Raw genomic sequence first — 224,406 nt, forward strand, 5'->3', positions numbered from 1 at the left:
CAACTTTGCCGATACGGCAATTTCCGCTTCTCCGACTTGTGCAATTCGGCTAGTTTTGTAGGGCTCTGTGCCGAGCGCGGGGGCTTATTCCGTGGAACGGAAGCTCGCAGTCATACTTGCCGGCGATGTCGCCGGCTACAGTCGCCTTGTTGCAACCAACGAGGAGGATGCGCTTGCGACACTCGGCATCTACAACGCCACGATTGGCGACCTCGTGCAGGAGCACGGCGGACGGATTTTCGGCAGCGCCGGAGACAGCGTGGTGGCGGAATTCCACAGCGCGGTGCAGGGCGTACGCGCGGCCGTCGCCATCCAACGCGCCCTTAATCGCCGCAATGCAGACTTGCCGCCTGACCGGCGCATGGAGTTTCGCCTTGGGCTCAATCTCGGCGATGTCGTCGTCTCGGGAGACAATCTGCTCGGCGACGGCGTGAATGTCGCGGCGCGTCTCCAGGAGGTGGCGCTGCCTTCCGGCATCTGTATTTCCGGCGCGCTGCGGCAGCAGATCGAGGGAAAACTCGACTTCCCACTCATTCCGATGGGAGACCGCACTCTCAAGAACATCCCGCGCCCGGTGCCCGTCCACCGGGTACATTGGAGTCGCGAAGACCCTGTGGAAGCGGGCGCGCTCGGCGGGCCGCTCAGGCTGCCTGACAAGCCCTCGATCGCCGTATTGCCCTTCGTCAACATGTCCGACGATCCCGAGCAGGAGTTTTTCGCGGATGGCCTCACCGAGGACATCATCACGGCGCTCTCGCTTTACCGCTGGTTTTTCGTCATCGCCCAGAATTCGTCCTTCGCCTACAAGGGGCGCGCGGTCGACGTGAAGCAGATTGGCCGCGATCTCGGCGTCCGCTATCTCGTCGAGGGTAGCGTACGCCGGTCGGGGACGCGGGTTCGCGTCACCGGGCAGCTGATCGAAGCGGAGACCGGCGTCCACCTCTGGGCACAACGCTACGACCGCGAAATCGCGGATATTTTCGCCATTCAGGACGAGCTGACGCAGAATGTCGTCGGCGCCATCGAGCCGGAAATCCTGATCGGCGAGAGCCGCCGGGCATTGCTCAGAACGACGGACAATCTCGACGCCTACGAGAGCCATATGCGCGGCACTTGGCTGCACAATGCCCAGGATACCGCCGAGCATTTCATCGAATCCATAGCCTGGCATCGGCGAGCCATCGAGCTCGATCCCGAATTCGCGCGTGGCCACATGATGCTCGCTCGATCCCTCTACGCACGCTGCTTCCACGGTTTCAGCGAGGATGTCGACAAGGACAGCACGGAACTTCGGACAGAAGCGGAGCGCGCGGTCGCACTCGATCCGCGCGACCCCTATTCACACTACGCAATGTGTCTTGGCCATTTCGTCGCCCACAATGCGCCTGCCGCAGTAGAAGAGGCGCAGCAGGCGATCGACCTCAACCCCAATTTCGCCCTGGCGCATATGGGTCTTGGATGGGCCAGAATCTTCACGGGCAATTTCGCGGAAGCTTACGATCCTCTCCACATGGCCTTGCGGCTCAGCCCGCATGATCCCCTTGCCTATCTCATCCTCGATCGCCTTGCCCTGTCGCACTATCACCTCGGCAACTACGAGGAAGCGATTCACTATTCCGAACGTGGGTTGTCGCTCAGGCGCGCCTATTTCAACCGCGTCGTGCTTCTCGCAAGCTTGGGGCAGCTCAACCGCCAAGAGGAAGCCCGACGGCTGATACCCGAGATCCTGGCGAATGTTCCTGCCGATCTCGAGCATTACTGGAAGATCCTGACGCCCTACGTCGACCCCAGTCACTACGACCATTTCGTCGACGGGCTGCGCAAAGCGGGACTGCCTTCGCTGAACTCGCAGCGAGAACATTGCTGACGCTCTTGCGTTTCCGCCAAAAATCCGTATAAGCCGCCCTGTTCGCAAACCCGGTCTTCTGGCTGGTGGCTGAACGGAGGGCCGGTTTCCCACGGGAAATCGTTCGGAACGGAAGCGTTCCAGCCTCCCGTGTCTCCGCTCTCGACCGTCTCGGAACGCTTTTCTTGCCTGGGTTCGCCCAATCAGGAGCAGTCGTTGAGGCTTAGCCGCCGAATATCGGGTTGAATAAACGCAAGAAAGGCAAAGCTGTCATGGCTCTTTATGAACATGTATTCCTTGCCCGACAGGATATTTCCGCTCAGCAGGTCGATGCCCTCGTAGAACAGTACAAGGGTGTCCTCGAAGCTAACGGCGGCAAGGTCGGGCGCGTAGAAAACTGGGGCCTCAAGTCCCTCACCTACCGCATCAAGAAGAACCGCAAGGCTCACTACGTTCTCGTCGACATCGACGCCCCGGCTGCTGCCGTGCAGGAAATGGAACGTCAGATGCGCATCAGCGAAGACGTCCTGCGCTACATGACGATCGCTGTTGAAAAGCACGAAGACGGCCCGTCTGCCATGATGCAGAAGCGCGACCGCGACGACCGCGGCCCGCGTGAAGGCGGCGACCGTGGCCCGCGCCGCGAGTTCGGCGACCGTCCGCCGCGCCGTGACGGCGACTTCCAGCGTGGCCCGCGTCCCGATCGCGCTCCGCGCGAAGACCGTGCATAAGGAGAACTGAGAATGTCTGAATCTTCCTCCGCACCGGTTCGTCGCCCGTTCCACCGTCGTCGCAAGACTTGCCCGTTCTCCGGCGCAAACGCTCCGCGCATCGACTACAAGGACGTTCGTCTCCTGCAGCGCTACATTTCCGAGCGCGGCAAGATCGTTCCTTCCCGTATCACGGCTGTTTCGCAGAAGAAGCAGCGCGAACTCGCCCAGGCGATCAAGCGCGCCCGTTTCCTCGGCCTGCTGCCGTACGTCGTCGCTTAATCAGCTGACGAGACCAAATCGAGGGAAGGCAGCAATGCCTTCCCTTCTCCCTTTCGCGATGGGCGCGGATCGGAACTCTTAAAACCCATGTTGAGGCTTTTCTGAACCAGATTCAGGAAACGCGCTCTAACTGCTTGATGAAGCAGGACAGCGACCGTGAAGCAACTGAACACAAAAACGCTAGGCATCGGCGCACTCGCCGGATTGACCGCCGCACTTCTAGTGCTCGGCGCAAGCCTCCAGCCGTCTTTCAGTGCGGTTGTCTATGCGGCCTCTGCCCTTCCCATTCTTCTCGTCGGCCTCGGCTGGGGCAACATGGCGGCGATCTCCGCCGTCGTCACCGCCGCTGTCGTCGGTGCGATCGCCATCTCGCCGTCCTTCGCGCTGATGATGACGCTGGTCACGCTGCTGCCGGCTGGCTGGCTCAGCCACCTTGCAAATCTCGCCCGTCCCGCGTCTGAACTTGGCGGCCCCGAGCATCTGATGGCCTGGTATCCGCTTTCGGATATCCTGCTGCATCTCTGCGGCCTGGTCACGATCGCCGTCATCGTCGTCGGCGTGATGATCGGTTACGGTCCTGAACTCATCGACCGGCTGGTCGACGTGCTGTTCGGCTCGCTTGCACAGCAGCAGCCCGAGTTTTCGCCCGATCCGGCCGTGACCGCGCAAACCAAGGCGCTGGTACTGCTCATGCTGCCCGCTATTCAGGGCGGCATGTGGGTGGTCATGCTGTTTGCCGCCTATTACATCGCAATCCGGATCGTCAGCGCATCCGGCCGCGGCCTGCGCCCGCGCGAGGATATCCCCTCGGCGCTGCGCATGAACCGCAATTCGATCTTCGTCTTTCTCGCCGGTCTTGCCGCCACCTTCTTCGGCGGCATGGCGGCGATGATCGGAGCAACTGTCGTCGGCACCTTCGGCGCCGGCTTCCTCCTTTCCGGATTCGCCGCGCTGCACTTCCGCACGCGCGGCAAGGATTGGCGCCTGCCGGCGCTGATCCTCTGCTACCTGGCATCGCTGATCGTGATGGTGCCAGCCTTTTTCATCCTCGTGTTGGGCTTGAGCGATACCCGCAAGGCGATCGCGCTGACCCCGAACAAGGATGCTGATGCCCCCAAACAGACAGATACAAAAATCTAGAGACACGAAAGGAACACGAACATGGAAGTCATTCTTCTTGAACGCATCTCCAAGCTCGGCCAGATGGGCGAAACCGTAAAGGTTCGCGACGGCTTCGCTCGTAACTACCTGCTGCCGCTCGGCAAGGCTCTCCGCGCCAACGAAGCCAACAAGAAGCGTTTCGAATCCGAGCGCGCAACGCTCGAAGCTCGCAACCTCGAGCGCAAGTCGGAAGCACAGAAGGTCGCTGACGTTCTCGACGGCAAGTCCTTCATCGTCGTTCGCTCGGCTGGCGAAACCGGCCAGATGTACGGCTCTGTCGCTGCTCGCGACGTCGTTGAGATCCTCGCTGCCGAAGGCTTCAACATCGGTCGCAACCAGGTTCACCTGAACACGCCGATCAAGTCGATCGGCCTGCACAAGGTTGAACTGCAGCTCCACGCTGAAGTCGAAATCCACATCGAGCTCAACGTCGCCCGTTCGGCTGACGAAGCTGAGCGTCAGGCCAAGGGTGAAACCCTTAACTCGGTTGACGCGATCTACGGCGTTGACGAAGACGCTCTTCGTCCGGAAGACTTCTTTGATCCGGAAGCCGACCTCGAAGGCGACGAAGCCTAATTTCCGAGATACCATTCCGGAAATGGACGAAAGCCCGGCTCACGCCGGGCTTTCTGCTTATTTGGCTGAGGTGTTCTGTTGCGGAGCAGCACTCTTGTCGACATCGACGACGACCGAAAGCCCAGGCCCCAAGTCCTTGATCGCCGGCTGATCGGGATCGAAGCCAATGCGAACGCCGACGCGCTGCGCAATCTTAACGAAATTGCCTGTCGCATTGTCGGCCTTGATGACCGCGAATTCGGATCCGGCCGCCGGCGAGAAGCGCTCGATGTATCCCTTCAGCCGCTGCTTGCCGAGTGCATCCACCGTGATGGTAACGGGTTGCCCGACCTGCATCCCGTAGACCTGTGTCTCCTTGAAATTCGCGACGACCCAGACATCCTCCGGCACCACGGCCATGAGCTGCGTTCCCGCCGTCACGTACTGCCCGACGCGCACGCCAACTTCGCCGAGATGGCCCTCGCGCGGCGCAACGATCTTGGTGTTCTGCAGATCGATTTCCGCAAGACGCACAACCGCTTCGGCGCTCGCCACATTGGCCTCAAGCAGCGAGCGATTGACGATGATCGTCGCAAGGTTCTGCTTGGAAACCTCAAGAGCGGCCTCGGCCTGGTTCACCGCGGCCTTGGCCTGGTCCAGCGTCGCCTGTGCTGCCTCCGTCTCGCTCTGCGATGCGATGCCACGGTTGCTGAGATTGTTTATGCGATCCCAGGCCTGCTGCGCGCGGGTCAGCGACGCGTTTGCGCTGTCGATCTGGGCCTGACTGGAGGCGATGCTTGCTTTTGCCGCAAGCTCAGACTGGCGAGAATTCTCCAGCGACGCTTTCTGCCCGTCGAGCGCGGCGCGCGCCTGGGCAAGTTTCTGGACGTAGATGCGGTCATCGATCCGCGCCAGCGTGTCTCCCTGTTTGACCTGCTGATAATCCTTCACCGGCACTTCGACGACATAACCGCTCACCTGTGGGCTCATGATCGTGACGTAGCCGCGCACATAGGCGTTATCCGTCGTCTCGATAGACGTCACGAAAGGTGGCAAACGCCAGGCGTAGAGAACGAGGAGAACGCCGGCGATGCCGGCAAGCACTGCGATGATGGTCGAAGGGGACCGGAGGGATTTCAGCATGATGGGATCCTGAGATCACGATTGAGCGGGAATTGCGTCGGCGCGCGCTGCCCAGGGCAGCCGCCGCCACGCCTGATGGAGAAGAATGAGGATCAGACCAACGAGCGACGCGTAGCCGATGACGAGGAAAGCGTCATTGTAAGCGAGAATGTATGCCTCGCGGCTAACCTGCTGGGCGAGCAGCGCCAGGCCTTCGGCATTGAGCAGCATCTTGTCGCCAAGCACCTTGCCGTAGGCGGCGCTGAGCTGTGAGACGCGCTGGGCCACAATCGGGTCCTGCAGCAGGATGTGCTCGACGAGCACGTTCGAATGGAACTTCTCCCGGATGGTCACAAAGGTTCCGAGCATCGCCGACGCGAACAGGGAGCCAATACTCTGCGTGAACACGAAGATTACGAGGAAGTTGACGATAAAGGGCATGCCGCGGGACATCGCGGCCTTGAACCCACTCGCCATCACAGGTGGTAGGAACATCGCCGCGCCGGCCGCGACCATCGCCTGGCTCAGATACATCTCCGGTGGTCTTGTCAGGCTCGTCGACCGGCTGTCCAGAAAGGCGCCGGCGGCGATAAGAAGGAGAGCCAGTACATGGGCGGTCTCGACGTAACGTGTGGTCATCAGAAAGGCACAGAAGAGCCCGCCAACCAAAGAGGCGAGAAGGATAATCGCGTAAAGCGTCACCGTCTGATCGTTCAGAAGCCCGAGCTGCTGATAGAAACTGGCCGCGGAGGAGGATTGCTCGGAGGAAACGAAACGGAAGAGAAGCAGCACCCCCGCCATCCGCATGTTGGCGCCTGAGAACAGCCAGCGGAAATCGATCAGCGGACTGGCGCGCGGCAGCTCCATGGCGAGCACGAGCGCGATGGAGCCCACCGAGATCGCCAGCAGAACGCCGATCCACGGTGCCTCGAACCACCAATAGAAGCGGCCGAGCGTCAGTACGACGGCGAGGCAACCGAAGCCGACCGCGAGCAGGAGATAGCTCAATATGTCGTGCGGCTGGATGACGTTACCCCGAGGCGGCGCCGTGAGCGGCAGCAGGTAGATGATCGGAAAGACGATAAGCGCCATCCCCATCTCGAACGTATAGAGCGCCTGGTAACCGCCGAACTGAAGCAGCGAAGGCGAGACGATGCGCGCGACGGGGGATGCAAACAGCGTGCACATCAGCGCCAGGCTAATCCCGAGCGACAGCTTCTTCTCCTGCGGAAAGGGTTCGAGCATGTAGAGAAAGCCGAGCGTCGAAAGCGGTGCGGCAGCCATCCCGCTTAAGGTGCGCACGACGATCGCGGAATGCAGGTCGGTAATGAGAAGATTGAGGACCGCCGCAACGACAAAGCAGATGATACCGAGCTCCGCGAAACGGCGAAGGCCGTATTGCGTGCGGATCTTGAAGAGCGCGATCGACATGCTGGCGTAAGGCGCCATATAGGCTGCCGAAAGCCAGGAGACCTCGGTTGTAGTTGCAGAAAACGATCCTTGCAGCTGGTAGATGTTGACGTTGAGCAAATTCATGCCGAGGCCCTGCGTCAGAAAGAGCAGGACCGACGCCACCATATAAAGCGGAGCCTTCCAGGCGGGCATCGCCACCGCTCCAGCAGCCGGAGGCGACGGTGGCGGCTTTTGCGCTCCCGTCTCTTCGGCGGACCTGGGCGCCATATTGTCATTGGCGCTTTGGGCGAGGCTCATCGGCAGGACCTCAAATTCCGCGGACACCCTGCAGGTTGGCTTGCATGGCCCGTATCACTTCCAAGGTAGTTTTCAGATCGTCTTCGGGAATACCGGCGATGACCTGCGCACGCACTCTCACGGCGATGTCATCGATTTCGCCTGCCACGACCCTGCCAGTCTCGGTGATATAGATTTCCTTGGCACGACGATCGGAGCCGGCTACGCGGCGTTGGACGAACCCTTGGCCTTCCATGGCGTCGAGTATCCTGACGAGCGTCGGCGTCTCGAGCTCCAACCGTTCGGCGAGTTCACGCTGGTTGATGCCGTCCTTCTTGTTGAGCGTGAAGAAGACGCGGGCGCGCGGCAACGTCATATTGCGTTCCCGCACTATCTTGTCGAAGACAGCCCTGAGCTTGCGGTTGAATGCTGCAAGATCTTCGATTAGCTCACGCCCGAGAACGGGATTCCCCATATTTTCAGCCCTATTTTGTTAGTGCACTAATTATATCTTTACTAACTATCGTATTTCCCGATCTTTTTCAAGAGCCGACTGCCTATGCTTGGGTGCAAGTCTCCTCCGACAGGCTTACACTATCATGTAAGGCATCATGGAAGTGAGTCGTTTCTGGCCGTGCTCTGCAGGTGACACTTTCGGTATTTTTGCACCGACTGCAAGTGTGACTGTGGAGAAGTCGAACAACGGGCAAACTATCCCCGTATCGATGGCGGCAGGGAAAACCTTCTTGCATCCGCGCTTGATTTTCTCGGTTGCGCACGCCAAACCCGAAGCTGAAGAAGACAGAACGGATCAAGATGAACGACGTCGCTCGAAAGATTGCCGCCGTTGCTCCAGCGGAGCAGCACTACCGGGAAGCGCCCAACAATATCGAAGCCGAACAGGCGCTCCTCGGCGCGATCCTGATGAACAACGATGCCTATTACCGGGTGTCGGACTTCCTGAAGCCGATCCACCTCTACGAGCCGCTGCACCGCAAGATCTTCGAGGTCGCGGGCGACATCATCCGCATGGGCAAGATCGCCAATCCGGTGACCATCAAGACCTTCCTCAAGGCTGAGGAAAAGGTCGGCGACATGACGGTCTCCGAGTATCTCGCCCGCCTTGCCCGCGAAGCCGTGACGATTATCAACGCCGAGGACTACGGCCGCGCTATCTATGATCTGGCGCTACGCCGTGCGCTGATCACAATCGGCGAAGACGTCGTCAATATCGCTTACGACGCGCCGCTCGACATGCCGCCGCAGACGCAGATCGAAGACACCGAGCGTCGCCTGTTCGAACTCGCCGAAAACGGCCGCTATGATGGCGGTTTCCAGTCGTTCAACGACGCCGTGGCGCTGGCGATCGACATGGCGGCCGTTGCCAAGGAACGTGACGGCGGCCTTTCGGGCATCTCGACCGGCATCCACTCGCTTGACGGCAAGATGGGCGGCCTGCAGCGCTCCGACTTGATCGTGCTTGCCGGACGTCCGGGCATGGGCAAGACCTCGCTTGCCACGAACATCGCCTACAACATTGCCGCCGCTTATGAAGGCGAAGTTCAGGCCGACGGCAGCATGAAGGCGAAGCAGGGCGGCGTCGTCGGCTTCTACTCGCTCGAAATGTCTTCGGAACAGCTCGCCACGCGTATCATCTCGGAGCAGACAGAGGTCTCCTCCTCGAAGATCCGCCGCGGTGACATCAACGACGCCGACTTCGAAAAGCTCGTCGCCTGCTCGATGATGATGCAGAAGGTACCGCTCTACATCGACCAGACCGGTGGTATCTCGATCGCCCAGCTTTCTGCCCGCGCCCGCCGCCTGAAGCGCCAGCGCGGTCTCGATTGCCTGGTCGTGGACTACATCCAGCTGATGACCGGCGCCGGCAAGGGCGACAACCGCGTCCAGGAAATCACCCAGATCACCACCGGCCTGAAGGCGCTCGGCAAAGAACTGAACGTTCCGATCATTGCGCTCTCCCAGCTCTCGCGTCAGGTGGAAAGCCGAGACGACAAGCGTCCGCAGCTCTCCGACCTTCGTGAATCGGGCTCGATCGAGCAGGACGCCGACGTCGTGCTCTTCGTGTTCCGCGAGGAATACTACGTCAAGAACCTCGAGCCTCGTGATCCCAACGATCCGAAGTATGCGGAATGGGAAGCCCTCTTCGACAAGGTGAAGGGCACGGCCGACGTCATTATCGCCAAGCAGCGCCACGGACCGACCGGCACGGTGAAGCTCGCGTTCCAGTCGGAATTCACGCGCTTTGCGGATCTCGCCGACCCATCCTTCATCCAGTACGAAGAGCACTGACGAGGTCTTTCCCGTCAGGGCTCCATTGCGGACTATAGGCCGGCTGCTCGCAAGATCGCAACAGTTGCCACCCCGACGGCAACGCTTGCGAGCATCGGCAGGCGACGCGCTGCGAGCGCCGTGACAAAGCAGGCTGCCGTTTCGGCCCAACCTGTCGCAAAGGCGGTTGGCGCGATCACCGCCATCAGTACCGCAGGCGGTATCGCCTCGATGGCCGTTCGGGTTTGCTCGGTCATTTCGACATGGCGAATGAGAAGCAGACCACTCATACGGGTCAGTATTGTTGCGGCCGCCATGGTGAGGATCGCAGCAAGGGTGTATATATCCAGAGTCATGCCGTCACTGCCTTTGTCTTGCCAGTCAAAAGCGCAGCCGCAAGCCCGGCAAGGGCTCCGGCAGCAATGTACCAGACACCGGGGATGAACTGGTGCACCAGGACGGCGGCCAGAGCACTGGCAGCCAGCACCGAACCGGTTTCGCGGCCTTTCCAAAACCCCATTGCCAGCACAACAAAGACGGCGGGAAAAGCGAAGTCGAGCCCGATGGCGGCTGGATCGCCGAGGAACGCGCCAAGAGAGGCGCCGATCAACGTGGACCCGACCCAGGCAAAATAGAAAGGCATAGCGATGCCGGCGAACCACGAAGGCGTCAGTCGCGCCACGCCCGCACGGAATTCCGCGATCGCCCATATCTCGTCGGCCAGGAACAGCATGGCGGCATATTTCCGCAGGCCGGAGAAACCTTGCATCTTCGTGCCAAGGGACGCGCTCATCAGGACGTGGCGAATGTTGACGAGCAGCGCGGCAAAGCCGACCCCGGCCCAGCTTGCCGGATGCGTCCAGATATCCATGGCGATGAACTGTGAGCCGCCAGCGAAGACGAGCGCGCTCATCAAGGTCGCCTCCAGGGCGGACAGGCCTTTCGTTGCCGAAACCGCACCGAAGACGAGACCGATCGGAATGACGGCGACGACGAGCGGCAGGATTGCCCGCGAGCCGGCAAGGAAATCGCCGATGGGTCGCCTTTGAGTGAGCATTGGAACCTCCACAACTGCTAGAATTCGGAGGTGTTAAGCCGCCCAGCCGCGACTGTATTGAACGAAAGTGATCAGCGGGCGCGATATTGTCCCGGCGTAACGCCGGTTCGCGCCTTGAAGTGACGGGTGAAGTGCGCCTGATCAGCAAAGCCGCACTGGATTGCCACATCGGCCGGCGCCTTGCCGTCCCGCAACAGTTTGCGCGCTTCACGCACCCGCTTGTCAGTCAGAAAGGCATGCGGCGTGATGTGATATTCCCGGCGGAAGGCCCGGATGAGGTGCGCGCGGCTCAAGCCTGCGACCTCGGCCAGTTCGTCAAGGCCGATGTCGCTGTCGAAATTGTCGGTCAGGTAGTCACGGGCGCGACCGACTGCGGAGCGCTCCTTGGTGTCAACTGGTGTCACGATCGTGCTGCCATAGCGCTGGAAGATCGCAGCCAGCACGCGGAACATCCCCTCCTCTGATTCCAGCGCTCCGGCGCCGCTCTCCAGCACACGATGGGCGACATGGAAGGCGGCGGCCATCTCGGGATCGTTGAGGAGTTCCTTCGGAAAGGAGGGTGCGGCGTTGAAGGCCTTGCCGGTGACGTCTTCGAGGATATCGACGAACAGCTTCGTGTCGGGATAGATCATCCGGTAACGATATCCCTCACCGCCCGGCACGCCGTCATGCACGACGCCGGGATCGATGAGATAGAGATCGCCGGCGCCTGTCTCCTCCCGAACGCCCTTCATCGTCGCGATCTGCGTGCCGCTCTCGATCGCGCCGATACTGAAGGTGTCGTGGGCGTGAGGCGCATATTCATGCGTCAGGAAGCTTGCGCTCAGACACTCCATATTGCGAAATCGCCGATCACGCCAGAAGCGAGTCCGCTCGGCGCCTGCAAGCGGCATCGCGTCGGCCGCCTCTTTCTGCGATACATTTTCCATCGAACCAATCTATCGCCGGCGCTACCCTGCGTCTTGAACAAAAGTGATCGCCGCGCCGATATCTCCTTGGCCTGCTTTCACTTTGCCTTATTGATCCTTAGACTGCCGTGCGACAAGTACTCTCCCCTCTTTTGTGAAGCACGATGACTGATTTTGTTGATAGTTTCGAAGATCAAGATCCATTCGATTCGGCCGGCTTGCGCCTGACCGTGGATCTGACGGCACTCACCGAAAACTGGAAGGACATGGCGCGACGCTCCGGCAAGGCCCGTGCTGCCGCCGTCGTGAAGGCAGATGCCTACGGCACCGGGATCGAAGACGCCGGCGAAGCGCTCTTCATGGCCGGCGCACGCGATTTCTTCGTCGCTACCGTCGACGAAGGCGTGACGCTTCGGCCTTATGCGCCTGACGCCCGCATTTTTGTCCTCTCGGGTGTCTGGCCCGGCACCGAGCGGCGCCTGTTCGAAAACGACCTCGTGCCGGTGATTTCATCGGAAGAGCAGCTCGCCTTCTGGATGGCGGTTCTTGCCGATTACGGCGATTACCCCTGTGCGCTCAATGTCGATACGGGCTTCAACAGGCTGGGCCTTTCCATGCACGAGGCCATGGCGCTCGCCGATGACGTCTCACGCCCGGCAAGTTTTGCGCCGGTGCTTGTCATGAGCCATCTCGCCTGCAGCGACGACCATTCCTCTGACATGAACAGGCAACAGCTTGAATCATTCCGGCAGGTTAGCGCCGCCTATGAAGGCATCGATTCAAGCCTTGCGGCATCGGGCGGCATCTTTCTTGGCAGCGACTATCACTTCGATCTCACCCGCCCCGGCATCGCGCTCTACGGCGGCGAAGCCGTCAATGGCATGGCAAACCCGATGCGTCCGGTGGTGACCGCCGAGGCACGTGTCATTCAGGTGCGCTCGGCCAAGGCAGGCGAGTCCGTCGGCTACGGCCGCGCCTTGCAACTGACCCGCAACAGCAAGCTCGCCGTCGTGTCGGCCGGTTATGCCGATGGCTACCTGCGTAGCCAATCGAGCGGGGGCGTGCCGCTGCGTCAAACGGTGCCGCAGGGAGGTCACGGCTTCGTGGCCGGACGGAAGGTGCCCGTTGCCGGCCGCATCACCATGGACCTGACGATTTTCGACGTCAGCGATCTTCCGGAAAATGCAGTGCGCGCAGGCGATTACGTCGAACTGTTCGGAAAGAACGTGCTTGTCGACGATGTCGCTCGGTCAGCGGGGACGATCGGCTACGAGATCCTGACCAGCATTGGCCTTCGCCACGAGCGGCGGTATCTCTTCGAAGACGAGTGAGTCTCTCAGCGGGTGGTCAGGGCCAGCCGCACGCCGAGCGCCACCAGCAGCGCACCAAGGCCGCGATCGAGCCACAGGCCGATGCTTCTCTTGCGCTTGACGAGATCGGCAAGGCGCCCTCCGGCGAGGATGAGCGGCGGCTCGATGAAGGCTGCGACGACAATGATCAGGACACCGTGGACCGCCAACTGCAGCCAGGTCGGCCCGGCGCCCTCGACCACGAATTGCGGCAGGAAGGCTAGGAAGAAGATCGCGACCTTCGGGTTCAGCAGCGAAACGAGGATGCCCTGCCTGTAAACGCGGCTCCAGGGCAGGACGTCCTTTGCAGCATTGACCAGGCCGCCATCGCCCTTCGAGCGCAGAGCCTGAATGCCGAGCCAGACGAGGTAGATCGCGCCGACCCACTTCACGGCGGAGAAGGCGACCGCCGAAGCGGCGAGGATCGCCGAGAGACCAAATGCGGCCATTGCTACATGCAGGCTGGCGCCGGTCCAGATACCGAACAGGGCGGCAAAGCCGGTCCTCGTCCCGCTTTTGACAGTGTGGCCGAGAATGAAAGCCATGTCCGGACCGGGCGACAGGTTCAGTAGAACCGCCGCGGTCAAGAACGCGATCCAGTGCGCGAGCGAATAGTCCAGCATCGTCGGGATCTCCAATACAGTGGAGAACAAGTGCCACCGTGGCCCCTTATAGGGAAATCATTAGTTTTGATCGGTGCCGCGAATGATTATTTGAGCAATCAAAGTGATTCGATGCGGCGCGCTGGCGACCATCCAACGGAAAGCATGATCGATGGCGAAGGCCAGGACACACTTCATCTGCCAGAGCTGCGGCGCGGTCCATAACCGCTGGGCCGGCAAGTGCGACAATTGCGGCGAGTGGAACACCATCGTCGAAGAAGACCCGATGGGCGGCATTGGCGGCGGGCCGACCAAGACGCCAAAAAAGGGGCGACCGGTCACCCTGACGACGCTGTCAGGAGAAATCGAGGAAGCGCCGCGCATCCACACCGGCATTTCCGAACTGGACCGGGCGCTTGGCGGCGGTTTCGTGCGCGGCTCGGCGGTGCTGATCGGCGGCGATCCCGGCATCGGCAAATCGACGCTGCTGATGCAAGGGGCGGCGGCATTGTCGCGCCGCGGCCATCGGATCATCTACGTCTCGGGCGAGGAAGCGGTCGCGCAGGTGCGGTTGCGGGCGCAGCGTCTGCAGGCTGCCGATACAGACGTGCTGCTCGCCGCGGAAACCAACGTCGAGGACATTCTGGCGACGGTGGCCGAAGGCAAGCGGCCGGATCTCGTCATCATCGACTCCATCCAGACGCTCTGGAGCGAACTGGCTGAATCCGCGCCCGGAACCGTGACGCAGGTCCGCACCGGTGTCCAGTCGATGATCCGTTTCGCCAAGCAGACAGGGGCTGCGATGGTCCTTGTCGGCCATGTCACGAAGGACGGGCAGATCGCAGGTCCGCGTGTCGTCGAGCATATGGTCGATGCCGTGCTCTACTTCGAAGGCGATCGCGGCCATCACTACCGCATCCTGCGGACGGTCAAGAACCGTTTCGGCCCCACCGACGAGATCGGCGTCTTCGAGATGTCGGACAAAGGGCTGCGCGAGGTCGCCAATCCATCCGAGCTATTCCTTGGCGAGCGCAACGAGAAATCGCCGGGAGCTGCCGTCTTTGCTGGAATGGAAGGCACACGCCCGATCCTGGTGGAAGTGCAGGCGCTCGTCGCGCCGACATCGCTCGGCACGCCCCGCCGTGCCGTCGTCGGCTGGGATTCGGCGCGCCTGTCGATGATCCTCGCCGTACTTGAGGCCCATTGCGGCGTTCGGCTCGGGCAGCATGACGTTTATCTCAATATCGCAGGCGGTTACCGCATCTCCGAGCCGGCCGCCGATCTTGCCGTCGCCTCGGCCCTGGTTTCGTCGTTGGCCGGTATTGCCCTACCGGCCAATTGTGTCTATTTCGGCGAAGTCAGCCTGTCGGGCGCCGTCCGGCCGGTTTCACAGACGTCCCAGCGCCTCAAAGAAGCCGAGAAGCTGGGCTTTTCTGCCGCGCTGCTTCCCTCGGCGTCAGCCGACCTGCCAAAGGGTTCCGGCGGTCGCTGGAACGAGATCGACAGCCTTCCAGACCTGGTTGCACGTATTGCCGGGTCAAAAGGCGCACTGCGACGTGTGGAAGAAGAGGTTTGATCCTTTCATCGCCAGCATCGGTGATGTTATAGGAAGCACGCAATGAGGCGCGACCAAGCCGTAGATAAACGGCGGTCCTGGAGTTGAATTTATATGCCCATTACGATTTTCGACGGTATTGTCATCGGCGTCGTTCTTTTCTCCGCCGTACTTGCAATGGTCCGCGGCTTCTCCCGCGAAGTTCTTTCGATCGCAAGCTGGGGCGGCTCGGCAGCCGCCGCATACTATTTCTATCCGTATCTGGTTCCCTACGCGAAGAAGTACACCGATGACGACCGCATTGCGATCGTCGGTTCAGCCGCGGTGGTGTTCCTGATCGCACTGATCGTGATCTCCTTCATCACCATGAAGATCGCGGACTTCATCATCGACAGCCGGATCGGCGCTCTGGACCGCACTTTGGGCTTTCTCTTCGGCGCGGCTAGGGGCATACTTCTTCTCGTCGTCGCCGTCGCCTTCTGGAACTGGCTCGTGGCGGATCACGGCCCGGCCTGGGTTAACAACGCCAAGTCGAAGCCGTTCCTGGACTCGATGGTCGTCAAGTTGCAGTCCGTGCTACCAGCGGAATTCGCGCAGATGGTGCGGGCGAACGTTATGGACAAAATTCAGCCGCAGGGCGGCAATACTGAGAGCGGCGACACGCCCGCATCGGACCAGGCGCCAGCCGAAGACGCAACGCCCGCCCCTGCGAATGGTGCACAGCAGCCGTCTAATTGACGCAGTGTTCAACAGCTTGACCCGCCGCCTGGCAATTGCCATCTGAGCGGAACGTGAATAAAGGTCCGGCCGGGCATCCGCTCTGTCGGGCCTCAGCCGTTTAAAACGCATGATCACGGCGTCATGCTATGGAAAGCCGATCCATTCTTGTGAGAGCAAAGGCCCGCATCGATGAACCAGTCTCATTCCTTGACGCTCAATGACGAATTCGATGGAGACACGCTCCACGAAGAATGCGGCGTCTTCGGCATTCTTGGCCATGACGATGCGTCGACCCTGACGGCGCTCGGCCTGCATGCCCTTCAACATCGCGGGCAGGAAGCAGCCGGTATCGTCTCCTTCGACGGACTGCGTTTCCACTCCGAACGGCATATGGGCCTGGTCGGCGATCACTACACAAATCCGACGACCCTCGCCCGCCTGCCCGGCAATATCTCGATCGGCCACAATCGCTATTCCACGACCGGCGAAGTCGCGCTCCGCAACGTGCAGCCGCTCTTCGCGGAACTTGAAGTCGGCGGCATCGCCATCGCCCATAATGGCAATTTCACCAACGGCCTGACACTTCGTCGCCAATTGATCGCCGGTGGCGCCATCTGTCAGTCCACCTCCGATACGGAAGTCGTTCTCCACCTCATCGCCCGCTCGCGCTACACCTCCACAGCCGACCGCTTCATCGACGCGATCCGCCAGATGGAAGGCGGCTATTCGATGCTCGCCATGACGCGCACCAAGCTGATCGCGGCCCGCGACCCCACCGGCATCCGGCCCCTCGTCATGGGTGAACTCGACGGCAAGCCGATCTTTGCTTCGGAAACCTGTGCACTCGACATCATCGGCGCGAAGTTCATCCGCGACGTCGAGAATGGCGAAGTCATCATCTGCGAGATCCAGCCTGACGGTTCGATCTCGATCGATGCGCGCAAGGCCGGCAACGGCCAGCCGGAGCGCCTCTGCCTCTTCGAATATGTCTATTTCGCCCGCCCGGACTCGGTCGTCGGCGGCCGCAGCGTCTACGTTGCCCGCAAGAACATGGGCATCAACCTTGCCAAGGAGGCGCCTGTCGACGCCGACGTCGTTGTTCCTGTTCCGGATGGCGGCACACCGGCAGCTCTTGGCTATGCGCAGGAAAGCGGCATTCCGTTCGAGTACGGCATCATCCGCAACCACTATGTCGGCCGCACCTTCATCGAGCCGACGCAGCAGATCCGTGCATTCGGCGTCAAGCTCAAGCACTCCGCCAACCGGGCAATGATCGAAGGCAAGCGCGTCGTGCTCGTCGACGATTCGGTCGTGCGCGGCACCACCTCGCTGAAGATCGTGCAGATGATCCGCGATGCCGGCGCCAAGGAAGTGCACCTGCGCGTCGCAAGCCCGATGATCTATTATCCTGACTTCTACGGCATCGACACGCCGGATCGCGAGAAGCTGCTGGCCAACCAGTACGACAGCCTCGAAGCCATGTGCAAATACATCGGCGCGGACTCCCTGGAGTTCCTGTCGATCAACGGCCTTTATCGCGCCGTCGGCGGCGAGGATCGCAACGATGCCCGTCCGCAGTTCACCGACCACTACTTCACCGGCGACTACCCGACCCGCCTCCTAGACAAGGACGGCGAGACGATGGGCCGCAAGGTTTCCTTGCTGGCGACCAACGGCTGATTGCCATTGGCTTTGACATTTGACCAAGGGGCGCTTATTGCGCCCCTTGCTTTTTCAGCTACGGGGGAACCGGGGGACCATGACACTCAACCTTGAAGGCAAGATCGCGCTCGTCACCGGCGCGTCCCGCGGCATCGGCTATTTCACCGCGCTGGAACTGGCAAAGGCCGGGGCGCATGTGATTGCCTGCGCCCGCACGGTTGGCGGCCTTGAGGATCTCGATGATGCCATCAAGGCGGTCGGGGGCTCGGCAACCCTCGTTCCTTTCGACCTTGCCGACATGAACGCCATCGATGGGCTGGGCGCCTCGATCTTCGAGCGCTGGGGCAAGCTCGACATTCTCGTCGCCAATGCCGGCGTACTCGGCGTGATCTCGCCGATCGGCCATGTCGAAGCAAAGACCTTCGAGAAGGTGATGAATATCAACGTGACCGCAACGTGGCGGCTGATCCGCTCAGTCGATCCGCTGCTGTCGCGCTCGGATGCCGGCCGTGCCGTCATTCTCTCGTCCGGTGCTGCGCACAAGTGTCGCCCGTTCTGGGGGCCCTACTCCGCTTCTAAGGCTGCCGTCGAGGCGCTTGCTCGCACCTGGGCCGGCGAAACGCAGCGCACGCCGCTCCGCATCACCAGCGTCGATCCGGGCGCGACCCGCACTGCCATGCGGGCCCAGGCCGTTCCGGGTGAAGATCCCGAAACGCTGCCGCATCCCTCCGAAGTCGCCAAGGCGATCCTGCCTCTGGTCGGCCCTGATGTGACCGAGACCGGTAAGCTCTTCATCGTGCGCGAGCACAAGCTGGTCGACTACCGCCTGCCGGAGTAGCCTGCGTCAGTCGGCTGTCACAATCGGGAACAGGTGCGCGAAGCCCGTTTCCGACGGGCACAACGCGTTGAGGTCAACGGGGCCTTGAATGCCCTCGAGCCTGCCGTTGTCGGCGAACTGCCAGATTGACCAATCACCGCAATCGTTCTGGTGGGGCTCCTGCGCGATACTGCGCAGCCAGAGATAGTGATCGGGGAAGCGCGTCTCGTTTCCCTTGATGTACTGCTCGAAGAACTGCTGGTTCAGATAGAAGATCGGCTTGCCTGGATAGGCGCCATTCAGTTCGTCGAAGAAGGCATTGATTTCCAGGCTCAGTTCGTCGAGCGTCGGCACCTTGCCGCAATTGCCGGTGAATTCGAGATCAATCGCGATCGGCAGCGCATCCGCTTCGACCGGCACCGTTTCGATCAGATTGCGCGCCTGCTCGCGGCCGGGGCGGCAGAAGGTGAAGAAGTGATATGCACCGCGCACAATGCCGGCGTCCTTTGCTGCCTTCCAGTTCTCGGCAAAGCGCTTGTCACGATGGTCGCCACCCTCGGTCGCCTTCATGATCACGAAACGGACGTTCGCCTGGCGCGCCAGGACTTCCCAGTCTATGGCACCCTGATGATGGCTGATGTCGATACCCTGTATCGGATAGTCCGCAAGCGTCGGAGAAGTGAACGGTGCCATGCCGCGATCGTATGCCAGATACAATGCGACCGCGACAGCCAGAATCACCAGCCCGAGGATTGTTCGATAGAGGGTTTTCACGTCTGGGGTCTTCCGCACGTCCTGGCGCGTTGTAGCAGAATTTTGTCGGGCTCGTGCGATTGGCACCGGCCCGGCCCTTCGCTTCCGCTTCGGGCGTTCGGCGCTGCAATCGATTCACTGGATCGATTGCTCGGACTGGCGCCAGACCGCTCCTCACCCCCTTGACCAAACCCCGTTGGCGCGCCATAAAACCCGCCATGAAAACGGTTATCTGCATTATCTGCCGGAAGATTATTCGCTAGCGCGCTCGCTGGCCTGGCCGTTTTCGTCTCCTGAAAAGTCCAAGATGAGAAACGCCCCGGCCCGCCGGTGGTAGAGTTTTTTCGGATCATTGCATTTGGGAGAGTAGACATGGCCGGCGCGCCAGACACTAAGAAGCCGGAACTGAAGCTTTACAACACGCTGACGCGCGAAAAGACGGCCTTTGCGCCGATCGATCCGCAGAACGTCCGCATGTATGTCTGCGGTCCGACTGTCTACGACTTCGCCCACATCGGCAACGCACGCCCGGTCATCGTCTTCGACGTGCTCTTCCGGTTGCTGAACCATGTATACGGCGGCGAGCACGTCACCTATGCGCGCAACATCACCGACGTCGACGACAAGATCAACGCACGTGCTTTGCGCGACTATCCCGCGCTGCCGCTCAATGATGCGATCCGCGCGGTGACGCAGAAGACCGAGAAGCAGTTCCTCGACGACGCCAAGGCGCTCGGCTGCCTTGAGCCCTCGGTCCAGCCGCGCGCGACCGACAATATTGCCAAGATGATCGAGATCATCGAAAGGCTGATCGCCAATGGCCACGCCTACCAGGCATCGGGCGAAGTGCTGTTCGACACGAAATCGATGGTCGATTACGGCCAGTTGTCGAAGCGCAATCTCGACGAACAGCAAGCCGGTGCCCGCATCGCCGTCGACGCGCACAAGAAGAACCCCGGCGATTTCGTGTTGTGGAAGCTCTCAAGCGACAACGAGCCCGGCTGGGAAAGCCCCTGGGGCCGCGGCCGTCCAGGCTGGCACATCGAGTGCTCGGCCATGAGCGAACGCTATCTCGGCGAAGTCTTCGACATTCATGGCGGCGGTTTGGACCTGATCTTTCCGCACCACGAGAACGAGATCGCCCAGTCGCGTTGCGCGCATGGCACCAAGGTCATGGCGAATGTCTGGATGCACAACGGCTTCCTGCAGGTCGAAGGCCGCAAGATGTCGAAGTCCGAAGGCAATTTCGTCACCATCTACGAGCTGCTGCACACCGAGAAGTTCGGCGGCCGCCAATGGCCGGGCGATGTGCTGCGTCTTGCGATGCTCATGACCCATTATCGCGAGCCGATCGATTTCTCGGTCAAGCGGCTCGAGGAAGCCGAACGCCTGCTCGCCAAATGGCCGGCGGCGGATGCGGCAGGCGCGCAGCCGGACGCCGCCGTGGTCAATGCCCTGGCCGACGACCTCAACACGGTGGCGGCAATCCAGGCATTGCACGCGCTTGCCCAATCAGGCGATCACGCCACATTCGCAACCAGTGCCGCCCTGCTCGGCGTCCTGCCCGAAATGGCGGAGATCGACGAAGCGGTTGCCATCGAGATCGACCGCCGCGTCAAAGCGCGGCTGGAACTGCTGAAGGCGAAGAACTTCGCAGAGGCCGACAAGATCCGCGACACGCTGCTTGCAGAGGGCATCCAGCTCAAGGACGGCAAGGATGCGGCGACCGGCGAACGCGTGACCAAGTGGGAGGTGAAGAGATGACCACCTACACCGGTGGATGCCAGTGCGGCGCGATCCGCTTCCGCGTTCGCGGGACGCTCAAGGATTCGTCCATCTGTCATTGCCGCATGTGCCAGAAGGCTTTCGGAGCCTATTACGCGCCGCTGGTTTCCGTTCGCGGTGCCGAATTCGAGTGGACGCGTGGCGAGCGCAAGCTTTTTCGCTCCTCCAACCTCGTCCAGCGCGGTTTCTGCGCGGATTGCGGCACGCCTTTGACCTACGAGGCGCCGGATGGAGTGGCGGTGGCGGCGGGTGCCTTCGACGACCCTTCCGCGCTTCCGCCTGTCATCCAGTTCGGCACCGAGCGCAAGATCGATTTCGTCGATCGCCTGCGCGACTTGCCTGCTCGCGAGACCGACGAGGACGCCGAGGCTGCGCCCTTCCTGCACGACATCGTCTCCTACCAGCATCCGGACCACGACACGACCAAGTGGCCCGAGGAGAGTAACTCGTGACAAGGGCTGCGAACCTGAGCGGAGGTTGCCAATGCGGCGCGGTTCGCTACCGGGCCGTTGGCGAACTCGGCTATCCGCACCTTTGCCACTGCCGCATGTGCCAGAAAGCGGCCGGGAACTACTTCATGCCGCTGGCCGCCGTCAAACGACGGGATTTTGCCCTGACGCGCGGCGAGCCAAAGTGGTTTCATTCGTCCGATATCGTTCGCCGCGGCTTTTGCGCCGACTGTGGGACCCCGCTTTTCTATGATGTTCCGGACGCGGACTTCATCAACCTCGTGCTCGGTTCACTGGACGATCCCGACAGCGTCAAGCCGGTGATGCAATCGAACACAGGACGCAGGATGAGTTGGTTTCACGAGCTCGACGCTCTGCCCGTTGAACCGGAACCGGAAACGCCCGATCGCGAGAACGCGATTGCCGCCAGCAATCACCAGCACCCCGACCACGACACAGCCCATTGGCCAACCGGAGCCTCAGCATGAGCGAACCCATTCGAACCGGCGGCTGCCAGTGTGGCGCAGTCAGATTCCGTATCAGCGGCAAGCTTGGCCGCCCTTCGATCTGCCATTGCCGCATGTGCCAGAAGCAGTTCGGCGGCTTCTTTTCCGCGCTAGTGACAACGCCTGAGGAAGGCATGGAGTGGACGCGAGGTGAGCCAAGCTATTTCCAGTCTTCCATCAACATTGAGCGTGGCTTCTGCAAGGACTGCGGCACGCCGATGACCTACCGCCACCCGGGGGGCCTCGAGCTGGCAATCGGTACGTTCGACGATCGAACCGACTTGGCGCCGCAGATCCAGGTCAACTACGACGCACGCATTCCATGGGTGGAGACGATCTTCGACCAACCTGTCCACCAAGACCCGGATTATTACTCGCAGCAGGAGAAGATCATCTCCTTCCAGCACCCCGATCACGATACTGCAATCTGGCCAGCCAAAGGCGTCAAAATATGACTGAAGTGCTCCGTACTCTCTATCCTGAAATCGAACCCTACGCCTCGGGTCACCTCGATGTCGGTGACGGCCACAAGATTTATTGGGAGCGTTCGGGCACACCGGGTGCAAAGCCGGCGGTGTTCTTGCACGGCGGACCGGGCGGCGGTTTCTCGCCGAGCCACCGCCGTCTGTTCGATCCCGCTCTCTACGATGTGCTGCTGTTCGACCAGCGCGGCTGCGGCAAGTCCATGCCATACGCCGATCTCAACGCCAACACCACCTGGCATCTCGTCGCCGACATCGAGCGGCTGCGCGAGATGGCAGGTGTTGAAAAGTGGCAGGTGTTCGGTGGCTCCTGGGGTTCGACGCTGGCGCTTGCATATGCCGAGACCCACCCGGAGCGCGTGTCAGAGCTCGTTGTGCGCGGCATCTACACGCTCACCAAGGCCGAGCTCGACTGGTACTATCAGTTCGGCGTGTCGGAGATGTTCCCCGACAAGTGGGAGCGGTTTATCGCGCCGATCCCGCCGGAGGAGCGCCATGAGATGATGCTGGCCTACAATCGCCGGCTGACCGGCGCTGACCGGGCAGTTGCCCTTGAAGCTGCGCAGGCCTGGAGCATCTGGGAAGGCGAGACGATCACTCTGCTGCCGGAGAAGTCGACCAGCGGCAAGTTCGAGGACGCCGACTTCGCCTATGCCTTTTCCCGAATCGAGAACCATTTCTTCGTCAATGCCGGCTGGATGGACGAAGGCCAGCTGCTGCGCGATGCCTACAAGCTGAAGGACATTCCCGGCGTCATCGTGCATGGCCGCTACGACATGCCCTGCCCGGCCAAATATGCCTGGCTGCTGCACAAGGCCTGGCCAACGGCCGAGTTTCATCTGATCGAGGGCGCCGGCCATGCCTATTCTGAGCCCGGCATCCTCGACAGGCTCATCCGCGCCACGGACAAGTTCGCCGGAAAGCAATAACAGGCCGCAAGGCTGACAGGACCACCATCATGACTCGCGAAAAGATCTACCTCTTCGACACGACGCTCCGCGACGGGCAGCAGACGCCCGGCATCGACTTCTCCGTCGAGGACAAGATTGCGATTGCGAGCATGCTGGATGAGTTCGGCCTTGATTATGTCGAAGGTGGCTATCCCGGCGCCAATCCGACCGATACCGCTTTTTTCAGTGAGAAGCGCACGACACAGGCTCGCTTCGTTGCCTTCGGGATGACGAAGCGCGCGGGCATCTCGGCTTCGAACGATCCCGGCCTGGCCAGCCTGCTGCAGGCCAAGAGCGACGCAATCTGTTTTGTCGCCAAGAGCTGGGATTACCACGTAAAGGTAGCGCTCGGCTGTACCAACGAGGAAAACCTCGAAAGCATTGCCGAAAGCGTCAAGGCCTGCGTCGCCGCCGGCAAGGAAGCCATGGTCGATTGCGAGCATTTCTTCGACGGCTACAAGGCAAATCCCGCGTATGCTATCGACTGTGCAAAGACGGCTTACGAAGCGGGTGCGCGCTGGGTCGTGCTCTGCGATACCAATGGCGGAACTCAGCCGCCGGAGATCCGTGCGATCATCGAGGCGCTAGTCGCCGCTGGCGTTCCGGGACACTGTCTCGGGATTCATGCCCATAACGATACCGGCCAGGCGGTGGCCAATTCGCTCGCGGCTGTGGAGGCCGGTGTGCGCCAGATCCAGGGCACGTTGAACGGGATCGGTGAGCGCTGCGGCAATGCCAATCTCGTGACTCTGATCCCGACGTTGGCGCTCAAGGAAACCTACGCGCAACGCTTCGAGACTACGATCGACAACGACCGGCTGACCAACCTGACGCGCCTTTCGCATGCGTTCGACGAGCTTCTGAACCGCTCGCCCGATCACCAGATGCCGTATGTGGGCGCCTCAGCCTTCGCGACCAAGGCCGGTATCCACGCTTCGGCACTGCTGAAAGATCCGCGCACCTACGAACACGTGACACCTGAAAGCGTCGGCAATTTCCGCAAGGTCATGGTCTCCGACCAGGGCGGCAAGGCGAACTTCATCAACGCCTTGAAGCGGCGTGGCATCGAGGTCGGCAAGGACGACCCGAAGCTCGACCATCTTATTGCGCTGGTCAAGGATCGCGAGGCGTCCGGCTATGCCTACGAAGGCGCCGATGCGAGCTTCGAGCTTCTGGCCCGCCGCACACTCGGAACCATCCCGGAATTTTTCTCGGTCGATGGCTTCCGCGTCATGGTCGAGCGCCGCTTCGATTCCCACGGCCGTGTGAAGATCGTCTCGGAAGCGGTCGTGAAGATCGTCATTGACGGGCAAACGATCATGTCGGTTGCCGAAGGCGACGGTCCGGTCAACGCGCTTGACCTCGCGCTGCGCAAGGATTTTGGCAAGTACCAACACGAAATCGACGATCTTGTGCTGGCGGACTTCAAGGTGCGTATCCTCAACGGCGGTACCGAAGCCATAACCCGCGTTCTGATCGAGTCCACGGACAGCGACGGCGTTCGCTGGTGGACGGTCGGCGTCTCCGAGAACATCATCGACGCGTCGTTCCAGGCGCTGATGGATTCGGTGATCTACAAGCTGATGAAGAACCGCCAGCTGGCCGGCAAGATTGCCGCCGAGTAGGTTTCACGCACCGAAGACAAGGCCCCAATCGACTTCTGAATACCATTCCTTGCCCTGTCGCGGGCCTTTCCAGCGAAGCGCGCGAACCTGATCCATGCCACCCTTGTAGAAGGCGGCTTCCAGCCGCCTGTAGCTATCGAGCGCGCGCTTCACGGCTTCTCCCCAGACAAACGCAACTGGGCAGAGATACTCGGCTGCGTAACCATGTTCCTCGCGCCGGAACAGGAAGAATCCGGCATAGGAAGCAAGCCCCGTCGGCCCTCTCGCGTCGACATCGGGAACACCGAGCGGCAGGATGAGCCGGCCACCGACACGCAACCGCTCCACCCAGGCGTCAACGAGAAAGTGGATGGCGAAATTCACGTAGACGGCGTCTGTGGGCTCGCGCGGCCATTCGAGCCCGTCGCCGTGGACGACACGAACGTTCGGATAGCCGCCGAGATTTTCTTCTGCCCGCGTCGCCAGCTCGGCATCAAACTCCACGGCGGTCACATGGCCGCTACTGCCAACGAGCAGAGACAGGATCGCGGTATAGTAACCGCTGCCAGCGCCTACGTGGCAAACGGTGTCCCCCTCGCGGAGCGCCAGCTTGTGTATCCCCCGGGCGTGAAGGCTCGGGCTACCATTATTGATGTGCCGCTGATGCTGAAGCGCAAACAGTGCATCCTGATACACAGCTGCGGGATCGTCCGAGGCAATGTCGACATAACCGCCCCACCCCGCCATTTTCCACGGCGGCGGTCCAAGAAACCGCTCGCGCGGCACTGTCGCAAAGGCTCGCAGCAACGCCTCGTCACTGAGCACGCCTTCCTTCGAAAGCACCTGGGTGGCAAATGCCCTGCGGCTGTTCGCAAGAGCCTCGTCGTCCATGGTCCTCACCAGCGTGAAGGCCGGCATCCATTCACCGAAATGAATTGGCCTATTCACGTCCGTTAGGTTAAGCGGGTCCGTAAAGAACAAATATGGAAACACTCGATGTCCGCCAATGCAAGCGCTCCGGTCGCCAAGAATGAAGACAGTCCACGCGGCTTCGCCTTTGCACTAACGGCCTATCTCCTCTGGGGTTTCCTGCCGATCTACATGAAGGCCGTGGCCCATATTTCTCCGGCCGAGGTCATCGCGCATCGCATTCTCTGGTCGCTGCCGCTGGCAGGCCTCGTGCTCATCGTGCTCGGCCGTACGCAGGACATCCGCACGGCCTTGCGGTCGCCGCGGATGCTGGCGATGGCCGCTCTGACCGCATCGCTGATCACGGTGAACTGGGGAACCTATGTCTGGGCGATCGGCACCGGCCATTCGCTCGACGCCGCACTCGGCTACTTCATCAATCCGCTGTTCAGCATCTTCCTCGGCGCCGTCGTGCTGAAGGAGCGGCTGCAACCACTACAGATCGCGGCCATCGTGCTCGCCGGTCTTGCGGTGGTTGTACTGGCACTCGATAGCGGCGGCCTACCGTGGGTGTCGCTGACGCTGACGATCTCCTGGGGTCTATACGCGCTGTTCCGCAAGACCTTGCCGCTTGGTCCGAACCAGGGCTTCTTTCTTGAAGTGCTGATCCTCAGCATTCCGGCATTCTTCTACATACTCTATCTCGAGCTTGGTACGGGCGAAGGGCACCTCTACCGCACGGGTCTGGCGGATACGGTGCTGTTGCTCGGCTGCGGTGTCGTCACCGCCGTGCCGCTCATGATCTACGCGAACGGCGCCAAGCTGCTGCGTCTATCGACGATTGGGATCATGCAGTACATCGCGCCGACGATGATCTTCCTCATCGCGATCTTCATTTTCCACGAGCCGCTCGGCACGGCGCGCATGATCGCCTTCCCGCTGATCTGGGCCGGCCTCGTTCTCTATAGCTGGGCGATGCTGCGCGGCAGCAGGGAGCGCTAAGGGGCGGCCGAACGGACGAGCGAACCAAAATACCGTTCTAACGTCAGAATCGACGGGACGCTGGCCCCTCGCCCCGGTGGCGCCCTACATTTTTGAGATCACCGCATCTTCGCCGTCGCGATCGACAGAGGCGATCTCGGCAGCTTGCGCCATGATGCCGGGGATGATTTCCGAAATATCGTCGATGACGAGCGGTTGAACGCGATGGGCGGTGTGAACGAAGCCTTCGTCCGTCATATGCCGCAACAGCTCCATCATCGGATCCCAGAAGCCGCCGATGTTGGCGAATACCATCGGCTTCTCATGCCGGCCGAGCTGTGCCCATGTCATGATCTCGACGATCTCCTCCAGCGTGCCTATGCCGCCGGGCAGCGCCACGAATGCGTCCGAACGCTCGAACATCGCATGTTTGCGCGTATGCATGTCAGGGGTTACAATCAACTCATTGAGCTGGCCGAGGGAATGGCGCGTAGCCTCCATGTCGATCAGGAACTCCGGAATGATCCCGGTTACCTGGCCCCCGTTCGAAAGCACGCCGCTCGCCACAGCCCCCATGATGCCTTTGGTGCCTCCGCCATAGATGAGGCGTAGGCCATACTCGGCGATTTCCTTACCCAGCGTACGGCCAGCGGCCATGTGGCGAGGATCGCTGCCCGGTCGCGAGCCGCAATAGACACAAATGGAGCGAATGGAATGAGATTGATCTGTCATACGGGCAAACAACTATTCTCTCTGGCTCCAGTCAAGAAAAATGACGGAAAACCTGTCTCTTACATTTGCCCGGCTACTTTGACTGCTTGTGCAAAGCAGCGGGAATCGCTAGCAATTTTAGGAAGTCCGGCAAGATTGCCGCCTGGGGAGACGTGATGATGAGAAACCGTGCCGGCTTGCTGGCTCTTGCAGTGCTTGTAGTCGCAATTCTTTTGATGGTATTTTTCGTCATGCCCCGCATCGGCGGAGACGCCGCAAAAGTTGGTGACGCAATCAACGAGGCCGGCTCCGAGGTGAAGAAGACGGTCACCGAATCCGCAAAGACATCCCGCCCCGCAGCTCCAGACGACGCCGCCACGACACAGACAGTCGGGCGCCTTGCTTCGGAAGCGGGCCAGTCGATCTCGGAACTTAAGGCGCTCTTTGCTGATGGCAAGGGCCCGACCCAGGAAGTTTTCGAAGCAGCTAAATCGAAGGCGGCCACGTCTCTCCAGACTCTTGCAGATCTCGCGATCCCGGATGGCACGAATCCGGTCACGGCGGCTGCCGCCACCAAGGCCAAGGATGGCGCCGCCAAGGCTCTGACCATCATCAAGGCCTTGCCGGAAAACACTGCCGATGCGGCAATGGCGGTTGCAAAAGCTGAGGCGACGCTGACCGGCTCCACGGAAACTGGCACGGCGGCGAGCGAGCCGTCGCCGGCGGCTACCCCGACCGAAAATGCGAGCAACCTTCCGACGTTCGACGTGCTACGCGTCGAGCCGGACGGTTCTACCGTCATAGCCGGCTCGGCCGAGCCGAACAGCAAGCTTGAAATCGTCGACGGCGACAAGGTCGTCACCACCACCAACGTCGGCCCGACCGGCGATTTTGCTGCGGTGCTGGACAATCCGCTTGCCGCCGGCGATCATCAACTCGTCCTCCGAGCCACCGGCAAGGACGGCAAAGCGTCGACATCTGAAGAGGTTGCCACCGTTTCCGTTCCGAAGGACGGCAAGAGCTCCGAACTGCTGGCGATGGTCTCCAAACCAGGAACTGCGAGCCGCATCATCACGGCACCCAAGCCAGACGCCCAGATTGCCTCCAATGGCAATGTTGCGCCGTCGGATCAGCCTGCAGCTCCGGCCCAGACACCGAGTTCGACAGATGTTGCGAATGCGCCAGCAGCTGCCGGTGCACAACCCGGCCCTGCTGCGGCCGCTGATGTCATGGTCAACGCCGTCGAGATAGAAGGCGATAAGATCTTTGTCGCTGGCATGGCAAAGCCGTTGGCAAATGTGATTGCCTACGCGGACGACAAGATGATCGGCAAGGCAAAGGCCGGTCCAGATGGTCATTTCGTCGTCGATGGCGTCATGCCGCTTTCCGTCGGCGATCACAAGATTCGCGTCGACGTGCTCGATGACGCCGGCAAGGTCGCTGTTCGCGCCTCCGTCAATTTCAACCGTCCGGAAGGAAATCAGGTGACGGTTGCGGCGCAGGGCGCCGGCTCAACACCCGCAGCTTTACCCGCGACGGTGCCACTCGATGAAAGCGCACTTGGAAAGCTGAAAAGCGACGCCGCCAAGGCCTTCTCTCTGCTGAGCGGACTTTTCGCTGACGGCAAGATACCGGGAGCGGAGCAGCTGGCCGCCGCCCGCTCCGCCAACGAGTTCGCCCTGCGCGCCATCACAGAATTCCGCCCCGCAGCCGATGCGACTACCGAATTCAAGCAGCAGGCGTCCACCGCAGCGCAGACCGCTGCAGGGGCACTGAAGACGGTACAGGCCCTACCGAAGGATGCGAAATCGGTTGGCGCTGCGTTGGCCCAGCTCGGTGCTGATATCGCGCAATTGACGAGCCCTGCGCTGGTGCCAAGTGCGCCCGCGACGAACGAAGTCGCAAGCGGTCAGGGCGAGCCGACGACGATCGAGCAGGCGCCGCTTGCTCCGAGCAACGAGACAGTCATTATCCGCCGCGGCGATACGCTCTGGCAAATTTCTCGGCGTATCTACGGCGCCGGCGTTCGCTATACGACCATCTACGTCGCCAACGAGGACAAGATCACCAACCCGGACCGTATCCTGCCGGGCCAGATCTTCGGGCTTCCGAAGGATGCCCTGCCTAACGCAGAAGAGCTTCACCGGAAGCGGATGTCCGGCGAACATCTCTAGTACGCTGATACAATAAAAAGAGCGGCCGGACGGAGATCACGTCCGGCCGCTCTTTTCCTCTGGCGTCGATCTGTTGTATTGCTCCCGCCAACCCCTATATGGCGGTGACGACGATCATGTCCGGCGAAGCCTTTCGGCATTTCCGCCGCTCCCAAATTTGTCGGCAACGCAGCGCCATCAGCGCCTTTCGGCGGGAGATTCGCATGGCAAACGGCAAAACAGTCTCTGATTCCAACCTGCTGCGGACGCTGTTCAATCTCTGGCCCTACATGTGGCCGACCGGTCGTACCGATCTCAAGATGCGCGTCGTCTGGGCGTCGGTCTATCTGCTTGTCTCCAAGTTCGTCCTGCTGCTCGTTCCCTATTTCTTCAAGTGGTCTACGGATGCGCTGAACGGCAGGATGGACCTCGCCGGGAAAGTGCCGGACCTTTTCGTCGGGGCGACGGCGTTAGTGATCGCCTACAACGTCACGCGCCTCCTTCAACTCGGTCTGAACCAGTTACGCGATGCGCTCTTTGCCAGCGTCGGACAACACGCCGTCCGGCAGTTGGCCTACAAGACGTTCGTGCACATGCACGAACTGTCACTGCGCTTTCACCTGGAACGAAAGACCGGTGGATTGTCGCGGGTCATCGAGCGGGGCACGAAAGGGATCGAGACCATCGTCCGCTTCACGATCCTCAACTCCGTTCCGACACTGATCGAATTCCTGCTGACCGCCATCATCTTCTGGTGGGGCTATGGGTTTTCCTACCTCGCCGTCACCGCGTTCACAGTCTGGGCCTACATCTGGTTCACGATCCGGGCCAGCGACTGGCGCATCGCCATCCGCCGCACGATGAACGACAGCGACACCGACGCCAACACCAAGGCGATCGACTCTCTCCTCAACTTCGAGACGGTCAAGTACTTCGGCAACGAGGAGATGGAGGCCCGGCGCTTCGACAGGTCGATGGAGCGCTATGAGAAAGCGGCGACTGACGTCTGGACCTCGCTCGGCTGGCTGAACTTCGGCCAGGGCGTAATCTTCGGTCTGGGAACGACCGTCATGTTGATCCTGTCGGCCCTCGCGGTCCAACGCGGCGAGCAGACAGTCGGCGATTTCGTCTTCGTTAACGCAATGTTGCTGCAGCTCTCCGTCCCGCTGAACTTCATTGGCTTCGTCTATCGCGAAATCCGCCAGGGGCTGACCGACATCGAGCAGATGTTCGATCTCCTTGAAGTCAAGGCCGAGGTGAAAGACGCACCCGATGCCGCCCCCCTGGATATTAAGCAAGGCGCCATCTCCTTCAAGGACGTGCATTTTTCCTACGACCCCGCCCGACCGATCCTCAAAGGCATTTCCTTCGAGGTGCCGGCCGGCAAGACTGTGGCAGTTGTCGGCCCGTCTGGGGCGGGAAAATCGACATTGTCGCGTCTGCTCTATCGTTTCTACGATATCCAGAGCGGTTCGGTCTCCGTTGACGGCCAGGATGTCAGGGCGGTGACGCAGAAGAGCTTGCGATCGGCGATCGGCATGGTTCCGCAGGATACCGTCCTTTTCAACGATACGGTTGCCTACAACATCCGCTACGGTCGCCCATCCGCCAGCGACGCAGAGGTAAAGACTGCCGCCGAAATCGCGCAGATCGCTCACTTCATCGATCTGTTGCCGGAAGGCTTTGACACCAAGGTCGGCGAGCGCGGCCTGAAGCTGTCCGGCGGCGAAAAGCAGCGCGTCGCAATCGCGCGAACGGTCCTGAAGGCGCCACCGATTCTCATCCTCGACGAGGCCACTTCCGCCCTAGACACCACGACCGAGCGAGACATCCAGACCGCGCTCGATGTGGTATCGAAGAACCGCACGACGCTGGTCATCGCCCACCGCCTGTCGACAGTCATCGGCGCCGACGAGATCATCGTTCTGAAGAGCGGCGAGATTGCTGAACGCGGCACCCACGCAGAACTCCTTCAAAAGAATGGCCTATACGCCTCGATGTGGAACCGACAGCGTGAGGCCACGCAGGCCGAAGAGCACCTGAAGCAGGTCCGCGAAAATGACGATCTGGGTATCGTGAACAGGCTTGCGCCCGCGAATTAGCCCGGCAATTCGGCTGCCCTACTGTCGAGAATCCCGTCATGGCTGTGGGTCACGGAGGCACAGCATTGCCCCGGCCGCGGTTTCCTTGTAACCAGCGGTGAGAAAAGAACGCTAGGAGCGCGGTATAGATGAGCTTGTTCAATACGGTACGCAACACCATCGTCCCGGTGCACAAGGAAGGTTATCCCTTCATCGCCGCGTTCTTCGTCGCATCGCTGGTTTTGGGATGGATCTTCAAGCCGCTGTTCTGGATCGGTCTGATCCTGACGCTTTGGTGCGCCTATTTCTTCCGTGACCCCGAGAGAATGACGCCTCAGGACGACGATCTCGTCATCTCCCCGGCTGATGGCAAGGTTTCATCCGTCCAGATGGTCGTACCGCCGGTCGAGCTGAATCTCGGCAGCGAGCCGATGCTGCGCATCTCGGTGTTCATGAACGTCTTCAACTGCCACGTGAACCGCTCGCCGGTGCGTGGCCGGATCGTCAGCGTGAACTACCGGTCGGGCAGCTTCGTGAACGCCGAGCTCGACAAGGCGAGCGAAGACAACGAACGCAACGGTCTTGTCATCGAAACCAAGCATGGCCAGATCGGCGTCGTGCAGATTGCCGGCCTTGTTGCCCGACGCATCCTTTGCTGGGCAAACCCGAACGACCCGCTGGATGCCGGCGAACGCTTTGGCCTTATTCGCTTCGGTTCGCGTCTCGACGTATTCCTGCCGGCAGGCGCGGCGCCCCGGGTGACGCTCGGCCAGACGGCAATCGCCGGAGAAACCGTGCTGGCCGAATTCGGCTCGGCCAAGGGTCCGGTCGTCAGCCGTCGAAGCTAACAGCACTGGAGAGCGACATGGAAACGCCCTTCCCGCCCTTCGAACCGAACGGCCCGCCGGATGATTCGGGTCGCGGACCACGGCTTCGCGAAATTCCGTTTCGCCTTATCATTCCGAATCTCATCACGATTCTGGCGATCTGCGCCGGTCTGACCGGCATCCGCCTCGCCTTCGAGAACCGATACGAGCTGGCGGTCGGCATGGTGCTTCTTGCCGCGTTCCTCGATGGGATCGATGGGCGAGTAGCGCGCCTTATGAAGGCAACGTCGAAGTTCGGCGCACAAATGGACTCGCTGGCCGATATCGTGAACTTCGGCGTCGCGCCGGCACTTGTCGTCTATGTCTTTGCGCTCGATCAGGCCCGCTCGATCGGCTGGATCGCCGCCTTGATCTATTCCATCGCCGCAGGCCTTCGTCTGGCGCGCTTCAACGTCATGGCCGAGCGTGAGAACAAGGCATCGTGGCAGTCGGAGTATTTCGTCGGCGTGCCCGCGCCGGCCGGCGCGATGCTCGTGCTGTTGCCGGTCTACCTCGGCTTCCTCGGCCTCACGACGGATCGCACCTTCGCCTATCTCTCCTCCGCCTATACCGTGCTGATCGCCTTCCTGCTCATCAGCCGCCTGCCGGTCTGGTCCGGCAAATCAGAAGGCAGCAGGCTGCGGCGTGATCTCGTGCTGCCGGTCATGCTTGGCGTCGTTCTATACGTCGCCCTGCTGTCGAGCTTCACCTGGGAAGTCATGGTCGTGACCGCGGTGCTTTACCTTTGCACGCTGCCGTTCGGCGCCCGCAAATGGAAGCGCAAATACGGCACGCTGACGATCGAGGAACCCGGCGTCGGCGAAGACGATATCGGACGCCACATCTGACACTTTCCCGCGCTCCTTGCGGACGTAGGCCTGACTCAAGCCTCGCGAATTATGCATTGGATTCATAATTCCTGATGTGCGGCGCCTCGATTTTGTCGCTATTGCAGGCAAAAGAGCAATAAATATAAGAGTCTAGGGACAGCACGTGAGGAGAGTATTGTGACCCCGAAGAAGACAAGCGTCGAACAGCCGGCAAAGTCGGACCTCAGCGCTAACTACCGCCCGCTCGGCCTGAAGGCCGTCCTTGCGGCCGCCCTGATGCTCAAGAGCAAGCCGCCGCTCGTCAAGAAGCTCGCCTAGCGATCGAAGCCGCCATAGCGGCAGACAACGACAGCCCAGAGCGGGCTTTTATTTCCGTCATCGAATTGAAATTGCAGCGCGCGTCTGATGACGCGCGACTGGTTGCTACTGCTTGCCGGAAGCCTAGGTCGGGTGGAAGAAGCGGACGAGCAGACTTATTGCCAGCAGTCCCATGACAATGCCGATGATGACGTCAAGAACCCGCCAGGCGGCTGGCTTTGCAAAGATCGGCTGCAACAGCCGAGCGCCGTAGCCCAAACCGAAAAACCAGATGAAAGACGCGGTCGCGGCGCCGATGCCAAAGGCGATGCGATCCACTCCGTTGTAGGCGGCGGACAGGCTGCCGATCAGGACGACCATATCGAGGTAGACATGCGGGTTTAGGAACGTGAAGGTCAGGCAGGTTGCGACGGCTGCCTTCAGACCCAGTGGTCTCGGAGAATCAGCCTGCATTGCGCCCGGGTGAAAGGCCCTGCGAAATGCCACCACGGCGTATGAACCGAGGAAGATCGCCCCCCCTATCGTCACGACTGAGAGCAGAATTGGCGATTGAGCAACGAGGGTGCCTAGCCCGCCAACGCCGGCCGCAATCAGCGCTGCATCCGACAGTGCGCAGATGAGGCACAAGATGAAAACATGCGACCGGAGCAGACCCTGGCGCAGGATGAATGCGTTCTGCGCTCCGATCGCGATGATGAGCGAGGCGCCAAGGAAGAAGCCGGCAAGTGCGGCCGAGATGGAGATCATGGAATGTTCCGGAAAAATGATGCGGTGGGATTATCGGATTAGAAGAAGCTGAGCTGGCCGTCGTCCGGCTTTTTCTTTTCGGGCCGCGACAGCGCCTTTTCCACGCTCACCCTGTCCTGCAGATCAGCGCCCATATTGGCGACTTTGTTGACCTTGTCGGAAACGGGGATTGCCTCGAAAAAATCCTCCTGAACCGGCCTCATCAGGTCGGCAATGTCGCGCGGTTCTTGCGTCTTGCAATCCAACCAGCGGGAAAAGTCTTCGGGTTTGATGATGACGGGCATGCGGTCATGGATCGGAGCGATCGCCGCATTCGCCGCAGTCGTCAGGATCGCGCCGGTATCGACTTCCGAACCGTCGGCAGAGGACCACGTCTCCATCAGGCCCGCGAAGGCGACGACACCGCCGCGGCGCGGCCTGATCCAGTAGGCCTGGGACTTCTCGCCGCTCGCCTTGCTCGGGCGATGCCATTCGTAAAAGCCGGAGGCAGGGACGAGGACGCGCCGGTGGCGCATGGCGGCACGAAAGGAGGCCTTGCCGATCGCAGTTTCGGCGCGGGCATTGATCAGCAGCGGAAACTGCTTCGGATCTTTCACCCAGCCGGGCGTAAAGCCCCAGCGCACGAGCACCGCGCGCCGTTCCGGAAGATTGCTGCCCTTTTCGCGGGTTTCATCCGAGACGACTACGAGGACGGGTTGGGTCGGGGCGATGTTGTAGCGCGCGGGAAAGTCCTCGAGATCCATGATCCCGAGGATTTCCTTCAATTCTTCAGGGGATACCGTCAGCGCGTAGCGTCCACACATAGGAGTGTCTTTGCACTCCGATCCGCTGCGGTCAAGGTTCCTCAGCTGCGCGGCGCGAACAGGATCATGGCGGTGCCGCAGAGGCAGACGAGTGCACCACCGATGTCCCAGCGGTCGGGGACACGGTTTTCCACAATCCACAGCCAGATCAGCGAAGCTACTATATAGATGCCACCATAAGCGGCGAAGGTGCGGCCAGCGGCCTCACTTGGCACGAAGGTAAGGAGCCATGCAAAGAGCGCCAGAGACACCATGCCCGGCGCTAGCCACCAGGCGGGCTTTGCCATCCGCAGCCATGCCCAGAAGGCAAAACAACCGGCAATCTCGAACACTGCAGCAGCGGCATAGATGATATAGGTCACGACAGCTCCTTCGAATCGCCGAGTTCACTATCCGGTGGAACGGCGGCGGCGCCAAGCAAGCCAACACAAGATCGACGTGGCATCCTCATGAGTTCAATTCCGAAGGCCGCATCCTCGGCTATCCTCCAGCGTGGAGACCGCTTCTTGCTCGTGCTCCGGCGCAATCCGCCGTCGGCCGACATGTATGCGTTCCCCGGCGGACGGGCTGAGCCCGGCGAGACGCCCGAGGAAGCTGCCTTGCGCGAACTCGAGGAGGAAACCGGCATAACAGCTCACAGCCCTGAGCTCTTCGCGACATACGATCTGAAGACACATGCCGCCGACGGTGCTGTCGTCAGCCACTTCTTTCTGTCGGTATTTCGCGTCGAGGCCGACGGGGCCGCCATCGCAACCGCAGCCGACGATGCGGCTGCTATCGGCTGGTTCACCGTTGAGGAAATCCGCCGGCTGCCAGCGCCGCAAAGCGTGCTGGAATGTGCCGAACGGCTGGCATCCGGTGGTGAATAAGACAGTGGAAATTCTTGGCCGCGCCTTGTTCCCGTCACGGTCAGAGTATCAACTATGAGCATGATTCCCGTTCGACGCGTGTTCTTGTCTCTTGCACTATGCGCAAGCGCCGCCCTACCCGCTCCCGTATGGGCACAGGGTCCAACGCCGACAGTGTTGCCGGAGGAAAATGCGCCAAAAACGGTCACCGTTCCCTACGACGACAAGCTTTCGCGGCTTGCCGAAGTATTGGGGTCGGTTCACTACCTGAGAACTCTCTGCAAGGCGGAAAACAGCGGCGAGTGGCGGGCGCGAATGCAGCAATTGCTTGATTCAGAGGCCAAGGACGAGCCGCAACGCAAGGAACAACTCACTGCCGCGTTCAATCGCGGCTACCGTGCTTTTGCGTCCGTTTATACGGATTGCACGCAGGCAGCCATCGTGGCAGAAGAGCGATACCGTAACGAAGGTGCAACACTTGCCACAGAAATTACGTCGCGGTTCGGAAATTAACGGTTAATTAACCTCTTTTCACTGGCGGCCGTGTCGTTTTGGGAAAAGGCTGATAAGGTTGTTAACTACGCAGTAAGGCATGCAGTTTGAGGAAATGACAATGGAACCAAGCCTCAATGACATCGACGACATGATCGTTCATGAGAAGACTCAGGCGGCCTTGGAGTACCATAACGAAGCCTGGGCCGATGGCATGGCAGACGGGATCGAACCCGAGATCATTGCCGATACAGCAATCATCCATGCACTACGTGAAACCATTCGACTTCATGGCGAAAACAGTGCGGAAGCGCTATTGGAATCCCTACGCGAGCGCATGCTCGCCGGCGAGTTTTCTCCGACCCGCACCCTGCAATAACGATCACAGAGAGTTTCATGCATTCCGCTAGGGACAATGCTTCGCGGCCCGCGATCGTGCCGCTTTTGCTTGCAATCGGCCTTAGCGCCAGCAGCTTTCTGACCGGGACGTCAGCCCTGGCACTTTCCGAACTGCAAAAGACTCAAGGACAAACTGAACAGAGCGCTCCCGGGCAAGGCGGCGACAAGCCGGCGCCCTCTCCGACCGCGCCCGGCGTGCCGATGCCCGACCCGTTGGTCAACTCGCAGGCCGGCCAAGGCAACGACAAGACGCCCGGCGCTCAGGACAACTCCAAGCCTGTCGAGGTCATCTACGATATCAGCAAGGTTCCTGAGCCCGTTCGCAAGATGCGGGAACAGATCGTCGAGGCTGCCGCTTCCGGCGATCTCGAGCGGCTGCGTCCCCTGCTCGGCACTGGTGCCACGCAGACACAGGTAACGGTCGGCGAGCCGACGGACGACCCGATCAGCGCGCTGAAAGACCTGTCGGGTGATCCCGAAGGTGATGAGATCCTGGCGATCATGCTTGACGTCATCTCAACCGGCTTTGTCCACGTGGGTCAGGGTACGGCTGACGAGATGTACGTCTGGCCCTACTTCGCCGAAAAGGATCTGAAGGCTCTTACGCCTCCCGAGCGTGTTGAATTGCTGCGAATCGTGACGGCCGGCGACCTTTCCGACATGCAGGAATTCGGCGGCTATAATTTCTATCGGCTGGGCATCACTCCCGACGGCAAGTGGAAGTATTTCACCGCCGGCGACTGAGACTTGCGATCCCCTCAACGAAGACATACTTCTGAGCGATAACGAACGCGACAGGTGCCGCCATGCCAGCCGTATTTCTGAAAAACCGCTCGCTCGTTCGGGTCGGCGGCTCGGAGGCTCAATCCTTCCTGCAGAACCTGATCACCACGGATATCGCCACACTTCCGACTGAAGAGGCGCGGCCGGGCGCGCTGTTGACCCCTCAGGGCAAGATCCTGTTCGACTTCATGATCTGGCGGGACGGCGATGGGTTCGTCCTGGAGACCGACGACCATCAGCGGGACGCGCTGCTTAAGCGGCTGACGATGTACAAGCTCAGGGCAGCCGTCGACCTATCGACCGCCGGCGAAGGTGTCACCGTTTCCTGGGAGGGCGAAAGCAAGGGGCCTGTCGACGGCCGCTTTGCCAAGGTCGGTCTTTCGCTCGTTCGGCAGCCGGGGCAGCACGGAATTGATGACCTCGACGCCTACCACGCCATGCGTATTGCGAACGGAATCGCCGAGTCGGGACAGGACTATGCACTTCAGGACGCATTCCCGCACGATGTGCTGATGGATTTCAACGGTGGCCTGTCCTTCAAGAAGGGCTGCTATGTCGGCCAGGAGGTCGTCTCGCGCATGCAGCATCGTGGAACTGCGCGCCGTCGCGTTGTCACGGTGAAGGCCGAGGCGACGCTGCCACCTTCCGGCACGGAGATCACCGCTGCCGGCAAACCGGTCGGCACGCTTGGGTCGGTCGTGGGGAACGGCGGCCTTGCGATCGTTCGTATCGACCGTGCGGGAGAAGCCATGGCTGCCGAAACGCCACTGCTCGCAGGCGACATCCCCGTAACCCTGGAACTGCCCGCCTGGACCGGGCTGACATTTCCGTCAACGGCGGACGAGGCCAGCGCGTGACGGTAAAGGCGCCGCGCGCGTGGCAGCGCATGCTTTCCGGCCGCCGGCTCGATCTGCTCGACCCTTCACCACTCGACGTTGAGGTCAGCGACATCGCGCATGGGCTCGCACGCGTTGCCCGCTGGAATGGACAGACGTCGGGAGACCATGCCTTTTCCGTCGCCCAGCATTGCCTTGTCGTGGAGGATATCTTCCGTCGGCTGAACGACACGACAGCCGATCAATGCCTGATGGCGCTGCTCCACGATGCACCCGAATATGTCATCGGCGACATGATTTCGCCGTTCAAATCGGTCGTCGGCGGCGGATATAAGGCCGTCGAGAAGCGCCTGGAGGCTGCGGTACACCTTCGCTTTGGCCTACCACCCCACCCGACACGCGAACTCAAGGAGAGGATCAAGAAGGCCGACACCATCGCCGCCTACTTCGAAGCAACACAGCTTGCCGGGTTCACGGCGGCTGAGGCGCAGAAGTTCTTCGGCCAACCGCGCGGGATCACGAAAGACATGCTTCTAATGACACCGCTCCCGGCTGTCGAGGCGCAGCGCCTCTTTTGCGAGCGCTTCGAGACGATCGAGGCCATGCGGGGCAGCAAAGCATGACCACGATCGTTGTCGCTCCGCTGACCCGGATCGCCGAGATGGCGGTCAGGCACGGCGCGCGTGAGATGATCAGCCTGATGGCGAAGGAGCAGGCCTTTCACCGCCCTGCGGTGATCCAGGCGCACCGGCACTTACTCCTCAACATGAACGACATCGCCTTCAAGGGAACCGGAAACCTTGTCGCGCCGGATGAAACCCATGTACGGCAGATCATCGATTTCACCCGTGATTGGGATCGGGTTGCGCCGCTGCTGATCCATTGCTGGATGGGCGTCTCCCGATCGCCCGCGGCAGCCTTGATTGCCGCGCTCTCCGTATTTCCGGAGCAAGAGGACATGGTGCTCGTTCGCCGGCTTCGCACTGCCTCGCCCTTTGCCACACCGAATACACGGCTGGTTCAGATTGGTGACGACGTGCTCGGACGACGGGGACAGCTCGTGGACGCGGTTCGTTCCATCGGCAGAGGCGCGGACGCGGATGGAAACGCGCCTTTCGCACTCACTTTGAACGACCAAACCGCCGGAACGTTTTGAGTCGATACCGGTTAACCCTCTAGAAGAGGTTGATCGATGCCGCTGCAGAACTATCGCGATACGTTTATAAGCTGCTTGGCCACTCTCAAGAGCCTGACAAGCGCGTCGGATGAATATGTCCGTTTTCGCTGGCAGGCGATCTATCTCACGCGGGACCGATTTTCCTATTTTTTCCGAGGGGATCTCGATGGTGTCAAGACGAGCTTCTTTGGCCAGCAGATGGACGTGACAAACGGCGCCATCAGCTCGGTTCCGACACGTTCGATCGCCCTCTATGGAGCGACATTCGGTTTGAACGAGACTATCACGGTCTACGATGGGCCTCAGAGATCAGTCATCGACGTTGCGCATGCATTCAGCGAAGAAGGCGTTGAAGATTACCAAGCCGAGTTCTTCTACGTGAAGATGAGCTTGCTGCACGCGACCGATGACAGCCGAGCGGGATTGGGCGATGATCCCCTTCTGCGTGAGAATACCAATATCATATTCGTGGGGCTCGAAGATCGCGCGACTGCCGATCTGCTCGAAGGGAGCGGCGTCGGGCGATTGATGGCGACTGACAAGCCTATGGTATCAAGCGATTGGTATGCCGAGCGATATTACTATCGCTGAGTCGGTACGAACTACTTGATGACGCCACAGGCGAGGCGCTCGCCTGCGTCTCCTGCAGGCTGGCTGCGATAATCATCGGAATTGGAGTGAACGATAAGAGCTCGACCGCGAATGCCATCCGTCTTGCCGTCGAGGGTGACCATGCTGTCAAAAATTTGCGCCCGTAGAACACCGTCCTGGTCCACATACTGGTTCGGCATGTCTCCGGCATGAGGTCCTTTTGCGGATAACAAGCCGTGTTCGGCATTGGTGGGATTGAAGTGTTTTCCGGCTGACTCGTGATGGCCGGCAGCATCACAATTGCCGGTCTCGTGGACGTGGAAGGCAACCCATTTGTTGGCGGGCAGTTCAGTCACCTCTACTTCTATCAGCACACCGCCGTTTGCCGCGGTCGTCAGCGTCGCCCGGCCGCTTGCTTTCCCGTCCTTGTCAACAAAGTCGGCGGTAGCAGTTTGCTTCTCCTGAGCCATTGCCACCGACGAGATGCATATGAACGCCAGAGCGGCGATCGAGAGTGTTGTTTTCATTGGAGCTTCCTTCCGTGCATCGTCGTTTCCAACGTGTGAGGCACGAAGCTGTTCCTGAAACGGCGACAAAGAAAAAGCCGGCCTTAGCGGCCGGCTCTGCAAATTTCAGCCTGCACAGCGTAATCAGATGTCGAGATCATACTGACCGTAGGTGCTCTTATAGAGATCGGATGAAGCGCTCTGCTGGGACTGCGGATAAAAGTTGACGCTACCGCTCTCGCGCGTGCCCATCATGAACGCAAGCACGCTATCCGACAGCTTGGGCGCGAATTCCTGGCTGCCGCCTTCTTCGCCGAGCTGCTTCAGAATGCCCGGCTTCTCATCAGCCGCCCGCTCGCCGCGGCTCAACACGCCATCGCCGTTTGTGTCCAGCCGCGACAATGTCGCAAGGTATGCGTAGGACGTATCACTAACCGATGAAACTTGGCTCATACAAACCTCCACTCACCGCCGTTTCGGTGATGTTTGTACGCAATACGAAATGGGGAAATTGAAAGACTAAGCGGTCGTTAAACTGATTTGCGCACTGCGTCAATAAGCTGTTAACACACCATTAACTATGATTGACAAAGTGTGATCTTCGAGCATCGGTTGCCCGGGCCCTACGTTCAATTCGCCTGGTTCTGAAGGCAATACGACAACATCCACCCAAATATAGTGCCCACGATATATTCGTTTGCGGTGCAATAGAATTTTAATGCGACCGAGGGATTATCTCCTCCACGGTGCGCTGCGCCACGTGAGTTTTTAAATTGCCCAGACAATAGTTTTTCGATTGCTTCAAAAGGTTCTTTCATGTCTGACGCGCAGCGTCGCAATTGCAGGCTAGTAGGCGACTCTCAGGATTCCGCTCAAGGGCTTTTCTCTCCCGAAATCGAGATTGCCGCAAATGGATGCTGAGACCCTCTTCCGGCAGCAATGGGCGAGCGCTGTCGGCGGGGACGGCTCTGCAAACGCCGAGCGTCTGGTGGATCTCGTTGTCGAGACGTATCGGCTGCAGGCAGGAAAAGCGCGGGCGACCGAGCATCGATTTCAGCGGCTGAGCCACGACACCGACAGACTGAAAGGCACGCTTGCCGAAACGACGGCAAAACTCGCGGAACAGCGACGCCTCTTTCAGATCGTACTCGACAACCTGCCAGAAGGGCTGAGCGTCTTTGACGCAGAACAACGCCTGATCGTCTGCAACACGCGCTTCCGACAGCTTTTCGGGTTCAGCGCTGATGACGCATCGCCCGGGGCCTCCATGGGATGGCTGATTGGGAAGGTTCGCGGCACCGAGCGAGTTGAGCAAAAGGTTTCCCGTTTGCGTGACGCCAGCCCGCAGGGCGGACACATCCGTCACCGCGAATGGATGATGGATGACGGACGGACGATCCGGAGCGTTATCACCGTTCTGCCCGATGGCAGCAACATTTCCATCCACGCAGACATCACCGAGGAGCGCCGGGCGGCCGAACGGATCGCCTACCTTGCTCATCACGATCCGCTGACTGGGCTTCCAAACCGCATCAGCCTCAGGGAACGCATCGACGCAGCACTGCTCGGCCGCAAACCGGACGAACAGATCGCACTCGTACACCTCAATCTTGACCGCTTCAAATCGATCAACAACACCCTCGGCGTTTCGGCCGGAGACAAGATCCTGCGGCAGGTCGCCGAGCGCATCCGCATGTCGGCAGGCGCCGGCAACGTCTTGGCGCGCCTCGGCTCCGACGAATTCGCGATTTTGCAATCCGGCCGCCAGCAGCCATGGAATGTCACGGCTCTTGCCGATCAAATCCGGCGGGAACTGTCAGAACCGTTCTTCCGCGGCGAGAAGGCCGTCGAGCTCAGCGTGTCGATGGGTATCGCCATCAGTTCACAAGACGGAACGGAGACCGATATCCTGCTGAAGCATGCCGGGGTCGCACTGTCGCACGCCAAGAGCAGCGGCGGAAAGGGCGAGCGCTTTTTCACCGCCGACATGGAAGCGCAAATCGAGGCGCGGCATGCACTGGAAGCGGATTTGCGAAAGGCCGTCGAGCGCGAGGAATTCGAGCTCCACTATCAGCCGCTCTACGACCTCAGCCAGCAACGTATCTGCGGGTTCGAGGCGCTCGTGCGGTGGAACCACCCGACGCGCGGTCGGGTGCCGCCGCTGGAATTCATCCCCCTCGCCGAAGAGGTCGGTCTCGTGGTCGACATTGGCCGCTGGGTGCTGCGCCGCGCGTGCCGCGATGCCGTTTACTGGCCTGAGGATATCAAGGTCGCGGTCAACGTATCGGCCATTCAATTCACGGACAGTGACCTGCCAAGCGACGTCGCGGCAGCCCTTGCTGAAGCCGGGCTTGCGGCCGGTCGCTTGGAAATCGAGATCACCGAAAGCGTGCTAATGGAAAATCTCGATGAGGCTCTGCCGATCCTGCACGTGCTCAAGCAAAGCGGCATTCGCATCGGCATGGACGATTTCGGCACCGGCTATTCGTCCCTCAGCTATCTCCGGCGGTTTCCCTTCGACAAGATCAAGATCGACAAGTCGTTCGTCAACGGCATCGTCGAAGACAAGGAAGCCTTTGCGATCATGCGCGCCATCATTCTTCTAGGTGACGCGCTCGGCATGCGCGTAACGGTGGAGGGGGTAGAAACGGCCGAGCAAATGGCCTTACTTCGGTCTGAAGCGTGCGATGAAATCCAAGGCTATCACATCAGCCCGCCACGGCCTGCCGTTGAGGTTCCTTACCTGCTGTCACAGCTGCCGGAACACGAAAGGTTCAAGGCGAGCTGAACGGCAGCTCGTTGCGACTCTTGGTTCCGGCGGTTAAGGAAGGACACCATTCTTCCAACACGGTGATCCCATGTTCCAGGCCAAGGCCTTCGCTCCCTTTGATAAGCTTGCCAGCGAGCTCGTGGTCCACTCGTCAGAAGGCGACGACGGTTCGCATGACATTGCGCATGTGCTGCGGGTCTTCAAGAACGCAATGCGGATCCAGGCTCTCGAGGGTGGTGATGCGAGAATCCTTGCTGCCGCCGTCCTGCTGCATGACTGCGTCGCCGTGGAAAAGAACTCCCCTATGCGATCGAAGGCCTCTCTGCTGGCGGCAGAGAAGGCATCGGCCGTTCTCGCTGAGCTTGACTGGGACGGCGACGACATCGCAGCCGTGGCGCACGCCATTGTCACGCATAGCTTCTCGGCCAACGTTCCGCCAGAAACACTGGAGGCGAAAATACTGCAGGATGCCGACCGGCTGGATGCAATAGGTATGATCGGGGCTGGTCGCTGCTTCTACATCGGTGGCCGAATGTCATCGGCACTCTACGATCCATTCGATCCTTCCGGCAGCAATCGCCAACTGGACGACAAGCGCTTCGTCATCGACCACTTTCAGACCAAACTGTTCAAACTGGCCGATGGCTTTCAAACTAAGGCCGGACGCGCGCTTGCGGCAGAGCGCGATCAACGGCTACGCGACTTCCTCGCGGCATTCATGGACGAAATCTAGGAGCACTTGATGCGAATCACTGATCTTTTCATCTATCCGCTCAAGAGCACCCGAGGCATCGCGCTGGAGTCGTCGGAGATCGATGCATTTGGGCTTCCGGGCGACCGGCGTGCGATGATCACCGACAGGGACGGGCACTTCATCACGCAACGCGAATTGCCGGACCTCGCTCGCATCGGTGTTCAAGCCGGGCCTTCGCAGCTCCATCTCAGCATGGGCGACAAGCAGATGGTTGCGCCGATCCCTATGGCCGCGAAGCGGATGGATGTTTCTATCTGGAAGTCCATCGTCAATGCTGCCGTTGCCGACGACGCCAGCAATCACCAACTCTCGGAATGGCTTGGTCGAGATGTGAAGCTGGTCTTCTTCGATCAGGATGCCAAGCGTTCCGCCAGCGCAGAATGGGCCGGCGAAGGCGCGCCGGTCACGTTCGCCGATGGCTACCAGATCCTGGTGACGACAACCGGCTCCCTGCGGGCGCTGAATGCCGACCTTGAGACACACGGCGAAGGCCGCGTCGGCATGGAGCGGTTCCGGCCCAATATCGTGGTCGATACGGAAGAGGCTTGGAAGGAGGACCATTGGGCGGCGATCGAAATCGGCGGCATTCGTTTTGATCTGGTCAAACCCTGTGCGCGTTGCATCATGACGACGCAGGACCAATCGACCGGATCGCGCGACGTTCCGAATCCGATGCCGGCCATGGGTCGCATTCGGATGTCAGCGGACCGGCGCGTACCCGGCCCGCTCTTTGGTTGGAATGTCACCCCGCGCGGAACCGGCAGGATCACGGTTGGCGATACCGTCAGGGTTGTCGAAGAAAGACCCGAGGGTTGGACCTTCAAGGTGCGCAACCGCGCCTAAGTCCGAAGCTGAGCAAGAGTCTCGTCGATTTCCGTCATCACCGCAGCAGGTAGTGGGCCTTCGGCCAGCGCGCCGGCATTCTCTTCAACCTGGGCGACGGTTCGGAAGCCCGGGATCGGCAAAGTTCGGGACGAGCGCGCCCACAGCCACGCCAGCGCGCCCTGCGTGAGCGTTCGACCGCCCGACTTCAGCAGTTCGCGCACCGCCTCAAGTCTCGCGGCGAACTCCGGCGCGATGCGCCCATCCTTGAAATAGATCATCCAATCCAGGCTCGCTCCGCGAACATCCTTGTCACCGACCTTCGTGTCGGCGCTGAATTTTCCGCTGAGCAATCCCATCGCCAGCGGCCCGCGGTTGATCGAGATCAGTCCATGCCGCTCGATCACCGAGATCATATCCGGCACCGGCTCGAAGACGTTCATCGTGTGCTGGACAGAAACGAAGCCAGGACGCGCTGCATGTCGCGCAGCCCGATCGGGATAGTCGGTACTCCAGCCAAAGGCGTCGACCTTACCTTCACTGCGCAGTTTCTCCAGCGTTTCGAAGACGTCATCCGACTGCTCAAGCGGAAAGTCGTTCAAGTGGAACTGGAGCAGATCGAGACGATCCCTCTTCAGCCGACGCAGCGATGTTTCCGCCGACCGCCTGATAAAGTCGGCGTCGGCAAAGGCCCCAATTGCCTGCTTCGTCTCAGGATTGGTTGCGAAACCGAACTTGGTCGCAACGACAACGTCGCTGCGGTTGCCGATCGCCTCCCCAAGAACCTCCTCGGAATGCCCCGCGCCGTAGTTCGAGGCCGTATCAAAGAAACGAATGCCGAGCTCGATTGCACGATGAATGGCAGCGATGGATTCCTTGTCATCGACCTCGCCCCAGCCAAGCGGCGTATCGCCAGCATAGAACGGCCCTCCGATCGCCCAGCAGCCCATGCCCAATCGCGGGATTTCATTGCCGTTCCAAAGATTTATCGTGGTCGTCGTATCGGGTTTGGTCAGCATGGCCTACTCCTCCAATCGCTGGGCTGTATGCGATCGACATAGGAAGATGTCCGTGGCGCGTAAAGCGCCTGCGCTGCACGACATTTTTCAAACATGAAAAACCGTCGATCAGGCCGGCAAGCCGTCCTTTGCGGAGGCGGCTTTTAGCGCCTTCAGAGCCGCCTGTACGAAGCCCTCGCGTGCCGCTGCCGCCTCCACGCCACGCGGCTCATAGACATGGCGATGCAGAAAGAATGCCGTCAACCGGAACGCGGCATTGAGGCTGTCGATGTCAGCCGCACGGTTCTGCTCGCTATTGAGGAACGGGGGCAGCAGCAGCATCTTGTCAGCCCACGGTGCACCCGCAGCCCGGCTGACCGCCCTGCCCGACTTCGGCGACACGTAGGCGAGGTCGGAACGCGCGCCGGTCGCGGCACATTCGGTCAGATCGAGGCCAAAACCAAGGTCATTCAGCACAGCGAGTTCGAAGCGAACGAAGAGTTCGCCTGCGTCGGCCGGATTGTGGAGATTGTCGAGGATGACCTCGAGAGCTTCGAACAGGTGCGGATGCGGATCGCGTTCCGGCAACAAGCGTAGCAACGCGCCCATCGCCTGCACGCCATAGACGGCGGTTGCCGTTTCCATCAAGCGCGCGGCCCGCAACGTCAACGGTTCGACACGAAATTCGCCAAGGTGCTCGTCGAGACGGGCTCGCCATGTGACCTCGACCTCGTTGCCAGCCTGGAGCACAGGCTGCATGGCCCGCGACCGGCCGGAGCGGACCATTCCGAGATGGCGTCCGCGCTCGCGCGTCATCACCTCGGCAATAACGCTGTTCTCGCCGTGGCGCTTGACGCCCAAGATGATTGCTCGGTCGTGCCACTGCATCGGAAACGAACCCTGAACCCTACGATTCGATCCTACCGCAACACCGACGCCCTGTCATGAAAAGGCGCTCAGGCGTCCGCCGGGAACAATTTCTGAAGGAAGTCGCGCATCGCCGACTCGCCAAACGGCTTGACGAGCAACGGCACGTTCCGGAGGTCTTCGGGAAAGTCCTTCGTATCTGAATAGCCGCTCACAAAGCCGAAGGGAATGTTCACGCGCGACAGATGGCGCGCGAAATCGAAGCTCATGACCTCACCAAGGTTGACGTCCAGCAGTGCGAAATCGAAAGCCTCGGTCTTGGTCACCTCCATTGCCTGTTCGAGGCCGCTGACGATACTAATCGTTTCGACACCCACCTGACGAAGGATATCCTCCGCCTCCATAGCGATGATCAAACTGTCCTCAAGGACCAGAACACGGTTTGCCTTCATACCCAATACGCCCCTTGCTGAGTGTCGCCTAAGACGCTCGGCCCCTGCATTTTCCGGATTTCCACCTCTGACGCCCCATATCCGACGACTATCTACCGCTTAACTTGCATAGCCGCTTTTTCGTTTCGGGTCGATAAAAAGCAAGCAGGAAGAAAGATGGCATGGATGACCTTAGGTCCATGTCTCGCAGGATGCATTTAAAAAAGACATAGCGCCCGCATGCATTATATGAACGGCCGGACTTTTTCTCCAAGCCCTTCCCACCCAGCGGCGGCAAGCAGCCCTTCGCCATCAAGCACCTCGCAGGCACGCTCCTGCCAGCGGATCAAATTTCGATTTGATAATTTTTTCAATGTTTTATTCGTGTGAACGATCGATAAGCCGAGCGTATCCGCCACATGCTGTTGGGTAATCGGGATCGACGCATTTTTGGTGAGAAGCTTTAGTCGCCTTGCCCGCTCGAACAGGAATGCAATGAGGTAGGCTGCGCGCTCGAGGGCTGTCCGGCGGCCGATGCTCAAGAGATGTTCATCAAGCATTCGCTCTTCCTGGGCCGCGATCCAGGTAATGTCGAAGGCGAGCGACGGATGCTTGTTGTAAAGAGCCATTAGTTTGTCGCGTTCGAAGACGCACAGGGACACAGGCGATAACGCTTCCACTGAGTGCTGCATTTCACCCATGATCGTCCCCTGCAGACCGATCAGATCGCCCGGCATTATATAGTTCAGGATCTGCCGGCGCCCGTCTTCCAGCGTTTTATAGCGGAAGCCCCAGCCGGATAGAACCGTGAAGAGATGAGCGCTATGGGCGCCCTCGACAAGGATTGTCGCGCCGGCGTCAGCAGCCAGTTCGCCTCGCTTGAATTTCGAAACGAAGTCCAGCTCTTCGCCACTGAATTCCCGGAACGTCGGGTCGGCACGCAGCGGACACTGCTCGCACGGTGTTTTGAACGAGTGAGTGGCGCGCGGGGTTGCCATAGAGGCCCTTGTGCTCGAATGACGAAACGCCGCCGGCAATGGCGACGCGTTCATATAAGAACACGCAAACCCCAGGGTTGTTCCATACGCAACCGAATTTTTGCCGCAGAAACAACGCTGTAGAAGCTGTTTTCGCTACTTCGGGAAATCGAGCCCCATTTCGCGGAAGCGCTCGGGATCATCGCCCCAGTTTTCGCGAACCTTCACGAACAGGAAAAGATGGACCGGCTGCTCGAGAATTTCGGAAAGCTCTCGGCGTGATGCAGAAGAGATAGCCTTGATCGTTTCGCCGCCCTTGCCGAGCGCGATCTTCTTCTGACTGTCGCGCTCGACGTAGATGACCTGCTCGATGCGAACCGAGCCGTCCTTGCGTTCTTCCCACTTCTCCGTCTCGACATGCGACGAATAGGGAAGTTCCTGGTGCAGGCGAAGGAACAGCTTCTCGCGGGTGATCTCAGCCGCAAGCTGGCGCATGGGGAGATCGGAAATCTGGTCTTCGGGGTAATACCATGGCCCCTCCGGCAGCGTCTTTGCCAGATAATCCATGACGTCTTCGCAACCGGACCCGTTCTCGGCCGAGATCATGAAGGTTTGCGTGAAGGTGACCTTCTCGTTGGCAGCTGCTGCCAGCGCCAACAGGTCTTCGCGCTTGACCCGGTCGATCTTGTTCAGGACGAGGATCTTCGGCTGATGCACCTCCTTGAGGCCCTCAAGAATGGCTTCCGCGTCACCGCGCAAACCGCGCTCGCTGTCGATGAGCAGCATGATGAGGTCGGCATCCTTGGCGCCACCCCAGGCCGACGTGACCATCGCGCGATCGAGCCGCCGGCGCGGTTTGAAAATACCTGGCGTGTCCATGAACACGACCTGGGCATTGTCGTGGATCGCGATGCCCCGGACGATCGCACGCGTCGTCTGCACCTTGTGGCTGACGATGGAGACCTTTGCGCCGACCAAACGGTTCACCAGTGTCGACTTGCCGGCATTCGTCGGACCGATCAGGGCAACGAAGCCCGAACGTGTCGCACCCGCAGTTTCAGCGGAGCCGTCCGCCATTTCGTGTTCTTCTGTCATCTGTCCCGTCAGTTTCCGGCAGAGGATTTCTGCCAAATGCCTTCGCGCTCCAGCATTCGCGTGGCTGCGACCTGCTCCGCAGCCCGCTTTGAGCGTTCAATTCCCGTTTCGGGCTGAACACCGGCGACCTCCACAGTAACCGTGAAGCGTGGATCATGATCCGGTCCGCTGCGTTCATCAACCCGGTAGATCGGCGTGACGCCGAATTTGGCATGCGACCATTCTTGCAGTTCGGTCTTCGCGTCGCGCCGCGCACCGTCGGCGCGTGCTGCCCGCTTCTCCCAGAACTTCAGGATAAAGCGCCGCGCGACCTCAAGGCCGCCGTCGAGGTAGATCGCCGCGATGAGACTCTCGACCACGTCGGCCCGGACATTCATCATGCGCTTTCCGGTCAGCTTCTTGACGTCAGCGCCGGTGCGAATGAAGTAGTGCAGACCGAGTTCATCGGCGACCTCGGCGCAGGTATCGGCACTGACGAGCTGATTGAGACGGACCGAGAGCTCGCCCTCGGTTGCCGCGCCGAATGTGCGGAAGAGCAATTCGGCGACGCAGAGGCCAAGCACCCGGTCGCCAAGAAACTCCAGCCTCTCGTAGTTCCCGCCTTTTTGCGTGCGGGCACTCGCATGCGTCAAAGCCCGATCCAGCCGCTCCTTCTCGGCGAACTGATGACCGATCAGGGCTTCAAGCCGTGTCCGATCCGCCGCCGAGAGCGTCTGCGCCTTACTCATTCAACGCCCTTGAAGAGACGATCCCAGCGCATGTTCGTCGGCCACTTCCAGATTTCGCGGAACGATGTGTCGTTGCCGAGCGAGAAGAAGATGACGCTGGCGCGTCCGACCAGATTTTCCGCCGGCACGAAGCCGACATCGAAGCGGCTGTCGAGCGAATTGTCGCGATTGTCGCCCATCATGAAGTAGTGACCTTCCGGAACGATGAACTCGCGCGTGTTGTCGCCACGGGAAACCGGAGACTGGTCGAGCGTGTCGTAGGTAACGCCATTGTCCAGGGTCTCGCGGAAGACGGGCACATCCTGGCCCGGATCTTGAGCATAGTCGGAATTGAAAGTGCCGTCCGGCACCTTCGGAACTGCCGTGCCGTTCACGTAGAGAACACCTTCCCGGACCTGAATATGATCACCGGGAAGGCCGACCAGCCGCTTGATGTAATCGACTTCGGGATTCGGCGGGAAGCGGAAGACAACGATGTCGCCGCGTTTCGGTTCACTCGCGAAGATGCGACCGCTGAACAGGTTCGGGGAAAAAGGCAGCGAGTACTTCGAATAGCCGTAGGCGAACTTGTTGACGAAAATGTAATCGCCGACAAGCAGGGTCGGCATCATGGAGCCGGACGGAATGGTGAACGGCTGAAAAAACACCGTTCGGATAACCATCGCCAAAATCAGCGCCTGTGCGATGACCTTGATGTTTTCCCAGAGGGCGTTCGGCTTGGTTTCGACTTTTTCGGACACGCAGTCTTATTCCTTCAACGCGCCAATAACGACGCAACTCTTGTTTGCTTCTCTCTAGCGGCTTCGGCCGATTGCGGCAATGGCGCCAACATTAAAAGCGACTCTACGTCGCTGATCAGACGCTATCCGGCAGTGCTTCGATAATGACGAAAGCCTGCGCCAAGGGATAATCATCCGTTATCGTCAAATGAATGGCAGCCCTGTGGCCCGCCGGCAGCATCGATTGCAGCATCTCTGCCGCGCCGCCCGTGAGCTTCATCGTCGGCTTGCCGCTTGGCAGGTTCACAACACCAAGATCCCTCCAGAACACGCCTTGCGCCATGCCTGTTCCAAGGGCCTTGGAGCATGCCTCCTTGGCGGCAAAACGCTTGGCATAGGAGGCCGCCCGATTGGCACGCCGATCGGACTTCGCCCGCTCGATCTCGGTAAAACAGCGATTGGTGAAGCGCTCGCCGAAGCGCTCGAGGGACTTCTCGACGCGCCTGATATCGATGAGATCACTGCCGATGCCGATGATCATACGGTTTCCTGCACTGGATGTGACAAACGAATGCGGGCACGCGTCATCAGCCGTTCGCGGCGGCGCGTCTGGAAGCCCTTCACGGCGTAGAAGGTTCCGAAATACACGATGACAGAGGTCAAAAGTGCAGGCGGAATGGAGCCGACAAGCATCGGCTCGAGAACGGGTCGCCAGAGTTCGCTGAAATGCAGTTCGTGGAACAGCGCGCCGAGGTCGATCGATTGCCCCGGCATTGCGTCGTGACGCGCAAGCAGCAGGTGACCTATCTCCCAGGTCGCTCCCCAGATGAATGGGTAGGTCAGCGGATTGCCGAAAGCGGCGCAACCGAGCGCCGCAGCGACCATATTGCCGGAGAAGAAGTAACTGAGCACGAAGGCCATGACGAAGTGGACGCCAATAAAGGGCGTCCAGGACACGAAGATTCCTGCGGCGACACCCATCGCGACGGCGTGCGGCGACGCCGTCAAGCGGAGAACACGCATCGTGAGGTAGCGGAGCGGCCGCAAGAATCCCTTACGGGGCCACAGCAACTCACGGACCTTTTCACGAAATCCGGCAGGTTTTCTACGTCTGAACAACATGGCGCGTATGTAGTGCACGCCGCACCGGCGTGACAAGAGCGCCAGACCATCTCAGTCAATATTTGATCATCGCAGACTGAGCATTCACCAGGGGCGCGATATGCGATACGCCCCTCCGTTCTTCAAGTATAGGCTCGGTATTACCGGATGCGGAACAGGCCGCGATCAACCTGACGCTGACGATATTCAAGATCGATACGGTCGAAAGAGCCGTTCAGGTAAGCCATTTCACGTTCTTCAGCAGTCGGCGCACGCAGTGCACGGGCGATCTTCTTGATCGGTGTAAACATTTCTTTGCCTCATCTTCTGTTCAATTTTCCGATGACTGGAAGATAGGCGCACGGGGCCGTGATTACCAACGCTCTAACATAGGCGCAGCCATGCGCATATCGCATACCTAGCCCTATATCCGTGCGATTTCCGTCACGAAACGATCACAAAATGTGCAACAGCCTTATTCGTAAAGCCGACGAACGGTTGCGACGCACTCCAGATCCTTCAGCTGGGCGAGCAGCTGGTTAAGCTGCCGTAGATCCCATACCTCGACGTCGAGCGTCATTTCGGTGAAGTCGGTTGCGACACGGACGGTGTTGAACACCCGGATATTGACGTCGACACCGGCAACGGTCTGCGCGAGTTTCGCCAAAGTACCCGGCTCGTTCAGAGCATTGACCATGATGCGCGCCATGAACCGCGACTTGTTGGCCTCGTCGAGATCCCAGCGCACGTCGATCCAACGGTCCGGCTGATCGTCAAAACGCTGCAGCGTCGGAGACTGGATCGGGTAGATCGTGATCGCGTTCCCCTTCTCCGTGACGTTCATGATCCCGACGATACGGTCACCGGGGACAGCGCCGGTCGGAGCGAACTGCACCTCGACATTGCTGGAGATGCCGCGGATCGGCATCGCATCCATATCGATGTCCGCTTTGACATCCGCGCCGTCGATGGCCGACTTGGGCTTGCCGGGAATCTTGAAGATCATGCCTGAGGCGCTGCGAACATTGAACCATCCGTCGTCGCCGCTCGGCTTGGCCGTCACACGCTCCTCCAGATGATCAGGATAGACCGCACGCAGCACGTCCAGTGACGACATCTCGCCACGACCGACTGCCGCGATGGCATCTTCTACGTCTTTCTGCCCCAGGCGATGGAGCGCGGGCTTCATCGCTTCGCGCGAAAAGATCTTTCCGGCTCGGTCAAACGTCCGCTCCAGAATGCGATGGCCAAGACCGGCATACTGTTTGCGGATAGCCAATCGCGTGGCGCGACGGATCGCCGCCCTCGCCTTGCCCGTTACGACGATCTCTTCCCAGGCTGCCGGCGGCACCTGGACGCCGGAACGAATGATCTCGACCTCGTCGCCGTTCGCCAAACGGGTCACGAGCGGCATGATGCGGCCATTGATCTTAGCGCCGACGGTCGTGTCGCCGATATTGGTGTGAACCGCATAGGCGAAGTCGATCGGCGTCGCGCCACGCGGAAGCGCGATCAGCTTGCCCTTTGGGGTGAAGCAGAAGACCTGATCCTGGAACAACTCAAGCTTGGTATGCTCAAGAAACTCTTCAGGGCTATCCCCTTCTGCGAGTGCCTCGATCGTATGGCGCAGCCAGGAATAGGCATTGGATTCACGCGAAAGGATATCGTTGTCCGAGGTCGAGGCGGCGTCCTTGTAGAGCGTGTGGGCAGCAATACCGAACTCTGCAATCTCATGCATGCGCCTGGTGCGGATCTGCAGCTCGATGCGCTGGCTGGACGGGCCAACGATCGTCGTGTGCAGCGACCGGTAGTCATTCTGCTTCGGTGTCGAGATGTAGTCCTTGAAGCGGCCGGGCACCACGCGCCAGCGGGTGTGAACGATACCCAGCCCCCGATAGCAGGCAGGAATATCGTCAACGATGATGCGGAAACCGTAGACATCCGAAAGCTGCTCGAAGGACAGCGACTTCGACTGCATTTTGCGAAACACGGAGTACGGCTTCTTCTGACGCCCCTTGACGATCGCGCCGGTCATCCCGTTGGCAACGAGCAGATCGCCCAGTTCGGTCTCGATCTTCTTGACCAGACCTTCGTTGCGCTTCGAGAGTTCCTCGAGCCGCCCGGTGACAGTCTCGTAGGCTTCCGGGTTGATATGGCGGAACGAGAGGTCTTCCAGCTCCTCGCGCATGTCCTGCATACCCATGCGTCCGGCCAGCGGCGCATAGATATCCATTGTCTCCTCGGAAATGCGCGCGCGCTTTTCCGGCGACATGTGATCCAGCGTGCGCATATTGTGCAGGCGATCGGCGAGCTTGACGAGCAGCACACGCACATCGTCGGAAATGGCCAGCAGCAGCTTGCGCAGGTTTTCAGCCTGCTTGGCCTTCTTGGTGACGAGATCGAGCTTCTTGATCTTCGTCAGCCCTTCGACCAGGCGCCCAATGTCCTCCCCGAAGAGCTCATCGATCTCGGCGCGGGTTGCCGTCGTATCCTCAATGGTGTCGTGAAGCAGCGCAACCGCGATGGTCGACTCGTCAAGGTGCATGTCTGTCAGGATGGCGGCAACTTCCAGCGGATGCGAAATATAGGGATCGCCGCTCGCACGCTTCTGTTGCCCATGCTTTTGCATTGCATAGACGTAGGCCTTGTTCAGCAGTGCTTCGTTGGCATCGGGCTTGTATTTCTGAACCCGCTCCACGAGCTCGTACTGCCGCATCATCCCGAAACCGCTCCATTAAAAAACAAAAGCGCGCCAATCACGGATTGGCGCACATGATATGCAATAATATGCCGAAGCTATAATGGTGCAAGGTTGACGATTAGTAATCGTCGCTCTTTTCCGGCGGCACCAGGCCTTCGATACCAGCCAGAAGCTCTTCTTCCGACATCTGGTCGAAGGTAATCGTTTCCGGCAGGTCTTCCTGCTCTTCGCTGTCTGCCGCGGCAACGCCACCAGCTGCGATGAGGCTCGCCGGATCGGGCTCTGGCTCGTCGATTTCGACGTGCTTCTGCAGCGAATGGATCAGATCTTCCTTCAGATCATCCGGGGACAGCGTCTCGTCAGCAATTTCGCGAAGCGCCACAACCGGGTTCTTGTCGTTGTCACGATCGATCGTGATCGAAGCGCCCTGGGAAATCAGCCGGGCACGGTGGCTGGCAAGCAGAACCAACTCGAAACGGTTCTCAACTTTATCGATGCAATCTTCAACGGTGACACGGGCCATTGCCTGTCCTTTGCGGTCGTGATCTCGGGATTAACACGCCCGATACAATTAAAACCGGGCAAATTCAAGTTTTCATTGCGCAAAGCCCCAACTCACAACGCCAACGAATTTTGGATGCAAAGCGGGTTTCCACCAAAAGTTGCTTGGAATATCGCGAATCGTGCCCTAAATCTTTCTTATATGAATAGTTCATAAAGTAAGAATTGTTCCAAGCGATCGCATAACCCATTGTTTTTTTGGGTTTCTGACGAAAGCATTAAGATTGCTCACATTGGATTGGTACGCGATGTTTGATCCACGCGAAAAAATTGCTCTTTTTATCGATGGCGCCAATCTCTACGCTGCGTCCAAAAGTCTGGGTTTCGATATCGACTACCGCAAGCTGTTGAAGGCATTTCAGAAACGCGGCTATCTCCTGCGCGCCTACTACTATACGGCTCTGATCGAAGATCAGGAATACTCCTCCATTCGCCCGCTGATCGATTGGCTCGACTACAACGGCTATAAGGTCGTCACCAAGCCGGCCAAGGAGTTCACGGATTCGATGGGACGCCGAAAGATCAAGGGCAACATGGATATCGAGCTGGCGATCGATGCCATGGAGCAATCGGAAACCGTCGATCATCTCGTCATCTTCTCCGGCGACGGCGACTTCACGACGCTTGTCGAGGCACTTCAGCGCAAGGGCCGCAAGGTCTCGGTCATCTCGACGATGGCAACGCAACCGCCGATGATTGCCGATGACCTGCGCAGGCAGGCCGATCACTTCATCGATCTTCTGTCGTTGAAGAACGAAATCGGACGCGATCCTTCGGAGCGGCCCCCGCGGCCTACGACCGAACCTGCGGCACCAACCGACCTGGACGCCTAAATTCGAGCGTTCAGCGTCGTCTTCAAGGCAGATGCTCGGATTCCGATTAGCCGTTGTCCTTGAGAAGACGGCTCTTCTGCCTGTTCCAATCGCGCTCTTTCTCGGACTCGCGCTTGTCGTGGAGCTTCTTGCCCTTGGCGAGCGCCAATTCCATTTTCGCGCGGCCGCGGTCGTTGAAATAGATCTTCAACGGAATCAAGGTCATGCCCTCGCGGTTGATGCCGGCGCGCAGCCGGTTGATCTCGCGGCCGGAGAGCAGCAGTTTGCGGCGCCGACGCGGCTCGTGATTGAAGCGGTTTGCCTGCAGATATTCAGGTAGGTAAGAATTGATCAGCCAGATCTCGCCATCTTCGTCGGAAGCATAGGATTCGGCGATATTGGCCTTCCCCTCGCGCAACGACTTGACCTCGGTGCCCTTGAGCACGAGGCCGGCTTCGTAAGTGTCGATGATCTCGTAGTTGAAGCGCGCCTTGCGGTTTTCCGCCACGATCTTCTTGACCACGCGCTCGCTGCCTTTGGGCGCCATAACACATTCCAAAATGCTCGAGGGCGCGACGACCGCGCCCTTCTCTCTTGCCTTTATGTAGGGGAACATCGGCTGCCTGTGAAGGCAGGCCGAGCAGCTTGCCTCAGTTCAGCAAGCCGGCATGGCGCATGGCGGCATCGATCGCTGCTTCGGTGGCGGGTTCCAGCGTCGAAATCAGCGGCGAACGCACGTTGCGGCTCATTCTTCCCAACTTTGCGAGGCCATATTTCGCCCCGCAAAGACCGGGTTCCAGGAAAATCGCCTTGTGCAAAGGCATCAGACGATCCTGGTATTCCAACGCCTTTTCATAGTTGCCGGCAAGCGTCGCGGCCTGAAACTCGGCGCAAAGGCGCGGCGCGACGTTGGCCGTCACCGAGATGCAACCGACGCCACCGTGGGCATTGAAGCCAAGCGCCGTCGCATCCTCACCCGACAATTGTCTGAATTCCTTGCCGCAGCTAAGGCGCTGCTCGGACACGCGCTCGATCTTGCCGGTGGCGTCCTTGACCCCGACGATATTGGAGTGTGCCTTGGCAAGAGCGCCCATCGTTTCCGGGGTCATATCAATCACGGAACGGCCGGGGATATTGTAGATATAGATCGGCAGCTTCACCGCCTCGGCGATTGCCGAAAAATGTGCGATCAGACCCTTCTGCGTCGGCTTGTTGTAGTAAGGCGTAACCACGAGGATCGCATCCGCGCCCGCCTTCTCGGCATGCTGGGCAAGTTCAATTGCTTCGCGTGTATTGTTCGAACCAGCGCCGGCCATCACAGGCACGCGCTTGGCCGCAGCCTCGATGCAAAGTTCCACCACCCGCTTGTGCTCGGCATGCGACAACGTCGGAGATTCGCCGGTCGTGCCGACCGGAACGAGACCGCTGCTGCCTTCTTTGATCTGCCAGTCGACGTGGCTCGCGAACGAGGCCTCATCCACCTGGCCAGCATCAGTGAAGGGAGTGACGAGAGCGGGAATGGATCCCTGGAACATGCAGAACTCCTCATGGCCGACTTCACGCTTCGGCCGCATTCCTTGAATATTGGTGGGGCACCATAGTGCGGTGAAATCGTCGCGACAAGCGCGCAGGGATCGGTTTAGGGCAAATTCCGATAGCAAATGTGAACGAAGTTTACTGGCTTCAGTAAGCTTTCGTTAAGATGGCTCCCGCCAAATGGTTGGGCGTGTTTTCATTGCGAGAGTCCCATGAAGAGAGCAGTCCTGATCCTGTCCGCCCTCGGCTTTACCGCCGCCGCGTGGAGCAGCCTGGCGTCTTCGCTTCCGAATGAGGCCGTGCCCGTTCCCGATGTAAAGCCGATAGGTTTCGTTCCGCAGACGTCGGTACCGGAATCAATCATCACCGGCTCGATTCCGCGCAGCCAGGCACCGATCAACAGCGACCTGAAATCCGGGCTGGACGCGCTTTCGGATAACAATCCCGCGCAGGCGATTTCCATTCGTGACCGCATGGGAAGCGGGACGCTTGACCGGCACATTCTGACTTGGGCAATCGCGGTCTCGGGCCAGAAGGGTATTCCCTCCTCGGAAATTGCCGCCGCCGCCCAGGAGTTGCAGGGATGGCCGGGGCTTGCGAAGCTACGGGCCTATTCCGAGCGTGCAATCTACGACGAAAACCCTGCCCCTGGCTCCGTTTTGGCTGCCTTCGGGCAGACTGCGCCCGAGACGACGTCCGGCGCGATGATCCTGTCTCGGGCACTCGTCGCCACCGGCAAGCAGAGCCAGGCAGCAAAGTACATCCGGAAGGTCTGGCGCGGCGAGACACTCGACAAGCCGACTGAAGACAAGATTCTCGCAGAATTCGCCAGCCTGCTGACACCAACCGATCATAAGGCGCGAATGGACTACTTGATGTATCGCAATCGCGCGGCGCAGGCCAAGCGCTTTGGTGATATGGGGCAGGCTCAATCGCTCTACAAAGCCTGGGCGGCTGTCATGAACAAGGCGCCCAACGCCGGTGCACTTCTCACCGCTGTCGACGGCCAGTGGAAAGGCGACGCCGGCTACCTTTTCGCACGCATCGAATACCTGCGAAAACAGGACAAATATGCGGAAGCCGCCAAGCTATTGCAAAAGGCCCCCCGCAATCGGGACGAACTGGTCAATGCCGGCGAGTGGTGGAACGAACAACGGATTGTGAGCCGCGGCCTGGTCGATCAAGGGGAATTCAAGACCGCTTACGGGATTGTTGCCAACTACACTGCAACAACACCGACCGACGTCGTTGAGGCGGAGTTCCATGCGGGCTGGTACGCTCTGCGGGGCCTACAGGACGCGGCGGCAGCACAGGCGCATTTCCGCAAGATCCTCGATTTTTCCAATGGACCGATTTCGGTGTCTCGCGCCTGGTATTGGATGGGACGGTCCGCCGAGGCCGGTGGACCTGGAAAGGCATCCGAATTCTATGCCAAGGCCGCCAGCTATCCGACGACCTTTTATGGGCAACTGGCCAGCGACAAGCTCGGCCGCAAGACACTGAATGTCACCTACCCATCACCCACCCAGGCCGACCGGCAACGCTATCTTGCACGTGAAGCGGTGCAGGCAATCGCCCGCTTTGACGCGGCCGGCCATGGGTGGCGGGCGAAGAGCCTTTATCTCGCGCTCGCCGAGCAACTGCAGAGCCCCGGTGAACTTTCGGTTTTGAGTGCGCAGGCGGAACGTTCTGGCGACCACCATCTGTCGCTGCAGGTCGGCAAGATCGCCTATTCGCGCGGCGTCGATGTCGCAGCGCTGGCCTTCCCTCTCGGCGTCATTCCGACGAATGCCAACATTTCCGGTTCCGGCAAGGCACTCGCGTACGCGATTGCCCGGCAGGAGAGCGCCTTCGATCCGGCCGCTGTTTCGGCAGCGGACGCTCGCGGGCTTTTGCAGATACTGCCGGGAACGGCGAAGGCCGTCGCCAAGCGCCACAGCATTGCCTATTCCAAGGACCGACTGACGGCCGACGCCGGCTACAACGCGACTCTCGGGGCGCACTATCTCGGCGAGCAGATCGACGCCTTTGGCGGTTCCTATATCATGACGTTCATAGCCTATAACGCCGGTCCCAAGCGTGTGCCCGAATGGATCGGCCGCTACGGCGACCCACGCGGCCAATCGATCGACACCATTGTCGATTGGATCGAGCGGATCCCCTTCCCCGAAACCCGCAACTATGTGCAGCGGGTGATTGAGAATTACGAAGTTTACAAGGCGCGGCTGGGTCAACCGAGCGACATCGTCCGCGACCTGACCTACGGCCGTTCCTCCTGATTGGCGGATATCGTCGGCCTCGCTAAGCTGAGCCTGAGACAGCAGGAGTAGCGAGCGTGGAACCAGCAGCAAACGATGGCTTTCGAGCGATAACCTACAAGAGTGATGACGGGCTGACGCTGTACGCCCGAGATTATGGTGCCCCAGAGATAGCGGACCGGCTGCCGGTGATCTGCCTGCCCGGACTGACAAGGAATTCGCGTGACTTTCACAGCCTAGCGCTGTTGCTGTCGACAGACTCGGCGACTCCGAGACGCGTCATCACGATCGACTACCGGGGGCGAGGCCACTCCGAATGGGACGCCAACAAGGCAAACTACAATCTCGGCGTTGAAGCGCGCGATGTCATCTCGGCTTGCCAACATCTAAAGATCGAGCGTGGCATCTTCATCGGCACCTCGCGCGGCGGGCTGCTTCTCCATCTGCTGGCGCAAATGAGGCTCGACCTGATCGCCGCCGTGATTCTCAATGATATCGGACCGAAGATAGAAGCCAACGGCCTCAAGCGCATCCGAGATTATCTCAATGCTGCCGCAGCGCCGCACTCCTGGCCTGAGGCGCTTGCCTCCCTCAAGGCTTGTCAAGGCCGGTACTTTCCTGCCCTTCAGGAAGAAGACTGGCGCGAGATGGCTTCGGCAATCTACCGGGACACCGACGGGAAGCCGGTGGCGGACTTCGATCCAGCCATCGCAGCACAGCTGCTGGCGATCGACTTCGCTCAGCCACTGCCGGATCTCTGGCCGTATTTCGATGAACTGGCCAAGGTGCCGATACTCGTCGTCAAAGGAGAACACTCGGATCTCATCGCTGACAGAACGGTCGATGAGATGAAAGCCCGGTGTTCGTCTCTTTCGACGCTGAGGGCACCAGGCCAAGGCCACGCGCCATTGCTGCATCTCGAATCAGTGTTCCCGCGGACATGGCTTTTCATCTCGGATGTGCCTTAGTTCTGAGCGAGTTCACCTGATCGGTATCCATAAACACGAAAAAGCCCGGCTCGAAAGCCGGGCTCTCCTGATTGACCGAAGTCAGACCAGATTAGAATGCACGCTGCAGGCGGAAGTAGCCGGTCGTGACGTCGTCGATGTTGTCGCCGTCGAGGTACTGAACCGAAGCCTTAGCGTAGAAGTTGTCGGTGATCTGGTAATCAACCGTCAGACCAACCTTCCAAGCGTCGTCGTTGCCGAAGTCAGCATCGCTGCCATTAGGTCCAAAACCAGCCAAGTTGACGACATTGGTGCCGTAGTTGCCGTACCACTGAGCACCGGGGGTGATCTTCAGCTTGTCGGTAGCCTGGATTGCATACTCAGCAGCAATTGCCCACTCAGCAGCGTTGTAGTATGCGCCCGGATCGCTGGCGTAAACGGCAGCGAGGCCGAGAGTGCCGGGACCGATGGCAACAGTGCCCATAGCGCGGACAGCAGCAGCTTCGTTGTCGAAGTCATAACCAGCGGTAACCTGGTAGGTGAAAGCACCAGCCTTGCCACCGATGCCGACAGCGACACCTTCGTTGTTCGGAACTTCGCCGTTGTAGTACGGGCTGTCTTCCAGCTCGTCAACGGAGATACCAGCGTAGAAGTCGCCAGACTCATACTGATAACGGAGCGAGTTATGCAGCGTTACAGGGCTGCCGATGTCGTCCGTTTCGCCCGAAAGACCATCGTCCCACCAGCTGTAGAACAGACCAGCGCGGAAGCCAGCGATGTCGATGTAAGCCGAGTCGAGGATCGCATTCTGGTCCGAGGCGTTGTCGCCATTGTGCTGCAGAACGATCACACCGGTGAGCGGGCCGTACTCGGTGTCGCTCTTGGCCGTGAATTGAACCTGACCGCGGGTGAACGCATCCCAGTCAGACGTACCGCCCTGATTGCCGCTTGCGCCGCCGTTGACCTGGTCCGGACCAACGTCAACCTGGAAACGGATGTAACCTTCGATCTTCAGGCAGGTTTCCGTGCCCGGGATGTAGAAGTAGCCAGTGCCGTAAGCGTCGCAGACGCGAACGTATTCAACCGGTTCCGGCTCAGCAGCAACGATAGCGTCAGCAGCCTGAGCACCGGAAACTACTGCGAGAGCAGCAGCGGAGCCGAGAAGAAGGCTCTTGATGTTCATATTGACCTCCAATTCAAAGTTTCGATCGGGTCTGGGTTTTTCGCCGTTAGAGCAGCGTTCCCTGCCCCATCCCCATGTTTCAAGAAGTCGGACGATCAACCGCCCTCGCTTCCGAGGTTGAAAATACAAGACCGGGACTGTCACGCAATCACCAACTTGCCCGTTTGGGGTGTTTGCGACAGCCTTCCCTATGCGCTGTTGCGGAAAGGTCACAAATGCGGCATCCGCCCCTGCCGTTTCTTTATACTTTATTAAGAAACCCCTGATTCTGCGGGAGTTTGGCTACAATGAGCCGCGGTGCCGGGCTGTGGATTGTGCCACATTGGAACCAGTTTCTCGCCGGATTCGCGTCTTTTGTTGAAGAAGGAGAAGGCCAAGCATCGACGCCCGCCTCGGGCCATGGGCGCAATTGACGAAGAATCAGTTTCCCTGACGAAGGATGATTCTCGGTTCGATTCTGTTGACGCGAGATTCGGCGGGCTAAGCGCGCAGGTGGCAGCGGTCACTACGACAGCGCGCTGCGGGTGATGATGGTCGAAACAGATGGTAGGAAAGTTGTGATGGCGGAGAAGATGGGATTCGAACCCACGATACCCTCTCGGGTATACTCCCTTAGCAGGGGAGCGCCTTCGACCACTCGGCCACCTCTCCGGTGGGAGCCTGATAGAGTCATTCGACAGGTGACGCAAGCGCTTTTTCGGCTTTTTCACCTGATGCCGGGGCCGTCGGCCTCAGCTCAGCAGTTGCTTAAGATCGGTAGACGCGTCGGCGATGATCGTCCTGTCGGGATTGATGCCGGATTCCAGCATCTTCTTGCCGCTGACATAGGCCTTGGCATCATTGATCGCATCGACGGCAATGAATGAGCCGTTCTTGAAATACCAGATCGAGTGCGCGCCCTCGCGGGCGCCCGGGCGCAGGACCGTATCGTCGTATCCCATATTGAAGCCGGCGATCTGCAACTTGACGTCATACTGGTCCGACCAGAACCAGGGCTTGGGGTCGTATGCTTCGTTACCGCCCGCGATGATGGCGGCGACCGCCTCTGCCTGATCAACTGCGTTCTGCACCGATTCGAGACGAATCCGCCCACCCTGCCACGGGAGAACCGCACAATCGCCGGCGGCAAAAATCGACGGATCGGATGTGCGGGCAAATTCGTCCACTATGATTCCATTGGCGACCTCGAGCCCCGCCTCTTTGGCGAGCTGGTCGTTTGGAACGACACCGATGCCGACGATGACGAAATCCACGTCGATCGTGGATCCGTCGGAGAGCTCCGCCGCGACGACCCTGCCCTCGTGACCTACAAGGTGCTTGAGCCCGGTCTTTTCCCGGATGACAACGTCATGCGTCTCGTGAATCACACGCATGATATCGGCGGTCTCCTTGGCAGCGACGCGCTGCAGGATTCGGTCGGCCATCTCGATCACGGTGACCTCAAGGCCGCGATGGCGAGCGACGGCAGCCGCTTCAAGGCCGATATACCCCCCGCCAATGATGAGCACGCGACGCCCCGGGCGCATCTCCTCGGCCAACAGATCGGCATCGCGCTTATCGCGGGCCACGTAGACGCCTTCGAGATCTCCGCCGATCGCAGCCGGCAGCGCTCGCGGCGTGGATCCGGTCGTCAGTGCCAGTGTACCGTAGTCGAGCACCGAACCGTCCTGCAGGAGTACCTGTTTCTTGTCGCGCACAATCTGCTCTGCCCAGGTGGAAAGCCGGATTTCGACATTATTGTCAGGGTACCAATGCTCCGGCCGGAACAGCAGACGATCGAACGTCATCTCGCCGAGCAGATATTTCTTCGTAAGCGGCGGACGCTGGTAGGGCAGCGCATCTTCGGCACCGATGATGGTGATTGGGCGCGTATCCTTGAGCGCACGCAGTTTCGCGGCCAATGCAAAGCCGGCCTGCCCCGCGCCGATGATCACCAGTCTGTCCGTCACGTTCTCACTCCCAGCCCGCAGCCACGCGTTCCAGCAAAGGCCTACCCCCTGCCCCCAGCGCCGTCAACCGGAAGGGATCGACCTCAATCGATCTCGATCCAGCGGCGCTCGTGGAATGACTGTGCCATGGCGTGAACAGACTTCTCTATCCTAAGACCGTCTTCGAATGTCACGATCGACGACGGCTCGCCGGAAATTGCACGGATCAGTTCGCGGCATTCGATGATCTTCAGATCGTTGAAGCCAAGACCATGACCAGGCGCCGGAATGAAGCGGTCGTATGGACGATGCGCCGGGCCGGCCAGTATCTTGCGGAAGCCCTGTTCTGAGCCGCGGCCCGCCACCTGATAGAGCTCGAACTCGTTCATGCGTTCCTGATCATAGGCGATCGAACCCTTCGAGCCAAAGATCTGCAGCGCGATTCGACCCTTGCGCCCCCAGGCGGCGCGATTCGCCATCAGGACAGCGGAAATTCCACCGCCAAGTCGCATCAGAACGTTGGCGGCGTCGTGATTCTCGACGTTGCGACGTCCACCTTCCTTCACCGGACGATCGGCATAGGGCTTCACCATATCGGTAATGACAGCCTCAACGTGACCGAACAGATACCAGAGCAGCGACAGCGGATGCACGGCGAAATCATCCAGAGCGCCATACCCGGCGGAAAGCTCACTCTTCCAATAGAAGAACGCGTCGGGATCGGCCATGAAGTCCTCGTCCATTTCGACGCGGATGTGGTTGACCGCGCCGATCGCACCTTCCTCGATCAACGTCTTGATGTGGCGCATGACCGGATTCTGGATGTAGTTGTAGCCGAGAACTGCGACCTTGCCCGCAGCCTTTGCTGTCTTCAGCATACGCTCGGCATCGGCATATGCCGGCGCCATCGGCTTCTCGCACCAGACATGCTTGCCCGCTTCGAGCGCAGCAATTGCCATCTCCGCGTGGAACTGGTTCGGCGTGGTGACCGACACGACGTCGACCTCAGGATCAGCGATCAGCTTGCGCCAATCGGCGGTTGCCTTTTCGAAGCCGAATTCGGAGGCGCGCTTGGCCGCAAGGTCTGCATTGGCCTCGGCCAAATGAATCAGGCGTGGACGCTCGACGTCCCCGAATACCGTCTTCACTGCGTTCCATGCCAATGCGTGGCATTTGCCCATATAGCCGGTGCCGATCAGGCCAATTCCGAGTGGCTTCATCTTGTCTCCTCCGCGTTCCTCGCCGATTTTTTGGAATATTTAGATCATTTTGACAAGCGCCGTTGATGGCCACTTTTCGCCGCACGCTTGGTTTTTCTGACCAAACCCCTTAAATTACAGCGAAATAAAAACAGTTAGGCACGCGGATGGAAATCATTTATGGTCCGAATTATGGAATGTTTATTTCATTCATCGGATCGTGCCTATGGATAGTGACACCAAGACGCCCATACGCGTGCCGCGCGACTTCGAGAGTCTGCGCAGCACGATTATCGAGCGCAAAGCAAACATGCCGAAGAGGCTGGCACAGGTCGCCGCTTTCGCCCTCGGCAATCCCGACGAGATCGCGTTCGGCACAACGGCGAGCATCGCTGCGGCCTCTGACGTGCAGCCGTCGACGCTGGTGCGTCTCGCGCATCATTTAGGCTACGAGGGGTTCTCCGATCTGCAGAGCATCTTTCGCGAGAGGTTGCGCGATCGGACGCTGAGCTATGAAGAGCGCCTGGTCACGCTGGAGCAGGCCAGCGGCGATGACGAGGACGCCAACCTGCTTTCCGGCTTCATTTCGGCTGCAAGCCAGTCGGTCAACCGACTGGCTGCCACTGTGCAGACCGATACCTTCACCAAGGCGGTCGATATTCTCGCGGCTGCCGAGACGATCTACCTGATCGCCAAGCGCCGCTCCTATCCGCTGACAGCACACATGACCTATGCCTTCTCGAAGCTGAACATCCGGCACCAGATCGTCGCGTCGCCAAATGGCGTCGATCCGGAAATGGTGCAATTTGCGACTCACAAAGATGCGGCAATCGCGGCGAGCTTCTCGCCTTATGCCGCCGACAGCCTGAGCCAGGCGGAAGCGCTCGCAGATCGAGGGGTGCCCGTTGTTGCTATTACCGATTCGGCCTTCTCGCCGCTCGCTGCCCGCGCCACCTGCTGGTTCGAAGTGGCGGAGGCGGATTTCGCCGGTTTCCGCTCGCTCTCGGCCTCGATGGCCCTGACGATGGCGCTCCCAGTTGCGATCGCGGAGCGGCGGCGCAAGCGAACCCAGGTAAAATCGACAAAATCAAAAATGGAATAAACATTCCGAATTGACAACAATACGGAACCGATGTTTCATTACTCGCAATCAGCAGGCGCCAAGCCGTAGCTAAAATCTAGCGGGAGGACATCATGGCACAACCGAACCCGGGCTCGCAGCCGGAACCGTCGCTTGACGTGATCACCATCGGCCGCTCTTCGGTCGATCTCTACGGCCAGCAGATCGGTTCGCGGCTCGAGGACATCGGCTCCTTTGCCAAGTCCGTCGGCGGCTGCCCTGCCAACATCGCCATCGGGACGGCGCGTCTTGGCCTGAAGTCCGGCCTGATCACCCGGGTCGGCGACGAGCAGATGGGCCGCTTCATCATCGAGCAGTCTGCGCGCGAAGGGGTAGAGACGAAGGGCATCAAGACCGACAAGGAACGCCTCACGGCACTGGTGCTGCTGGCTGTCGAGGCCGAAGGCGTCTCGCCGATGATCTTCTATCGCTCTGACTGTGCCGACATGGCGCTCGACGAAGGCGACATTGATGAGAGTTTCATCAAATCCTCGCGCGCGGTGCTGGTGTCGGGCACGCATTTCTCCCGGCCGAATACGGAAGCCGCCCAGCGCAAGGCTATCCGAATCGCCAAGGCCAACGGCCGCAGGGTTATCTTCGACATCGATTATCGACCGAATCTCTGGGGCCTTGCCGGCCACGCCGAAGGCTTCGAGCGCTATGTGAAGTCCGATCGCGTCTCCTCGAAGATGAAGGAAACACTTCCGGACTGCGACCTGATCGTCGGAACGGAAGAGGAAATCCTGATTGCCTCAGGTGCCGATGACGTCCTCGGCGCGCTCAAGGAAATCCGTCGCCTTTCGCCGGCGACCATCGTTCTCAAGCGCGGCGCCATGGGCTGCATCGTCTATGACGGCCCGATCAGCGACAATCTGGAAGACGGCATCGTCGGGGAAGGCTTTCCGATCGAGGTATTCAACGTGCTTGGCGCCGGCGATGCCTTCATGTCGGGCCTGCTACGTGGCTGGCTGAAGAACGAGCCGCTGAAGACCTGCGCGACCTGGGCCAACGCCTGCGGCGCCTTCGCCGTCTCCCGCCTGCTCTGCTCGCCCGAGTATCCGACCTGGGCCGAACTCGACTTCTTCCTGAAGCACGGAAGCCAGCATCGCGCGCTGCGCAAGGACGAGGCGATCAATCACATCCATTGGGCTTCGACGCGCAAGGGCGACATTCCGCTCCTCATGGCGCTTGCCATCGATCACCGTTCACAGCTGACCAGCATCTGCGACGAACTGAACCTGGACTACAAGAAGATCGTCGCCTTCAAGCGCCTTGCCGTGGAGGCCGCGGCGCGTGTCGCTGATGGCCGCAGCGGTTACGGCATGTTGATCGATGAGCGTTTCGGGCGCGATGCCTTCTTCGATGCGGCAACCAAGAACTTTGCCTGGATCGGCCGCCCGGTAGAATTGCCGGGGTCCAAGCCACTGCGCTTCGAGTTCAGCCAGGATATCGGCTCGCAGCTCGTCGAATGGCCGCTCGATCATTGCATCAAGTGCCTCTGCTTCTACCATCCGGATGATCCGGCAGCGCTGAAGACCGAACAGCAGGAGAAACTGCGCACGCTCTTCGAAGCCGCGCGCAAGGTCGGCCGCGAACTGCTGATCGAAATCATTTCGAGCAAGAACGGGCCACTAACCGACGACACGGTCTCGACGGCGATGGAAGAGCTCTATGCACTCGGCATCAAGCCCGACTGGTGGAAGCTCGAACCGCAGGCCTCGACGGCCGCCTGGAAAAAGATCGAGGCCGTGATTGCCAAGAACGACCCATGGTGCCGTGGTATCGTGCTGCTCGGACTTGAGGCTCCGGCCGACGAGCTGCTCAAGGGCTTCGAGGCGACGCTGGCTGCACCTTCCGTCAAGGGCTTTGCGGTCGGTCGCACGATCTTTGCTGAAGCGGCACGCGGCTGGCTTTCCGGTAAGCTAAATGATGAGGAAGCGATCGCAGACATGGCCGGACGCTTCCGCCAATTGACAGACGCCTGGTTGAAAACCCGCGGCCTGAATTAATTAAAGCATTTGGGAGGTGCCCCATGGGCAAGACTGTACGATTGACGATGGCTCAGGCCGTCACGCATTTCCTCAAGAAGCAGATGACCGTGGTCGACGGCAAGAAGGTGCCGATCTTCGGCGGCGTCTGGGCGATCTTCGGCCACGGCAACGTCGCCGGCATCGGCGAGGCTCTCTACCAAGTGCGAGGCGAACTGCCGACGTATCGCGCCCACAATGAGCAAGGCATGGCGCATGCGGCGATTGCCTATGCCAAGGCAAATTTCCGACAGCGTTTCATGGCGTGCACGACGTCGATCGGTCCAGGCGCCCTCAACATGGTGACGGCTGCCGGTGTTGCCCACGTCAACCGCATCCCGGTTCTCTTCCTGCCCGGCGACGTCTTCGCCAATCGCGCGCCCGATCCCGTGCTACAGCAGATCGAGGATTTTGGCGACGGCACCGTTTCAGCCAACGACGCCTTCCGTTCGGTTTCCCGCTATTTCGACCGCATCACGCGGCCAGAGCAGATCATCTCGGCGCTGAAGCGCGCCATGCAGGTACTGACCGATCCTTATGATTGCGGCCCGGTCACGCTGTCATTGTGCCAGGACGTGCAAGCCGAAGCCTTCGATTATCCCGAGAGCTTCTTCGAGGAGCGTGTCTGGACCACGCGCCGCCCTCGCCCGGATGCCGACGAGCTGGCAAGCGCCATCGCGCTCATCAAGAAGTCAGAAAAGCCGGTGATCATTGCCGGCGGCGGCGTGCTCTATTCGCAGGCCACCAAGGAGCTCACGGCGTTTGCCGAGGAACACCGGATCCCCGTCGTCGTCACGCAGGCCGGCAAGTCGGCGATCGACGAACGGCATCCGCTGGCGCTCGGCTCCGTCGGCGTCACCGGGACATCTGCGGCCAATGCGATTGCAACCGAAACGGACCTGATCATCGCGGTCGGCACACGTTGTCAGGACTTCACGACGGGCTCGTGGGCGCTTTTCCAGAACGACAAGCTGAAGATCCTCGGCCTCAACATTGCTGCATACGACGCAGCCAAGCACGACGGTCAGACGCTGGTGGCCGATGCCCGCGAGGGGTTGAAGGCCGTTTCGAGCGGGCTTGCAGGCTGGAAGGCGCCGACCGCACTGGCGGAAAAGGCCGAGCGGGAAAAGAAGGCCTGGATGGACGCCGCCGCCAAGGCGATGGCGAGCACCAATGCCGCCCTGCCCTCTGACGCCCAGGTGATCGGCGCTGTTACCCGCTCGATCGACCTCGAAAAGGCCATCGGCCTATGTGCTGCCGGCGGTCTGCCGGGCGAGATGCACAAGCTCTGGCCGGCGACCGCGCCAGGCAGCTACCACATGGAATATGGCTTCTCCTGCATGGGCTACGAGATTGCCGGCGGCCTTGGGGCCAAGATGGCGCATCCTGAGAAGGAAGTCTTCGTTCTTGTCGGCGACGGCTCCTACATGATGCTGAATTCCGAGCTCGCGACATCGGTCATGCTCGGCCTGAAGCTCAACATCGTCCTGCTCGACAACCGTGGCTACGGCTGCATCAACCGCCTGCAGATGGCGACCGGTGGTGCCAACTTCAACAATCTGCTGAAGGACGCGCACTACGAGGTCATGCCGGAGATCGACTTCCGGGCACATGCCGAGAGCATGGGCGCGATCGCGGTCAAGGTTGCGTCGATCGCCGAACTCGAGAAGGCGATTGCCGACTCGAAGAAGAACGATCGCACTTCGGTCTTCGTGATCGACACCGATCCGCTGATCACCACGGATGCCGGCGGCTACTGGTGGGACGTTGCCGTTCCGGAAGTCAGCCCGCGCGAGCAGGTCAATAAGGCGCACGCGGCCTACGTCAAGGCGCGGGCCGCCCAGCGCATCGGCTGATCGACTGATTTCATCTTCTGGAAGAGCGGCAACGCTCTTCCGACAATGCTTTTGAGGAGACTATTGATGAAGGCCAAACTTGGCATGTCGCCGATCGCCTGGTGGAACGACGATCTTCCCGAGCTCAGCGACGACGTATCCCTGGAAGAATGCCTGCGCCAGTCGCGCGGCGCCGGCTTTACCGGCATGGAACAGGGTCGCCGCTTTCCGAACAATCCGGCCGAGATGCTGCCGATCCTGCGCGCCGCCGACGTGACGCTTTGCGGCGGCTGGTTCTCTGGCACGCTCGTCGACGAAGAGCTTGCGGCCAACAAGGATCGCATCGCGCCGATGATCGAGCTGTTCAAGGCCGTCAACGCGCCCTGCATCGTCTATGGCGAAGTTGGCCGCTCCATCCAGGGCGACCGCTCCAAGCCCCTGGCCACCAAGCCGCGCCTCTCGGATGACGAGATGAAGGCCTATGCGCGCAAGGTCACGCAGTTCGGCGAATGGTGCGCCGAGCAGGGCATGCCGCTTTCCTATCACCACCATATGGCCGCCGTCGTCGAGACCGAACCGGAGCTCGACGCCTTCATGCGCAATTCGGGCGAAGGCATTCCGCTGCTGCTCGATGCCGGGCATCTGGCCTTTGCCGGCGGCGACGTTCTGCGCGCCATCGACAATCACCACGCCCGCATCAACCATGTTCACGTCAAGGATATCCGCAAGCCAGTCGTCGAAGGATTGGACCGCAGCAAGCAGTCCTTCCTCGACGCGGTGGCGCTCGGCGCCTTCACCGTACCGGGCGACGGTTCGCTCGATTTCGGTGCCATCGTCAAGCGGTTCGCCGGTTACGGATACGAAGGCTGGTTTGTCGTCGAGGCCGAACAGGATCCGCGCAAGGCGCCGCCGCAGAAGATGGCGGAGATCGGTCATGCCGAGCTGATGCGGGTGATGACGGCGGCTGGCTATACGGTCGAGACAGAAGGGTTCCCGAAGGGGGCTTGAGGATAAAGCCCCTCCCCACCCCCCCCCCACAAGGGGGCGGGGCATAATTTGCCGCAGCGCCTTGCCACTATATTCGTTCTCGCAGATGAGACGCAGCAACGTGAATGCCGAGAGCGCAGCAGGTTAGCCCCTCCCACTTGTGGGGAGGGTTGAGGAGGGGAAAATCGCGCTGAATATCGAGGAGAGACCTCCATGCCAAACCTGAAAGTGAAACCATCCGGCGCGCATGGTCGCGTCACTCATGTGACGCCTGAGAATGCGGGTTGGACCTACGTCGGCTTCGACATGCACCGCCTCAAGCCGGGTGAGACCGTATCCGGCAACGCCAGCGACCGCGAAGTCTGCCTTGTCTGGGTGTCAGGCAAGGGCAAGGCAACGGCCGCAGGCGAGGATTTCGGCTCCGTCGGCGGGCGGATGAGCCCGTTCGAAGGTGCGCCACACTCGCTCTATGTACCGGCTGGCTCCAGCTGGTCGGTAACGGCCGAAACGGACCTCGAGCTCGCCGTCTGCTCTGCGCCTGGCGGTGGTGACTACAAGGCAAAGCTCATCCCACCCGGCGTGCATCCGCAGTTCCAGCGCGGCAAGGGCTCGAATGTGCGCCTCGTGACCAATATCATGCCCGAGGACGACAACTCCGCGCACTCGCTGCTGGTCGTCGAGGTCATCACGCCCAGCGGAAACACCTCGTCCTATCCGTCGCACAAGCACGATCAGGACAATCTTCCGAATGAGAGCCTGCTGGAAGAAACCTATTATCACCGCATGAACCCGCCGCAGGGCTTTGCGTTCCAGCGTGTCTACACCGACGATCGCTCGCTCGATGAGGCGATGGCGGTGGAAAATGGCGATGTGACGCTGGTGCCGAAGGGCTATCACCCTTGCGCCACCATCCACGGCTACGACCTCTACTATCTCAATGTGATGGCCGGGCCGAAGCGTGTGTGGAAGTTCCACAATGCGCCGGAGCACGAGTGGCTGTTGAAATAAGACGACGCAGAATCGCTAAATAATCTGACAGCGGGCGAGCCGTGCGGATGGTTCACTGCCTCCATCGAAATCAAACCGATGGAGGATTACCATGCACGGCTCAACCACCATTATTCCGGCCGACAGCCGTCGTTCGGCCAAGCCATCGCGGCTCCCCACCGCGTTTCTCTCCATTTATCGCTGGACGGCTCGCAAATTAAGAGAACGGCGCAATCTGAACGCCGTCATGGAGCTATCGGACGAGCAGCTGAAAGATATCGGCCTGTCGCGCTATCAGACCGAAAGCGATGTGCACGTCTATTGCCGGGACTGAACTGTGCTAGGATGCCGATAGCAGGCTTCATGCATGCAACTTCCGGAACCGTCATGACGCAATTCTCGACCGAGCTGCTGCTGAAGACGAAGACGCTCACGATCCGTGACGTCATCTGTAATGGCGCGTGCCGGCATAAAAGCGACGAGGAATGCGCCCACAGGACGAGCCTGGTCTATCCTTACCGCGGTGTTTTCATGCGCCACGTCGGGCGCAACGACACCGTGGCGGAGGCGAACCAGATGCTGTTCTTCAATACCGCGCAAGGCTATCGGATCAGCCACCCCGTCGACGGCGGCGATGCCTGTATCGACCTATCCATCGACGAAGCATTGCTTGCCGAGCTGGCGCCGAAAGACCAGATCCAGCCGGGCGAGCTTTTCGGCTTCCGCCGGCAGCGACGGCGGATCGATCCGCGGGCGCAGGCGCTCGTGGCGCTGTTGCGTCACGGCCTGCATCGCAAGGCTGCAGAGACACTGGAAGCCGAAACGCTGGCACTGACGCTCGTCCGCCGGTCGCTCGGAGAACGAACATCACATGCGGCAGGTGCGAGCATCGGCCGGCAGAAGCTTGTCGACCGGGCAAAGCTGGCCCTTTCCTCGGATCTTGCTCGCCGGTGGACGCTTGCCGAAATTGCCGCGGAAATCGGCGTCTCCCCTGTTTATCTCACGCAGGTCTTCCAGCAGGTCGAGGCCACCCCGCTTTACCGCTACCAGCTGCGGCTCCGCCTTGCCAGGGCGCTCGATCTGCTTGGGCAGTATGACGATCTGACCGCGCTTGGCCTGGAACTGGGCTTTTCCAGCCACAGCCACTTCACCTCCTCGTTCCGCCAGAACTATGGTCAGACGCCCGCGGAATTCCAGCGCGCGGCGCGGCTTCGGCGCTGACAAGTTGCTAAAGAATTCGACAGCGGCGGCCGCGACGAAAGTGCTCTGATGGTCCGGTCCCAAATGGGACATGAAACCGGAGGATCATTGCCGTGAAGAAAACCACCTGTGCCGCCTGCGACCGCGAACTCGGGCCCGATGTCATCAGCGTCAAGCTCGGCGGGAAGACCGTCGAGGTCTGCTGCCAGGAATGCGCTGAGGCGCTCAAGGAAGCCGATGCTGCAGCGACCATTGCCAGCGGCGACAACAATGAATGAATCGGAAAGCCGCGCCCATGAGGCGCGGCTTTCATCGCTCACGCGGGGAGCAGGCCGTAGCGCCAGCCCTTGCTTTTCGCGAAGCGAACAAGCACCCAGGCAGCGAGCAGCAGCATGCACAATTCCGCAAAGACCGGCACCATCCAGATGCCCATCTCGCCGAAGAGATGTGGCAGCAGGAAAGTCAGGGGCAGCGTGAAGAGATAGGGCCTTGAGAGGCCGAAGATCGCCGCGCGCTTTGCATCCCCGATCGACTGGAAATAGCCCGAGAGCACGATCATCTGGCCGAAGAGGAAATAGCAGCCGACCGTCCAGGGCAGGATGCGCGCCACCTCGCTCACCACAGCAGGATCGCTAACGAAGATCGCCCCGAACCGTCCGGCCAGCAATTCGACGACCAGCTCGATGGATGCGCAATAGACGAGCGCCGAGACCATCGCGATCCGCAGGCTGCGGCCAACTCGATCGGAGAGCCCTGCCCCGAAATTGTTGCCTGAGATGGTCTGGAAGGCGACGTTGAGGCCGAGCAGCGGCAGATAGGCGAAGGTCATGATCCGCGTGATGATGCCGTAGGCGCCGATCGTCGCCACGTAGTCGGACCTGCCCCAGAGCGAAAGATTGAAGATCACCGCGGCCGAGCTCAACGAAATCCCGATGAAACCGAGACTCATGGGCATGCCCAATGCGAGGATGGTTTTCCATTCGCCAGCCGCGCCGCGACCTGCCGGTCGCAAGGCGTCTGCCTTGAGCCAGCGATAGGCGAGGATTGCGGCAAGGCAGATCGCTTGCGCCGAGACGGTGCCGATCGCGGAACCGGCAACGCCCCACTGCATCACCGCCATGAAAAACCAGTTGGCTGCGATGTTGAGGAGCGATGCGGCGAGCGTCACGGCGGTCATGAAGCCGATCCGACCTTCGCAGCGCAGGGCATCGATGTTCAGCGACAGGAAGAAGGCGATGACCGCGGAGCCGATCATGATCGCCATGAAGAGCGTGGCGTTCGCGGCCACCGTCGCGTTGCCTTCGGCGGCCGCCTCGACGATCCGCCAGCCGATACTCCAATAGACGAGATTGAGTGCGGCCACGACTGCGATCGCCAGGAGATGCGCAGTGGCAAACGTCCGGCGCGCGGTCGGCCTGTCTCCTGCACCGAGCTGGCGCGCAAGGATGCTTGCCATGCCGTTCGATACGAGGGATTGCAGGGCGATGACCATCATCAGCCCGGGAAAGATGAGCGTGACTGCCGAGAGCGCTGCCGGCCCGACATAGGCACCGAGAAAGTAGGCGTCGACCACGGCGAAGAGCCCATTGATCGTGGTGATCATGATGATCGGCGCCGCCGTCCGCGCGAAGACGACGGCAAGCGGGGCGGTCAGAAACATGTTCTTTTCAGCATTGTTTTTCATAGGGATACCGAAGAGCTACGGCACGCGGCTGCGGGCCGTGTGGGACGGAAAACCGGGAACGGCTCAGATGTCGAGAACGAGGTGGGGAACGCCGTTCGACGTCTTGCGCGGCGACACGCCGTTGCCGTCGACCTGTGCATTGATGCGCTGCCGGAACGCCGAGAAACTCTCGAAGGTCACGACATCGACAGGCTCGTCGAAGTGGATGGTGATCTTGTGGAGCCCTCCACCGTGCGCCGAAAGCGCCAGGATCTTGCCGCTGAACGCCTGGTTCAGATACCGGCCGCGGACTTGGGCGCCGACGGAAAGCGCGGCGATCGGCTCTTCGTTTGGCCGCGTCGCAAGCGCGGAAAGCGTGTTCCAGTCACGCAGGCCGTGCTGTTGCGCGACAAGCTCAAGGGCGGCGCTGTGGGAGATCGCGGTGCCGCGTGTTTCCATCGCCTGACGAAGACGCTTCGCCTGCGATTTCAGTTCTTCGATCGTTGGATATGCAGTGGTCACGGATTCAGCCTTTCGGAAGGCATGCCATTTCGACCGTTACAAGGGAGCTCGCATTGCCTGCAGTCAGCATGCACCAAATGGCTGTGACTGAATCTTGCCGAGGACTTCACCATGGACTTTTCGTCCGCGAGCGGCCGGCGCCTCGAGCCATGTCCGATATGCTTGAAGGGCGACGGACTGTCAAGCAGGCCCGTCTTGCCCAAGAATGAGCCATTTTGCTCTCCAGACAGGCATAAGCTTCAGATTGTAGGGAGATTGTTCAGAAGTTGTCAGCAATCTTGCGCTAATCTCGAAGCGTACAACAAGCGGAGGCTACCGTGGCCTTTCAGATGCACCTCGACACAGAACACCCGCAGCCCGAACAGGCCTACCGGGAATTTTCGCTCGATCGCCCCGGCAAGATCATCTTTGTCGGACACCACCTCAGCACGGGAACGCAGGTCCGCTGCTTGATCCGCACCATTACGCTTGCGGGCGCGGTCATCGAGGTCAACCCGAACCTCGAGGTGCCGAATCATTTCTTCCTCGAGATCCTCGGCATTCACGACGAGATCGGCTCTACGGTCGTCAAGCGCGAGGGCGACCTCGTGACAATCAGCTTCAACATGCTGATCAACCCGGAATTCCTGCATCACGTCTTGCGACTGAATTTCGAAGCGTAGCCGGCGTGCGACCGCTCTCGCATTTCGCCCGCGACAACGCCGCGTTCCTGGCGGCACTGCGTCTCGCGGCCCGCCAAGCGAAGAGCCGCACGATCAGCTGAAGGCTCTGCCATTCCGGGCCTTCGAGCGGATCGCTAAACCGATCCCGGTGAACTTTTCGATTGCGATCCTGAAAGGTACTCCAGACAACCACCCAGTTGAGATCCATTGCTCGGGCCTCCATCTATTGCTGATGTGACTGAGCTAAGTCTCCCCGTACTCTCGATGTAGATGCATGGGAGAAAGAGGGTTTTCATCCATGAAAGATGCGAACTGGGACGACCTGCAGTTGTTCTTCCATGTGGCTACTGGCGGTGGGCTTTCGGCTGCGGCAACGCAAACCGGCCTCAGCGCACCGACGATAGGCCGTCGCATGCTGGCACTGGAGCGTGCGACGGGACGCGCGCTCTTCAACCGCGGACCGACGGGATACCTGCTGGCAAACGACGGAGTTGCGCTTCTCGAGCGGGTTCGCTTGATGCAGGACGCAGCCCAATCCATTGCGGATTGGCGAGGCGAAGTGTTGACGCTTCCCATCGTCTCGATGGCCGCCGACAGTTGGACGTCACGCTTTGTGGCCTCCCACCTTGCAGCCATCTGGACGCCGAAGGACGCCTTTCGGATGTGCTACAAGACCTGCGACGGCGGCGTCGACTTCACCTACCGCGAGGCCCACATCGCTATTCGCCATGACCGCCCCGACACCGGCAACGTTGCAATTCGGCGATCCGTCGGCGTTGCACATGCCGTTTACCAGGCGCGCAGCTTCGACGATCGCAACCGCAACTGGATCTCACTCGGCACAGACATCGCCATCACGCCGGCCGACAAGTGGACCTTCGAGCATCCGGACTACTGGATCACCGGCTGGACGAATACGCCGCATATGCTCTTCTATCTCATCCGCGGCGGTGCCGGACGCGGCGTCCTACCGTGCTTCATCGGGGATTCTGACCAGAGCCTCGTTCGCGCTGGGCCGCTTATCGAAGAGTTGACTTACGAGATGTGGGTCACGGCTCACGACGACGAGCGTCAACGCCCGGAAGTGCGCACCGTCATTGACCGACTGGTCGGGCTTATTTCCGAGAACGAAACGCTCTTTGCCGGTGAGGCGCCGGGACCATAGAAGCCGCCGGCGCAGATCCGGGTTTGGCGATAGTGTCTCAAGCAGCAAGGTGTCGCTCTATCTGGTCGACAGGCAGATTGATGTAGTCCTTCGGCACTTCAGCCGAAATCGCAGCCTGAACTTGAGGTGTCAGGCTGCTCCGCAGGGTACCGAGTGCCTTTGGCGGCGCGACCAAAATGATGTTGCGAGCATTCTTTTCGCGCACCAACAGGTCCATTTTCACGGCAACCTGTTTCAGAAACTGTGCCTCGGCCTGCTCATGCCAATCTGTTTGCTCGACGGCACTAGCGCTCTGCCCATCGGCCGCGTGCGTTCGACCCGGTTTGTCGGCTCCTATTTCGCGATCCGGCTCATTGGGCTGGCTCAAGGTTTCCTCAACCTTGAGGTTCATCAATTCTATGTCGCCCGCGTTCCGCAGGATCAATGCCTTGGCACCATCGCAAACGACCACCCACGATTTCGACGGAACTCTGACATCAGCCATTGTGATTTCCTCGCTTTGTAATTTTGAAGCGCCATCGGCGCCCCCGACAATCAGAAAAACGTGCAGAGCCGAAAAGAGTTCGATGACTTTTTTACGACAATTGCGGCGCATCGCGGTGCTCGCAGCCCTGGCCACTCGATCTTAATTCCCGTCTTCCAAGGTGGGGCGCCCGGAAAACGACTGCGTCGTTAAAATTGTATTTGGTTCCTTGACAATTGCGCAAAGCATTCGTGTGAAGCTCCAGTCGAAGAGGACCGGGACGACCTTGGTTCCAGGGAGACACGCGGAAATGTCGATGCTTCGCGCCACGCACCTTGCGACCGTAAAATCTGCGGTTTACGAGACGCGCTGGGAACAGTTCAGTGTTAGACGCCCTGCGCGTATCATCGCGGTGCGGCCCTGCCTTACCGGTATCTCCATCCGCAGCGCAGAGATCATCGACATCTCGCGCGGGGGTGCCACGTTTGTCGTTTCATCCACAGCGGGCCTGCCAAAGCACTACTACCTTAGTATTCTTGGCCTTGCTTATCGGATTGGTTGCGCCGAGGTCTATCGCAATAACGAGCGCATTGGCGTGCGGTTCATCAATACAATCGAGCCGGAGGTTCTACGTCGCGTAGTGCGTGCGGATTTCATGGCCGGCAACGTGGAAGCACTCGAAGCCCGCGGAGCCGTACGCATGTAAATCGCGCTCACCGCGGAATAATGTTTCTTGCCTTGGCGGCAGCAGAGCCTATTCTCGGTCCGATTTTCCACAGCATCCAGGAAACTGCCCCAGCATGTCCGCCTTTTCGCGCTTCACGCCGCTTGCTAGCGCCCTTCCCTCCACCGTTCCCTTCGTCGGTCCAGAAGCGATCGAGCGCCAGCGCGGCCTTTTGGTCAAGGCGCGTATCGGCGCCAACGAGAACGGCTTCGGCCCAGCCCCATCCGTGCTTGCCGCCATGCGCGAGCAGGCTGGTGATATTTGGAAATACAACGACCCCGAAAACTATGCACTCAGGGAGGCGCTCGCCAGGCCTCTGGGCGTCGGAATCGACTCCATCGCGATCGGTGGCGGCATCGATGAATTGCTCGGTCAGATCGTGCGGCTTGTGATCGAGCCTGGGGCGCCTGTCGTGACCTCGCTCGGTGGCTATCCGACCTTCAACTTCCACGTTGCCGGCTTCGGCGGCCGGCTCGTCACCGTGCCCTATGTCAACGATCGCGAAGACCTCGACGGCCTTCTGGAGGCCGCTAAGCGCGAGAACGCGCCTCTGGTCTATTTCGCCAACCCGGACAATCCGATGGGAAGCTGGTGGGATGCCGATAGCATCGTCGCCTTTGCCCGCGCGCTCCCGGAAACCACGATGCTGGTCCTCGACGAGGCCTACAGCGAAACCGGGCCGGCCGGATCTCTGCCAGCGATCGAGGCGCTCATCGACCTTCCCAATATCGTGCGCACGCGGACATTCTCGAAGGCCTACGGCCTAGCTGGCGCCAGGGTCGGCTATGTCATCTCGACACCAGGCACCGCACGCGCGTTCGACAAGATCCGCAATCATTTCGGGATGAACCGGCTGGCGACGGTGGCGGCTCTGGCGGCACTCAAGGATCAGGCCTATCTCGCCGAAGTCGTGAGCAACATCCGCATGGCACGCGACCGGATCACCACAATTGCCAAGGCGAACAACCTGCTTCCACTTGCGTCCGCGACCAACTTCGTTGCTATCGACGCCGGACACGACGGCACTTATGCCCGCGCCATCGTCGACGGGCTGATACAGCATGGTGTCTTCATCCGGATGCCGGGTGTTGCTCCACTCAATCGTTGCATCCGCGTCAGTGTTGGACCTGAAGCCGAGATGGCGCTTTTCGAAGAAGCACTACCGGAAGTGCTCAAGGCGCTGGGCTAGCGCAAAGCAAAGAACCGCGCCGGCCTTGTTCCTGCCGGTCGCGGTTCATGTTCGTGGCATCGACTTCTTCAAAAAGCTCCCGCCGTCCCTCTTTTGAGGTTGTTATTGATTCTCGCTCGCGTGTTGGCGGCCAGCCGGTTTTTAGTGGATCGTCATCCACTCGCGAGCGGCCCGGAGCGCCTCGACGATCTGCATCTTGTCCATGTTTGCGGCGACATCGGCGCGAAGCTCGGCGGCGCGGTCGTTGCCCTTGATCGCCGCAATGTTCAGCCACTTGTGCGCGGCGACCAGATCGACGGCGCAACCGCGACCGGTCGCATACATAAGACCCATCTCGCAGAAGATATCGGCGTTGTTTTCGCCACCCATGGTGGCCATTTCAGCATTATGCGTTTCAAAGCGTGCCATCGGTTTATCCCTGTTTAGCCTGTTGTCGACTTACCCTGTTTTACCTTCCGGGCCTTGCCGTCTATCGCGGCTTTAAGTGCCCTTCGGTTCGGCGGGTTTGCCCCGCTCGTTTGATAGCTCCACTATGCCAATACCTTTTCAAAAAACGCCTAAAATGCATGATTAATTTGAAACAAACAAAGTGCAAACACTTGGTAAAATTGGATTTTTGTTAAACATCGCGATGCCTGCCGATTAAGGATTTTCGACACAATTTTACGGAATATTCAGATCTCGAAATCAACCTTCCGTTCACCACGAAATCAGCATCGCATGTCTGAAACGGAAGATTTTGTCGCCTCTGACTCATCAAACGCGGTTGTCGCGAACCACAAGAAACAGATTTACGTTTACGTTCGCGTCATATATTTTCCCGCCGGGACATTAGGGAGGAACGAATGATCCGCACGCTTATTTTCGCTGGAGCGTTGGCGCTTGCTACCGGGACGGCCTTTGCAGACGAACCGATCGTCGGCAATTGGAAAACGGCTTCCGGTGACACGGCGCATATTGCATCCTGCGGCGGCAGCTACTGCATCGTGCTGAAGACGGGCAAATATGCCGGCAAGAAGATCGGAACACTTGCAGGCAGCGGCGTGAGCTACAGCGGCCAGATCACCGATCCCGCCAACGACAAGACCTACAGCGGATCGGGCAACGTTCTCGGAAACTCACTGAAAATGAAGGGCTGCGTCCTCAACGTGCTCTGCAAATCCCAGACCTGGACGCGCCTGTAGCAAGATGAATCGCGAAAAGAAGCGCCCGGACGATGGCCGGGCGCTTCTTATTTCATCGGGCGCGCTGATTGAAGAGGATCTTCTGTGCTTCCTTGTCTTCGGCAAGGTTGCTGCGTTCGCGCTCTTCCTTGCCGACCGCCGTCCCGCGAATCACCGCCGGACGCGCCATCATCGTATCGAACCAGCGCTTGAGGTGGGGAAACTCATTGAGGTCCTGCCCCTGCTTCTCATAGGGAATGACCCAGCCGATACTGGCAATATCAGCAATCGAATAGTCGCCGGCGAGATATTCACGATCCGCCAACCGCTTGTTCATCACGCCATACAGGCGGTTTACTTCGTTGGTGTAGCGGTTGATGCCGTATTCGATCTTCTCCGGCGCATAACCGCGGAAGTGGTGCGCCTGTCCGGCCATTGGGCCTAAGCCGCCCACCTGCCAGAAAAGCCATTCCTCGATCTGCACGCGTATGCGCTCGTCCGTCGAATAGAACTTCCCGAACTTGCGGCCGAGGTACTGGAGAATAGCGCCGGATTCGAACACAGAGATCGGATCACCCCCAGGACCATCCGGATCGATGATCGCCGGCATACGGTTGTTTGGCGCGATCTTCAGAAACTCCGGCGCGAATTGCTCGCCGCGTCCGATGTTGATGTATTTGACCTCGTAGGGAACGCCGAGTTCCTCGAGCATGATGCTGATCTTCCAGCCATTCGGGGTGGGCCAGTAATAAAGCTCAATCGGTGCCGTCATGAAAATCTCCTTTGGGGACTCAAGAGATAAGCAGTGGTAGCCGCGCTTCAAGCTTGCCGACTTCCTGAACGGCGGATGAACCGGGATCTCAGCACCGGTTCAGCCATAGCGTGGCAAAACTGTCCCAACGCTAAGGCGATACCGGGGCAAAGTCATGGATATGCTCATTTTGGCAAGACGTTTCACAATCATTACACTGTTTGCTGCGGTCTTCGCCGTCAGCTTCTCGGCGGCCGTCAGCCGCAACGCAGGCGGCGGTGCGCAGTCTCACTTCGGAGCCAACTATACGTGCTTCGACACCAGCACCCCGTTCTGCAGGACAATCCGCTAATCCATCGGCGCGAGTGACATCGGCCGCGCCTCAAACCTGTGCAGCCCCCTCCGATGCGTCGTTTGCTTGTTAAAAACAACACCCTATAATGGCGCATGAGCAAACGAATCTCTTCACCCCTCGACATTCTGTCCCCGTCCCCCTTCGTTCCGCAAACCTTTGACGATCCGGTCAAGGCTGTCGATGTGCTGACGGAACTCTATGAGCGCAATACCAACTTCCTGATCGAGAGCTTTGCCAGCCTTGCCAAGGGCGCGCCGATCACGTCGCGGTATCGTGCCTTCTATCCGCAGGTGAGCATCGAGACGACCAGCTACGGCCACGTCGATACGCGGCTCTCCTACGGCCATGTCACCGCCCCCGGGATCTACACGACGACCATCACGCGGCCGCAGCTCTTCCGTCACTATCTGAAGCAGCAGCTCGGCTTGCTGATGAAGAACCATGACGTACCGGTCGTCGTCTCGGAATCGGCGACGCCTATTCCCCTGCATTTCGCTTTCGGCGAGGGCGCGCATGTCGAGGCATCGGCTGCAGCGTTCCTGGACATTCCGATGCGCGATCTGTTCGACACGCCGGATCTGAATACGACGGACGATGAAATCGCCAACGGCGAATACATTCCGCCGCCCGGCGAACCTTCGCCGCTTGCTGCCTTTACGGCTCAGCGCATCGACTACTCCCTCGCCCGGCTTTCGCACTACACCGCGACCAGCGCCCAGCACTTCCAGAATTTCGTGCTGTTCACGAACTATCAGTTCTACATGGACGAATTCTGCCTCTGGGCACGCAAGCTGATGGCCGAAGGTGGCGATGGATACACGGCCTTCGTCGAGCCCGGCAACATTATTACGCATGCCGGATCCAGTCGGCCGGAGACGGACGTTGCGCTTTCACGCCTGCCGCAGATGCCCGCCTACCATCTGAAGAAAAAGGGGCATGCCGGCATCACGATGATCAACATCGGCGTCGGCCCGTCCAATGCCAAGACGATTACCGACCACGTGGCCGTGCTTCGTCCGCATGCCTGGCTGATGCTCGGCCATTGCGCTGGTCTGCGCAACAGCCAGCGTCTCGGCGATTATGTCCTGGCGCATGCCTATATGCGCGAGGACCACGTTCTGGACGACGACCTGCCGGTCTGGGTGCCGATCCCGGCGCTCGCAGAAGTACAGGTCGCGCTTGAGGGTGCTGTCGCAGAGATTACCGGCTATGAGGGCTTCGAGCTGAAGCGGATCATGCGCACCGGTACGGTTGGTACGATCGACAACCGGAACTGGGAGCTGCGCGACCAGCGCGGCCCTGTGAAACGTTTGTCCCAGGCACGTGCCATCGCGCTCGATATGGAGTCGGCCACGATTGCTGCAAACGGCTTCCGCTTCCGCGTGCCCTATGGCACCTTGCTTTGTGTATCGGACAAGCCCTTGCACGGCGAATTGAAGCTGCCGGGCATGGCCACTGCGTTCTACCGGACTCAGGTCAACCAGCATCTGCAGATCGGCATTCGGGCGATCCAGAAGCTCGCAGCAATGCCGCCGGAAGCGCTGCATTCACGCAAACTCAGAAGCTTCTTCGAAACGGCCTTCCAATAGGCCGTTTCCCTACTGGCGCGTGGCGGCAACCGCGATGGCGAGTTGCTGCTCGTAACGCTGGCCTGCGGCATCCAGCGCCAAGATAGCGACTGAAAGAACGACAGCGACCACGGCGAGCCGGGTGACTATGCCCCGCTTCGTGGACGGTCTTGTATCGAGGCGTTGGCGCTTGTCCGGGTGGCGAGTCGCCGTGATGCAGTTCGCCAGTGCAATCTCGAAAAGATTCATCGTCGTCACTCCTTGTTGTTGACGACACTTTGTCGAAGCTGGCCGGTTCGTTTCGACGCGACCTCCCCCAAAAAGATTTTTTTCGCTTGCTGTCGAAATCGCCCTAGGCTGGCCGTCCAGTGATTGACGCAACCAACGGAGAGCCAACGATGAAATATCTCTGCCAGGTCTGGTTCGAGCCTGTGACGCTTGAGACCATGACCGACGACGAGAAAAGGAACCTCGACAAGGCGTCCCTTGCCTACGACGATGATCTGATCGCAAGCGGGCACATGCTTGCCGCCCACGCTCTGCAATCGCCAAGGAGCGCCATGACTGTCCGCGTTCGCAACGGTGAGATGTCTGTGACGGACGGTCCCTTTGCGGAAACAAAAGAACAACTCGGCGGCTTCATTCTCATCGAAGCAAAAGATCTGAATGATGCCATTCGCGTCGCCGCCGGCATTCCACTTGCGAAACTCGGATCGATCGAAGTCAGGCCGATCTACGACATTCCAGTTCACAAATGAGGGAGACGTCATGAAATATCTCTGCCAGATCTGGTTCGACACCGAGAAGAGCAAACTCGTCCCGCAGGAAGAGTGGGATGCGCTCACGCAGGAGTGCATCGCAAGCGACAATCATTGGGAAGAGCGCGGGGTGTTCCAGGCCGCGCTTGCGTTGCGCGCGCCGGAAACCGCCGTCACGCTCCGTTGCAAGCAAGGCGTCACCACCGCAACCGACGGCCCCTTCGCCGAAATCAAGGAACACCTCGGTGGCTTCGTACTGATCGAAGCTGCGGATATGGAAGAAGCCAAGACGATCGTCTCCACGCTTCCGATACTGAGGTATGCCTCGATCGAGATCCGTCCCGGCTATTCCATCAAGGACGGGAGATGATGCTATGCGCTTTGTTTGCCTGATCTACAATTCAGCTGATGTAGATGGTCGCCAGACGGTGGCTGAAACGGAGGCAGTCGTTCGTGCTCACTTCGGCTTCGACGAAGATTTGCGCGATCGTGGGACGCTGATCCACGCCGATGCCCTCGAAACGCCCGACAAGGCCGTTGTCCTTCGGGTGCGCAACAATGAGATCAGCATGACGGACGGCCCGTATGTCGAGACCAAGGAGCATCTGGCCGGTCTCTACGTCATCGATGCCTCTGATATGAGTGAGGCAATAGCCATTGCCGCTGGAATTCCCTGCGCCCGAATTGGAACTGTGGAAGTCCGCCCCGTGAGGATTTTGCCACTACTGGAGTAAACCTTGGAACGTCTGATCGAGGATATCTACAGAACGCAGTCTCGCCGGGTGCTTGCGACCCTCATCCGTCTCCTCGGCGACTTCGACAGGGCCGAGGAAGCCTTGCACGACGCGTTTGCAGCCGCCGCGCGGACGTGGCCACGCGATGGCGTACCGGCGAACCCCTTCGGCTGGCTGGTTTCGGCGGGGCGGTTTCGCGCGATCGATCACATCAGGCGCCGGTCTCGCTTTGATGTGTCGGTGAAGGACATCGAGGACAGCCTCTATGGGTCTTTCGACGAAACGGAGATCGGCGACGTGGAACTGATCGAAGACGACATGCTCCGCTTGATCTTCACGTGCTGCCATCCAGCCATACCATCTGACGCGCAGATGGCGATGGCTCTTAGAGAAATATGCGGGCTTACGACCGAGGAGATCGCCCACGCGTTTCTCGTCCCCGCCCCGACTGTGGCGCAGCGTATCGTTCGTGCGAAGAACAAGATCCGGTCGGCGAAAATTCCCTACGAGGTCCCCGAACGGGACGAATTGCCGGAACGGTTGGACCGGGTGTTGCATGTCATCTACCTCGTCTTCAACGAGGGCTATTCCGCGTCCTCGGGCGATGAGATCGTCCGGGCAGATCTCACCTCGGAAGCCATCCGCCTTGCGCGGTTGCTCGCGGGGCTCCTCCCACATCCTGACGTCTCGGGGCTGCTTGCCCTGCTCCTCCTGCAGGATTCGCGCCGTGCCGCCAGGCGAAGCCCAGGGGGAGGTCTCATTCTGCTTGCCAATCAGGATCGCAGCCTTTGGGATCATGAAAAGGTTCGTGAAGGTCTTGGACGTCTCGACGGTGCCATGCGGAATGGAGAGGTCGGTATCTATACGCTGCAGGCAGCCATTGCCGCGGAGCACGCCCGGGCCGAGGCGCCGGAGAAGACGGATTGGCGAAGCATCGTCGGCTACTACGATCTGTTGCTCTCCGCCCATTCGTCGCCGATTGCTGAGCTCAATAGAGCCGTTGCGGTGGCGATGGTCGAAGGACCAGAAAAGGGACTGCAGTTGGTCGATGCGATTCTGCAGGCTGGAGAACTGGAGCACTATCACCTCGCGCACTCTGCCCGCGCCGACTTGCTGCGGCGGCTCGGCCGGAAGGAGGCCGCAATTGCGGCCTATGAGGCGGCGTTGCGCCTGTGCCAGCAGGCGCCGGAGCAGGCCTTCCTGAGAAACCGCATCTCAGAGCTTTCGGGTGCGGCCCAGAGGTAGCGAGATCGCCGTGCCGGTCAGGGCCGAAACGATGATCAGCAGATGTGCGTTGATGCTTGCTTGTGCCAAGGCAGCGAGGGCTGTCTTCTCGCTGGATGCGCCAAGGGCGACAGCCCCGGCTGTGATCCCGGCGGGATACGTCCCAACGCCGCCTGGAGCATGCACTGGGAGCACCGAGGAAAGCTCGCCGCCAAGCGCCCCTCCGAAGCTCGCGGCCATCGGCAAGACGCCCATCAAGCTGAGCGCCCAGGCGAGCACCAGAACCTTCACGAGCCAGTTGATGACGGTCATCGCCCAAGCACGCCCAAAAGCAGCCGCGTCGATGGGAAGGCCCCTCTCGATTTCTATGACGAGTTTCTGAGCCTTGACTGGTAGGAGCCTGCCGGCAAGCCGAAGCAGCGGCCGCCTCAGAGTAAAAGCAACGACTGGAATCGCCAGAAACGCTGTCCATATCACCCACGCAATCACCTTGTGCGGCGATGCAATCGCAAAACCTATGCCGGCTGCCGCCAGCAAGGCGTGCAAATCAAGCAGACGCATGACGAGGAGCGCGGATGTTCCGCGCGCCAGAGGGATGCCGAACTCGGTGCGCATCAACACCGGAAAGCTCGTCTCGCCGGTTCGAAACGGCAGCATGATGTTCAGGAGATTGTGGATCTGCGTAATGCGGAACAGCACCTTGAAGCGGCCCGCGGTCTCGCGTGGGAAATAATCGTAAATGCGCCAGGTCCGGAGGAAGTAGGTGCTGGTAAGCATGACCAGAGCGCCGACAACCGGGATTACCCCCACCTCGGCCCATTGTCCGAGAATGACCGGCCAGCCCCAGAACCACTGGATGAAAAGAGCATAAGCCACGACGATTGCGATCGTCAGCAGCGTCATTCGATTGCGGATAAACCAGGATTGTCGGCTGGCAACAACCGGAAACTTCATATAGTAGGCTTTCCTGACTATCGCGGCGAAAGCCGCCTGCGGCCGTGCGCCTTGTAGGAGAAATCAAACGTGCAGACAACGGTAGACTCGCGTCAAGGCCTCGTGGAAGCGACGCGGCCGGTCGAATTGTCGCTGGTGGTGCCCGTCTTCAATGAAGAAGAGAGCGTCGGCCCGCTGGTCGATCGCATTTGCCTGGCCATGGCAAATTACGCTGATCGCTGGGAGCTCATCCTGATCGACGATGGCAGCACGGACGCAACGCTCGCGAATGCACGCAAGCATATCGGCCGCGAGGGGCTTACCCTGAGGATTGTCGAGCTGCAGCGCAATTTTGGCCAGACCGCAGCAATGCAGGCCGGCATCGACGCCGCGACCGGGCGGCTGATCGCCACGATGGACGGCGACCTGCAGAATGATCCGAAAGACATTCCGTCGATGGTCGCCGAACTCGAACGCCGCCAGCTTGACCTTCTTGTCGGCTGGCGCAAGAACCGGCAGGACGGTCTTCTGCTGCGCAAGATCCCATCATGGTGCGCCAACTATCTCATCGGCCGGATTACCGGCGTGAAGCTTCACGACTACGGCTGCAGCCTGAAGATCTATCGTGCCTCGGTCATCAAACAGGTGAAGCTGATGGGCGAAATGCACCGCTTCATCCCGGCCTGGGTTGCCGGCGTCGTACCGAGCTCGCGTATCGGCGAGATGGTCGTAACGCACCATGCACGTCAGCACGGCCAGTCCAAGTACGGCATCTCACGGACCTTCCGCGTGATCCTCGACCTGCTCTCGGTGATGTTCTTTATGCGATACAAGGCACGGCCGGGTCACTTCTTCGGCTCGCTCGGTCTTGGCCTCGGCGCAATCTCAGTCGTTGTCATGCTTTACCTGCTCTTCGACAAGTTCGTCATGGGCGACGATATTGGTACACGTCCGCTGCTGATGGTTGGCATTGTCTTCATGCTTTCCTCGGTCCAGCTGATTACGACCGGCATCCTCGCCGAAATGATCGCCCGTACCTACTACCGCGACGACACGTCACCGAACTACATCGTCCGCCAGATCTTCGATGGAAGTGAGAATGCGTAATCTGCTGGCTCGCAAGCCGGACACTGTTGTCCTACTGCTGGCGGCATATTTTGTTATCAGTTTTGTCGTTCGCCTGCTCGTGCCAAACGGGCTGCGAGTGGATGAATCCCAACAAGCGTTCTTCTCTCAATGGCTCGTGGCTGGATACGACACTCAGCCGCCGCTCTACAACTGGTTTCAGGCCATCGTCGTGTCGGCGTTTGGGCTGTCTGTCGTAACGATTGCCGCAGCCAAGAACCTGATCCTGTTTTTCCTTTTCCTGAGCTACTACAAGCTCGCAAAACTCGTACTCGACGATCGGTTGTTTGCCGCCATCGCGACGCTCTCGCTGTTCGCGATTCCGCAGGTTTTCTGGCAAGCTCAAAGGGACCTGACCCATACGGTCGCCCAGATGCTGATGATCAACCTGCTGCTCTACAGCATCATCAAGACGCTGAAGGCACCGTCGCTGCTTTCCTACGCGATGATCGGCGTCACGCTTGGCCTCGGCATGCTGACGAAGTACAACTTCACTCTCGTCGTGCTCGCAGCACTGGTTGCGGTATTCCTGCATCCGGTCGGACTGAAGCGACTACTCGACTGGCGCTTCCTGTTGTCGGTGGCGATTGCGGGCCTCATCTTCCTGCCGCATGGCCTTTGGCTGATCGACAATCTCGGCCTGGCCGCAACCCGCACGCTCCATACCATGGCACAAGAAGCGCCGAGCAGTGCGCTCGCGAAGCTGATCAAGGGGCCGACCGAGTTCTTTGGTCAGGTCCTGGTGATCTTGGCGCCGCTCGTCGCGGTTTATGCGATCATCTTCGGCAAAAAGTTTCTCCGCAGCCTGCGACCGACCACCGTTTGGGCTCACTTTTTCGACACCATATTCCTGGTGATTGGCTTGCAGGTTCTACTGCTGGTCTTCGCCATCGGCATAACATCCATGCGCGACAGGTGGGTGCTGCCCCTTCTCTTCCTGATGCCGATCGCCTTTTGCCTCAAGATGCAGGCACGGGGTATTCGGCCGGAAGACTTCGCAAAACGCTTCTTTATCGTCCCGCTCGCGGTGATGATCGTCGTCCCGTCGCTTATTTTAGTCCGAGCGCACGCACCGACGCTGTTCGGTCGACCTGAGGCCTACAACGCGCCTTACGAAGAGTTTGTCGGCAAGATCGTCGCGGAGGAAGGCAAGCGCCCGGGGCTGGTGTTGACCGATGGGTGGCTCGCTTCAGGAAACCTGCGCCTACAACTGCCCGATGTTCCGACCCTCTGCACGTTCTTTGGCAATCTGCTTGTTGACTACGAGTGGACAGCTGACAGGCCGATCCTCGCTGTTTGGCTCCCCTCCCGGGAGACCACCACGCCGCCGCCGGAGTTGGCTGAGTGGATCCAACAGAACCTTGGTCCGCAATACGGTACAGTCACCGTGAAGAACACGAGCATCGGATACATCGGCGGGCGACCACAGGACCAACGCCTTTTTGGTTACGCCTGGATTTATCCTCGCTGACGTCTACGCTTAGTGCAGTTCCCGCCATGCAGCATCAAGCGCCATCTTCGCGATGCGCACCATTTCGTCCACCTCCTCGTGGGTGATGACGAGCGGCGGTGAAGCAAGCATCCTGTCCCCCGTGGCGCGCAGGACAAGTCCATTTGCGAGAGCATGATTGCGGACCAGCGCGCCAATCGCATCCGGCTTTTCGAAGCGCGCGCGGCTTGCCTTGTCGGCCGTCAACTGCAGCGCTCCCATGAGGCCGACATTGACGGCCTCTCCGACGAGATCGTGCTCGCCAAGCGCTCCCCAGACCTCGCCAAAATAGGGGCCAATGTCGCTTCGAACACGTTCGACGAGCTTTTCATCCTCGATGATGCGGAGATTTTCGAGGGCTGCGGCGGCACAGACAGGGTGGCCGGAATAGGTAAAGCCGTGGTTGAAGTCTCCGACCTCGTTGATCAGCACCTTAGCGATGCGGTCACCGACGAGGACGCCACCAATCGGAAGATAGCCCGACGAAAGCCCCTTGGCGATCGGCGCCAGATCAGGCTCGACGCCGAAATACTGGTGGCCGAACCACTCCCCGAGACGGCCGAAGCCACAGATCACTTCATCGCAAACGAGCAGGATGTTGCGTAACTTGCAAATACGGGCGATCTCCGGCCAATAAGTCGCCGGCGGGATGATGACACCGGCAGCACCCTGGATCGGCTCCGCCACGAATGCTGCGACATTCTCCTCGCCGAGCTCGTCGATCTTCGCCTCCAGCTCGCGGGCCACCCTGAGGCCGAACTCAGCCGGGGAGAGATCACCGCCCTCGCCGTACCAATAAGGCTGTCCGATATGGACGATGCCCGGTATCGGCAGGTCGCCCTGTTCATGCATGTATTTCATGCCACCGAGGCTAGCGCCCGCCACGGTCGAACCGTGATAGCCGTTCTTACGGGCAATGACGGCCTTCTTCGAGGGTTTGCCGACCGCGCTCCAATAGACGCGCGCCATCCGGAACCATGTGTCGTTTGCCTCGGAACCCGAACCGGTGAAAAACACGTGATTGAAATACGGTCCGGCATGGGATGTGACCCTTTCGGCAAGCAGCGTCGTTGGTGTCGTCGTCGTGCCGAAGAACGTGTTGTAGTAGGGCAGCTCGTTCATCTGCCGTGCGACGGCGTCGGTGATTTCCTTGCGGCCATAGCCGACGTTGACGCACCACAATCCGGCAAATCCGTCCAGATACCGTTTGCCCTGATTATCCCAGATGTAGACACCTTCGCCGCGTTGGATGATGCGCGTGCCGTCAGTATTCAGCTTCCGCATGTCCGAGAAAGGATGGAGGTGATGCGCCGCGTCGATAGCAGCGAGGTTTGAGCGTGCGTAAGTATCGGACATGATTTACAAAACACCTTCGGAATTGAAAGCCTCATCTCAATAGGCTACGAGCTTGGCCTTCTCCGAGGGGATTTTCAAGATCATGGCAGAGGACACGGATCACGGTACAGCAGCGAGCGGTAACGCGCGCATCGAGCTCCTGCTCGTCGGCATGAATGGCGACCTCCGCGGCAAGCAGATTCCACTCGACGCCCAGAACAAAATCTGGGCCGGCGAAGTCCGCCTTCCCTCCTCCACGCAGTCGCTCGACATCTGGGGCGATGACAACGATGACATCACTGGCCTCTCGCTTTCCGTCGGCGACCCGGACGGCAATTGCATTCCGGACGAACGCAGCCTGACGCCGATGCCATGGGCGCCGGAGGGGTCAATGCAGGTCCTTGCAACGATGCATGAGTTCGACGGCACGCCAAGCTTCATGGACCCCCGAGCGATTCTTGCCTCCGTGCTGAAGCGGTATGATGAGCGCGACCTCACACCGGTTGTGGCGACTGAGCTGGAGTTCTACGTAGTCGATCCGAACTGGCGTGAGACTGGCCGCCCCTCGCCGCCGGTCAGCCTCACCTATAAAGGGGAAGCGAACGGCTTTCAACTCTACGACATGAGCGCTGTTGATGCGCTCGATGACTATCTGCAGACCGTGCGCGCCTATGCAAAGGCGCAAGGGCTGCCGGCCGATGCGACGACGGCGGAATTCGGCCCCGGACAGTTCGAGATCAACTTGCTGCATCGACCAGACGCGCTCGCGGCAGCCGACGACTGCATCTATCTGAAGCGCATTGTGGAACAGGCTGCACGCAAGCACGGGCTGAAATCCACCTGCATGGCCAAGCCATACTCCGATCATGCCGGCTCCGGCCTTCATGTACATGCCAGCGTCATCGACAAGGACGGACGGAATATTCTGGATGCCAAACATGGTGAACCGCGCAAGCTGAAATCCGTCTGCGCCGGCCTGCTTCAAACCATGCGCGAGGCGCAGCTCGTTTTTGCGCCGTTTGCCAACTCCTATCGCCGCTTCCAGCCCGGCTCGTTCGCTCCCGTCGACCTCACCTGGGGATACGGCCATCGAGGCACCGCTGTCCGCATACCCGATCTGAACGGCCCAGCCGCTCGTATCGAACACCGCGTGGCAGGCGCCGATGCAAATCCCTACTTGCTGCTTGCCGCTATCCTAGGGGGTATGTTGCTCGGCATCGATTTCGAGCTTGACCCCGGCGAGGACACGACGCCATCCCATACACCTGGACACACGGCACAACTGACGCACGACTTCCTGACGGCAGTCGACGCTTTCCGTCTCTCGCCGTTCATCGCCGACATATTCGGCGAGCCCTATCAGAAACTCTACGGCGACACGAAGCGCAAGGAGGCCATCACCTACCTGCGCACAGTCTCGGATTTCGACTACCGCACCTACCTGTCTCGTCTGTAATGGTCACCCCTGGAAGCGGGCCGAGGGTTCATTTGATCCGACGGCAAGGCGGCCGATCCGAATCCGGCAGATGATTGCAACTGCTAGGGAGCAATTTCGCGTCGCTCGGCCTCATCAACCTGCGCCGCAAGTCCTTGCCGGACCAATACCTTGAGTTCGCCGGGATGCAGTTTCAGCGTAACGTCACGCTCTAGCGGACGCAATTCGCCATCCATCACGCAGTTCGCCTTTGAAGGCAGCTTCGGAAAGTGCAGATGCACCTCGGCTGGATGCATGACCATGACGTCTGCGTTCTCCCTCACCTTGCCTCGCAAGAGGTCGACCGCGAGACGCGCGACGCCGATCGGTTTCAGCGGCTTGGCGGTATAGAACCCCAGTTCGCCGCTGGTGAGGCAGTCTGCATAGAGCAAGGCGTTCTGACCGAAGGGGTTGTTCGAAATCGACACCGCGGAAACTCGGCGACGCCCATAGACGCCCCCCGCTGCAAACTCCACCTCGAATTCGGGCGGATTGAACACGACGCCAAGAGCGGCACGAGCGCTTGCCCCGATCTTTCCAAAACGCGAGCGGTAGGTATAGGAATTTCGATAGCGCACCATGCGCGCATGAAGCCCAGCTGAAAATTGATGAATGAATGGCCGACCATTCGCGCTGGCGATGTCGACGTGATCGACTTCGCCAAAGGCCAGCGTCTCCAACGCCATCCAAATGTCGAGCGGAACGCGCAGCGAGCGTGCGAAGAGGTTCATTGTCCCGGCCGGCACGACGCCAAGTGCAATTCCATTCTTCCAGGCTATCGAAGCTGCCGCGGAAATCGTCCCGTCGCCGCCACCGGCGACGATGCCATCGATATCGTCACGGCGGGCGGCCCGTTCCATGGCTGGCACGATCTCCTTGCCGGAAAAGACGATCGCATTGAAATCGTGGCCGGCCTCCCTGAACACGGCTTCGGCCCGGTTTTCATAGGCTTCCATATCGGTGGTCCTGAAAGTCCCGCCATCGCGATTGAAAAAGCCAATAAGTTTCATATGGTTCCCGTTGTCCGCAGCAAGAAGCGACGACCTGTCCAGCGCTGCTAAGAGATGGTTCTTACACCCACGATTTCAAGCTAAAGCCTGTTTTACGAACGCCGAGATCGGTAGCAGCACCGCCGAATTTGCAAGGGACGTATGCATATCGGGCGACGCTGCACTGCAGAAAATGCACTCGACGCCTGGCGGTCAATCATCGATAGATGGGATAGTGGAGGATGCCTCCATTTCCCTTCATCTCTGGCCGACCGGTTCTGGCTGCGCCCGCGCCTTGTCCGTACGTCACGCATCGAATGCCAAGGAGTGCCTCTTGAGCCAGGTCGCCGTAAACGATTCCATCGACGTCAATCCGGTAGACACCGCCCCGTCGCCAATGGCGATCGCGCTCGTGCAATTGGCGCTTGCTTGCGGCGGCTTTGGTATCGGCACCGGCGAATTCGCGATCATGGGCCTCCTGCCCAACGTTGCCGACACCTTCGCGGTCACGACGCCGCAGGCAGGCTACGTGATCAGCGCCTATGCACTGGGCGTCGTCGTCGGCGCACCCATCATTGCCGTGCTTGCCGCGAAGATGGCCCGCCGCTCGCTGCTCCTGCTGGTGATGGGCATCTTTGCGATCGGCAACATCTTGAGCGCGATGGCGCCGACCTTCGAAAGCTTCACGCTGATGCGCTTCATCACCGGCTTGCCGCACGGAGCCTACTTCGGTGTTGCAGCGATCGTGGCGGCCTCGATGGTGCCGACGCACAAGCGCGCCCGCGCCGTCGGTCGCGTCATGCTCGGATTGACGGTTGCGACCCTGCTCGGGACACCACTTGCGACCGTGTTCGGGCAGTCACTCAACTGGCGCCTTGCCTTTACGATCGTCGGTATCATCGGCCTTCTGACGGTCGCGCTGATCTGGTACTACGTGCCGCGCGACCGCGTCGCCGAAGGCGCAAGCTTCAAACGCGAGCTCGGCGCCTTCAAGCGCCCACAAGTACTGCTGACGCTTGCGACGGCATCCGTCGGTTTCGGCGGGATGTTTGCCATGTTCAGCTACATCGCGCCCACGACGACACAGGTCGCCATGCTGCCCGAGAGCATGGTCGCCGTGATGCTGATCATCTTCGGCATCGGCATGAATGTGGGCAATGTCGTCGGCTCCTGGCTGGCCGACAAGTCGCTAATGGGGACGATCGGCGGCAGCCTCGTGTTCAACATCGTCGTGCTTACATTGTTCTCCCTGACCGCCGCCAATCCGTTCATGCTGGCGCTTTGCGTTTTCTGCATCGGTTGCGGCTTCGCAGCCGGTCCAGCCGTCCAGACCCGCCTGATGGACGTCGCCGCGGACGCGCAGACACTTGCTGCGGCATCGCATCACTCGGCGTTCAACATTGCGAACGCGCTAGGCGCCTGGCTGGGCGGCCTCGTGATTGCAGGGGGCTACGGGTTCGCCGCGACGGGCTATGTCGGCGCGATCCTGTCGTTCATCGGCATCTTTGTGTTCGCTGCGTCCCTAAGCCTTGATCGCCGCAGTCGTTGAGTCGGCCGAGACATCCCGAAGATAGCGACCATCGGGCAGGCAGAAGACGTTTTCCTCACCCCAGACGGCAAGCGCCTTGATGACAGGCTTCAACGTCAGGCCAAGTGGCGTCAACGCATAGTCGACGCGCGGCGGAACGACCGCAAAGACCGTCCGCGAAACAAGGCCCGAACCCTCGAGTTCACGCAGCTGCTTGGTGAGCATCCGCTGAGTGACGGAGGGCAATTTGCGGCGCAGCTCATTGAAGCGCAACGTCCCGCCCATCAGATGGAAGAGGATCACCCCCTTCCACTTTCCATCGAGAAAACTCAATGTCGCCTCAACGGGGCAACCCGGAAAATTGCGGGTCAGCTTGGCGCGGGGAAGCGACATTTGACAGTATCCTTTTTGGTACTACGTACAGAATTTGTGCATTCTTGCAGGTATCGAACATAAGACGCATCTAGCCTCCGTGCAAACGAACACAGGAGTTTCCCATGCGCGCAGTCGCCTACAAGGTTCCCCAGCCTATTTCCGCCGAGACCTCTCTCATCGACGTCGATCTGCCAGTCCCGGAAGCGAAAGGCCGCGACCTCCTGGTCGAGATCAGGGCGGTTTCCGTCAACCCGGTCGACGTGAAGGTGCGCGCCGGCGTGGCGCCGACCAGTGAGGAACTGAAGGTGCTTGGCTGGGATGCTGCCGGCGTCGTGAAGGCAATCGGCCCAGAAGTGACGCTTTTCAAGGTAGGCGACGAGGTCTTCTACTCCGGTGTGATCAGCCGGGCCGGCACCAATGCCGAATTCCATCTCGTCGACGAGCGGATCGTGGGGCACAAACCGAAGAGCCTTGGCTTCGCATCGGCTGCCGCTTTGCCCCTGACATCGATCACCGCCTACGAGGCGCTCTTCGACCGGCTGAGAGTGCATGATCCGGTTCCCGGGGCCGCTCGTGCCGTTCTCATTATCGGCGGCGCTGGTGGCGTCGGATCGATCGCAATCCAGATCGCACGCGCCCTGACCGACCTGACGGTCATCGCGACGGCGTCCCGTCCCGAGACGAGCGCATGGGTCAAGGAACTTGGCGCTCATCACGTGATCGATCACGGGCAGCCGATCGCGGCACAGGTCACAGCGCTTGGACTTGGCGATCCCGGCTTTGTGTTCTCAACGACGAACACCGACCAGCACATCAAGGAGATCGTGGAAGTGATTGCGCCGCAGGGCCGCTTCGCTCTGATCGATGATCCGGAGGTGCTCGACATCATGCCTTTCAAGCGCAAGGCCGCATCGATCCATTGGGAGCTGATGTTCACACGGCCGCTGTTCGGCACCCCTGACATGATCGAGCAACACAAGCTGCTCGAGAAGGTCGCCGAGCTGGTCGATGCCGGCAAGATCCGCACGACGCTCAGCGAGACACTTGGCCCGATCAACGCCACGAACCTGAAAAAGGCGCATGCAATGATCGAAAGCGGACGGACGAAAGGAAAACTTGTCCTGGAAGGTTTTTAACACCGGTCATCGACCGGCGGAGAGTGCCAAACCGGGTGCCGCGCCGAGGGTGCGGCATTCTGGCACCAAGCACCTCAAGCGCTTGACTTTTTTGTCGATTGAGACCACCTACAGCCTTACGCGGATTACGTCCGTTTTCCGCGGATATCAACGGAGCCATCATCACGATGCCAAGCGACAGTAGCAGTCGATTGCCTTTGCCGTACGCGGCCCTCGTGCGCTGACCTGACTCTGTCGGGCTCGCCCGTTGGACGCTACGGCGGATCGACGGAAAGGCGAGCTTATGAACATCAATCGCTTCCCACTGCGGGCGGGCCATGCCGCTCGTTTCTTCAGCAGCGACCACCTCGGACCGATCACCACGGCGGAGCGTGTCGAGCAGCTGAACACACTTGAAATATCCGAAGCCGCAGCAATCCTGGTTACGCTGCCGCAGCAAAAGGCCGTGCGTATCCTGGGCCGACCCGAGTTGCATCACGCAGCAGCAATCCTTGCCGACATGCCGGTCGAGCACGCCTCACGGCTGCTGAACGCTCTTGCGAACGACCGTGTTGCCGACCTCTTTCAGGAAATGAACGAGGAAGCTCGGGCCCATCTCTTTTTGCGGCTCGACCGCACGACCTGTCTCGCCGTCCAGCACCTGATGGCCTACCCGCCCCGCACGGCTGGCAGCATCATGACGACGGAGTTCGTCAGCGTGCCGGACACCTGGACGGTCGAGCAGACGCTGGAACATGTGCGCAAGGTCGAGCGGTCGCGCGAGACGGTCTATGCCATCTATGTGCTCGATGCCGTCAGCCGCGTGCTGACCAGCGTCGTCACGCTCCGCCGCCTCATCACCGGCGATCCCGGTGAATCCGTGCTGACTGTTGCGCAGAAGGAAGGGGTTGTGCGTGCCGATCCGCTGATGACGCAGGAAGATGTCGCCCGGCTGATCCGCAAGCATAATCTGCTCGCCCTGCCCGTCGTAAGCGATGACGGCCACATGCTCGGCATCGTCACGGTCGACGACGTGATCGACACGATGATCGCCGACCAGACAGAAGATGCCCAGAAGTTCGGCGGCATGGAAGCGCTTGGCAAGCCGTACATGAAGATCGGCTTCGCCGGGATGATCCGCAAGCGTGCTGGCTGGCTCTGCGCCTTGTTTCTCGGCGAAATGCTGACGGCAAGCGCCATGCAGCACTTCGAAGGCGAACTGGAGAAGGCAATCGTGCTGACCCTGTTCGTGCCGCTGATCATGAGCTCGGGCGGCAATAGCGGGTCGCAGGCAACGTCGCTGATCATCCGGGCGCTGGCGCTCGGGGAGCTCAAGCTCTCCGACTGGTGGCGTGTGCTGCTGCGCGAACTGCCGACCGGCATCGTGCTCGGGGCGATCCTTGGCCTCGTCGGCTTCGTCCGCATTCTGCTCTGGCAGAATATCGGACTCTATGACTACGGCGAGCATTGGGTCCTTGTCGGTGTAACGATCTTCGCTGCATTGATCGGCATCGTCACTTTTGGTTCGCTGGCTGGCTCGATGCTGCCCTTCGTGCTGCAGAGACTGCGGCTTGATCCGGCAAGCGCTTCGGCTCCGTTCGTCGCGACGCTCGTCGATGTGAGCGGGCTGGTGATCTATTTCTCGGTCGCGCTGCTGATCCTCAGCGGGACGCTGCTGTAAGAATGAAGCGGGGCCTGATCGGCCCCGTTTTTATTTCGGCTCCGGCAACTTTAGCGCTCCGTGGGTTTTCATGCTTCGAATGGCGAAGTTCGAGCGGATGTCGCTGACATTCGGCAAGGTCAGCAGCGTGTCGGTCAGCAGCCGCTCGTAGGCCGCCAGATCCTCGACCACGACCTCCGCCAGGAAATCTGCCGTTCCAGAGATCAGAAAGCAGGAAACCACTTCCGGGATGGCGAGCAACGCTGCCTCCTGCGCCTGCGCGTTCTCGCGGCTGTGATGGGCGACCTTGAGTTCGACGAAAACCGTCAGGCCGAGGCCGACTTCCTTGCGATCGATGTCGGCGCGGTAGCCGCGAATGACGCCCGTCTTTTCGAGGTTGCGGATGCGACGCAGGCAAGGCGACGGCGAGAGATTGACCTTTTCGGCAATATCCACGTTGGTCGCTCGCGCATCCTCCTGCAGGCACTTGAGGATCGCCAGATCGAATTTATCCAGATTTGGCATACTCGATAAAATCCTTATGGAATTTTGGCAGATAGTTGCTCACGCTAACCTTCTGAGGGCAGAGATAGCAAGGACATGCCTGACCATTTCCGCCTAATCTTCTCTCAACCGGGCCACCTCCGGACGATCATGAGGGGAGACATCGATGAGTGCCGTAACCTTTGCCAACAACGAAAAGGCCACCTCGACGACGGTCGGATATGCCGGTGCCGTCGTCACGGTTCTGATCTGGGCTGCATGGATCCTCGCAACCCGCCACAGCGCAGCAACGCAACTTACCACGATCGATATTGGTCTAATCCGCTACGGCATTCCGGCATTGGTACTCGCGCCTGTCTGGTTGAAGACGGGATTGCTGCCGAAGGGCGTGCCGGTCGGGCTGCTCGTCACGATGGTCGCCGGCGCGGGCGCGGCGTTCTTCCAGCTGACCACGTCCGCCATTCACTCCACGCCGGCTTCGGCTGCCGGTATCCTGCTCGGCGGCTCGATGCCGCTCGCCACCGCGCTCATTGGCGTCCTTGTCTTCCGGGAACGGCCGGACCCCATGCGTGCACTCGGTCTTGTCGCAATCGTTGCGGGCGTGGCCATCTTGCTGGTCTGCAGCCTCGCCGGTGCGGCTCTGCCCTGGAGCAGCTTTGTCCTCTTGCCGATGGGAGCAATTCTTTGGGCAAGCTACACTCATGCCTTCCGCCGCTCCGGTCTGACGGCTCTGCAGGCCAGTGCGCTCATCGCCATCTGGTCCTTCCTGATCCATGTCGGCCTCGCGGTCATGTTCGGCACCTCGATCGCCAGCGCTCCGTTAACCGAAGTCGGCCTGCAGATCCTGAGCCAAGGCATCCTGTCCGGCCTTGTTGCGACTGTCGCCTATGGGCTTGCTGTTCATGCACTGGGCGGCACACAGGCTGCCGCCTTTACGGCGATCACACCGGTGCTCGCAACGATCGGCGGCGGCATGCTGCTTGGGGAGGAGATCGGTATCGCAGAGATTGCAGCTGCCGTTATCACAGGCCTCGGCGTGGCACTCTCGACCGGCATCGCTTCGCGCCCATAGCTCGGCCCACGGGTCGGCGGTCACTCCGCCGACCTGTCTCCATTTTTGGCAATGCATTGCCTCTTTGCGCTGGTGATTGCCGCTTCAAAGCGCAAGAACCATGGCAACCCGCCGTTCCGGATCCATCCCGACAGCGAGTTCGTGATCCAGCTTTTTCTGCAGGAACTGCGGCACGGCCTCCACCTTCGGCAACGTAAAGCCGAGGGAAGCGTAGAAGGGAGCATTGAAGGGAACGTAGCGATCCGTTGTCAGCGTGAGAGCCGGCAGCCGGCGCGCCTCGGCGATCTCGACCGCAGCCCCCATCAAGCGCCGCCCAATTCCCTTACGCTGCCATTCCCGGCAGACGTCCAGTTCGATGACATAGAGCGTACCTTCGATCTCCTCCGCCGCTAGAAAACCGACAGGACGATCACCATCATCGACAGCAACGAGCAGCAGGCCCGCATCGAGCGACCCTTGCAGCACATCCGGCGGTAGCGTGTGCGCTTCCCCGACCACGCCAAGCGCCTCCGCCAGCGTTGCGAAGGCGTCGATTTCGACCTCCGTCAGGCGCGGCACTTCATCGAGACGCGCCTGCCGTATGATGCAGGCGTTGCTCATGCCGGCCTCTCACATGTTCGGGTAAACAGGGCCCTCGCCGCCCTGCGGCGGCACCCAGTTGATGTTCTGGTTGGGATCCTTGATGTCGCAGGTTTTGCAGTGGACGCAGTTCTGGGCGTTGATGACAAAGGTTTCCTTACCGTCCTTCTCCACCCACTCGTAAACACCGGCCGGACAGTAGCGGGTCGAGGGACCGGCATAGATGTCGTGCTCGGACGAGACCTGCAGCGCCATGTCCTTTACCTGCAGATGCACCGGCTGATCTTCCTCATGATTGGTGTTCGACAGGAACACCGAGGAGAGACGATCGAAGGTGAGGACACCATCGGGTTTCGGGTAAGCGATCGGCTTGTGCTGCGAGGCCGGCTCCAGCGAGGCCGCGTCGGTCTTTCCGTGCTTCAGCGTGCCGAAGATCGACAAACCGAAGAGCTGGTTTGTCCACATGTCGAGCCCGCCGAGGGCGACGCCGACCGCCGTGCCGAACTTCGACCACAGCGGCTTGACGTTACGCACCTTCTTCAGGTCCTTGCCGATGTCGCTTGAACGCCAGTCGTTCTCGATCTCGACCACTTCATCATTGGCGCGACCAGCGGCGATCGCGGCCGCGATCCGGTCCGCCGCCATCATGCCCGACAGCACTGCGTTGTGGCTGCCCTTGATGCGCGGCACGTTGACGAAACCGGCCGAACAGCCGATCAGCGCTCCGCCAGGGAAGCTGAGCTTCGGTACCGACTGATAGCCGCCTTCGGTGATGGCACGCGCGCCGTAGGAAAGCCGCTTGCCGCCCTCGAAAGTGGTGCGAATGGCAGGATGCGTCTTGAAGCGCTGGAACTCCTCGAAGGGATAGAGGTAGGGGTTCTTGTAGTTCAGATGGACGACGAAACCGACGGCAACGAGATTGTCTTCCAGATGATAAAGGAAGGAGCCACCACCGGTCTTCATGCCGAGCGGCCAACCGAAGGAGTGCTGCACGAGACCCTGCTTGTGGTGCTCAGGCTTCACCTGCCAGAGTTCCTTGATGCCGATGCCGAACTTCTGCGGCTCACGATCCCTCGACAGATCGAACTTGGCGATTAGCTGCTTGGCGAGCGAACCGCGCACGCCTTCCCCGATCAGCACGTACTTGCCGAGCAGTGCCATGCCGCGGGTATAGTTCGGGCCGGGCTCGCCGTTCTTCTCGACGCCCATGTCGCCGGTGGCGACGCCGATCACCGCACCTTCGTCATTGTAGAGGACTTCGGTTGCGGCGAAGCCCGGATAGATTTCGACGCCGAGTTCTTCGGCCTTGGTGGCGAGCCAGCGACAGACGTTGCCAAGCGAGACGATATAGTTCCCATGGTTGCTCATCAGCGGCGGCATCAGGATGTTCGGCAGACGCACAGAGCCGGCCGGACCGAGCACTAGGAAGTGGTCGTCTGTCACCTCGGTCTTGAACGGATGGCCGGCTTCGTTGCGCCAGCCGGGCAGCAGACGATCGATGCCGATAGGATCGACCACGGCACCCGACAGAATGTGCGCGCCGACCTCGGCACCCTTTTCGAGCACCACGACCGACAGCTCCGGATTGACCTGCTTCAGACGGATCGCAGCCGACAACCCCGCAGGACCACCACCGACGATCACCACGTCGAATTCCATGCTTTCGCGTTCGGGCAGCTCAGTCGTATCGGTCATGCATCCATCTCCGCTTGGCCGACATTGCGACCATATTCCCCGTGATGGGGTTATCTCTTGTCAAAACAGGGGCGTATTGTCGAGCCGGGAAACGACAGCGAATCCCCCAATTCGCGCAACAGCATTTCTAGGACCAAATAATTATATGCCGTTTACGTAAACGTCAAATGATAAACAAAAGACGGACACCGCTTTCGTCTCCAGTCGCAGCGCCGTATAGAGAGAGGAACGATTGGAGGAATTTGGCATGGATCTCGGCATCAAGGGTAGACGCGCGCTGGTGCTGGCGTCGTCGCGCGGATTGGGTCATGGCATCGCCGTGGCTTTGGCGCGTGAGGGGGCACACGTTCTCCTGTGTGGCCGCAGCGGCGAGACGCTGGAGGCGAACTGCCGCGCCATCAATGCTGAAGGAAACGGCAAGGCCGATTGGATCTGGGCTGACCTTTCCGATGAGAATTTCGTGGAAACAGTGACCGCCGCGGTACAAGCCAAGCTTGGCGGGGTCGATATTCTAGTCAACAACACCGGCGGCCCAACTCCGGGGACGACGCAGGAGATGACGTCCGAGAAGCTGGAAACCTATTTCTTTTCGATGGTTCTGCGGGTCGTTACCCTCACCAATGTGCTTTTGCCATCCATGAAGGAACAGGGCTGGGGACGTATCCTTACCGTCGCATCATCGGGTGTCATTGAGCCCATTGGCAATCTGGCCCTTTCAAACACCCTACGCCCCGCCCTCGCCGGCTGGAGCAAAACGCTGGCAACAGAGGTCGCGCGCTTTGGAATCACATCGAATCTCCTACTTCCCGGGAGCATTCTGACTAGCCGGACCGATGACCTCGATGGAGCCGCCGCCAAACGGACCGGCAAAAGCCTCGAAGAAATCCGCGCCGTAAAGCAAGCTGCGATTCCCGTCGGCCGCTACGGAACGGTCGAAGAGTTTGCGGCAACCGCCGCTTTCCTCTGCAGCCAGCAGGCGAGTTACATCACCGGCAGTCTTGTGCGCTGCGATGGTGGGGCGGCGCGATCCGTCTGATCGAAAAGAGGAAATTGCAAAAGTGCGGGCAGCAGCACATCGCCGATGCTCAATAAATGTCATTCAGCACATTCTTTCATTACAAAAATTTAAGCCATTATAACCACTTAGTGATGGTCGGTTCGGCAATTGTGTCTTTTTTGCGCCGTAATAAGCGTGGTTCAATAGAGCCTCGATTTCCGCGCAATTTGCCCCAACCCGGTCTCGCTTATGAAGAAACTATTTGTCACGGTCTGCATCCTCGCTGCTGCCAGCGTCGGCGCATGGCAATACAGGGAGCGCATCCCTTATCTTTCGCAATTTTTACCCAAGTCACAACAGGCCGATACCGCCGATGGTGGTCGCCAAACGACAGGCGATGCATCGCAGAAGTCCGGTGATCAGAAGAACGGCGGCAAAGGCCGCAATCGCAACGGCGGACCAACATTGGTCAAGACGGTCGCAGCGGTGAAGACTACCCTGCCCCGGGACGTAACGGCTTCTGGCTGGGCCGACGCGGATGACAACACGACGATCGCCGCCCAGGAACAGGGCATCGTTACAAAGATCCTCGCGTCGGATGGAGCCACCGTCAAACAGGGAGATCTGATCGTCGAGCTTGATGCCCGCACCGCCCAGGCAACGGTCGACAAGGACAGCGCCATGGTCGTCCGTGACCAGGCAACCCTGGCGGAATCTGAAACCGCGCTGGCACGCGCCAACGACTTGCTGACGTCAAAGGCCGGCACGCAGCAGAGCTATGATCAGGCAAAGGCGGCACGCGACACGGCAGCGGCTACCGTCGAGGCCGACAAAGCAGGACTGGCCGCCGATCAGGTAATGCTGGAGCATACGGATATCCGCGCTCCGTTCGACGGGCGCCTCGGCGATATCTCGGTAAGCCCTGGCGCCTTCGTGAACGCCGGCTCGGCGATCGTAACAATCGCAAAATATGATCCGATCTATGTGAAGTTCCACCTGCAGGAGCGCGACCTCCGGCAACTGAAGCTTGCCCTCGCCGCAGGGCCAGTGGACGTCAGCACAGTTCCCCAGTCCGACAAGGCAAAACCGCGCCAGGGCCATATCAGCTTCTACGACAACACCGTGGATCCGGCATCTGGCACTATCCTTGCCAAGGCAAAGTTCGAGAATGCTTCCGGTGCGCTGTGGCCCGGACAGTCAGTCAACATTGTGGTCCACTTCAACAACAACGAACAGCAGGTCGTAGTCCCGACCGTTGCGGTGAGCCCCGGTGCTGACGGCTTCTTCGCAATTGTCGCCCGCGATGGGAAGGCACGCGTGACGCCTGTTACCGTGGCGCGAGCAAACGGCGGCTTCACGGCAATCTCGGATGGCCTCTCGGAAGGCGACCACGTCATCATCGAAGGACAGGCGCAGCTCGTCGATCAGCAGCCGGTCAAGGAACAATTCGACGACAAGGCATTGAACGTTGCTTCGGCTGATCAAGCCGCAGGCAAGACCGAAATCATTACAGCGGGCACGGAAGAATGATACCGAATTTCTGTATCCGACGTCCTGTCGCAACGACGCTGATTGCCATCGGCGTCGTGCTTGCCGGCCTTGCCGGCTATCAGCTCGTGCCGGTGGCAGCACTGCCGCAGGTCGATTTCCCGACGATCAATGTGTCGGCGGCGCTGACCGGCGCTTCGCCGCAGACGATGGCAACGTCGGTCGCCACGCCGCTGATCAAGCAGTTCCAGACCATTCCCGGCATCAGCGAAATCAGTGCCACCAACTCGCTCGGCAACACCAGCATCGTTCTGCAGTTCGACCTCAACCGCAACATCGATGCCGCGGCGGCAGACGTTCAAGCGGCAATCTCGCACGCGACCCGCCAACTACCGGATAACATGACGACTCCGCCGAGCTATCGGAAAACGAACCCCGCCGACGCGCCGGTCATGTTGCTTGCGGTGCAGAGCGACACCATGCCCCGTAGCAAGCTCGACGAGATCGCCGAGGACATCATCTCCCCGTCCCTTTCGACGCTTCCCGGCGTCGCTGAGGTTTCGGTTTTCGGCGCGCAAACCTACGCGGTGCGAGTTGAAGTCGATCCCAACAAGCTTCTCAACCGCGGCATCGGTATCGATACCGTCAACAAGGCGCTGGTCGCGGCCAACAGTCAGGTTCCTGTCGGCTCTCTGCAAAACGATACACAGAGCATGACGATCAATGCGAATACTCAGCGGACCAATGCCGATGAATTCAGGACACTCGTCATTGCCAACCCGAACGGCGCGCCGATCCACCTCGGCGATGTCGCCGACGTACAAGACAGCGTCGAGAACCAAAATACCGGCAGCTGGTATGACGGCAACCGCAGCATCATCCTCGCCATTCAACGCCAGCCCGATGCCAATACCGTGGAGGTCGTTGACGCAATCCGAGCGAAGCTGCCGGGTCTGCACGCAGAGATTCCCGCCTCTGTTTCAACAAAGGTCATGAACGACTCCGCCCAGCCGATCAAAGATGCGATCAGCGACGTGAAGTTCACGCTGATGCTGACGATCGGCCTCGTCGTCCTGGTCATCTACCTCTTCACAGGCCATCTGACGGCGACGATCATTCCCGGGCTCGCCGTGCCGCTGTCGCTGATTTCCACCTTCGGCATGATGTACGTGCTCGGATACAGCATCGACAACATTTCGCTGCTCGGATTGACGCTTGCGGTCGGCCTCGTCGTCGATGACGCAATCGTCATGTTGGAAAATATCCTCCGGCATGTCGAGGAAGGCATGCCGGTTCTCGACGCGGCGATCAAAGGTGCCGGCGAAGTCAGCTACACCATCATTTCGATGTCGGTGTCCCTGATAGCCGTCTTTATCCCGATCCTGTTGATGGGCGGCGTCGTCGGCCGTATCTTCAATGAGTTCGGTATGGTCGTTGCAATCGCGATTGTTGCCTCTGCAATCGTTTCGCTCACGGTGACACCGATGCTGGCGTCGCGGCTAGGCAGCGGCCACGATCGGCCGCCCTTCTTCATCCGCTGGTTCGATGCCGGCTTTGAACGAACCCTCAGAGGCTACGAGCGAGCGGTCGGTTGGTGCCTGAAGCATCGTCCCGCCATCCTCACCCTGTTCGTGGCGTCGATCGGCCTGACCGTCTATCTCTTCATGACGCTGCCATCGAGCTTCTTCCCTACCGAAGACATCGGTCGCCTGAACATCTCGACGCGCGCTCGTCAGGATATCTCCTATCCCGCGATGCAGGCACTGCAGAACCAGGCGGCGGAACTTGTGAAACAAAACCCTGCCGTCAACCATGTCATGTCGATCGTCGGCGGCAATGCGCGCAGTCCACTCAACAACGGCACCATGTACGTCGAGCTCAAGGACAAGGATCAGCGTCCGCCGCTTGACCAGACACTGCGGGAATTGAGGGCGAGCATCGGGAAGATCCCCGGCCTTCAGGCGTATATAACGCCGCAGCAGAGCCTCCGCTTCGGCGGTCGCCAGACCGCGAGCCAATATCAGCTGGTCGTTCAGGCGCTCAGCGCTGATCAGACAAATGTTTGGGCGAACAAGATCCAGCAGGCGATGCATGCCGATCCGCGTTTCACTGACGTCGCTTCGGACGCGCAGAACAACGCACTGCAAGCCAATATCGTTGTCGATACGGAGAAGGCGGCGGCCTTCGGCATTACCGATGGGCAATTGCGGACGACCCTGCAGGAATCGTTTGGCGGATACACCGCCGCCCAGATCCAATCGACCGGCGACAGTTATGACGTGATCGTGGAATACGACACGAGTAAGCCGTGGGACGATCAGAAGCTTCAGGAAATCCGCGTCGCTTCCGACAGCGGCGCTCTGGTTCCCCTGTCGAACTTCGCGAAGGTGCAGCGCACGACGGGGCCGGTGACGATCAACCAGACCGGTCAACTGGTCTCGACGACCATCTCCTTCAACCTGCCGGCGGGCGAAGCGCTCGGCGACGCCACAGCTGCGATCGACCAGATCAAGAAGGATATCAACATGCCAGCAGACGTCTTCACGTCCTATGGCGGCACCGCGCAGATATTCCAGCAGTCCCAGGGCAACACCCCGCTGCTGATCTTGGCGGCGGTACTGACGATCTACGTTGTGTTGGGTGTCCTCTACGAGAGTTTCATCCACCCGTTGACGATCCTTTCCGGCCTACCGGCTGCGGCACTCGGCGCGTTGCTGGCGCTGAAGGTGATGGGCTTCGATCTTTCGATCATCGCGCTCATCGGCCTCTTAATGCTGATCGGCATCGTCAAGAAGAACGCGATCATGATGATCGACGTGGCGCTTGAGAACCTGCGTTCCGGTAACGGCATGTCGCCATCGGAGGCGATCCACGAAGCCTGCGTAAGACGTTTCCGGCCGATCATGATGACGACCTTCTGCGCCCTCCTCGGCGCGCTTCCGATCGCGCTGGGGACCGGCGCAAGCTCTGAACTGCGTCAGCCGCTCGGCATTGCCGTCGTCGGCGGTCTTATAGTGTCGCAAGCACTGACGCTGTTCATCACCCCCGTCATCTTCGTCGAAATGGGCAGGCTCAACGATTGGCTGCTGAGCTTCGGAGGCAAGAAGAGGACCGAGCACGAGGAAGAGATACCTCAGGCGTTAGCCGCCGAGTAACAGAAATGCGGGCGCCAATGGCGCCCGCAGCATTTTTCGTTTCAAGCCTTGAATAACGACGCCCCCTGTGTCATCACGCGCCTCCTTGAATTCGGGCGCGCCATTCTCGCGCCTTTGCGGAGGCTGCCCTCCGATCTCAAAACACAATCGGCAAGATGAGGTGCGAGCATGGCTCAAGCGCTGGGATTCGACTTCGGCACAACGAACACGGTATTGGCCACGGCCGACGGGCAGACAACACATTCGATGGCCTTCACCAGTGCCGCCGGTAGTGCCGACAGCATGCGCACCGCCCTGTCCTTCATGAAGGATCGGCAACTCGGCGCGTCCGCCCTGAAGGTCGAGGCCGGCCACGCGGCAATCCGGCAATTCATCGACAATCCCGGTGACTGTCGGTTCCTCCAGTCGATCAAGACCTTTGCGGCAAGCGCACTGTTCCAGGGCACTCTGATCTATGCGAAGCGTCACAGCTTCGAGGATCTGATGGAGGTGTTCATCAGGCGCTTGCGCAACTATGCCGGCGACAACTGGCCGTCCGAGGTCAAACGCATCGTTACCGGTCGTCCCGTGCATTTCGCCGGTGCGAATCCCGATCCTGCGCTGGCGACCGAGCGCTACAACGAGGCGCTATCGCGCTTCGGCTTCCCGGAGGTTCACTACGTGTATGAACCCGTCGCTGCCGCATTCTACTTCGCGCAGAATCTCAAGTCCGATGCCACGGTTCTCGTTGCCGACTTCGGCGGCGGTACGACCGACTATTCGCTTATCCGGTTTGAAACCGTGGCCGGCAAGCTGACCGCCACCCCGATCGGTCATTCGGGTGTCGGGATCGCCGGCGATCATTTCGACTACCGCATGATCGACAACATCGTTGCCCCGCAGATCGGCAAGGGGAGTCATTTCAAAAGCTTCGACAAGATCCTTGAAGTTCCAACCAACTACTATTCAAGCTTCGGCCGCTGGAACCAGCTCTCCATCTTCAAGACATCACGCGAATTCGAGGATCTGAAGAAGCTGGTGCGCACAGCCCTTGAGCCCGAAAAGCTCGAGACCTTCATCGATTTAGTCGACCACGACGAGGGTTATCCGCTCTATCAGGCCGTATCGGCGACGAAGATGGCGCTGTCGGCCGCGGACGAGGCCGCATTTGATTTTGCGCCTCTCGGTCGCGGTGGTCACCGGGCGATCCGACGGGCTGACTTCGAAAGCTGGATTGCGGATGACCTCGCAAGGATCGAAGGTGCGCTCGATGACGTCCTGGAAAAGACAAACACGACGTCTGATATGATCGACAAGGTGTTCCTAACCGGCGGCACGTCGTTTGTGCCCGCCGTGCGCCGCATCTTCACCGAACGCTTCGACAAGGGCCGGATCGAGACCGGCGGCGAGCTTCTGTCCATCGCGCACGGCCTGGCACTGATCGGCGAACGCGACGACATCATGCAATGGACGGTGCAATAGCTCGGCTTGCGGCCCGCGTGCTCTTTCATTGACACCTTGGCTTCGCTAAGGTCGGGTCATGATCTCCGTCAACGAACTCTCTCCAGGCGAACTCGCAGCGCTCCTGCATTTCCATGCGGAAGCCGGTGTGGAATGGCTGCTTGAGGAGGAACCTGTCGATCGCTTTGCCGAGTTCGATGCGATGAAGGCGGCACGACGGGACGCGGCCGCCGCCCCGAAGTCAGAATCACGGGAGGCCTCCCCGCGTGCAGCTGCTCAAACGGCACAGAAGAGCACCCCTGCCCCGGAGCGCCCCGCGCCGCGGCCGCAACCTTCGATTCCCGACGGCGAGGCCGTGCAGCAGGCACGCTTTGCGGCTGAGAGCGCCCGCTCGTTGCCGGAGCTGAAAACGGCGATCGAGGCATTCAACGGTTGCAATCTCAAGCACAGCGCCCGCTCGACGATCTTCGCCAGCGGAGACGCGACAAGTGGGATCATGGTGATCGGTTCGGCACCTGGGGCCGACGATGACCGCGAAGGACAACCCTTCGCCGGCCGACCGGGGCAACTGCTGGACAAAATGCTCGGGGCGATCGGCTTGCAGCGGGATGCCATCTTGCTGACGCAGGTTATTCCTTGGCGCCCCCCGGGCAATCGCATTGCGTCCACCGCTGAGATGGATATCTGCCGCCCGTTCATCGAGCGCCAAATTGCGCTTGCCGCACCGAAGGCAATTCTCGTGCTTGGCAATTTTGCAGCGCGGGTGTTTTTCGGCGAGAGTGACACGATTCACGGGCTGCGCGGACAATGGCGGGAGATCGCGGCCGAAAACCGCACTATCCCTGCGATTGCTACGCTGCATCCGCAGGATCTACTGACGGCACCAGTCAACAAGCGTTTGGCCTGGAACGATCTTTTAGCTTTTCACGCCAAGCTTGCCGAACTCTAATATGCTTTCAAAATAGGCAAATCTAAATCTTTTATGAAACAACCCATGCGATTTTCACATACCTGTTGTTCATTCTAATCCATTGAAAAGCTCATGCTGCAGTGCAATATTTCAATGTGTCTTGGGAGGAATCAACAGGAACCAAGGCAATGACTACACGTTTTCGTCCTATCCACTGTGGGTTTGAAACCCTTCGCCTTGCCACCGAGCAGGGCCGCACAACGGAAAGCTACAGCCGCATCGGCTTTGCCACAAACGAGCAAATGGTTGCTCGCGGCACTGGTGCGAGCGGACGCATCGCCCGTCCCGCCGCGATCTTTGCGGATTTTCAGCAGTACTAAGGTCGAGGCTGGCATCTGCTGGCCTCGTGCACTGCTGTCTGACGACGAGGCTTTTCGTTAGCCCTTCGCAGCAGGTCGCGGCTTGTTGTGTCTACTGCGTCGCCCAGTGGAACGCCTCATCGACATACGCGAACTTGATGGCCTGCCACTGGCTGTACTGCTCCAGGAACGAGCGCGAGATCCAAAGCACGGGCCTTTTGGCGCCAGCCTCCCATCCGAGGCATCCCTGCTGCGCTGCCTTGGCAAGAAGTCGCTGCAGGTGCGTGCGCGAGATCAGGAAATCGGCTGCCAGGGCGCGGCTGTCAACATGACCAATGACCAAACGCTCCGTATCATCTCCCGTCGGATCGATACGTGAAACAAAGTGGTCGACGATCAGCCCGCCAGCATCGTTCCACAGGAAAAGCGCCACATGCTCCGCGGGCTCCCTCCATCGCGGATCCTGAAGGCAGTTGCGCGCGATCCGCGGCTGAAGAATCCGAATCAATTCCGGACGGGCTTCAACATGCGCCACCCGGCTCCCACCATCGAGCAGATCAAGCCCCCCCAGGTTCGATAGCAGCCACCCAAACATTGCCTGATGACTGATTTCCGCCGGCTCGAACTGGCGGGGCCGCCGTCGCTCCGCACCAGGCTCGTAGGCGATGAAGCGGTACGTGAAGAGTTCGTCGATGAAGCTCAACACGGTGTTACGGCTCGCTACCTTGCGGGAGGTGATCTCGCGCGTCAGCCGGACAGCGGTAAAGCCAGACGTCGAGTCCGCAGGATCTCGCTCCATTGCAAGGGCGTAAGCAGTTTGCGTCAGCAACCAGCGCTGCTGGGACGCGAGCAGTCGCGCCACTCGCGGACCGGCGTCGAACATGCCGCGCATGCGCCCCGCGTGAAAGCGGATGGCGTCAATGAATTTCGGGTTCGCGACCAAGTCTTCTGCACTGAAAGGCATTTCTCTCCCGACGCATGCTCATTCGACGTCGTCACTGCTCAGGACAAGGCGGGACGGTCAATTCGTAACATGCGCATTCGCGAATAAATGAAGCTTCGTCAAGTTCATAACGCACGATAAGCGTTCGAATAGCGTTCACTATTTCGTTGAATTTCTCGCGCATGGCGAGAAAATCTCATCTCGGCGGCCGCAATGCTGAGACGAAGCTGTCCTCATGAACCGGCTTGCCGCGCCGCCCGCCGCTCCAGATTGAGCTGGTGTTCGCGGTAGATGATGAATATCCCCGCAGCGACGACAATCGCCGTGCCAAGCAGCGTGGCGCCACTCGGCACATCACCAAAGACAAAATAGGCAACAACGCCGCCGATGACGATTGATGTGTACTCAAATGGCGCAACCGTCGAGACGTCCGCATGCCGATAGCTCTCGGTCAGCAGGATCTGCGCTATGCCACCGCAAAAGCCGGCCGCAACGAGAAACAATTGCGGCCTCATATCAAGAACCTGCCAGCCGAACGGAACCGTTACGAGTGAGAATACCGTGGCCGTGATCGAAAAATAGAGAACGATTGTTGCCGTTTTTTCTTCCTCGACCAATCGCCGCACCTGAATCATCGCCATGCCGCCGAGTACCGAGGCCAGCAGTACGGTGATCGCCCCGATCGCCTGTTCGGCGTGAATGCCCCCCTCGCGAAAGAGCGTGAGCTTCGGCCAAGATATGATGGCCACGCCTACCATACCGAAAAGCACTGCGCTCCAGCGGTAAATTCGGACAGTCTCCCCGAGAAACAGCGCCGCAAAAATCACCGCGACCAGCGGCATTGCATAGCCGAGTGCAATCGCTTCCGGCAGTGGCAGGTGCAACAGCCCGTAAAACCCTAGCCCCATCGATATGATGCCGAGCGTTCCCCGCTTCAAATGTCCTATAGGATTGGCCGTGTAGAACGCCGACCGCAACTGCCCTTGATAGGCGAGGTATCCCATGATCGGAAACAGCGCGAAAAACGAACGGCAGAAGGTCACCTGCCCCGGTTGGATGTCGCTGCCGGCAAGCTTGATGAAGGTCTGCATTGCCAGGAAGACGATGACCGAACCGACCTTGAACGCAATGCCCCTCATCGGGTTTCCGATAGCCGATCGCATGTCTTGAACTCTTGGATTGCTATTTTGATGCAGGAGGACGCGCCAGACTCGACGCACCGAGACTGTGACAGCCGTCGCATTGAATGAACAGACAGAAAATTGGAAAACTTGCGAACCTCCCATGAAGCCAATGCCCTGCGACGCCGCGCTCGCACCCGTAGTGACCTCAAATCCCGTTTGTCGATTCGCCCAAATATAGCCGGTTCCAGGGCCTTCAAATCTTCCTTTGCCGCGATTTCGCTTTAAGTTTGGTTCAGACTTTAATGTAATCATGCCCGTCAAAATTTGTGGCGGAGTACTTACTCTGCATACGAAGCACTCACCCGCTCAAGGCCTTCAGGGAACACCATGCGTACAGATACCGGCCAGGTCATCAATCTGGCAGACTACCAGCCCACCGACTTCGTTCTGGAACGCGTGGATCTTACCTTCGAACTCGATCCCACTGAAACCAAGGTTGAGGCGCGACTGATTTTCCATCGCCGAGAAGGCGTCGATCCCAAGGCGCCGCTGGTACTCGACGGTGATGAGTTGACGCTCTCCGGGCTGCTGTTCGACCAGATGGAAATGCCGGCAGATCAATACACTGTCACGCCTGAAAGTCTGACCGTCCGCGCCCTACCGGCATCCGAGCCCTTCGAACTGACGATCACCACGATCATCAACCCCGAGGCCAATACCCAACTGATGGGTCTCTATCGCACCGGCGGTATCTATTGCACCCAGTGCGAAGCCGAAGGGTTCCGGCGCATCACCTATTTTCCCGACCGCCCCGACGTGCTCGCGCCGTTCACCGTCAACATCATTGCCGACAAGGCCGCCAATCCGCTGCTGCTGTCGAACGGCAATTTCCTCGGTGGCGCCGGCTATGGCGAAGGTAAGCACTTTGCCGCCTGGTTCGATCCGCACCCCAAGCCAAGCTATCTATTCGCACTGGTCGCTGGCGATCTCGGTGTCATCGAAGACACATTCACGACGATGTCCGGCCGCGATGTAGCCCTGAAAATCTATGTCGAGCACGGCAAGGAGCCGCGCGCCGCCTACGCAATGGACGCATTGAAGCGCTCTATGAAGTGGGACGAGGAGGTCTTCGGACGCGAATATGATCTCGACATCTTCATGATCGTCGCCGTCTCCGATTTCAACATGGGCGCCATGGAGAACAAAGGTCTCAACGTCTTCAACGACAAGTACGTCCTGGCCGATCCGGAAACGGCCACCGACGGGGACTATGCCAACATCGAAGCGATCATCGCCCACGAATATTTCCACAACTGGACCGGCAACCGCATCACCTGCCGTGACTGGTTCCAGCTGTGCCTGAAGGAAGGACTGACCGTCTATCGCGATCACGAATTCTCGGCCGACCAGCGCTCACGCCCCGTCAAGCGCATCGCGGAGGTCCGCCACCTGAAATCCGAGCAGTTCCCGGAGGATGCGGGTCCGCTCGCTCATCCGGTGCGGCCCACGAAGTATCGCGAGATCAACAACTTCTACACTACCACTGTTTACGAGAAGGGCAGCGAAGTCACGCGCATGATCGCGACGCTGCTGGGCAGGGACACCTTCAAGCAGGGTATGGACCTCTATTTCGACCGGCACGACGGCCAAGCCGTGACGATTGAGGACTTCGTCAAATGCTTCGAGAACGCCAGCGGGCGCGACCTCACGCAGTTCTCGCTCTGGTACCATCAGGCCGGCACGCCGCTCGTCACGGTATCGGGCGCCTATGATGCGGTCGCGAAGACTTTCAGCCTTTCGCTGGAGCAGATGATCCCGGCGACGCCCGGTCAGTCCGACAAGAAGCCGATGCACATCCCGTTGAGCTTGCAGCTCTTCGCTGAGGACGGAGCGGCGATCACGCCGACTTCCGTCGACGGTGCGGAATATACCGGCAGCGTCCTGCATCTCACAGAGCGTACGCAAACGGCAGTATTCCACGACATCAAGACGCGGCCTGTAGTCTCGATCAATCGCAGCTTCTCGGCGCCTATCAATCTCCATTTCGATCAGTCGCCTGCCGATTTGGCGCTGCTTGCCCGCTACGAGACGGACCATTTCGCGCGCTGGCAGGCCCTGACTGGTCTTGCGCTTCCGAACCTGCTCAACGCCGCACGTGATGCCCGAGAAGGAAAGTCAGTCAGTTCCGAAACAACCTTCATCGACACGCTCGTCGCCGCAGCCGCCGACGAAAGCCTTGAGCCGGCCTTCCGCGCCCAGGCCCTGGCCCTGCCGAGCGAAGCCGATATCGCCCGCGAGCTTGGAGGCAACAACGATCCGGATGCGATCCATGCCGGGCGCCAGGCGGTGATGAAGCAAGTCGCTGACGCCGGACGTGATACGTTCCTCGCGCTCTATGACTCCATGACAACGCCGGGTGCCTTCGGCCCAGACGCGACCAGTGCCGGTCGCCGCGCTTTGCGCAACGCCGCGCTGACCTACCTGTCATATGCCGAAAGCTCACCGGCACGCGCGAAGACTGCTTTCGATGCTGCTAACAACATGACGGATCTGTTGCATGCATTGACGCTTCTTGCGCATCGCTTTACGGACAGCCCGGAAGCTGCCGAAGCGCTGTCGGCCTTCAAGGATCGCTTTTCAGAGAACGCACTGGTGGTCGACAAATGGTTTTCCGTCCAGGCCACCATACCGGGTGCCGACACGCTCGACCGAGTGCAAAAGCTGACGGAGAACCCGCTGTTCAAGAGGACCAATCCCAACCGCGTCCGCTCGTTGATCGGCACCTTTGCCTTTGCCAATCCAACGGGCTTTGGCCGGGCCGACGGCGAAGGCTACGCATTCCTAGCCCGTGAGATCCTCGACATCGACCGGCGCAACCCTCAGTTGGCGGCCCGCATCCTGACATCGATGCGTTCCTGGCGCTCTCTGGAGCCAGTTCGACAGGATCACGCCCGCGCCGCCCTGTTGGAAATTGAACGGACCGCGGAGCTCTCGACCGACGTTCGCGACATCGTCGAGCGCACCCTCAAGGGATGATTTGCCGTCGGCTGCCGCTGCGACGCTCGCAGCGGCAATCTGGCCGCTATAGAAAATTCAGCATCTTGAATCAGTTAACAAATTTTTACCTTTTCCTCTGGACAAGGCGAATCACCAGTGATTCATTGAGTTAGTTCCAGCGAGCGGCGCTGCGAATCACACGAGGGATCAAGGCTGAAGAGATGATGAACGTGCGGCGGGCAACCGCAGCCGAGGGACGGCTGCGTGTCGATTTCGACGGCCTCCTGGCCTGGCGGGACAGCTTTTCAGCTCGACGCTCCACCGTTTCCTCCTCGTCCTCGCGCAACCTGTCGCAGGTCGAAATCGTCCTGAAGCGAATTATTCCGATCCTGATCGTAGCCTTCCTTACGGTTGTAGCGGCATCGCACTTCTTCGGAATGGTTTCCGAATACGGGCGCACGGAAGCCGCCGCCCGCCATTCTACAGCGCTTGCCGCCGCAACCGCTGCTGCGGCTTTCGCCGACGCCAACCATATATTCGAAACTGCGGATGTGATGCAGGCGCAGGCGCACCTAGCACGTTTCCTGCCGCAGGACCGGCTGGACGATGACGCCTTCGTGCTGCTGGTTCAGCCAAGCGGTAAGGTGTTTGCCGCAACCGCCGCCGGCTCGGCTTACCTCGGTGCCAGCGTCGGTGATTTCTTCTCCGAAGTCTCGGCAGTTCGCCGGTTCGGCGATCGCGCCGGCGTGATCGAGACAACGATCAGCGGGCTTCCGCACTATGCGGAAATCACCCTCATCGGAAACTCCGGGGGCTATGTGATCGCCGCCACGTCGCTTGAACGGATCGGCAAGCTCTGGAGAGACGAGGTTACGCTCAACGTAACGCTCTTTGCCGGTATCTCCTCGATCCTGCTCGTCATTCTCTACGCTTACTACATGCAGGTGAAGCGTGCCCGCGACGCCGACGACATCTTTCTGGAGTCGAATCTCCGCGTCGAGACGGCACTGTCTCGCGGCCGCTGCGGGCTTTGGGACTTCGATTTCGACCGCCGCGAGTTCTACTGGTCGCGCTCGATGTACGAGATGCTTGGCCTTCCCGGCTCGGACCGAACGATGTGCTTCAGCGACGCAGCCCGCCTGATGCATCCGGATGACGGCGGCGTCTACGAAATCGCCCGGTCGATTGCTCGCGGCGATGCCGGTCAGGTCGACCAGATCTTCCGCATGCGGCACGCCGGCGGTCATTACGTCTGGATGCGCGCCCGCGCCCAAGTGATCCGCACCAATTCCGGCCGCGTCCACATGATCGGCATTGCGATGGACGTGACCGAGCAGCATCGTCTCGCGCAGCGTTATGCCGAGGCCGATCAGCGGCTGGCGGACGCCATCGAGTGCACATCGGAAGCTTTCGTTCTCTGGGACAAGAACGACCGCCTCGTCATGTGCAACGCGCACTTCCAGCAGGCGTATGGCCTCCCCGATAGCGTCCTGGTTCCCGGCACCGAACGCAGCGTCGTGAACGCCGCCGCCGCGCGTCCGGTGATCGAACGCCGGATCGCCGATGCGGATGGCTCCGGCTACTCGCGGACGACCGAAGTGCAGCTTGCCGACGAACGCTGGCTGCAGATCAACGAGCGCCGTACACGCGACGGCGGCATGGTTTCGGTCGGCACCGATATCACGCTATTGAAGCGCAATCAGGAGCGCCTGCGCGACTCCGAACGCCGACTGATGGCAACGATCGGTGACCTTTCCTCGTCCCGCCAGACTCTGGAAAGCCAGAAAGCCGCGCTCTCTGTCGCGAACTCCAACTATCTGGTCGAGAAGGAACGCGCCGAAGCGGCCAACCGCGCAAAAAGCGAGTTCCTGGCAAACATGTCCCACGAGCTTCGCACGCCGCTCAACGCCATCCTCGGCTTCTCCGAAATTCTTCAGGACCAGATGTTCGGCCCGCTCGGCTCGTCCAAGTATAATGAATATGCACGCGACATCCATGATAGCGGCAAGCATCTTCTCAACGTCATCAGCGACATTCTCGACATGTCGAAGATCGAAGCCGGCCATATGAAGCTCGAGTGCGAAACGATCGATCTTGCGCCGCTGATCGAGGAAAGCCTTCGTTTCACAGCAATCCCTGCCGCACAGAAGAACATCTTCGTGGAACAACGCATTTGTGATGGCATGCGCCTGACCGCCGATCGCCGCGCCATGAAGCAGATCCTGCTTAACCTGCTTTCCAACGCAGTGAAGTTCACCAACGAAGGTGGTCGCATCGCCGTGCGGACGCGCCGCACCAACAGCGGTGTCATGCTGACCATCGCAGACACCGGCATCGGCATCCCCCGCGCCGCACTCGGCAAGATCGGCCAGCCTTTCGAGCAGGTGCAAAACCAGTACGCGAAGAGCAAAGGCGGCTCTGGCCTCGGCCTTGCGATCTCGCGGTCGCTGACGACGCTGCACGGGGGCAAGATGAAAATTCGGTCGCGCGAAGCCATCGGCACCGTCATTTCCCTGCACATCCCGAATGACGGCCGCTAAGACTTCACCACCGTCTGGAATATCTTCCTGACGGCTTTCGAGAGCCGTTTGATCTCTCCCTCCAGCGTCTTGATATCAGGGCAATCGCCTGCCCGGGCGACAAGATCAATGAGCCCGGCCGGTGCCTCCTTCGGGTCGAACAGGCCGTCGATGCAGAGCCGGATGAGCTGCGAAATATCCGTGTAGAGCGAAAGCGCCGCGAGACAGAGTTCCATGTCATCGCGGTCCATCAGCTCAGCGCCGATGAGCTTCACTTGTCCCGCCGTATTGAAATCATCGTCCTCAATAGCGATGCCGCTCGTGGAGGCCACCAGCCGCAGATATTGCGCGATGAATTCGATGTCGATCAGCCCCCCCGGAATAAGCTTCAGATCCCAGATACTCGCCGGCGGCTTTTCCTGCTCGATTAAGGCCCGCATTTCGGATACGTCCTTGGCGATTTTCTGCGCGTCGGTCTTGGAAAGCAGCACGTCAGCGATAATCCGTTCGGCTTCGCTGATGAGTTCCCTGTCACCGCACACGAGGCGGGCCCGGGTCAGCGCCATGTGTTCCCAGGTCCACGCCTCTTCCCGCTGATATTTTTCGAACGACTTGATGCGGGTAGCAACGGGCCCCTTGTTTCCCGACGGCCTGAGGCGCATGTCGACCTCATAGAGTACACCCTCGGCCATCGGTGCAGACAGCGCCGAGATCAACCGCTGGGTCACACGCGTAAAATAGCGGGTTGCATCGAGCGGCTTGGGGCCTGTGGATTCGGCCGCCTCATCGTCGTAGTCATAGAGCAGGATAATATCGATGTCAGAACCGGCGGTCAGCTCGAAGCTGCCAAGTTTGCCCATGCCGACGACCGCCACGCGGCCGCCCGGAAAATCGCCGTGAGCCGTCCTGATCTCCTTCATAACGGCATCGAGCGCCGCTTCGACAACGAGATCGGCGAGATGCGTGAAGGCGCGGCCAGCCATGGCGCCCCGGATCGCACCGGTTAGCAGCCGGATGCCTATGAGAAAACGCTGTTCGTCGGCAAAGATGCGCAGCCGATCGAGCACCTCTTCATAGTATCGCGCGGGCGCGAGGAAGCTGCGGATGCGTTCGGCAAGGTAGGCGCGCGTCGGCAGTTCCGCCATCAGACCAGGATCGAGCATGCCGTCGAAGACATGTGGCTTGGCGGCAATCACTTCCGCCAGCTTCGGAGCCGAGGACATGATGTTGACGATGAGCGACAACAGCGCAGGGTTGCTGCCGAGGAGGGAAAACAGCTGAATACCTGCGGGTAGGCCCGAGAGAAAGCTGTCGAAGCGCAGGATCGCCTCATCGGCGCGTTTACTTTCGCCGAATACGCGGAGCAATTGCGGAGTTAGTTCCGTCAACCGCTCACGCGCCTCAACGGACTGCGTCGCCTTGTAGCGACCATAGTGCCATGTGCGGATAACCCGGGAGATGTCGGACGGTCGTTCGAAGCCTAGATTGCGTAGTGTCTTCAGCGTATCGGGATCATCACCCTGGCCGGTGAAAACCAGATTGCCGGTTTCCGTGGAAAGCTTGGTCTCCTGTTCGAACAAGCGCGCATAACGCCGCTCGACCGTCTTGAAGACCTCAACCAAGCGGGCGGCGAAACTCGGCGTATCGTCGAACCCCATCATGAAGGCGATGCGCTTCAGATCAGTCTCGCTCTCAGGGAGGAGATGCGTCTGTTCGTCGTGCACCATCTGAATCCGATGCTCAACGTCACGAAGGAACCAGTAGGCCTCGGTCAGTTCGTCGCGCGTGTCCTCATCGATCCATTTAGCCTTTGTCAGCTCAGCCAGCGTCTCTTCGGTGCCACGGCAACGCAGCGCCACCATCCGGCCACCGGCGATCAGCTGTTGCGTCTGCGCGAAAAACTCGATCTCTCGGATTCCACCGCGACCGAGCTTGACATTGTGCCCCTTCACCGCGATCGCGCCATGCCCCTTGTGAGCATGAATCTGCCGTTTGATCGAATGGATATCGGCGATGGCCGCATAATCGAGATATTTGCGAAAGACGAATGGAACGAGCCCGCGTAGAAACTGCTCGCCCGCCTGGATATCGCCAGCCACGGCGCGCGCCTTGATGAAGGCGGCGCGTTCCCAGTTCTGCCCCCTGCCCTCGTAATAGATCATCGCCGCGTCGACTGGGATTGCAAGCGGCGTTGAGCCTGGATCAGGCCGCAGTCGCAGGTCGGTGCGGAAGACGTATCCATCCGCTGTGCGCTCCTGCATGATCCTTACCAGCCGTCGCATCAATCGCGGGAAGATCTCGATCGCGTCGTCGGGATCCGGGACGATCCCTGCCTGTTCGTCGAAGAACACGACCAGATCGATATCGGAGGAATAGTTGAGCTCAGAGGCTCCAAGCTTGCCCATGCCAAGGACGATTACCCCTGACCCCTCACTCGGAGCGGCGACATCCTTGAGCGTGACCTTGCGGCTTTCGTGAGCCGCGAGCAGGAGGTGGTCGATCGCCGCAGCAACTGACGCCTCCGCAAGCCGGCTCAGCCACGCGGTGGTCACCCGACCGTCGAATATCCGGGCGAGATCCGCGAGGGCGACAAGAAACGCGACTTTGCGCTTGATGATCCGCAAACGGCTCATCACGTCGGCTTCGGTCGGCAACACACCAGTTGCTCCCGGCTTCCAGCAGACCCTCGCTTCAGCGATCAGCGCTTCGATCTCGGGTTCCAGAGGTTCCGAAATCGCGGCGGAAAGGATCGCGGTGTCGATATTCGCAATGTCACGCAGATAGGGAGACAGGGTGAGCGCGGCTGTGATGAAGTCGCGAAGGGCGCTGTCCGCTTTAAGGATCTCGGCCACGCTAGGCTCGCTTTTGCTGATCCGCTGGAGATCAGCCTGCGCGAGCTTAAGTTCGCTCTTGTTCAGCGGCTTCAAGAGCCCTTCGGCGACATCAACGAGGCTATGCCTGGAACTCGTCAGCATGCATCCTCCTGGCGACCAGATCGGAAAAACGCCGGGGAGAATCACAGCAACTTCCGGCAATTACGATCTAAGGTAGGGCCTATGGAGGCGATGGCCAACACCGAATTCGATCCGCAGCGGTCGTGCTCCGGTGATGTTACTTCGCTGGAAAGATCATGCTAACCGTGAGACCTCGCCTCTCCTGATTTTGCGGATCGGTATCGGAGAGTTCCAGCTTCCCGCCATGCAATTCCATAACGGCTTCGACCAGGGAGAGGCCGAGACCAGTGCCGGGCTTGGAGCGACTTTCATCCAGCCGCACGAAGCGCTTCAGCACATCTTCCCGTTTCTCCGCGGGAATGCCTGAGCCACGATCCGCGACGGAAAGGCAGATGCCGTCGGCACGGCGGAGTAGCTTCAGCGTGATATCGCCGTGGCCGTCCGCATCCGAGGAATACTTGATGGCATTGTCGATCAGATTGAAGATCGCTTGTCCGATCAGTTCGCGGTTACCCTTTACCTCGATATCGGCCTCGATCGATGACGTCAGTGCCAGCCCCGCCTCGTCGGCGACGGGTTCGTAAAGTTCGGCGCTATCTGAAACGATGGCCGACAGGTCAATAGCCGACATTTCAGCGGCGACAGAACCGGCTTCGACGCGCGAAATCATCAGCAGGGCATTGAAGGTGCGGATCAACTGATCGGACTCGGAGATGATTCCCTCAAGCGCGACACGTCGTACCTCGCCGTCCGTGGTGTCCAGAGCGTCGGCGGCCTTGTTGCGCAGCCGGGTCAGCGGCGTCTTCAGATCGTGCGCAATATTGTCGGATACCTGCCGCAGGCCTTCGTTCAGCTTCTCTATCCGCCCAAGCATCGCGTTGAGCGAGGCCGACAGGCGATCGAACTCGTCGCCGGAGCCGCCGACGGGAAGACGCTGCGAGAGATCGCCAGCCATGATCTTCTTGCTCGCATCGGACATGCGGTCGATCCGCTTCAGGGCGTTTCGACCGATGCCGAACCAGATAATGATAGCGCCGAGACCCATGATCGCCAGCGCGATCATCAGTGCTTGCCGCACCAACCCGCGGAAGGCTTCCGGCTCGCCGAGGTCGCGGCCGATCAGCAATCGCAGTCCATTGTCCAGCACGAAGATGTTGGCGACTGCCATGTGTCGTCGGCTAAGACCGCTCTCGGCGTAGCGCTGGTACATGAAGGGCAAGGATGTCCACCCCTCCTCATCCAGCACGCCAGGCTGCACGGATGCGACGTTGCCAGCGAGGATATCTCCGGAAGGGCCGGCGATGATGTAGAGATTGGCGCCCGGCTGACGGGCCCGACGTTCCATCGTGCGCAGGAGGAGGTTCATACCGCCGGCGTCATAGGCCCGCTTCACCTGATCGACTTCCTGCTGAACTGCTTCGCGGATCTGGTTCGTCAGAAGCCGCTCGGACATTGCCGTGACATAGAAGACCAGCGTCGCGGCGCAGATGGCGAAAAGCAGGATGTAGAGTGCCGAAAGGCGGACTGCCGTGGACTTGAAGAGAAACCAGAAACGGTTCATCCCTCGTCCTTGATCATATACCCCGCGCCGCGAATGGTCTTGAGAAGCGGCTGGCTGAAATCCTTCTCGATCTTGGACCGCAACCGCGAAACGTGGACGTCGATGACGTTGGTCTGCGGATCGAAGTGGTAGTCCCACACATTCTCGAGAAGCATCGTGCGAGTGACGACCTGGCCGGCGTTCTTCATCAGATATTCGAGAAGACGAAACTCGCGCGGCTGCAGCGGTATTTCCTTGCCGCCGCGGCGAACCTCATGCGCAAGCCTGTCGAGCTCAAGGTCACCCACACGATAGATAACGTCCTGGTCCGGTGTGCCCTTGCGGCGACCGAGCACCTCGACCCGGGCGAGAAGCTCACTGAACGCGTAGGGCTTTGGAAGATAGTCATCGCCACCAGCTCTCAGGCCAGTCACACGGTCATCGACTTGACCGAGGGCAGAGAGAATAAGAACGGGCGTATGGATGCCCTTACGGCGCAATTCGCTGATGACGGAGAGACCGTCCCGACGCGGCAGCATGCGATCGATGACGATCACATCGTAGGTGTTTTCCGAGCCCATGAAGAGCCCGCTTTCGCCATCGCTTGCGTGATCGGCCACGATGCCAGCCTCACGAAACGCCTTGGTGAGATAGACCGCTGCTTCCAGGTCGTCTTCTATGATCAGAATCTTCATGCGGCCGACATTACCTGCCGGTTGCGTTTCGGCAAGGCTCAAAGCTTCTTCCTGTTGTACAGAGGTCATTGCAATCATCCCAGGGATATTGGCGAAAAGAGCCGCGCCCAGAAGGCGCGGCTCCCACTCTGTCAGGGTTGGGAGGATTAACCCTGGCCGTTGATCGGAAGAGCAACGAAGCGGCTGCCGTCCTTCGACTGGATCTGGAAGAGTGCCCGCGTGCGGCCATCCTTCTTCGCCTGGTTCAGGACCTTGACGACGTCGTCGGCATTCGAGACTTCCTGGTTGTTGACCGAGGTGATCTTCTCGCCTTCCTTGATGCCCTTATCGGCAGCGTCGGAGTCCGGATCGATACCGGTGATCTGCAGGCCCTTGCCATCGTCGGAAGGACCGACCGTCAAGCCGAGATCAGCAAGTGCCTTTTCCGAAGCAGGAGCCTGGCTTTCGGGTGCCTGATCGCCGTCATCAGCGGAAGCATCCTTCTGTTCAGCAGGCAGAGTTCCGAGTTCGACCGTCAAAGACTGGGCCTTGCCGGATCGCCAGACGGACAGTTCGACCTTCTTGCCTGGCGTCATCGCACCGATACGGCGGCTGAGATCACGGGCATCCTTGATGGTTTCGCCGTTGACTGCCGTCACGACGTCGCCTGCCTTCATGCCGGCCTTCTCACCCGGCGTGCCTGCCTGAGCGGAAACCACGAGCGCGCCGTTTGCCTCGGAAAGGCCGAGCGAGTCAGCGATGTCCTTGGTTACCGGCTGGATCTGGACGCCGAGGTAACCGCGGGATACCTGGCCGTCCTTCATCAGGTCAGCAACAACATCCTTGGCCGTAGACGCCGGGATGGCAAACGCAATACCCACACTGCCACCGGACGGCGAGAAGATCGCGGTGTTGATGCCGACGACTTCGCCATTGAGATTGAAGGTCGGGCCACCGGAGTTACCGCGGTTCACCGCAGCGTCAACCTGCAGATAATCGTCATACGGGCCAGAGCCGATGTCGCGACCACGGGCCGAAACGATACCAGCGGTCACCGTACCACCGAGACCGAACGGGTTACCGACCGCGACAACCCAGTCGCCGACGCGAACGCCGTCGTCATTAGCCCAGTTGACGTAGGTGAACTTGCGGCCCTTCCCATCGACCTTAAGGACGGCGAGATCCGTACGGGGATCCTTGCCGATCAGCTTGGCATCGAGTTCGGTGCCATCATTCATGACGGCAACGAATGCCGCGCCGTCAGATACGACGTGGTTGTTGGTGACGATGTAGCCATCTTCAGAAATGAAGAAGCCGGAGCCCTGGGCAACCGGACGCAGGCGACCCTTGCCGTCCTGCGGGCCATGATGGCCCTGCGGACCGCGGCGGCCCTGCGGCCCCTGCTCACCGAACTGGCGGAAGAACGGCTTCAGGGCATCCGGAAGATCATCCAAGCCGCGGCCGTTGAAATCGAACGCGAAGCCATTGGCGTCGTCATCGGACACCGGGTTCACACGGTTTTCGACACGCACGGAAACGACTGCCGGCGAAACGGCATCGACAACATTCGCGAAGCTCGGAACGGACGGCGCCTGAACCTTTACGGCTTCTGCATAAGAACGTGTGATTTCGAGGGGAATACCGGTCGCAAGCACCGCAGCGGCAAGACCCGCGACGGTCGAAGCCTTCAGCGCGGTATTGAGCGACGGAGCTTTGATATTCTTGAACATGAGTGGCACCTTCTTTGACTTCAACATCTACAGGATCGTTAGTGATCGGATCGGTTGATGACCAAAGATATAGGACGACACACCTTACTGCGAACTGTCCGAGCGATGAAAAATTCGTAATGTGCAACAGAGGCCCCGCGATCGGAAGCAGCACTCTTGCCCTCGACTAATGCGCGGGAACCCGATAATCCTCCTTCCCACAACCGGGGAGGACGAGACAATGGCCCATGTGGTCACGGTGGAAGATTTTTCGCCGGATACTGCCGCGCTTGCCGCCGTTATCTTCGGGGTCACTGCGTTTGCCGTTGCGCAGGGCCTGACTTATCCCTTGATTTCCCTTGTCCTTGAGCATCGCAATGTTTCGCCGAGCCTTATCGGTTTCAACGCCGGTTGTTTCGCGGCGGGCCTTGCCGTTGCAACTTTCGCGGTGACGTGGCTGTCGCGAAAGGTGCGCGGCGATCGCCTGATCGTCGCAGGACTGATCGGCTGTGCCATCAGCCTCGCCACCTTCGCGACTTTCGATATTTTCTGGGTGTGGTGCATCGCCCGCTTTTGTCTCGGCTTCTTCGTCAGCCTGATTTTCATGTTGAGCGAAGCCTGGCTCAATACCGCCTGCCCAGATCGCCTGCGCGGGCGCGTTTCCGGTCTCTATGGCGCGGGCATGTGCGGCGGTTTTGCAGCCGGCCCCCTCGTGATCCCGATCTTCGGCACGGAACAGGGTTTTGCCTTCGCGCTGCTTGCCGTTTACGTCGCCTGTGTCGCCTTCCTGACCATCATCCTCACTCGGAGAGCCCGGACGCTTCCCGAGCAGGCCGCATCGGGGGCGCTCTTCACCTTTGTCAGAAGCGCGCCAATGCTCATCTGCATGGTGGTCGCATTCGCATTCGCCGATATTGCCGCAATCGCGGCTATGCCCGTCTATTTCGTCCGCCTCGGCTATTCCGAGGCGTTCGCCGCAATCAGCGTGACCGTGCTTGCGCTGCCGACCGCCCTTGCCCAACCGGTCGTCGGCTGGTTTCTCGACAAGACCTCGCGCTTCGGCGTCGCCATCTGCTCAGGCTTGCTGGCGGGGTTAACCTTCATCGCGATCCCATTTCTTCAGTCGCAGGCAGCGATTTTGGTGATGTTCGGCATCATGGGCGCGGCGAGCTTTTCGCTCTATACCTGCGCCTTGACGATCCTTGGCGAGCGCTACGCCGGCGATACGCTTGTCGCGGGAAGTGCCGCCTTCGCCCTTGCCTATGCCGTCGGTAGCGCTGCGGGCTCATCGTCCGTCGGCGCGGTGATGGATCTATACTCCCCGTCGGCCGGGCCAATCGCGGCCGGCTGCGTGGTTCTGATGTTTACCGCAGTGCTTGTTGCGTCCGTAGTGCGCAACCGACTCCGGGGACGGCTCTAGGTCATTCGTCGAGCAATTGACTCAAGCGGGCCTGCTCTTCGGCGGTCAGCTTGGAACCCGTCGGTCTGCCTGCCCTCTTCCGCGCGAAGACGATCAGCGAGATGCCGCCTGCGACAACAAGCAGGATCGGCGCGCCCCAAAGCAGGATCGTTTTCGTTTCAAAGCGCGGCTTCAACAGCACGAACTCGCCGTATCGCGAGACGATGTAGTTCACGACCTGCTCGTCGGTATCACCACCGGTCAGCCGCTCACGCACCAGCAGGCGCAAATCCTTGGCAAGCTCGGCGTTGGAGTCGTCGATCGACTGGTTCTGGCAGACCATGCAGCGCAATTCCGCCGAAATCGCGCGCGCCCGCGCCTCCAGCTTCGGATCGGCGAGAACCTCATCCGGATTGACGGCAAACGCAGGAACGGAGGAAAGAAGCACCGCCAGCACGAGGACGATAGCCCGGATCATTCTGCCGGCTCCATCGCCGGACGCGCGGGTTTTGCTCTTCGGCTCGGCGCGCCGACGCGCAGTCGGCGATCGCTCAGCGAAACGAACCCGCCGATCGCCATGATCACCGCGCCGCCCCAGATGCAGAGAATGAAAGGCTTCCACCAGATGCGCACCACGATGCCGCCATCGTTCGTCACATCGCCGAGGGACATGTAGAGTTGGCTGAGCCCAAAAGTTAGGATCCCGGCCTCGGTCGTCGGCATCTGGCGCGCCGTGTAGACGCGCTTCGACGACCAGACATCAGCAACCTCGACACCGCCACGGCTGATGGTGAAGTGGCCCCGCTCTTCACTGTAGTTTGGTCCTGTGGCTGGCTTCATACCGTCGAAGCGCACGAAGTAACCACCGGCCTCGACGCCCTGGCCGGGCTTCATCTCGATGACATGTTCGGTTTCGAAGGTGGTGACCGCGACGATGCCGAGGACCGCAACGCCGAGCCCGGCATGAGCGAGCGCCGTCCCGAACGCCGAGCGCGGCAGGCCGGCCAGGCGTTTCCAGGCAACGGACGCAGCAACCTTGCCCACGCCAGCCCGATACCAAAGATCAGCAATCGCCCCGAAGACCAGGAATAACCCTGCGGCCAGCCCAACCACGGCAAGCACAGGGCCGCCGTGCTCGACATAGAAGAACGCGACTGCCGCAATGAAGGCCAGGATCGCGACCAGATAGAGCCGCTGCAGAACAGCGAGCAAATCACCGCGCTTCCATGCCATGAGCGGGCCGAAAGGAACGATGACCAGCAACGGTGCCATCAGCAAGCCGAAGGTCATATTGAAGAAAGGCGGTCCAACCGAGATCTTATCGCCGGTCAGCGTCTCCAGCAGCAGCGGATAGAGCGTGCCGGTCAGGACGGTGCCGCAAGCGACCGTCAGAATGAGATTGTTCAGGACAAGCGCCCCTTCGCGAGAGATCGGCGCAAACAGGCCGCCCGCCGAGAGCAGCGGCGCGCGGAACGCGAACAGTGACAACGCCCCGCCGATGAAGATCAACAGGATGCACAGGATGAAGACGCCACGCGAGGGATCGCTGGCAAAGGCGTGCACCGAGGTCAAAACGCCCGATCGCACAAGAAAGGTGCCCATCAGGGACAGCGAGAACGTCAGGATCGCGAGCAGGACCGTCCAGATCTTCAGGGCCTCGCGCTTTTCCATGACAAGCGCCGAATGCAACAGCGCCGTCCCGGCAAGCCAAGGCATGAACGATGCGTTCTCGACCGGATCCCAAAACCACCAGCCTCCCCAGCCGAGTTCGTAGTAAGCCCAGTACGAACCCATGGCGATGCCTAGCGTCAGGAACGTCCACGCGGCCAGCGTCCAGGGTCGCACCCAACGCGCCCAGGCGGCATCGATGCGGCCTTCGAGGAGAGCTGCCACAGCAAAGGAGAAGCAAACCGAGAAGCCGACATAGCCGAGATAAAGCAGCGGCGGATGGATCGCGAGACCGACATCCTGCAGGACAGGGTTCAGATCCTTGCCCTCGGCCGGTGCAGGGTCCAGACGCATGAACGGGTTGGAGGTTAGGAGGATGAAGAGAATGAAGGCCACCGAAATCCACGCCTGCACAGAAAGCACATTCGCCCGCAGCGTGTCGGGCAGGTTGCGCCCAAAGGCAGCCACCAAAGCGCTGAAGAGCACCAGGATCAGCAGCCAGAGCATCATCGAGCCTTCGTGATTGCCCCAAACCCCGGAAAACTTGAAAAGCAACGGCACCAGCGAGTGCGAATTTTCCCAGACGTTCGCCACCGAAAAGTCGGAGACGACGTGAGCGTAGGTCAGCACGGCGAAGGAGAAGGCCACCAGCGCAAACATTGCCAGGGAGCCGACGGAGGCCACATCCATCATCGCGCGGTCAAGGCGTCTTGCACCGATGATCGGAACGACGGAAACGACAAGTGCTGTCGCAAGCGCCAGGATGAGCGCGTAGTGGCCGATCTCGATGATCATTGCACTGCTTCCCCTTCTTTCCAAAGGCCTTGCGCCTTCAGCTTGTCGGCGACTTCCTTCGGCATGTATTTCTCGTCATGCTTGGCGAGGACCGTATCGGCCGTGAATACGTCGCTGCCGGTTTCGAAGCGGCCCTCGGTTACCACTCCCTGCCCCTCGCGAAAAAGATCCGGGAGAATGCCGGTATATCGCACCCGGACGAGATCGCCGGTCGCGTCGGTCACGGCAAACTGCACCGTCGATCCGGCGCCGCGGATGATGCTACCCTCACCGACTAGACCGCCGAGCCGAATCCGGGTTCCCGGCGGCACCGGGTTCTTGGCTATATCTGCCGGCATATAGAAATAGGCCACGGACTGGCTGAAGGCGAACATGACGAGCAGCACGGCGGCAATGATGAAACTCATGCCGCCAGCGATGATTGCCAAGCGCTTCTGCTTGCGCGTCATTCCGTCATTCCTTCTGTCGCGATGTCGAGCTCTCGCGCCACCGCCAGCAGCTTCTTGCCTTGCTCGCTGCTTGCGGGAAACGCTGCCAATCCGCGTTTCAGAGCTCCAACCGCACGATCCTTGTCCCTCAATACGGCATAAGAGCGAACGAGCCGCAACCAGCCCTCGAGATTGTTCGGGTCTTCGGTAAGCTTGGCATCAAGGCTTTCGACCATGCCCTTTATCATTTGTTGCTGATCGCCGGCGTTCATGCCCTCGGCAGCCGCAACGTCCGCCGCAGTTGGGTTGCCTAGTGCGTTCGGTGCCGCGCCGCCATTCTTGGCAACGTGCTCGGCGACCAGCGGCAGCCATGGTGCATCGGCCGGCGACTGCTTGGCGAGCGTCTCGAAGGCCGCCTTGGCATCAGCAGTCCGACCGGCCTGCTCCAAGCCGAGCGCCAGATAGAAGCTTGCCTTTGGATTGTCCGCCTGCAACTGAAGCGACTGCTCCAGCACTTTGCGCACATCCTCGGTGACGACACCGTTCGAGGTCGCCATCAGCGTCTCGGCGAGCCCATCGAGGCGTGCGGCGCTCGGGCCAAGCAGCCGGATCGCATTCCGATACGCGTTCTCTGCGTCGTCAACGCGCATGGTGTTGAAGTAGATCGGCGCCAGGACGTCCCAGCCCTTGCCGTCCTCAGGATTCTGCGCCAAGTGGCGCTCGGCCTTGGCGACGAGGATCGCCATATCGTTGCCGGGGTTCTCAAGTCGAGCTTGCAGCGGCTGTGACGGCAAATCCGGCCGCCCTACCAGAATGTAAAGACAGAGCCCCAAGATCGGCAGGAGCAGCAGCACGAAGGCTTCGGACAGACGGTGGTGCTTGGAAACCTTCCGATCGGCGACAGGCGCGGTGGAGACTGTAATCAGGCGCCGGCCGATTTCGGCCCGCGCATAATCCGCTTCGTCGGCGGAAATCAGCCCGCCGGCGAGGTCGCGATCGAGTTCTCGCAATTGATCGCGATAGACCGCGGACTCCCCGGCGCGCGTGTCATCAACCGCTCTTGCGCCACGCAAAAGCGGGTAAAGCAGAATGGCGGCAATTGCCGCCGTCAGAACGGCCACAAGAATCCAGAAAAGCATAGCCGCCAAATACTCGAAGCAAACGTCTATTCCAACAAGCAAAGCCGCAATGACGATTATTTGAGGCGTTTGGCCGCAACATTTCGCCGGCGGTCAATTCTACGCAGCTTAGCCGAGGGGCGACCAACTGCCATTGTCGTTTCGGCAGGCGGAACCGCGCGCCACCGTCTCCTTGCCGTCGATCGTGACGCTGTGGGTATACTGACGGCAATTCTGCGAACCTACCTGGTAGGGCGCAGCCGCCACCACTCTGCCGCTGACGTTGCGTCCGCTCCAGACAACCGGCTGCCCCACAGCGGCACCTTCCAGAGCACGATATTCCGCCTCAAGCGCACGCTGACGGTCGCTGCTGCTGAGTTCCACACCGCTGCGACCGATGATACCGCCCTGCAAAGCAGCAATGTATGTAGCCGAAGCTGGCGGCTTCCTCGAGAAAAGACCGCCCGAGCTGCTTTTCGTCGATTGGCACCCGGAAAGCGTCATGGCGACGAGAAGCGAGGAAACGATCATGCCTTGCGAACGTAGCATCATTCAGCCGAACCAGAATCAGGTGTCAATCAACGCAGCCACACACGCACCACGCCGTGTCGGCAACAAGGCAAAGCATGCTATGCAAACGCCTGGGTCTATGTGACATCAAGCAGTTGCTCACGCAACATCCTTTGTGATGCCTGGCAAAATAAGGCGGGCCTTCAGTCCCTGCCATTCGCCGCGGGACAATTCGAGCCGCCCTTGGTATTCGTTGGAAATCTCCGTCACGATCGAAAGTCCGAGCCCCGTGCCGGGCTTGCTTTCATCCAGCCGCTTGCCGCGCTTCAGCGCCTCGCGAATCTGATCGGGCTCCAGCCCCGGTCCGTCGTCCTCGACGACGAGCTCGACCCAATGGCGACGCCCGCTGCCTTCCGCGCCCTTCACCTCATCGGGCGCCTCTGAAACGGAGAGGCGAACCTTGGTGGCAGCAAAACGAGCGGCGTTCTCAAGCAGGTTGCCGACGACCTCTTCAAGGTCCTGCTGTTCCATCGCGACCGCGAGGTGCGGCGGTGTCACGGTCAGTTCGAATTCCTTGTCGACGTTCAAACGCCGCATAACGCGCACGAGCCGTTCGAGAGCGGGCTCGGCATCGGTGCGGGCGAGCACGGATTCGCGCTGCGCGGCAATGCGGGCGCGGTTCAAATATGATTGCACCTGCCCCTGCATCGCCTCAGCCTGGCTGCGCACGAGATCGCCGTGCGAACGTTCCAGCACGCGTGCCTCGTTGAGCAGCACCGCGATCGGTGTCTTCAGAGAATGCGCGAGATTGCCGACCTGCATGCGCGCCCGCTCGACGATACGGCGGTTGCTGTCGATCAGAGCATTGACTTCGTTGGCGAGCGGCAGGATTTCGCGCGGAAAATCGCCTTTCAAAGCCTCGCTCTCACCGGCGCGAATGCGCTCAAGCGCCGCGCGCGCCTTGTCGAGCGGCTTCAAGCCATAGAGAATGGCCAAGGCGTTGACGATCAGACTGCCGACGCCGAAGCCAGCCAACGCCAGATAGAGACTGTGGGAGAAATTGCGGACGTCATCCTCGACCACGTCGACGTTGCCGCTGACGCGGAAGCGCGCGGCACGACCGTCGGTATCCAGCACAACCTCGGTTTCAGCAACCTGGATCCGGTTCCCCGAGGCATCAGTCACCTTATAGTAGCGCTCATAGTTCTTGTCGAAGGGCGCTTCGAGAACGGACGGAACAGGGATCGAAGCCGAACCAAGCGAGGGTGAGACCAGTGGTTGCGCGGTATAAGTGCCGAGCGGCTCTACGAGCCAATACCAGCCGGTCTTTGGCTGCGCGAAGCGCAGGTCGCCGAGCTGCGGACTGCCGTTCAACGCCCCTTGGTCGCCGATCGTCACCGAATTGACAACATTATAGAGCTGGGCGCGCAGCAGGTCTTGAAAGCCGCGCTCAGCGCTTTTCCGGTAAAGCGTCGAGATCAGCAACCCGATGACGACAAGCGCGACGGTCGACCAGATCGTGGTCAGCAGTAGAACGCGTGCAGTAAGCGACTTAATTCGCATTTTTCGGCGCTTGGATGCGGTAGCCAAGCCCGCGCACCGTTTCGATCAAATCAACGCCCATCTTCTTTCGAAGGCGCCCGACGAAAACCTCGATCGTATTGGAATCGCGATCGAAATCCTGGTCGTACATGTGCTCGACCAGCTCGGTGCGCGAAACCACTTCGCCCATATGGTGCATGAGATAGGAAAGCAGCCGGTATTCGTGCGAGGTGAGTTTCAACGCGACGCCGTTGACTGTCGCCTTCGAGCTCTTGGTGTCGAGGCGCACCGGGCCACAAATGATCTCGGAGGACGAATGCCCCGCCGCACGGCGGATCAAGGCACGGATGCGCGCCAGCACTTCCTCAACGTGGAAAGGTTTGGTGACGTAATCGTCGGCACCGGCGTCGATGCCCGCGACCTTGTCGCTCCAGCGGTCGCGCGCGGTGAGGATCAATACCGGCATGCCGCGCCCTGCACCGCGCCACTTCTCGAGCACCGTCACGCCGTCCAGTTCCGGCAGGCCGATATCGAGAATGATCGCGTCATAAGGCTCGGTATCGCCAAGGAAGTGGCCCTCCTCGCCATCAAAGGCCTGATCGACGACGTAACCGGCTTCCTTCAACGTGTCGCTGAGCTGCCGGTTCAGGTTGACATCGTCTTCGACTACCAGAATGCGCATCGGTCCGCTTTGCTCCGCTTGATTTCTTCGGCGTCTAGATAGGGCGATTCTGCCTACATCGGAACCTTGACGGTTACTTTACGCGGGCGCTGACCGTTACCTTGGACGAGGACGGTGATAATGCAGCTATCGCCCAGAGGCTGGACGGAAAGGAGCTGCCCTCCCGTTTTTTCCACAACCTCGCGCGCGGCCTCGCTGCAATCGCCTGCAACGCGCACCGTCAGGGTACGCGGATTATCCGGTGAGGGCGACGTTACCGCCAGCCCTGCGGCTAGCGCTGCGACGCTCAAGGGAGAGGCCATGTGCAATGCTTTCAATGGATACCAACTTGGCCCAGACTATGTACTCAAGCCACCTGAATGGCAAATGAATGCCTTGTAATCCCTGATGTTTAGAACAGTTTTGAATTCGCGCCACGCGTGTTCAAAAATGTGGGTCGGCGAACGATGTCTTCCGCTCGCCGCGCCGGCTTTAAGGGGCGGATTTGATCGCCGCCTTGGCAGTGACACGCCCGTAGATGGCAAGTAGGCCACCCAGCGCGCCGGCTATGTTGACGACCGAGTCGACCAACTGGCTCTTGTCTGCCGCAGCAAGGTCGATACCGGCAAAATGCAACATGGATGCGACGATCGAGATCAGCGCGCCCCAAATGGTTTTCGAACTGTACCAATCCTTCAGATCTATCATCTTCTCTCCTTCACGATGAAATTTAGAAAGCACATGTCACGCGTGCAGGAATGCCGAGCGGCACGCGTTCGCCCAGTTGCCGAATACGCAGGCTGAGACTGTTTTGCGGTTGTCCGAAATCGGCAAGTTCGTCGGCGGACGGATAGATCCACTGCGCTCTGTCGGATTCGTTCGCTCTCAGAACGACATCGCCATCCAGAATTTCGACACGATACCGCTCGAACGGCTCGTCGAGGGGAATATCGGCTGCGAGCCAACTGTCGGCGCTGTCGCGCCCGCGCCTGATCCAGGTGATCTTCACGCCGTTGTCGCCGCGTGCGCATCGGATGTGGACGGGGGCAAGCGGCGTCTGCGCCCGCAAGCCGCCCTCGAAGGCGAAGGGACCTGTCTTCCCCGTCGATGAGGCCGTTTCGGCGATCCAATTCAATCGCAGGCCCATTTCGTCGCTGCCGAGGCCAAGCGGTTTCACCGCCTCGTCGAGCAGCACAACGGCCGATCCGACTGCTGCCCCGGAAAACATCGCATCCTCCGTGCCGGCAAGCCCCCGCAGCAAGCCGCGCAGCGCCCAACGCCCGCGCGATATCTCCTCCGCCTCTCGGAACGCCAGGACTTCCCAGACATTGCGGACCGACAAGACCGCCAGAAGGTTGGCGCCGTTCAGGACTGAAGTCGCAGGTGCCGAGGCGAGGCCGCCATAGGGCAGATTGAGTTCAAGCGGTCGCGACCAGTCGAAGCGGCCGATAACCCCTGCCGCAAGCGCACTTGTCAACGTGCCGATCCGCGCCGGCCGATCGAGCAGCACCCTACCCTTGTAACCTTCGCTCGTGGGAGACGACGACAGCCCCACCATCGTCCACGGTTTTGCAAAGACTGCGCCCCGGGCATAGCTCGACGGATCGTTGCCGTCGAACCGCGGCAGGTCAATCAAGTGGACGATCGGGGAAAACAGGTTCGAACCGCCCTCACCGCTCGGCTTTCCGGCGGCAATCGTCCCCGCCGTACTGCCGACAGACGAGGCGAATTCGCGCGCCTCCACCCGGCGTGCCTCACCATCCTCGACGCGGCTGATCAGGAACCGGCCCGGTGGCCCGGGCAGCGCAATTACGTCGCCAGTCTGGATACGCACCTCATTCGGCGGAAGCGAGAACCGGATGGACCGCCGGGCAACGCGATTGTCGCGCAGCAATGCCTCGGCGGCGGCAAGCGCCGTCTCCTCGGGCATGACGGCATTGAGGTGCTGCTGAATGATCCGATTTGTCGATTGCGACACGCGATGGGAGCGAGCACTTGCCTGCTCGTAATCGAGGTCGGGATTGTAGAAGCTCAGCAGGGCTTCAGCCGCAAAATCACTGTCGTGACCACGCGTTTCCTGCCATAGCGGCTCGTCTTCGCGGTCCACAAGAATGTCGACCGGCAGCGCCGGCAGGCTCGCCCACATGCGCGACCGGAAGCGCAGACGCCCCGCATCCTCGATCGCATCGATCTGAAACGCTTCCAGGAGCGGCTCGATCAGCCTGCGGGCGGATGCGATATCCCCCTGCACATATCCCAACAGATCGCCGCTCACCTCAGACACGTCGAAATCGTCAAAGCCGTGATCTCGCAGCAGAGCAGCCACCACCTCAGCCAGCGTGCCGCTGCCGAGCCTGCCGTTCAGCCAATGTCCGATACGCCAGTTGGCACCGTCGTTCCATGTCGAGGTATTCTGCGGAAAGGCGGGAAAGGGCCGCGCGTCCCACGACCAGACGAAAAGGTGCGCCGGATCGACCATTCCGGCCGGAGGACCGCCACCGCCCCACCACGTGTGATGGGCCTCCAGAAAACGCCGCTGCATGGTGTCGGCGCGCGTTCGGTTGGAAAAGTAGGGAACAGCACTTTCCGCGGACTTGGGATCGGCAAAGATGTTCGGTTGGTTTGCGCCCTTGTCGATGGCACCGCAGCCTAGTTCGGTGAACCAGACAGGCTTGCTACGCGGAAGCCACGATGTCGGCGTCGGGATTTCCACGCCGCCGATCCGCTCATGATGCTGATCGGACCACCAACCCGCGATATCCTTGTAGCGGAAAACCCAAGGCTTTCCGACAAACTCGTCCGAAATCGGACTACGTTGCCTCGCCCGGCGAGCCGCATCGCTCACGTAATACCAATCGAAACCCTCGCCTGCAGTGATCGCGGTGGTCAGCGCCTGGAAGTCATCGCCGGTCCGGAAACCATCAGGATTGGCGTTCGCGAGATCGTCGTCCCGCCAGTCCGCCAGCGGCATATAGTTGTCGATGCCGATGGCATCGATCGCCGGCGACGACCAGAGCGGATCGAGGTTGAAATAGACGTCGCCGCTTCCATCCTGCGGATGGTAGCCGAAGTATTCGCTCCAGTCGGCACCGTAAGTCAGCTTCGTTGCCGGCAGGAGCGACTTCACATCGGCTGCGAGAGTTGTCAGCGCTGCGACGAATGGAAAGCCGTTGGCTCCATCGCGCACCTGCGTCAGCCCGCGCAGCTCCGACCCGACAATGAGCCCGTCGACACCACCCGCCATCTTTGCCAGCTGCGCGTAGTGCAGGATGAAGCGGCGGTAGCTGGCCTCGCCGCCGGCATAGGTCACACGCTGCCCGTCAACGAAAAAATCGGTTGCCTGCGCCGCCCCGGTGAAGGCGGACAGTTGGCCGGCAGCCTCTGAGGTCCGGTCCACGGTTTCCGCCTGGCCGATCGCCGGATGGCAGGTGATCCGCCCGCGCCAGGGATAGGCAGGCTGAGCCGAAGCCCCATAGGGATCCGGGAGGCTGTTGCCGGCTGGAATATCCATCATCACGAAGGGATAGAGGTAGACCGCCAACCCGCGCGCCTTGAGATCGGCAATTGCCGAGACAACACTCGCGTCGTCGGGCGTGCCGCCATAGGCGGGACCGCCGCCGCTCCTGCTGACAAGGTGGGCGGTTCCGCGCAAGTAGCCGGAGACCGACCATGCGCTGCTTTCGTTGCGCGCCGACACTTCCACGCCCGGCAGGATCTGACATTCGCCCGCGCGCAGGTCGGTCCCGAACCATGAGACGACAAGCGCAACACGCTCGAGATTTGGGCAGAGCGCCGTCAGCTCGTCGATCGAGACCTCCCAATCGGTCAGCCCCTGCAGGCTGTTGCGGTTCAGGACTCGCGCGCTGCCTGCCCCGGTGCTTTCGGAGACGGCGACCGTGCGATAACCATGCTCGGTCGCGCCGGGAATGATGCAGACAGCCTTGATCTGGTTTTCCAGCGTGCCGATCGGGCGGATCACCTCGAACTGCAGCAATGGAATGCGGTTACCATAGGAATCCAACGGCAACCGCTCGAAGACGACATAGGCAAGCCCGCGATAGGCGGGCGCCATGCCCGCTCCCTGCTTCGCCTCGATCAAGGGATCCGGCTGCTGATCACGATCCCCGGGATAGAACCGCATCTCGATCCGCGTCAGGTCGAGCTCCTTGCCATCAGCCCAGACCCGGCGAACACAGGCGACAGGTCCCTCGCCAAGCCCGATCGCCAGATTGGCAAAGTAGCGGAATGTCTCGACCCGCGCGCCACTCGACGACTTTCCGCCCCTGCGCTCGCTCGTCACCTGCTCCTCGAAGCGTGTCGCCCAGATCAGCGTTCCGCCCACGCGTGCCGTTCCGTAAACCCTGTTGATCGCCGTCCCTTCGTCTGCGCCGGGGATGCGCGCCGTCGAAAGGTGCGCCCCGCGAACCGTCGAGCTGCGGGAAAGCAAGGCGTGATCGACGACGCTTCCGGCGAGCGCGCCGGCTGCGCGGCCGATGACAGCGCCAACCGGGCCCAAGACACTGCCGAGAGCAGCGCCGGCCGCTTGAAAGAGAAGTGTTGCCATGAACCACCGGAAAATGAAGAGGAATTGCCGGCTTCAGCCGGAAACGGAGCAACGTTCGGGAAAGCGAAACACAGCCACAATCCGCCTGCGCCAACTCGGCACCAGCGGCGAACAGACGACCGAAGCCTGCTCATAGGCATGGATGAATTGCCGTTCGCCGGCGAGAATGCCGGCATGCTTCGCCGCCATATCCGGCCGCCAGCGGAACAGCAGCACATCGCCCGGCTGCGCTTGCGTCAGCGGCAGCGGCGTTCCGAAGTGTTTCAGCGCCGCAGCCATCAGGCGGTCCGTGCCGCTGCGCTCGGCCCAGTCAGGCGCATAGGGCGGCGGGAGTTCCGGTTCGTCGCCATAGACGTCCCGCCACACGCCACGGATCAAGCCGAGACAATCGCACCCGACGCTTTTGGTCGACGCCTGGTGGCGATAGGGCGTTCCGATCCAGCTCTCGGCAGCGTTCAGCACCTTCTCTGCAAAGGGTCTCATTTGAACAGCGCGCCCCCGTCGTGAACGGTCTCGCCATCGGCGTAGGTGTACGCGAAGTCTGCACCTGGTATGTGCGGAAACCCTTGAAAATTCAGTTGGTTGGAAAACTTTGTTCGGCAGGTGGCAAAAGCCTTGTCGCATCCGGCCGTCAACCGGACCCGGTCGCCGATCTCAGGCAGGACGGTCAGCGGCAGCCACAATGTCACCTCGCCTTCCGTCTCAGAATACGACTCGGCGATCCCGCCTTGCCCCTCGGCTACGCCATCAAGAAAAGCCAGTTCCCCGAAACGGAAGAAGCCGTCGCCCAAGCTGCCGATACCGGAAACCTGGATATGGCTTTCATTGCGCACCAGCGCCACGATGCCTTCAGCGCGAAACTGCGGCTGCCCCAGATCGACACCGCACCTGCCGTCCCCAAGCGCCGCATCACAACGCCTGCCGTAGACGCGCCCCTGCGGCTGGTTCAGGCGATGGGCAAAGCTTCGAAGCTCGGCACGAAACTGACCGGCATCGCGAACGACCTCGCCGATTTCCTGTACCTTGATCAGCAAGTGCTGCGCCGGCACCGACCAGTTGACGAGGAAAACCTCCACGCGGGCGCCGTCATAGGCGCCGCGTTGAAGGTCATCCTCGGTGATTGCATCGCTGGAGAAACCACCCGCAACGTCGCTGGTCGCCGCCGGGAGACCGGCCTCCTCCTCGGTCGCACTTGCCGAAAAGCCGCTCGCGGCCGTGAAGCTGGTATCGGCGAAGGCGAGGTCGTGGTCATGCTCGGTAAAACCGAGGACGATGCCATCCCGCCTCATCACTCGCCAGGCATGGCAAAGTGTCGTGGCGTCGCAATCGAGATGCATCGCCAGAGATGGGTCGATGGTTCTCACGGTACAATCTCCGTCAGCGGAATTGTCGGGATCCGTCCGGCGTTGAAGGCCGACAGATTGACGTCGATCCGACCCGTCGCGAAGCGAACCGGCACATCGAATTCGAAGCCCGCGGTAATGGCAGCACCCGCAGCAGGAATATGACCGGCAGCAAAGCTGACGAGGCCAGTCGCGGCATCGCAGGCAAAGGCGGAAGGGCCTTGCTCAACGCCATCAAAGGCAATCACCACGGAGCACGCCACCGGCTTGCGGATGGTTCGAACGGTGCTCGCGGCCGCGTCTCCGTAGGTCTTGGCAAGCTGAAAGCTCGCCGTCGTGCCGTCTCCGGTGCCGATAAGCTGATCGAATGCCGTCACCGGCACATCCGGTCGCCCAGACGTCCAATCGACCGGATCGCGAAAGCGAAACCCATAGAGTTCACCGCTGCGCGCCTCGAAAAACTCCAGGACCTCATAGAGATCGGTGAAAGAGCGCAACCCAGAGCCCGCATCGTAGCTGCGCCGCGCATCGCGCCAGCGGCTGTTGCGACTTTCGCGGCCGTTGGAAAGGTTGACGATGTCGGTGCGCCTGACAGGGCCGCCGCTCGTCGAGAGCGACAGGCGCAGCGGAAAGCGCACCTCGTGGAAGCCGTTTGCCATGATTGCCTCAGAGGTTGCGCTGGCCGCGCATCGCCGTGCGCGCCAGCATCGCAGAGATCTGCGCTTCGCTCTTCTGAAAGCTCTGCGCATCCGAAGTCGTGACGTTGAAGACGATCTGCGGGCCGGCCGATCCGGCTGACGCAGCAACGCCGAGCGCACCATCGGCGCCCCGTTTCAGCGGCAGGATCGCCTCGCTGCCAGCCTCGCCCATCAGGCCCATGTTGCCGCCCATCGGGAAGTAGGTCGGCTGCGAAACTACGCCGCCATCGGCGAAAGGCAGGAGCTTGCCGAAACCGCCGAGAAGGTTCGACGCAGCGCCCGAGATCATCGTCTCCAGCGGCTTCAATCCGGCCGACAGCGCGATATCGGCGAGCCGATTGCCGAGGCTGCGCAGCACATCATCGAGGCCCTTGCCGCCATCGGCAGCACTGCGCAGCGCGCTCGACAGCGCCGAGCCGAACGAGCGCGAGCGGGTCTCTAGGCCATCGAGCGTACTTTGCAGGGTTTCGGCCTGCACGGCCATGGCGGAGAGGTCGGCGTCGTCAGTGTCCATGATCGTTCCTTCGTTTCGAGGGTGTCAGGCCGTCCGGAAATTGCGCCATCAGCGCGCCGAGATCGGCGCGGGCGACGGCGCTGCGCGGCGTCAATCCACCGGCAACGGCGTGAAATTCGACGGGTGTCATTGTCCAGAAGATTGCGGGAGGCAGCCGCAGCAGACAGAGGCCGACGTGGAGGACGCGCGCCCAGGGGAAAGGCGTCGCGCGATCGGCCTCGATATCTGCTGCGGCTAAAGGGGGCGCGCGGCAATCTCCGCGCTCTCCCCGCTGAATGTCGCGGCAAGCAGGTTGCCGACGACAGCAGCGCAACCGGCAATGCCGCCATCGATGCTGGCCTCCGCCACTTCCTGATCGGAATAGAGATTGCCGCCGCCGCGAAGGCCGGCGCCGATGATGCGGATCATGTCGGCTGCCTTCAGCTGTCCGCGCGAGAAGCGCTCGGCCAGACCCACGAGATTGTCCGTGGAAAACGCTGTCTCCAGTTCCGCCAACGCGCCGAGCGTCAGGCAAAGGATCCGCTGTTCACCATCGATGACAGCCTCGATCTCGCCGCGGCGCCGGTTCGCCCTTGCACCCGCCGCCCGCATCAGAGCGCCTCGAAGCTGATGGCGCCTGCCGACTCCAGCGCCAGTTCGAACATCACTTCGCCGTTATACTGGCCGGAATATTCGAGCGCGCTCGCCTGGAACGGTCCCGTCACCATGCCGAAATCAGGGACGATGATCTGCCAGCTGAGGATAGAAGCATTGAAGAAGGCGTTCCGCACCAGGCCATCGGAGACGGCATCCTTGAAGATGCCGGCGCCCGAGACCGACGCACGCTGTATGCCCGCGCCGCCCAGCAGTTCGCGCCATCGCCCGGCGCTCTCGGCGTCGGTGACGTCGACGGTTTCAGCATTGAAAGCGAGCCGTTTCGACCGCAGCCCTGCTACCGTTTCGTAAGCCGTGCCGTTGAATATCTTCAGGAGCAGGTCCTTGCCCTTCTGCGCCACCATCGTCCGATCCTTTCGACATGAAAAAGGCGCCCGAAGGCGCCGTCGTGCAGTTCCAAATGGGAGCCTCGCTCCGGTGTGTTGTCCCTTACAGCCACCATTCGCGCAGGCGCGGATGGCGCCGGATGTCCAGCTCACTGCAGTAGGCCGTGCCGTCCCATCCCGCCTGCGCCGCCAGCGCTATAATCTCGGGCTGATCGTCGAAAAACAGCGGGCGCTCATCGCCGGAAATCCCCAGTGCGGCGTTGATAGCCTCGAAGAAACGGATATCTTTTTTCGGATGACCGATCTCGGCGCTGTAGAAAATGCCGTCGAAGAGCCTGGAAAAGCCAAGGTCGTTCCACAAATATCGTGCGCGGAAATGTTCCTGGCCGGTTGCCAGATACAGCTTCATATCGGCTGCCCGGCGCAGCTCGGACACCAGCTCAATAACCGATGCATTGAGATTTGAATCTTTTTCAAACCAATACTGCATGAAAGAGCTCACGCTGCCGGCATAGCCAACCTGCGGAAGCACTTCGGCAAGCGCTGTCTTCAAATCGCTTTGCCCAGTCACGCATGCAAACATCCGGCTTTGGGAGCGATCGCCAGGCGGTCCGAAAAAGAGCTGTTGGAACGCATCGCGATCCACACCCAGATCGTCTTCGATTGTCATATCCCAAGGCTTGCGCAGTTCCGGATTGGCGTGCCATCCATCGATCAGCACACCGTCGACATCGAAGAAGATTTTCACCGTCCACTCGCTTTGTTGAATCGCAATCCAACACAACTTACGCCAATGGTGCCGCCATGCAACCACAATGGCCGATTGTGCTCGACGCTGCGATCGGTTCTCTCCTGAGCGGCAGCTCCGACAGAGAAAACAGGCGCAGCCGGCGCCCGCAGGTGTCATCCACTTGTCACTTTCAACCGGTCGGCGAAACTGCTACGACCTTGCCCGCCGCCCCTACCCCATTCGCGTCAAAGCCCGCCTCATGTCTCGATCCATCCCCCTGCGCTCGGTGCAGACGATTGCCGTGCTTGCCGTCACGCAATTGATTGGCTGGGGCACCACCTTCGACATGCTCGGCGTCATGGGCCGCGTCATCGCGCCGGATCTCGGCTTGCCGAACGAGGTGGTCTTCGGTGGGCTCAGCATCATGATGGTCGTCAGCGCCCTTGTCGGTCCAACGACCGGCCGCCTGCTCGCCCGACATGGAGCCGCGCGCGTGCTCGCCGCCGCCTCGATTACCTTCACGATCGGCCTGTTGCTGTTGTCAGCCGCGCACGGCATCGTCCTCTATGGGCTTGCCTGGATCGCCATCGGCGCCGGTGGCGCCTTCGGCCTTTCCGCTCCGGCCTATACCGCCGTCGTCGAGCGCGCCGGCCCCGACAGCAAACGGGTGATTGCCATCCTGATGCTGTTTACCGGCCTTTCGAGCGCGATCTTCTGGCCGATCCTCAGTCAGCTCAACGCGACCGTCGGTTGGCGCATGACGTTTCTCATCTGCGCGGCGCTGCAGTTCTTTGTCTGCCTGCCGCTGCATGTTTTCGCCCTGCCGAAGCCGATCGCCTTCGCCACAGACGGCAGCACGGCGCACGAAACGCCGGTGCCGCTCTCGCCTGCGGGACAACGCAAGGCGTTCCTGCTGATTGCCGCCGCAACGACGATCTCGACTTTCGTGACTTTCGGCGTATCGCCATCGCTGCTCGAAATACTGCGCCAGTCCGGCGCCTCGCCGGCGCTGGCGCTGCAGCTCGGTTCGGCGCGCGGCGTGATCGGCATCTCGGCCCGCTTCCTGGACATGCTCCTCGGCCGCCGCGGCAATCCGATCCTCAGCGCCGCAATGGGCGTGAGCCTGATGGTCTCAAGCTTCCTGATGATGCTGCTGATACCGCCCTCGACGCCGCTGCTGATTACCTTCATCCTGCTCTATGGCTTCGGTTCCGGTGTCATGACCGTCGCCCGCGCCCTGCTGCCGCTCGCGCTGTTCTCGCCACGCGAATTCGGGCTGCAATCCGCCCGCCTGTCGCTGCCGCAGAACCTCGCCAATGCCATCGCGCCCGTCGTTTTCACGGCGATCCTCGATCGCGCTGGAGCCGGAACCGCGATCGCGACCTGTGCCGCGCTCGCCGTTATCTCGCTCGGCTTCGTGCTGATGCTGGCTACGCAGGTGAAGGCAGCGACCAGGCTTTGCCAGCAGGGCTGAGGTGATGGCGAAGGCCCCGCTTGCAGTGAGGGGCGAGACATTTGCAGCCGCTACCCCATCTTCATTACAAGGCGGTCCGCCGCCTGATCGTGGAGGAGGAGCAACATGGACCGTTTCACCGGTGGCTGCCGCTGCGGCAATGTCCGCCTTGTGGCAACCGGACGCCCCTATCGGGTCGGCATTTGCCACTGCCTCGACTGCCGCAAGCATCACGGCGCACTTTTCCATGCATCGGCGATCTTTCCCCAGGATGCGGTGACGGTCGAAGGCGAGACGGGTGAGTACGACGGTCGCTTCTTCTGCCCCCGATGCGGCTCCCCGGTTTTCGGGCGCTCCGGAGATGAAGTCGAGGTGAACCTCGGGTCGCTCGATGCTCCCGACCAGTTGCAGCCAACTTACGAACTCTGGACCATCCGCCGCGAATCCTGGCTGCCGCCGTTTCCGCTGGCGAGACATTACGAACGCGATCGCGACGCCGCGAGCCGCTACGAGGAGTAGCCCGCTACGCCGTGACAGCGGCAATCGGCTCCGTCACAGCCCGAAAACGCAGTTCGACAACATACAGCTTCGTCTTCGCTTCACGCCGGCTCTGTGTCCTGACATGCAAAAGGCTGACGAGATGGTGTTGGCCAAGATCGAGCGCCACATCCTGCAGCAAGGCATGGAGTCGCGAGGCCACCAGTTGCGCCTGCCTTCGCCCGCCAGCGTCGATCCAGACTTCGAGCGAAAACAGGTGCTCCTCGCCTCTCTCCGTCGAGGTCGAATAGTCATTGCTCATAAGCTCGCCGATCAGCACGCATGGGAGCTTTCGCCCGGTGACCAACCGGTCGCGGACGCCGTCCTCGCCGATCAGGCCGAGAAGCTCGGTGTCGCCGGTCAGGCGCGCATGGATCGCCGTCAGCAGTTCATTGGTTGCGCTCATTGCCCCCGCCTCCCTTTTCCTGCGGCCTTGCGGCACCCTCTCGCGCCACCCGCGCCAGGATCTCCGTGAGATCGCGGAGTGTGATCGCCAGGGCAGCACTCATCGCCCTTCCTCCTCGCAGAGGCAGCAGAGATAGCGGCCGGTTTCATCGGGGTCGCGCCAAGTGCCGATGGAAAACAGCCTGTCGCCCTTGCGCAGCCGCATCCCGGCCCTGATATCAGTGCGAAACCGTAGCCAGATGCGGTGCGTCAGCGTGAAGACCTCTGCACCGGCCCGCTCTTCCCGTACTTCGGCCAGCGGCTCGATCCGCGCCCACACCGAGGCAACAGCGCTAAAGGCAACGTTGGCACCGCCCTGTCCGTCCGGCGCTTCTTCCGGTGCCTCCAGTTCAAGCCGCGCCGTCATCTGCCCGGGATCGAAGAAGACGGATCGCATCAGAGCCTCCGGATCAGGAACGGTGCGACCAGCCGGTCATAACCGACAGGAATGTCCGCCGGCTGATCCTCTACTGCCACGGCACCCCTGAAGGCGAACATCTGGGCGACATGCATCAGCATCGCCCGCTTCAACGTATCAGGCACCTCTGCGCCGCTCTCACCGAAGCCGGCGGAAAAATCGATCTCGATGCCGTTCGCGGCGATGGCGGGCTGCAAATTTCGATCGAGCACCAAACGTGCCGGCCGGGCATTACCGTCGAGCACATGGCTGGTCACGGGCAAGACCACTTCCTCGCCCGCCTCATCGTAAATGCTCAGGCTTTCAATCGCTTGGACCGGACCCTTGGCAATCTGAATCACACGCTCTTCAGGTATCGATTCAAGATGGAGGCGCCAGCCCTGCGTGATCAGGCAGAGGCCTGTCGTGCGCTCCAGGTGCTCGCGGGCAACGCGGATCAGCGAGGCCAGCAGCGTGTCTTCGTTGCCGTCGTCGAGCCGCAAATGGGCCTTCACCTCGGCAAGCGTCAGCGCTTCCGCGACAGGTGGGGTAATCGGTGCATAGGTCATGGACGATCCTGAATTGGTGTGGCGCAGGCATGTTCGGCAGGCGGATGCGGGCAACCGCACCCGCCCTGCCTGGGATCAGCTCACGGCGAACTTGATGAGCTTGATCGCCTCGAAGTTCTGCACCCCGCCTCCGACACGTTTCGTCGTGTAGAAGAGCACGTAGGGCTTGGCGGAATAGGGATCGCGCAGCACGCGCACGCCGGTGCGGTCGACAACGAGATAGCCGGCGCGGAAGTCGCCGAAGGCGATCGACAGCGCATTGGCCGCGATATCGGGCATGTCTTCCGCCTCGACAACCGGGAAGCCGACCAGCGACGCCGCCTCGCCGGCCGTTGCCGGTGGCTGCCAGAGATAACGGCCGTCGCCATCCTTCAGCTTGCGGACCTCGGCCTGCGTCTTGCGGTTCATCACGAAATTGGCGTTCTGCCGATGCCCCGCCTTCAGCGAGTAGATCGTATCGATCAGGGTGTCGGAAGCACCCGTCGTCTTGAAGGCGCCAGCGGCACCCGTCGCGATATAGCCAAGATTGCCCCAGCTCCAGGCGCTGTCGGCGACTGCGCTATAGGCGAGGAAGCCCTTGGGCTTGTTGGTGCCGTCGCCATTGACGAAGGCCGTGCCCTCCTGCTCGGCAAAGACGGTATCGACCTCGCTCGATATCCAAGCCTCGATATCGACAGCAGCGTCATCAAGCAGCGCCTGCGTTGCCGCCGGCATGGCGTAGAGCTCCATGGTCGGGAAGGAGAGTTCGGCCAATTGCGCGCTCGACGTCTGCGGGCGAGCCGCCGCCTCGGCCACCCAGCCGGCCGCCATGCCGGACGTCGCAAACGGCTTCTTCAGCACGGAGCCGGAGACCTGGCGGACGGTCGCAAGCGAGCGGATCGGCGAGACCACGGAAAGGCGACGGCCGATCTCGGTATCCGTTTCGGGCGGTACGAGATAGCCGCCATCGCTCCCTGACCCTGCCGACATCGCCTTCGCCTCGAGTTCGCGCAAGCCGGCCTCGTCGCCGCGGCGGATATAGTGCTCGAACGCCGCCTTGTGCTCGTTCGCCTCGACGCCGTTTCCGCTGCCACGCCCGAGCGGCGGCCGCGCCTTCTTCAGCGCCAGCTGGTCGAGCACCTTCTTCTGCTCATCCATCGCCCTCGTGATACGGTCCATCTTGTCGCGGGTGACGACATCGGCCGTCAGCTTTTCCTCGATCTCGCCGAGGCGGCGGTCATTGGTATCCTTGAAGGCTTCGAACGCCTCCATGAACTCGTCGAAGGCAGCAGTCATCTCAGGCGCCGCCTTGATCTCCGGCGCGATCCTCGAACCTGTCTCATGCATGTCGGTCATGTCCCGTTTTCCTATCTGAAGGTTTCTGTCAGCATCATCCGGGCGGCCCGGCGCATGGCGCGGACAAGCTCGGTCTCCTTGTCGCGGAACCACCGCGCATTCTTGATGTTCTGCACGCGCGCCGAAGGCAGCATCGGGAAGGTGACGATCGAAATCTCCCAGAGGTCGGCCTCGAGGATGCGGCGCACACCCGACTTCACATCGGTCTTGGCGCGCACGGTGCGGAAGCCGATCGAAAGCCCGTCGAGCGCGCCGTTCTTTAGGAGCTGGTGCACCTCGCGTGCCCGGGAGACACCCTCGGCAAGCATGCCCTCGACATAGAGGCCACGGCTGTCCTCGCGGATCGTCTTCCAGGCGCCGATCGGTTCGGCCGGGTCATGCTGGAAGAGCATGCGCACCCCGCCCGCGCCGCGCTCGGCCAGCGACTTGCGGAAGGCGCCGCGCTCGATCGCATCCTTGCCGAGATCGACCTCACCGAAGACGCTGGCATAGCCGGAGAAGCTGCCGTCGCGCTTCAGCCCCCTGAGCTCCAGATTGGCGAACTTGCGCGTATCCGCGCCCATGGGTGATCGCGCCAGCGCGCGGCTTGCGGTCATGATGCTCTCCTCGTTATTGGAATGGTCTTGCGGCTAACGCCCGCGCGCGCCGTATCGTCCGGCGATCCGCGACAGGATGCCGAGGCCCCACCAGGCACAGAGGCTTGCCGCCGCCGACCCCGACAACACGACCTCGGATGCCGAGAGGCGATCCGCCAGCGCCAGCCTTTCGGCAATCCAGATGCCGGTCGGCCCGCCGAAGATCGTGCCGCAGGCAAGGCCGGTGAAGAAGCGGCTCGCGGCCTCCCGCCGGCTTTTCGGCAGGAGGTAGACGAGCGACACGGCCGCCCCCGCCGATGCACCGAGCGCCCTGGTCGCCCAGAGCCCGGCATCGTTGGAAAGATCTGTCATCGCAGGGATCCTTGGTTGACGACGGGCAAAAACCGGCCGGCGATCGCACCTTAGCGCCGCCGGTTTCAGGGTGTCGTCCCGGCACTTCGGCGAATCTTTTGAATCGCTTGGGTGCATTTGCTCGAACATCGAGTCCGGGCGTTCAGAGTTTGATTCATGCGCCGGTGCAGGCGTTCAGTACCCCACCGCCTGCCGCTTCTCCTCGTCGGTCAGGAAGGACGCACTTCCAACGCGCGTCCACAGCTGATCGCGCTCGGCCGCAAGCCCTGCGACCTTGTCGAGATCGGGCTCGAGCCGCAGGCGGTCCCCGTAATGGCCGGAGAGCCAGGCCGAGAGCGACGCGGCGGTGCGGGTCAGCATCGGCAGAACGGTCAGCCTGTAGAAGGCGCGGTTCGCCTCCTGATAGTTGGCATAGGTGTTGTCGCCGGGAATGCCGAGCAACATCGGCGGCACGCCGAAGGCGAGTGCGATATCGCGGGCGGCGCCATTGCGCGCCTCGACGAAATCCATGTCCTTCGGCGATAGCCCCATCGACTTCCAGTCGAGCCCGCCTTCGAGGAGCAGCGGACGTCCGGCGCGCATCGGGCCGGAATAGCCCTCATCGAGTTCCTGCTTCAGCCGCTCGTACTGGTCGGGCGAGAGATTGCCGCCCTCCTTCGGCTGGTAGACCAGCGCGCCCGAAGGCCGTGCGGAGTTGTCGAGCAGTGCCTTGTTCCAGGTCGCCGCCGCGTTGGAGAGATCGAGCGCCACCTGGGCGGCCGCGAGCGGCGGGAAACCAAGATGATCGTCGAGCGGATGGAAGAGCTTCAGGTGCAGCAGACCAAGTCCCTCGGTCTCGGCCGGAAAGCGGCGCACGGAACCGCCGGCACGATAATCATAGGCCTCGGGCCACCCGTCCTTGCCCTCGACGATACCGATGCGATCAGGCCGCAGCAGATGCAGTTCGCGCAGGTTTCCACCGACCAGCAGCGGCTCGACATAGGCGTTGCCCGACAGGAGCAGATGGCCATAGAGCGCCTCGAGGAAATCAGGCCCGCCCATGCGGCCGTTCGGCTGCGCGAGCAGCGACAGCACCGGATGAGCCGGCCGTTCGCGATCGCCCTCGTAGAGCAGCCACGGCACCGAGGCCGCGGCTTCCGCAACCAGCCGGACGCTGCGATGCGCGACCGGGTTCTTCATGAACCCCTCGCGCGACAGCGCAGCGTATGAGCGGCCAGTCCAGCTCGCCCGCCCTTCCGCGGTCAACGACATGAAGCCACCCGCGGTCTTCGTCTCAGGCACGGCTTTGCGACCCGCCGCGGAGCCCCACGGCAGCAATGATCTCAATCTCATGGTTGGTATCCTGGAGTTAGGCGGACTCTCAAGCCTGCGACGCGATGACAGCCAATCGCAGGTGGAGCCCGATCAGGCCTTGAAGGCGACTTCTATGGTTTGCCGGTCCTGCGCCACGATCCGGCATTTGGTCTCGAAACCCTCGCCCTTGATCATCAAGACGAATTCCGGAGGTATGCCAGCGGAACTGGAGACGGAGAGCCCCGCGCTGTCGGTACCGAGCGACCTTATGGTGCAATCGATCGTCGAGCGGCGGTCGTTGAACATGATGGATCCGGCTTTCAGGACGCGACGGCGCGAACCGGTCGGCCCATCAGCGCCGATGGAGTTCCATGACACGCATCGGTTTCGACCGTTGTGCTTGGCGTGGTACATCGCGGCATCGGCCTGAACCAACAGCGTCTCAATATCCCTGGTGATGATCGAAAGCGCCGAAATGCCGAAACTTGCTGTCACGTTCAATTCGCCGAAGGTTCCCCGGATCGGCCGGGACGCGATCGCAAGCCTTACCTTTTCGGCGACGGCGGCTGCCGCTTCGCGATTGATGTGCGGAAGGAGGATGGCAAATTCCTCTCCCCCGAGGCGGCCGAACAGGTCTCCCACACGCAGGTTCGCCTTGCAGGTTTCTGTGACCGCATGGAGCACCTGATCGCCCACCGCGTGGCCATGGGTGTCGTTGACGCTCTTGAAATGGTCGATGTCCAGAACGATGCAGGACAGGTCATGCTGATGCCTCAGGGCAAGCGACAGAAGTTGATCGGCCTCTTGCCGGAAGGCGCGGCGGGTGAGCGTGCCTGTCAAGCTATCGGTTGCTGCCGACTGCAGCAGCTCGATCCGGTCCATCGCCACGCCCGCCAATTCCTGGAGAACAGAAAGATCCTTGGACCCGAACGATCTGGGGCGTCGATCGATCGCACATACCGTTCCGATAACGTGGCCACCCTTGGTTTTCAGAGGCACGCCGGCGTAAAACCGCACGTGACTTTCTCCCGTCACGGCTGGATTGTGCGCGAACCGCGGATCGCGCGTTGCATCCTGCACGACAATCGGCTCCTCGCGGTCGACCACGTAGCGGCAGAAGGTATCTTCAAGCGGAACCTCGTCCGCCGCCAGCCCGGAACACGCCTTGTACCATTGCCGATGCGCGTCGATGAGAGACACCAGGCCGATGTCGACCGCGAAGATCTCCTTTATCAGGCGCACGATGCGCTCGAAGCCTTCGTCCTTCGGGGTATCGAGGAGGTCAAGCTGCTCAAGCGCCGCGAGACGCTCGATTTCCCGCTTTTTCGCGTCCAAAGACGATGTCCCGAAAGCCCTCACAACCACCATGCAGCATCGCTCCTAGCCCAGCTGAGATAGCATGCGTCTCATACATTCGTGAAGAAATTCAATACCGCTTTCCCCATCAGATTATCGATGGCTTGTCAGAGTGGGACGAGAGAGACAGGCCCCCCTGCTTGTCGTCCGGGCGCCATAGCCTGGCCAGATTTACGCGAGACGCCCGAGTCCTTTCACGCTATGAAGGTGACCCTAGATCCCGCCTGTCAGATACCGAGGTTTCCAGATGGCTTTGAAAGTCCTTTTCATTGGCGGCACCGGCCAAATCTCTTACCCGTGCGTCGAGCGCGCCGTTGCCGAAGGTCATGATGTCAGCGTTTTCAACCGCGGTCTGAGACAAGACCCCTTGCCTGCAGGGGTGACCTCGATCGTCGGTGAACTCGGATCGCCTGATTACGCGGATCTCGCCAAGGCCAACTTTGATGTCGTGTGCCAGTTCATCGCCTTCACGCCCGACCAGATTGCGCGCGACATCGAGGTGTTTGCGGGTCATTGCGGCCAGTACATTTTCATCTCCTCGGCCTCGGTCTATGAGAAGCCGCCGCGTCACTATGTGATTACCGAGGAGACACCGGCAATCAATCCATACTGGCCCTACAGCCAGGCCAAGATTGCCTGCGAGGACCTGCTCAGGAAGTCCCAGAACCTGGCCTGGACGATCGTCCGCCCCAGCCACACGGTACGCACCGGGGTGCCGATGATGTTGGGCGACAGCGACATCATGGCAAGGCGCATGCTGGACGGCGAGCCCACCATCGTGGCGGGCGACGGCCACACGCCCTGGACACTGACCCGCTCGGTCGATTTCGCGGTGCCTTTCGTCGGGCTTTTCGGCAAGCAGGCGGCGCTTCGCGATGTTTTCCACATTACATCCGACCGCGCTCATATCTGGAACGATATCCAAAGGGCGATCGGCAGATTGCTTGGCGTGGAAGCCAAGATCGTTCATGTACCGACCGACACCCTGATCAAGTATAATCCGGCCTGGGAAGGTCCCATGATCGGCGACAAGGCCTGGACTGCGATCTTCGACAACTCGAAGGTCAAGCAAGTGGCGGGTGACTTCACCTGTGCCGAAAGCCTCGATGAGATCCTTGCCGAGCCCATCATGCACCTGAAGCAGCGCCTCGCCAAGAATCGCCCGCCGAAGGGTGAACTCGATGCCCTGGTCGACAGGATCTGCGCTGCGCAGAGCGCTCTCGGCTAGGCATGCTGTCTAAGCTGCATCCCCGACGCGCGCCTTGGAGGGGCAGGCTACAGCATCAACGCAGTGGCCGCTTCACCGCCCCATCGCTCTCGTAATCCGCCGCCATCCGCATTTCGCGGATCGGGCGCACGAGGTCGATCGAGCGCTGATAGTCCGGATGCGCCTTGTAGGCGGCAAGGGCTGCCTCGTCGTCGAATTCGCCGTAGACCACGAGGTCGACATCCGTGCCGAGCTGGTCGGTCTTGATGTTGGTTCCGATCTCCAGCAGGCGGGCGTGCGGGATCGCCGTCAGGATCGACAGGCCGGCGCGCACCTTTTCCAGTTGCTCCGCGGGCGTTGTGAAGAAGACGATGTGGCGGATCACGCGGAACTCCTGTGAAGGTCTAGCCGAAGACCCGCGCGATAGCATGCACGAGCCAGCCCTTCAACCGCGCAAGCCTTCCCGCAGGCTGTTCGCGGCGGATGGCCGCAAGGAAGGTCTTGCCATAGCCGGCGAGCTTTTCCGCCCTATCGGTGCCATTGACGATGCGGCGGGCATTAACCCAATCATCCGTCGTCTCGTTCAGGTGGTCGGCAAGCTTGTGATTGGCAAAGGAGCCCTGCACCATGCCTTCGATCAGGATCGAAACGGCGGCATCCATCTCCATCGCCCGGTCCGGCTCGGCAACGAGGTCGATGCCTGTCAGTTTGCTCATCGCCTCGTAATTCCGCTTGTGAGTGAGCTGCACCAGGCCGCGGCCGAGCCAGCTCTTGCCGTCCTCGTCAGGACGCCAGTAGGGCGTCTTCACCCAGGAAAGCTTGCCTGATGCATAGGCGTTCTCTAGGATCTCGATCGCCCGGGCGTCGGTGGTAGCCAGCGTCTCGCGCACCGGCTGCATCGTAAAGGCCGTCTCGTGGTAGGCCGTCGCCAGGATGTAGGCGAGCCAACGCGGATCGGCATCCGGCATCCGCGATTCCCAGAAATCGAGAATCGCCGTCATCCCCTCCACCTGAGGCTGATTAAGCGTTCCCTTGAACAGCGCGTCGCGCACCGTGTCGAAGAAGAAGGGCCTGTCGATGTGGATAACCATAGTAACCGCCTCAAAAAGTGGTACGGCGTTGTACGCCTCAATCGATTAAAATTAATTCAATCGTTTAAAGTGTTTAAGCGCCTGATTTACACGCAGTTTAAGCCGTGCCAGTGATTAACTCACCGTTAAATCAAGCCCTTGGAGGAGAGCATGCAGCAGCCGGCCAACAGCAATCAGCCGACCATTCCCCAGCATGTCGTCGACCAGCTCGAAAACGAATGGCGTCAGGTCCGCCCGGAGCAGCAAGCGCCGCGCCCGGCACAACAGCAACCTCAACGCTAGTCCTTCAGATGCCCCGCACCCGGGGTTCCCCATGTCCCTCCAGCATCAGCGCCGTCAACGCCCAGACCAGCGCGTCCAGCCGGTCTGGCGAACGGCCTGACGAAAGCCCGTCCGGGCCGAAGTCGCACATCTGGTCTTCCAGCGCGACAAACCTCCCTGCATGGGCAACCCGCCCCTGCTCGTAGAGCGCCGCGACCGGTTCAGCTCTCAAGTATTTACCGCGCGTCGCGCGCACGGTCGAGACCGGCAGGCTTTCGTCGATACTCTTCAGCATCGATGCGACCATGTCGCCGCCCTGGTTGATTTCGGCAACCACCCGGTCCGCCGAAAAGCGCCTGTAGGCGCGGACGACCGCACCTGCCCAGCCGGCCGGGCTTGCACCCTGAAGCGAACAATCGGCAAGCACCACCGCACGCCCCGACGCCTCCAGCCCCGCCACGACAATGCCACAGCAGGACTGCGCACCGGCCGTCGCCGGCGGATCGACCGCGACCACGACACGCCTCAACTCGCCAGTGAAGCGGATCGTGGCAGCCTCGATCACCTCGCGCCGCCAGAGCGCGTCTTCGCGATCCTCGATCAGTTCCCCATCGAGTTCCTGACGCCCGAGCCGCGTGCCACCGTAGCGGTGCGCCAGCGCATCGATAAAACCCGGCGCCAGATTGGCTGCATTGGCAAGCGTGCTGATCCGTGTCAGCCGCGTGCCTGCATCAGCGATCAATTCCTTCAGCAGCGGCACCGGCCGCGGCGTCGTCGTCACCAGCTGGCGCGGAAAACTGCCGAGGCGCAGGCCGAACTGCAGCATGTCCCAGGTTTCCTGCCCATGCTTCCATTTCGCCAGCTCGTCGCACCACGCGAAATGGAACTGCGGGCCGCGCAGACTCTCCGGATCCTCGGACGAGAAGATCTGCGCCACCGCACCGTTCGGCCAGACGAGCCTGCGCCGCGAAATCTCGAACTCCGGGCATCCACGCCGCGCAATGCGGCAGATGCCGGAGACACCGTCGATCATCACCTCGCGCGCGTCGCCGAGCGTTTCGGCAATCAAGGCGATGCGCAGATCGGAACGCCGTTCCGCGCTCGCCAGCGCATGAATCCATTCGGCCCCTGCTCGCGTCTTGCCGGAGCCGCGCCCGCCGAGGATCAGCCAGGTGCGCCAGTCGCCCGCCGGCGGCTGCTGTTCGAGACGGCCGGAAAACGTCCAGAGACCGCCAAGCGGGTTCCACAGCCCGCGTTGGTCGGCAAAGCGCACCAGCGCATCCATGGGCATCCGCTCCGCCGGCTCCTCGGCATCGTCAGGCCGGTCAACCTCGGCCCGACACGACGGCCCGGAGGTTGCGAGCGGCACGGCCGCTGGGTTCATCTCCGTCAAAAGGGCTACACCCTGCTGCAAACCAGCCGCCACGACCGTCCGAACCGATATCCGTTCCGCTGCGATGACAGTCATCTCCTCGCCATGGCGCGCCATCGTTTTCTCAGTCCGGCGCCTGAGCGACCGCGACGCCCGCCCCTCAGCCGGTATCGGCCTGGCGAGCGCCGCCGGCAGCGGCGTCACCTTGACCGGGAGGACCGGTAACCTGCCACTCGGCAAGCAGTTGCCGCGCCCGCTGTTCCGCCAGCTCGTCGATGCGCTCAAGAAACCGCTTCTTCGCATCTTCAAGCCCCATCGCAGCGTCGTTCTCTTCCGCGGCCAGCTCACGATCGCGCGCGATCTGCCGCTGCAGCTGATCGACCTTCTCCAGCGTGCGAACGATCAGAGACATCGCATCGGTCGCCGCCTTCAGATCGGCCCGCGCGAGCTTTGCCGCCGCCTCGTCGCCGCCTGAGCACGTCGCTTCCGCAGCCCGCCGCAATTCGCGGAAAGCGCTGAACTGGTCGCGCATCTCCGCCGTCATCTCGTTGAGCAGAACCCGCAACTCCTCGGCGGGCGCCGCCGGACCGGACTTGATCTCGAGGAAATAGGCCTCCGCCGCCCTCGCCTTGGCGTCATCCGCTTCGAGCTGCAGCGGATCGCCATAGGCGCGCCTCTGCGGCCAGTAGCCGTACAGCTCCGGTTCGAAACTCTCGATATCAATCATAGGGAACCTCTCGGCCAGCCAGCTTCACCTGGCGGCCAGAAACACAAAAGCCGGGTCAAACCCCGGCTTGTAAATCCGGAAAGCCCTGGCCAAGCACTTCGCCGCGACCGCAACTTTCCGACTATGCCATAACCCTATCAAACGACCGTCACGCTGTCAAGGATTATTTTCCTATATTCTCTGAATCCGGCTCTGACTGTGTTCTCGTGCGGTTAGGCAAGGTGAGATTTCTGTAAATGAACAACGTGTTCAATCGTCAGATATGCCCGTTACGCTTGTGGGAATCACCCGACTCGCGAAACATAAGAGGCGACCGTGTGCAAGACGGTCGCCTCAACTTTAACAAGCGATGGAACCGCTTGGTTTGTGATCACGGGCTAAAAGTTACGCGTTACGCGATTTACGTCAAGCCGTTCCTGCAGAACATACAGGAACTAAATATGACAAATACTGCGCAGATAAAATGCATAAACAAGGATCGCCGTTATGATCCCTACCATGCAATTACTCACGTGGGCGGGTTCGTGACCTCGCAATGGAAGCTTACCACTGCCGACGCGATCTCGAAGATAGAACGCGGTGAGTGGGCATTCTACGTGGAACGACCAGCCGGTGACCGCGTCTGGGTACAGGTCGCAACTAGTCGATTCGGCAATAAGTATCTGAAGACCGATGCAGATGGCGACGAGCCGAACAATCTGCTTAGTCTTCCGGAATGCCCATAAGATAGGGTGATGAGCTGCGCTTTTTCGTGTTTAGAGCATGGGAAGGCGTAGCTCGGTTAGAAGGCACGACCGGCTGCTTAACAACGCAAGCCCATCTGCTTGAGTTTTTCTGATTGGCTCGAATCCATAAGCATGTGCTAATTTTATCGTCATGAACCAGGAAGAGCGCATTTCCTTTGCGCTCAGCCTGCCGGAGGCGGTCGAGAGCGCGCATCACGGCACGCGCGATTTCCGCGTGCGCAGCAAGATATTCCTGACGATGCCGGAGCAGGACTATTGCGTCGTCCGCCTGACGCCCGACCAGCAGCACATGACGTTGGCGGTGGCGCCCGATGATACGGCCGCGGTGCCGGGCGGCTGGGGGCAGCGCGGCTCGACCCGGCTCTTCTACGGCAAGGCGAGCGACGAACTGGTGCAGGGTCTGGTCCGCAAGTCATGGCAGAACGCCGCGCCGAAAACGCTGCAAAGACAGTTCGTTGTCATCCCGTCCGGCTAAACCGGTTCAACGGTAGCCTGTGGCGTCCGCGGGTTTACCTGCCTCCATCACCTCGTCCATGTAGCGCCAGCAATCCGGCCGCGAACCGTCGACGTCGTCAAAGCCGTAAACCTTGGCGAGCCCACCGCTTGAAAGCGACTGGCCGTTCCAGCGGGCGCGCTCGGGATCGGCGGCGAGTGCCGCCACCGCCCGGCCGGTGAAGCGCGGCGTCTCGGAGATCACGAAGTGCGGCTGCGCAGCGGTTGCGTCGCGCCAGTTCTCCTCGCTGACGCCGTAGATATCGAGCATCATCTCCGAGCGCATCCAGCCGGGCGTCAGCGCCACCGCCGTCGCGCCATACGGCGCGAGATCCTTGGCGTGCGCCCAGGCCATCCGGATCACGCCTGTCTTGACGAGGTCGTAATAAGGGCAAAGGCGGTAATGCGTGGCGTTGTATTCGGCGGTGCCGTCGGTCAGTTCGACCAGCAGCCCGCCTGGACGCTCGATCATCAGCGCCAGCGCGAAATGCGCGGTGATCAGATGGGTGTCGATCGCCAGCCGCAGCATGTGCAGCCCCTTGTCCAGCGAGTGCTCCCACACCGGCTTGTTCCATTCCGTCAGGTGCTCGCCGCCCCAGATATCGTTGACCAGGATGTCGAGCCGGCCCTGTTCGCGGCGGATGCGCTCGACCAGCATCTCGACCTCGGCCGGCACGGTATGATCGACGCGAACGGCGATCCCCTCGCCGCCGGCAGTGGTCACCATCTCCGCCGTCTCCTCAATCGTCTCCGGGCGCCCATATTCCGACTGCAGTGCCCGCGTCGTGCGGCCGGTGACGTAGACGGTGGCGCCGGCGGCGCCGAGTTCCACGGCAATGCCGCGACCGGCACCGCGCGTGCCGCCGGCCACGAGGGCAATCTTTCCTGAAAGTGCTGCCATTTGCTTGTCCTCCACACCAGAGCACGCCACTGGATTTTCACCATTCAGCTTGAATATAAACGAACGTTCGTTCATATTCATCGTGAACGCAAGAGGAAACTTCATGCCGCGCCCCCGCACGCTTTCGGACGAACAGCTTCTCGACATGGTGCTCGGGCTCGTCCATGCGGAAGGCCCCGATGCGGCAAGCTTCGGCGCGGTCGCGAAGATCAGCGGTCTCTCGGGCTCGACGTTGGTGCAGCGCTTCGGCACCAAGACAGCAATGCTGCGGGCCTGCCTGTTGCGTGCCTGGGACCGGCTGGACATGGAAACGGCCCGGCTGGTCCAGTCTGTTCCCCAAACGCCCGAGGGCGCCATCGACCTGCTCGCCGGACTTTCCAAGGATTACGGCGAGGATGCCGCATCTTACGCGGAAGGCCTGCTCGTCCTTAGGGAGGATCTGCGCGATCCCGCGTTGCGCGCCCGCGGCGCGGCCTGGGGAAAGACACTGGCCACAGCGCTCGACCGATGCCTCGGCGCCCAAGGTAAAACTCATGTTGGACGGCTGATGCTCTCCCAGTGGCAGGGCTGCCTGCTCTGGTGGGGTTTCGAGCCACAGGGCTCGATCGACGACTATGTGCGCGGCGAGCTAAGGCGATTTCTTAGCTCGCTCACCTAGCTCGGTGCTACTTGGCAGTCTCCGGCGCCTGCGCTTGCACTTCGTCGCCCACCGTCAGCGGCCAATCCACCACGTAATCCTCGAAGTCGTCGACCTTGACCTCGGTTTCGCTGATCGTCCGGCCTCGCGCCGAAATACCGGCGGCATGCACGGTCTCGGGATCGCCTGACACCAGCGGATGCCACCAGTAGAGATCGCGGCCCTCGTTGATCAGCCGGTAACCGCAGGTAGGCGGCAGCCAGGCGATCTCGTCGACGTTTTCCTTAGTGAGCTGGACGCAATCGGGCACGAAGTCCCAGCGGTTCTCGTAGGACGAACAGCGACAGCTTTGATCGTCGAGCAGTTTGCAGCGGATCGAGGTGAAGTAGATATCGCCGCTATCCCACTCCTCGAGCTTGTTGAGACAACAGAGGCCACAGCCGTCGCATACGCTCTCCCATTCGGCCATCGTCATCTCGGCGAGCGTCTTCGTCTTCCAGAAGGGTGTTTCGTCCATCATTCCGTTCTTGCAACAGCTCCGCGCAAAATCGCGTGAGAGCTTCCATTTCTCTTGTTCTTGTCAGGCAAATCAACCAATGATTCACCAAGCTCCGGTTACTCCGGGGCACTGTCGGCAGATTTGCCATAGTCCGGCGTCAGGTTCGTCCGGCGTCGAACTGATCGGGCGGGAATATAAGACGTGACGGATCCGGACAATCCAGAAAAACGGCCGCGCAAGCAACGCCACCTGCTTTTGAAGATCGACTCGTGGATCGATTCGACCATCTGGAACGCCGGCTTCCGCTCCGCCGAGATCTGGGAAGACATCACCATCTTCTTCCGCCGCTTCCGCGTTCGCGGCTGGAAGCGCATCGTCTTCGAGCTGGCCGGCGAAGGCCTGACATGGGGGTCCGTCGGCGCCGTGCTGATGCTCGCCCTTGCCCAGCCTGCCTTCGAGGCTACCAAGGAAGATTGGCGCAATCGCGGCGACTACGCCGTCACCTTCCTCGACCGTTATGGCAACGTCATCGGCCATCGCGGCGTCATCCACCAGAACTCCGTGCCGATCGACGAGTTGCCTGACGCGCTGATCAAATCGGTGCTTGCAACCGAGGACCGGCGCTTCTTCGACCATTTCGGCATCGACGTCATCGGCCTCTTCCGTGCGGTGGTCACCAACGCCCAGGCCGGCGAGGTCGTGCAGGGCGGTTCGACGCTGACGCAGCAGCTCGCCAAGAACCTGTTCCTTTCCAACGAACGCTCGATCGACCGAAAGATCACCGAAGCCTTCCTAGCGCTGTGGCTCGAGGCCAACCTCTCCAAGAAGGAGATCCTCTCCACCTATCTCGACCGCGCCTACATGGGCGGCGGCACGTTCGGCGCTGCAGCAGCGGCGCAGTTCTATTTCGGCAAGAGCATCACCGACGTCAATCTGGCCGAATCCGCCATGCTCGCCGGCCTGTTCAAGGCGCCGGCGAAATATGCGCCGCACGTCAACCTGCCGGCGGCGCGCGGTCGCGCCAACGAGGTGCTGACCAACCTCGTGCAAAGCGGGTTGATGACCGAGGGCCAGGTGATCGCCGCCCGACGCAATCCAGCAACGGTCGTCGACCGCAACCAGGTGGAATCGCCTGACTTCTTCCTCGACTGGGCCTTCGACGAGGTGATGCGACTATCGCCGCGCTTCCACCAGCATTCGCTGGTCGTTCGGACCACGATCGACATGGGCCTGCAGAGCGCGGCCGAAGATGCCGTCGAGACGTCGCTGCGGGAGTATGGCGAGAGCTACCACGCCAAGCAGGGCGCGATGGTCGTGCTCGAGAACGGTGGCGCTGTGCGCGCCATGGTCGGCGGCCGGGATTATGGCGAGAGCCAGTTCAACCGCGCCACCAAGGCGCTGCGCCAGCCGGGCTCATCGTTCAAGGTCTATACCTATTCGGTGGCGATGGAGAGCGGCATGACGCCGGATACCATCGTCGTCGACGCGCCGATCTACTGGGGCAACTGGAGCCCGCACAACTACGCCAACAAATATGCCGGCCGCGTCACCATCGCGACCGCTATCGCCCAGTCGATCAACACCATTCCGGTGCGGCTTGCCAAGGAGAAGCTCGGTATCCAGCCGATCCGCGCCATGGCGAAAAACCTCGGCGTGGAATCGCCGGTGCGCGACGACGTGACCATCCCGATCGGCACCTCCGAGGTGACCGTGCTCGACCAGGCGACCGCCTATGCCGTCTTCCCGGCAGGCGGCTACCAGTCTCGCCGCCACGGCATCACCCAGGTCCTCGACTACGGCGGCGACGTTCTCTACGACTTCGACCGTGACGAGCCGCCCGCCAAGCGGGTGCTCTCCGAAAAGGCCGATACCTACATGAACCAGATGCTGTCGCGGGTGCCCTATGTCGGCACGGCGCGAAAGGCCGCGCTCGACAACGGCATCCTCACCGCCGGCAAGACCGGCACGACGCAGGCTTATCGTGACGCCTGGTTCATCGGCTATACCGGCAACTACACGGCCGCCGTCTGGTTCGGCAACGACGACTACACCTCGACCAACAAGATGACCGGCGGCTCGCTGCCCGCCATGACCTTCAAGCGCGCCATGGATTATGCCCATCAGGGCATCACGCTTCGGCAGATCCCCGGCACGCAGCCGCTGCCGCCCGACAAGAACGCCAAGACCGTTGCCGCAGCCAAGCCGGAGGAAGGCAGCCCGGCTCCCCTCGTTCGGCCGCGGATGCTCTCGGTCGAGTCAACCCGCCTTCTCAAGGATCTTGGGCAAGCGCTGAAGACGGCCCCGCCGCTGGCGGCGCAGAAGGTGGCGAGCGCCGACTGAGATCCACTGGCTTGACCTTAGCCGCCGCCGGACGATCCTGAACACGCATCTTGCGCATTGCGGCCAAGTGTCGGCGCCGCACTTCAATCTGGCGGCGAAAGTGAAGATATGCGATATTCGCTCCCGGGACGGTTGCCAACACTCAGGCAAACGCCAGCGCGAGCATTTCATCGCTAGCCATTGACGTTTCGATGGCGGGTGGGCCTCTCGTCACCCTATGGCGAGCAATCAGAGCTGCATTCACACAACTCAGCATATCCCGCTGTGGCGGCGTCGTGCCGCGCAGTTTCACAAACTCAGATCGTCACAGGCATGAGGTGGGTCACCCTTTTGCTGTGAGAACACAATCGCGATTAGATCAGTGAAACGGAGGGTATCAATCATGAGTAGCACGAGAAACCTTTGCTTTGGTCTGCTGGCTTCCGCGTTGGCGACCGCGCTGGCCCCGCCAGCAGTTGCGCAGCAACAGCAGCCAAAGCCGAATATTGTCGTCATCATGGGTGACGATGTCGGCTGGTTCAACCTAGGCGCCTATCACCGCGGAATCATGTCCGGAAAGACCCCTAACCTCGACAAGCTGGCGTCTGAGGGCATGATGTTCACCGACTATTATGCGGAGGCGAGTTGCACAGCCGGCCGGGCGAGCTTCATCACCGGGGAAATTCCTTTGCGGACCGGCCTGACGACCGTCGGCCAGGCGGGCGCCGATGTCGGCATGCCCGACAAAGCTGCCACCCTGGCCGCCGTGCTGAAGGCCGAAGGATACGCTACCGGCCAATTCGGAAAGAACCATCTTGGCGATCTGAACAAGTATCTGCCGACACTACATGGCTTCGATGAATTCTTTGGCTACCTCTATCACCTCGATGCGATGTCAGACCCCTATTGGTATTCGTTTCCGAATGACCAATCGTACCGAGATAAATTCGGACCGCGCAATTTGGTCCACAGCTTTGCAACGGACACTGACGATACAAGCGAGCTGCCCCGTTGGGGCAAGGTCGGCAAGCAGCGGATCGTAGACGAGGGTCCCCTCGCACCGTATCCCGACATGTCCAACGTCCCGAACATGCATGACATAGTACCCAAGGCCAAGTACGACATGGGCACATTCGACGAAGTGCTGGTCAAGGCTTCGTGCGACTTCATGGACAAGGCCAAGACCGACGGAAAGCCGTTTTTTGTCTGGCACAACACGACGCGCATGCATGTTTGGACCTATCTGTCGCCCAAGTACCAGGCCCTCATGAACAGCGACACCAACTATGGTCTTGAGGAAGCCGGCGTGGCGCAGCTCGACGACAGTGTCGGCGCCCTCATGAAATGTGTCGAAGACGCAGGCCAAGCCGATAACACCATCGTCGTTTTCACGACCGACAATGGGGCGGAGGTCTTTACCTGGCCGGACGGTGGCATGACGCCATTCAAGGGCACCAAAGGCACAGTCATGGAGGGAGGCTTCCGCGCGCCGGCCATCATCCGCTGGACGGGCAAGATCAAGCCGGGATCCGTCGAGAACGGCATTTTCTCGGCCTTGGATTGGTTCCCGACGCTTGCGGCAGCAGCCGGCAATACCGAGATCACCGACCAGTTGCTCAAGGGCGTGAAGCTCGGCGACAAGACCTACAAGAACCATCTTGATGGCTACAATCAGTTGGACTTGTTGCTGGGCAAATCACCCTCCGCACGGCATGAATTCTTCTACTTCGGTGGCCCTGCCCTGGGGGCAGTTCGCCTCGATAACTTCAAGTTCCAGTTCTTCCAACAGCCGCAGGGCTGGCCCGGCGGCAAGGTAACGACTGACATGCCCACCATGGTCAACATCCGTCAGGATCCGTTCGAGCGGACACCATCGATTGGTCAGCAAAGCCTCAATGATCAAGGTGGAGGCTACATGAACGACTTCTTTGCGCGCGAGTTCTGGCGGTTCGTCAGCGTTCAGCAGGAAGTCGCCAAGCTTGCTCTCACGGCGGTCGACTATCCCCCGATGCAGGATCCGGCCTCGTTCAATCTGGATGCTGTAAAGCGGCAGATCGACGCTGCGATCAAAAACAAGCCTGGCAACTGATCGACCCTGCACAAAAGGACGGGTGGCCCCAATCAGGCTACCCGTCTGTAGCCGAGCAGACCGGACGGCATCCGCGAGCACCCATTTCTTGTCAAGGAATTCCTTGGTCGGGCCATAGGCGCGGAACATCAGTTCGAACTTCCTTTTCGGATCAGTCGGGACCCAGTTGGCCTCTTTGCCTTTCGGCGCGCCTAGGGACCAAGATAGAGATCGATGGAACCGTCCGCTTTCCGTGGACAGTCATGTCCGTGTCGTCCACCTCGACGCCGTCGGTCACAAGAAGGATGGGGGCTCGATGGAGGTGGAGATCGCCTGGACATCGCCACTTACCACTTGTTGACTCACCCGCAGTTGAACAATAATTTGCTAACTCAGTCGTTAGGCTTGTCCTCACATGACGGATCAATCTCTTCAGCGTCGCCTTGCCGCCATCGTCGTTGCCGATGTGGTGGGATTTTCACGCCTGATGGAGGCTGATGAAGTCGCAACGCTGGCGAGCCTCAAGGAACTTCGTTCTGGCGTCATCGAGCCGGCGGTGATGCGTAACAACGGTCGCATCTTCAAGGTCATGGGCGACGGATTCCTAATCGAATTCAGTAGCGCGGTGCACGCGGTCGCAGCAGCATTGGAAATGCAGCGGGCCACCTCTGCTGTTTCCGGAGACCGGCGCTTGCTTTTGCGTGTAGGCGTCAATCTGGGAGATGTCGTTGACGACGGTTCAGACGTCCTCGGCGACGGCGTCAATGTCGCGGCGCGCCTCGAGACGCAGGCCGCACCGGGAGGTATCTGCATTTCAGCCAACGTTCACGGCGAGATTGTCGGCAAGATCGGCGACCGGTTCTTTGATGGAGGCGAACGCTACCTGAAGAACCTGACCCGCCCGGTCCACGTGTGGCATTGGCCGGATGCGCTGCAGAGCATGTTGCCGCTGCCCGAGTGTCCCTCGATCGCTGTATTGCCTTTCACGAATACGAGTGGGGATGAAGCCGACGCGCCTTTCGTCGACGGCTTGACCGAAGACCTCATCATCGACCTTTCCCGTACGGCTGGCCTGTTCGTCATCGCGCGCAATTCCGTGAACGGCTACAAGGGCAAGCCGGTTGATGTACGGTTGGTCGCCCAGGAGCTCGGCGTCCGCTACATCCTTGAGGGGAGCGCCAGACGTGCAATGGGCCGTGTCCGTATCAATGCCAAATTGATCGACGCGCTTGGCGGCCAGCAATTGTGGGCCGACCGGTTTGACCGGACGGTGGAAGATGTTTTCGAATTACAGGATGAAGTTAACGCCAAGATTGTTGAAGCCCTCGTCGGCCGGCTGACCATCCCGGCGCAGCGTAATCGGCCGAAGAACTTTGAGGCCTACGATCTATGCGTGCGCGCCCGCCGCCTGACGGAAGAATCGCCGCAAACTGAGCGTGAGGCCTATATGCTGCTCCAACGCGCGGTTGAGCTCGAGCCATCATATGCCGAGGCGCTCGGCCTGCTCGCCTATAACCGTTGGCTTGCCTGGACTCATTTCGGCGAGCCCGAAGATCCTAACCGCCGGATGGCGGCGACGTTCGCGCAGGAGGCGGTCGAGTTAGATCCCAACGATGCCGGCTGCCGTTACGTTCTGGGGACCATTTTGGCTTATGAGCAGCGATGGGAAGAATCGGAGGCCGCCTTCGCCAAGGCCCTGGAGCTGGACCCCAACCACGCCGACACCTGGGCCGCCATGTCGGACGTGTCCGTGCTGGACGGCAGGGTTGCCGACGGACTAGCGCAGATTGAAAAAGCTCTGCGGCTCAATCCCCATCCAACCTGCTGGTATCTCTGTCATCTCGGGCAGGCGCAATACGCCGCGCGTGACTATGAGGCGGCAGCCGCTACCCTCCGCAGGGAAGACACGTATCGTACCAACTCACGCAAATTCCTGGCTGCGACGCTTGCGCAGTTGGGCCACCGTGAAGAGGCGCGACGAGAAGCAGAATTGTTCCTCATCGCCCACCCTCATTTCACGATCAGCCATTGGCTCAACTCCCAGCCGCTACGCGATGCATCTGTACGAGACCACTTTGTCGACGGCTTCCGAAAGGCCGGCCTGCCGGAACGGTGACAACAGGTGGCCCGAATGGGCCGCCCGTCAGCACTCCTGGGTCTGCGCATGCATTACCGCAAAGCATCCGGCAGGCGCTGGCAAAACTTCGGCGGAAAGGGCGCCGCCCTCAGGGAACGCCCGTCGCTGCCCGCTTCTCCAGTGCCTTTCTCATCGCCGTATGGCTGCTCTCATTTCGCTGCACCATCAGCGAAGTTGCCGCTGCGCTTGCCTTGTCGGGATGGCCCGCGTCAAACGGGGGTGAAGGATCATATTCGATCCCCAGCTGAATGGCCTGGGCGACCTCGGGCCCGGCGACTTCCGCAACGACACTGAAAGCGAAATCGATCCCCGCCGTGACACCGCCTGAGGTGACAACGTTGCCATCGCGCACAATACGCCCTTCTTCGTGGATCGCGCCGACCAGTGGAAGCAGGTCGACATAGGCCCAATGCGTCGTCGCCCGCCGCCCCTCCAGCAATCCGGCTGCGCCGAGCAGAAAGGCGCCGGTGCAGACCGACGTTACGTAGGTTGCCTGCCTCCCCTGCCGCCCAACGAAATCGACCAGTTCGGAATCCGCAAGCGCCTCCATGACGCCGGAGCCACCCGGCACGCAAAGCAAGTCGAGCGCGGGGCAAGTCTCAAATGTGTCGGTCGGCAAGAAAGCAAGACCGCGATCACTCGAGATCGGCTGCAAGGTCTTTGCGACAACGTGGGCCTTAACGTCAGGGAATTTGCTTGGGACTGAAAGCGAGGGCGGTGTTCCGAGCCTGCTCAAGACCTCGAACGGCCCGGTGAAGTCAAGCTGCGTAATCCCGGGAAAGATCACGAAGCCGAGGTTGAAATCGGACATGCTGCATCCTCCCCCCATAAGCACACATACAACGGCGATCATAGCACTCTACGCACGCCTGCAACCGCGGAGAATTAAACCGCTCCCCAGCCATGACATTTGGTGCGCCAGGGAACCGCGCCCACGCCAGACCGTTCGAAGAGGGCCCGACACTCACCGCCACGGTCCGGATCACCGGCCCGTCTGTGTTAGGCCCACGCACAGGAGATGAAGAGACCAAGTCCCCATTTTGCGAACCTGAATCCATTGGTCATGCATCCATCCTCCAAGCGAGGTGAGCCATCCGCATGCCTTGAACGAAACTATTTGTCCACGCGGACGACATCCGCCAGTACCCATTTCTTGTCAAAGAACTCCTTGGTCGGGCCATAGGCGCGGAACATCAGCTCGAACCTCCCTTTCGGATCCGTCGGGACCCAGTTCGCCTCTTTGCCTTTCGGCGCCTTGGGACCAAAATAGAGATCGATGGAACCGTCGCTATTCTTGGCGAGCTCGGGAATTTGCGACGAGCGGCTGGCACGCGACACGTTCTTGATCAAGGCGTGCGTCTGCCGGTCATAGGCCGTCACCGACCAGTACTGCTGAACAGGGACATCCGGCGGGACGTTCAGCCGATAGGTGGCGCGACCGTCGAACTCGCGGCCATCCTTGTCTCGGATCGAGATCGAGTAGAATTGCCCTGCGCCAAGCCGTTTGAGACCGATATAGGCGTAGCTGTAGGCGACGCCGCGGTGATCGACCGGATAGGCATTTTCCTCGTCGAAGCCATGTCCGCCCGCCTGGATCAGGTCCGGATAGGTTGGAAAGGTCCAGCGGCTCTTGTCGCTGAAGAACGGTGGAAATCCGGCATCATACTTTGCCTCGAGCAGCAACTGCGCGTCCTTCATGCCCTTGCTCAGCAGCGATTTCATATGCTGATCCGGTTCGAACGGTTTGCCCTTCTCGATACCGAGGGATTTCAGCTGGTCGATCATCACGCGATCGCGCACGATCCATGGTTCTTCCTGAACGACGCGGTTGAGGTTCTCGAAGAAGCTCGTATCCCATTTGATCGTGGAATCGAACAGAACATCCTTTACGTCGCTGAAGACCGTTTCCGGCGGATTGCCGGAGGCCGACAGCGGATAGATTTTCAGCTTCTTGCCGTAATCGATCGAAGCCTGAACATCCGCGTCGGCGTGGCTCGGAAGGTTGGAGCGAAGCAGCATGTAGCCGCCGTCCACCTCGGACTGAAGCGGAATGAACCCGTCCGGAAGCTTTTCCTTGTAGCCCGGCGGCAGCACCACGAACTTCCCGCCCTTGCCCTTGTCGATGCCGAGCAGACCGGCATCCTCCAAAGGCAACTGCCATGCCGTAACGATGTTGGCGTTGAAGGATGCCTTCGCCTCCGCAGGCGGCAGATCCAGAACGATCGGGCCATCCTTGGTGGTGAAGAACACCATGAAGTAGAGCGCGTCCGGATTGGGGGTCAGGGTCTGGTTCCGCCAATCCAGCGGGCGGCCCCAGTAGATGACCTGGCCCACCTTCCCCGGTGTCTTGGCCAGCATTTCCTGGCGCATCAGGTCATAGTTGACCACAGGCATACCCCAGACGACCGCCTGCACGGCCTTTCGCTCGATCTCCCTGTCGAACACCTGCTGCGTGGTTCGATCCGCTGCAATGGCAGGAACCCCAAGCAGCAACAGGCACAGCAACGCGACGAATCTCATGGCGTCATTCCTCCAGCACATGTTGCGGGTGACGGATGTTGCCATCTATCCCCGCGCGGTCGTGACGACCCGATCAGCTATTGCATTGCCTTTGGGAACTGCCACTTTCCGTCCAGGATATCGGCGCTCGGCCGATACAGGCGAACCATGTAGTTCCAGCCTTCTGTTATCGGCAGGCAGTTGGCGGTCTTTCCGTCGCATCCGCCGAACTGAACACGCACGGAACCATCATCGTCCTTCTTGGCGGTGACATTGTTGAGCGTGTAGGCGTTCAGCTTGTTCGGCTGGTAATAGCCCTTCTCGTTGTAGACGCTGATGGACCAGAATCCTTCAACTGGCACATCCTTGACCTCGAGCTTGTAGATGGTTTTGCCGTCGTTCTTCTCGGGCGTGACATTGAGATAGGTCGCATCCTTCTGTGGATTTCCGCCCCAGGCCGAAGCTGCGCCGATAAGGCGTCGAACCGGGTCAACGTCTTCCTTCGTCCCAAACATCCGGTTTGTGTCAGGCAGCGTGGCAGCCAGTTCCAGCAGCGCCTTTCTCACTTTCGTCTGGCTTGCCTGATCCCAATTGGGAACCTCGAAACTGCCAGGTGACTTCTGTTCCACCTTGATCGCGTCCTGGAGGGCGTGCGCCTGTTTTACGTCTTCGGAGTCCTGCGGATTTACAAGTGTCCGAACGGCAGCAACCACATATCGCGTTCCGATCTTGTCCTTGACGAGGGTGTAACTCCCCGGTTCGTAAATGACATCATGCGTGTACTGATCTTCATCGATGACCTGCATCGACATGAAGCGCTTGCCGGCGCCCGGAAGTGTTACCGTTACTGGCCCGGCATCGAGATCGAAGACAGCGGCCGAATAGAGCGTGTCGCGGTTTGTCCGGATGACGAGCTGATGATCGATCGGACTGAGTTCGCGATGATGCTTGAACTTTGCGAAACCGTCGTCCTTGACGATGTTCCCGAAATAGAGATCAGATTCAGCCCGCGGGAAGTTGTCGGGCGTCACCGGAACGGCGTCCTTGGTAGCGGCCTGCGCGAGAACGCCGTTGGTGCCCAGCACCAAAAGCAACGCCGTGATGACTGCCTGCTGCCCCATATGTCAGTTCCTCCATTGGTTCCTTCACTCGGGGCAAGCCTTCCACCGAGATAAGGGAATTGGAAGTACGTTACGGTAAATTCGACGCAACAACCTCAAAGGACCATTCAGCCACGCCACGCAAGGCAGCCCGCCAGTTCGTTTTGGCTGGGATATGCCGCGCCGTTCCGCCTGCGGCATTCCGCATAGCTAGAATCAGTGGTAACCCTTTCAACTGATTTGTTTCTCAAGGGCGCATAGTGTTTCGGTTTCCTCTCTTCATAGCGATGACGCTGATTATCGCCTTTGGTGGCGGGATCATGATTTCGCTCTACGCGCTGAACGCGACGGCCGGTTTCGGCGCGATCAAGCTCGGCGCCTGGGAGGCTTTTCCCGAACTGCAAACAGAAAGCGCCGACCCCTACGCGAAGTCGCACCGGGCGCGTGCCGGGCGCCTGCTTTATGGAAATGCCGAAGGCCTGATGTTCACCGCCAAGGTCGACGATAACGGCGACCGGCTGAACGCCGCCTGCAGCTACCGCATTACGGGGCAGACGCCGCCCGCCCGCATCTGGACGCTGTTTACTGCCGACAACAGCGGCAACCCGGCGTCGCTGCGACCTGGGCTTCCGGGTGCGATGAATTCCTGGACGGTGCTGCGGCAGGCCGACAGCAGCTTTACGGTCGAGATATCAGCGCATGCCCGCCCTGGAAACTGGCTGGCGCTGCCGGCCGCGGGCACCTTCCAACTCGTCCTGACCCTGTTCGATACCCCGACCGCCGGCAGCTCCGGTGTCATCGACCTTGCGATGCCGAAGCTAGAGAAGACCGGGTGCGGTAATGCTTAGGATCTTGTTCGCCATCCTTGCGGGACTTTTCGGGGCGGCGCTGCTGCACCTGGTGATCATACTGTCACTGCCGCACTTTACCGGCAAGGACGCCGCGACCCGCGTCGCCTCCGAGGGCGACCTCGACAAGTTCTACCTGCTTGGCGCCACCGATGACGCCGCGGGCCTTTCCAACGACGATCCCTTTGTCCGCACAGCCGTCTGCTCGTTCGACATCGAGGAGGCGCCGGTTCGGCTGACCGCCAGAGGCAACGTGCCGTTCTGGTCGATCGCACTCTATGATGGCGCGTCGAACGAGGTCTTCAGCATGAATGACAGGACGTCGGTGGGAGGCGCGCTCGATATTCTGATCGGAACGCCGATCCAGTTGACCGAGCTTCGCAAGGCTTTGCCGCCGGATCTGCAAAAGACCATTCTCGTGGAAAGCCCCCGCTCAGAGGGCTATGCGGTGTTGAGGACGTTGGCGCCCCAGACGAGCTTCGATGCAGCCGCGCGCAACTTCCTCGCGGAGGCCGGCTGCGACGAATATGCCAGCTCCTCGAACTGAAGCAATCTAGCTATTTCTTGGCTCGCGAAACCCGATCTCCGGACGCGCGCTTCGAACTCTCGGTCAGGCGCTCGTAGCGAACGCCGGTGAAAAGCAGGATCTGCGCCTCGACTGGTTTTCTGCCCTTGCGGCGGCGCGTCTGAGACAGACGGTCCGCCAATGCGACGACTATTGCCATTCTCGTCTCCATGCACGGCCCGAGACGGATGAACTGCGAAATCTCACCCTGCCCGCCTATGCGAGCCAGCGCGTCCTATAAAGCCCGATCAGGCCCCCGAGGCATCCGCGCCTTTCTCACGGCACTGTTCGAAATACCGTGATGTGAAACTCGACGACCGAAGCACTCGACCGCCGTGTTCATTTCCGAATTGAGACATATGACGGTTAACAGATGGTTAATTTCATGCGTGAACATTAGCTTCTTCTACGACACGATATAAACGCGCCGTGCCGTGTTTTGGTTTCAAACGTCGCACAAGAAGATTCGGTCCACAACGGCGCAATGATATTAGCATTAATTCATATACTTAACGCAGGTTGTGCCGGCAAGGCCGGTTCGACCTCCGTCGACGGATTCGTGTCACGAAAATATCAATTGCGGTCGCCGGCAATACCGGTATGGTTGTGGCATCGTCGGCAAATCTGAGCCGGCCGGCTGGGCACTGTTCCATTCACCGCGAACAAGGAAGGGGCTGAAATGTCTTTGCTTATCGGTTCGACATTTTCCCCCGAGGACCTGGATGTGCTTCGCCATGCACTCGATGCGTGGTGCCTGGAGAAGCGGATCGACATCAAGAGCGCCGAAGCCCAGTTGGCAGCATCCGCGGCACTGGACCTCTATCAGTCCGGAAACAACAGCGCCGAAAGACTTCTGGCGGCGCTTCGCGGGCATAAGGGATTGTAGTTTCCCTTAGATATCGAACCTAATGAAGGCCACTGTCGCGCGCCGGTCGACGTGGCACCTTCTGGCACAATTTTAATAAAGTCTTCAGTAACCATTAACCCTGCCCGTGTAGGATTTGTTCATAACCTATGTGGGGTAAGGGGCGTCCCTCCGCGTCCAGTCCTGCGACATCCCTTTTTGCGTTTCCAGGGTGTGTTCTTGTGCGTGACCGGTTCAGAGACCTAGAGACCCCCTCCGCCAGCCGGAAGAAGGACGTGGTGCTCATGGCGACAGTCAGCAGCTTCGAGGGCTTGCAGCCGCCCACCCGTTCGGAACTGCGCCAATTCGCCGAACTCTTCACGCCACTGTTTCAGGCTTCCTCCGACGAGGCGCGGCGGCAGGCAGTGGCCGCCCTTTCGCAATGCCCGCAGATTCCGGCAGCCGTTGCGCTCTTCGTTGGCTGCCAGGCGATCGATATCGCCGCGCCTTTCCTCACCTCCTCGCCGGCGATTGACGACGAAACCCTGATCACGATTGCGCGCACGCAGGGCAGCGCGCACATGAAGGCGATCGTCAGCAGAGAGGCTCTCTCCCCGCGGGTCATCGATGCCCTGGTCGGGCTGCGGCAAGCCGAACAGCGGCTGGCGGTCCCGCCGGAAGCCGAACCACCCAGTGTGGCGCCGGAACCGCCGGCTGCGACCTCGCTCGAGGATATCGAAGCTGCCGCCCGCCGCGCCAGCGAAGAGGAAATGCGCAACCGGATCCGGGAGCTCGTTCGTCACGTCGCCAGCCCTGAAGGCGATCGGCTCGGACTGCGGCACCTCTCCCCAATCCAGGCCGCCCTCCTCGTCCGCTTTGCCCGCAACCGGGAGGCAACGCTCTTCGCCAAGGCGCTCGCCGATGGGCTTTCCGCCAGCCGCTGGCTAGCCGAGCGCATCATGCTCGATATCTCGGGACAGCAGCTTGCGACCACGCTTATCAGTCTCGGCATGGATTTCCTCGACGCCGTCTTCGTTCTCGAGAAGCTGTATCCGCACCTCGCCGAACCGCAGCATGGTGTAACGCGGGCCTGGATGGTTCTGGACGGACTCGATCCGGAAGAGTGCAATGCCCGCGTCGAAGCGTGGCGCCGCGCAGACAGCTATACCTACCTGCCGGACGAGGCAGAAACGGCCCGCTCGGGCCACGAGGTTCCTCCCACCCGCGACCGGCGCGTTATCGGCCGCACCCGCTGATTTTTGGCTATAGCGGGTTCTCGCGCCCGCCGGCGAGTGGGACGATATCTCCGAGGTCTTCGGCTTCAAGCTCGACAATCCAGAGATCCGGGTCGAACTTCCGTTCCCGCTCAAGCATCTCCCTCACCTTATCAGGCTCAGCCCGCATCAAGCGCTGCTCGAACAGTCGCTCACCGCTCGTTTCGTCGTCGAAGACGCTTTGCGGCGCCGGGCCATAAAGCGTTTCGAGTCCATCGCGAAAATGCTGGCGGATAAAAACGGCGCCTGCCTCGTCGGCGCCCTTTGCCTCGACAGCGGCGAAGTCGCCCTTGCCGAAGACACGACGCAGGAGGGCGGAAACGAAGATGTCGGTGCGCAATCTCATTCGCGAGCTATAGCAGACAAACCGCCGGCGGCAATGCTGCGACGGCCCTTCAGAGTGCTCCGATTTCCTTGAGCTTCTTCAGAACGGCCTCGCTTGGCTCGCCATTCTCCGGCAGGTTGTAGTGTTTCTGGAAATGCCGGATGGCGGTGCGGGTCTGTTCGCCGGGCACGCCGTCTACCCCGACGTTGGCGTAGGCCATGTTGCTCAGACCCTTCTGGATCTTCAGGACGAGATCGACGGTCGACAGTTCCGCCGACTGCGCCATTTTCTTCGCCGGTGTCGGAGCGGTCTTGATGGTCTTCTCGGCGCTGCGGATGGCAGCGGCGACCGGATCCTCGGCCGACGCTTTCGACGTGACGTCCGCGGGCGGCTTTTCCAGCGGCACCGCAGAGGGCCCGACCGAGTCGGTCCTGAGCGCTGCCAGCACCACGGGCGTCGCATCGCCCGTTTGCGGCATGCCGACGGTTTCCTCGAAGAACAGGATCGCCGCGCTGGTGCGTGGACCGATGACCCCATCCGGCGTGCCGTTGTAGAGTCCTCGCCGCACCAGTTCGGTCTGGATGTCCATGACGATCTGGCTCGGTTGCTGACCACCAGGCGCTACCGGCGTCGCATTCGTCTGCGTGGCGTCGGCCTCGTCCTGTCGTTCGATCTTGAAGGTGGTGACGTTGCCGCTGTGCTCCTCAACGGGCGGGCGCGCCCCGAGCACGTTCGGGAACAGCGGATCGCGTGTGCGCAGAAAGGGGTGCGGGTGCGCGCCCGGCTGATACCAGAGCGCGTTGGCGGCAACGAAACTGAAGATGACCAGGAAGGCCGCGGTGCCGCCGGCAACCGACGGGTTGCGGCCAATCACGCCGCCAAGCGCGCTTGCACCCTGCAGCCCCAATCCGCCAACGACGGACGCCCCGGTGAGAAGCAGGCCCGGCCGTTTTTGCCGGCCCCGCCTTCCCTTAGGCGATTTTCGCTTGCTCGTGGCCATCGAAAAGCCCCTCTTCCAAAACACCGACCGGCGTCGGTGCAGCCTTCAGTCGCGGCGGGAACTCGACAAGATCATTGCGGGCCGTGCCCGCAGCCGGAATGCCGGATCCGTCCGCTGCAATCGAAATCGTGATGATGGTGCCGGCGCCCGGCGTGCTGGCGATTGCGAAGTCGCCGCCATGCAGCGCCACCAAGCCCTTCACCAGCGACAGACCGAGCCCCGTCCCTTCAAATCTGCGGCTATAGTCGTTCTGGATCTGGACAAAAGGTTGGCCGAGCATTTCCAGCTTGTCGCCCGGAATGCCGATGCCGGTGTCGCTGACGCAGAGGTTCAGAACGCCGTCGCGCATCGACGCATCGATCGAGATCGCACCGCCCGCATCGGTGAATTTCACGGCGTTGCCGACGAGATTGATGAGAATCTGCTGGATCGCACGCTGGTCCGCAATCACCTCATCGAGACCGCGCTGTACGCGGCTCGTCAGCGATACGCCCTTGGTTTTCGCCTGGAGCGCCAGCATCGCCTCGCAGGAACGAACGACCGACGCAATGTCGAACGGTTCGAGGCAGAGTTCGTAGCGACCGGCTTCGATCTTACTCATATCCAGCATGGTGTTGACGACCGAGAGCAGATGCGCGCCAGAATCCCGGACGAGCCCGACATACTCCCGCTGACGTTCGTTCTCGAACTTGCCGAAATACTCGCCGAGCAGGATGTCGGAGAAGCCGAGGATGGCATTGAGCGGCGTGCGCAGTTCGTGGCTGACGGCGGCAAGAAACCGCGACTTTGCATCGTTGGCCGAGCGGGCGTCGGCGGCGCGGTTCTGCGCCTCCTGCCGCAACTGCTGCTCCAACGAGACATCGCGCAGCTGGGCAATCACGCTGAAGAGCACGCCGTCACTATCCTGGCGCGCTGTCAGGTCGACACGCAGGTAGGCAAACTGTCTGTTGTCGCGCGAAACGGATGGCCGTTCGAGGCGCAGGTCGACGGTCGCAGCCTCCTCGCCCTGGCGGAGCTGGTCCAGCGCCTGCAGAAAGAGGATGCGGTCGGAGACATGGATCTGATCGACAAAGCCCTTGCCGATCGGATCGCGCATCCAGGCGAGATACTCCCGCTTGTCGCGACCGCCAACAGTGGTGACGTTGCCCTGCGGATCCATGAAGAAGGCAAGACCGGCGATTGCCTCCATGAAGAATTCTTCGGCAACGGGTGCGGCGGCTGCCGCCGTTGCCGTGCTCTGGCGCGACAGAGCAATGCTGCCCACAGCGGAGAACAGGAAGGCTGCGCAAACCGTCGTGACACCGACGGGCAGCGCGATCGCGGGACTGGTAACGAAGGAGAGTCCAAAGGGCGCCGCAACGAGAGCGGCCGACGACAGCAGCGCCAATCGGCGCAGGATCATCAGTTCGCGCTGGCGCGCGGCAGCGCCGCCTCCCGTCCGGGAGAGCCAGCTTCCAGCCGCCCGGTCCACGAGGGCTGCCGCCCGCTCTGCGATCTTACTCATTACACGCACGCAATACCCGCCCAAAAAAGGCTCTTTACCAAGGCGGACAATAGGCCTTGGGCGCTTAAGGAAAGGATAAGGGAAAAGCCGCCTCCACACCTCAAAAGCGCGAAATGTCCCGTTTTCGGGCATCTGAAGGCGGCTTTGAATTTTACGGTTAATGGGCGGTAAGCGACGGATTTCGCTGACATTTCAGCTCATCGTTAACCTTTGTGGCAGGTTCGCCGCAAGGTTTGCCTGTAATTACAGGAGAAGGCCTGCCACATGCTTAACGATGGTCGCTACAATTTGACTGAAATGCGGTGCAAATCCCGTTCATTAAAATTCGAACTAAATTTGCCGCAAATACCGACAAGTTTCGAAAACTGGCATTCGCAACTCTGCTCTAAGGTCAAAGCACACCGGAAGACCGGACCGATTCGGCAGCAAGACCGAACGGGGAAACAGGATGGGCAACGACGATGTGGTTTCTGATCAAAGGATCATTCTGGTTCGGACTTGTGCTCGTGCTCTTGTCGTTCTTCAGCGGCGAAAGCCCGACCAGCTCGCAACCGAAATTGCAGTTTTCCGACGCCTTTGTCGCTGCGACTGGCGCCTATGACTACGTGACCGGCATGTGCGGCGAGAAGCCGGAGGTCTGCGTCAAGGGTGCTGAGACAATGGCCGCGCTCGGTCAGCGGGCCCGTGAAGGCGCCCGTGTTGCCTACGAACTCCTCGACAGCCGCTTTGGCGACGACACGACCTCCAAGTCTGCTGTCGCTGCGAACGCCCCGGTCGCTCCTGTCGCAGCACTGGCGCCGTCGCATACGGAAGCGCAGGTGCAGGAACGGACGGCAGCGCTGAACCAGCCGATGCCTTACCGCCCGCCGCTTGACGATGCCGATGAAGGCCTTTCCGACACCGTGACCACAGGCACGATTCCGCTGCCGACACCGCGCCCGGCCACCTGAGAATTTCGCGGGATTTCCCGCAACCGAGCTTGCACCGGCGATCCGCGAAGCTGCGGAAAGTCCCGTGCCTGACGTGCCTGCCCTGTTTATTTTCAGCTTTTGCTGCGCCGCGAGGATGCCCATCCTTCGCGGCGTTTCTTTTTAATGGTTCAAATCTGGCCGCGTTTCACCTATATGAAATCCTGATAACGAAAGGCCAGAATACATGACGTCCCTCGAGCAGATCCTCGAAGATTTCTCCTTCCTCGACGATTGGGAAGACCGCTATCGCTATGTGATCGAGCTCGGCAAGGCGCTTCCCGACCTTCCCGACGACAAAAAGACGTCGGCCAACAAGGTGATGGGCTGTGCCAGCCAAGTCTGGCTCGTTACGCACACCGATGGGGACCCTGACAATCCCCTCATGACCTTCGAGGGAGATTCCGACGCGCATATCGTGCGCGGGCTGGTGGCGATCGTGCTGGCGACCTATTCCGGCAAAACCGCCTCCGAGATCGCCGCGCTCGACGCTTTCGACGTGTTCTCGAAGATCGGCCTTGTCGAGCACCTTTCCTCGCAGCGCGCCAACGGCCTGCGCTCGATGGTCAACCGCATCCGCGAGGAAGCGCGCGTGCGCGCGGTGGCTTAAAGCATGTCTCCCGAAAGTGGTCACCGGTTTCGGGATAAAGACATGCGAGAAACAACTGGCTGAAGCGCATGAGCGAATCCGAAAGATCGCGACGCGCTTTAGCTGCGACCTCCTCATCACGAATAGAGTTCGGGTCGATATCCCTCGGCACCCCAATGCTCCACGCGGGCCCGGCGTGCGGGCATGGGCGGGTTGTAGTGCCGTGAGAGCACCATCAGCGCGGTGCGCAGCATCAGTTTGGCGGAGCGTGCCGGCCACTGACGCTCTCGCTCCACAGTCTCCAACCCCTTCATGAAGCAGCAGACATCGAGTGCCACTCCGGCAAGCTCCGGTCCCATGGCCTCGAGCGCACGATTGACCGCGACCCGCGCGGCAATTGCACTGTCGGTCAGATCAGCCATGCCGCCACGCTCTCCTTTCGCGCGGCTTGCGTGGTGCGGTTCCCAGGAAGCGGTGACCCGCGGCTGCAACTGACCGCGCGTAAAATCCGCAAGCAGCCGCTCGCCGGCGGCGAGTGCCGCCGCCGACAGGAAAGGCCCGCCGGTCTTTTCCTTCAACCGCGCAAGGCCCGATAGCGGCGATTCCTCCCGATTGATCCGTACTGGCTGCCGCCGTCCGTCGCCGACCTCTGCCACGGCATGGTCGATTGCGCCGTGTTGTTCGATGAAGGAGCGCGCGGCGGGGGCGAGGCAAATCCAACCGCCCGTCCGGCTAACGAGCCCTGCCGACACCGCCGCAGCCAAAAGGGATTGAGACACGACGTGAAGCGCGCCATCGCCCAAATGCAGCGACAGGGCCGAGCCCTCGCATGCCTGCTCACGGGCCTCGCCACGCGCGAGGAACCTCAAAAGCTTCACCATGGCCTTATGCGCATCACTCATTTCCAAACACTCCATGCGATCGGAAAACAGAAACGACCGTCCGTTCGACAACAGCGACGAATTCGTCGAACGCCGGATCATCACGACGATCCTCGACCACGTGGCAGGCATGACCGACCGTCGTGCGGTCGCGTCCGAAGGCTTTCGCGATCTCGCAAAGGGGGATCTGAAGGGCGACGTGGCAAACATACATGGCGATCTGCCTGATATGGCAGAGCGTGCGGCGGCGATCCCGACGCATCTGGATGCGATGGCTGGCAAGCATGACCATCTCGGTGGTGAGCTGTGCGCAGATGCGGCAGACAATACGGACCGGCACCGTTGCGGGAGGGGGAACGAAACCGGAAGCGCTTTGACTTGTTATCGCCTCGGGGAAGGACGGCGCAGAAGCGCCCGGCAAAGTGAAATTGGCAATCGGCATATGAACACTCCCATAAAATAGGAATTAATTCATACACCTTACACGGCAACGAGAACGAACAAAAGCGTTATCGCGCAACTTTCTGTTGATCTTCCTCGTCGATTTCCTTAAGAGGCGGAAATGAATAGGATTATTTTCCACACTCATTCCCATCCCAAAAGCACAAAAGCCGGGCTTCCGCCCGGCTCTACAGGATTAAATCAATCCTTGGCAACGATCAGACGCGGCCGCGCTTGCGGCGCTGGCCGAGCCCCATTTCCTTTGCGAGGCGCGAACGCGCTTCAGCATAAGCTGGAGCTACCATCGGGTAATCGACAGGAAGTTCCCACTTTTCGCGGTACTCTTCGGGCGACAGGCTATGGTGGGTCATCAGGTGACGCTTCAGCGACTTGAAGTTGCCGCCGCATTCCAGGCAGGTGATCTGCTCATCCTGAACAGACTTACGCACCGATACCGCCGGCTTCTGCTTTTCGACAATGGCCGTTGCAGGTGTTGGCGCCGACGTATTGCTCAGTGCTGAATGCACATCCGAGATCAGGTTAGCCAGATCGCCAACTGGGACCACATGATTGCTGACATAGGCGGCAACAATATCTGCGGTAAGCTCCACCAGCAATTCCGGCCCGCTACCGGCTGCAGTATCCGTCATAATACGTTTCTCCTGTTTCAATGCTCCAAAGGTCCAAGCCTCGTCAGCCAAGACCGTCATCGTAGAGCCAACAGCAAAAAACTCAGGCTACGGCTACCTGTTTCGAAAAACTGAAATCCACCCCTAGATTCCTGAGGCCGAAACCCGTTTCTTATACTGCCCGATTTCGAATTAGTACGTTGTCACGCAGGCTACTTCCTCAATTAAACAGTGAAATGCAAAGCCAACGAGGAAATAAGCAACGTGATTCTAATTCAATATCAGAACTCTACTTGGACATCCAAATATCACCGTTTTGCGAAAACGCCAATTATTATTTCGTATATATCTACCGAAAAATGCCCAACTCGCAAGAATTGTCTGCACAAGACCCAAACATTAACCATTAAGAAATCTGCAAAAGGGTGCAAAAATCAACTTAAAATACTGAATCGGAAGCGCTCTCATCTTTCAACTAGATCATCACGCACCGATTGAGGCCCAAGACGGTACCCTGTTTGATGTGCTGCCTTCGCCAGAAGATGTGCGGCGACCGGTGCCGTTAACAGAAAAAAGACGAAACCGGCCAGCGCTCGCGCAAAGACTGCAACCTCGCCCGAGGCGATCCCCGCAGCAACGAGCAGCATGCCGGAACCGACCGTTCCCGCCTTGGAAGCGGCATGCATCCGCGTATAGAGGTCGGGCAGGCGCACGATACCGAGAGCGGCGACAAGTGCGAAAGAGGAGCCGGCAAGCAGCAGGAATGTGACGGCAAGAGCTACCGTATAGTCCATCATGCCCTACCCTTTCTTCCGTTCGCGCGGCTGCGTTTGGCTGCCACTTGGGGCTTTTTCGGGGCACGTACCGTTTTTTCGCTGTGCCGTTCTGCAACAGTGCCGCGAGACATCACGAAACGCGCAAAGGCGACCGTCGCCAGAAAGCCGACCAGACCTAGCGAGATGGCGATGTCGATGTAGAGGCTGAAACCGGTCTTGACCGCCAATACAGCGATGAAGCCGATCGCCGTGCCCGAGAGCGTGTCGAGAGCCAGGATCCGATCGGGCAGTGTCGGGCCGGCAACGACCCGCCAGCCCGCCAGCAGAAAGGCGACGCCGAGGATGATGAGGGCGATCGCGGCGGCGGTAGAAACGATGGCAGCAGGGGAAATCATCGGAACGCCTCCAGGATCCGCCGCTCAAAGCCGTTGGCGATGTCGCGCTTGGTTCCCTCCGGATCTGAGCAGTCCAGCGCGTGGACGTATAGCGTCTTGCGGTCGTCTGACACATCGACGGACAGCGTACCCGGCGTCAGCGTAATCATGTTGGCGAGAAGCGTGATCTCGAAATCGCGGTCGACGGTGAGCGGAAAGGCAAAAATGCCAGGCTGCAGCCGCATAGTGGGCGTCAGCACCGTAGCGGCGACCTTCAACGCCGAGATCGCCAGTTCCTTCAGAAACAGCAGGCCAAGGAGCACGATCGACCGTGAGCGGCGAAGATACCCCCGGCTGCCGTAGGGTTCACGGACGACGGACAGGCATAGTGCGGCCACAACAAATCCGAACAGGAGATTGTGCGGCGAGGCACTGCCGGTGACGGTAGCCCAGGCGATGGCCAAAAGGACGTTCAACAGCAGGGCAATCATGGCATCCCTCCGTCAGGGAAGACCGATTGCAGATAGGACGTCGGGTCAATGAGGCCGGTCGCTGCGGCCTGTGCCATCTCCAACAACTGCTCGGGCAGAATGCCGAAAGCGACGACAAGAGCGGTCAGGATGATGAGCGGCAGTCCCGTTTGCCAGCGGATGGAGGCTGCAGCCGGCGGTGCCGTTACCGGTCGCCAGTAGGCGAGCAGGAAGACGCGTCCGAATACGACCGTCAGCAGGAAGCCGCCGATCAGGATCGCGGCGGCCAGCCACCAGGCGCCGACGTCGATCGATGCTCTGACCAAAATCACCTTCGGCCAGAAGCCGGAAAAGGGCGGCAATCCACACGTGGCGACGAAGAGGATGAAAGAGATCGCGGCAAAGCCGTTGCTGCGACGGTAGAGGCCACCGAGCCCGGCCAGCGAGAAACTGCCGGCAAGGGCGGCCGCCTGCCCGGCGAGAAGGTACAGCGCCGTCATCAGCACCATCGAATGCAGCGCGTAAAAAATCGCGCCGGACAGGCCGCCGGGCGTGCCTAGCGCTATGCCGACCAGCATGTTGCCAATGCCCGAGATCACGACATAGCCGAGGAGCTTGCGGATATCGTCCTGCGCCAGCGCCCCAAGCGCGCCGACGACAATGGTCGCCGCCCCGGTTGCCGCAATCAGCAGGCTCAATTGTTCGCGCTCGATCGGCAGCAGCATGACCATGATGCGAATGAGGGCGTAGACACCAACCTTGGTCATCAGACCGGCAAACAGTGCCGACACGACGATGCGCGGGGTATGATAGGAGGCCGGCAGCCAGAAATTGACGGGAAAGGCAGCGGCCTTCATGGCAAAGGCCAGCAGCAAGAGGGCCGACAGGGTCATCAGCGGCGCGGTGTCGCGCACACTCTCCACCTTGCCAGCGATATCGGCCATGTTGAGCGTGCCGAAGACAGCGTAGACGATGCCGACCGAGATCAGGAACAGCGTCGTGCCGATCAGGTTCAGCACCGCATATTTCATGGCTCCATCGATCTGCCCGCGCTCGGAGCCGAGGATCAACATGCCGAAGGACGAAATGAGAAGCACCTCGAACCAGACATAGAGGTTGAAGAGGTCGCCTGTCAGGAACGCTCCGGAAACGCCTGCCATCAGAAGCAAAAGGAAGGGGAAGAAACCGTATCGGCGGCCGCTTTCGGTCACGTCCTTCAGTGCGAAGAGGCCGCCGGCAAGCGCGGCGATGGCAGCGGCCAGGGCCATCAGAGCGCCGAAGAGATCGACCGTGAAGGCGATGCCGAACGGCGGAAGCCAACGCCCCATGACCATGGTCAGCGGACCATGCGCGACGACCTTTGCCAACAGCGCGGCATCCAGCAGGACCAGAACGGCGAGGCCCGGAATGGCGACCTGCGCCTGCAGCCGCAGCGAACCGCGCATCATCAGCAGCGCGGCGCCGAGTGTAATACAGAGCACCACGGGTGCAATGACGAGCCAGTTGGCGAGCGGCAATGGTGCCGTGACCATCACAGCCGAGAGATCGGTGATCGTGCTTACCGGAGCCGCCATCTAGTACCCCATCGGCGGCAGCGGTGGATCGACGGGTTCGGCGACACGCATTTCGTCGGTGTTGTCGGTGCCGATGTCCTGATAGGCGCGATAGGTCAGCACCAGCAGGAAGGCGAGGAAGGAAAACGAGATGACGATCGCCGTCAGGATCAGGGCCTGCGGCAGTGGGTTGGCGGCGCCGTCCGGGAGCGTATCGAGGTTCGCCGGAATGATCGGCGGCACCTCGCGCGTCAGCCGCCCTGCGGTAAACAGCAACAGGTTCACCGCGTTGCCGAGGACGGCGATGCCGAGCATGATCCGGATCGAGAATTTCGACAGCATCAGATAGATCGCGGCAGCGAAGAACAGGCCGACGAGGATCGCAAACAGCGGTTCCATCACTCGACCTCCCTTTCCTCAAGTGCCAGCGCGATCGAGGTAATGGCGCCGACGACGACCAGATAGACCCCGATATCGAACAGCATGACGGTCGAGAGCGGCACTTCGACACCTGCTATTTCAGGATAGATCCAAAGCCCGGTCATGAACGGCACTGCAAAGACGATCGACAGCAGGCCGGCGCAAGTCGCCATAAGAAGACCGGCGCCCGATATCGACAGTGGGTGGAAGACGATGGCACGGCGCACGGCGCCGACGCCGCGGGCAATGCCGAAGATCGCCAGCGCCGAGGCGGCAATCAACCCGCCGATGAAGCCGCCGCCCGGCTCGTTGTGGCCGCGCAGCAGGACGAAGACGGAAAAGAGCAGCATCAGGGCTGTCAGCACCGGCGCGATCGTACGGAAGATCAGCGTGTTCATGGGCGCTCGACTCCGAGAGCCTCAGGAGCATCAGGATCGTTTTCGGCAAGCTTGCGCTCGGTCTGCGCGCGGATGCGAATGAGGGCGAGGATCGCAAGGCCGGTGATGGCAACAACGGCGATCTCGCCCAGAGTGTCGGTACCGCGGAAATCGACGATGATGACGTTCACGACGTTGGCGCCATGAGCGATGGTCTTCGAGTGGGTGTTGAAGAACTCGGTCAGCGCATTGTTGAACGGCGCCTGCGTGGCTTTCATCAGGAGCAGCGCGAAGCCGGAGCCGCAGGCAATCGCGATGCAGCCGTCGAATATCTTCTGGCCAAGCGGCCTCCGGTCGGTCGGCGACAATTGAAGGCGGGTCATGACCAGCGCCAGGATGACGACCGATAGCGTCTCCACCATGAACTGCGTGAAAGACAGGTCGGGCGCGCCAAACAGCAGGAATATGATGGCGACGGAGAAGCCCTGGATGCCGAGCGAGACGATCGCTGTCAGCCGGTCGCGCGCGATGACAACGCTCAACAGACCACAGACGGCGAGCAGGAAAATCGCCCATTCGTGGATCTGGACCTTACGCGGCCAGACGGGCAGCGCCGGCATTTCGCCGTAGGTCCATAGCGGAACGAGCAGGATCGCGGCGAGGCAGAGGAAGGTGCAGGTGATGTAGAGTTCAAGTCGTCCGGGCTGAACGAAGCGTGTTACGCGAACCGACAGTCTGATCAGGCCGATGATAAAAGCGTCAAACCCGCGATCCGGTCCCGGCCCGAGCTTTCGCAGTACTGTCGCCATGAGCAGACGCGCCTGGTCTATCCGCCAATAGACAAGAGTGCCGAGCGCGATCGTGAGAACAGACAGAAGCAACGGCACACCGACATGCGGGATCAGGGAAATCTCGATCACGCTCGCCGTTCCGCGAACGGCGGATGCCGTCGGAGACGAGATGTAGTGGTGCGCAGTTGCGGCGAACACCGCCGCCATCAGGCCCAACAGCGCCAGCACGACGGAGCCGACCCACAGCAACGGCGGTGCCTCGTGCGGATGTTTGGGCGTTGCAAGGACCGGCCCGAGGAACGGCTTCAGCGCCACGGCGAAGCCGATCGCAAACATCAGCGTATTGCCGGTTACCGCAACCACGGTAAAGACGATCGACCGTGGGTCCGTATGTGCCAGGGCGGCATAGATTTCCTCCTTGGCGAGGAAGCCGAAGAACGGCGGCAGACCGCCCATGGAGATCGCCGCGGCAAGTGCAGCCGCAAAGGTCAGCGGCATCGCCGTCCGCAAGCCGCGCAGCTTTGTGATGTCGCGCGTGCCGGTTTCATGGTCGATGATGCCAGCAACCATGAACAGCGCGCCCTTGAAGAGCGAATGCGCCACGAGGTAGAGCGCCGCGGCCTCGACGGCATAGGGCGCGCCGAAGCCGGTCAGCAGCACAAGCAGCCCGAGCGAGGAAACGGTGGTATAGGCAAGTTGCAGCTTAAGATCGGTCTGGCGGATCGCAAGCAGCGTACCGACGATCAAGGTCACGCCGCCGAAGAGCGGCAGCAAGGTCTCCCAGGCCGATGTCCCGCCCATGACGGGATTGAGCCGCATCAGGAGATAGACGCCCGCCTTCACCATCGTTGCCGAATGCAGGTAGGCGGAGACCGGCGTCGGCGCCTCCATCGCGTTGGGCAGCCAGAAATGAAACGGAAACTGCGCCGATTTGGTGAACGCGCCGCCGAGAACAAGGATCAGGATCGCCAGATAGTATGGATTGGCGCGCAAGAGATCGCCGGACTGCAGCAGCGTCGACAGGTCGGTCGCGTTTGTCGTGCTCCAGATCAGGAGCAGGCCGGCCAGCAGCAGAAGGCCGCCACCGCCGGTGACCACGAGCGCCTGCAATGCGGCACGACGGGCGGCCTCGCGCTCATGGTCGAACCCGATCAAGAGGAACGACGTGATCGACGTCAGTTCCCAGAAGATGAAGAGCATCAGCAGGCTGTCCGAGACGACGAGGCCGAGCATGGCGCCCATGAACAGGAAGATAAACGAGAAGAAACGCCCCTGATCCGGGTGCCCCTTGAGGTATCCGCCGGCGTAAAGGACGATCAGCGTGCCGATCCCGGTGATCAGCAGCGCGAAAGTCAGCGAAAGACCGTCGAGCAGCCAGGAAAAGCGGAGGTCAAAGCTTGGCACCCAGGCATAGCCGCCTGTTATCACCTCGCCGCCCGCGATGACCGGCAACAGGCTGGCGAAGTGCGCAAAGGCGAGCAACGGCGCAAGCGCCAATAGCCAGGCGGCGTTTGCACCAAAGGCGCGGACGGCAAAGGGAGCGAGGACTGCGCCGAGAAGTGGCAGACACAAGGCCGCAAATGTCAAAGCCGTGACACCGGCCATGTGCCCTCCCCTGCTGGCAACGCTTCGTGGAGCCGGCAAACGCCGGAAGTCCCGTCAGGTGTACGAGAACAGCGGCGCGGTCACAAGTCTTGTTCGACCTAGAGCAGCCGCCAGCGGTGGATACTCACAGGGAACCGCTCATCCGTGTCCATAGACATCGCTTGCAGCGTCCTCGAGGCATTTCTTGAAGCGATTTCACGCTGGGGGCACAGGACGCTTTAGGCCTTCGCGCACGACCGGCCCTCTTAAAAGCAACAAAGGGATTGCCGTTTCGCTAGGCCGGGTGCCGCTTTACCGTGATCCGCATCCCCTTGATCCAGCCGGCATTCCGCACCACATTGCTGGCGAAAAACCATGCCGTCCCCCAGGCGCGAAAGGATCAAACCATGGCCGATACGACAATCGCCAAAGTTCACAAGACCGACGCGGAATGGAAGGAACAGCTGACGCCCGAGCAATACCGGATCACCCGGCAGCACGGTACCGAACGTGCCTTCACCGGGCCCTATTGGGATTCGTTCGAAACCGGGCTCTATCGCTGCGTCGGTTGCAATTCACCGCTGTTCCGCTCCGATACGAAATTTGACGCCGGTTGCGGCTGGCCAAGCTATTTCGAGGCGGTCTCGCCCGACGCTGTAACCGAACATCGCGACACGACCTACGGGATGGTCCGCACGGAAATCCGCTGCGGCACCTGCGATGCCCATCTGGGCCACGTCTTTCCCGACGGCCCGCCGCCGACCGGCCTGCGGTACTGCATCAACGGCCACGCGATGGTGTTCGAGCCGGACAAATAAGGCGCAGGCCCGAGGGTCTGCCTCCACTGATCCTCCTAGAAGCGTTCGACGACCGCGCGGACGCTTTCATCTAGCGACAGGCGCGATGTATCCAATATCGCGCATTTTTTCGCCAAGGCCTCGCGGCGGAGGAAGGTCGCCCAGATCATCATTTCGGCGTTGGCAAGCTCCGGCTGCCGGCGCTCGACTGACAGGCGATGCGTTCGTGTTTCGTCATCGCAATCGATAAGCAGGGGCAAATAGGCAATGCCCGTTGCCGTCGCCGCCTCTTCCAGAAATGCAAGGCGCATCTGGCCTTCGAGCAGTTGATTGCGGCCGGCGTGCTGTGCCTCCGCGAGGCTCTCAAACCACTTGAAGGTCATGGCCCGCTGCCAGCCCGCCGGCGAGCCGTAGTCGGCCGTCATCCGGGAGAGCGGGGGGACGCCGATGTCATCAAAATGGTAGACGTCGATCTCACCCCGGTCGGCGACCGCCTTGGAGATCGCCGTTTTGCCCGATCCGGAAGCGCCTGTGAGAACGATGAGGCTCACTTCGTGACCCTAAGCTCCATGCAGGTCAGATCCAGCCAGCGGCCGAACTTCGTGCCCACCTCCAAAAAGGTTCCGGCAACGCGGAATCCCAGCTTTTCATGCAGCTTGATGGAAGCGGCGTTCTCAGCCTCGATGCCGGCGATCATCACGTGGATGTTGGCCCCGGCCGCCCGCTCGATCAGCGCCCGCATCAGCATTTCGCCGATGCCGGCACCGCGGCAATCCTTGTCGACGTAGACCGAGTGCTCGACCGTGTGGCGGTAGCCGTCGAAGGTCCGCCAATCGCCATAGGAGGCATAGCCTGCGACCTTGCCATCCCTCTCCGCTACGATGACCGGAAAGCCTCTTGCCTTGCGCGCCTTGAACCACTCGACGCGGTTGTCAAGGTCAACCAGCGTCTCGTTCCAGATCGCCGTCGTGTGCTCGACGGCGTGATTGTAGATATCGCGGATGACAGGGAGATCGGCTTCGGTGGCGTCGCGCACGAGAACGGCGTCGGTCATATCAGGTCCAGTTTCAGTTCGGTTCCGCCAAGCGGCATACGCCCCGCAATCGGCGTTGTAAACCGACGAAATCGTGCGACCGAAACCATCCCTCCCGACCGGAGTGAGGCGCCGCTGTCAGGGGAAACCCGTTGATATTGGCTCAGAGCCCGGCGTTCGCCATGCTGAAGCAGGTAAGCACGGCCGAATAGTGCACGGCCGCCGCGGCCACCACGAAACCGTGCCAGATGGCGTTCTGGAAGCGCAGCTTTTCCCAGACGTGAAAGATAACGCCGAGAGAGTAGATAACACCACCAACGACGATCAGCAGCATCGATACGAACGGGATACGCTCGGCCACCGGTCCGGCCACGAAGATGCCGCTCCACCCCATCCCGAGATAAAGCAGGATGGTAAGCTTGTCGAAACGACCGGGAAAGGCGCATTTCAGGAGGATGCCAAGCGCCGCGGTCACCCAGATCCCGATCAGCATCCCGAACAGAAGCGGACTATCGGCGCCGCGCTCCAGGAAAGGAGTGTAGGTGGCGGCAATCAGGATGAAAATCGACGAATGATCGAGGCGGCGAAGGTACCATTTGGTGCGTGAAACAGGCCAGGCATTGTAGGAGAACGAGATACCGATGGTCAGAACAAGTCCGACGCTGTAGATCCACGCGGCGGCGAGTTCGCCATGGGAACTCCAGACCGTGGCGTAAAAGATCAGAACGGTTGCACCGATAAGCGCGAACGCCAAGCCGACACCGTGAACGACGCCGTCGGCGATCAGTTCGTACTTGTCGTAGGCCCAGCGGATGCCGTTGAACTCTGCCATGCCGGGAACCCCTCACCTCTCCACCAGATCGTCGCACTGAACCGGTCTCCGGGCAACACAACAGCGATGGCACGCCGTTAAATCTTCGTGAGCTTCCGACGCCTTCCGGTTTCAATGCGGAGATATACAGACGCGAAGCAAAAAGGTAGTCCCAAAGACGGCCATCCCTTGACGATGCGGCAGACAAATCAGCTCATGCAATCCTCGCAAAGAGGGGCGTACGGCACCGCGCCGAGACGCTGTTTGGAAATCGGCTCGCCGCAGCGAACGCAGATGCCATACGTGCCTTTCGCGATCCGATCGAGGGCGGCGCCGATGGCGCGCAGCTCTTCCTGGCCGGCCTGCCCAAGCCCTTCCAGCACTTCGTCGTTCTCGCTCTCGGTCGCGCGGTCGTCGCTGTCCTGCTCCTTGGTGCGTCCGAGATCGACGTCGATGCGGGTCAGCCGCGATTCGAGCTCGCGCTGGCGGTCGCGTAGGATCGTCTCGTAGGTCTGCGTGTCAGTCATGGAAATTCCTCCATCGGTCCTGTGCCATCTTTCTCCTTAGCGCTGCCTGTCGACCAGCACAGAGCATTTGGCATGCCTGACGACACGGTCGGCGGTGGCGCCGATGAAGTAGTTGCTGAAGTCGGGGATATGCGAAGCGACGATGATGAGATCCGCATCATGCGCTTCTGCGGCGGCGAGGATGCTGTGCGCCGGGCGGCCATGACCGATTTCGATGGATGCAGGTATGCCGCTGGTGCGGATCAACATGCCAAGCTTTTCCTCGGCATCATCGATCGCGTTCTGGATCAGTTCAGCGGGCAAATCGATCGCGACATAGGTGGGAACGTCCTCGACGACGTTGAGCAAAACGATCTCGCCGCCCGTATCAAGGAGCGTGGATGCCTTGCGGAAAGCCCGCTCGCCACTGTCCAACGCGCCTATTTCGATCGGAACGATGATTTTCTTATACATTCAGGCCCTCCAGAATAACCGTTTTCAACGGCCACATCCTCTCAGGAGATAAATAAGGCGCTTTGATCAAGATCAAGATCGCCGCGGATTTCGTCAACAATCGTCGAACGCTGAATCGCCAAAATAAGGACTTCTGTGAACAATTGGAATCCGCCATATAGAATTCAAGTACAGCGACCAGGGGACTTCTGAGGCAAATGGACCGGCGCAAATTCCTTGGTTTCGCTACGGGCGGCGCTCTTGCCGCCACCGCCGGTACGCCTCGCCCATCCACGGCAGGAGATAGACACATGACCACTGAAACGTCCTACGCCCTGACACGCCCTGCCTATGTCGACCAATCGCATCTCGTCGTCACCGACCTGCCGCTGGTTTCCAGCTTCTATCAGTCCATGCTCGGCCTTGATGTCACCGAGAAGAGTGCCAGCGGCGAGGTCCTTGGCGTCAACGGCACGCCGCTTCTGACGCTGACGACGGGCAAGGATGTCCGCGTCGCGCCCCGCAATGCCGCGGGCCTCTTCCATACGGCCTTCCTGATGCCCAGCCGCACCGAGCTTGCCCGCTGGCTACGCCACGCTGCACACCACAACGTCGTCCTGGAAGGCGCATCCGATCACCTCGTCAGCGAGGCAATCTACCTCTCCGACCCCGAGGGCAACGGCATCGAGATCTATGCCGACCGACCGCACGACATGTGGAAGTTCCACCCGGATGGCCAAGTGGAAATGGCGACGCATCGACTGGATTTGCAGGCGCTTTACAACAGCGCGCCCGATGATGCCTGGAACGGCATGGCTGACGGCACCGCTATCGGCCATATCCACCTGCAGGTCGGCGACATTCCGGAGGCAGACGCCTTCTACCGGGATGTGCTCGGGCTGAAGCTGATGGCGCGTTATCCCGGCGCCAGCTTCTTTGCGACGGGCGACTATCACCACCACGTCGCTGCCAACATCTGGAACAGTCGTGGCGCTGCAACCCGCGCCGACGGCATGACCGGGCTTTCCGACTACACGCTTCGCTTCAATGACAAGGCTTCGCTCGACAAGGCCGTCGCAAAGCTCGACGAACTCGAGATCAAGAGCGAGAAGCGCAATGGCGGGACCTTCCTGCACGATCCCTGGGGCATCGGTCTGACACTGTCAGCCTGACGCACGAACGGCAGCTGGAATTAAGCCGACCGACAGGGCCGCAACGGAGCCCGCCGCAAGCGATCCGAAAAGCGGCCCTGCCTCCCCGCCGAACATCCCCCCAAGATGCAAAAAAGATGCGGCGATATCGGAGCAAGGCCAAGGGCTGCCCTACGGAACCTCAATCGCCTCTTGTGCGTTGTTTGCGCGAAGCATCAGGGCTTCCGGGGGATCGTATTTCCATGGGAATTGCCAATGGCATCCGCAAGAAGGCAAGCAAGATCGCAATGGGCGAGCGCCATGTCAGCGCTTGGGCCGAGAAACTGACGCAGGCGACAGAAGAGCTGCCACCGCAAGCGCCGGTCCGCCGCCTCGAAAAGGACGGTCTTGATATCAGCATGGCCTGGGCCGTGATCGGCATCTTCGGCGTGCTCGCCTTTTCGGCCATCTACATGATGTCGCTGATCCTCATTCCGGTGACGCTTGCCGTCGTCGTCGGCATGATCCTCGGGCTGCTCGCGGAAAAGCTCAGCAAGCTTGGCGTGCCGCGTATTACCAACGCCGTGATCCTGTCGACATCGGTTGCGCTCGTCATCGCCCTCGTTGCCAATTCACTTTCCGGGCCGGTAGCGACGCTCGTCAACGAAGGGCCGGCCTTCGTCGAAAAGACCTTCAGTCGCCTGATGCCGTACCTCGAGCGGATCAAATGGCTGCACATCACGCCAGAAACCTTCCAGAGCGGGCCGATGTCGACCGACAAACTCTTGGAGAATACCGGCAACGTGCTGCACCTGGTCAGCGCCAATCTGACCCCCGCGCTTGTACAAGCGCTGATCTTTTTTGCCGCGCTGCTGCTCTTTCTGGCCGGGCGCATCACCCTGCGCAAATCGATCATCATGGTATTCCGGTCGCGGTCGCAGCGACTGGCGGCCATCCGCGTGATCAACGGCGTGGAACAGGTGCTCGGCTTCTACTTTGCGACGGCATCGTTGATCTACGCCTGCCTTGGCATCACGATGATGATCATCGCATACGTGGGCGGCCTGTCGGCTCCCGTGCTTTGGGGCTTCTTCGCCTTCCTGTCCAGTTTTGTCCCCTATCTCGGCATCACGATGATGACGCTGGCCGTCGCGATCGCCGGCATCATCACACACGACAGCCTTGTATTTGGCCTGGTGCCGGCTGCGGCCTTCTTTATCGTGCACCTCGTCATGGAAAACCTGATTTTCCCGGCGGTGATGGGAAAACGATTGGAAATCAATCCCTTCGTCGTGTTCCTCGCAATTCTGTTCTGGACTTGGATGTGGGGCGCGGTTGGTGCTATGCTGGCGCTACCACTATCGCTGATTGTCATGACCATCATCGATGAACTTTTCATCGAAGAGAGACTGCAACCGCAATTGCCGAAATAATTGAGGTAAGACGCGTCAGATGGCAGAAATCGATCTTGCAGAGTCCCGCCAGAACCGGCTGAAGAGCGGCATCCCCCCGTGGAGCCACGCCGGGCCGAAACCCACCTACCAACCACTTCAGGACAATCTCAAAGTCGACGCCATGGTGATCGGCGGCGGGATTACCGGTGCGTTGATGGGCCAGCTCCTTTCGGAACGCGGCCTGTCCGTGGTCATCGTCGACCGCGAGACGCCCGGCCTCGGCAGTACGGTTGCGAGCACGGCCATGCTGCAATGGGAAACCGACCGGACGCTGGGCGAACTCGAGCACTTCTATGGTTTCGAGCGCGCCGTCGGTATCTACAGGCGCAGTGCCGCCTCGGTCGCCGGTCTCTCAAAACTGATCGTCGCCAATCGAATCGCCTGCAATTTGCTGCCGCGGCAATCGCTGTTTCTGACCAGCAACCAAGAAGGCGCTGGTGATCTGCTCCGGGAAGTCGAGCTTCGTCGCCGGGCGGGCCTGCCAAGCCGATATCTGGAGCACTGCGATCTCTTCACCGAGTTCGAGCTCGATCGCGATGCGGGCATCCTGTCGCGCGGCTCCGCGGAGGCCGATCCGCTGCTCCTGACCTGGGGGTTGCTGGACATTGCCGTGAAGCAGGGCGCACGCCTCATCGGAGCCTCGGCGACTAAGCTCCATTGCGAAGGCGGGCATGTGACGGCCGAGACCGACGGCCCGTTCGTCATCGAAGCGGAAACGGCAGTGCTTGCCACCGGCTACGCCATGCCGGGCATCGACATGCCGAAACTGCACCGGACGACGTCGAGCTGGGCTCTGGCGACGATCCCGCAAGATCCGGCAGCACTCTGGCGCGACCAAGTGCTGATCTGGGAAGACAGCCACCCCTATCTCTACATGCGGACGACGCCTGACGGGCGGATCATCGCCGGCGGCGAGGATGACGACACCGTCGATCCAGCCACCCGCGACGCCAAGCTTGCCGCAAAGGTCATGACGATCCGGGAAAAGATGAAACGGCTCTGGTCGAGGGCCGATACGAGCGTTGCGACGGCATGGTGCGGCACCTTCGGCGAGACGTCGGACGGACTGCCGCTGATCGGTCCGGTTCCCTCCATGCCGCAGGTCTATGCCGCCTATGGCTACGGCGGCAACGGTATCACCTTCTCCTATCTTGCAGCCCAGGTCATCGGTGCAATGATCGGCGGCGTATACCGCGACTGGTTCGATGATTTCGCCCTCGATCGCGACGCACCGGCGTTCCTTGAACGTCCGATCAAGACCGACGAGCGCCGGCAAAGTGCCGTGAATTAGTTCGTTCTGTCCCGCAAGCCCTCGCCGGAGCTTTGTCCCGCCCGACTTACTGCGTCGTCTGGTCGTCGCCCATGTCCTCGACATCCTGCAGCCGGACGAATTCGACGCCCTTGGCCTTCAGGTCGAGGATCGCCTTGGCGACACCTTCGCCGGCCGCATGGGTCGGCTGGTTGATGTGGGAGATCACCACGTCGCCGTCCTTGGCTGACGCGATCCGCTTTTCCGTGACATCAGCGCCGAGCAGCGAGCCACCGTCGCCGTTCACGGAATAGCCGGCGATGCGGTATCCCATGTCACGGATCTGCACGATCGCGGAGCGGTCATATTTGGCGGTCGAGCCGCGGAACCAATGCGGTGCGGCAATGCCGGCCGCGACCATTGCGTCGGCGCCGCCCTGCACTTCCTGGCGCACGGCCTCCGGAGAACCGGCGGACGCAATGCCGTAAATCGATACCGGCTTGTCGACTGCCGGAACATGGTTCTGGCCGTGGTTCTCGAGTTCGAAGAGATCGGGATTCTGCAGGAAGACCTGCAGCGCCTGCGGATTGTGCTTCAACCAGCGGGCGGTAACGAAGATCGTCGCCGGAATCCGCTCGCGCACCAGCACCGAGAGAATGCGGTCGTCGGCCTTGCCCATGCAGGCATCGAAGGTCAGCGCCACGCGTGGATGACCCTTGAGGCCCGAACTGGCGATGCGCAGATGCGGCTCCACCAGCCTCGGTCCGGCCGCCGTCCCTGGTGCCTGCACAACCTTCGAGGGCGTGGTGGCCGGAGCATCCTCAAGCGGAAGCGCCGCAGCTGCGGCTAGAGAGGCAGAGGCGATCAGCAACGCCGGAACGAGAAAAAGACGATTCATACCAAAGAGAAGCCGTTCGTGGTTCAAGCGCTGCATAATGCACGTGGCGTTCGGACGCCATGTGGTTTGATGCCGCTTGCGGCCGCTTCTGCGATTCGCCGTCGGCTTCACCCACAGAGCTGATGCCCGAGGACTAAGGCCTCACAAAGGCAACGCCTGCAACCCCTGCCGGCTTGGCCTCGGATCAATCATAGAGATAGTATTTTTCCCACTTTTCACGCGGGACCTTGTCGCCGATCTTGTAGGAAAGCTCGCGGACATTCATGTGCTGCGGACCGGTAATGCAGGTATAGGAAAGGTGATACCAGTCGCCCTTGCTGCGGAACACCGCGCCTGGCGCCTCCAGCTTGTCATCGCTGGGAACCGGATCCTTGAACGTGTAGGCAATGACTTTGTCGGGCTTGTAACCGGTCGCGTCCTTGTTGATTCGGCTCATCGCCTCGGTGTCGCAGCTCTGTTCGAGACGGGTCGCGGGATCGAGCTTTTCGAGTTGCTTCTTAATGGCGGGATCAACTGCGAAGGCCGGAACAGCAAGGCTAAATGCGGACAGAAGCAACACGAGACGTTTTGGCATTACGGTGGGATTCCTTTGCATTCTCATTCCGGAATCACCTGTGAAGAACCGAGGTTTTGACGGTCGAACAAGGTGCAAATTCCGGGCGACGTAGCGGACTTTCTTAAACAATATGGTGACATCAAGGCAACGTGAGTATTCCTTCGGTTTTGCCGCAGAGCTGTCTTCGGCGCTTGATCCGGCGCATGCGCGCCTCTATCTCTTGCCGACCTGACATCACGTTTCCGGAGCCTTCCTTGACCGTCTTCAAGAACCTGCCGAACCCGCCCGTCGCCACCAAGAAGCCGATCTCCGATACGCGCCACGGCATCACACGCACCGACGACTACGCGTGGCTGCGCGCCGACAACTGGCAGGCGATGTTCAAGGATCCGTCGATTCTCGACCCTGATATCCGCCAGCATCTCGAAGCCGAAAACGTCTACATGAACGCGGCGATGGAAGACACCAAGGCGCTGCAGAAGACGCTGTTTTCCGAGATGCGCGGCCGCATCAAGGAAGACGACAGCTCCGTGCCGATGAAGGACGGCGATTTCGCCTACGGCACCTTCTTCGTGACTGGCGGCGAACAGCCGCGCTATTTCCGCATCCCGCGCAATGGCGACGTCAAGGACGAGACGATCCGCACCGTCCTGCTCGATGGTGACAAGGAAGCCGCCGGCAAAGCCTATTTCCGGCTTGCCGGCCTCGACCACTCGACCGACCACAGCCGCGGCATCTGGGGCTACGACGACAAGGGCTCCGAGTTCTATACGCTGCGCGTGCGCGATCTGGCGACCGGCGAGGATATGGCCGACGTGATCGAAAACACCGGTGGCGGAGGCGTCTGGGCGCCCGACGGCAAGAGCTTCTTCTACTCGGCGCTCGACGAGAACCACCGCCCCTCGAAGGTGTTCCACCACATTCTCGGCACGCCACAGGCGCAAGACCGGTTGGTCTATGAGGAGAAGGATGCGGGCTTCTTCATGGGTGTCGGCGGCTCGCTGCTCGACGACTTCATCTACATCGACATCCACGACCACGAGACCTCGGAATACCGCCTGCTTTCCACGAAGGACCTGACGGCGGAGCCGAAGCTGGTGGCCGAGCGCGAGGAAGGCATCGAATACTCGATGACGGAAGGCGGCGACGTCTTCTACGTCCTGACGAACGACGGCGACGCCAAGGATTTCAAGATCATGGAAGCGCCGGTTGAAAACCCGGGCAAGGCGAACTGGCGCGAGGTCGTGCCGCACAAGCCGGGCACGCTTATCATCAGCCACATGGCCTATGCCCGCCACCTGCTGTGGCTGGAGCGCAAGGATGGCCTGCCGCAGATCATGATCCGCGACCGCAAGACCGGCGAGGAACACGCGATCGCCTTTGCCGAGGAAGCCTACTCGCTCGGCCTGCAGGGTGCCGCGGAATACGATAGCGACGTCATTCGCTTCTCCTATTCCTCGATGACGACGCCGTCGCAGCTTTACGACTACAACATGGTGACGCGCGAGCGCACGCTCCTGAAGACCCAGGAAGTGCCCTCCGGCCACAATCCGGATGACTACGTCACCCGCCGCGTCTTCGCGCCCGGCTGGGACGGCGTTGAGGTGCCGGTGACCCTGCTCTATCGCAAGGACACGCCGCTCGACGGTTCCGCGCCCTGCTTGCTCTACGGCTATGGCGCCTACGGCATCACCATTCCGGCCGGCTTCAACACCAACTGCTTGTCGCTTGCCGATCGCGGCTTCGTCTATGCCATCGCCCATATCCGCGGCGGCAAGGACAAGGGCTTTGCCTGGTACGAAGACGGCAAGATGGAAAAGAAGACCAACACCTTCAAGGACTTCATATCAGCCGCTGACTATCTGAATCAGGAGAAGTTCACCTCCTACGCCAACATCATCGCCGAGGGCGGCTCTGCCGGCGGCATGCTGATGGGCGCAGTCGCCAACATGGCGCCGGACAAGTTCGCCGGCCTGATCGCCGCCGTTCCTTTCGTCGATGTGCTGAACACCATGCTCGATGACACGCTGCCGCTCACTCCGCCGGAATGGCCGGAATGGGGCAACCCGATCGAGAGCAAGGAAGACTACGACCACATCGCCGCCTATTCGCCCTACGACAATGTCGACGCCAAGGCCTATCCGCCGATCCTGGCGCTCGGTGGCCTCACCGATCCACGCGTCACCTATTGGGAGCCGGCAAAGTGGGTTGCACGGCTGCGCGAAAAGACGACGGGCTCCGCGCCGATCCTGTTGAAGACCAACATGGATGCCGGCCACGGCGGCGCCTCGGGCCGCTTCCAGCGCCTCGAGGAAATCGCCTTCGAATATGCCTTCGCGATCAAGGTCGCGGGCAAGATGTAACGGCTGGGAGGAGCCCGTGACGGTCTATGTGGCGCTCCTGAGGGCGATCAATGTCGTCGGCACGGGCAAGCTGCCCATGGCGGAGCTGAAGGCGGTCTGCGAAGGGCTCGGCTTCAGCGACGTGAAGACTTACATCCAGAGCGGCAACGTGCTGTTTCGCGCCGACGAAGCGGAAGCCGACGTCGAGCAAAAACTGGACGACGCACTCGGAAAGCTGCTCGGCAAGAAACCCGGCGTGATGCTGCGCAGCCGCAAGGAGCTGGAAGCGATTGTCGCCAACGCGCCGTTTCCGGATGTCAAGCCCAACTATCTCCTCGTGAGCTTCCTGCCGGAAGCAGCCCCCGATGACGCTCTGGACAGGATGGTCGCGCCCGATGGCGAAGAGGCGGTTGTCGCCGGGCGCGAAATCTACGTCCACTTCCCTATCGGTTCCGGCAAATCTAAGCTCAAGCTGCCGGCTTTGAAGCCGGGAACGACGCGCAACCTCAACACGGTGCGCAAGCTCGCCGAAATGGCTGGAGCGATGGAGGATGGGGGCTAGCGGCTGATCACTGGCGGACGATCTGCGGCTGAAACAGGAGCTTCACGAAGCTGCGCAGCACCAGCACCTGATCGGCAAGCCCTTGCGGCTCCTTCAGCGCCTTCGATAGCACAATGCCGCCCTCCAGCACCGTCGAGACCATGTCGGCCAGCTGGTCGATCTCGATCGGTTCGCGCGGCGTGTAGACCACCATGATCTCCTCGAACATGCCGCGGAAGCGCCGGCGCCACGCGAGCACCGCCTGCTTGTTGGTTTCCTGGATGTCGCGGTCGAACAGGCGCTCATAGTAGCAGACGGTGGCGACGAGGCAGCCGGGGTGGCCGTTCGGCAGGTCTGACAGCAGTTCAGCAAGCAGCTTCAGGCCGAGCAGGAAGGATTGCAGCGGATCGTCGGCCAATTCGCGGGCGCGGGTGAAGATCTCGTCGTATATCCGTTCATCGTTTTCGATGTACCGCTCGAGCAGCGCCTTGGCGAGCGCGTTCTTGTCCCGGAAATGGTAGAAGAAGCCGCTCTTGGTAATGCCGGTCTCGGCGATCAGCTCTTCGATCGAGGTGCCGCCGAAGCCCTTCTGCAGGACGGCGGCTTCGGCCACGTCCAGGATGCGGGTTCTTGTCTCCTCTCCCTTGCGCATTAGATCCCCTGTACCGCCGGTACGGTTTTCGTCCGCCCGCTCTGATCTCGATGGAGGCCGTCTCATCAACCGCTCCACGGAAGCGGTTGAAATCAAAGGCAAACATCATGCGATGCCGAACTATACCGCAAGTCGGCTAGTTTCGCAGCCCGGAAGCGGAGAACTTGTTCATGAGAATTGCTCGCAAATAGAGGGCCCCGAAACAGGGGGATCGTCATGGCCAAGTACAGACATAGCTTGCCGCAGCTCAAGGGCGGCACATTCGTCACCGACGGCGGCATGGAAACGACCTTCATCTTTCACGACGGACTGCAGCTTCCGCATTTCGCGTCCTTCGTGATGATGGCGTCCGAAGAGGGCCGCGACCGGCTGCGCGCCTACTACCGCCGCTACCTCGACATTGCCCGCAAGCATGGCGCCGGCTTCATTCTCGACAGCCCGACATGGCGGGCGAGCCCGGATTGGGCGGAAAAGCTCGGCTACACGCCGGAGGCGCTGCATGACGCAAACGTTCAAAGCATTGCCCTGCTTGCAGGCCTGCGCGAGCGGCACGAGGAGCCGGGGCGGCCGATCGTGCTCAGCGGCGCCATGGGGCCACGCGGCGATGGGTACAAGGCCGGCCGGATGAATGCGACTGAGGCCGAGGACTATCACAGCGTCCAGATCGGCAGCTTTGCCGAGAGCGATGCGGACATGATCTCCGCCGTCACGCTGAACAACATCGACGAGGCCATCGGCGTCGCGCGGGCCGCCGCTGCCCGGGATATGCCCTGCGCGATCTCCTTCACCGTCGAGACCGACGGCAAGCTGGTGACCGGCCGCAGCATGCAGGAGGCGATCGAGAGGACGGATGCGGCGACCGGCGGCTCGGTGGCTTATTACATGATCAATTGCGCGCATCCGACGCACTTTGCCGAGGCGCTCGATCACCACGCCGAGTGGACGAAACGCATCCATGGACTACGCGCGAATGCCTCAAGCATGAGCCATGCAGAGCTCGACGAGAGCGAGACACTGGATGCGGGCGATCCCGTCGATCTCGGACAACGCTACCGGCAACTGATGGAGAGAATGCCGCAAATCAGGATCGTCGGCGGCTGCTGCGGCACCGATCACCGGCATGTGGCCGCGATTTGCGACGCCTGCCTGCCGGCACTTCCGAGTGCCGCCTGACGGTCAGTGCTCGGAAGCGTGCGCGGCCTTGCCGGCATCATGGCCGCTGATGTCAGCGCCGGCGCTTCTGGAGAAGCGCAGGTTCCAGAACGTCGCGGTGATCGAGATCGCTGTGACAAAGAGGAAGGCGGCGGAGAAATCGCGCAGCTGTGGCGTCTCGCTGCCGTTGACCGTCATCGACGTGTGCAGCGCCAGCGCACCGACGCAGATGCCGAGCGACAGCATCAGCTGTTGGAACGTCGTGTAGAAGCTGGTGGCCGAGCTCATGCGGTCGCGGTCGATCTCGTCGTAAGCGACGGTGTTGTAGGCCGTGAACTGGAACGACATGAAGAAGCCGCACATGACGAGGATCGCGAAGATCAGGCCGAGCGGCCAGTCGGGCCGGAAGGCGGCACAGAGGGCATAACCGAAGGTGGCGATGATGCCGTTCGCGACCAGGCTGCTGCGGAAGCCGAAGCGGCGCAGCACCCGGGGCGCTACGGCTTTCATCGCCATCGAGCCGAGGGCTGCGGCGGTGACGAGCTGACCGGCCTTGGCCGCGGACAGGCCGAAGCCAAGCTGGAAATAGAGCGGCAGCAGGAAGGGCTGCGCGCCCTGTGTGATGCGGGTCAGCGAACCGGCGATGACCGATGTGCCGAAGCTCGGCACCTTCATCAGCGAGAAATCCATGATCGGCGACGGATGACGCCGGGCGTGCCTGAGATAAGCGACGCCAAAGAGCAGACCGACGGCGATCAGGAACAACGAGAACGCGCCCTCGCCCGGACGGCTCGAGCTTTCGAAACCGAACAGCAGGGAGCCGAGCGCAATACCGGAGAGGATGAAACCAATCGTATCAAACCGGCGCTTCGCCTCGCCTTTGAAGTCTTCGATGAAGATCGAGACCAGCGTGAAGCCGATGATGCCGATCGGTACGTTGATGTAGAAGATCCAGCGCCAGTCGAGATAGGTGACGATCAGACCGCCGACCGGAGGGCCAAGGATCGGGCCGATCAGCGCCGGCACCAGCAGCCACGACATGGCGTTGACCATGTCCTTGCGGGAGACGCTGCGCAGCAGCACGAGGCGGCCAACCGGCAGCATCATCGCGCCGCCTAGCCCCTGCAGCAGTCGCGCCAGCACGAGACAGAGGAGGTTCGGCGACAGCGCGCAGAAGATGGAACCCGTGACGAAGACGGCGATCGCCGAGCGGAAGACGGTGCGCGAGCCGAAGCGATCGGCAATCAGGCCGCTTGCGGGAATGAAGATCGCGAGACTGAGGAGATACGAAGTCAGCGTGATACTCATCGACGGGGCGCTGACGCCGAAATCGCGCGCCATGGTCGGCAGCGCCGTTGCCAGCACGGTGGCGTCGAGCTGCTCCATGAACATGGCGCTCGCCACGATCATCGCTATCACGCGGAAGTTCGGCTTGGCGCGCCCGATGGCAGCTGCCTGGTAGATCTGATCCGACATCGTCAGGGATCACTCGCAGTGGCGTGGCCGGCGCGGAAGCGATGGCCGCGGTATGGTATGGCGTGATGCCAAATGAGGATTAGAAGTCTTTGTATACGCCCGCAAATGTGGCGTCGTTATGCTGATATGGCAGGGCAGCCGTGCCGTCAGGGAATGGCTGTGGTGCTGGAACGCCGCACGACCAGCCGAAAGGCTCGGGGCAAGCGGCCCCAGCTTGCGTCATGCGTGCCTGAGCCCTACCTAAGGCTTATGACCCTAGCTTCGAACGCATCCACCTCCCGGCCCTTCTCCTTCGACAACAGCTATGCGCGGCTGCCGCAACAGTTCTTTACGCGCCAGGCTCCCTCGCAGGCCGCCGAGCCGTGGCTGATCAAGCTGAACGAGCCGCTTGCGGAAGAACTCGGCCTTGATGTCGAGGCGCTGAAGCGTGACGGCGCGGCGATCTTCTCGGGCAACCTCGTGCCTGAAGGCGCCGATCCCTTGGCGATGGCCTATGCCGGGCACCAGTTCGGCTCCTTCGTGCCGTTGCTCGGCGACGGGCGGGCGATCCTCCTCGGCGAGGTGATCGATCGCAACGGCCAGCGTCGCGACATCCAGTTAAAGGGTGCCGGCCAGACGGCCTATTCCCGCCGCGGCGACGGCCGCGCCGCGCTCGGTCCGGTGCTTCGGGAGTATATCGTCAGCGAGGCAATGTATGCGCTCGGCATCCCGGCGACCCGGGCGCTTGCTGCGGTTTCGACCGGGCAGCCCGTCTATCGCGAGAACATTCTGCCCGGCGCTGTATTTACCCGTGTTGCCGCAAGCCATATCCGTGTCGGCACCTTCCAGTTCTTTGCTGCGCGCGGTGATACCGACGGCGTGCGGGCACTGGCCGACTATGTGATCGACCGGCACTATCCGGAACTTAGGGACAGAGACAATCCCTACCTCGCGCTCTACGAGGCCGTCTGCGAGCGACAGGCGGCGTTAATCGCCAGGTGGCTGCACATCGGCTTCATCCACGGCGTCATGAACACCGACAACATGACCATTTCGGGCGAGACGATTGATTTCGGCCCCTGCGCCTTCATTGATGAATACCATGCCGGCACCGTCTTTTCCTCGATCGACCAGGGCGGCCGCTATGCCTATGCCAACCAGCCCGGCATCGGCCAATGGAACCTGGCGCGGCTCGGCGAAACGCTGCTGCCGCTGTTCGATACGGATGCCGAAAAGGCGCTCGAACTCGCCAATGCGGTGATCCAGCAGTATGGCGAGCGCTTCCAGATCCATTGGCTGCGCGGCATGCGTGAGAAGATCGGCCTCGCGACCGTCGAGGATGGCGATCTGGAGCTCATCCAGTCGCTGCTTGCCGCGATGCAGGCGCAGCAGGCCGACTTCACCCTCGCCTTCCGCCGTCTTTCCGACGCTGTCACTCCCGGTGATGGCGAGGCTTTGTTCCTCTCGACCTTCCGCGAACCGGATGGCGCGCGCGAATGGCTTGGCCGCTGGCGCGACCGCCTGACCCGCGACGAGGGCCGGACCGAACCAGACCGTAGAGCGGCGATGCGCGCGGTCAATCCCGCCTTCGTTCCACGCAACCATCGCATCGAGCAGGCGATCAGCGCGGCCGTCGAGGAAGCGGATTTTTCGCTCTTCGAGGCACTCCTTGCGGTTCTCGCCAAGCCCTATGAGGACCAGCCCGCATTTGCGGCGTACATGGAGCCGCCGAAGCCGGAAGAACGCGTGCTGCAGACCTTCTGTGGCACGTGATCGGGTGAAACCCTCCCAAGCCTGACACCTATGGTCGCAGTTGACGCTGACTGCGGTCGCTCTATCTCGCTGATTAGCAGCGTTTTCCCGGCACCATCGGGCGCAATCCCCGAGGATCGCACGGCGCCGACGCAGCCGATCTCCGACCTCACCTTCTCGCCGCCGCCGCTGCAGGAGAAGGATATGTGGGGCTGACGCTGCTCGACCAGCTCGCCTGCCGCATCGATTTCCATCGATACAAGTACGAGGGCTGCTACACGCCGCCGTCACTGGTGGGGTCGATCATATATCCCGGTAATTTCGGCACCTTCAACTGGGGCAGCCTCGTGGTCGATCCCGAGCGGCAGATCATGTTCGGCATGCAGACCTATCTCGCCTTCACCTCGCGATTGGTTCCGGCCGCCGATATCCCGCCAAAGAGCCAGGACGAGAAGGGCAGCGAACAGGGCCTCAACCGCAACGACGGCGCTCCCTACGGCGTGTTCATGGGACCGTTCCTCGGACCGCTGAAGATCCCCTGCCAGGCACCGCCTTGGGGCTATGTCGCCGGCGTCGATCTCCTCACCGGCAATACGGCCTACAAGCTAAAGAACGGCACGATGCATGACATGACGCCGCTGCCGCTGCCATTCAAGGTCGGCGTGCCCGGCATCGGCGGCCCGGTGCTGACAAAGGGGGGCGTCGCCTTCCTCGGCGCCGCTGTCGACAACTATCTGCGCGCCTATGACGTCACCAATGGCAACCAGCTCTGGCAGGCCAGCCTGCCGGCGGGCGGCCAGGCGACGCCGATGACCTATACGACTGATGACAACAAGCATTTCGTCGTCATGGTCGCCGGCGGGCACGGCTCGATCGGAACCAAGCCCGGCGACTATGTGATCGGCTACGCGCTTCCCTGAAGCCCTGCCGGATGGCCGCCGTTGACGACGGCCATCCCAGTCCCGCTGCCGCAAGCTCCAGGCAGGACTGCTGCGCCATTCTCCTGCGCATTGTTTCAAGGAGAAATTTTCATGAAGATCGGCAGCAGCATTTCCAGCACCTACGGACTGAGCAACCTCTTTTCCCAGTCGGGCCAGCGCAACAAGCAACAGACCAGTGATACCGAGGTCAGCGTTCGCCAAAGCGGCGCGGTGCTGCAGCCCAGCAGCACGCCGACCTCGATCTCCAGCACGATGTGGGCGCTGCAGGCAAGCGGCACCGTGACCATGGACGGCACGGAAGATCCCGCGAAGGCACGCCATGACGCTGTTGTCTCCGAGTTTACCGATCTCGCCAACAAGACTCCGGCGGAGCGGATCCGCGACAGCATTCTCAAGAGTCTTGGGATCACCGAAGATGAGCTGGCGTCAATGCCGCCGGAACAGCGCGAGGCCATCGAAAAGCAGATTGCCGATGAGCTGAAGCGGCAGCTGACCGGCGATGACAGCAAGGACAAGCCGAGCGCCGACACAATTGTCAGCGCCTAGACCGTTCAGGGTAGAGAGGCGATCGGCTCGGACGTAGCTTCGAGTTCCCTGTGCCGATCGCTTCGGCCTTGTCGAAAACACAGATGGCACATGCCGTGAAGGCGGCATTGGCCCGATGCAGACGTTGCCTTGCAACTTCGAGCCCAAAGCGCATCTGGGCGCCGGATCCCCTCTATTCAAGGTGCCTTACGTTGACGCGGGGGGACGAGGGACACGGAATGTCTCCACCGCTGCTGAGGGAACTGTCCGCGATCACAGCCGCTTGGCCATCCAAAGGTGCGGCTGGCCCTCGTCCTGGTAATCGACATCGCTGATCCGCGTATAGCCCTGCTTGGCGTACAGATCGTGCGCGTACTTCTGGGCATGCAGCTTCACCAGTTTGGCGCCGACCTCGCGCGCCGCCTCGTCGCTCGCAGCGATGATCACACTCGCCAAGCCCCGGCGGCGAAACGCCGGCATCACGGCTACGCGGCCCAGCAGGTACGTCTCCCCTGCTGTCACGCCCTCGTCGAAGATGCACGTGGGCGACTGCGGGCTCTCGGGCGCAAGTGCTCGCTCCACTTGCTCGGGGAACAGACGTGAGCAGCCGGCAAGCTCGCCATCGATATAGAGCGTCACGTGCACGCAGGCGGGGCTGTCGTCGATGCCGTCGAACTCATTCTCATAGCCCTGCTCGTCCATAAAGACAGCGCGTCGCACCGCAAATGCATCGTCGCGCGCGTCGGTCTTGATCTGCGGAGACATACAGGGCCCTTTCCACCGGTTCACCTGCGCACGATTATATAGGCAGGCAAATCATGATTGTATCGTTTGGGCGCGCCTAGTCACTTCGTATTTGTCCGCTTCTGGCGCAAGGGCGGTCGAGCGAAGAGGGGCAGCTGTCGGCCCAAAGCGGCCGTTCATTGCTCAGCGCTCATTGGTCCGCGACAATCTCGGCTCCCACATCGGAACCCTACGATATGACCAGCGGCCACCGCCATCGAGAAGATGAGACTTGCCGCAAACACATTCGTCCACTTTGCCAGTGCTAGAAAGATTACCCAAAAAGCAAGCGCAAAGGGGACGGTGGCACTTGAGACCGCCATGGTGATAAGAAACAACGCCCCTAGCAAGTTTTTGGTGCCTTGCAGGAAAGGAACCTCTGTAATCACTAGAGCCAACACGCCGACGAGCGAAATAGCGATGGGCGTAACCAACCTAGCTTGAAGTGCGCGAGGTCCTATAAGGCCTCGCTTTCGTCGGCGACCCGTCGACGCAGCAGTCAGCACAAATAAGATTATCCCAAATAAATAGACGACGAATGAAGAATGGATCATCGCTATATTTACCCGCTCAGCGCTACACGGGGAACTGCCAGCAGCGATATACCGGAATTTCGCATCCCATGCGCGATTTTGTTGTGTGAGCATTAACTTTTGGTTGCTCAATTTGAAAATTGTGGTCGTTCGTACCAAGTTCGAGGTCCCTTTGGGCCAAGATGGTGGACTGCCGTGTCAACTTTGAGAGTGTCAGTGTCCAAAGCCCATCCTTCCGCCGCCCGAGGCCGCCGTTTAACGGGCGCCGGTCTCATGACCCCCTTTTGGCGCAAAGCGGAAGACCGCACTCGGCCTATGGCGGCCATCGTAACAGGATCGAAGGACATCTGATGCGATGATGAGAGCGTTCCGATGATCCTGATAGGGCGACGATTGTGGGTGAGTTGCTGGACTTCCTTGGCCACGTGATAAGCGGTTTTTTCGATGGTGCCCCCGCCAAGTCGCGGTGGCGTAGGTGTGTCGAGCGCGCATTGGCTGCCATCGCGATGGCACTTGCTGCTTTGGTTATCTACCGGATGTGCAAATAGGAACGTCCGCAAATGGCGCATAGCCGCCATCAATTGACGACGGCTTTCGGCCCAAAGCGGACGTACGCAAATGTAGTCGGCGTGTATTTTAACTTCTGAAACAATATATAGTTGATTCACTGCTGTTATAGGTCAGCCTAAGGTTTCCGAGCGTAAGGAGGCGCTGGTGATCTACGGTTTCAACAAATTGAGGCTGACATCAAAGTGGTCAATTCTCGCGCTTCATGCTGCAGTGTGGGGCACGCTTGCGATCAGCGCATATCACACCGCTGGTCCCTATAGATTTGCCAGCTGCTGGCAGATCATCCCATTGTTGCTGCCACCATTGAATATGATGCTCTTGGGCATCGCGATTGCTAGTTTAGTAATGATGTTGGCGTCGGTTGTTCGGCCGGCGATGCGTAAGCATGCAGGCTTCTTTGCTGCATGCAACGGCATGGTTCTCGTCATTGGCTTGATAGGATGCAACTATTCCGCTTACCTTGCGGCGGGTCAGGTGAGCTGTCTGTAGGTCAAAATGTCCCCTTGTGGCGCTTAGCCGCCGTCCGCCAATGTCGGCCTTCGGCCCCAAGCAGTCTTCCGTCTGTCATGGCACTCGGGAATCCATTTCAGGATAAAGAACAACACTTTCTTGCGCAGTTGGCTCGTTGCGCGCCCCGACAAATACGGCTGGTTCGGCTCCCCGATTGACGGCCACGTGCAGCACGTTGGCGGGGATGTATAGATAATCTCCGGGGTGCATCAGATCCCTATGCTGGAGTTCATCGCCACTCCATAGCTCCAACTCTTCACCGCTCAACATGTAGAAGGCACTCTCGTGGCGCTCATGCACATGCGCCTTGGTGCGTCTCCCAGGCGGGATCGTAGCGATCCCGAGCCACAATGCGGCTGAGCCAACTGACTCCGCACTAATGCCGGGCAGGTAATCAGGCCCCTGTTCAGCTTGGTATCCCGCGTCCCCTTTGGATATCGAGGCCTTGCCCCGCGAGAAGCCCAGACTTGCATCGGTTCGTTCTTTTGAAATCGTCATTTTGATCTCCTCTGTGCTAGCTTGGCGACCTAGGCAAAAGCATCACAAGAAGACCGACTGGAGTCCTTAATGGGAGGCCAAAAAGTCCCGAATTCTTCTGAAGAAACCGTGGCCGCTAGCGTCGTGCCGCAACTGTTCGCGTTCGGGGCGTTCATCCTCGACATGCAGCGCGGCGCACTGACTTGCGAAGGACGGCGGGTGGCAATTGGCCATAAGGGCTTGTTGCTGCTGCACGCGCTCGTGCGGGCCTCGACGCAGGTCGTGAGCAAGTCCGCACTGATGGAAGCTGCCTGGTCCACCGCGATCATCGAGGAGAGCAATCTCTCGGTTCAGATCTCGGCCTTACGCAAGATGCTGGGTCCCCAACCAGAGGGGAACGAGTGGATCGCCACCGTGCCTCGTGTGGGGTATCGTTTTGCCGGCCGGGTCAATAGCCTGCATCCTGCTGCCGTTGATACGCCCGCGGCGTTGCCCGGTTCGCCCGCGAACCCCGGCAGACCATCGATCGTGGTCCTACCGTTTGCCAATTTGAGCAATGACAAGCAGCAGGCGTATCTGGTGGATGGCATCACCGAAGATGTGATCACCGCGCTCACGAGATTTCGATGGTTTCGGGTAATCGGGCGCAATTCAAGTTTTGTCTACAGGAACAAGTCGGTCAGCGCCAAGCAGGTGGGCCAGGAACTGAGTGTCGGTTATGTGCTCGAAGGAAGTGTGCGCCGCTCGGGCAGTCGCCTTCGGGTCTCCGCTCAACTGGTCGAGAGCACTTCGGCCAGTGAAGTCTGGGCCGAACGGTATGACGTGGAACTGGAAGAGGCATTCGCCGTTCAAGACGCCATCGCGGAGAGGATCGCGGGTGCGATTGAGCCAGAACTGCTGAAGACGGCGTCACTTCCCGCGGCAGCGCGGCACACGGGGAATATGACGGCGTGGGAGATAGTGCGGCAGGGGACCTGGCATTTCCACCGCGTTGGCCAGGAGACCCACCTAATGGCACGAGAGCTATTCAGGGAGGCGTGCCGGCTCGACCCCGAACTTGCCGAAGCCCATCTCTGGCTTGGTCGGGTGAGCGCAGGCATCGTCGCCTATGGATGGAGCGAGCGTCCTTCCGAAGACATCCGGGAAGGATTGGATGCCGCCTTGGCGGCAGTTCGGCTCGACGAAAAGAACCCGTACACACACTACGCGTTGGCGATCTGCAGCGTGTACGCGAATGCACCCGAACAGGCGGTCCTTGCCGCCGAAAGGGCGATCGAGATCAGCCCGAGTTTCGCCCTTGGCCACCTTGTCTTGGGAATGGCGGAGCTCTTTAGGGGCAGCGCGTCCAGTGCCATAGCGCCACTGGAACACGGCCTCATGTTGAATGCCAACGACCCACAGAACTTCGTTTGGCTGAACTTTCTGGCGCTGGCGCACTTGTTTGCCGGTGACGGAGGCAACGCCCTAGCTGCCGCCGTGCGAGCCCAAAAGGTGCGCCCTGCATGGCGGCCGATCCAAGAAACGCTGGCCTGCTGCTATGCGACCGTCGGGCGTCTTGCAGAGGCTCGAACATCGCGCGAGTTGATGAGCGAAATGGAGAACCCGCCAGGCGATGCTTTAGAGCCGCTGAGACAGCGGAATCCGCATTGGCAGCAACGATTGGCAGAATTGTTGGCGCAAATCCCGAGTAACCCTCTTCCGACAGGGGCCGCGCATAAAGCGCTGCGGCAACCGACGCTCGACTAGGCCGTTCCAGATACTGCTGTCCGCAATTGGCGCGAAGCGGCCAAGACTGTTGTCTTGCCCGTCGCAACCACCGCAACCGGCTCGCTTAACGATATTCTGCGGCCGGCTATTCCGGCTTCCGGTTCATCTGCGATCCCGACGGCATCACCCGGGCTTCGCCTATCCAGTTGCGTGAACACCTCGTCGAACCCAAACCGCGGGCTCCAGTTCAACTCGCGGATGGCCGCGGCGGCACAATCCTTCGTCCGACTGCGGCGTCCCAATGCGGCCATTTCGCGAAATCGAATTCGCTCGATCAAGGTTCGAGCCCTACCCCTCCGCTGCAGGTTTCTGCACTCGGAGAGTTGCGCTAATATGTCTTGCCCCAGCGGAGATCGACGTCGTTGGACTTCCTTGCACACATGAAGCGTCGGGTATTTCTTGTTGATACGGTGGAATGCTTGGCCGGAGTGGCAGCCGTAGCAACGCTGCCCGCGTGCCTTGCGTCCGAATATGCAAATGCGGCTCAAGTCGCCAATGACGACCCGCGATTGCGCATCGAAAGGGTGGCTCTCGATACGGCTTGGGGCAAACTTGAATGCTATCTTGCCCGCCCCGACAGCGCCAAGCTCCACCCCGGTGTGGTGGTGGTTCATGACAAGTTGGGTCTGACGCCGCATTTCGAGGAGGTCACAAGGCGCCTGGCCCTTGAGGGATTTGTCGCATTGGCGCCTGACTATGCTTCGCGTTTTGGTGGGACGCCGGCCGAAGCCGGGCCTGCCCTCGAAACGGTGGGAATGGAGACAAGATCGGACATGGCTGCCGATACCCAGGTGGCCTTGGTCTGGCTAAAATCCGACGGCGTCAGCAACGGGAAGATTGGCGCAGTCGGTTTTGGATTGGGCGCGACTGCGATAGACGACCTGGTCACCAAAGGGACTGATCTCAGTGGCGCGGTTATCTTCTATGGGCACCCGCCGTCGGTTGCCGATGTGGGCCCTATCAAGACGCCACTCCTGCTCAACCTGGCTGGCAAAGACCCTTTCGTAGATCCCGAGATTCCGGCGTTTGTCGACGTGGTGAAAAAGACTGGCGTAAGGGTCGAGATTTTCACCTACGAGAACACGGAGCGCGCTTTTGATGACGACAGCAACAGCGCGCACTACTCAGCCGAAGCAGCGAAGCTAGCCTGGTCGCGCACGATTGAGTTCCTAAAGGCGACTTTAGGTTAGGTCGCCGCACCTTGGTCGGATTTCGCCGAACGTGACGATTGATCGTGGCCGTGTTGCGCATGTTGGGCCGCTCCGGCATTATTCCAAAAGGCCCGCAAAAGGCGTGGTCCGGTCATTTTGCGCCCGAAAGGATTGACACACTGATTCAGATCGATGCGACGGAAATTCACGTTTCCGTCGCATCTCTTTGCTGACAATGATCGCGTGAGTATGGCGATAGAGATGACAATAGGACTGCTGTTTGCTGCCCTATGCTGCCGTTCGAGGTCGACCCGAGGAACGTGCCGCATGTGCTAGAATGGGGGCCCGAGGGCCAGTGTGATCGAACCGCAATTCGCGCGACCGAGGAGCCGACGTTGTGCTCTTGGAAGGAGACGAGGACGATGCCGACACCACAGCAACCCAGTCTAATAGTTCGACAGAAATCCCCACAGAACATCGAGTTTCCGTTTGCGTCGCTCTCCGATTGGCTGATCCCAACCGAGCTGTTCTTCGTGAGAAACCATTTCCCGTCGCCCGACCTCGATGCGCGAGACTGGAGATTGCGCGTTGACGGGGCGGTGGAGCGGCCGCTCGAACTTGACCTCGACACCATCAAGGCGATGCAGAGCACGACTTTCACCGCCGTCGTCGAGTGCGCAGGAAACGGGCGCGTCTACTATGTGCCTCCGAGGGAGGGGTTGCAGTGGCAGAATGGAGCCGTCGGCAATGCCGCATGGACAGGTGTTCTTCTGCGCGAGATTCTGGAAATGGCGGGCGTCAAGCAAACCGCATGCGAGGTTCTGCTCGCAGGCCCCGACAGCGGCGTCGTCGACGCGAACAAGAAAACGGCTTCTCCCGGCCCCATCGCTTTTGCGCGGAGTCTACCGCTTGAGAAGGCCGTCGCCGACAGCACGATGCTTGCCTATTCGATGAACGAGGAGCCGTTGACACGCGATCACGGCTACCCGCTACGCGCGGTCGTGGGTGGCTGGTTCGGCATGGCTTGGGTCAAGTGGATCACGCATATCACGGTTGTGGAGCAACCGTTCCTTGGCTACTGGCAGGCGCGCGACTATTTCCGTTGGGAGCGCAGCCTCGGGGAACCCAGGCTGGTTCCCCTTGCGGAGATGGAGGTCAAAGCGCAGATCGCGCGTCCGGTACAGGGGGCGCGTCTTATCGTCGGCCAACCGTACCGGATTTTTGGAGCCGCCTGGAGCGGAGAGGCCGCGATCCGGCAGGTGCAGGTCTGCACCGGAGATGGCAGAGGCTGGCGCGAAGCAAGGCTCCTCGAAACAGACCGTCCGTTTGCATGGCGCTTGTGGGAGTACATCTGGCCCCCTGAAGAAGTGGGGCAATATATACTGCGATGTCGTGCGACCGACGGGGCGGGGTGCGTGCAGCCCGACCTCCAGCGTTCCGACTGCGAGAGCTACGTGGCCAATTGGATCATTCCGGTGGAGGTTACGGTCGTTCCCGAGCCACAGACATACGCGGAGGAATTCGTAATCTAATCACCCGCATGGGCGGAATGCCGGCTTTCACAAACTGATTCAGATCGATGCGACCGAGATTCACGTTTCCGTCGCATCTCTTTGACGGAAAACACCTATCCGACCATATCGGTCACGATCTTCCCGACTTCGGCGAAGACAGGGTTGATCTCCGACACCGGCGCTTTGGCCTGCGTGACGTAAGCAGCAACCAGGATCGCGCCATGCCCCGGCGGCCAGAGGACGGCGATATCGGCGGCGCTGCCATTGTTGCCGGTGCCGGTCTTGTCTCCGATCTTCCAACTATCCGGCAGACCGGCGCGCAGGCGTGCGCCGCCTGTCGTATTCGACACCATCCACGCTGCGAGCTTGTCGCGCGACGGCTCCGACAGCGTCGAGCCCAGCGTCAGGTTGCCGAGCGTGTCGACCATTGCATCCGGCGTGGTGGTATCCTGCGGGTCGCCGTCCTTGGCTTCGTTGAGCGCCGTTTCCCAGCGGTCGAGCCGCGTCGAGCGATCGCCGAGCGTGCGCAGCCATTCGGTCAGCTCGGCCGGTCCGCCGAAGCTCTCCAGCAGGAGGTTGCCGGCGGTATTGTCGCTGAGCGTGATCGCGGCCTCGCAGAGCTCACCAATACTCATGCCCTCGCCACCGACGTGCTTTTCCGTTTCCGGTGAATAGGTGACGAGCTTGTCCTGTTCGTAGACGACGCGGCGCTCGAGGGTTTCCTGTCCCTTGTCGACACGCGCCAGCACGAGGCCGGCAGCCAGGACCTTGAAAGTGCTGCAAAGAGGAAAGCGCTCGGTCTCGCGATAGCCGAAGGAGATGTTGGTCTCGGTGTCGATGGCGGACACACCGACCCGACCGCCGATCGCCTTCTCAAGCGCTTCCATCCGCCGGTTGATTTCATCATCGCTCTCCTCCGACCATGCGATGCGCGGCAGCAGCAGGGCGGGTGAAAGCAATGCCGAACCGAGAAGGGTCCGGCGGCGGATCGAAAAGCCACGCATGAAAATTCCTCTGCCTCAAATCAATGGATACAGGGCTAGAGAGTGATTGTGGCCCGGATGAGTCGCGTCAAGCGGCGGCAGCCGACTGCGTTACCTCGACGGTGACGTGCGAGAGGCCCGCAACCGGTTCGAGTTTCGCCTTATAGAAGGCGGGGCTTTCCGGCCGCGGCGTCACCAGAGCGACGATTGCGGCATGATGGCCGGGTCCGACCTGCCAGACGTGCAGATCGGTGATCCTCTCGCCGCCGGTTTCCAGCGCCGAACGGATCTCGTCCTGTAGGTCCGTCTCCCGTGGCACGACATCGAGCAGCACGCGACCGGACGACCTCATCAGCCCAACGGACCACTGCGCGATTATAAGGCCGCCGACGATGCCCATCAGCGGGTCGAGCCAGAGCCAGCCATACAGGCTGCCGAGTAGCAGTGCAGCGATGGCGAGCACCGAGGTCAGCGCGTCGGCAATGACGTGGATATAGGCGGCGCGCATGTTGTTGTCGGAGGAATGTCCCGAATGCGCGCGATCGCCATCGTGGGCATGATCGCCGTGGTCGTGGTGATCATGGTGGTCGTGATGGTGAGAATGGCCGTGGCTGTGGCCGTGATGATGGTCATCTTTCAGCAGCCAGGCACTCGCCAGGTTGACCAGTAGACCGACGACAGCAACGCCGATCGCCTGTGCGAAGCTGATCGGCACCGGATGAGTGATGCGCAGGAAGCTTTCCCAGGCCATCAGCAAGGCGATCAGCATCAGGATGATGGCGCTGGCGAAGCCCGCGAGGTCACCGAGCTTGCCGGTGCCAAAGGTGAAGCGCGGATTGTGTGCCTGCCGGCGGGCATAGAGATAGGCAACGGCGGAGATCAGCAGCGCGCTCGCATGCGTCGACATGTGCCAGCCATCAGCGACCAGCGCCATCGAGCCGTAGTAGGTTCCGGCACCGATCTCGACCACCATCATGACGGCTGTCAGCGCAATGACGAACCAGACGCGACGAGCATTGCGGTCATGATCGGCACCCAGGAAAACGTGGTCGTGCTCAGGTGTTTCGGTCTGTGCGCTCATCGCACGCTCCTCATGTCGGTTGTCTCAGCGAATATAGGTTCGCAGAACTTCGGATATTTCTTCGACTGCTTCCGCCCGGGCCTTCTCATCGGCGGCATGGAGGACATGCTCGTGCAGATGATCGTCCAGCACCTCGCCGGTCAGGCCGTTGAGGGCGCCGCGGATCGAAGCCAGCAGTTGCAGAATCTCTCCGCAAGGCCGCTCCGCCTCCAGGGCGCGCTCGACGGCCTCCAGTTGGCCTTTCAGACGGCTGACACGAGCCATCAGCTTTTTCTTGTGATGCGTGGTGTGGGACATGGCCTCATCCATTTAGTATAGGGGGGTACCCTATATCAATAACTCATTGGCGAAAAGTCCCCTCGCCGTGTTCGGCCCGCCAGCTCGCGCTTTCGATGTCGAGAACGACATGGCGGACGCTGCACGCGCGGCCTCTTCTGGTAGAGCGGCTTCGAGTACCGACGGCGAAGCACGGGATGGCGGCTGACCGGCCGACGCTGTGCGCTTCCCGGCGCCCGCGCGTAAACCCCATTGACAAACTGCGCGTTCTGGATGATCTATCGGCACATGATCAAGAACGCGCACATCACCAGCTCGTATTTTTGGCTGTACCTGTAAGGGGCGGCCGGACAGATCATATTGTCAACAAGCCGCCGTCAGGCGGCTTTGTTGTATCGGCAGCGTCCTGACGGCAGAACACCACACAAGGACGCGAAGACCATGGTTGAAATCGAAGATAGCGAACTCTCATTGATCCGCCCGCCGGTGATCAATATCCGCGCCGCCAAGCCGCGCGATCTCCCCGAACTCAGCGAAATGATTGCCCTGCTCGCCAAACATCACGGCGATCCGTCCGCCTCGAACCCGGAGCAGCTCGAGCGCGACCTGTTCGGCCCGGTGCCGTGGATCAGCGCGCTGATTGCCGAAAGCGATGAGGGCCTGATCGGCTACGCCATTCTCGTGCCGCTTTACAGGGCGCAGGACGGCGCGCGCGGCATGGATTTGCACCACCTCTTCGTGCGCGACGGCCATCGCGGCCACGGCGTCGGCCAGCATCTCGTCAACCGCGCCCGCGATACCGCCCGCAATGCCGGCTGCGGCTACCTCTCGGTCAGCGCCGCCACCGGCAACGTGCAGGCCCATCGCTTCTACGAGAATATGGATTTCGTTCCTCGCCCGGTCACCGGCATGCGCTATATGCAGGCTTTGGCATGAGCGGCATTGGCCGCCCCGGACAGCCTGCAAGGAGAAACGGATGACCCGACTTGCAATCGTCCTAACCGATGGATTCGCCGACTGGGAGGTCGCCCAACTGACGGCCTCTGCCCGTTCCTATTTCGGCTTCGACGTGGTGATCGCAACGCCCGATGGTGCTGAGGTGCGCTCGATGGGCGGCATGCGCGTCGCCTCCGACACCGCCGCGGAAAACCTGCATGCCAACGCCTTCGACGGGCTCGTGCTCTGCGGCGGAACGATCTGGGAAACGGAGAAAGCGCCCGATCTGAAGCCTGTCATCGACGACTTCGTCGCCCATGGCAAACTCGTCGCGGGAATTTGCGGCGCGACGCTCGCGCTTGCCCGCGCCGGCGTGCTTGATGCCACCGACCATACCAGCAACGCCGCCGATTTCATCGCCAGCGCGCCAGGCTATGCCGGCCACGCACGCTACAAGGACAGCCCGCAGGCCGTGCGTGATGGAAAGCTGGTGACCGCGCCGGGCTCGGCACCGATGACCTTTGCGGCGGAAATCTACCGCGCCCTCGGGCATGCCGGCGACGAGCTGGACCAATACGTGCTGATGTTCGGCGCCGAGCATCAACCCAAAGCGGCCTGAGGCGGCATCTGCTTATCGCAGCACCGGTTCGCCGTGGAAGCGGCGGCGCGAGGGCTTGGAAACGCCGAAGCCCACCTCCATCATCAGGCGCGGCTTGGTCGTGGCAACCGTGCCCATATGAAAGCCGAACGGATCTTCCACGAAGCCGAAGCCTGCCGCTCCGGTCAGTGTCGTCACGCTGTCCTTGCCATAGAAATCCAGGATCTCGTAGGCAGGATGGCCGACCAGAAGCGTCAGCTGATGTTTGATGCGCCGCTTGTTGTGGCTGCCCCTGACATAGACATGCGGACCGGTGCCTTCGTCGACGTCGACGAGATAGAAGAAGAATTTCAGCATCCGCCAGTCGTCGAGATCGAAGTGGAACTTGTCCAGCGACGCAAGGCTGCGATCGGCTTCGCTCGCCCGCGTCGGAAAGCTCCACCAAACGCGGGTGGTGATGAGGCGAGCCTGCGCCCCCAAATAGCAACGGGCAATCTCCGACAGAACAGGGTCGCGCTGGACGGTCCGAACGGCCGGGCAATCGAGCGCTCGCTCGAAATGATGACCGCTTAGTATTGGCTTCCCCCACTCCTGCTCGGCGGCGCGGTGATCGGACGCCTGAAACTCGATCTTGCGATCGAAGTTACCGAAGCATGGGGTGGCGCTGGCAAAGCTCGCGATTTCGCGGGTGATCGTTTCGGGCAGGGTCAGCTCTGGAAATATCCCATCCCGCCTCAATGCCGCGACTGCGCTTGTGTGATCCACACCCTTGAAGAGCGTCGGCAACTTCTCGATCGCGCCGTTGCTACGACGTGCGGTCAGCCAATGCACCTTGCGCGCCGGTATCGTTCGCGCCAACAGGAACATCGGCAGCCAAGCCGGGTTTTCACGGATATCAGCCATATAGGTCGGTATCCGCACCGCCATGCGCCGCAATTTGCCGCCCTTGCGGGCAACGGTCTCGAGATCGTCGGCAGGATCTATCGACGTGCTGTGCATGCAGCTGTCCTTTCGGAAGACGTTCTGGTTGCGTCATTCGGAAAGCGAACCGGGGCTCGCCACAGGGCTATCAGTGCGGCGTCAAGTGGAGTGCTGCAATGCGGCATTTTTGAGATATTGCTAATATTATCGGTTGGGAACCGCCTTCAAATAGGCAGCGATCGCCTCGAGCTCCGGCTTCGGCAGGTGCGCAAGGTTTCGTTGCACTTCCGCCATCGAGCCGCCGGCCGAATCGAAGTCGGGCGTAAAGCCGGTCTCGAGATAGTTGGCGATATCCTCCTGGCTCCAGGAACCAACGGTTTTCGAGCCCGGCGTGATGTTGGGAATCCTGCCCTGCCCTTCCGGGTTCGGCGCACCCGCGAGCCACTGGTCTGCCTCAAATCCGCCAAGGCGATCACGCGGCGTATGGCATTCGCCGCAATGGCCAGCACCTTCCACCAGATATTGGCCGCGCTTGACCTTGTCGTCGGCATTGGCCGGAAGAGCGACTCGTGGCTCGTCGTTGAAATAGAGGAATTTCCAGCCGCCCAGCGCCAGCCGGATATTATAAGGGAACGGCAGTTCGTGCGGCGGGGCGACATTGCCGCTTTTCGGCAGCGTCTTCAGATAGCCGAAGAGATCGTTGACGTCCTTGTCGCTTACCCGAGCGTAGGAGTTGTAGGGGAAGGACGGATAGAGGTGCTCGCCGTTCGGCGCCACGCCCCGCTTCATCGCATTGCCGAATTGCGCCAGCGTCCATGTGCCGATGCCCGCCTTCTCGTCTGGCGAGATGTTGGGTACATGGAAGGTCCCGAAGGGGCTCTTCAAGGCCAACCCGCCTGACAGAGTGAGCTTGGCGTCGCCTTCCGATCCGGTAGCGGCATGACAGCTGACGCAGCCACCGGTCCAAAAGACCATTTCGCCGTTCTTCAGATCGGGTTCGCCGAGGTTGGCCCAGTGGCTTTCAGGAAGTGGATTCGGTGCGGTGATGAAATAGAAAACCGCTCCGCCAATGACGAACACTCCGACAAGACAGAGCAAAAACCGGACGAACCTGCGGACCATTCACCGCTCCTGTGCCAATCACATCATTGCAAACATAAAACGATCCGCCCCAGCGGCAAGGCTGACGCGGATCGTTTGACTGAAAGGTCAGGATCGCTATTCGGTCTTTATGCGGAACTTCTCATGACAGCCGCCGCAATTCGCGCCAAGCGCCTTCATGGCCGCGCCAACACCGGCCGGGTCCGCCGGAAGCTGAGCGAGCAGCTTGTCGGCGTCATCCGAAAGCTTCGCCGCACGGGCCTTGAAGTCTGCGTGATCTTCCCAGATCTTCGGGCTCGCCGCCTTGTCACCTTTTTCGGTGCCAGGCTTGAACTGATCAGGGAAAACCTTCGCGGTTTCCGCAATGGTCATCAACGACGCCTTAACCACCTCGGCGTCATAGGGCTTTTCGCCCTTGGCGATCGCCGCCATGGCACCCGCCGCGCCGCCAACCTTCTTCATCAGCGCAGAGCGTGCTTCGTGCGTGCCATCCTCCTGCGCTGCAATGGCAACGCCCACGACCCCCAGACCGGCGACAAGCACTGCCGCGGCTATAGCTTTCAGTCTCATGTCTCCACTCCTCTTTGATAACAAGATCCGCGAAGCCCGGCGCCTCGCCGACGGGCGGCATCATGGCAAATTTTTTCGCCCCAAAAAGTAACAAGTGGGTGAGATTTCAGGAAAAATAGAGTCCTAAATCGTTTCGTATTCGCGCCTCACGCCGGCACGCGCCAGCCGTGCCATGCGGTGAGGATCGAAACGGCGATGAGGAGCGCCCCGGCGATCCGTCCGACCAGGATCGTCGCCTTCGGATTGGACACCAGCAGCGTGCGGCTTCGCGCCGCCGTCAGCGCCAGCGTGCCGTAGACGGCGGCCTGCGTCGCCATCGTCATGACGCCCATGACAAGACCCTGCGCCCAGATGGGACCGTAGATCGGCTTCAGGAATTGCGGGTAAACCGCGATCATGAACAGGTACGCCTTTGGGTTCATCAGGCAGGTTGCTGCGCCCTGGCGAAAGGCCCGCCAACCCGAATGCAAGCCGCCTGCCCCGACCGTATCGACGGTGATCGAACTGCGGATCAGGGTGTAGCCGATCCAGGCCATGTAGGCCGCCCCCGCAAAGAGCAGCGGATTGAACAAGGTCGGCAGGAGAACGGCGAGCACGCCGACCCCGATCGCGCCATAGAGCGAGTGCACGGCGCCGCCGGCCATGATGCCGGCGGTCGCGGCGATGCCGGTGCGCCTGCCGCCGGTCAGCGAATTGGCCAGCACGAATAGCATATCCATGCCAGGGACGATGATGATGCCGAAGAGAAGCGTGAAGTAGAGCCAGAGATTTTCGCTGTAGGTCATGTCAGTTGTCCGCTATCCAATTCAAGGTCGATTTCAAAGACCATGTTGATTTTCAATTCGATAGCGAGTGCTATACGACGGCCCAACTGACAGTGTATTGTCAGGAGCATAGGCTGAAGGAGCCGAAAAATGCGCAAGGCCTCACGGCTTTTCGAGATCATCCAGATCCTGCGGCTGGCGAGCAAGCCGATGACGGCGGCCCGAATGGCGGAAACGCTCGAGGTGACGGTGCGCTCGATCTATCGCGACATCGCCGCCTTGCAGGCGATGCGCGTCCCCATCGAGGGCGGCCGCGGCATCGGCTACATCATGCGGCCGGGCTTCGACCTGCCGCCGCTGATGTTCTCGGTCGAGGAAATGGAGGCGATCGTCTTGTCGCTAGCGCTGCTCGACCGGACCGGCGACGAGGAACTCAAGCGGGCGGCCAAGGGCGTCAACCAGAAGATAACAGGCGCAGTACCGGCGCCGCTGCGTCAGGCGATGGAACGAAAGGCGCTTTACGCCTGGGGATCGGTGGCTCAATCCCCGGTCGGGCTCGATCTTGGTCTCGTTCGCCGCGCCATCCGCGACGAACAGAAGCTGCTGCTCGACTATCGCGACGAACTCGGCCGCGCGACCGAGCGCAGGATCCAGCCGATCGCCCTCATCTACTATTCGCAGACCGCAAACATCGTCGCGTGGTGCGAGCTGCGCCAGGCGATCCGCAATTTCCGCAGTGACCGCGTCGAGCATTGCGAGACCGCCGACGCATATTTCCGGGGCGACGGCGACCGGATGCGACAACTCTGGACGAGTGGGTGGACGAACCCGCCGGTTGCCGCGGCGGGTTAAGTTAATCAGAGGTGCGTGCCGCCGGAGACTTCGATGCGCTGGCCGTTGACCCAGCGGTTGTCGTCGGAAAGCAGCGAGGCAATCATCGGGCCGATATCGTCCGGCACGCCGGCACGGCCGAGCGCCGTCGCATCCGCGACCATCTTGTTGTAGGTCGGATTGTCCCGCACCATGCCGCCGCTGAAGTCGGTTGCGATTGCGCCTGGTGCAACCGTATTGGCCGTGATGCCGCGCGGGCCGAGTTCCTTGGCGAGGTAACGGGTGAACACTTCGATCGCCCCTTTCATCGACGCATAGGCGGAGATACCCGGCACGGCGAAACGGGCAAGGCCGCTCGAGACGTTGATGATGCGCCCGCCATCGGCCATCAGCGGCAGCAGCTTTTGCGTTAGGAAGAAGACGCCCTTCAAATGCACGTTGACGAGCTCGTCGAAAGCCTCTTCCGTCGTTTCGGCAATCGTTGCGTGATAGCTGCTGCCGGCATTGTTGACGAGGTAGTCGAATCGAGTTTTTCCAAGACCCTGCAAGGCATCTCTCACCTTGCCCGCAAAGGCCTCGAACTCGGCGACGCGACCGGTGTCCAGCTGCAGGGCGATGGCTTCGACGCCGAGTGATCTGATCTCCGACACAGCGGTCTCCGCTTCTGCCCGATTTGCACGATACGTGAAGAGGACGTTCACGCCGCGACGGGCAAGGTTGATTGCCGTATTGCGGCCGAGCCCACGGCTGCCGCCGGTGACGACGGCTACCTTAGATGCTGAATTTGCTTGTGTTTCGTTGGGCATGATCACTTCCTTTGCTGGAGTTTATGCCCTTACGGTACGCCTGTCGGTGCCCACTGTTGAATGCCGAAACTCTCGAATTTTTTGCCTGATCCTCCAAGCAGCTTGCAGACTAGGCGATACGGCGCTTATCTTGACCTGGCGCCGAACGACGAGGAGACGCTGGCGATGCTCGACACCCTGAAGCAAGTCATCCAGACCTATATCGACCGAACGGCCGGCGACGCCGACGGGCGTTTTGAGACGCCTGTGCCGGTGCTCTCGGTGTCACGGGTTACCCAGCCTGTCATGCCGAACCACATGATCTACCGGCCGACGATCTGCATTGTCGTCCAGGGGGCAAAGGAAATCATGGTCGGTGACCGTGTCCTCAAGTATGGGGAGATGCAATCGCTGATCGTCACCTTCGAGGTGCCGGCCCTAGGGCAGATCACCAAGGCCAGCAAGGAGGAGCCGTATATCGGCCTCAACATCGATTTCGATGTGGCAATCCTGCGCGAAGTGATGGAGGCGATGGAACAGCCGCCACGGCCGGCCAGCGACAGCGCGGCCGGTGTTTTCGTGCAGAATTTCGACGGCGTGCTGGCCGATTGCGTGCTGAGGCTTGTCCGTCTTGCCGATACGCCGAAGGCCATTCCGGTGCTCTATCCAGCGATCATGCGCGAAATCTGCTACTGGCTGCTGACAGGACCGAACGCGGCGGAGGTCAGCAAGCTGGCGCTACCCGGCAGTCATATCAGGCGCATGACCGACGCCATCCATCTGCTGCGCGAGAACTTTGCTACGCCCGTGCGGATCGAGCAGCTTGCGTCCGTCGCGCACATGAGCCCGTCTTCCTTCCACCAGCATTTCAAGCAGGTGACCGCCATGACGCCGTTGCAGTATCAGAAGAACATGCGGCTGCTGGAGGCACGGAGACTGATGGTGTCGGACGGTGCAAGCGTTGCGACGGCCGCCTATCAGGTTGGGTATGAAAGCGCCTCGCAGTTCAGCCGCGAATATTCCCGAATGTTCGGCACGCCGCCGAAGCGCGACGCGTTGGAGCGGAAAGAGCTGCCAATGGTCACGGCTGCCTGAGCGGATGCCGACAGAGACGAGGCGGGGCACACGGCCTCCTCGTCTTCCCCAGCCTGTCACGGCGTGTCGTCGATCCGAAATCCGACCTTCATCACGACCTGATAGTGCGCGACTGCGCCGTCCTTGATATGGCCTCGGATTTGATCGACTTCGAACCATTCGAGCTTGCGCATCGTTTTCGAGGCTCGCGCGACCGCGGTCTCGATCGCCTCGGTTACAGACACCTTCGAACTCCCAATGAGTTCCACTTTCTTGTAGACGTGATCGCTCATCCTATCCTCCTCCAATTCTGCCTAGGCTGTGGGCTTTCCTGCTAGGGTTTCTGTCCGCTGGCGTGACTAGGGACAATACGGACCCGGCGGATTTGCAATAAAGTCGAGATCATAACGGGCGACGTCATCAGAACACGTCTCAATAACACTCAGCTTTGCGAGAAGCCGCCGAACGTCGGCCTGCATGGCGATCATGTGCGGTGTCCGCCGATGGAACTCGTGCGCCTCGGCATCACGAAAGCCTTCGATCAAAACTACCATATCCTCGTCATCCTTATGCCGATGATACTCGAAAAATACGCAGCCCGGCTCGTTGCGCGTGGACGCGACATGGGGTTCCATGGCGAGGAGGAACTCCTCGCGTGTTCCCCGCCTGCAGGTCAGCCAACCCGTTATGAACTTCATCGGACACCTCGAATTGTCTGTTTCATCCCCGAGCGGTGCTGCTTCGCAGACCATCCGTTATCCTTGCTCATCGTCCTCGCGCCGGGGGATATCGAGTTCGATCATCACGGGAGCGTGGTCGCTTGTGTGTTCCCAGCTCCGAGGCTTCCTGCGCACGCTCGCCGATCTCAGCCATGGGGCGACCATCGGGCTGAGCAGGAAGTGGTCGATCCGAAGGCCGGCATCGCGTTCGAACGAGTTTCGCCAGTACTTCCAAAAGGTATAGATTCGCTCGTTCGGGTGCAGATGTCTGATTGCGTCGGTCCAGCCCTGTGCGACGAGGTTGGCATAGGCCTTGCGGACTTCCGGCCGAAAGAGGGCGTCATCCCGCCATCGCTCCGGCTTGTAGACGTCAAGATCCGTCGGCATGACGTTGAAATCGCCGACGAGGAGGGTCGGAATGTCAAGCGCGTGCAGTTCGGCGGCATAGTCGTGGAGCCGTCGGAACCAGCGGAGCTTGTAGTCGAATTTCGGCCCGGGTGCGGGATTTCCGTTCGGAAGATAGAGGCACCCGATGAGGATACCGTCGATGGCGGCCTCGATGTAGCGGCTGTGTTTGTCGTCGGGATCGCCGGGAAGATCGCGCCGCGTCAGGATCGGCGTCGAGCCTTTTGAGAGGATCGCGACGCCGTTCCAACTCTTCTGTCCATGCCAGATCGCGCTGTAGCCCGCCCGCTCGAGTGCGCCGCGTGGAAACCGGGTATCCTCCGTTTTCAGTTCCTGCAGGCACACGACGTCCGGCCTGTCCTCCTGCAGCCAGCGAAGAAGATTTTCCAGGCGCCCGTTCACGCCATTGATGTTGTAGGTCGCGATCTTCAAGAGACGAAGCACGCTTGGATGGGTTTCGATCGGAGGAAAATGGACGTCGCCTGATAAAGTTCAAGGAACCTCCGCGACGTTAGAGGCTTGAAAGAGCGATCGGATTCTCCCGTGGCGGCCGGCCGCCTGCCATTTACACCAATGTTACCGTAACGTGCTTCCAGCGCGCCGATTTTTGCGCAAAGCTGCTTCGTGGATTTGCAGATCAACGGTCTTGGATCAAAGCAATGGGGGCAGCCATGCAACTCACGAAACGTGAATTCACCAAAGGACTGATCCTGGCAACCGGCTTCGCGAGCCTCTATCCGGCGAAGGGCATTTCCGCTGACATCAGCGCGGACGAGGCACGCGCGATTGCCAAGGAAGCCTACATCTATGGCTTCCCGATGGTCGACAGCTACCGCATTCAATACGCCTATTTCGTCAACACCAAAGACCCGGAATACAAAGGCCCCTGGAACCAGTTGGTCAACATCCCGCGTGTCTATACGCCGGCTGACACCGCGGTCCAGACGCCGAATTCTGATACGCCCTATTCGATGCTCGGCTTGGACCTACGGGCCGAACCGATGGTGCTGACAGTGCCGCCGATCGAGAAGGACCGGTATTTCAGCATCCAGCTGATCGATGCCTACACGTTCAACTTCGACTATATTGGTAGTCGCGCAACTGGCAATGACGGCGGGAGCTTCCTGATCGCCGGTCCGAACTGGAAGGGTGAGACTCCAAAAGGCATCAAGAAGGTGATGCGGTCGGAGACCGAGCTTGCGCTTGCGGCCTACCGGACGCAGCTCTTCAATGCGGCCGATCTGGACAACGTGAAGAAAATCCAGGCCGCCTACAAGGCGGAGCCCCTGTCCAAATTCCTCGGCCAGCCCGCCCCGGGGGCGGCAAGCGCGATCGATTTCATCAAGCCTCTCACGCCAGACGAAGAGAAGACATCGCCGGAATTTTTCAGCATTCTCAATTTCGTCCTGCAATTTTGCCCGACCAATCCATCCGAAACCGAACTGATGGCGCGATTTGCCAAGATCGGCATCGGCGGAGGCAAGACCTTCGACGCAAGCAAGCTGTCACCTGAGATGAAGACTGCCTTCCAGCAGGGAACGGCCGACGCATGGGCGGAAATGGGGACAATGCGGAAGCGCTTCGATACCGGCGAAGTGACATCCGGCGACGTGTTCGGCACACGTGAATATCTGAAGAACAACTACCTGTATCGGATGGCGGCTGCCGTCCTCGGCATCTACGGCAACTCGAAGCAGGAAGCGATATACCCGGCTTATGCCATCGATTCCGACGGCAAGAAACTCGACGGCGCCAATAGGTACACGGTCCACTTCGCTCCCGGCACGTTGCCACCGGTGAACGCCTTTTGGTCCCTGACTATGTACGAACTCCCCCAGAGCCTGCTCGTCGCCAACTCGATTGACCGTTACCTGCTCAATTCACCGATGTTGCCGCAGTTCGTTAAAGACGCCGACGGCGGGCTGACGTTCTATGTTCAAAACGAATCGCCTGGGAAGGACAGGGAGCCCAACTGGCTTCCTGCACCGAAGGGGCCTTTTGTCGTTGCGATGCGCCTCTATTGGCCGAAGCCGGAAGCACTCGACGGTACGTGGAAACATCCGCCGATGACAAAAGTTCAATGACGGTGGACTATGAGATCGTAATCGCAGGCGCGCATGTAGGGCACAGAGCGGCCGGCTTTGGACCGGCTATGTCTTAGTTAATAGCGATGCCTCGTCACAGGCGGTACAATCAATCATCGGTCGGCATTTAATGGCAACGGCCGCTTGGGAGTTTTGTGCTTCTGCCTGAGCGGAGCATCGAAACCAAATGACAGTCCTATCAAACTTAATCTCCTTTACAGACGTCGACGTCGTATTCGAGGCACTCTCCGAATGGTGCCACCTGCACAAGAAAGATCCAATCAGCATCGAAGGTTGCCGGGCAGCCTCGATATTCTTCGATCTCTTCCAGGATGGCTACGACACAAAGGATAGTCTCCTGAGCGCGATTGATCGAAGCGATCCCGATGAACAGGTTGAGTAACTCTTCCCCTTGGATTGAAAAGCGGCGCCTGTCCGGCGGCCCCCGAAACTGTTGGGCATGTGGCGAACCCAATGGGCGGGTTGCCATACCGCACCTTGCCGTTTTTTCCCGGGCGCGCGGGCGCGTTCGGTGATACGGTGGCGACCCGAACGCGCTCGCCTGTAAATCCAAAAGTGGGAGGATCAGATGCCGACAATGTTCGTAAGGCATGAGGTTTCGGACTACGCTGCCTGGCGCAAGGTCTACGACGCGTTTGCCGCCGTGCAGAAGGCAAACGGCGTTACCGCCGAGGCCGTTTACCAAGCCGCCGACAATCCCAACGACGTGACCGTCACCCATGAGTTTGCCACGGTCGAGGCCGCGCAGGCGTTCGGCAAGCTGGAAGAGCTGAGGGCGGCGATGCGCACTGGCGGCGTTCTGGGCGCGCCAACGGTTTGGCTCACCAACAAGGCGTGAACCCACCCCGGATTAATCGATCCGCCGACAGGCTCAGACGCTCAAGTGCCGCCTAGTGGTGCTTGAAGTACTGTACCTCGCGCTCATGCTTCTCGGCCGCTTCGCGTGATTTGAACGTGCCGAGGTTTTTGCGCTTGTGGGTCTTGGGGTCGACCTTGCGCGAGTAAAGACGATATTCGCCGGACTTTAGTTTTCGAATCATGATGGCCTCCTATGAGCTTGATAATCCTCATGGGAGCATGTCGGTTCCACGCGGGGTGGCGGCGC

Annotated in this window: 231 protein-coding genes, 1 tRNA gene and 2 pseudogenes; 109 read left to right on the plus strand and 125 right to left on the minus strand. The window is 60.6% G+C overall.

Annotated elements, in window-relative coordinates; genetic code table 11:
• The first annotated feature begins 91 nt into the window (after positions 1-91).
• From FHT77_RS00570 to rplI, 5 genes are all read left to right on the plus strand, one after another.
• Positions 92-1,867 carry an adenylate/guanylate cyclase domain-containing protein gene (locus tag FHT77_RS00570; protein WP_183751566.1) on the plus strand — a complete coding sequence of 592 codons (1,776 nt, stop codon included), beginning with the start codon at positions 92-94 and terminating at the stop codon, positions 1,865-1,867.
• 251 nt (positions 1,868-2,118) lie between these two features.
• The gene (gene rpsF / locus FHT77_RS00575; RefSeq protein ID WP_183751568.1) at positions 2,119-2,577 is read left to right on the plus strand and encodes a 30S ribosomal protein S6; all 459 of its coding nucleotides are present in this window, start codon (positions 2,119-2,121) and stop codon (positions 2,575-2,577) included.
• Positions 2,578-2,589: 12 nt separating this feature from the next.
• Entirely contained in the window at positions 2,590-2,838 is a 249-nt protein-coding gene (gene rpsR, locus FHT77_RS00580) for a 30S ribosomal protein S18 (protein WP_007531286.1), read from the plus strand.
• A gap of 156 nt (positions 2,839-2,994) precedes the next feature.
• Entirely contained in the window at positions 2,995-3,978 is a 984-nt protein-coding gene (locus FHT77_RS00585; protein WP_183751570.1) for a DUF2232 domain-containing protein, read from the plus strand.
• Between the two features lie 21 nt (positions 3,979-3,999).
• Positions 4,000-4,575, plus strand: coding sequence for a 50S ribosomal protein L9 (gene rplI, locus FHT77_RS00590; protein ID WP_016553431.1), 576 nt, complete (start codon positions 4,000-4,002; stop codon positions 4,573-4,575).
• 57 nt (positions 4,576-4,632) lie between these two features.
• Here the strand turns inward: rplI and FHT77_RS00595 are convergent, their stop codons facing one another.
• The 3 genes from FHT77_RS00595 to FHT77_RS00605 are packed head-to-tail and all read right to left on the minus strand — an operon-like array spanning position 4,633 to position 7,840.
• On the minus strand, positions 4,633-5,697 hold the full coding sequence (locus FHT77_RS00595; protein WP_183751572.1) for an HlyD family secretion protein: 1,065 nt from the start codon (positions 5,695-5,697) through the stop codon (positions 4,633-4,635).
• A 15-nt stretch (positions 5,698-5,712) separates the two neighbouring features.
• The gene (locus FHT77_RS00600; RefSeq protein WP_183751574.1) at positions 5,713-7,386 is read right to left on the minus strand and encodes an MFS transporter; all 1,674 of its coding nucleotides are present in this window, start codon (positions 7,384-7,386) and stop codon (positions 5,713-5,715) included.
• Positions 7,387-7,396: 10 nt separating this feature from the next.
• Positions 7,397-7,840: a MarR family winged helix-turn-helix transcriptional regulator gene (locus FHT77_RS00605; protein WP_016553428.1), complete on the minus strand. Its 444-nt coding sequence runs from the start codon at positions 7,838-7,840 to the stop codon at positions 7,397-7,399.
• Positions 7,841-8,181: 341 nt separating this feature from the next.
• Here FHT77_RS00605 and FHT77_RS00610 point away from each other — a divergent pair, with 341 nt between their 5' ends.
• Positions 8,182-9,675 (plus strand): replicative DNA helicase, encoded by a 1,494-nt coding sequence (locus FHT77_RS00610; RefSeq protein ID WP_183751576.1) that lies wholly within the window; start codon positions 8,182-8,184, stop codon positions 9,673-9,675.
• Between the two features lie 32 nt (positions 9,676-9,707).
• Here FHT77_RS00610 and FHT77_RS00615 read toward each other — a convergent pair whose 3' ends face one another.
• The 3 genes from FHT77_RS00615 to FHT77_RS00625 form a co-directional block, all read right to left on the minus strand.
• Positions 9,708-10,010: an AzlD family protein gene (locus FHT77_RS00615; RefSeq protein WP_183751578.1), complete on the minus strand. Its 303-nt coding sequence runs from the start codon at positions 10,008-10,010 to the stop codon at positions 9,708-9,710.
• Positions 10,007-10,711, minus strand: a complete 705-nt coding sequence (locus FHT77_RS00620; RefSeq protein WP_183751580.1) for an AzlC family ABC transporter permease — start codon at positions 10,709-10,711, stop codon at positions 10,007-10,009. The genes FHT77_RS00615 and FHT77_RS00620 overlap by 4 nt, the downstream gene beginning before the upstream one ends.
• 71 nt (positions 10,712-10,782) lie before the next feature.
• Positions 10,783-11,604, minus strand: a complete 822-nt coding sequence (locus FHT77_RS00625) for an AraC family transcriptional regulator (RefSeq protein ID WP_183753821.1) — start codon at positions 11,602-11,604, stop codon at positions 10,783-10,785.
• A gap of 179 nt (positions 11,605-11,783) precedes the next feature.
• Between FHT77_RS00625 and alr the strand changes: the two genes are divergently transcribed.
• Positions 11,784-12,950, plus strand: coding sequence for an alanine racemase (alr, locus tag FHT77_RS00630; RefSeq protein ID WP_183751582.1), 1,167 nt, complete (start codon positions 11,784-11,786; stop codon positions 12,948-12,950).
• Positions 12,951-12,955: 5 nt separating this feature from the next.
• Here the strand turns inward: alr and FHT77_RS00635 are convergent, their stop codons facing one another.
• Complete coding sequence (locus tag FHT77_RS00635) at positions 12,956-13,591, minus strand: LysE family translocator (RefSeq protein WP_183751584.1); 636 nt, start codon at positions 13,589-13,591, stop codon at positions 12,956-12,958.
• Between the two features lie 151 nt (positions 13,592-13,742).
• Between FHT77_RS00635 and radA the strand changes: the two genes are divergently transcribed.
• The 4 genes from radA to FHT77_RS00655 all read left to right on the plus strand — a co-directional run bounded on the left by radA (position 13,743) and on the right by FHT77_RS00655 (position 18,345).
• A complete protein-coding gene (gene radA, locus FHT77_RS00640) occupies positions 13,743-15,146 on the plus strand; it encodes a DNA repair protein RadA (RefSeq protein WP_183751586.1) in 1,404 nt (467 codons plus the stop codon).
• 93 nt (positions 15,147-15,239) lie between these two features.
• Positions 15,240-15,863: a CvpA family protein gene (locus tag FHT77_RS00645; protein ID WP_183751588.1), complete on the plus strand. Its 624-nt coding sequence runs from the start codon at positions 15,240-15,242 to the stop codon at positions 15,861-15,863.
• A 171-nt stretch (positions 15,864-16,034) separates the two neighbouring features.
• Positions 16,035-17,525 carry an amidophosphoribosyltransferase gene (gene purF / locus FHT77_RS00650; RefSeq protein WP_016553419.1) on the plus strand — a complete coding sequence of 497 codons (1,491 nt, stop codon included), beginning with the start codon at positions 16,035-16,037 and terminating at the stop codon, positions 17,523-17,525.
• 79 nt (positions 17,526-17,604) lie between these two features.
• Positions 17,605-18,345, plus strand: coding sequence for an SDR family NAD(P)-dependent oxidoreductase (locus FHT77_RS00655; RefSeq protein ID WP_183751590.1), 741 nt, complete (start codon positions 17,605-17,607; stop codon positions 18,343-18,345).
• A gap of 6 nt (positions 18,346-18,351) precedes the next feature.
• Here FHT77_RS00655 and FHT77_RS00660 read toward each other — a convergent pair whose 3' ends face one another.
• Positions 18,352-19,098, minus strand: coding sequence for a GH25 family lysozyme (locus FHT77_RS00660; RefSeq protein ID WP_183751592.1), 747 nt, complete (start codon positions 19,096-19,098; stop codon positions 18,352-18,354).
• A 351-nt stretch (positions 19,099-19,449) separates the two neighbouring features.
• Between FHT77_RS00660 and cysS the strand changes: the two genes are divergently transcribed.
• The 6 genes from cysS to cimA are packed head-to-tail and all read left to right on the plus strand — an operon-like array spanning position 19,450 to position 24,874.
• Positions 19,450-20,841, plus strand: coding sequence for a cysteine--tRNA ligase (gene cysS, locus FHT77_RS00665; protein WP_183751594.1), 1,392 nt, complete (start codon positions 19,450-19,452; stop codon positions 20,839-20,841).
• Positions 20,838-21,314, plus strand: coding sequence for a GFA family protein (locus tag FHT77_RS00670; RefSeq protein WP_183751596.1), 477 nt, complete (start codon positions 20,838-20,840; stop codon positions 21,312-21,314). Before cysS ends, FHT77_RS00670 begins: the two co-directional genes overlap by 4 nt.
• Complete coding sequence (locus FHT77_RS00675) at positions 21,311-21,799, plus strand: GFA family protein (protein ID WP_183751598.1); 489 nt, start codon at positions 21,311-21,313, stop codon at positions 21,797-21,799. The genes FHT77_RS00670 and FHT77_RS00675 overlap by 4 nt, the downstream gene beginning before the upstream one ends.
• A complete protein-coding gene (locus FHT77_RS00680) occupies positions 21,796-22,272 on the plus strand; it encodes a GFA family protein (protein ID WP_183751600.1) in 477 nt (158 codons plus the stop codon). The genes FHT77_RS00675 and FHT77_RS00680 overlap by 4 nt, the downstream gene beginning before the upstream one ends.
• Complete coding sequence (gene pip, locus FHT77_RS00685) at positions 22,269-23,228, plus strand: prolyl aminopeptidase (RefSeq protein ID WP_183751602.1); 960 nt, start codon at positions 22,269-22,271, stop codon at positions 23,226-23,228. Before FHT77_RS00680 ends, pip begins: the two co-directional genes overlap by 4 nt.
• A 29-nt stretch (positions 23,229-23,257) precedes the next feature.
• Positions 23,258-24,874: a citramalate synthase gene (gene cimA / locus FHT77_RS00690; protein ID WP_183751604.1), complete on the plus strand. Its 1,617-nt coding sequence runs from the start codon at positions 23,258-23,260 to the stop codon at positions 24,872-24,874.
• 3 nt (positions 24,875-24,877) lie between these two features.
• Here the strand turns inward: cimA and FHT77_RS00695 are convergent, their stop codons facing one another.
• Positions 24,878-25,744: a protein-L-isoaspartate O-methyltransferase gene (locus FHT77_RS00695; RefSeq protein WP_183751606.1), complete on the minus strand. Its 867-nt coding sequence runs from the start codon at positions 25,742-25,744 to the stop codon at positions 24,878-24,880.
• 105 nt (positions 25,745-25,849) lie between these two features.
• Between FHT77_RS00695 and rarD the strand changes: the two genes are divergently transcribed.
• Complete coding sequence (gene rarD, locus FHT77_RS00700; RefSeq protein WP_183751608.1) at positions 25,850-26,764, plus strand: EamA family transporter RarD; 915 nt, start codon at positions 25,850-25,852, stop codon at positions 26,762-26,764.
• An 84-nt stretch (positions 26,765-26,848) separates the two neighbouring features.
• Here rarD and FHT77_RS00705 read toward each other — a convergent pair whose 3' ends face one another.
• Positions 26,849-27,475, minus strand: coding sequence for a TIGR00730 family Rossman fold protein (locus tag FHT77_RS00705; RefSeq protein WP_183751610.1), 627 nt, complete (start codon positions 27,473-27,475; stop codon positions 26,849-26,851).
• A gap of 155 nt (positions 27,476-27,630) precedes the next feature.
• On the opposite strand from FHT77_RS00705, the gene FHT77_RS00710 reads away from it, so the two are divergent.
• The 5 genes from FHT77_RS00710 (at position 27,631) to FHT77_RS00730 (ending at position 33,702) form a co-directional block, all read left to right on the plus strand.
• A complete protein-coding gene (locus FHT77_RS00710; RefSeq protein WP_183751612.1) occupies positions 27,631-29,628 on the plus strand; it encodes a LysM peptidoglycan-binding domain-containing protein in 1,998 nt (665 codons plus the stop codon).
• Positions 29,629-29,831: 203 nt separating this feature from the next.
• Positions 29,832-31,709: an ABCB family ABC transporter ATP-binding protein/permease gene (locus FHT77_RS00715; protein ID WP_183751614.1), complete on the plus strand. Its 1,878-nt coding sequence runs from the start codon at positions 29,832-29,834 to the stop codon at positions 31,707-31,709.
• 128 nt (positions 31,710-31,837) lie between these two features.
• On the plus strand, positions 31,838-32,536 hold the full coding sequence (locus tag FHT77_RS00720) for a phosphatidylserine decarboxylase (RefSeq protein ID WP_016553405.1): 699 nt from the start codon (positions 31,838-31,840) through the stop codon (positions 32,534-32,536).
• Positions 32,537-32,553: 17 nt separating this feature from the next.
• A complete protein-coding gene (gene pssA / locus FHT77_RS00725; RefSeq protein WP_114712176.1) occupies positions 32,554-33,402 on the plus strand; it encodes a CDP-diacylglycerol--serine O-phosphatidyltransferase in 849 nt (282 codons plus the stop codon).
• Between the two features lie 159 nt (positions 33,403-33,561).
• Positions 33,562-33,702: a hypothetical protein gene (locus FHT77_RS00730; RefSeq protein ID WP_183751616.1), complete on the plus strand. Its 141-nt coding sequence runs from the start codon at positions 33,562-33,564 to the stop codon at positions 33,700-33,702.
• Between the two features lie 123 nt (positions 33,703-33,825).
• Here the strand turns inward: FHT77_RS00730 and FHT77_RS00735 are convergent, their stop codons facing one another.
• The 3 genes from FHT77_RS00735 to FHT77_RS00745 are packed head-to-tail and all read right to left on the minus strand — an operon-like array spanning position 33,826 to position 35,614.
• Complete coding sequence (locus tag FHT77_RS00735; protein ID WP_183751618.1) at positions 33,826-34,449, minus strand: LysE/ArgO family amino acid transporter; 624 nt, start codon at positions 34,447-34,449, stop codon at positions 33,826-33,828.
• Positions 34,450-34,487: 38 nt separating this feature from the next.
• Positions 34,488-35,252, minus strand: a complete 765-nt coding sequence (locus FHT77_RS00740; protein ID WP_183751620.1) for an SOS response-associated peptidase — start codon at positions 35,250-35,252, stop codon at positions 34,488-34,490.
• A 41-nt stretch (positions 35,253-35,293) separates the two neighbouring features.
• Positions 35,294-35,614: a YnfA family protein gene (locus tag FHT77_RS00745; protein WP_183751622.1), complete on the minus strand. Its 321-nt coding sequence runs from the start codon at positions 35,612-35,614 to the stop codon at positions 35,294-35,296.
• Positions 35,615-35,701: 87 nt separating this feature from the next.
• Between FHT77_RS00745 and FHT77_RS00750 the strand changes: the two genes are divergently transcribed.
• The 8 genes from FHT77_RS00750 (at position 35,702) to FHT77_RS00785 (ending at position 40,378) form a co-directional block, all read left to right on the plus strand.
• A complete protein-coding gene (locus FHT77_RS00750) occupies positions 35,702-36,121 on the plus strand; it encodes an NUDIX domain-containing protein (RefSeq protein ID WP_183751624.1) in 420 nt (139 codons plus the stop codon).
• Positions 36,122-36,181: 60 nt separating this feature from the next.
• Complete coding sequence (locus FHT77_RS00755) at positions 36,182-36,613, plus strand: TIGR02301 family protein (RefSeq protein ID WP_114712504.1); 432 nt, start codon at positions 36,182-36,184, stop codon at positions 36,611-36,613.
• Between the two features lie 100 nt (positions 36,614-36,713).
• Positions 36,714-36,971, plus strand: a complete 258-nt coding sequence (locus FHT77_RS00760) for a hypothetical protein (protein WP_114712503.1) — start codon at positions 36,714-36,716, stop codon at positions 36,969-36,971.
• A 17-nt stretch (positions 36,972-36,988) separates the two neighbouring features.
• Positions 36,989-37,735: a hypothetical protein gene (locus tag FHT77_RS00765; RefSeq protein WP_183751626.1), complete on the plus strand. Its 747-nt coding sequence runs from the start codon at positions 36,989-36,991 to the stop codon at positions 37,733-37,735.
• 62 nt (positions 37,736-37,797) lie between these two features.
• Positions 37,798-38,631 (plus strand): folate-binding protein YgfZ, encoded by an 834-nt coding sequence (locus FHT77_RS00770; protein ID WP_183751628.1) that lies wholly within the window; start codon positions 37,798-37,800, stop codon positions 38,629-38,631.
• Positions 38,628-39,233 (plus strand): YfbR-like 5'-deoxynucleotidase, encoded by a 606-nt coding sequence (locus FHT77_RS00775; protein ID WP_183751630.1) that lies wholly within the window; start codon positions 38,628-38,630, stop codon positions 39,231-39,233. The genes FHT77_RS00770 and FHT77_RS00775 overlap by 4 nt, the downstream gene beginning before the upstream one ends.
• Complete coding sequence (locus FHT77_RS00780) at positions 39,230-39,766, plus strand: tyrosine phosphatase family protein (RefSeq protein WP_183751632.1); 537 nt, start codon at positions 39,230-39,232, stop codon at positions 39,764-39,766. The genes FHT77_RS00775 and FHT77_RS00780 overlap by 4 nt, the downstream gene beginning before the upstream one ends.
• A gap of 36 nt (positions 39,767-39,802) precedes the next feature.
• Positions 39,803-40,378 carry a hypothetical protein gene (locus FHT77_RS00785; RefSeq protein WP_183751634.1) on the plus strand — a complete coding sequence of 192 codons (576 nt, stop codon included), beginning with the start codon at positions 39,803-39,805 and terminating at the stop codon, positions 40,376-40,378.
• An 11-nt stretch (positions 40,379-40,389) separates the two neighbouring features.
• Here the strand turns inward: FHT77_RS00785 and FHT77_RS00790 are convergent, their stop codons facing one another.
• Both FHT77_RS00790 and FHT77_RS00795 read right to left on the minus strand, forming a co-directional pair.
• Positions 40,390-40,905 (minus strand): superoxide dismutase family protein, encoded by a 516-nt coding sequence (locus FHT77_RS00790; protein ID WP_183751636.1) that lies wholly within the window; start codon positions 40,903-40,905, stop codon positions 40,390-40,392.
• 123 nt (positions 40,906-41,028) lie between these two features.
• The gene (locus FHT77_RS00795) at positions 41,029-41,337 is read right to left on the minus strand and encodes a hypothetical protein (protein WP_183751638.1); all 309 of its coding nucleotides are present in this window, start codon (positions 41,335-41,337) and stop codon (positions 41,029-41,031) included.
• A gap of 457 nt (positions 41,338-41,794) precedes the next feature.
• Here FHT77_RS00795 and FHT77_RS00800 point away from each other — a divergent pair, with 457 nt between their 5' ends.
• From FHT77_RS00800 to FHT77_RS00810, 3 genes are all read left to right on the plus strand, one after another.
• On the plus strand, positions 41,795-43,672 hold the full coding sequence (locus FHT77_RS00800) for a putative bifunctional diguanylate cyclase/phosphodiesterase (RefSeq protein WP_183751640.1): 1,878 nt from the start codon (positions 41,795-41,797) through the stop codon (positions 43,670-43,672).
• Positions 43,673-43,742: 70 nt separating this feature from the next.
• A complete protein-coding gene (locus FHT77_RS00805; protein ID WP_183751642.1) occupies positions 43,743-44,387 on the plus strand; it encodes an HD domain-containing protein in 645 nt (214 codons plus the stop codon).
• 9 nt (positions 44,388-44,396) lie between these two features.
• Positions 44,397-45,251, plus strand: coding sequence for an MOSC domain-containing protein (locus FHT77_RS00810; protein WP_183751644.1), 855 nt, complete (start codon positions 44,397-44,399; stop codon positions 45,249-45,251).
• Here FHT77_RS00810 and FHT77_RS00815 read toward each other — a convergent pair.
• The 12 genes from FHT77_RS00815 to rpoZ form a co-directional block, all read right to left on the minus strand.
• Positions 45,248-46,249, minus strand: a complete 1,002-nt coding sequence (locus tag FHT77_RS00815) for an aldo/keto reductase (RefSeq protein WP_183751646.1) — start codon at positions 46,247-46,249, stop codon at positions 45,248-45,250. The two genes, FHT77_RS00810 and FHT77_RS00815, sit on opposite strands and share 4 nt — an antisense overlap.
• Before the next feature lie 108 nt (positions 46,250-46,357).
• Entirely contained in the window at positions 46,358-47,116 is a 759-nt protein-coding gene (gene recO / locus FHT77_RS00820; protein WP_183751648.1) for a DNA repair protein RecO, read from the minus strand.
• 68 nt (positions 47,117-47,184) lie between these two features.
• Entirely contained in the window at positions 47,185-47,628 is a 444-nt protein-coding gene (locus FHT77_RS00825) for a response regulator (protein WP_405049287.1), read from the minus strand.
• Between the two features lie 143 nt (positions 47,629-47,771).
• Positions 47,772-48,524 carry a Crp/Fnr family transcriptional regulator gene (locus FHT77_RS00830; protein WP_183751652.1) on the minus strand — a complete coding sequence of 251 codons (753 nt, stop codon included), beginning with the start codon at positions 48,522-48,524 and terminating at the stop codon, positions 47,772-47,774.
• Between the two features lie 135 nt (positions 48,525-48,659).
• On the minus strand, positions 48,660-49,598 hold the full coding sequence (gene era / locus FHT77_RS00835) for a GTPase Era (protein WP_019279736.1): 939 nt from the start codon (positions 49,596-49,598) through the stop codon (positions 48,660-48,662).
• An 8-nt stretch (positions 49,599-49,606) separates the two neighbouring features.
• Positions 49,607-50,326 carry a ribonuclease III gene (rnc, locus tag FHT77_RS00840; protein ID WP_016553382.1) on the minus strand — a complete coding sequence of 240 codons (720 nt, stop codon included), beginning with the start codon at positions 50,324-50,326 and terminating at the stop codon, positions 49,607-49,609.
• The gene (gene lepB / locus FHT77_RS00845; protein WP_183751654.1) at positions 50,323-51,066 is read right to left on the minus strand and encodes a signal peptidase I; all 744 of its coding nucleotides are present in this window, start codon (positions 51,064-51,066) and stop codon (positions 50,323-50,325) included. The genes rnc and lepB overlap by 4 nt, the downstream gene beginning before the upstream one ends.
• A 115-nt stretch (positions 51,067-51,181) precedes the next feature.
• Positions 51,182-51,586 (minus strand): holo-ACP synthase, encoded by a 405-nt coding sequence (gene acpS, locus FHT77_RS00850; RefSeq protein ID WP_114712157.1) that lies wholly within the window; start codon positions 51,584-51,586, stop codon positions 51,182-51,184.
• Positions 51,583-52,167 (minus strand): DUF2062 domain-containing protein, encoded by a 585-nt coding sequence (locus FHT77_RS00855; RefSeq protein WP_183751656.1) that lies wholly within the window; start codon positions 52,165-52,167, stop codon positions 51,583-51,585. The genes acpS and FHT77_RS00855 overlap by 4 nt, the downstream gene beginning before the upstream one ends.
• Positions 52,168-52,307: 140 nt before the next feature.
• Positions 52,308-52,457 (minus strand): DUF3563 family protein, encoded by a 150-nt coding sequence (locus FHT77_RS00860; protein WP_065814341.1) that lies wholly within the window; start codon positions 52,455-52,457, stop codon positions 52,308-52,310.
• Between the two features lie 164 nt (positions 52,458-52,621).
• The gene (locus FHT77_RS00865) at positions 52,622-54,865 is read right to left on the minus strand and encodes a RelA/SpoT family protein (RefSeq protein WP_183751658.1); all 2,244 of its coding nucleotides are present in this window, start codon (positions 54,863-54,865) and stop codon (positions 52,622-52,624) included.
• Between the two features lie 100 nt (positions 54,866-54,965).
• A complete protein-coding gene (rpoZ, locus tag FHT77_RS00870) occupies positions 54,966-55,370 on the minus strand; it encodes a DNA-directed RNA polymerase subunit omega (protein ID WP_016553376.1) in 405 nt (134 codons plus the stop codon).
• A 286-nt stretch (positions 55,371-55,656) separates the two neighbouring features.
• Between rpoZ and FHT77_RS00875 the strand changes: the two genes are divergently transcribed.
• On the plus strand, positions 55,657-56,241 hold the full coding sequence (locus tag FHT77_RS00875; protein ID WP_016553375.1) for an NYN domain-containing protein: 585 nt from the start codon (positions 55,657-55,659) through the stop codon (positions 56,239-56,241).
• A gap of 46 nt (positions 56,242-56,287) precedes the next feature.
• On the opposite strand, the gene smpB is transcribed toward FHT77_RS00875, so the two are convergent.
• Positions 56,288-56,767 (minus strand): SsrA-binding protein SmpB, encoded by a 480-nt coding sequence (gene smpB, locus FHT77_RS00880; RefSeq protein WP_025659866.1) that lies wholly within the window; start codon positions 56,765-56,767, stop codon positions 56,288-56,290.
• Positions 56,768-56,870: 103 nt separating this feature from the next.
• Entirely contained in the window at positions 56,871-57,755 is an 885-nt protein-coding gene (gene dapA, locus FHT77_RS00885) for a 4-hydroxy-tetrahydrodipicolinate synthase (RefSeq protein WP_183751660.1), read from the minus strand.
• Positions 57,756-57,968: 213 nt separating this feature from the next.
• Between dapA and FHT77_RS00890 the strand changes: the two genes are divergently transcribed.
• Positions 57,969-60,035, plus strand: coding sequence for a lytic transglycosylase domain-containing protein (locus tag FHT77_RS00890; protein ID WP_183751661.1), 2,067 nt, complete (start codon positions 57,969-57,971; stop codon positions 60,033-60,035).
• Between the two features lie 56 nt (positions 60,036-60,091).
• Positions 60,092-60,982: an alpha/beta fold hydrolase gene (locus FHT77_RS00895; protein WP_183751663.1), complete on the plus strand. Its 891-nt coding sequence runs from the start codon at positions 60,092-60,094 to the stop codon at positions 60,980-60,982.
• Positions 60,983-61,073: 91 nt separating this feature from the next.
• On the opposite strand, the gene FHT77_RS00900 is transcribed toward FHT77_RS00895, so the two are convergent.
• The 4 genes from FHT77_RS00900 to FHT77_RS00915 form a co-directional block, all read right to left on the minus strand.
• On the minus strand, positions 61,074-62,144 hold the full coding sequence (locus tag FHT77_RS00900) for a porin (protein ID WP_183751665.1): 1,071 nt from the start codon (positions 62,142-62,144) through the stop codon (positions 61,074-61,076).
• A gap of 561 nt (positions 62,145-62,705) precedes the next feature.
• Positions 62,706-62,795 (minus strand) — tRNA-Ser (locus FHT77_RS00905).
• Between the two features lie 80 nt (positions 62,796-62,875).
• The gene (locus FHT77_RS00910) at positions 62,876-64,093 is read right to left on the minus strand and encodes an NAD(P)/FAD-dependent oxidoreductase (RefSeq protein ID WP_183751667.1); all 1,218 of its coding nucleotides are present in this window, start codon (positions 64,091-64,093) and stop codon (positions 62,876-62,878) included.
• Between the two features lie 83 nt (positions 64,094-64,176).
• Positions 64,177-65,292: a Gfo/Idh/MocA family protein gene (locus FHT77_RS00915; RefSeq protein WP_183751669.1), complete on the minus strand. Its 1,116-nt coding sequence runs from the start codon at positions 65,290-65,292 to the stop codon at positions 64,177-64,179.
• A gap of 205 nt (positions 65,293-65,497) precedes the next feature.
• Between FHT77_RS00915 and FHT77_RS00920 the strand changes: the two genes are divergently transcribed.
• The 8 genes from FHT77_RS00920 (at position 65,498) to FHT77_RS00955 (ending at position 73,705) form a co-directional block, all read left to right on the plus strand.
• Complete coding sequence (locus FHT77_RS00920) at positions 65,498-66,373, plus strand: MurR/RpiR family transcriptional regulator (RefSeq protein WP_183751671.1); 876 nt, start codon at positions 65,498-65,500, stop codon at positions 66,371-66,373.
• Between the two features lie 92 nt (positions 66,374-66,465).
• Complete coding sequence (iolC, locus tag FHT77_RS00925) at positions 66,466-68,400, plus strand: bifunctional 5-dehydro-2-deoxygluconokinase/5-dehydro-2-deoxyphosphogluconate aldolase (protein ID WP_183751673.1); 1,935 nt, start codon at positions 66,466-66,468, stop codon at positions 68,398-68,400.
• A 23-nt stretch (positions 68,401-68,423) separates the two neighbouring features.
• Complete coding sequence (iolD, locus tag FHT77_RS00930) at positions 68,424-70,274, plus strand: 3D-(3,5/4)-trihydroxycyclohexane-1,2-dione acylhydrolase (decyclizing) (RefSeq protein WP_183751675.1); 1,851 nt, start codon at positions 68,424-68,426, stop codon at positions 70,272-70,274.
• 66 nt (positions 70,275-70,340) lie between these two features.
• Positions 70,341-71,261, plus strand: a complete 921-nt coding sequence (gene iolE / locus FHT77_RS00935; protein WP_183751677.1) for a myo-inosose-2 dehydratase — start codon at positions 70,341-70,343, stop codon at positions 71,259-71,261.
• 192 nt (positions 71,262-71,453) lie between these two features.
• A complete protein-coding gene (iolB, locus tag FHT77_RS00940; protein ID WP_183751679.1) occupies positions 71,454-72,248 on the plus strand; it encodes a 5-deoxy-glucuronate isomerase in 795 nt (264 codons plus the stop codon).
• A gap of 91 nt (positions 72,249-72,339) precedes the next feature.
• Entirely contained in the window at positions 72,340-72,561 is a 222-nt protein-coding gene (locus FHT77_RS00945) for a DUF1127 domain-containing protein (protein WP_183751681.1), read from the plus strand.
• Between the two features lie 53 nt (positions 72,562-72,614).
• Positions 72,615-73,448 carry a helix-turn-helix transcriptional regulator gene (locus FHT77_RS00950; protein WP_183751683.1) on the plus strand — a complete coding sequence of 278 codons (834 nt, stop codon included), beginning with the start codon at positions 72,615-72,617 and terminating at the stop codon, positions 73,446-73,448.
• Positions 73,449-73,540: 92 nt separating this feature from the next.
• Entirely contained in the window at positions 73,541-73,705 is a 165-nt protein-coding gene (locus FHT77_RS00955) for a hypothetical protein (RefSeq protein ID WP_183751685.1), read from the plus strand.
• Between the two features lie 38 nt (positions 73,706-73,743).
• Here the strand turns inward: FHT77_RS00955 and FHT77_RS00960 are convergent, their stop codons facing one another.
• On the minus strand, positions 73,744-75,111 hold the full coding sequence (locus tag FHT77_RS00960) for an MATE family efflux transporter (protein ID WP_183751687.1): 1,368 nt from the start codon (positions 75,109-75,111) through the stop codon (positions 73,744-73,746).
• A gap of 63 nt (positions 75,112-75,174) precedes the next feature.
• The gene (locus FHT77_RS00965; protein WP_183751689.1) at positions 75,175-75,612 is read right to left on the minus strand and encodes a glyoxalase superfamily protein; all 438 of its coding nucleotides are present in this window, start codon (positions 75,610-75,612) and stop codon (positions 75,175-75,177) included.
• 329 nt (positions 75,613-75,941) lie between these two features.
• On the opposite strand from FHT77_RS00965, the gene FHT77_RS00970 reads away from it, so the two are divergent.
• Both FHT77_RS00970 and FHT77_RS00975 read left to right on the plus strand, forming a co-directional pair.
• Entirely contained in the window at positions 75,942-76,274 is a 333-nt protein-coding gene (locus FHT77_RS00970) for a hypothetical protein (protein ID WP_183753822.1), read from the plus strand.
• Positions 76,275-76,572: 298 nt separating this feature from the next.
• Positions 76,573-77,439 carry a LysR family transcriptional regulator gene (locus FHT77_RS00975; RefSeq protein ID WP_183751691.1) on the plus strand — a complete coding sequence of 289 codons (867 nt, stop codon included), beginning with the start codon at positions 76,573-76,575 and terminating at the stop codon, positions 77,437-77,439.
• 37 nt (positions 77,440-77,476) lie between these two features.
• Here the strand turns inward: FHT77_RS00975 and FHT77_RS00980 are convergent, their stop codons facing one another.
• Positions 77,477-77,923 (minus strand): host attachment protein, encoded by a 447-nt coding sequence (locus FHT77_RS00980; protein WP_183751693.1) that lies wholly within the window; start codon positions 77,921-77,923, stop codon positions 77,477-77,479.
• A gap of 289 nt (positions 77,924-78,212) precedes the next feature.
• On the opposite strand from FHT77_RS00980, the gene FHT77_RS00985 reads away from it, so the two are divergent.
• Positions 78,213-78,608, plus strand: a complete 396-nt coding sequence (locus FHT77_RS00985) for a hypothetical protein (RefSeq protein WP_016553354.1) — start codon at positions 78,213-78,215, stop codon at positions 78,606-78,608.
• Between the two features lie 94 nt (positions 78,609-78,702).
• Complete coding sequence (locus tag FHT77_RS00990) at positions 78,703-79,815, plus strand: pyridoxal phosphate-dependent aminotransferase (protein ID WP_183751702.1); 1,113 nt, start codon at positions 78,703-78,705, stop codon at positions 79,813-79,815.
• Between the two features lie 141 nt (positions 79,816-79,956).
• Here the strand turns inward: FHT77_RS00990 and FHT77_RS00995 are convergent, their stop codons facing one another.
• A complete protein-coding gene (locus FHT77_RS00995) occupies positions 79,957-80,223 on the minus strand; it encodes an SEL1-like repeat protein (protein WP_183751704.1) in 267 nt (88 codons plus the stop codon).
• Positions 80,224-80,660: 437 nt separating this feature from the next.
• On the opposite strand from FHT77_RS00995, the gene FHT77_RS01000 reads away from it, so the two are divergent.
• Positions 80,661-80,999, plus strand: coding sequence for a DUF2147 domain-containing protein (locus FHT77_RS01000; protein WP_183751706.1), 339 nt, complete (start codon positions 80,661-80,663; stop codon positions 80,997-80,999).
• 52 nt (positions 81,000-81,051) lie between these two features.
• On the opposite strand, the gene FHT77_RS01005 is transcribed toward FHT77_RS01000, so the two are convergent.
• Positions 81,052-81,750 carry a glutathione S-transferase N-terminal domain-containing protein gene (locus tag FHT77_RS01005; protein ID WP_183751708.1) on the minus strand — a complete coding sequence of 233 codons (699 nt, stop codon included), beginning with the start codon at positions 81,748-81,750 and terminating at the stop codon, positions 81,052-81,054.
• A 154-nt stretch (positions 81,751-81,904) separates the two neighbouring features.
• Between FHT77_RS01005 and FHT77_RS01010 the strand changes: the two genes are divergently transcribed.
• Entirely contained in the window at positions 81,905-82,081 is a 177-nt protein-coding gene (locus tag FHT77_RS01010) for a hypothetical protein (protein WP_016553349.1), read from the plus strand.
• A 95-nt stretch (positions 82,082-82,176) separates the two neighbouring features.
• Positions 82,177-83,673, plus strand: coding sequence for an AMP nucleosidase (amn, locus tag FHT77_RS01015; RefSeq protein WP_183751710.1), 1,497 nt, complete (start codon positions 82,177-82,179; stop codon positions 83,671-83,673).
• A gap of 9 nt (positions 83,674-83,682) precedes the next feature.
• Here the strand turns inward: amn and FHT77_RS01020 are convergent, their stop codons facing one another.
• Positions 83,683-83,901 (minus strand): hypothetical protein, encoded by a 219-nt coding sequence (locus FHT77_RS01020; protein ID WP_183751712.1) that lies wholly within the window; start codon positions 83,899-83,901, stop codon positions 83,683-83,685.
• 149 nt (positions 83,902-84,050) lie between these two features.
• Between FHT77_RS01020 and FHT77_RS01025 the strand changes: the two genes are divergently transcribed.
• The 4 genes from FHT77_RS01025 to FHT77_RS01040 are packed head-to-tail and all read left to right on the plus strand — an operon-like array spanning position 84,051 to position 86,389.
• Positions 84,051-84,410: a YciI family protein gene (locus FHT77_RS01025; protein ID WP_183751713.1), complete on the plus strand. Its 360-nt coding sequence runs from the start codon at positions 84,051-84,053 to the stop codon at positions 84,408-84,410.
• Between the two features lie 10 nt (positions 84,411-84,420).
• Positions 84,421-84,780 (plus strand): YciI family protein, encoded by a 360-nt coding sequence (locus FHT77_RS01030; RefSeq protein WP_183751715.1) that lies wholly within the window; start codon positions 84,421-84,423, stop codon positions 84,778-84,780.
• Positions 84,781-84,784: 4 nt separating this feature from the next.
• Positions 84,785-85,144: a YciI family protein gene (locus FHT77_RS01035; RefSeq protein WP_183751717.1), complete on the plus strand. Its 360-nt coding sequence runs from the start codon at positions 84,785-84,787 to the stop codon at positions 85,142-85,144.
• Positions 85,145-85,147: 3 nt separating this feature from the next.
• A complete protein-coding gene (locus FHT77_RS01040; RefSeq protein ID WP_183751719.1) occupies positions 85,148-86,389 on the plus strand; it encodes an RNA polymerase sigma factor in 1,242 nt (413 codons plus the stop codon).
• On the opposite strand, the gene FHT77_RS01045 is transcribed toward FHT77_RS01040, so the two are convergent.
• Positions 86,360-87,322 (minus strand): lysylphosphatidylglycerol synthase domain-containing protein, encoded by a 963-nt coding sequence (locus tag FHT77_RS01045; protein ID WP_183751726.1) that lies wholly within the window; start codon positions 87,320-87,322, stop codon positions 86,360-86,362. The genes FHT77_RS01040 and FHT77_RS01045 overlap by 30 nt on opposite strands.
• Before the next feature lie 69 nt (positions 87,323-87,391).
• Between FHT77_RS01045 and FHT77_RS01050 the strand changes: the two genes are divergently transcribed.
• Both FHT77_RS01050 and FHT77_RS01055 read left to right on the plus strand, forming a co-directional pair.
• A complete protein-coding gene (locus tag FHT77_RS01050; RefSeq protein ID WP_183751728.1) occupies positions 87,392-88,408 on the plus strand; it encodes a glycosyltransferase family 2 protein in 1,017 nt (338 codons plus the stop codon).
• Complete coding sequence (locus FHT77_RS01055) at positions 88,401-89,897, plus strand: glycosyltransferase family 39 protein (protein ID WP_183751730.1); 1,497 nt, start codon at positions 88,401-88,403, stop codon at positions 89,895-89,897. The genes FHT77_RS01050 and FHT77_RS01055 overlap by 8 nt, the downstream gene beginning before the upstream one ends.
• 9 nt (positions 89,898-89,906) lie before the next feature.
• Here the strand turns inward: FHT77_RS01055 and FHT77_RS01060 are convergent, their stop codons facing one another.
• A complete protein-coding gene (locus FHT77_RS01060) occupies positions 89,907-91,271 on the minus strand; it encodes an aspartate aminotransferase family protein (RefSeq protein WP_183751732.1) in 1,365 nt (454 codons plus the stop codon).
• 52 nt (positions 91,272-91,323) lie between these two features.
• Between FHT77_RS01060 and FHT77_RS01065 the strand changes: the two genes are divergently transcribed.
• Positions 91,324-92,706 carry a glutamine synthetase family protein gene (locus tag FHT77_RS01065; RefSeq protein ID WP_183751734.1) on the plus strand — a complete coding sequence of 461 codons (1,383 nt, stop codon included), beginning with the start codon at positions 91,324-91,326 and terminating at the stop codon, positions 92,704-92,706.
• 83 nt (positions 92,707-92,789) lie between these two features.
• Here FHT77_RS01065 and FHT77_RS01070 read toward each other — a convergent pair whose 3' ends face one another.
• On the minus strand, positions 92,790-93,734 hold the full coding sequence (locus FHT77_RS01070; RefSeq protein WP_183751736.1) for a diacylglycerol/lipid kinase family protein: 945 nt from the start codon (positions 93,732-93,734) through the stop codon (positions 92,790-92,792).
• A gap of 313 nt (positions 93,735-94,047) precedes the next feature.
• Between FHT77_RS01070 and FHT77_RS01075 the strand changes: the two genes are divergently transcribed.
• Positions 94,048-95,262: an MFS transporter gene (locus tag FHT77_RS01075; RefSeq protein ID WP_183751738.1), complete on the plus strand. Its 1,215-nt coding sequence runs from the start codon at positions 94,048-94,050 to the stop codon at positions 95,260-95,262.
• On the opposite strand, the gene FHT77_RS01080 is transcribed toward FHT77_RS01075, so the two are convergent.
• On the minus strand, positions 95,236-95,634 hold the full coding sequence (locus FHT77_RS01080; protein ID WP_183751740.1) for a helix-turn-helix domain-containing protein: 399 nt from the start codon (positions 95,632-95,634) through the stop codon (positions 95,236-95,238). The genes FHT77_RS01075 and FHT77_RS01080 overlap by 27 nt on opposite strands.
• A gap of 104 nt (positions 95,635-95,738) precedes the next feature.
• Between FHT77_RS01080 and FHT77_RS01085 the strand changes: the two genes are divergently transcribed.
• Entirely contained in the window at positions 95,739-96,752 is a 1,014-nt protein-coding gene (locus tag FHT77_RS01085) for a zinc-binding alcohol dehydrogenase family protein (protein ID WP_183751742.1), read from the plus strand.
• Between the two features lie 283 nt (positions 96,753-97,035).
• Positions 97,036-98,412, plus strand: coding sequence for a magnesium transporter (gene mgtE / locus FHT77_RS01090; protein WP_183751744.1), 1,377 nt, complete (start codon positions 97,036-97,038; stop codon positions 98,410-98,412).
• Positions 98,413-98,442: 30 nt separating this feature from the next.
• Here mgtE and FHT77_RS01095 read toward each other — a convergent pair whose 3' ends face one another.
• On the minus strand, positions 98,443-98,916 hold the full coding sequence (locus FHT77_RS01095; protein ID WP_183751746.1) for an Lrp/AsnC family transcriptional regulator: 474 nt from the start codon (positions 98,914-98,916) through the stop codon (positions 98,443-98,445).
• 145 nt (positions 98,917-99,061) lie between these two features.
• On the opposite strand from FHT77_RS01095, the gene FHT77_RS01100 reads away from it, so the two are divergent.
• Positions 99,062-99,967, plus strand: a complete 906-nt coding sequence (locus tag FHT77_RS01100; protein WP_183751748.1) for a DMT family transporter — start codon at positions 99,062-99,064, stop codon at positions 99,965-99,967.
• An 84-nt stretch (positions 99,968-100,051) separates the two neighbouring features.
• Here the strand turns inward: FHT77_RS01100 and FHT77_RS01105 are convergent, their stop codons facing one another.
• Together FHT77_RS01105 and FHT77_RS01110 are read right to left on the minus strand one after the other, a co-directional pair.
• Positions 100,052-100,567, minus strand: coding sequence for a GNAT family N-acetyltransferase (locus FHT77_RS01105; protein ID WP_183751750.1), 516 nt, complete (start codon positions 100,565-100,567; stop codon positions 100,052-100,054).
• A gap of 9 nt (positions 100,568-100,576) precedes the next feature.
• Positions 100,577-102,241 (minus strand): electron transfer flavoprotein-ubiquinone oxidoreductase, encoded by a 1,665-nt coding sequence (locus FHT77_RS01110; protein ID WP_183751752.1) that lies wholly within the window; start codon positions 102,239-102,241, stop codon positions 100,577-100,579.
• A 247-nt stretch (positions 102,242-102,488) separates the two neighbouring features.
• On the opposite strand from FHT77_RS01110, the gene FHT77_RS01115 reads away from it, so the two are divergent.
• The 6 genes from FHT77_RS01115 to FHT77_RS01140 all read left to right on the plus strand — a co-directional run bounded on the left by FHT77_RS01115 (position 102,489) and on the right by FHT77_RS01140 (position 110,611).
• Positions 102,489-103,277 (plus strand): SDR family oxidoreductase, encoded by a 789-nt coding sequence (locus FHT77_RS01115; RefSeq protein WP_183751754.1) that lies wholly within the window; start codon positions 102,489-102,491, stop codon positions 103,275-103,277.
• Positions 103,278-103,487: 210 nt separating this feature from the next.
• Complete coding sequence (locus FHT77_RS01120) at positions 103,488-104,768, plus strand: efflux RND transporter periplasmic adaptor subunit (RefSeq protein WP_183751756.1); 1,281 nt, start codon at positions 103,488-103,490, stop codon at positions 104,766-104,768.
• Positions 104,765-107,881: an efflux RND transporter permease subunit gene (locus tag FHT77_RS01125; RefSeq protein WP_183751758.1), complete on the plus strand. Its 3,117-nt coding sequence runs from the start codon at positions 104,765-104,767 to the stop codon at positions 107,879-107,881. The genes FHT77_RS01120 and FHT77_RS01125 overlap by 4 nt, the downstream gene beginning before the upstream one ends.
• A 168-nt stretch (positions 107,882-108,049) precedes the next feature.
• A complete protein-coding gene (locus FHT77_RS01130; protein ID WP_183751760.1) occupies positions 108,050-109,342 on the plus strand; it encodes an Hsp70 family protein in 1,293 nt (430 codons plus the stop codon).
• Positions 109,343-109,400: 58 nt separating this feature from the next.
• Positions 109,401-110,270 (plus strand): uracil-DNA glycosylase family protein, encoded by an 870-nt coding sequence (locus tag FHT77_RS01135; RefSeq protein ID WP_183751762.1) that lies wholly within the window; start codon positions 109,401-109,403, stop codon positions 110,268-110,270.
• Between the two features lie 149 nt (positions 110,271-110,419).
• Positions 110,420-110,611, plus strand: a complete 192-nt coding sequence (locus FHT77_RS01140) for a hypothetical protein (protein WP_183751764.1) — start codon at positions 110,420-110,422, stop codon at positions 110,609-110,611.
• A 91-nt stretch (positions 110,612-110,702) separates the two neighbouring features.
• On the opposite strand, the gene FHT77_RS01145 is transcribed toward FHT77_RS01140, so the two are convergent.
• Both FHT77_RS01145 and FHT77_RS01150 read right to left on the minus strand, forming a co-directional pair.
• Entirely contained in the window at positions 110,703-111,554 is an 852-nt protein-coding gene (locus tag FHT77_RS01145) for a hypothetical protein (RefSeq protein ID WP_183751766.1), read from the minus strand.
• Positions 111,555-111,766: 212 nt separating this feature from the next.
• On the minus strand, positions 111,767-112,696 hold the full coding sequence (locus FHT77_RS01150) for a DMT family transporter (RefSeq protein ID WP_183751768.1): 930 nt from the start codon (positions 112,694-112,696) through the stop codon (positions 111,767-111,769).
• Positions 112,697-113,044: 348 nt separating this feature from the next.
• Here FHT77_RS01150 and pepN point away from each other — a divergent pair, with 348 nt between their 5' ends.
• Positions 113,045-115,693, plus strand: a complete 2,649-nt coding sequence (pepN, locus tag FHT77_RS01155; RefSeq protein ID WP_183751770.1) for an aminopeptidase N — start codon at positions 113,045-113,047, stop codon at positions 115,691-115,693.
• A gap of 182 nt (positions 115,694-115,875) precedes the next feature.
• Complete coding sequence (locus tag FHT77_RS01160) at positions 115,876-118,194, plus strand: PAS domain-containing sensor histidine kinase (protein ID WP_183751772.1); 2,319 nt, start codon at positions 115,876-115,878, stop codon at positions 118,192-118,194.
• On the opposite strand, the gene FHT77_RS01165 is transcribed toward FHT77_RS01160, so the two are convergent.
• The 4 genes from FHT77_RS01165 to FHT77_RS01180 form a co-directional block, all read right to left on the minus strand.
• Positions 118,191-121,148 carry a bifunctional [glutamine synthetase] adenylyltransferase/[glutamine synthetase]-adenylyl-L-tyrosine phosphorylase gene (locus tag FHT77_RS01165; protein ID WP_183751774.1) on the minus strand — a complete coding sequence of 986 codons (2,958 nt, stop codon included), beginning with the start codon at positions 121,146-121,148 and terminating at the stop codon, positions 118,191-118,193. The genes FHT77_RS01160 and FHT77_RS01165 overlap by 4 nt on opposite strands.
• 136 nt (positions 121,149-121,284) lie before the next feature.
• A complete protein-coding gene (locus FHT77_RS01170) occupies positions 121,285-122,688 on the minus strand; it encodes a HAMP domain-containing sensor histidine kinase (RefSeq protein WP_183751776.1) in 1,404 nt (467 codons plus the stop codon).
• Positions 122,685-123,440, minus strand: a complete 756-nt coding sequence (locus FHT77_RS01175; RefSeq protein WP_405049258.1) for a response regulator transcription factor — start codon at positions 123,438-123,440, stop codon at positions 122,685-122,687. The genes FHT77_RS01170 and FHT77_RS01175 overlap by 4 nt, the downstream gene beginning before the upstream one ends.
• Before the next feature lie 68 nt (positions 123,441-123,508).
• A complete protein-coding gene (locus FHT77_RS01180; protein ID WP_183751780.1) occupies positions 123,509-125,071 on the minus strand; it encodes a Do family serine endopeptidase in 1,563 nt (520 codons plus the stop codon).
• Positions 125,072-125,291: 220 nt separating this feature from the next.
• Between FHT77_RS01180 and FHT77_RS01185 the strand changes: the two genes are divergently transcribed.
• A complete protein-coding gene (locus FHT77_RS01185; RefSeq protein ID WP_183751782.1) occupies positions 125,292-126,470 on the plus strand; it encodes an MFS transporter in 1,179 nt (392 codons plus the stop codon).
• Between the two features lies 1 nt (position 126,471).
• Here the strand turns inward: FHT77_RS01185 and FHT77_RS01190 are convergent, their stop codons facing one another.
• The 18 genes from FHT77_RS01190 to FHT77_RS01275 form a co-directional block, all read right to left on the minus strand.
• Positions 126,472-126,927 (minus strand): cytochrome c-type biogenesis protein CcmH, encoded by a 456-nt coding sequence (locus FHT77_RS01190; RefSeq protein ID WP_183751784.1) that lies wholly within the window; start codon positions 126,925-126,927, stop codon positions 126,472-126,474.
• Positions 126,924-128,912: a heme lyase CcmF/NrfE family subunit gene (locus tag FHT77_RS01195; protein ID WP_183751786.1), complete on the minus strand. Its 1,989-nt coding sequence runs from the start codon at positions 128,910-128,912 to the stop codon at positions 126,924-126,926. Before FHT77_RS01195 ends, FHT77_RS01190 begins: the two co-directional genes overlap by 4 nt.
• Complete coding sequence (gene ccmE, locus FHT77_RS01200) at positions 128,909-129,361, minus strand: cytochrome c maturation protein CcmE (RefSeq protein WP_183751788.1); 453 nt, start codon at positions 129,359-129,361, stop codon at positions 128,909-128,911. Before ccmE ends, FHT77_RS01195 begins: the two co-directional genes overlap by 4 nt.
• The gene (gene ccmI, locus FHT77_RS01205) at positions 129,358-130,479 is read right to left on the minus strand and encodes a c-type cytochrome biogenesis protein CcmI (protein ID WP_183751790.1); all 1,122 of its coding nucleotides are present in this window, start codon (positions 130,477-130,479) and stop codon (positions 129,358-129,360) included. The genes ccmE and ccmI overlap by 4 nt, the downstream gene beginning before the upstream one ends.
• Before the next feature lie 108 nt (positions 130,480-130,587).
• Positions 130,588-131,010, minus strand: a complete 423-nt coding sequence (locus FHT77_RS01210) for a hypothetical protein (protein WP_183751792.1) — start codon at positions 131,008-131,010, stop codon at positions 130,588-130,590.
• A 117-nt stretch (positions 131,011-131,127) separates the two neighbouring features.
• Complete coding sequence (locus tag FHT77_RS01215) at positions 131,128-132,531, minus strand: HAMP domain-containing sensor histidine kinase (RefSeq protein WP_183751794.1); 1,404 nt, start codon at positions 132,529-132,531, stop codon at positions 131,128-131,130.
• Positions 132,521-133,192 (minus strand): response regulator transcription factor, encoded by a 672-nt coding sequence (locus tag FHT77_RS01220; RefSeq protein ID WP_114712100.1) that lies wholly within the window; start codon positions 133,190-133,192, stop codon positions 132,521-132,523. The genes FHT77_RS01215 and FHT77_RS01220 overlap by 11 nt, the downstream gene beginning before the upstream one ends.
• 53 nt (positions 133,193-133,245) lie before the next feature.
• Complete coding sequence (locus FHT77_RS01225; protein WP_016553306.1) at positions 133,246-133,494, minus strand: hypothetical protein; 249 nt, start codon at positions 133,492-133,494, stop codon at positions 133,246-133,248.
• A gap of 169 nt (positions 133,495-133,663) precedes the next feature.
• Positions 133,664-133,879 carry a hypothetical protein gene (locus tag FHT77_RS01230; RefSeq protein WP_183751796.1) on the minus strand — a complete coding sequence of 72 codons (216 nt, stop codon included), beginning with the start codon at positions 133,877-133,879 and terminating at the stop codon, positions 133,664-133,666.
• A 22-nt stretch (positions 133,880-133,901) separates the two neighbouring features.
• The gene (locus FHT77_RS01235; RefSeq protein ID WP_183751798.1) at positions 133,902-137,735 is read right to left on the minus strand and encodes a glycoside hydrolase/phage tail family protein; all 3,834 of its coding nucleotides are present in this window, start codon (positions 137,733-137,735) and stop codon (positions 133,902-133,904) included.
• A 33-nt stretch (positions 137,736-137,768) separates the two neighbouring features.
• Positions 137,769-138,218, minus strand: a complete 450-nt coding sequence (locus FHT77_RS01240; RefSeq protein WP_183751800.1) for an NlpC/P60 family protein — start codon at positions 138,216-138,218, stop codon at positions 137,769-137,771.
• Positions 138,215-139,099: a DUF2163 domain-containing protein gene (locus tag FHT77_RS01245; protein WP_183751802.1), complete on the minus strand. Its 885-nt coding sequence runs from the start codon at positions 139,097-139,099 to the stop codon at positions 138,215-138,217. The genes FHT77_RS01240 and FHT77_RS01245 overlap by 4 nt, the downstream gene beginning before the upstream one ends.
• Complete coding sequence (locus tag FHT77_RS01250) at positions 139,096-139,737, minus strand: DUF2460 domain-containing protein (protein ID WP_183751804.1); 642 nt, start codon at positions 139,735-139,737, stop codon at positions 139,096-139,098. Before FHT77_RS01250 ends, FHT77_RS01245 begins: the two co-directional genes overlap by 4 nt.
• Positions 139,738-139,744: 7 nt before the next feature.
• Positions 139,745-140,290: a phage tail tape measure protein gene (locus FHT77_RS01255; RefSeq protein WP_183751806.1), complete on the minus strand. Its 546-nt coding sequence runs from the start codon at positions 140,288-140,290 to the stop codon at positions 139,745-139,747.
• Positions 140,280-140,603: a rcc01693 family protein gene (locus tag FHT77_RS01260; RefSeq protein WP_210280751.1), complete on the minus strand. Its 324-nt coding sequence runs from the start codon at positions 140,601-140,603 to the stop codon at positions 140,280-140,282. Before FHT77_RS01260 ends, FHT77_RS01255 begins: the two co-directional genes overlap by 11 nt.
• On the minus strand, positions 140,525-140,881 hold the full coding sequence (locus tag FHT77_RS01265; RefSeq protein ID WP_183751808.1) for a gene transfer agent family protein: 357 nt from the start codon (positions 140,879-140,881) through the stop codon (positions 140,525-140,527). The genes FHT77_RS01260 and FHT77_RS01265 overlap by 79 nt, the downstream gene beginning before the upstream one ends.
• Positions 140,881-141,288 (minus strand): phage major tail protein, TP901-1 family, encoded by a 408-nt coding sequence (locus tag FHT77_RS01270; protein ID WP_183751810.1) that lies wholly within the window; start codon positions 141,286-141,288, stop codon positions 140,881-140,883. The genes FHT77_RS01265 and FHT77_RS01270 overlap by 1 nt, the downstream gene beginning before the upstream one ends.
• A gap of 85 nt (positions 141,289-141,373) precedes the next feature.
• Positions 141,374-142,018 (minus strand): HAD family hydrolase, encoded by a 645-nt coding sequence (locus FHT77_RS01275; RefSeq protein WP_183751812.1) that lies wholly within the window; start codon positions 142,016-142,018, stop codon positions 141,374-141,376.
• A 241-nt stretch (positions 142,019-142,259) separates the two neighbouring features.
• Between FHT77_RS01275 and FHT77_RS01280 the strand changes: the two genes are divergently transcribed.
• Positions 142,260-143,474 (plus strand): MFS transporter, encoded by a 1,215-nt coding sequence (locus FHT77_RS01280; RefSeq protein WP_183753825.1) that lies wholly within the window; start codon positions 142,260-142,262, stop codon positions 143,472-143,474.
• Positions 143,475-143,579: 105 nt separating this feature from the next.
• Positions 143,580-143,972: a GFA family protein gene (locus tag FHT77_RS01285; RefSeq protein ID WP_183751815.1), complete on the plus strand. Its 393-nt coding sequence runs from the start codon at positions 143,580-143,582 to the stop codon at positions 143,970-143,972.
• Between the two features lie 4 nt (positions 143,973-143,976).
• Here the strand turns inward: FHT77_RS01285 and FHT77_RS01290 are convergent, their stop codons facing one another.
• The 8 genes from FHT77_RS01290 to FHT77_RS01325 all read right to left on the minus strand — a co-directional run bounded on the left by FHT77_RS01290 (position 143,977) and on the right by FHT77_RS01325 (position 150,343).
• A complete protein-coding gene (locus FHT77_RS01290; RefSeq protein WP_183751816.1) occupies positions 143,977-144,396 on the minus strand; it encodes a DUF3168 domain-containing protein in 420 nt (139 codons plus the stop codon).
• A 99-nt stretch (positions 144,397-144,495) separates the two neighbouring features.
• Positions 144,496-144,831 (minus strand): phage head closure protein, encoded by a 336-nt coding sequence (locus FHT77_RS01295; RefSeq protein ID WP_183751818.1) that lies wholly within the window; start codon positions 144,829-144,831, stop codon positions 144,496-144,498.
• Entirely contained in the window at positions 144,831-145,400 is a 570-nt protein-coding gene (locus FHT77_RS01300; protein ID WP_183751819.1) for a head-tail connector protein, read from the minus strand. Before FHT77_RS01300 ends, FHT77_RS01295 begins: the two co-directional genes overlap by 1 nt.
• Before the next feature lie 75 nt (positions 145,401-145,475).
• The gene (locus tag FHT77_RS01305) at positions 145,476-146,735 is read right to left on the minus strand and encodes a phage major capsid protein (protein ID WP_183751821.1); all 1,260 of its coding nucleotides are present in this window, start codon (positions 146,733-146,735) and stop codon (positions 145,476-145,478) included.
• A gap of 11 nt (positions 146,736-146,746) precedes the next feature.
• Positions 146,747-147,331 (minus strand): HK97 family phage prohead protease, encoded by a 585-nt coding sequence (locus tag FHT77_RS01310; RefSeq protein WP_183751823.1) that lies wholly within the window; start codon positions 147,329-147,331, stop codon positions 146,747-146,749.
• A gap of 33 nt (positions 147,332-147,364) precedes the next feature.
• On the minus strand, positions 147,365-147,682 hold the full coding sequence (locus tag FHT77_RS01315) for a DUF6107 family protein (protein ID WP_037134447.1): 318 nt from the start codon (positions 147,680-147,682) through the stop codon (positions 147,365-147,367).
• A 174-nt stretch (positions 147,683-147,856) separates the two neighbouring features.
• Positions 147,857-149,014, minus strand: coding sequence for a phage portal protein (locus FHT77_RS01320; RefSeq protein ID WP_183751825.1), 1,158 nt, complete (start codon positions 149,012-149,014; stop codon positions 147,857-147,859).
• Positions 149,015-149,086: 72 nt separating this feature from the next.
• Positions 149,087-150,343, minus strand: coding sequence for a sensor domain-containing diguanylate cyclase (locus FHT77_RS01325; protein ID WP_183751827.1), 1,257 nt, complete (start codon positions 150,341-150,343; stop codon positions 149,087-149,089).
• A gap of 235 nt (positions 150,344-150,578) precedes the next feature.
• On the opposite strand from FHT77_RS01325, the gene FHT77_RS01330 reads away from it, so the two are divergent.
• A complete protein-coding gene (locus tag FHT77_RS01330) occupies positions 150,579-151,559 on the plus strand; it encodes an SDR family oxidoreductase (RefSeq protein ID WP_183751829.1) in 981 nt (326 codons plus the stop codon).
• A 55-nt stretch (positions 151,560-151,614) separates the two neighbouring features.
• On the opposite strand, the gene FHT77_RS01335 is transcribed toward FHT77_RS01330, so the two are convergent.
• Positions 151,615-151,923: a Dabb family protein gene (locus tag FHT77_RS01335; RefSeq protein WP_183751831.1), complete on the minus strand. Its 309-nt coding sequence runs from the start codon at positions 151,921-151,923 to the stop codon at positions 151,615-151,617.
• Positions 151,924-151,942: 19 nt separating this feature from the next.
• Positions 151,943-152,629 carry a glycoside hydrolase family 19 protein gene (locus tag FHT77_RS01340; protein ID WP_183751833.1) on the minus strand — a complete coding sequence of 229 codons (687 nt, stop codon included), beginning with the start codon at positions 152,627-152,629 and terminating at the stop codon, positions 151,943-151,945.
• A gap of 150 nt (positions 152,630-152,779) precedes the next feature.
• Here FHT77_RS01340 and FHT77_RS31895 point away from each other — a divergent pair, with 150 nt between their 5' ends.
• Positions 152,780-152,911 (plus strand): hypothetical protein, encoded by a 132-nt coding sequence (locus FHT77_RS31895; protein ID WP_259126774.1) that lies wholly within the window; start codon positions 152,780-152,782, stop codon positions 152,909-152,911.
• Positions 152,912-152,915: 4 nt separating this feature from the next.
• On the opposite strand, the gene FHT77_RS01345 is transcribed toward FHT77_RS31895, so the two are convergent.
• Both FHT77_RS01345 and FHT77_RS01350 read right to left on the minus strand, forming a co-directional pair.
• Positions 152,916-154,175 (minus strand): DNA-packaging protein, encoded by a 1,260-nt coding sequence (locus tag FHT77_RS01345; protein ID WP_409527434.1) that lies wholly within the window; start codon positions 154,173-154,175, stop codon positions 152,916-152,918.
• 247 nt (positions 154,176-154,422) lie between these two features.
• Complete coding sequence (locus FHT77_RS01350; RefSeq protein ID WP_183751837.1) at positions 154,423-154,989, minus strand: hypothetical protein; 567 nt, start codon at positions 154,987-154,989, stop codon at positions 154,423-154,425.
• Between the two features lie 440 nt (positions 154,990-155,429).
• Between FHT77_RS01350 and FHT77_RS01355 the strand changes: the two genes are divergently transcribed.
• Positions 155,430-155,714: a DUF3892 domain-containing protein gene (locus FHT77_RS01355; protein ID WP_183751839.1), complete on the plus strand. Its 285-nt coding sequence runs from the start codon at positions 155,430-155,432 to the stop codon at positions 155,712-155,714.
• A 151-nt stretch (positions 155,715-155,865) separates the two neighbouring features.
• Complete coding sequence (locus FHT77_RS01360) at positions 155,866-156,210, plus strand: MmcQ/YjbR family DNA-binding protein (RefSeq protein WP_183751841.1); 345 nt, start codon at positions 155,866-155,868, stop codon at positions 156,208-156,210.
• 6 nt (positions 156,211-156,216) lie between these two features.
• On the opposite strand, the gene FHT77_RS01365 is transcribed toward FHT77_RS01360, so the two are convergent.
• On the minus strand, positions 156,217-157,128 hold the full coding sequence (locus FHT77_RS01365) for an SDR family oxidoreductase (protein ID WP_183751843.1): 912 nt from the start codon (positions 157,126-157,128) through the stop codon (positions 156,217-156,219).
• A 103-nt stretch (positions 157,129-157,231) separates the two neighbouring features.
• Here FHT77_RS01365 and FHT77_RS01370 point away from each other — a divergent pair, with 103 nt between their 5' ends.
• Positions 157,232-157,786 (plus strand): TetR/AcrR family transcriptional regulator, encoded by a 555-nt coding sequence (locus FHT77_RS01370; RefSeq protein WP_183751845.1) that lies wholly within the window; start codon positions 157,232-157,234, stop codon positions 157,784-157,786.
• Between the two features lie 7 nt (positions 157,787-157,793).
• Here FHT77_RS01370 and FHT77_RS01375 read toward each other — a convergent pair whose 3' ends face one another.
• Positions 157,794-158,282, minus strand: coding sequence for a YcgN family cysteine cluster protein (locus tag FHT77_RS01375; protein ID WP_183751847.1), 489 nt, complete (start codon positions 158,280-158,282; stop codon positions 157,794-157,796).
• 183 nt (positions 158,283-158,465) lie between these two features.
• Between FHT77_RS01375 and FHT77_RS01380 the strand changes: the two genes are divergently transcribed.
• A complete protein-coding gene (locus tag FHT77_RS01380) occupies positions 158,466-160,604 on the plus strand; it encodes a transglycosylase domain-containing protein (protein ID WP_183751849.1) in 2,139 nt (712 codons plus the stop codon).
• A gap of 382 nt (positions 160,605-160,986) precedes the next feature.
• Positions 160,987-162,672, plus strand: coding sequence for an arylsulfatase (locus tag FHT77_RS01385; protein ID WP_183751851.1), 1,686 nt, complete (start codon positions 160,987-160,989; stop codon positions 162,670-162,672).
• 60 nt (positions 162,673-162,732) lie between these two features.
• Here the strand turns inward: FHT77_RS01385 and FHT77_RS32165 are convergent.
• A pseudogene (locus FHT77_RS32165) lies at positions 162,733-162,905 on the minus strand (DUF1214 domain-containing protein); the annotation flags it as partial.
• Between the two features lie 161 nt (positions 162,906-163,066).
• On the opposite strand from FHT77_RS32165, the gene FHT77_RS01390 reads away from it, so the two are divergent.
• A complete protein-coding gene (locus tag FHT77_RS01390; protein ID WP_183751853.1) occupies positions 163,067-164,767 on the plus strand; it encodes an adenylate/guanylate cyclase domain-containing protein in 1,701 nt (566 codons plus the stop codon).
• A gap of 109 nt (positions 164,768-164,876) precedes the next feature.
• Here FHT77_RS01390 and FHT77_RS01395 read toward each other — a convergent pair whose 3' ends face one another.
• The 3 genes from FHT77_RS01395 to FHT77_RS01405 form a co-directional block, all read right to left on the minus strand.
• Complete coding sequence (locus FHT77_RS01395) at positions 164,877-165,599, minus strand: DJ-1/PfpI family protein (protein ID WP_183751855.1); 723 nt, start codon at positions 165,597-165,599, stop codon at positions 164,877-164,879.
• 302 nt (positions 165,600-165,901) lie between these two features.
• Complete coding sequence (locus tag FHT77_RS01400; protein WP_183751857.1) at positions 165,902-167,308, minus strand: DUF1254 domain-containing protein; 1,407 nt, start codon at positions 167,306-167,308, stop codon at positions 165,902-165,904.
• A gap of 77 nt (positions 167,309-167,385) precedes the next feature.
• The gene (locus tag FHT77_RS01405; protein WP_183751859.1) at positions 167,386-168,408 is read right to left on the minus strand and encodes a DUF1254 domain-containing protein; all 1,023 of its coding nucleotides are present in this window, start codon (positions 168,406-168,408) and stop codon (positions 167,386-167,388) included.
• A 239-nt stretch (positions 168,409-168,647) separates the two neighbouring features.
• Here FHT77_RS01405 and FHT77_RS01410 point away from each other — a divergent pair, with 239 nt between their 5' ends.
• Positions 168,648-169,235: a DUF1214 domain-containing protein gene (locus tag FHT77_RS01410; RefSeq protein WP_183751860.1), complete on the plus strand. Its 588-nt coding sequence runs from the start codon at positions 168,648-168,650 to the stop codon at positions 169,233-169,235.
• On the plus strand, positions 169,228-169,782 hold the full coding sequence (locus FHT77_RS01415; RefSeq protein ID WP_183751862.1) for a DUF1254 domain-containing protein: 555 nt from the start codon (positions 169,228-169,230) through the stop codon (positions 169,780-169,782). The genes FHT77_RS01410 and FHT77_RS01415 overlap by 8 nt, the downstream gene beginning before the upstream one ends.
• 10 nt (positions 169,783-169,792) lie before the next feature.
• Here the strand turns inward: FHT77_RS01415 and FHT77_RS01420 are convergent, their stop codons facing one another.
• A complete protein-coding gene (locus FHT77_RS01420; RefSeq protein ID WP_183751864.1) occupies positions 169,793-169,960 on the minus strand; it encodes a hypothetical protein in 168 nt (55 codons plus the stop codon).
• A gap of 519 nt (positions 169,961-170,479) precedes the next feature.
• Here FHT77_RS01420 and FHT77_RS01425 point away from each other — a divergent pair.
• Both FHT77_RS01425 and FHT77_RS01430 read left to right on the plus strand, forming a co-directional pair.
• A complete protein-coding gene (locus FHT77_RS01425) occupies positions 170,480-170,686 on the plus strand; it encodes a hypothetical protein (RefSeq protein WP_016553269.1) in 207 nt (68 codons plus the stop codon).
• A 200-nt stretch (positions 170,687-170,886) separates the two neighbouring features.
• Complete coding sequence (locus FHT77_RS01430) at positions 170,887-171,900, plus strand: DUF2336 domain-containing protein (protein ID WP_183751866.1); 1,014 nt, start codon at positions 170,887-170,889, stop codon at positions 171,898-171,900.
• A gap of 7 nt (positions 171,901-171,907) precedes the next feature.
• Here the strand turns inward: FHT77_RS01430 and FHT77_RS01435 are convergent, their stop codons facing one another.
• The 3 genes from FHT77_RS01435 to FHT77_RS01445 are packed head-to-tail and all read right to left on the minus strand — an operon-like array spanning position 171,908 to position 174,747.
• The gene (locus FHT77_RS01435; RefSeq protein ID WP_183751868.1) at positions 171,908-172,264 is read right to left on the minus strand and encodes a DUF1491 family protein; all 357 of its coding nucleotides are present in this window, start codon (positions 172,262-172,264) and stop codon (positions 171,908-171,910) included.
• A 49-nt stretch (positions 172,265-172,313) separates the two neighbouring features.
• A complete protein-coding gene (locus FHT77_RS01440; RefSeq protein WP_183751870.1) occupies positions 172,314-173,243 on the minus strand; it encodes a peptidoglycan-binding protein in 930 nt (309 codons plus the stop codon).
• Positions 173,215-174,747 carry a sensor histidine kinase gene (locus tag FHT77_RS01445; protein ID WP_183751872.1) on the minus strand — a complete coding sequence of 511 codons (1,533 nt, stop codon included), beginning with the start codon at positions 174,745-174,747 and terminating at the stop codon, positions 173,215-173,217. The genes FHT77_RS01440 and FHT77_RS01445 overlap by 29 nt, the downstream gene beginning before the upstream one ends.
• A 461-nt stretch (positions 174,748-175,208) precedes the next feature.
• Here FHT77_RS01445 and FHT77_RS01450 point away from each other — a divergent pair, with 461 nt between their 5' ends.
• The gene (locus FHT77_RS01450) at positions 175,209-175,697 is read left to right on the plus strand and encodes a DUF5330 domain-containing protein (RefSeq protein WP_183751874.1); all 489 of its coding nucleotides are present in this window, start codon (positions 175,209-175,211) and stop codon (positions 175,695-175,697) included.
• Positions 175,698-175,902: 205 nt separating this feature from the next.
• Complete coding sequence (locus FHT77_RS01455; protein ID WP_183751876.1) at positions 175,903-176,325, plus strand: SufE family protein; 423 nt, start codon at positions 175,903-175,905, stop codon at positions 176,323-176,325.
• Positions 176,326-176,441: 116 nt separating this feature from the next.
• On the opposite strand, the gene FHT77_RS01460 is transcribed toward FHT77_RS01455, so the two are convergent.
• The 10 genes from FHT77_RS01460 to FHT77_RS01505 form a co-directional block, all read right to left on the minus strand.
• Positions 176,442-177,206 (minus strand): DUF6456 domain-containing protein, encoded by a 765-nt coding sequence (locus FHT77_RS01460; RefSeq protein ID WP_183751877.1) that lies wholly within the window; start codon positions 177,204-177,206, stop codon positions 176,442-176,444.
• Entirely contained in the window at positions 177,199-177,627 is a 429-nt protein-coding gene (locus FHT77_RS01465) for a helix-turn-helix domain-containing protein (RefSeq protein ID WP_183751879.1), read from the minus strand. The genes FHT77_RS01460 and FHT77_RS01465 overlap by 8 nt, the downstream gene beginning before the upstream one ends.
• Positions 177,628-177,844: 217 nt before the next feature.
• On the minus strand, positions 177,845-178,276 hold the full coding sequence (locus FHT77_RS01470) for a MucR family transcriptional regulator (protein WP_016553260.1): 432 nt from the start codon (positions 178,274-178,276) through the stop codon (positions 177,845-177,847).
• A gap of 443 nt (positions 178,277-178,719) precedes the next feature.
• A complete protein-coding gene (mnhG, locus tag FHT77_RS01475) occupies positions 178,720-179,052 on the minus strand; it encodes a monovalent cation/H(+) antiporter subunit G (protein ID WP_183751881.1) in 333 nt (110 codons plus the stop codon).
• Complete coding sequence (locus FHT77_RS01480; protein ID WP_183751883.1) at positions 179,049-179,426, minus strand: cation:proton antiporter; 378 nt, start codon at positions 179,424-179,426, stop codon at positions 179,049-179,051. The genes mnhG and FHT77_RS01480 overlap by 4 nt, the downstream gene beginning before the upstream one ends.
• Complete coding sequence (locus tag FHT77_RS01485; protein WP_183751885.1) at positions 179,423-179,896, minus strand: Na+/H+ antiporter subunit E; 474 nt, start codon at positions 179,894-179,896, stop codon at positions 179,423-179,425. Before FHT77_RS01485 ends, FHT77_RS01480 begins: the two co-directional genes overlap by 4 nt.
• Complete coding sequence (locus tag FHT77_RS01490; RefSeq protein ID WP_183751887.1) at positions 179,893-181,449, minus strand: Na+/H+ antiporter subunit D; 1,557 nt, start codon at positions 181,447-181,449, stop codon at positions 179,893-179,895. Before FHT77_RS01490 ends, FHT77_RS01485 begins: the two co-directional genes overlap by 4 nt.
• The gene (locus FHT77_RS01495) at positions 181,450-181,827 is read right to left on the minus strand and encodes a Na+/H+ antiporter subunit C (RefSeq protein ID WP_112660994.1); all 378 of its coding nucleotides are present in this window, start codon (positions 181,825-181,827) and stop codon (positions 181,450-181,452) included.
• Positions 181,827-182,246, minus strand: a complete 420-nt coding sequence (locus FHT77_RS01500) for a Na+/H+ antiporter subunit B (RefSeq protein WP_113574883.1) — start codon at positions 182,244-182,246, stop codon at positions 181,827-181,829. The genes FHT77_RS01495 and FHT77_RS01500 overlap by 1 nt, the downstream gene beginning before the upstream one ends.
• On the minus strand, positions 182,243-184,621 hold the full coding sequence (locus FHT77_RS01505) for a putative monovalent cation/H+ antiporter subunit A (protein WP_183751889.1): 2,379 nt from the start codon (positions 184,619-184,621) through the stop codon (positions 182,243-182,245). The genes FHT77_RS01500 and FHT77_RS01505 overlap by 4 nt, the downstream gene beginning before the upstream one ends.
• A gap of 386 nt (positions 184,622-185,007) precedes the next feature.
• On the opposite strand from FHT77_RS01505, the gene msrB reads away from it, so the two are divergent.
• A complete protein-coding gene (gene msrB / locus FHT77_RS01510; RefSeq protein ID WP_183753827.1) occupies positions 185,008-185,418 on the plus strand; it encodes a peptide-methionine (R)-S-oxide reductase MsrB in 411 nt (136 codons plus the stop codon).
• Between the two features lie 35 nt (positions 185,419-185,453).
• Here the strand turns inward: msrB and FHT77_RS01515 are convergent, their stop codons facing one another.
• From FHT77_RS01515 to FHT77_RS01535, 5 genes are all read right to left on the minus strand, one after another.
• Positions 185,454-185,948 carry an AAA family ATPase gene (locus tag FHT77_RS01515; RefSeq protein ID WP_183751891.1) on the minus strand — a complete coding sequence of 165 codons (495 nt, stop codon included), beginning with the start codon at positions 185,946-185,948 and terminating at the stop codon, positions 185,454-185,456.
• Entirely contained in the window at positions 185,945-186,451 is a 507-nt protein-coding gene (locus tag FHT77_RS01520) for a GNAT family N-acetyltransferase (RefSeq protein WP_183751893.1), read from the minus strand. The genes FHT77_RS01515 and FHT77_RS01520 overlap by 4 nt, the downstream gene beginning before the upstream one ends.
• 142 nt (positions 186,452-186,593) lie before the next feature.
• Entirely contained in the window at positions 186,594-187,262 is a 669-nt protein-coding gene (gene trhA, locus FHT77_RS01525; protein WP_183751895.1) for a PAQR family membrane homeostasis protein TrhA, read from the minus strand.
• A 188-nt stretch (positions 187,263-187,450) separates the two neighbouring features.
• The gene (locus FHT77_RS01530; RefSeq protein ID WP_016553248.1) at positions 187,451-187,768 is read right to left on the minus strand and encodes a TraR/DksA family transcriptional regulator; all 318 of its coding nucleotides are present in this window, start codon (positions 187,766-187,768) and stop codon (positions 187,451-187,453) included.
• Positions 187,769-187,804: 36 nt separating this feature from the next.
• Positions 187,805-188,221, minus strand: coding sequence for a universal stress protein (locus FHT77_RS01535; protein ID WP_183751897.1), 417 nt, complete (start codon positions 188,219-188,221; stop codon positions 187,805-187,807).
• 290 nt (positions 188,222-188,511) lie between these two features.
• On the opposite strand from FHT77_RS01535, the gene FHT77_RS01540 reads away from it, so the two are divergent.
• From FHT77_RS01540 to FHT77_RS01550, 3 genes are all read left to right on the plus strand, one after another.
• Positions 188,512-189,372, plus strand: a complete 861-nt coding sequence (locus tag FHT77_RS01540) for a VOC family protein (protein ID WP_183751899.1) — start codon at positions 188,512-188,514, stop codon at positions 189,370-189,372.
• A gap of 221 nt (positions 189,373-189,593) precedes the next feature.
• Entirely contained in the window at positions 189,594-190,763 is a 1,170-nt protein-coding gene (locus FHT77_RS01545) for an AI-2E family transporter (protein ID WP_183751901.1), read from the plus strand.
• 19 nt (positions 190,764-190,782) lie between these two features.
• On the plus strand, positions 190,783-192,075 hold the full coding sequence (locus FHT77_RS01550; RefSeq protein ID WP_183751903.1) for an FAD-binding oxidoreductase: 1,293 nt from the start codon (positions 190,783-190,785) through the stop codon (positions 192,073-192,075).
• A gap of 46 nt (positions 192,076-192,121) precedes the next feature.
• Here the strand turns inward: FHT77_RS01550 and FHT77_RS01555 are convergent, their stop codons facing one another.
• The gene (locus FHT77_RS01555) at positions 192,122-192,931 is read right to left on the minus strand and encodes a polysaccharide deacetylase family protein (RefSeq protein ID WP_183751905.1); all 810 of its coding nucleotides are present in this window, start codon (positions 192,929-192,931) and stop codon (positions 192,122-192,124) included.
• Between the two features lie 184 nt (positions 192,932-193,115).
• On the minus strand, positions 193,116-193,505 hold the full coding sequence (locus FHT77_RS01560) for a DUF930 domain-containing protein (protein WP_183751907.1): 390 nt from the start codon (positions 193,503-193,505) through the stop codon (positions 193,116-193,118).
• 236 nt (positions 193,506-193,741) lie between these two features.
• Here FHT77_RS01560 and FHT77_RS01565 point away from each other — a divergent pair, with 236 nt between their 5' ends.
• Together FHT77_RS01565 and FHT77_RS01570 are read left to right on the plus strand one after the other, a co-directional pair.
• A complete protein-coding gene (locus FHT77_RS01565) occupies positions 193,742-195,850 on the plus strand; it encodes a S9 family peptidase (RefSeq protein ID WP_183751909.1) in 2,109 nt (702 codons plus the stop codon).
• Positions 195,851-195,866: 16 nt separating this feature from the next.
• Positions 195,867-196,391, plus strand: coding sequence for a DUF1697 domain-containing protein (locus tag FHT77_RS01570; protein WP_183751911.1), 525 nt, complete (start codon positions 195,867-195,869; stop codon positions 196,389-196,391).
• Positions 196,392-196,398: 7 nt separating this feature from the next.
• Here the strand turns inward: FHT77_RS01570 and FHT77_RS01575 are convergent, their stop codons facing one another.
• Entirely contained in the window at positions 196,399-197,022 is a 624-nt protein-coding gene (locus FHT77_RS01575; RefSeq protein WP_183753829.1) for a TetR/AcrR family transcriptional regulator, read from the minus strand.
• 216 nt (positions 197,023-197,238) lie between these two features.
• Between FHT77_RS01575 and FHT77_RS01580 the strand changes: the two genes are divergently transcribed.
• Positions 197,239-198,195 (plus strand): homocysteine S-methyltransferase family protein, encoded by a 957-nt coding sequence (locus FHT77_RS01580; protein WP_183751913.1) that lies wholly within the window; start codon positions 197,239-197,241, stop codon positions 198,193-198,195.
• Between the two features lie 3 nt (positions 198,196-198,198).
• On the opposite strand, the gene FHT77_RS01585 is transcribed toward FHT77_RS01580, so the two are convergent.
• The gene (locus FHT77_RS01585; RefSeq protein ID WP_183751915.1) at positions 198,199-199,650 is read right to left on the minus strand and encodes a DHA2 family efflux MFS transporter permease subunit; all 1,452 of its coding nucleotides are present in this window, start codon (positions 199,648-199,650) and stop codon (positions 198,199-198,201) included.
• A gap of 249 nt (positions 199,651-199,899) precedes the next feature.
• On the opposite strand from FHT77_RS01585, the gene FHT77_RS01590 reads away from it, so the two are divergent.
• The 3 genes and pseudogenes from FHT77_RS01590 to FHT77_RS01600 all read left to right on the plus strand — a co-directional run bounded on the left by FHT77_RS01590 (position 199,900) and on the right by FHT77_RS01600 (position 202,868).
• Complete coding sequence (locus FHT77_RS01590) at positions 199,900-201,402, plus strand: protein adenylyltransferase SelO (RefSeq protein ID WP_183751917.1); 1,503 nt, start codon at positions 199,900-199,902, stop codon at positions 201,400-201,402.
• 87 nt (positions 201,403-201,489) lie between these two features.
• Positions 201,490-202,301, plus strand: a pseudogene (locus tag FHT77_RS01595) (membrane-bound PQQ-dependent dehydrogenase, glucose/quinate/shikimate family); the annotation flags it as partial.
• Positions 202,302-202,412: 111 nt separating this feature from the next.
• Positions 202,413-202,868 carry a hypothetical protein gene (locus FHT77_RS01600; protein ID WP_183751919.1) on the plus strand — a complete coding sequence of 152 codons (456 nt, stop codon included), beginning with the start codon at positions 202,413-202,415 and terminating at the stop codon, positions 202,866-202,868.
• Positions 202,869-203,120: 252 nt separating this feature from the next.
• Here FHT77_RS01600 and FHT77_RS01605 read toward each other — a convergent pair whose 3' ends face one another.
• Positions 203,121-203,612, minus strand: coding sequence for a GNAT family N-acetyltransferase (locus FHT77_RS01605; RefSeq protein ID WP_183751921.1), 492 nt, complete (start codon positions 203,610-203,612; stop codon positions 203,121-203,123).
• A gap of 1,265 nt (positions 203,613-204,877) precedes the next feature.
• Between FHT77_RS01605 and FHT77_RS01610 the strand changes: the two genes are divergently transcribed.
• Entirely contained in the window at positions 204,878-205,222 is a 345-nt protein-coding gene (locus tag FHT77_RS01610; protein ID WP_183751923.1) for a hypothetical protein, read from the plus strand.
• Positions 205,223-205,297: 75 nt separating this feature from the next.
• Here the strand turns inward: FHT77_RS01610 and FHT77_RS01615 are convergent, their stop codons facing one another.
• On the minus strand, positions 205,298-205,741 hold the full coding sequence (locus FHT77_RS01615) for a cupin domain-containing protein (protein ID WP_183751925.1): 444 nt from the start codon (positions 205,739-205,741) through the stop codon (positions 205,298-205,300).
• A gap of 69 nt (positions 205,742-205,810) precedes the next feature.
• On the opposite strand from FHT77_RS01615, the gene FHT77_RS01620 reads away from it, so the two are divergent.
• The 3 genes from FHT77_RS01620 (at position 205,811) to FHT77_RS01630 (ending at position 210,170) form a co-directional block, all read left to right on the plus strand.
• Positions 205,811-207,466 carry a winged helix-turn-helix domain-containing protein gene (locus tag FHT77_RS01620; protein WP_183751927.1) on the plus strand — a complete coding sequence of 552 codons (1,656 nt, stop codon included), beginning with the start codon at positions 205,811-205,813 and terminating at the stop codon, positions 207,464-207,466.
• 383 nt (positions 207,467-207,849) lie between these two features.
• On the plus strand, positions 207,850-208,677 hold the full coding sequence (locus FHT77_RS01625) for a dienelactone hydrolase family protein (protein WP_246719621.1): 828 nt from the start codon (positions 207,850-207,852) through the stop codon (positions 208,675-208,677).
• Positions 208,678-209,060: 383 nt separating this feature from the next.
• Complete coding sequence (locus FHT77_RS01630; RefSeq protein ID WP_183751929.1) at positions 209,061-210,170, plus strand: sulfite oxidase; 1,110 nt, start codon at positions 209,061-209,063, stop codon at positions 210,168-210,170.
• Between the two features lie 95 nt (positions 210,171-210,265).
• Here FHT77_RS01630 and bla read toward each other — a convergent pair whose 3' ends face one another.
• The 3 genes from bla to dmeR all read right to left on the minus strand — a co-directional run bounded on the left by bla (position 210,266) and on the right by dmeR (position 212,513).
• Positions 210,266-211,156 carry a class A beta-lactamase gene (gene bla / locus FHT77_RS01635; protein WP_183751931.1) on the minus strand — a complete coding sequence of 297 codons (891 nt, stop codon included), beginning with the start codon at positions 211,154-211,156 and terminating at the stop codon, positions 210,266-210,268.
• 67 nt (positions 211,157-211,223) lie between these two features.
• Positions 211,224-212,216, minus strand: a complete 993-nt coding sequence (gene dmeF, locus FHT77_RS01640; protein WP_183751933.1) for a CDF family Co(II)/Ni(II) efflux transporter DmeF — start codon at positions 212,214-212,216, stop codon at positions 211,224-211,226.
• A 24-nt stretch (positions 212,217-212,240) separates the two neighbouring features.
• Positions 212,241-212,513 (minus strand): Ni(II)/Co(II)-sensing transcriptional repressor DmeR, encoded by a 273-nt coding sequence (dmeR, locus tag FHT77_RS01645; RefSeq protein WP_183753833.1) that lies wholly within the window; start codon positions 212,511-212,513, stop codon positions 212,241-212,243.
• 420 nt (positions 212,514-212,933) lie between these two features.
• Between dmeR and FHT77_RS01650 the strand changes: the two genes are divergently transcribed.
• Entirely contained in the window at positions 212,934-213,428 is a 495-nt protein-coding gene (locus tag FHT77_RS01650; protein WP_183751935.1) for a GNAT family N-acetyltransferase, read from the plus strand.
• Between the two features lie 40 nt (positions 213,429-213,468).
• Positions 213,469-214,047, plus strand: a complete 579-nt coding sequence (locus FHT77_RS01655) for a type 1 glutamine amidotransferase family protein (RefSeq protein ID WP_183751938.1) — start codon at positions 213,469-213,471, stop codon at positions 214,045-214,047.
• Between the two features lie 12 nt (positions 214,048-214,059).
• Here FHT77_RS01655 and FHT77_RS01660 read toward each other — a convergent pair whose 3' ends face one another.
• From FHT77_RS01660 to FHT77_RS01675, 4 genes are all read right to left on the minus strand, one after another.
• Complete coding sequence (locus tag FHT77_RS01660) at positions 214,060-215,025, minus strand: hypothetical protein (protein ID WP_183751940.1); 966 nt, start codon at positions 215,023-215,025, stop codon at positions 214,060-214,062.
• 126 nt (positions 215,026-215,151) lie between these two features.
• On the minus strand, positions 215,152-216,069 hold the full coding sequence (locus tag FHT77_RS01665) for a cytochrome c (protein WP_183751941.1): 918 nt from the start codon (positions 216,067-216,069) through the stop codon (positions 215,152-215,154).
• 96 nt (positions 216,070-216,165) lie between these two features.
• On the minus strand, positions 216,166-216,618 hold the full coding sequence (locus FHT77_RS01670) for a cytochrome c (protein WP_183751944.1): 453 nt from the start codon (positions 216,616-216,618) through the stop codon (positions 216,166-216,168).
• Between the two features lie 146 nt (positions 216,619-216,764).
• Positions 216,765-217,403: a LysE family translocator gene (locus tag FHT77_RS01675; RefSeq protein ID WP_183751945.1), complete on the minus strand. Its 639-nt coding sequence runs from the start codon at positions 217,401-217,403 to the stop codon at positions 216,765-216,767.
• Positions 217,404-217,532: 129 nt separating this feature from the next.
• Here FHT77_RS01675 and FHT77_RS01680 point away from each other — a divergent pair, with 129 nt between their 5' ends.
• Positions 217,533-218,234 (plus strand): helix-turn-helix transcriptional regulator, encoded by a 702-nt coding sequence (locus tag FHT77_RS01680; protein ID WP_183751947.1) that lies wholly within the window; start codon positions 217,533-217,535, stop codon positions 218,232-218,234.
• Between the two features lie 5 nt (positions 218,235-218,239).
• Here the strand turns inward: FHT77_RS01680 and FHT77_RS01685 are convergent, their stop codons facing one another.
• Positions 218,240-219,019, minus strand: a complete 780-nt coding sequence (locus FHT77_RS01685) for an SDR family NAD(P)-dependent oxidoreductase (protein ID WP_183751949.1) — start codon at positions 219,017-219,019, stop codon at positions 218,240-218,242.
• Positions 219,020-219,184: 165 nt separating this feature from the next.
• On the opposite strand from FHT77_RS01685, the gene FHT77_RS01690 reads away from it, so the two are divergent.
• Positions 219,185-220,093 carry an AraC family transcriptional regulator gene (locus FHT77_RS01690; RefSeq protein ID WP_183751951.1) on the plus strand — a complete coding sequence of 303 codons (909 nt, stop codon included), beginning with the start codon at positions 219,185-219,187 and terminating at the stop codon, positions 220,091-220,093.
• Between the two features lie 56 nt (positions 220,094-220,149).
• On the opposite strand, the gene FHT77_RS01695 is transcribed toward FHT77_RS01690, so the two are convergent.
• From FHT77_RS01695 to xth, 3 genes are all read right to left on the minus strand, one after another.
• On the minus strand, positions 220,150-220,365 hold the full coding sequence (locus tag FHT77_RS01695) for a dodecin (RefSeq protein WP_183751953.1): 216 nt from the start codon (positions 220,363-220,365) through the stop codon (positions 220,150-220,152).
• 66 nt (positions 220,366-220,431) lie between these two features.
• Positions 220,432-220,770, minus strand: a complete 339-nt coding sequence (locus FHT77_RS01700; protein ID WP_183751955.1) for a putative quinol monooxygenase — start codon at positions 220,768-220,770, stop codon at positions 220,432-220,434.
• A 57-nt stretch (positions 220,771-220,827) separates the two neighbouring features.
• Positions 220,828-221,628 (minus strand): exodeoxyribonuclease III, encoded by an 801-nt coding sequence (gene xth, locus FHT77_RS01705; RefSeq protein WP_183753835.1) that lies wholly within the window; start codon positions 221,626-221,628, stop codon positions 220,828-220,830.
• Positions 221,629-221,855: 227 nt separating this feature from the next.
• Between xth and FHT77_RS01710 the strand changes: the two genes are divergently transcribed.
• The 3 genes from FHT77_RS01710 (at position 221,856) to FHT77_RS01720 (ending at position 224,139) form a co-directional block, all read left to right on the plus strand.
• Positions 221,856-223,280 carry a DUF1254 domain-containing protein gene (locus FHT77_RS01710; protein WP_312859726.1) on the plus strand — a complete coding sequence of 475 codons (1,425 nt, stop codon included), beginning with the start codon at positions 221,856-221,858 and terminating at the stop codon, positions 223,278-223,280.
• 187 nt (positions 223,281-223,467) lie between these two features.
• Positions 223,468-223,683, plus strand: a complete 216-nt coding sequence (locus FHT77_RS01715) for a hypothetical protein (RefSeq protein WP_183751959.1) — start codon at positions 223,468-223,470, stop codon at positions 223,681-223,683.
• 186 nt (positions 223,684-223,869) lie between these two features.
• Complete coding sequence (locus tag FHT77_RS01720; protein ID WP_183751961.1) at positions 223,870-224,139, plus strand: cyclase; 270 nt, start codon at positions 223,870-223,872, stop codon at positions 224,137-224,139.
• Positions 224,140-224,191: 52 nt separating this feature from the next.
• Here the strand turns inward: FHT77_RS01720 and FHT77_RS01725 are convergent, their stop codons facing one another.
• Positions 224,192-224,341, minus strand: a complete 150-nt coding sequence (locus FHT77_RS01725) for a hypothetical protein (protein ID WP_016553206.1) — start codon at positions 224,339-224,341, stop codon at positions 224,192-224,194.
• Positions 224,342-224,406: the final 65 nt, after the last annotated feature.

Source organism: Rhizobium sp. BK181 (assembly GCF_014193305.1).
Classification (GTDB): Bacteria; Pseudomonadota; Alphaproteobacteria; order Rhizobiales; family Rhizobiaceae; genus Rhizobium.

Coding starts and splice junctions, on each gene's coding strand:
- FHT77_RS00735 (WP_183751618.1), bottom strand. CDS start 34,449: ATGATCTCCATCTCGGCCGCACTTGCCGGCTTCTTCCTTGGCGCCTCG.
- FHT77_RS01215 (WP_183751794.1), bottom strand. CDS start 132,531: ATGCGAATTAAGTCGCTTACTGCACGCGTTCTACTGCTGACCACGATC.
- FHT77_RS01370 (WP_183751845.1), top strand. CDS start 157,232: ATGCCGCGCCCCCGCACGCTTTCGGACGAACAGCTTCTCGACATGGTG.
- FHT77_RS00860 (WP_065814341.1), bottom strand. CDS start 52,457: ATGTTTACACCGATCAAGAAGATCGCCCGTGCACTGCGTGCGCCGACT.
- FHT77_RS00750 (WP_183751624.1), top strand. CDS start 35,702: ATGAGTTCAATTCCGAAGGCCGCATCCTCGGCTATCCTCCAGCGTGGA.
- FHT77_RS01035 (WP_183751717.1), top strand. CDS start 84,785: ATGCGCTTTGTTTGCCTGATCTACAATTCAGCTGATGTAGATGGTCGC.
- FHT77_RS01360 (WP_183751841.1), top strand. CDS start 155,866: ATGAACCAGGAAGAGCGCATTTCCTTTGCGCTCAGCCTGCCGGAGGCG.
- FHT77_RS01650 (WP_183751935.1), top strand. CDS start 212,934: ATGGTTGAAATCGAAGATAGCGAACTCTCATTGATCCGCCCGCCGGTG.
- FHT77_RS01580 (WP_183751913.1), top strand. CDS start 197,239: ATGGCCAAGTACAGACATAGCTTGCCGCAGCTCAAGGGCGGCACATTC.
- FHT77_RS01460 (WP_183751877.1), bottom strand. CDS start 177,206: ATGAGTGATGCGCATAAGGCCATGGTGAAGCTTTTGAGGTTCCTCGCG.
- FHT77_RS00960 (WP_183751687.1), bottom strand. CDS start 75,111: ATGAAAAACAATGCTGAAAAGAACATGTTTCTGACCGCCCCGCTTGCC.
- dmeF (WP_183751933.1), bottom strand. CDS start 212,216: ATGAGCGCACAGACCGAAACACCTGAGCACGACCACGTTTTCCTGGGT.
- FHT77_RS01375 (WP_183751847.1), bottom strand. CDS start 158,282: ATGGACGAAACACCCTTCTGGAAGACGAAGACGCTCGCCGAGATGACG.
- FHT77_RS01210 (WP_183751792.1), bottom strand. CDS start 131,010: ATGATGCTACGTTCGCAAGGCATGATCGTTTCCTCGCTTCTCGTCGCC.
- FHT77_RS01680 (WP_183751947.1), top strand. CDS start 217,533: ATGCGCAAGGCCTCACGGCTTTTCGAGATCATCCAGATCCTGCGGCTG.
- FHT77_RS01225 (WP_016553306.1), bottom strand. CDS start 133,494: ATGGCCTCTCCCTTGAGCGTCGCAGCGCTAGCCGCAGGGCTGGCGGTA.
- iolB (WP_183751679.1), top strand. CDS start 71,454: ATGCCAAACCTGAAAGTGAAACCATCCGGCGCGCATGGTCGCGTCACT.
- FHT77_RS00715 (WP_183751614.1), top strand. CDS start 29,832: ATGGCAAACGGCAAAACAGTCTCTGATTCCAACCTGCTGCGGACGCTG.
- FHT77_RS01715 (WP_183751959.1), top strand. CDS start 223,468: ATGACAGTCCTATCAAACTTAATCTCCTTTACAGACGTCGACGTCGTA.
- FHT77_RS00620 (WP_183751580.1), bottom strand. CDS start 10,711: ATGCTCACTCAAAGGCGACCCATCGGCGATTTCCTTGCCGGCTCGCGG.
- FHT77_RS01415 (WP_183751862.1), top strand. CDS start 169,228: ATGCTTAGGATCTTGTTCGCCATCCTTGCGGGACTTTTCGGGGCGGCG.
- FHT77_RS01325 (WP_183751827.1), bottom strand. CDS start 150,343: ATGGTGGTTGTGAGGGCTTTCGGGACATCGTCTTTGGACGCGAAAAAG.
- FHT77_RS01295 (WP_183751818.1), bottom strand. CDS start 144,831: ATGCGATCCGTCTTCTTCGATCCCGGGCAGATGACGGCGCGGCTTGAA.
- FHT77_RS00610 (WP_183751576.1), top strand. CDS start 8,182: ATGAACGACGTCGCTCGAAAGATTGCCGCCGTTGCTCCAGCGGAGCAG.
- FHT77_RS01500 (WP_113574883.1), bottom strand. CDS start 182,246: ATGAACACGCTGATCTTCCGTACGATCGCGCCGGTGCTGACAGCCCTG.
- FHT77_RS01690 (WP_183751951.1), top strand. CDS start 219,185: ATGCTCGACACCCTGAAGCAAGTCATCCAGACCTATATCGACCGAACG.
- FHT77_RS01725 (WP_016553206.1), bottom strand. CDS start 224,341: ATGATTCGAAAACTAAAGTCCGGCGAATATCGTCTTTACTCGCGCAAG.
- FHT77_RS01575 (WP_183753829.1), bottom strand. CDS start 197,022: ATGCGCAAGGGAGAGGAGACAAGAACCCGCATCCTGGACGTGGCCGAA.
- pepN (WP_183751770.1), top strand. CDS start 113,045: ATGCGTACAGATACCGGCCAGGTCATCAATCTGGCAGACTACCAGCCC.
- FHT77_RS01175 (WP_405049258.1), bottom strand. CDS start 123,440: ATGATTGCAATGACCTCTGTACAACAGGAAGAAGCTTTGAGCCTTGCC.
- FHT77_RS00915 (WP_183751669.1), bottom strand. CDS start 65,292: ATGAAGCCACTCGGAATTGGCCTGATCGGCACCGGCTATATGGGCAAA.
- FHT77_RS01195 (WP_183751786.1), bottom strand. CDS start 128,912: ATGATCATCGAGATCGGCCACTACGCGCTCATCCTGGCGCTTGCGACA.
- FHT77_RS01355 (WP_183751839.1), top strand. CDS start 155,430: ATGACAAATACTGCGCAGATAAAATGCATAAACAAGGATCGCCGTTAT.
- FHT77_RS01165 (WP_183751774.1), bottom strand. CDS start 121,148: ATGCTGACGAGTTCCAGGCATAGCCTCGTTGATGTCGCCGAAGGGCTC.
- FHT77_RS01420 (WP_183751864.1), bottom strand. CDS start 169,960: ATGGCAATAGTCGTCGCATTGGCGGACCGTCTGTCTCAGACGCGCCGC.
- FHT77_RS00755 (WP_114712504.1), top strand. CDS start 36,182: ATGATTCCCGTTCGACGCGTGTTCTTGTCTCTTGCACTATGCGCAAGC.
- FHT77_RS00980 (WP_183751693.1), bottom strand. CDS start 77,923: ATGGCTGATGTCAGAGTTCCGTCGAAATCGTGGGTGGTCGTTTGCGAT.
- purF (WP_016553419.1), top strand. CDS start 16,035: ATGAACCAGTCTCATTCCTTGACGCTCAATGACGAATTCGATGGAGAC.
- FHT77_RS01465 (WP_183751879.1), bottom strand. CDS start 177,627: ATGCCGATTGCCAATTTCACTTTGCCGGGCGCTTCTGCGCCGTCCTTC.
- FHT77_RS01560 (WP_183751907.1), bottom strand. CDS start 193,505: ATGCCAAAACGTCTCGTGTTGCTTCTGTCCGCATTTAGCCTTGCTGTT.
- pssA (WP_114712176.1), top strand. CDS start 32,554: ATGGAAACGCCCTTCCCGCCCTTCGAACCGAACGGCCCGCCGGATGAT.
- FHT77_RS01455 (WP_183751876.1), top strand. CDS start 175,903: ATGACGTCCCTCGAGCAGATCCTCGAAGATTTCTCCTTCCTCGACGAT.
- FHT77_RS01070 (WP_183751736.1), bottom strand. CDS start 93,734: ATGAAACTTATTGGCTTTTTCAATCGCGATGGCGGGACTTTCAGGACC.
- mnhG (WP_183751881.1), bottom strand. CDS start 179,052: ATGATGGACTATACGGTAGCTCTTGCCGTCACATTCCTGCTGCTTGCC.
- FHT77_RS01490 (WP_183751887.1), bottom strand. CDS start 181,449: ATGGCGGCTCCGGTAAGCACGATCACCGATCTCTCGGCTGTGATGGTC.
- FHT77_RS00990 (WP_183751702.1), top strand. CDS start 78,703: ATGTCCGCCTTTTCGCGCTTCACGCCGCTTGCTAGCGCCCTTCCCTCC.
- FHT77_RS01530 (WP_016553248.1), bottom strand. CDS start 187,768: ATGACTGACACGCAGACCTACGAGACGATCCTACGCGACCGCCAGCGC.
- FHT77_RS00920 (WP_183751671.1), top strand. CDS start 65,498: ATGGATAGTGACACCAAGACGCCCATACGCGTGCCGCGCGACTTCGAG.
- FHT77_RS01230 (WP_183751796.1), bottom strand. CDS start 133,879: ATGATAGATCTGAAGGATTGGTACAGTTCGAAAACCATTTGGGGCGCG.
- FHT77_RS01285 (WP_183751815.1), top strand. CDS start 143,580: ATGGACCGTTTCACCGGTGGCTGCCGCTGCGGCAATGTCCGCCTTGTG.
- FHT77_RS01665 (WP_183751941.1), bottom strand. CDS start 216,069: ATGGTCCGCAGGTTCGTCCGGTTTTTGCTCTGTCTTGTCGGAGTGTTC.
- FHT77_RS01250 (WP_183751804.1), bottom strand. CDS start 139,737: ATGGCAAACGGCTTCCACGAGGTGCGCTTTCCGCTGCGCCTGTCGCTC.
- FHT77_RS00615 (WP_183751578.1), bottom strand. CDS start 10,010: ATGACTCTGGATATATACACCCTTGCTGCGATCCTCACCATGGCGGCC.
- FHT77_RS01440 (WP_183751870.1), bottom strand. CDS start 173,243: ATGGCCACGAGCAAGCGAAAATCGCCTAAGGGAAGGCGGGGCCGGCAA.
- FHT77_RS01265 (WP_183751808.1), bottom strand. CDS start 140,881: ATGCGGGCGGCGGGTGCAAGGGCGAACCGGCGCCGCGGCGAGATCGAG.
- FHT77_RS01170 (WP_183751776.1), bottom strand. CDS start 122,688: ATGAACCGTTTCTGGTTTCTCTTCAAGTCCACGGCAGTCCGCCTTTCG.
- FHT77_RS00865 (WP_183751658.1), bottom strand. CDS start 54,865: ATGATGCGGCAGTACGAGCTCGTGGAGCGGGTTCAGAAATACAAGCCC.
- FHT77_RS01290 (WP_183751816.1), bottom strand. CDS start 144,396: ATGAGCGCAACCAATGAACTGCTGACGGCGATCCATGCGCGCCTGACC.
- cimA (WP_183751604.1), top strand. CDS start 23,258: ATGACTCGCGAAAAGATCTACCTCTTCGACACGACGCTCCGCGACGGG.
- FHT77_RS00760 (WP_114712503.1), top strand. CDS start 36,714: ATGGAACCAAGCCTCAATGACATCGACGACATGATCGTTCATGAGAAG.
- smpB (WP_025659866.1), bottom strand. CDS start 56,767: ATGGCGCCCAAAGGCAGCGAGCGCGTGGTCAAGAAGATCGTGGCGGAA.
- FHT77_RS01385 (WP_183751851.1), top strand. CDS start 160,987: ATGAGTAGCACGAGAAACCTTTGCTTTGGTCTGCTGGCTTCCGCGTTG.
- FHT77_RS01620 (WP_183751927.1), top strand. CDS start 205,811: ATGGGAGGCCAAAAAGTCCCGAATTCTTCTGAAGAAACCGTGGCCGCT.
- FHT77_RS01300 (WP_183751819.1), bottom strand. CDS start 145,400: ATGACCTATGCACCGATTACCCCACCTGTCGCGGAAGCGCTGACGCTT.
- pip (WP_183751602.1), top strand. CDS start 22,269: ATGACTGAAGTGCTCCGTACTCTCTATCCTGAAATCGAACCCTACGCC.
- FHT77_RS00605 (WP_016553428.1), bottom strand. CDS start 7,840: ATGGGGAATCCCGTTCTCGGGCGTGAGCTAATCGAAGATCTTGCAGCA.
- FHT77_RS00805 (WP_183751642.1), top strand. CDS start 43,743: ATGTTCCAGGCCAAGGCCTTCGCTCCCTTTGATAAGCTTGCCAGCGAG.
- iolE (WP_183751677.1), top strand. CDS start 70,341: ATGAAGGCCAAACTTGGCATGTCGCCGATCGCCTGGTGGAACGACGAT.
- FHT77_RS01685 (WP_183751949.1), bottom strand. CDS start 219,019: ATGCCCAACGAAACACAAGCAAATTCAGCATCTAAGGTAGCCGTCGTC.
- FHT77_RS01310 (WP_183751823.1), bottom strand. CDS start 147,331: ATGACCGCAAGCCGCGCGCTGGCGCGATCACCCATGGGCGCGGATACG.
- FHT77_RS01005 (WP_183751708.1), bottom strand. CDS start 81,750: ATGACGGCACCGATTGAGCTTTATTACTGGCCCACCCCGAATGGCTGG.
- FHT77_RS00830 (WP_183751652.1), bottom strand. CDS start 48,524: ATGGCAACCCCGCGCGCCACTCACTCGTTCAAAACACCGTGCGAGCAG.
- FHT77_RS01255 (WP_183751806.1), bottom strand. CDS start 140,290: ATGGACACTGACGACGCCGACCTCTCCGCCATGGCCGTGCAGGCCGAA.
- rarD (WP_183751608.1), top strand. CDS start 25,850: ATGTCCGCCAATGCAAGCGCTCCGGTCGCCAAGAATGAAGACAGTCCA.
- FHT77_RS01545 (WP_183751901.1), top strand. CDS start 189,594: ATGGGAATTGCCAATGGCATCCGCAAGAAGGCAAGCAAGATCGCAATG.
- FHT77_RS00770 (WP_183751628.1), top strand. CDS start 37,798: ATGCCAGCCGTATTTCTGAAAAACCGCTCGCTCGTTCGGGTCGGCGGC.
- FHT77_RS01600 (WP_183751919.1), top strand. CDS start 202,413: ATGAAGATCGGCAGCAGCATTTCCAGCACCTACGGACTGAGCAACCTC.
- FHT77_RS00670 (WP_183751596.1), top strand. CDS start 20,838: ATGACCACCTACACCGGTGGATGCCAGTGCGGCGCGATCCGCTTCCGC.
- FHT77_RS00785 (WP_183751634.1), top strand. CDS start 39,803: ATGCCGCTGCAGAACTATCGCGATACGTTTATAAGCTGCTTGGCCACT.
- FHT77_RS00680 (WP_183751600.1), top strand. CDS start 21,796: ATGAGCGAACCCATTCGAACCGGCGGCTGCCAGTGTGGCGCAGTCAGA.
- FHT77_RS00900 (WP_183751665.1), bottom strand. CDS start 62,144: ATGAACATCAAGAGCCTTCTTCTCGGCTCCGCTGCTGCTCTCGCAGTA.
- FHT77_RS01280 (WP_183753825.1), top strand. CDS start 142,260: ATGTCTCGATCCATCCCCCTGCGCTCGGTGCAGACGATTGCCGTGCTT.
- FHT77_RS00625 (WP_183753821.1), bottom strand. CDS start 11,604: ATGCCGCTTGCAGGCGCCGAGCGGACTCGCTTCTGGCGTGATCGGCGA.
- FHT77_RS01400 (WP_183751857.1), bottom strand. CDS start 167,308: ATGAGATTCGTCGCGTTGCTGTGCCTGTTGCTGCTTGGGGTTCCTGCC.
- FHT77_RS00875 (WP_016553375.1), top strand. CDS start 55,657: ATGTTTGATCCACGCGAAAAAATTGCTCTTTTTATCGATGGCGCCAAT.
- FHT77_RS01450 (WP_183751874.1), top strand. CDS start 175,209: ATGTGGTTTCTGATCAAAGGATCATTCTGGTTCGGACTTGTGCTCGTG.
- FHT77_RS00945 (WP_183751681.1), top strand. CDS start 72,340: ATGCACGGCTCAACCACCATTATTCCGGCCGACAGCCGTCGTTCGGCC.
- mgtE (WP_183751744.1), top strand. CDS start 97,036: ATGAACATCAATCGCTTCCCACTGCGGGCGGGCCATGCCGCTCGTTTC.
- FHT77_RS01425 (WP_016553269.1), top strand. CDS start 170,480: ATGTCTTTGCTTATCGGTTCGACATTTTCCCCCGAGGACCTGGATGTG.
- FHT77_RS00950 (WP_183751683.1), top strand. CDS start 72,615: ATGACGCAATTCTCGACCGAGCTGCTGCTGAAGACGAAGACGCTCACG.
- FHT77_RS00795 (WP_183751638.1), bottom strand. CDS start 41,337: ATGAGCCAAGTTTCATCGGTTAGTGATACGTCCTACGCATACCTTGCG.
- FHT77_RS01185 (WP_183751782.1), top strand. CDS start 125,292: ATGGCCCATGTGGTCACGGTGGAAGATTTTTCGCCGGATACTGCCGCG.
- FHT77_RS01550 (WP_183751903.1), top strand. CDS start 190,783: ATGGCAGAAATCGATCTTGCAGAGTCCCGCCAGAACCGGCTGAAGAGC.
- FHT77_RS01520 (WP_183751893.1), bottom strand. CDS start 186,451: ATGACCGACGCCGTTCTCGTGCGCGACGCCACCGAAGCCGATCTCCCT.
- FHT77_RS01605 (WP_183751921.1), bottom strand. CDS start 203,612: ATGTCTCCGCAGATCAAGACCGACGCGCGCGACGATGCATTTGCGGTG.
- FHT77_RS00815 (WP_183751646.1), bottom strand. CDS start 46,249: ATGCTGACCAAACCCGATACGACGACCACGATAAATCTTTGGAACGGC.
- FHT77_RS01495 (WP_112660994.1), bottom strand. CDS start 181,827: ATGGAACCGCTGTTTGCGATCCTCGTCGGCCTGTTCTTCGCTGCCGCG.
- FHT77_RS00995 (WP_183751704.1), bottom strand. CDS start 80,223: ATGGCACGCTTTGAAACGCATAATGCTGAAATGGCCACCATGGGTGGC.
- FHT77_RS01140 (WP_183751764.1), top strand. CDS start 110,420: ATGACTACACGTTTTCGTCCTATCCACTGTGGGTTTGAAACCCTTCGC.
- FHT77_RS01080 (WP_183751740.1), bottom strand. CDS start 95,634: ATGTCGCTTCCCCGCGCCAAGCTGACCCGCAATTTTCCGGGTTGCCCC.
- FHT77_RS00635 (WP_183751584.1), bottom strand. CDS start 13,591: ATGCTGGACTATTCGCTCGCGCACTGGATCGCGTTCTTGACCGCGGCG.
- FHT77_RS01010 (WP_016553349.1), top strand. CDS start 81,905: ATGGATATGCTCATTTTGGCAAGACGTTTCACAATCATTACACTGTTT.
- FHT77_RS01025 (WP_183751713.1), top strand. CDS start 84,051: ATGAAATATCTCTGCCAGGTCTGGTTCGAGCCTGTGACGCTTGAGACC.
- FHT77_RS01120 (WP_183751756.1), top strand. CDS start 103,488: ATGAAGAAACTATTTGTCACGGTCTGCATCCTCGCTGCTGCCAGCGTC.
- FHT77_RS01670 (WP_183751944.1), bottom strand. CDS start 216,618: ATGAGACTGAAAGCTATAGCCGCGGCAGTGCTTGTCGCCGGTCTGGGG.
- FHT77_RS01150 (WP_183751768.1), bottom strand. CDS start 112,696: ATGCGATCGGCTATCGGAAACCCGATGAGGGGCATTGCGTTCAAGGTC.
- FHT77_RS01135 (WP_183751762.1), top strand. CDS start 109,401: ATGATCTCCGTCAACGAACTCTCTCCAGGCGAACTCGCAGCGCTCCTG.
- FHT77_RS01660 (WP_183751940.1), bottom strand. CDS start 215,025: ATGCACAGCACGTCGATAGATCCTGCCGACGATCTCGAGACCGTTGCC.
- FHT77_RS01350 (WP_183751837.1), bottom strand. CDS start 154,989: ATGATTGATATCGAGAGTTTCGAACCGGAGCTGTACGGCTACTGGCCG.
- FHT77_RS01030 (WP_183751715.1), top strand. CDS start 84,421: ATGAAATATCTCTGCCAGATCTGGTTCGACACCGAGAAGAGCAAACTC.
- FHT77_RS01630 (WP_183751929.1), top strand. CDS start 209,061: ATGCCGACACCACAGCAACCCAGTCTAATAGTTCGACAGAAATCCCCA.
- iolD (WP_183751675.1), top strand. CDS start 68,424: ATGGGCAAGACTGTACGATTGACGATGGCTCAGGCCGTCACGCATTTC.
- FHT77_RS00600 (WP_183751574.1), bottom strand. CDS start 7,386: ATGAGCCTCGCCCAAAGCGCCAATGACAATATGGCGCCCAGGTCCGCC.
- FHT77_RS00800 (WP_183751640.1), top strand. CDS start 41,795: ATGGATGCTGAGACCCTCTTCCGGCAGCAATGGGCGAGCGCTGTCGGC.
- FHT77_RS00595 (WP_183751572.1), bottom strand. CDS start 5,697: ATGCTGAAATCCCTCCGGTCCCCTTCGACCATCATCGCAGTGCTTGCC.
- ccmI (WP_183751790.1), bottom strand. CDS start 130,479: ATGCTTTTCTGGATTCTTGTGGCCGTTCTGACGGCGGCAATTGCCGCC.
- FHT77_RS01020 (WP_183751712.1), bottom strand. CDS start 83,901: ATGAATCTTTTCGAGATTGCACTGGCGAACTGCATCACGGCGACTCGC.
- FHT77_RS00970 (WP_183753822.1), top strand. CDS start 75,942: ATGCACCTCGACACAGAACACCCGCAGCCCGAACAGGCCTACCGGGAA.
- FHT77_RS01435 (WP_183751868.1), bottom strand. CDS start 172,264: ATGAGATTGCGCACCGACATCTTCGTTTCCGCCCTCCTGCGTCGTGTC.
- FHT77_RS01720 (WP_183751961.1), top strand. CDS start 223,870: ATGCCGACAATGTTCGTAAGGCATGAGGTTTCGGACTACGCTGCCTGG.
- FHT77_RS01555 (WP_183751905.1), bottom strand. CDS start 192,931: ATGAATCGTCTTTTTCTCGTTCCGGCGTTGCTGATCGCCTCTGCCTCT.
- FHT77_RS01045 (WP_183751726.1), bottom strand. CDS start 87,322: ATGAAGTTTCCGGTTGTTGCCAGCCGACAATCCTGGTTTATCCGCAAT.
- ccmE (WP_183751788.1), bottom strand. CDS start 129,361: ATGACGCGCAAGCAGAAGCGCTTGGCAATCATCGCTGGCGGCATGAGT.
- FHT77_RS01125 (WP_183751758.1), top strand. CDS start 104,765: ATGATACCGAATTTCTGTATCCGACGTCCTGTCGCAACGACGCTGATT.
- FHT77_RS01585 (WP_183751915.1), bottom strand. CDS start 199,650: ATGTCGGATCAGATCTACCAGGCAGCTGCCATCGGGCGCGCCAAGCCG.
- FHT77_RS01365 (WP_183751843.1), bottom strand. CDS start 157,128: ATGGCAGCACTTTCAGGAAAGATTGCCCTCGTGGCCGGCGGCACGCGC.
- FHT77_RS01390 (WP_183751853.1), top strand. CDS start 163,067: ATGACGGATCAATCTCTTCAGCGTCGCCTTGCCGCCATCGTCGTTGCC.
- trhA (WP_183751895.1), bottom strand. CDS start 187,262: ATGGCAGAGTTCAACGGCATCCGCTGGGCCTACGACAAGTACGAACTG.
- FHT77_RS00790 (WP_183751636.1), bottom strand. CDS start 40,905: ATGAAAACAACACTCTCGATCGCCGCTCTGGCGTTCATATGCATCTCG.
- FHT77_RS01405 (WP_183751859.1), bottom strand. CDS start 168,408: ATGGGGCAGCAGGCAGTCATCACGGCGTTGCTTTTGGTGCTGGGCACC.
- rpsF (WP_183751568.1), top strand. CDS start 2,119: ATGGCTCTTTATGAACATGTATTCCTTGCCCGACAGGATATTTCCGCT.
- FHT77_RS01615 (WP_183751925.1), bottom strand. CDS start 205,741: ATGACGATTTCAAAAGAACGAACCGATGCAAGTCTGGGCTTCTCGCGG.
- FHT77_RS01540 (WP_183751899.1), top strand. CDS start 188,512: ATGACCACTGAAACGTCCTACGCCCTGACACGCCCTGCCTATGTCGAC.
- FHT77_RS01270 (WP_183751810.1), bottom strand. CDS start 141,288: ATGGTGGCGCAGAAGGGCAAGGACCTGCTCCTGAAGATATTCAACGGC.
- dapA (WP_183751660.1), bottom strand. CDS start 57,755: ATGTTCCAGGGATCCATTCCCGCTCTCGTCACTCCCTTCACTGATGCT.
- FHT77_RS01330 (WP_183751829.1), top strand. CDS start 150,579: ATGGCTTTGAAAGTCCTTTTCATTGGCGGCACCGGCCAAATCTCTTAC.
- FHT77_RS01145 (WP_183751766.1), bottom strand. CDS start 111,554: ATGCCTTTCAGTGCAGAAGACTTGGTCGCGAACCCGAAATTCATTGAC.
- FHT77_RS01535 (WP_183751897.1), bottom strand. CDS start 188,221: ATGTATAAGAAAATCATCGTTCCGATCGAAATAGGCGCGTTGGACAGT.
- FHT77_RS01505 (WP_183751889.1), bottom strand. CDS start 184,621: ATGGCCGGTGTCACGGCTTTGACATTTGCGGCCTTGTGTCTGCCACTT.
- rpsR (WP_007531286.1), top strand. CDS start 2,590: ATGTCTGAATCTTCCTCCGCACCGGTTCGTCGCCCGTTCCACCGTCGT.
- FHT77_RS01315 (WP_037134447.1), bottom strand. CDS start 147,682: ATGACAGATCTTTCCAACGATGCCGGGCTCTGGGCGACCAGGGCGCTC.
- FHT77_RS01340 (WP_183751833.1), bottom strand. CDS start 152,629: ATGGTTATCCACATCGACAGGCCCTTCTTCTTCGACACGGTGCGCGAC.
- FHT77_RS00780 (WP_183751632.1), top strand. CDS start 39,230: ATGACCACGATCGTTGTCGCTCCGCTGACCCGGATCGCCGAGATGGCG.
- FHT77_RS01345 (WP_409527434.1), bottom strand. CDS start 154,175: ATGGATGCGCTGGTGCGCTTTGCCGACCAACGCGGGCTGTGGAACCCG.
- cysS (WP_183751594.1), top strand. CDS start 19,450: ATGGCCGGCGCGCCAGACACTAAGAAGCCGGAACTGAAGCTTTACAAC.
- acpS (WP_114712157.1), bottom strand. CDS start 51,586: ATGATCATCGGCATCGGCAGTGATCTCATCGATATCAGGCGCGTCGAG.
- FHT77_RS00890 (WP_183751661.1), top strand. CDS start 57,969: ATGAAGAGAGCAGTCCTGATCCTGTCCGCCCTCGGCTTTACCGCCGCC.
- FHT77_RS01235 (WP_183751798.1), bottom strand. CDS start 137,735: ATGGCAACACTTCTCTTTCAAGCGGCCGGCGCTGCTCTCGGCAGTGTC.
- iolC (WP_183751673.1), top strand. CDS start 66,466: ATGGCACAACCGAACCCGGGCTCGCAGCCGGAACCGTCGCTTGACGTG.
- amn (WP_183751710.1), top strand. CDS start 82,177: ATGAGCAAACGAATCTCTTCACCCCTCGACATTCTGTCCCCGTCCCCC.
- FHT77_RS01000 (WP_183751706.1), top strand. CDS start 80,661: ATGATCCGCACGCTTATTTTCGCTGGAGCGTTGGCGCTTGCTACCGGG.
- rpoZ (WP_016553376.1), bottom strand. CDS start 55,370: ATGGCCCGTGTCACCGTTGAAGATTGCATCGATAAAGTTGAGAACCGT.
- FHT77_RS01180 (WP_183751780.1), bottom strand. CDS start 125,071: ATGTTCAAGAATATCAAAGCTCCGTCGCTCAATACCGCGCTGAAGGCT.
- FHT77_RS01445 (WP_183751872.1), bottom strand. CDS start 174,747: ATGAGTAAGATCGCAGAGCGGGCGGCAGCCCTCGTGGACCGGGCGGCT.
- FHT77_RS01095 (WP_183751746.1), bottom strand. CDS start 98,916: ATGCCAAATCTGGATAAATTCGATCTGGCGATCCTCAAGTGCCTGCAG.
- FHT77_RS00695 (WP_183751606.1), bottom strand. CDS start 25,744: ATGGACGACGAGGCTCTTGCGAACAGCCGCAGGGCATTTGCCACCCAG.
- rplI (WP_016553431.1), top strand. CDS start 4,000: ATGGAAGTCATTCTTCTTGAACGCATCTCCAAGCTCGGCCAGATGGGC.
- FHT77_RS01695 (WP_183751953.1), bottom strand. CDS start 220,365: ATGAGCGATCACGTCTACAAGAAAGTGGAACTCATTGGGAGTTCGAAG.
- FHT77_RS01305 (WP_183751821.1), bottom strand. CDS start 146,735: ATGACCGACATGCATGAGACAGGTTCGAGGATCGCGCCGGAGATCAAG.
- FHT77_RS01220 (WP_114712100.1), bottom strand. CDS start 133,192: ATGCGCATTCTGGTAGTCGAAGACGATGTCAACCTGAACCGGCAGCTC.
- rnc (WP_016553382.1), bottom strand. CDS start 50,326: ATGAGTAAGGCGCAGACGCTCTCGGCGGCGGATCGGACACGGCTTGAA.
- FHT77_RS00985 (WP_016553354.1), top strand. CDS start 78,213: ATGTCGATGCTTCGCGCCACGCACCTTGCGACCGTAAAATCTGCGGTT.
- FHT77_RS00655 (WP_183751590.1), top strand. CDS start 17,605: ATGACACTCAACCTTGAAGGCAAGATCGCGCTCGTCACCGGCGCGTCC.
- FHT77_RS00645 (WP_183751588.1), top strand. CDS start 15,240: ATGCCCATTACGATTTTCGACGGTATTGTCATCGGCGTCGTTCTTTTC.
- FHT77_RS01590 (WP_183751917.1), top strand. CDS start 199,900: ATGACCCTAGCTTCGAACGCATCCACCTCCCGGCCCTTCTCCTTCGAC.
- FHT77_RS01485 (WP_183751885.1), bottom strand. CDS start 179,896: ATGATTGCCCTGCTGTTGAACGTCCTTTTGGCCATCGCCTGGGCTACC.
- FHT77_RS00740 (WP_183751620.1), bottom strand. CDS start 35,252: ATGTGTGGACGCTACGCGCTGACGGTATCCCCTGAAGAATTGAAGGAA.
- FHT77_RS01130 (WP_183751760.1), top strand. CDS start 108,050: ATGGCTCAAGCGCTGGGATTCGACTTCGGCACAACGAACACGGTATTG.
- FHT77_RS01700 (WP_183751955.1), bottom strand. CDS start 220,770: ATGAAGTTCATAACGGGTTGGCTGACCTGCAGGCGGGGAACACGCGAG.
- era (WP_019279736.1), bottom strand. CDS start 49,598: ATGACAGAAGAACACGAAATGGCGGACGGCTCCGCTGAAACTGCGGGT.
- FHT77_RS01320 (WP_183751825.1), bottom strand. CDS start 149,014: ATGAGATTGAGATCATTGCTGCCGTGGGGCTCCGCGGCGGGTCGCAAA.
- FHT77_RS01100 (WP_183751748.1), top strand. CDS start 99,062: ATGAGTGCCGTAACCTTTGCCAACAACGAAAAGGCCACCTCGACGACG.
- FHT77_RS01060 (WP_183751732.1), bottom strand. CDS start 91,271: ATGTCCGATACTTACGCACGCTCAAACCTCGCTGCTATCGACGCGGCG.
- FHT77_RS00975 (WP_183751691.1), top strand. CDS start 76,573: ATGAAAGATGCGAACTGGGACGACCTGCAGTTGTTCTTCCATGTGGCT.
- FHT77_RS01115 (WP_183751754.1), top strand. CDS start 102,489: ATGGATCTCGGCATCAAGGGTAGACGCGCGCTGGTGCTGGCGTCGTCG.
- FHT77_RS00765 (WP_183751626.1), top strand. CDS start 36,989: ATGCATTCCGCTAGGGACAATGCTTCGCGGCCCGCGATCGTGCCGCTT.
- FHT77_RS01105 (WP_183751750.1), bottom strand. CDS start 100,567: ATGAGCAACGCCTGCATCATACGGCAGGCGCGTCTCGATGAAGTGCCG.
- alr (WP_183751582.1), top strand. CDS start 11,784: ATGACTGATTTTGTTGATAGTTTCGAAGATCAAGATCCATTCGATTCG.
- msrB (WP_183753827.1), top strand. CDS start 185,008: ATGGCCGATACGACAATCGCCAAAGTTCACAAGACCGACGCGGAATGG.
- FHT77_RS00710 (WP_183751612.1), top strand. CDS start 27,631: ATGATGAGAAACCGTGCCGGCTTGCTGGCTCTTGCAGTGCTTGTAGTC.
- FHT77_RS01710 (WP_312859726.1), top strand. CDS start 221,856: ATGGGGGCAGCCATGCAACTCACGAAACGTGAATTCACCAAAGGACTG.
- FHT77_RS31895 (WP_259126774.1), top strand. CDS start 152,780: ATGCAGCAGCCGGCCAACAGCAATCAGCCGACCATTCCCCAGCATGTC.
- FHT77_RS01190 (WP_183751784.1), bottom strand. CDS start 126,927: ATGATCCGGGCTATCGTCCTCGTGCTGGCGGTGCTTCTTTCCTCCGTT.
- FHT77_RS01240 (WP_183751800.1), bottom strand. CDS start 138,218: ATGAGACCCTTTGCAGAGAAGGTGCTGAACGCTGCCGAGAGCTGGATC.
- radA (WP_183751586.1), top strand. CDS start 13,743: ATGGCGAAGGCCAGGACACACTTCATCTGCCAGAGCTGCGGCGCGGTC.
- bla (WP_183751931.1), bottom strand. CDS start 211,156: ATGCGTGGCTTTTCGATCCGCCGCCGGACCCTTCTCGGTTCGGCATTG.
- FHT77_RS01395 (WP_183751855.1), bottom strand. CDS start 165,599: ATGTCCGATTTCAACCTCGGCTTCGTGATCTTTCCCGGGATTACGCAG.
- FHT77_RS00855 (WP_183751656.1), bottom strand. CDS start 52,167: ATGTTGTTCAGACGTAGAAAACCTGCCGGATTTCGTGAAAAGGTCCGT.
- FHT77_RS01055 (WP_183751730.1), top strand. CDS start 88,401: ATGCGTAATCTGCTGGCTCGCAAGCCGGACACTGTTGTCCTACTGCTG.
- dmeR (WP_183753833.1), bottom strand. CDS start 212,513: ATGTCCCACACCACGCATCACAAGAAAAAGCTGATGGCTCGTGTCAGC.
- FHT77_RS01085 (WP_183751742.1), top strand. CDS start 95,739: ATGCGCGCAGTCGCCTACAAGGTTCCCCAGCCTATTTCCGCCGAGACC.
- recO (WP_183751648.1), bottom strand. CDS start 47,116: ATGCAGTGGCACGACCGAGCAATCATCTTGGGCGTCAAGCGCCACGGC.
- FHT77_RS01160 (WP_183751772.1), top strand. CDS start 115,876: ATGATGAACGTGCGGCGGGCAACCGCAGCCGAGGGACGGCTGCGTGTC.
- FHT77_RS01470 (WP_016553260.1), bottom strand. CDS start 178,276: ATGACGGATACTGCAGCCGGTAGCGGGCCGGAATTGCTGGTGGAGCTT.
- FHT77_RS01655 (WP_183751938.1), top strand. CDS start 213,469: ATGACCCGACTTGCAATCGTCCTAACCGATGGATTCGCCGACTGGGAG.
- FHT77_RS00810 (WP_183751644.1), top strand. CDS start 44,397: ATGCGAATCACTGATCTTTTCATCTATCCGCTCAAGAGCACCCGAGGC.
- FHT77_RS00720 (WP_016553405.1), top strand. CDS start 31,838: ATGAGCTTGTTCAATACGGTACGCAACACCATCGTCCCGGTGCACAAG.
- FHT77_RS01480 (WP_183751883.1), bottom strand. CDS start 179,426: ATGATTTCCCCTGCTGCCATCGTTTCTACCGCCGCCGCGATCGCCCTC.
- FHT77_RS00705 (WP_183751610.1), bottom strand. CDS start 27,475: ATGACAGATCAATCTCATTCCATTCGCTCCATTTGTGTCTATTGCGGC.
- FHT77_RS01675 (WP_183751945.1), bottom strand. CDS start 217,403: ATGACCTACAGCGAAAATCTCTGGCTCTACTTCACGCTTCTCTTCGGC.
- FHT77_RS01110 (WP_183751752.1), bottom strand. CDS start 102,241: ATGACCGATACGACTGAGCTGCCCGAACGCGAAAGCATGGAATTCGAC.